General features: G+C 65.0%; 217 protein-coding genes, 2 tRNA genes, 1 other RNA gene, 4 pseudogenes and 1 riboswitch (2 of these 225 running past the window's edge). Of the genes and pseudogenes, 84 read left to right on the top strand and 140 right to left on the bottom strand.

Translation table 11 applies throughout. The annotated features are described in order from the left end of the window. From ilvC to ACVWY6_RS05070, 3 genes are all read right to left on the bottom strand, one after another. Window positions 1–613 carry the 5' portion of a ketol-acid reductoisomerase gene (gene ilvC, locus ACVWY6_RS05080; protein ID WP_200866421.1) on the bottom strand. It extends 389 nt beyond the left edge of the window, so only the first 613 of its 1,002 coding nucleotides appear in the window; the start codon lies at window positions 611–613; its stop codon lies beyond the left edge, outside the window. 139 nt (window positions 614–752) lie between these two features. Next, the gene (ilvN, locus tag ACVWY6_RS05075; RefSeq protein WP_023963810.1) at window positions 753–1,256 is read right to left on the bottom strand and encodes an acetolactate synthase small subunit; all 504 of its coding nucleotides are present in this window, start codon (window positions 1,254–1,256) and stop codon (window positions 753–755) included. Further along, window positions 1,253–3,274 carry an acetolactate synthase large subunit gene (locus tag ACVWY6_RS05070; protein WP_457536491.1) on the bottom strand — a complete coding sequence of 674 codons (2,022 nt, stop codon included), beginning with the start codon at window positions 3,272–3,274 and terminating at the stop codon, window positions 1,253–1,255. Before ACVWY6_RS05070 ends, ilvN begins: the two co-directional genes overlap by 4 nt. Window positions 3,275–3,599: 325 nt before the next feature. On the opposite strand from ACVWY6_RS05070, the gene ACVWY6_RS05065 reads away from it, so the two are divergent. Next, a complete protein-coding gene (locus ACVWY6_RS05065; RefSeq protein WP_245968959.1) occupies window positions 3,600–4,124 on the top strand; it encodes a PH domain-containing protein in 525 nt (174 codons plus the stop codon). Between the two features lie 229 nt (window positions 4,125–4,353). Further along, entirely contained in the window at window positions 4,354–6,201 is a 1,848-nt protein-coding gene (gene ilvD / locus ACVWY6_RS05060; protein WP_317714255.1) for a dihydroxy-acid dehydratase, read from the top strand. A 107-nt stretch (window positions 6,202–6,308) separates the two neighbouring features. On the opposite strand, the gene ACVWY6_RS05055 is transcribed toward ilvD, so the two are convergent. Beyond that, window positions 6,309–7,373 carry a DoxX family protein gene (locus ACVWY6_RS05055; protein WP_457536489.1) on the bottom strand — a complete coding sequence of 355 codons (1,065 nt, stop codon included), beginning with the start codon at window positions 7,371–7,373 and terminating at the stop codon, window positions 6,309–6,311. An 82-nt stretch (window positions 7,374–7,455) separates the two neighbouring features. On the opposite strand from ACVWY6_RS05055, the gene ACVWY6_RS05050 reads away from it, so the two are divergent. Continuing rightward, a complete protein-coding gene (locus ACVWY6_RS05050; protein WP_457536900.1) occupies window positions 7,456–8,592 on the top strand; it encodes a PQQ-dependent sugar dehydrogenase in 1,137 nt (378 codons plus the stop codon). Window positions 8,593–8,596: 4 nt separating this feature from the next. On the opposite strand, the gene gatB is transcribed toward ACVWY6_RS05050, so the two are convergent. From gatB to ACVWY6_RS05030, 4 genes are all read right to left on the bottom strand, one after another. After that, a complete protein-coding gene (gene gatB, locus ACVWY6_RS05045; protein ID WP_457536487.1) occupies window positions 8,597–10,087 on the bottom strand; it encodes an Asp-tRNA(Asn)/Glu-tRNA(Gln) amidotransferase subunit GatB in 1,491 nt (496 codons plus the stop codon). Between the two features lie 102 nt (window positions 10,088–10,189). Next, window positions 10,190–11,224: an ATP-dependent 6-phosphofructokinase gene (locus tag ACVWY6_RS05040; RefSeq protein ID WP_023963826.1), complete on the bottom strand. Its 1,035-nt coding sequence runs from the start codon at window positions 11,222–11,224 to the stop codon at window positions 10,190–10,192. Between the two features lie 111 nt (window positions 11,225–11,335). Beyond that, complete coding sequence (locus tag ACVWY6_RS05035; protein ID WP_062801105.1) at window positions 11,336–11,989, bottom strand: response regulator; 654 nt, start codon at window positions 11,987–11,989, stop codon at window positions 11,336–11,338. Window positions 11,990–11,998: 9 nt separating this feature from the next. Beyond that, window positions 11,999–13,276, bottom strand: a complete 1,278-nt coding sequence (locus tag ACVWY6_RS05030; RefSeq protein ID WP_457536484.1) for a sensor histidine kinase — start codon at window positions 13,274–13,276, stop codon at window positions 11,999–12,001. A 166-nt stretch (window positions 13,277–13,442) separates the two neighbouring features. On the opposite strand from ACVWY6_RS05030, the gene ACVWY6_RS05025 reads away from it, so the two are divergent. Continuing rightward, window positions 13,443–14,057 carry a hypothetical protein gene (locus ACVWY6_RS05025; RefSeq protein ID WP_457536482.1) on the top strand — a complete coding sequence of 205 codons (615 nt, stop codon included), beginning with the start codon at window positions 13,443–13,445 and terminating at the stop codon, window positions 14,055–14,057. Further along, window positions 14,054–15,265 (top strand): alpha/beta-hydrolase family protein, encoded by a 1,212-nt coding sequence (locus ACVWY6_RS05020; RefSeq protein WP_457536480.1) that lies wholly within the window; start codon window positions 14,054–14,056, stop codon window positions 15,263–15,265. The genes ACVWY6_RS05025 and ACVWY6_RS05020 overlap by 4 nt, the downstream gene beginning before the upstream one ends. A 49-nt stretch (window positions 15,266–15,314) precedes the next feature. Here ACVWY6_RS05020 and gatA read toward each other — a convergent pair whose 3' ends face one another. From gatA to ACVWY6_RS05005, 3 genes are all read right to left on the bottom strand, one after another. Continuing rightward, window positions 15,315–16,808: an Asp-tRNA(Asn)/Glu-tRNA(Gln) amidotransferase subunit GatA gene (gatA, locus tag ACVWY6_RS05015; RefSeq protein WP_457536478.1), complete on the bottom strand. Its 1,494-nt coding sequence runs from the start codon at window positions 16,806–16,808 to the stop codon at window positions 15,315–15,317. Continuing rightward, window positions 16,805–17,104 (bottom strand): Asp-tRNA(Asn)/Glu-tRNA(Gln) amidotransferase subunit GatC, encoded by a 300-nt coding sequence (gene gatC, locus ACVWY6_RS05010; RefSeq protein WP_023963838.1) that lies wholly within the window; start codon window positions 17,102–17,104, stop codon window positions 16,805–16,807. Before gatC ends, gatA begins: the two co-directional genes overlap by 4 nt. A 107-nt stretch (window positions 17,105–17,211) precedes the next feature. Then, entirely contained in the window at window positions 17,212–17,778 is a 567-nt protein-coding gene (locus ACVWY6_RS05005) for an antibiotic biosynthesis monooxygenase (RefSeq protein WP_457536476.1), read from the bottom strand. 109 nt (window positions 17,779–17,887) lie between these two features. Between ACVWY6_RS05005 and ACVWY6_RS05000 the strand changes: the two genes are divergently transcribed. Continuing rightward, window positions 17,888–18,229: a YbjQ family protein gene (locus tag ACVWY6_RS05000; protein WP_030172081.1), complete on the top strand. Its 342-nt coding sequence runs from the start codon at window positions 17,888–17,890 to the stop codon at window positions 18,227–18,229. A 68-nt stretch (window positions 18,230–18,297) separates the two neighbouring features. Next, window positions 18,298–18,963, top strand: coding sequence for an ACT domain-containing protein (locus tag ACVWY6_RS04995; RefSeq protein ID WP_023963844.1), 666 nt, complete (start codon window positions 18,298–18,300; stop codon window positions 18,961–18,963). Between the two features lie 23 nt (window positions 18,964–18,986). Here ACVWY6_RS04995 and ligA read toward each other — a convergent pair whose 3' ends face one another. The 4 genes and pseudogenes from ligA to ACVWY6_RS04975 form a co-directional block, all read right to left on the bottom strand. Beyond that, the gene (gene ligA / locus ACVWY6_RS04990) at window positions 18,987–21,122 is read right to left on the bottom strand and encodes an NAD-dependent DNA ligase LigA (RefSeq protein WP_457536473.1); all 2,136 of its coding nucleotides are present in this window, start codon (window positions 21,120–21,122) and stop codon (window positions 18,987–18,989) included. Between the two features lie 94 nt (window positions 21,123–21,216). Next, window positions 21,217–22,221, bottom strand: a complete 1,005-nt coding sequence (locus tag ACVWY6_RS04985; RefSeq protein WP_457536472.1) for an ABC transporter substrate-binding protein — start codon at window positions 22,219–22,221, stop codon at window positions 21,217–21,219. Between the two features lie 105 nt (window positions 22,222–22,326). Further along, window positions 22,327–23,082 (bottom strand): annotated as a pseudogene (locus ACVWY6_RS04980) (ABC transporter ATP-binding protein); the annotation flags it as partial. Then, window positions 23,082–24,119 (bottom strand): FecCD family ABC transporter permease, encoded by a 1,038-nt coding sequence (locus tag ACVWY6_RS04975; RefSeq protein ID WP_457536470.1) that lies wholly within the window; start codon window positions 24,117–24,119, stop codon window positions 23,082–23,084. The gene ACVWY6_RS04975 and the pseudogene ACVWY6_RS04980, both read right to left, overlap by 1 nt. A 124-nt stretch (window positions 24,120–24,243) precedes the next feature. Then, window positions 24,244–24,458: riboswitch (cobalamin riboswitch) on the bottom strand. A gap of 44 nt (window positions 24,459–24,502) precedes the next feature. On the opposite strand from ACVWY6_RS04975, the gene ACVWY6_RS04970 reads away from it, so the two are divergent. Further along, the gene (locus tag ACVWY6_RS04970; protein WP_116914895.1) at window positions 24,503–24,907 is read left to right on the top strand and encodes an MmcQ/YjbR family DNA-binding protein; all 405 of its coding nucleotides are present in this window, start codon (window positions 24,503–24,505) and stop codon (window positions 24,905–24,907) included. Between the two features lie 231 nt (window positions 24,908–25,138). Here the strand turns inward: ACVWY6_RS04970 and ACVWY6_RS04965 are convergent, their stop codons facing one another. From ACVWY6_RS04965 to ACVWY6_RS04935, 7 genes are all read right to left on the bottom strand, one after another. Further along, window positions 25,139–26,152: a uroporphyrinogen decarboxylase/cobalamine-independent methonine synthase family protein gene (locus ACVWY6_RS04965; RefSeq protein WP_317714248.1), complete on the bottom strand. Its 1,014-nt coding sequence runs from the start codon at window positions 26,150–26,152 to the stop codon at window positions 25,139–25,141. Then, window positions 26,149–27,297, bottom strand: a complete 1,149-nt coding sequence (gene mnmA / locus ACVWY6_RS04960) for a tRNA 2-thiouridine(34) synthase MnmA (RefSeq protein WP_457536467.1) — start codon at window positions 27,295–27,297, stop codon at window positions 26,149–26,151. The genes ACVWY6_RS04965 and mnmA overlap by 4 nt, the downstream gene beginning before the upstream one ends. Further along, entirely contained in the window at window positions 27,297–28,514 is a 1,218-nt protein-coding gene (locus tag ACVWY6_RS04955) for a cysteine desulfurase family protein (RefSeq protein WP_457536465.1), read from the bottom strand. Before ACVWY6_RS04955 ends, mnmA begins: the two co-directional genes overlap by 1 nt. A gap of 84 nt (window positions 28,515–28,598) precedes the next feature. Continuing rightward, the gene (locus ACVWY6_RS04950) at window positions 28,599–29,483 is read right to left on the bottom strand and encodes a lysophospholipid acyltransferase family protein (RefSeq protein ID WP_457536463.1); all 885 of its coding nucleotides are present in this window, start codon (window positions 29,481–29,483) and stop codon (window positions 28,599–28,601) included. Next, window positions 29,480–30,289: a GNAT family N-acetyltransferase gene (locus tag ACVWY6_RS04945; RefSeq protein WP_457536461.1), complete on the bottom strand. Its 810-nt coding sequence runs from the start codon at window positions 30,287–30,289 to the stop codon at window positions 29,480–29,482. The genes ACVWY6_RS04950 and ACVWY6_RS04945 overlap by 4 nt, the downstream gene beginning before the upstream one ends. A 132-nt stretch (window positions 30,290–30,421) precedes the next feature. Continuing rightward, window positions 30,422–31,378, bottom strand: a complete 957-nt coding sequence (locus tag ACVWY6_RS04940) for an electron transfer flavoprotein subunit alpha/FixB family protein (protein ID WP_062801131.1) — start codon at window positions 31,376–31,378, stop codon at window positions 30,422–30,424. Between the two features lie 51 nt (window positions 31,379–31,429). Further along, on the bottom strand, window positions 31,430–32,215 hold the full coding sequence (locus ACVWY6_RS04935) for an electron transfer flavoprotein subunit beta/FixA family protein (RefSeq protein ID WP_023963866.1): 786 nt from the start codon (window positions 32,213–32,215) through the stop codon (window positions 31,430–31,432). Between the two features lie 213 nt (window positions 32,216–32,428). Between ACVWY6_RS04935 and ACVWY6_RS04930 the strand changes: the two genes are divergently transcribed. From ACVWY6_RS04930 to ACVWY6_RS04920, 3 genes are read left to right on the top strand one after another with little or no spacing between them, the layout of a single operon-like run. Next, window positions 32,429–33,250, top strand: a complete 822-nt coding sequence (locus ACVWY6_RS04930; RefSeq protein ID WP_457536459.1) for a class I SAM-dependent methyltransferase — start codon at window positions 32,429–32,431, stop codon at window positions 33,248–33,250. Between the two features lie 47 nt (window positions 33,251–33,297). Continuing rightward, on the top strand, window positions 33,298–34,818 hold the full coding sequence (locus tag ACVWY6_RS04925) for a 1,4-alpha-glucan branching protein domain-containing protein (protein WP_457536898.1): 1,521 nt from the start codon (window positions 33,298–33,300) through the stop codon (window positions 34,816–34,818). Further along, the gene (locus tag ACVWY6_RS04920; RefSeq protein WP_457536458.1) at window positions 34,815–36,086 is read left to right on the top strand and encodes a glycosyltransferase family 4 protein; all 1,272 of its coding nucleotides are present in this window, start codon (window positions 34,815–34,817) and stop codon (window positions 36,084–36,086) included. Before ACVWY6_RS04925 ends, ACVWY6_RS04920 begins: the two co-directional genes overlap by 4 nt. 48 nt (window positions 36,087–36,134) lie before the next feature. Here the strand turns inward: ACVWY6_RS04920 and ACVWY6_RS04915 are convergent, their stop codons facing one another. Continuing rightward, complete coding sequence (locus tag ACVWY6_RS04915; RefSeq protein ID WP_457536456.1) at window positions 36,135–36,881, bottom strand: acyltransferase; 747 nt, start codon at window positions 36,879–36,881, stop codon at window positions 36,135–36,137. 94 nt (window positions 36,882–36,975) lie between these two features. On the opposite strand from ACVWY6_RS04915, the gene ACVWY6_RS04910 reads away from it, so the two are divergent. Continuing rightward, the gene (locus ACVWY6_RS04910; RefSeq protein ID WP_457536454.1) at window positions 36,976–38,277 is read left to right on the top strand and encodes a PQQ-binding-like beta-propeller repeat protein; all 1,302 of its coding nucleotides are present in this window, start codon (window positions 36,976–36,978) and stop codon (window positions 38,275–38,277) included. Between the two features lie 21 nt (window positions 38,278–38,298). Here ACVWY6_RS04910 and ACVWY6_RS04905 read toward each other — a convergent pair whose 3' ends face one another. After that, entirely contained in the window at window positions 38,299–39,489 is a 1,191-nt protein-coding gene (locus ACVWY6_RS04905) for a THUMP-like domain-containing protein (RefSeq protein ID WP_457536452.1), read from the bottom strand. Between the two features lie 36 nt (window positions 39,490–39,525). Here ACVWY6_RS04905 and ACVWY6_RS04900 point away from each other — a divergent pair, with 36 nt between their 5' ends. Further along, window positions 39,526–40,239: an HNH endonuclease family protein gene (locus ACVWY6_RS04900; protein ID WP_457536451.1), complete on the top strand. Its 714-nt coding sequence runs from the start codon at window positions 39,526–39,528 to the stop codon at window positions 40,237–40,239. A 67-nt stretch (window positions 40,240–40,306) separates the two neighbouring features. Here ACVWY6_RS04900 and ACVWY6_RS04895 read toward each other — a convergent pair whose 3' ends face one another. Together ACVWY6_RS04895 and ACVWY6_RS04890 are read right to left on the bottom strand one after the other, a co-directional pair. Continuing rightward, window positions 40,307–41,272, bottom strand: coding sequence for a class I SAM-dependent methyltransferase (locus tag ACVWY6_RS04895; RefSeq protein WP_031333712.1), 966 nt, complete (start codon window positions 41,270–41,272; stop codon window positions 40,307–40,309). A 29-nt stretch (window positions 41,273–41,301) separates the two neighbouring features. Beyond that, window positions 41,302–42,090 (bottom strand): enoyl-CoA hydratase/isomerase family protein, encoded by a 789-nt coding sequence (locus ACVWY6_RS04890; RefSeq protein WP_099384156.1) that lies wholly within the window; start codon window positions 42,088–42,090, stop codon window positions 41,302–41,304. 46 nt (window positions 42,091–42,136) lie between these two features. Between ACVWY6_RS04890 and ligD the strand changes: the two genes are divergently transcribed. Next, the gene (ligD, locus tag ACVWY6_RS04885; RefSeq protein ID WP_030172143.1) at window positions 42,137–43,102 is read left to right on the top strand and encodes a non-homologous end-joining DNA ligase; all 966 of its coding nucleotides are present in this window, start codon (window positions 42,137–42,139) and stop codon (window positions 43,100–43,102) included. A 4-nt stretch (window positions 43,103–43,106) separates the two neighbouring features. Here the strand turns inward: ligD and ACVWY6_RS04880 are convergent, their stop codons facing one another. From ACVWY6_RS04880 to ctaD (ACVWY6_RS04850), 7 genes are all read right to left on the bottom strand, one after another. Beyond that, window positions 43,107–43,916 carry an NUDIX hydrolase gene (locus ACVWY6_RS04880; protein WP_457536448.1) on the bottom strand — a complete coding sequence of 270 codons (810 nt, stop codon included), beginning with the start codon at window positions 43,914–43,916 and terminating at the stop codon, window positions 43,107–43,109. Further along, window positions 43,913–44,743 carry an ABC transporter ATP-binding protein gene (locus tag ACVWY6_RS04875; protein WP_062801142.1) on the bottom strand — a complete coding sequence of 277 codons (831 nt, stop codon included), beginning with the start codon at window positions 44,741–44,743 and terminating at the stop codon, window positions 43,913–43,915. The genes ACVWY6_RS04880 and ACVWY6_RS04875 overlap by 4 nt, the downstream gene beginning before the upstream one ends. 90 nt (window positions 44,744–44,833) lie before the next feature. Further along, window positions 44,834–45,277, bottom strand: coding sequence for a cupin domain-containing protein (locus ACVWY6_RS04870; protein ID WP_400727928.1), 444 nt, complete (start codon window positions 45,275–45,277; stop codon window positions 44,834–44,836). Between the two features lie 49 nt (window positions 45,278–45,326). Then, entirely contained in the window at window positions 45,327–46,082 is a 756-nt protein-coding gene (locus tag ACVWY6_RS04865) for an aminoacyl-tRNA hydrolase (protein ID WP_457536446.1), read from the bottom strand. Further along, entirely contained in the window at window positions 46,082–47,326 is a 1,245-nt protein-coding gene (gene serB / locus ACVWY6_RS04860) for a phosphoserine phosphatase SerB (protein WP_457536897.1), read from the bottom strand. The genes ACVWY6_RS04865 and serB overlap by 1 nt, the downstream gene beginning before the upstream one ends. Window positions 47,327–47,340: 14 nt before the next feature. Further along, a complete protein-coding gene (gene ctaD, locus ACVWY6_RS04855) occupies window positions 47,341–49,110 on the bottom strand; it encodes an aa3-type cytochrome oxidase subunit I (protein WP_457536444.1) in 1,770 nt (589 codons plus the stop codon). A 213-nt stretch (window positions 49,111–49,323) separates the two neighbouring features. Further along, complete coding sequence (gene ctaD / locus ACVWY6_RS04850; protein ID WP_457536442.1) at window positions 49,324–51,093, bottom strand: aa3-type cytochrome oxidase subunit I; 1,770 nt, start codon at window positions 51,091–51,093, stop codon at window positions 49,324–49,326. Window positions 51,094–51,360: 267 nt separating this feature from the next. Here ctaD (ACVWY6_RS04850) and ACVWY6_RS04845 point away from each other — a divergent pair, with 267 nt between their 5' ends. Together ACVWY6_RS04845 and ACVWY6_RS04840 are read left to right on the top strand one after the other, a co-directional pair. Beyond that, a complete protein-coding gene (locus tag ACVWY6_RS04845) occupies window positions 51,361–52,341 on the top strand; it encodes an ABC transporter substrate-binding protein (protein ID WP_457536440.1) in 981 nt (326 codons plus the stop codon). 118 nt (window positions 52,342–52,459) lie between these two features. Then, the gene (locus tag ACVWY6_RS04840; RefSeq protein WP_457536439.1) at window positions 52,460–52,948 is read left to right on the top strand and encodes a beta-class carbonic anhydrase; all 489 of its coding nucleotides are present in this window, start codon (window positions 52,460–52,462) and stop codon (window positions 52,946–52,948) included. 78 nt (window positions 52,949–53,026) lie between these two features. On the opposite strand, the gene nrdF is transcribed toward ACVWY6_RS04840, so the two are convergent. From nrdF to ACVWY6_RS04815, 5 genes are all read right to left on the bottom strand, one after another. Further along, window positions 53,027–54,031, bottom strand: a complete 1,005-nt coding sequence (gene nrdF / locus ACVWY6_RS04835) for a class 1b ribonucleoside-diphosphate reductase subunit beta (protein WP_030163972.1) — start codon at window positions 54,029–54,031, stop codon at window positions 53,027–53,029. A gap of 64 nt (window positions 54,032–54,095) precedes the next feature. After that, window positions 54,096–56,285, bottom strand: a complete 2,190-nt coding sequence (gene nrdE / locus ACVWY6_RS04830) for a class 1b ribonucleoside-diphosphate reductase subunit alpha (RefSeq protein ID WP_457536438.1) — start codon at window positions 56,283–56,285, stop codon at window positions 54,096–54,098. Continuing rightward, the gene (nrdI, locus tag ACVWY6_RS04825; protein ID WP_457536436.1) at window positions 56,261–56,761 is read right to left on the bottom strand and encodes a class Ib ribonucleoside-diphosphate reductase assembly flavoprotein NrdI; all 501 of its coding nucleotides are present in this window, start codon (window positions 56,759–56,761) and stop codon (window positions 56,261–56,263) included. The genes nrdE and nrdI overlap by 25 nt, the downstream gene beginning before the upstream one ends. Window positions 56,762–56,820: 59 nt before the next feature. Beyond that, window positions 56,821–57,072, bottom strand: coding sequence for a redoxin NrdH (locus ACVWY6_RS04820; RefSeq protein ID WP_030163979.1), 252 nt, complete (start codon window positions 57,070–57,072; stop codon window positions 56,821–56,823). Between the two features lie 364 nt (window positions 57,073–57,436). Next, window positions 57,437–58,012, bottom strand: a complete 576-nt coding sequence (locus ACVWY6_RS04815; RefSeq protein WP_457536434.1) for an NADPH-dependent FMN reductase — start codon at window positions 58,010–58,012, stop codon at window positions 57,437–57,439. A 94-nt stretch (window positions 58,013–58,106) separates the two neighbouring features. Between ACVWY6_RS04815 and ACVWY6_RS04810 the strand changes: the two genes are divergently transcribed. Further along, on the top strand, window positions 58,107–58,856 hold the full coding sequence (locus ACVWY6_RS04810; RefSeq protein ID WP_457536433.1) for a TetR/AcrR family transcriptional regulator: 750 nt from the start codon (window positions 58,107–58,109) through the stop codon (window positions 58,854–58,856). 39 nt (window positions 58,857–58,895) lie between these two features. Here ACVWY6_RS04810 and eccB read toward each other — a convergent pair whose 3' ends face one another. Beyond that, window positions 58,896–60,359 (bottom strand): type VII secretion protein EccB, encoded by a 1,464-nt coding sequence (gene eccB / locus ACVWY6_RS04805; RefSeq protein WP_457536431.1) that lies wholly within the window; start codon window positions 60,357–60,359, stop codon window positions 58,896–58,898. Window positions 60,360–60,660: 301 nt separating this feature from the next. Between eccB and eccE the strand changes: the two genes are divergently transcribed. Beyond that, window positions 60,661–62,253, top strand: coding sequence for a type VII secretion protein EccE (eccE, locus tag ACVWY6_RS04800; protein ID WP_457536430.1), 1,593 nt, complete (start codon window positions 60,661–60,663; stop codon window positions 62,251–62,253). Window positions 62,254–62,271: 18 nt separating this feature from the next. Here the strand turns inward: eccE and manA are convergent, their stop codons facing one another. From manA to ACVWY6_RS04785, 3 genes are all read right to left on the bottom strand, one after another. Beyond that, the gene (manA, locus tag ACVWY6_RS04795; protein ID WP_457536428.1) at window positions 62,272–63,504 is read right to left on the bottom strand and encodes a mannose-6-phosphate isomerase, class I; all 1,233 of its coding nucleotides are present in this window, start codon (window positions 63,502–63,504) and stop codon (window positions 62,272–62,274) included. Then, window positions 63,504–64,628, bottom strand: a complete 1,125-nt coding sequence (locus tag ACVWY6_RS04790; RefSeq protein ID WP_457536426.1) for a hypothetical protein — start codon at window positions 64,626–64,628, stop codon at window positions 63,504–63,506. Before ACVWY6_RS04790 ends, manA begins: the two co-directional genes overlap by 1 nt. 75 nt (window positions 64,629–64,703) lie before the next feature. Further along, window positions 64,704–66,116 carry a phosphomannomutase/phosphoglucomutase gene (locus ACVWY6_RS04785; RefSeq protein ID WP_062800865.1) on the bottom strand — a complete coding sequence of 471 codons (1,413 nt, stop codon included), beginning with the start codon at window positions 66,114–66,116 and terminating at the stop codon, window positions 64,704–64,706. A 197-nt stretch (window positions 66,117–66,313) separates the two neighbouring features. Between ACVWY6_RS04785 and ACVWY6_RS04780 the strand changes: the two genes are divergently transcribed. Then, window positions 66,314–67,384: a phosphatase PAP2 family protein gene (locus tag ACVWY6_RS04780; RefSeq protein ID WP_457536424.1), complete on the top strand. Its 1,071-nt coding sequence runs from the start codon at window positions 66,314–66,316 to the stop codon at window positions 67,382–67,384. On the opposite strand, the gene ACVWY6_RS04775 is transcribed toward ACVWY6_RS04780, so the two are convergent. Next, the gene (locus tag ACVWY6_RS04775; protein WP_189339324.1) at window positions 67,305–67,745 is read right to left on the bottom strand and encodes a DUF3499 domain-containing protein; all 441 of its coding nucleotides are present in this window, start codon (window positions 67,743–67,745) and stop codon (window positions 67,305–67,307) included. The genes ACVWY6_RS04780 and ACVWY6_RS04775 overlap by 80 nt on opposite strands. Window positions 67,746–67,819: 74 nt before the next feature. Between ACVWY6_RS04775 and ACVWY6_RS04770 the strand changes: the two genes are divergently transcribed. Further along, entirely contained in the window at window positions 67,820–68,326 is a 507-nt protein-coding gene (locus tag ACVWY6_RS04770; RefSeq protein WP_457536422.1) for a metallopeptidase family protein, read from the top strand. Between the two features lie 98 nt (window positions 68,327–68,424). Here the strand turns inward: ACVWY6_RS04770 and ACVWY6_RS04765 are convergent, their stop codons facing one another. Further along, window positions 68,425–68,658, bottom strand: a complete 234-nt coding sequence (locus tag ACVWY6_RS04765; protein WP_031333673.1) for a WhiB family transcriptional regulator — start codon at window positions 68,656–68,658, stop codon at window positions 68,425–68,427. Window positions 68,659–69,124: 466 nt separating this feature from the next. On the opposite strand from ACVWY6_RS04765, the gene cofD reads away from it, so the two are divergent. From cofD to ACVWY6_RS04750, 3 genes are read left to right on the top strand one after another with little or no spacing between them, the layout of a single operon-like run. Next, window positions 69,125–70,126 (top strand): 2-phospho-L-lactate transferase, encoded by a 1,002-nt coding sequence (cofD, locus tag ACVWY6_RS04760; RefSeq protein ID WP_031333671.1) that lies wholly within the window; start codon window positions 69,125–69,127, stop codon window positions 70,124–70,126. After that, complete coding sequence (locus tag ACVWY6_RS04755; protein ID WP_457536420.1) at window positions 70,119–71,462, top strand: coenzyme F420-0:L-glutamate ligase; 1,344 nt, start codon at window positions 70,119–70,121, stop codon at window positions 71,460–71,462. The genes cofD and ACVWY6_RS04755 overlap by 8 nt, the downstream gene beginning before the upstream one ends. Continuing rightward, entirely contained in the window at window positions 71,459–72,034 is a 576-nt protein-coding gene (locus tag ACVWY6_RS04750; protein WP_400727982.1) for an NUDIX hydrolase, read from the top strand. The genes ACVWY6_RS04755 and ACVWY6_RS04750 overlap by 4 nt, the downstream gene beginning before the upstream one ends. Here ACVWY6_RS04750 and glgC read toward each other — a convergent pair. Then, complete coding sequence (glgC, locus tag ACVWY6_RS04745) at window positions 72,031–73,248, bottom strand: glucose-1-phosphate adenylyltransferase (RefSeq protein ID WP_023963305.1); 1,218 nt, start codon at window positions 73,246–73,248, stop codon at window positions 72,031–72,033. The two genes, ACVWY6_RS04750 and glgC, sit on opposite strands and share 4 nt — an antisense overlap. Before the next feature lie 153 nt (window positions 73,249–73,401). Between glgC and glgA the strand changes: the two genes are divergently transcribed. Continuing rightward, a complete protein-coding gene (gene glgA / locus ACVWY6_RS04740) occupies window positions 73,402–74,571 on the top strand; it encodes a glycogen synthase (protein WP_247209725.1) in 1,170 nt (389 codons plus the stop codon). Here glgA and ACVWY6_RS04735 read toward each other — a convergent pair. The 11 genes from ACVWY6_RS04735 to dapE form a co-directional block, all read right to left on the bottom strand. Further along, entirely contained in the window at window positions 74,544–75,380 is an 837-nt protein-coding gene (locus ACVWY6_RS04735) for a putative RNA methyltransferase (protein ID WP_023963303.1), read from the bottom strand. The genes glgA and ACVWY6_RS04735 overlap by 28 nt on opposite strands. A gap of 38 nt (window positions 75,381–75,418) precedes the next feature. Further along, complete coding sequence (locus tag ACVWY6_RS04730) at window positions 75,419–75,586, bottom strand: DUF3117 domain-containing protein (protein ID WP_023963302.1); 168 nt, start codon at window positions 75,584–75,586, stop codon at window positions 75,419–75,421. 127 nt (window positions 75,587–75,713) lie between these two features. Beyond that, window positions 75,714–76,034 carry a DivIVA domain-containing protein gene (locus tag ACVWY6_RS04725; RefSeq protein ID WP_023963301.1) on the bottom strand — a complete coding sequence of 107 codons (321 nt, stop codon included), beginning with the start codon at window positions 76,032–76,034 and terminating at the stop codon, window positions 75,714–75,716. Window positions 76,035–76,041: 7 nt separating this feature from the next. Beyond that, window positions 76,042–76,779, bottom strand: coding sequence for an acetoacetate decarboxylase family protein (locus tag ACVWY6_RS04720; protein ID WP_457536416.1), 738 nt, complete (start codon window positions 76,777–76,779; stop codon window positions 76,042–76,044). Beyond that, a complete protein-coding gene (locus tag ACVWY6_RS04715; protein ID WP_457536415.1) occupies window positions 76,776–77,654 on the bottom strand; it encodes an SDR family oxidoreductase in 879 nt (292 codons plus the stop codon). Before ACVWY6_RS04715 ends, ACVWY6_RS04720 begins: the two co-directional genes overlap by 4 nt. 146 nt (window positions 77,655–77,800) lie before the next feature. Beyond that, window positions 77,801–78,817 (bottom strand): glucosyl-3-phosphoglycerate synthase, encoded by a 1,017-nt coding sequence (locus ACVWY6_RS04710; protein WP_457536413.1) that lies wholly within the window; start codon window positions 78,815–78,817, stop codon window positions 77,801–77,803. Beyond that, the gene (folP, locus tag ACVWY6_RS04705; RefSeq protein WP_400729330.1) at window positions 78,814–79,626 is read right to left on the bottom strand and encodes a dihydropteroate synthase; all 813 of its coding nucleotides are present in this window, start codon (window positions 79,624–79,626) and stop codon (window positions 78,814–78,816) included. Before folP ends, ACVWY6_RS04710 begins: the two co-directional genes overlap by 4 nt. Window positions 79,627–79,732: 106 nt before the next feature. After that, complete coding sequence (locus tag ACVWY6_RS04700) at window positions 79,733–81,454, bottom strand: long-chain-acyl-CoA synthetase (RefSeq protein ID WP_457536894.1); 1,722 nt, start codon at window positions 81,452–81,454, stop codon at window positions 79,733–79,735. Window positions 81,455–81,598: 144 nt separating this feature from the next. Next, window positions 81,599–82,138: an LOG family protein gene (locus ACVWY6_RS04695; RefSeq protein ID WP_400727994.1), complete on the bottom strand. Its 540-nt coding sequence runs from the start codon at window positions 82,136–82,138 to the stop codon at window positions 81,599–81,601. Then, window positions 82,135–82,881: an LOG family protein gene (locus tag ACVWY6_RS04690; RefSeq protein ID WP_030164083.1), complete on the bottom strand. Its 747-nt coding sequence runs from the start codon at window positions 82,879–82,881 to the stop codon at window positions 82,135–82,137. Before ACVWY6_RS04690 ends, ACVWY6_RS04695 begins: the two co-directional genes overlap by 4 nt. Before the next feature lie 48 nt (window positions 82,882–82,929). Further along, window positions 82,930–84,033, bottom strand: a complete 1,104-nt coding sequence (gene dapE, locus ACVWY6_RS04685; RefSeq protein ID WP_457536412.1) for a succinyl-diaminopimelate desuccinylase — start codon at window positions 84,031–84,033, stop codon at window positions 82,930–82,932. Between the two features lie 179 nt (window positions 84,034–84,212). On the opposite strand from dapE, the gene ACVWY6_RS04680 reads away from it, so the two are divergent. After that, window positions 84,213–84,533: a VOC family protein gene (locus ACVWY6_RS04680; RefSeq protein ID WP_457536410.1), complete on the top strand. Its 321-nt coding sequence runs from the start codon at window positions 84,213–84,215 to the stop codon at window positions 84,531–84,533. Here the strand turns inward: ACVWY6_RS04680 and ACVWY6_RS04675 are convergent. Both ACVWY6_RS04675 and ACVWY6_RS04670 read right to left on the bottom strand, forming a co-directional pair. Continuing rightward, window positions 84,515–84,727 (bottom strand): helix-turn-helix domain-containing protein, encoded by a 213-nt coding sequence (locus tag ACVWY6_RS04675; protein ID WP_457536409.1) that lies wholly within the window; start codon window positions 84,725–84,727, stop codon window positions 84,515–84,517. The genes ACVWY6_RS04680 and ACVWY6_RS04675 overlap by 19 nt on opposite strands. Window positions 84,728–84,960: 233 nt before the next feature. Then, window positions 84,961–85,266 (bottom strand): annotated as a pseudogene (locus ACVWY6_RS04670) (DUF6597 domain-containing transcriptional factor); the annotation flags it as partial. Window positions 85,267–85,271: 5 nt separating this feature from the next. On the opposite strand from ACVWY6_RS04670, the gene dapD reads away from it, so the two are divergent. Further along, the gene (gene dapD, locus ACVWY6_RS04665; protein WP_400728007.1) at window positions 85,272–86,222 is read left to right on the top strand and encodes a 2,3,4,5-tetrahydropyridine-2,6-dicarboxylate N-succinyltransferase; all 951 of its coding nucleotides are present in this window, start codon (window positions 85,272–85,274) and stop codon (window positions 86,220–86,222) included. A gap of 363 nt (window positions 86,223–86,585) precedes the next feature. Here the strand turns inward: dapD and ACVWY6_RS04660 are convergent, their stop codons facing one another. From ACVWY6_RS04660 to fdxA, 4 genes are all read right to left on the bottom strand, one after another. Continuing rightward, window positions 86,586–87,059, bottom strand: a complete 474-nt coding sequence (locus ACVWY6_RS04660; protein WP_457536408.1) for a hypothetical protein — start codon at window positions 87,057–87,059, stop codon at window positions 86,586–86,588. Next, complete coding sequence (locus ACVWY6_RS04655) at window positions 87,037–87,921, bottom strand: DUF692 domain-containing protein (protein WP_457536406.1); 885 nt, start codon at window positions 87,919–87,921, stop codon at window positions 87,037–87,039. Before ACVWY6_RS04655 ends, ACVWY6_RS04660 begins: the two co-directional genes overlap by 23 nt. Window positions 87,922–88,089: 168 nt before the next feature. Next, on the bottom strand, window positions 88,090–89,205 hold the full coding sequence (gene dapC / locus ACVWY6_RS04650; protein WP_457536405.1) for a succinyldiaminopimelate transaminase: 1,116 nt from the start codon (window positions 89,203–89,205) through the stop codon (window positions 88,090–88,092). A gap of 7 nt (window positions 89,206–89,212) precedes the next feature. Further along, window positions 89,213–89,539: a ferredoxin gene (gene fdxA / locus ACVWY6_RS04645; protein ID WP_247209739.1), complete on the bottom strand. Its 327-nt coding sequence runs from the start codon at window positions 89,537–89,539 to the stop codon at window positions 89,213–89,215. Window positions 89,540–89,874: 335 nt separating this feature from the next. Between fdxA and ACVWY6_RS04640 the strand changes: the two genes are divergently transcribed. Together ACVWY6_RS04640 and ACVWY6_RS04635 are read left to right on the top strand one after the other, a co-directional pair. Continuing rightward, a complete protein-coding gene (locus ACVWY6_RS04640) occupies window positions 89,875–90,420 on the top strand; it encodes a cysteine dioxygenase (protein WP_033335722.1) in 546 nt (181 codons plus the stop codon). Window positions 90,421–90,472: 52 nt separating this feature from the next. Then, entirely contained in the window at window positions 90,473–90,871 is a 399-nt protein-coding gene (locus ACVWY6_RS04635) for a rhodanese-like domain-containing protein (protein ID WP_457536404.1), read from the top strand. Between the two features lie 7 nt (window positions 90,872–90,878). Here ACVWY6_RS04635 and ACVWY6_RS04630 read toward each other — a convergent pair whose 3' ends face one another. From ACVWY6_RS04630 to typA, 6 genes are read right to left on the bottom strand one after another with little or no spacing between them, the layout of a single operon-like run. Beyond that, window positions 90,879–91,631 (bottom strand): hypothetical protein, encoded by a 753-nt coding sequence (locus ACVWY6_RS04630; protein WP_457536403.1) that lies wholly within the window; start codon window positions 91,629–91,631, stop codon window positions 90,879–90,881. Further along, complete coding sequence (gene cofG / locus ACVWY6_RS04625) at window positions 91,628–93,961, bottom strand: 7,8-didemethyl-8-hydroxy-5-deazariboflavin synthase CofG (RefSeq protein WP_457536402.1); 2,334 nt, start codon at window positions 93,959–93,961, stop codon at window positions 91,628–91,630. Before cofG ends, ACVWY6_RS04630 begins: the two co-directional genes overlap by 4 nt. A 25-nt stretch (window positions 93,962–93,986) precedes the next feature. After that, window positions 93,987–94,370, bottom strand: coding sequence for a facilitated glucose transporter (locus tag ACVWY6_RS04620; protein WP_457536400.1), 384 nt, complete (start codon window positions 94,368–94,370; stop codon window positions 93,987–93,989). Continuing rightward, entirely contained in the window at window positions 94,370–95,242 is an 873-nt protein-coding gene (gene mshB / locus ACVWY6_RS04615) for an N-acetyl-1-D-myo-inositol-2-amino-2-deoxy-alpha-D-glucopyranoside deacetylase (RefSeq protein WP_457536398.1), read from the bottom strand. The genes ACVWY6_RS04620 and mshB overlap by 1 nt, the downstream gene beginning before the upstream one ends. A gap of 16 nt (window positions 95,243–95,258) precedes the next feature. Then, window positions 95,259–97,235: an ABC transporter family substrate-binding protein gene (locus ACVWY6_RS04610; RefSeq protein WP_457536396.1), complete on the bottom strand. Its 1,977-nt coding sequence runs from the start codon at window positions 97,233–97,235 to the stop codon at window positions 95,259–95,261. A 48-nt stretch (window positions 97,236–97,283) separates the two neighbouring features. Beyond that, complete coding sequence (typA, locus tag ACVWY6_RS04605) at window positions 97,284–99,194, bottom strand: translational GTPase TypA (RefSeq protein WP_023963277.1); 1,911 nt, start codon at window positions 99,192–99,194, stop codon at window positions 97,284–97,286. A 173-nt stretch (window positions 99,195–99,367) separates the two neighbouring features. On the opposite strand from typA, the gene ACVWY6_RS04600 reads away from it, so the two are divergent. Continuing rightward, complete coding sequence (locus ACVWY6_RS04600) at window positions 99,368–99,550, top strand: hypothetical protein (RefSeq protein WP_033335720.1); 183 nt, start codon at window positions 99,368–99,370, stop codon at window positions 99,548–99,550. On the opposite strand, the gene ACVWY6_RS04595 is transcribed toward ACVWY6_RS04600, so the two are convergent. From ACVWY6_RS04595 to ACVWY6_RS04580, 4 genes are all read right to left on the bottom strand, one after another. Beyond that, complete coding sequence (locus ACVWY6_RS04595; RefSeq protein WP_457536394.1) at window positions 99,522–99,941, bottom strand: (deoxy)nucleoside triphosphate pyrophosphohydrolase; 420 nt, start codon at window positions 99,939–99,941, stop codon at window positions 99,522–99,524. The two genes, ACVWY6_RS04600 and ACVWY6_RS04595, sit on opposite strands and share 29 nt — an antisense overlap. After that, on the bottom strand, window positions 99,934–100,980 hold the full coding sequence (locus ACVWY6_RS04590; protein ID WP_457536392.1) for an ABC transporter ATP-binding protein: 1,047 nt from the start codon (window positions 100,978–100,980) through the stop codon (window positions 99,934–99,936). The genes ACVWY6_RS04595 and ACVWY6_RS04590 overlap by 8 nt, the downstream gene beginning before the upstream one ends. A gap of 1 nt (window position 100,981) precedes the next feature. Further along, the gene (locus tag ACVWY6_RS04585) at window positions 100,982–102,526 is read right to left on the bottom strand and encodes an ABC transporter permease (protein ID WP_457536892.1); all 1,545 of its coding nucleotides are present in this window, start codon (window positions 102,524–102,526) and stop codon (window positions 100,982–100,984) included. A 95-nt stretch (window positions 102,527–102,621) separates the two neighbouring features. Beyond that, window positions 102,622–103,653, bottom strand: coding sequence for a thiamine ABC transporter substrate-binding protein (locus ACVWY6_RS04580; RefSeq protein WP_457536391.1), 1,032 nt, complete (start codon window positions 103,651–103,653; stop codon window positions 102,622–102,624). A 288-nt stretch (window positions 103,654–103,941) separates the two neighbouring features. Between ACVWY6_RS04580 and ACVWY6_RS04575 the strand changes: the two genes are divergently transcribed. From ACVWY6_RS04575 to ACVWY6_RS04560, 4 genes are all read left to right on the top strand, one after another. Continuing rightward, on the top strand, window positions 103,942–104,751 hold the full coding sequence (locus ACVWY6_RS04575) for an Rv1157c family protein (RefSeq protein ID WP_030164144.1): 810 nt from the start codon (window positions 103,942–103,944) through the stop codon (window positions 104,749–104,751). Window positions 104,752–104,996: 245 nt separating this feature from the next. Continuing rightward, on the top strand, window positions 104,997–105,863 hold the full coding sequence (locus ACVWY6_RS04570) for a hypothetical protein (RefSeq protein WP_457536389.1): 867 nt from the start codon (window positions 104,997–104,999) through the stop codon (window positions 105,861–105,863). Window positions 105,864–105,895: 32 nt separating this feature from the next. Further along, complete coding sequence (locus ACVWY6_RS04565; RefSeq protein ID WP_457536387.1) at window positions 105,896–107,068, top strand: lipase family protein; 1,173 nt, start codon at window positions 105,896–105,898, stop codon at window positions 107,066–107,068. Between the two features lie 7 nt (window positions 107,069–107,075). After that, the gene (locus tag ACVWY6_RS04560; protein WP_457536386.1) at window positions 107,076–107,807 is read left to right on the top strand and encodes a lysoplasmalogenase; all 732 of its coding nucleotides are present in this window, start codon (window positions 107,076–107,078) and stop codon (window positions 107,805–107,807) included. Here ACVWY6_RS04560 and ACVWY6_RS04555 read toward each other — a convergent pair. Beyond that, window positions 107,794–108,009, bottom strand: a complete 216-nt coding sequence (locus ACVWY6_RS04555) for a PspC domain-containing protein (RefSeq protein ID WP_400728054.1) — start codon at window positions 108,007–108,009, stop codon at window positions 107,794–107,796. The two genes, ACVWY6_RS04560 and ACVWY6_RS04555, sit on opposite strands and share 14 nt — an antisense overlap. Before the next feature lie 161 nt (window positions 108,010–108,170). On the opposite strand from ACVWY6_RS04555, the gene ACVWY6_RS04550 reads away from it, so the two are divergent. Continuing rightward, a complete protein-coding gene (locus ACVWY6_RS04550; RefSeq protein ID WP_457536385.1) occupies window positions 108,171–108,980 on the top strand; it encodes an enoyl-CoA hydratase in 810 nt (269 codons plus the stop codon). Between the two features lie 2 nt (window positions 108,981–108,982). Here ACVWY6_RS04550 and ACVWY6_RS04545 read toward each other — a convergent pair whose 3' ends face one another. Next, window positions 108,983–110,464 carry a sugar porter family MFS transporter gene (locus tag ACVWY6_RS04545; protein ID WP_030164163.1) on the bottom strand — a complete coding sequence of 494 codons (1,482 nt, stop codon included), beginning with the start codon at window positions 110,462–110,464 and terminating at the stop codon, window positions 108,983–108,985. A 202-nt stretch (window positions 110,465–110,666) separates the two neighbouring features. Beyond that, the gene (locus ACVWY6_RS04540; RefSeq protein WP_457536382.1) at window positions 110,667–111,152 is read right to left on the bottom strand and encodes a hypothetical protein; all 486 of its coding nucleotides are present in this window, start codon (window positions 111,150–111,152) and stop codon (window positions 110,667–110,669) included. A 139-nt stretch (window positions 111,153–111,291) separates the two neighbouring features. On the opposite strand from ACVWY6_RS04540, the gene ACVWY6_RS04535 reads away from it, so the two are divergent. Next, window positions 111,292–111,858 carry an HhH-GPD-type base excision DNA repair protein gene (locus tag ACVWY6_RS04535; protein WP_457536381.1) on the top strand — a complete coding sequence of 189 codons (567 nt, stop codon included), beginning with the start codon at window positions 111,292–111,294 and terminating at the stop codon, window positions 111,856–111,858. 40 nt (window positions 111,859–111,898) lie between these two features. Further along, the gene (locus ACVWY6_RS04530) at window positions 111,899–112,642 is read left to right on the top strand and encodes a hypothetical protein (RefSeq protein WP_030164170.1); all 744 of its coding nucleotides are present in this window, start codon (window positions 111,899–111,901) and stop codon (window positions 112,640–112,642) included. 36 nt (window positions 112,643–112,678) lie between these two features. On the opposite strand, the gene ACVWY6_RS04525 is transcribed toward ACVWY6_RS04530, so the two are convergent. Further along, on the bottom strand, window positions 112,679–114,019 hold the full coding sequence (locus ACVWY6_RS04525; protein ID WP_457536379.1) for a wax ester/triacylglycerol synthase domain-containing protein: 1,341 nt from the start codon (window positions 114,017–114,019) through the stop codon (window positions 112,679–112,681). Between the two features lie 255 nt (window positions 114,020–114,274). Between ACVWY6_RS04525 and ACVWY6_RS04520 the strand changes: the two genes are divergently transcribed. From ACVWY6_RS04520 to ACVWY6_RS04505, 4 genes are all read left to right on the top strand, one after another. After that, window positions 114,275–115,891 (top strand): aldehyde dehydrogenase (NADP(+)), encoded by a 1,617-nt coding sequence (locus ACVWY6_RS04520; RefSeq protein WP_457536377.1) that lies wholly within the window; start codon window positions 114,275–114,277, stop codon window positions 115,889–115,891. 29 nt (window positions 115,892–115,920) lie between these two features. Further along, entirely contained in the window at window positions 115,921–116,856 is a 936-nt protein-coding gene (locus ACVWY6_RS04515; protein ID WP_457536375.1) for a 5-dehydro-4-deoxyglucarate dehydratase, read from the top strand. After that, window positions 116,856–118,127, top strand: coding sequence for a glucarate dehydratase family protein (locus tag ACVWY6_RS04510; RefSeq protein ID WP_457536374.1), 1,272 nt, complete (start codon window positions 116,856–116,858; stop codon window positions 118,125–118,127). Before ACVWY6_RS04515 ends, ACVWY6_RS04510 begins: the two co-directional genes overlap by 1 nt. An 84-nt stretch (window positions 118,128–118,211) precedes the next feature. Next, window positions 118,212–119,105 carry a LysR substrate-binding domain-containing protein gene (locus ACVWY6_RS04505; RefSeq protein WP_023963249.1) on the top strand — a complete coding sequence of 298 codons (894 nt, stop codon included), beginning with the start codon at window positions 118,212–118,214 and terminating at the stop codon, window positions 119,103–119,105. 21 nt (window positions 119,106–119,126) lie between these two features. Here the strand turns inward: ACVWY6_RS04505 and ACVWY6_RS04500 are convergent, their stop codons facing one another. Together ACVWY6_RS04500 and ACVWY6_RS04495 are read right to left on the bottom strand one after the other, a co-directional pair. Further along, the gene (locus ACVWY6_RS04500) at window positions 119,127–119,522 is read right to left on the bottom strand and encodes a universal stress protein (protein ID WP_457536371.1); all 396 of its coding nucleotides are present in this window, start codon (window positions 119,520–119,522) and stop codon (window positions 119,127–119,129) included. After that, on the bottom strand, window positions 119,519–120,565 hold the full coding sequence (locus tag ACVWY6_RS04495; protein ID WP_457536369.1) for a 2-hydroxyacid dehydrogenase: 1,047 nt from the start codon (window positions 120,563–120,565) through the stop codon (window positions 119,519–119,521). The genes ACVWY6_RS04500 and ACVWY6_RS04495 overlap by 4 nt, the downstream gene beginning before the upstream one ends. Before the next feature lie 422 nt (window positions 120,566–120,987). Between ACVWY6_RS04495 and ACVWY6_RS04490 the strand changes: the two genes are divergently transcribed. From ACVWY6_RS04490 to ACVWY6_RS04455, 8 genes are all read left to right on the top strand, one after another. After that, entirely contained in the window at window positions 120,988–122,505 is a 1,518-nt protein-coding gene (locus tag ACVWY6_RS04490; protein WP_457536889.1) for an ABC transporter substrate-binding protein, read from the top strand. A 70-nt stretch (window positions 122,506–122,575) separates the two neighbouring features. Then, entirely contained in the window at window positions 122,576–123,502 is a 927-nt protein-coding gene (locus ACVWY6_RS04485; protein ID WP_457536367.1) for an ABC transporter permease, read from the top strand. Window positions 123,503–123,511: 9 nt separating this feature from the next. After that, window positions 123,512–124,528, top strand: a complete 1,017-nt coding sequence (locus ACVWY6_RS04480) for an ABC transporter permease (protein WP_457536365.1) — start codon at window positions 123,512–123,514, stop codon at window positions 124,526–124,528. Next, window positions 124,525–125,547, top strand: a complete 1,023-nt coding sequence (locus ACVWY6_RS04475) for an ABC transporter ATP-binding protein (protein WP_023963239.1) — start codon at window positions 124,525–124,527, stop codon at window positions 125,545–125,547. Before ACVWY6_RS04480 ends, ACVWY6_RS04475 begins: the two co-directional genes overlap by 4 nt. Next, window positions 125,540–126,607, top strand: a complete 1,068-nt coding sequence (locus tag ACVWY6_RS04470; protein ID WP_457536363.1) for an ABC transporter ATP-binding protein — start codon at window positions 125,540–125,542, stop codon at window positions 126,605–126,607. The genes ACVWY6_RS04475 and ACVWY6_RS04470 overlap by 8 nt, the downstream gene beginning before the upstream one ends. After that, entirely contained in the window at window positions 126,604–127,320 is a 717-nt protein-coding gene (locus ACVWY6_RS04465) for a sulfite exporter TauE/SafE family protein (RefSeq protein WP_457536362.1), read from the top strand. The genes ACVWY6_RS04470 and ACVWY6_RS04465 overlap by 4 nt, the downstream gene beginning before the upstream one ends. A gap of 25 nt (window positions 127,321–127,345) precedes the next feature. Continuing rightward, window positions 127,346–128,704 (top strand): glucarate dehydratase, encoded by a 1,359-nt coding sequence (gene gudD, locus ACVWY6_RS04460; protein WP_457536361.1) that lies wholly within the window; start codon window positions 127,346–127,348, stop codon window positions 128,702–128,704. A 17-nt stretch (window positions 128,705–128,721) separates the two neighbouring features. Next, complete coding sequence (locus tag ACVWY6_RS04455; RefSeq protein WP_457536887.1) at window positions 128,722–129,696, top strand: 2-hydroxyacid dehydrogenase; 975 nt, start codon at window positions 128,722–128,724, stop codon at window positions 129,694–129,696. A gap of 194 nt (window positions 129,697–129,890) precedes the next feature. Here the strand turns inward: ACVWY6_RS04455 and ACVWY6_RS04450 are convergent, their stop codons facing one another. From ACVWY6_RS04450 to ACVWY6_RS04440, 3 genes are all read right to left on the bottom strand, one after another. Then, a complete protein-coding gene (locus ACVWY6_RS04450) occupies window positions 129,891–131,105 on the bottom strand; it encodes a DUF222 domain-containing protein (RefSeq protein WP_457536359.1) in 1,215 nt (404 codons plus the stop codon). Between the two features lie 208 nt (window positions 131,106–131,313). Further along, window positions 131,314–131,967, bottom strand: coding sequence for a response regulator (locus tag ACVWY6_RS04445; RefSeq protein ID WP_023963229.1), 654 nt, complete (start codon window positions 131,965–131,967; stop codon window positions 131,314–131,316). After that, on the bottom strand, window positions 131,964–133,991 hold the full coding sequence (locus tag ACVWY6_RS04440; RefSeq protein WP_457536357.1) for a sensor histidine kinase: 2,028 nt from the start codon (window positions 133,989–133,991) through the stop codon (window positions 131,964–131,966). The genes ACVWY6_RS04445 and ACVWY6_RS04440 overlap by 4 nt, the downstream gene beginning before the upstream one ends. Before the next feature lie 182 nt (window positions 133,992–134,173). Here ACVWY6_RS04440 and ACVWY6_RS04435 point away from each other — a divergent pair, with 182 nt between their 5' ends. From ACVWY6_RS04435 to ACVWY6_RS04425, 3 genes are all read left to right on the top strand, one after another. Further along, the gene (locus ACVWY6_RS04435; RefSeq protein ID WP_400728106.1) at window positions 134,174–134,857 is read left to right on the top strand and encodes a hypothetical protein; all 684 of its coding nucleotides are present in this window, start codon (window positions 134,174–134,176) and stop codon (window positions 134,855–134,857) included. A gap of 173 nt (window positions 134,858–135,030) precedes the next feature. Then, window positions 135,031–137,349, top strand: a complete 2,319-nt coding sequence (locus ACVWY6_RS04430) for a carbon starvation CstA family protein (protein ID WP_457536356.1) — start codon at window positions 135,031–135,033, stop codon at window positions 137,347–137,349. Continuing rightward, window positions 137,349–137,540 carry a YbdD/YjiX family protein gene (locus ACVWY6_RS04425; RefSeq protein WP_062800843.1) on the top strand — a complete coding sequence of 64 codons (192 nt, stop codon included), beginning with the start codon at window positions 137,349–137,351 and terminating at the stop codon, window positions 137,538–137,540. The genes ACVWY6_RS04430 and ACVWY6_RS04425 overlap by 1 nt, the downstream gene beginning before the upstream one ends. 4 nt (window positions 137,541–137,544) lie before the next feature. On the opposite strand, the gene ACVWY6_RS04420 is transcribed toward ACVWY6_RS04425, so the two are convergent. Together ACVWY6_RS04420 and ACVWY6_RS04415 are read right to left on the bottom strand one after the other, a co-directional pair. Further along, window positions 137,545–138,075 (bottom strand): hypothetical protein, encoded by a 531-nt coding sequence (locus ACVWY6_RS04420; protein WP_152538204.1) that lies wholly within the window; start codon window positions 138,073–138,075, stop codon window positions 137,545–137,547. A gap of 46 nt (window positions 138,076–138,121) precedes the next feature. Beyond that, a complete protein-coding gene (locus tag ACVWY6_RS04415; protein ID WP_457536354.1) occupies window positions 138,122–139,207 on the bottom strand; it encodes an NADH:flavin oxidoreductase/NADH oxidase in 1,086 nt (361 codons plus the stop codon). A 136-nt stretch (window positions 139,208–139,343) separates the two neighbouring features. Between ACVWY6_RS04415 and ACVWY6_RS04410 the strand changes: the two genes are divergently transcribed. Beyond that, on the top strand, window positions 139,344–140,225 hold the full coding sequence (locus ACVWY6_RS04410; protein ID WP_062800758.1) for an alpha/beta hydrolase fold domain-containing protein: 882 nt from the start codon (window positions 139,344–139,346) through the stop codon (window positions 140,223–140,225). Between the two features lie 138 nt (window positions 140,226–140,363). Continuing rightward, window positions 140,364–141,824, top strand: coding sequence for a family 43 glycosylhydrolase (locus ACVWY6_RS04405; RefSeq protein ID WP_457536352.1), 1,461 nt, complete (start codon window positions 140,364–140,366; stop codon window positions 141,822–141,824). 16 nt (window positions 141,825–141,840) lie between these two features. Here the strand turns inward: ACVWY6_RS04405 and ACVWY6_RS04400 are convergent, their stop codons facing one another. The 11 genes from ACVWY6_RS04400 to ACVWY6_RS04350 form a co-directional block, all read right to left on the bottom strand. Continuing rightward, window positions 141,841–142,899: a glycerophosphodiester phosphodiesterase family protein gene (locus tag ACVWY6_RS04400; RefSeq protein ID WP_457536885.1), complete on the bottom strand. Its 1,059-nt coding sequence runs from the start codon at window positions 142,897–142,899 to the stop codon at window positions 141,841–141,843. 128 nt (window positions 142,900–143,027) lie between these two features. Next, window positions 143,028–145,220, bottom strand: coding sequence for a putative bifunctional diguanylate cyclase/phosphodiesterase (locus tag ACVWY6_RS04395; RefSeq protein WP_457536350.1), 2,193 nt, complete (start codon window positions 145,218–145,220; stop codon window positions 143,028–143,030). Between the two features lie 154 nt (window positions 145,221–145,374). Further along, window positions 145,375–147,759: an ATP-binding cassette domain-containing protein gene (locus ACVWY6_RS04390; RefSeq protein ID WP_457536349.1), complete on the bottom strand. Its 2,385-nt coding sequence runs from the start codon at window positions 147,757–147,759 to the stop codon at window positions 145,375–145,377. Window positions 147,760–147,905: 146 nt separating this feature from the next. Then, on the bottom strand, window positions 147,906–148,316 hold the full coding sequence (locus ACVWY6_RS04385) for a VOC family protein (protein WP_030164251.1): 411 nt from the start codon (window positions 148,314–148,316) through the stop codon (window positions 147,906–147,908). A 5-nt stretch (window positions 148,317–148,321) separates the two neighbouring features. Next, the gene (locus ACVWY6_RS04380; protein WP_457536347.1) at window positions 148,322–148,771 is read right to left on the bottom strand and encodes a helix-turn-helix transcriptional regulator; all 450 of its coding nucleotides are present in this window, start codon (window positions 148,769–148,771) and stop codon (window positions 148,322–148,324) included. Then, the gene (locus tag ACVWY6_RS04375) at window positions 148,768–150,894 is read right to left on the bottom strand and encodes a heavy metal translocating P-type ATPase (protein ID WP_457536345.1); all 2,127 of its coding nucleotides are present in this window, start codon (window positions 150,892–150,894) and stop codon (window positions 148,768–148,770) included. Before ACVWY6_RS04375 ends, ACVWY6_RS04380 begins: the two co-directional genes overlap by 4 nt. Before the next feature lie 111 nt (window positions 150,895–151,005). After that, a complete protein-coding gene (locus ACVWY6_RS04370; RefSeq protein ID WP_457536343.1) occupies window positions 151,006–151,659 on the bottom strand; it encodes a DUF305 domain-containing protein in 654 nt (217 codons plus the stop codon). 86 nt (window positions 151,660–151,745) lie between these two features. Then, complete coding sequence (locus ACVWY6_RS04365; RefSeq protein ID WP_457536342.1) at window positions 151,746–152,171, bottom strand: DUF6153 family protein; 426 nt, start codon at window positions 152,169–152,171, stop codon at window positions 151,746–151,748. 175 nt (window positions 152,172–152,346) lie between these two features. After that, the gene (locus ACVWY6_RS04360) at window positions 152,347–153,519 is read right to left on the bottom strand and encodes an RNase H family protein (RefSeq protein ID WP_457536340.1); all 1,173 of its coding nucleotides are present in this window, start codon (window positions 153,517–153,519) and stop codon (window positions 152,347–152,349) included. 176 nt (window positions 153,520–153,695) lie between these two features. Continuing rightward, a complete protein-coding gene (gene ychF, locus ACVWY6_RS04355; RefSeq protein ID WP_023963187.1) occupies window positions 153,696–154,775 on the bottom strand; it encodes a redox-regulated ATPase YchF in 1,080 nt (359 codons plus the stop codon). A gap of 69 nt (window positions 154,776–154,844) precedes the next feature. Continuing rightward, on the bottom strand, window positions 154,845–156,071 hold the full coding sequence (locus tag ACVWY6_RS04350; RefSeq protein ID WP_457536339.1) for an AI-2E family transporter: 1,227 nt from the start codon (window positions 156,069–156,071) through the stop codon (window positions 154,845–154,847). Between the two features lie 101 nt (window positions 156,072–156,172). Here ACVWY6_RS04350 and ACVWY6_RS04345 point away from each other — a divergent pair, with 101 nt between their 5' ends. Continuing rightward, window positions 156,173–157,285: a DNA glycosylase AlkZ-like family protein gene (locus tag ACVWY6_RS04345; RefSeq protein WP_457536337.1), complete on the top strand. Its 1,113-nt coding sequence runs from the start codon at window positions 156,173–156,175 to the stop codon at window positions 157,283–157,285. Window positions 157,286–157,288: 3 nt separating this feature from the next. On the opposite strand, the gene ACVWY6_RS04340 is transcribed toward ACVWY6_RS04345, so the two are convergent. Continuing rightward, on the bottom strand, window positions 157,289–157,543 hold the full coding sequence (locus tag ACVWY6_RS04340) for a hypothetical protein (RefSeq protein ID WP_062798692.1): 255 nt from the start codon (window positions 157,541–157,543) through the stop codon (window positions 157,289–157,291). 217 nt (window positions 157,544–157,760) lie between these two features. Between ACVWY6_RS04340 and ACVWY6_RS04335 the strand changes: the two genes are divergently transcribed. The 5 genes from ACVWY6_RS04335 (at window position 157,761) to ACVWY6_RS04315 (ending at window position 162,506) form a co-directional block, all read left to right on the top strand. Beyond that, complete coding sequence (locus ACVWY6_RS04335) at window positions 157,761–159,278, top strand: AlkA N-terminal domain-containing protein (RefSeq protein ID WP_457536334.1); 1,518 nt, start codon at window positions 157,761–157,763, stop codon at window positions 159,276–159,278. Beyond that, window positions 159,278–159,781 carry a methylated-DNA--[protein]-cysteine S-methyltransferase gene (locus ACVWY6_RS04330; protein WP_457536333.1) on the top strand — a complete coding sequence of 168 codons (504 nt, stop codon included), beginning with the start codon at window positions 159,278–159,280 and terminating at the stop codon, window positions 159,779–159,781. The genes ACVWY6_RS04335 and ACVWY6_RS04330 overlap by 1 nt, the downstream gene beginning before the upstream one ends. A gap of 51 nt (window positions 159,782–159,832) precedes the next feature. After that, entirely contained in the window at window positions 159,833–160,984 is a 1,152-nt protein-coding gene (locus ACVWY6_RS04325; protein ID WP_062798698.1) for a DNA recombination protein RmuC, read from the top strand. Between the two features lie 140 nt (window positions 160,985–161,124). Beyond that, window positions 161,125–161,619, top strand: a complete 495-nt coding sequence (locus ACVWY6_RS04320; RefSeq protein WP_457536331.1) for a hypothetical protein — start codon at window positions 161,125–161,127, stop codon at window positions 161,617–161,619. A gap of 71 nt (window positions 161,620–161,690) precedes the next feature. After that, the gene (locus ACVWY6_RS04315) at window positions 161,691–162,506 is read left to right on the top strand and encodes a DUF6542 domain-containing protein (RefSeq protein ID WP_457536329.1); all 816 of its coding nucleotides are present in this window, start codon (window positions 161,691–161,693) and stop codon (window positions 162,504–162,506) included. Window positions 162,507–162,515: 9 nt separating this feature from the next. Here ACVWY6_RS04315 and ACVWY6_RS04310 read toward each other — a convergent pair. Then, window positions 162,516–163,077 (bottom strand): annotated as a pseudogene (locus ACVWY6_RS04310) (nucleosidase). After that, window positions 163,074–163,880 carry a fructosamine kinase family protein gene (locus tag ACVWY6_RS04305; protein ID WP_457536328.1) on the bottom strand — a complete coding sequence of 269 codons (807 nt, stop codon included), beginning with the start codon at window positions 163,878–163,880 and terminating at the stop codon, window positions 163,074–163,076. Before ACVWY6_RS04305 ends, ACVWY6_RS04310 begins: the two are co-directional and overlap by 4 nt. A 6-nt stretch (window positions 163,881–163,886) precedes the next feature. On the opposite strand from ACVWY6_RS04305, the gene nadE reads away from it, so the two are divergent. Further along, window positions 163,887–164,711 carry an ammonia-dependent NAD(+) synthetase gene (nadE, locus tag ACVWY6_RS04300; protein WP_062798707.1) on the top strand — a complete coding sequence of 275 codons (825 nt, stop codon included), beginning with the start codon at window positions 163,887–163,889 and terminating at the stop codon, window positions 164,709–164,711. Here nadE and ACVWY6_RS04295 read toward each other — a convergent pair. From ACVWY6_RS04295 to trhO, 4 genes and pseudogenes are all read right to left on the bottom strand, one after another. Continuing rightward, entirely contained in the window at window positions 164,680–165,630 is a 951-nt protein-coding gene (locus ACVWY6_RS04295; RefSeq protein WP_457536327.1) for an SDR family oxidoreductase, read from the bottom strand. The two genes, nadE and ACVWY6_RS04295, sit on opposite strands and share 32 nt — an antisense overlap. Before the next feature lie 556 nt (window positions 165,631–166,186). Beyond that, window positions 166,187–166,918, bottom strand: a pseudogene (locus tag ACVWY6_RS04290) (N-acetylmuramoyl-L-alanine amidase); the annotation flags it as partial. Window positions 166,919–167,201: 283 nt separating this feature from the next. Further along, window positions 167,202–168,239, bottom strand: coding sequence for a CobW family GTP-binding protein (locus ACVWY6_RS04285; protein WP_400728174.1), 1,038 nt, complete (start codon window positions 168,237–168,239; stop codon window positions 167,202–167,204). After that, window positions 168,236–169,093, bottom strand: a complete 858-nt coding sequence (gene trhO / locus ACVWY6_RS04280; RefSeq protein ID WP_400728177.1) for an oxygen-dependent tRNA uridine(34) hydroxylase TrhO — start codon at window positions 169,091–169,093, stop codon at window positions 168,236–168,238. Before trhO ends, ACVWY6_RS04285 begins: the two co-directional genes overlap by 4 nt. A gap of 18 nt (window positions 169,094–169,111) precedes the next feature. Here trhO and ACVWY6_RS04275 point away from each other — a divergent pair, with 18 nt between their 5' ends. Together ACVWY6_RS04275 and ACVWY6_RS04270 are read left to right on the top strand one after the other, a co-directional pair. Beyond that, a complete protein-coding gene (locus ACVWY6_RS04275; protein ID WP_457536324.1) occupies window positions 169,112–169,807 on the top strand; it encodes a hypothetical protein in 696 nt (231 codons plus the stop codon). 88 nt (window positions 169,808–169,895) lie between these two features. Further along, on the top strand, window positions 169,896–170,411 hold the full coding sequence (locus ACVWY6_RS04270; RefSeq protein ID WP_400728183.1) for a DUF4190 domain-containing protein: 516 nt from the start codon (window positions 169,896–169,898) through the stop codon (window positions 170,409–170,411). Window positions 170,412–170,429: 18 nt separating this feature from the next. On the opposite strand, the gene ACVWY6_RS04265 is transcribed toward ACVWY6_RS04270, so the two are convergent. The 3 genes from ACVWY6_RS04265 to ACVWY6_RS04255 are packed head-to-tail and all read right to left on the bottom strand — an operon-like array spanning window position 170,430 to window position 172,520. After that, complete coding sequence (locus tag ACVWY6_RS04265; protein WP_400728186.1) at window positions 170,430–171,065, bottom strand: LON peptidase substrate-binding domain-containing protein; 636 nt, start codon at window positions 171,063–171,065, stop codon at window positions 170,430–170,432. 29 nt (window positions 171,066–171,094) lie between these two features. Next, entirely contained in the window at window positions 171,095–171,922 is an 828-nt protein-coding gene (locus tag ACVWY6_RS04260) for an oxygenase MpaB family protein (protein ID WP_243404244.1), read from the bottom strand. 34 nt (window positions 171,923–171,956) lie between these two features. After that, complete coding sequence (locus ACVWY6_RS04255; RefSeq protein WP_400728189.1) at window positions 171,957–172,520, bottom strand: type 1 glutamine amidotransferase domain-containing protein; 564 nt, start codon at window positions 172,518–172,520, stop codon at window positions 171,957–171,959. Between the two features lie 515 nt (window positions 172,521–173,035). Here ACVWY6_RS04255 and ACVWY6_RS04250 point away from each other — a divergent pair. Together ACVWY6_RS04250 and ACVWY6_RS04245 are read left to right on the top strand one after the other, a co-directional pair. Further along, window positions 173,036–173,608: a sigma-70 family RNA polymerase sigma factor gene (locus ACVWY6_RS04250; protein WP_023963150.1), complete on the top strand. Its 573-nt coding sequence runs from the start codon at window positions 173,036–173,038 to the stop codon at window positions 173,606–173,608. A 105-nt stretch (window positions 173,609–173,713) separates the two neighbouring features. Then, window positions 173,714–174,982 carry a cation:proton antiporter gene (locus tag ACVWY6_RS04245; RefSeq protein WP_255326464.1) on the top strand — a complete coding sequence of 423 codons (1,269 nt, stop codon included), beginning with the start codon at window positions 173,714–173,716 and terminating at the stop codon, window positions 174,980–174,982. Between the two features lie 15 nt (window positions 174,983–174,997). Here ACVWY6_RS04245 and ACVWY6_RS04240 read toward each other — a convergent pair whose 3' ends face one another. From ACVWY6_RS04240 to ACVWY6_RS04190, 11 genes are all read right to left on the bottom strand, one after another. After that, window positions 174,998–176,206, bottom strand: a complete 1,209-nt coding sequence (locus ACVWY6_RS04240) for an RtcB family protein (protein ID WP_457536322.1) — start codon at window positions 176,204–176,206, stop codon at window positions 174,998–175,000. 60 nt (window positions 176,207–176,266) lie between these two features. Then, entirely contained in the window at window positions 176,267–176,668 is a 402-nt protein-coding gene (locus ACVWY6_RS04235; RefSeq protein WP_457536320.1) for a hypothetical protein, read from the bottom strand. Window positions 176,669–176,758: 90 nt separating this feature from the next. Beyond that, window positions 176,759–178,024 carry a Fic family protein gene (locus ACVWY6_RS04230; RefSeq protein WP_457536318.1) on the bottom strand — a complete coding sequence of 422 codons (1,266 nt, stop codon included), beginning with the start codon at window positions 178,022–178,024 and terminating at the stop codon, window positions 176,759–176,761. Between the two features lie 494 nt (window positions 178,025–178,518). Then, on the bottom strand, window positions 178,519–178,857 hold the full coding sequence (locus ACVWY6_RS04225) for a hypothetical protein (RefSeq protein WP_457536317.1): 339 nt from the start codon (window positions 178,855–178,857) through the stop codon (window positions 178,519–178,521). Beyond that, window positions 178,857–179,093, bottom strand: coding sequence for a DUF3263 domain-containing protein (locus ACVWY6_RS04220; protein ID WP_457536315.1), 237 nt, complete (start codon window positions 179,091–179,093; stop codon window positions 178,857–178,859). The genes ACVWY6_RS04225 and ACVWY6_RS04220 overlap by 1 nt, the downstream gene beginning before the upstream one ends. A gap of 136 nt (window positions 179,094–179,229) precedes the next feature. Continuing rightward, window positions 179,230–179,436: a hypothetical protein gene (locus tag ACVWY6_RS04215; protein WP_457536314.1), complete on the bottom strand. Its 207-nt coding sequence runs from the start codon at window positions 179,434–179,436 to the stop codon at window positions 179,230–179,232. Further along, a complete protein-coding gene (locus ACVWY6_RS04210; RefSeq protein ID WP_457536313.1) occupies window positions 179,429–179,599 on the bottom strand; it encodes a hypothetical protein in 171 nt (56 codons plus the stop codon). The genes ACVWY6_RS04215 and ACVWY6_RS04210 overlap by 8 nt, the downstream gene beginning before the upstream one ends. Beyond that, window positions 179,596–179,778 (bottom strand): hypothetical protein, encoded by a 183-nt coding sequence (locus ACVWY6_RS04205; protein WP_457536311.1) that lies wholly within the window; start codon window positions 179,776–179,778, stop codon window positions 179,596–179,598. The genes ACVWY6_RS04210 and ACVWY6_RS04205 overlap by 4 nt, the downstream gene beginning before the upstream one ends. A gap of 136 nt (window positions 179,779–179,914) precedes the next feature. Further along, a tRNA-Ala gene (locus tag ACVWY6_RS04200) sits at window positions 179,915–179,987 on the bottom strand. Between the two features lie 147 nt (window positions 179,988–180,134). After that, entirely contained in the window at window positions 180,135–180,881 is a 747-nt protein-coding gene (locus tag ACVWY6_RS04195; RefSeq protein ID WP_457536310.1) for a DsbA family protein, read from the bottom strand. After that, a complete protein-coding gene (locus ACVWY6_RS04190; protein WP_457536308.1) occupies window positions 180,878–181,420 on the bottom strand; it encodes a MauE/DoxX family redox-associated membrane protein in 543 nt (180 codons plus the stop codon). Before ACVWY6_RS04190 ends, ACVWY6_RS04195 begins: the two co-directional genes overlap by 4 nt. Window positions 181,421–181,526: 106 nt before the next feature. Between ACVWY6_RS04190 and ACVWY6_RS04185 the strand changes: the two genes are divergently transcribed. Beyond that, window positions 181,527–182,276 (top strand): VIT1/CCC1 transporter family protein, encoded by a 750-nt coding sequence (locus ACVWY6_RS04185; RefSeq protein WP_369792680.1) that lies wholly within the window; start codon window positions 181,527–181,529, stop codon window positions 182,274–182,276. 81 nt (window positions 182,277–182,357) lie between these two features. Here ACVWY6_RS04185 and pgm read toward each other — a convergent pair whose 3' ends face one another. After that, a complete protein-coding gene (gene pgm / locus ACVWY6_RS04180) occupies window positions 182,358–184,004 on the bottom strand; it encodes a phosphoglucomutase (alpha-D-glucose-1,6-bisphosphate-dependent) (protein WP_116914983.1) in 1,647 nt (548 codons plus the stop codon). 189 nt (window positions 184,005–184,193) lie between these two features. On the opposite strand from pgm, the gene ACVWY6_RS04175 reads away from it, so the two are divergent. Beyond that, a complete protein-coding gene (locus tag ACVWY6_RS04175; protein WP_051406722.1) occupies window positions 184,194–185,399 on the top strand; it encodes a lipase family protein in 1,206 nt (401 codons plus the stop codon). Then, a complete protein-coding gene (locus ACVWY6_RS04170; protein ID WP_023963134.1) occupies window positions 185,393–185,977 on the top strand; it encodes an alpha/beta hydrolase in 585 nt (194 codons plus the stop codon). Before ACVWY6_RS04175 ends, ACVWY6_RS04170 begins: the two co-directional genes overlap by 7 nt. A 98-nt stretch (window positions 185,978–186,075) precedes the next feature. Here ACVWY6_RS04170 and ACVWY6_RS04165 read toward each other — a convergent pair whose 3' ends face one another. The 10 genes from ACVWY6_RS04165 to ACVWY6_RS04120 form a co-directional block, all read right to left on the bottom strand. Then, window positions 186,076–186,921, bottom strand: a complete 846-nt coding sequence (locus ACVWY6_RS04165; RefSeq protein WP_457536304.1) for an aldo/keto reductase — start codon at window positions 186,919–186,921, stop codon at window positions 186,076–186,078. Between the two features lie 87 nt (window positions 186,922–187,008). Further along, window positions 187,009–187,376, bottom strand: a transfer-messenger RNA (tmRNA) gene (gene ssrA / locus ACVWY6_RS04160). 116 nt (window positions 187,377–187,492) lie between these two features. Further along, a complete protein-coding gene (locus ACVWY6_RS04155) occupies window positions 187,493–188,962 on the bottom strand; it encodes a cutinase family protein (RefSeq protein ID WP_457536302.1) in 1,470 nt (489 codons plus the stop codon). Window positions 188,963–189,496: 534 nt separating this feature from the next. Further along, window positions 189,497–189,970, bottom strand: a complete 474-nt coding sequence (smpB, locus tag ACVWY6_RS04150) for an SsrA-binding protein SmpB (protein WP_023963127.1) — start codon at window positions 189,968–189,970, stop codon at window positions 189,497–189,499. 132 nt (window positions 189,971–190,102) lie between these two features. Further along, window positions 190,103–191,008 carry a permease-like cell division protein FtsX gene (ftsX, locus tag ACVWY6_RS04145; protein ID WP_023963125.1) on the bottom strand — a complete coding sequence of 302 codons (906 nt, stop codon included), beginning with the start codon at window positions 191,006–191,008 and terminating at the stop codon, window positions 190,103–190,105. 66 nt (window positions 191,009–191,074) lie between these two features. Further along, on the bottom strand, window positions 191,075–191,764 hold the full coding sequence (gene ftsE, locus ACVWY6_RS04140) for a cell division ATP-binding protein FtsE (protein ID WP_023963123.1): 690 nt from the start codon (window positions 191,762–191,764) through the stop codon (window positions 191,075–191,077). A gap of 66 nt (window positions 191,765–191,830) precedes the next feature. Beyond that, window positions 191,831–192,319 carry a hypothetical protein gene (locus ACVWY6_RS04135; RefSeq protein ID WP_457536299.1) on the bottom strand — a complete coding sequence of 163 codons (489 nt, stop codon included), beginning with the start codon at window positions 192,317–192,319 and terminating at the stop codon, window positions 191,831–191,833. Beyond that, the gene (locus ACVWY6_RS04130) at window positions 192,316–193,254 is read right to left on the bottom strand and encodes a mechanosensitive ion channel family protein (protein ID WP_023963119.1); all 939 of its coding nucleotides are present in this window, start codon (window positions 193,252–193,254) and stop codon (window positions 192,316–192,318) included. Before ACVWY6_RS04130 ends, ACVWY6_RS04135 begins: the two co-directional genes overlap by 4 nt. A 106-nt stretch (window positions 193,255–193,360) precedes the next feature. Beyond that, the gene (gene prfB / locus ACVWY6_RS04125) at window positions 193,361–194,473 is read right to left on the bottom strand and encodes a peptide chain release factor 2 (protein WP_062799180.1); all 1,113 of its coding nucleotides are present in this window, start codon (window positions 194,471–194,473) and stop codon (window positions 193,361–193,363) included. Between the two features lie 64 nt (window positions 194,474–194,537). Then, complete coding sequence (locus ACVWY6_RS04120; protein ID WP_030164381.1) at window positions 194,538–194,948, bottom strand: hypothetical protein; 411 nt, start codon at window positions 194,946–194,948, stop codon at window positions 194,538–194,540. A gap of 132 nt (window positions 194,949–195,080) precedes the next feature. Here ACVWY6_RS04120 and hisN point away from each other — a divergent pair, with 132 nt between their 5' ends. Together hisN and ACVWY6_RS04110 are read left to right on the top strand one after the other, a co-directional pair. After that, complete coding sequence (gene hisN / locus ACVWY6_RS04115; RefSeq protein ID WP_457536298.1) at window positions 195,081–195,884, top strand: histidinol-phosphatase; 804 nt, start codon at window positions 195,081–195,083, stop codon at window positions 195,882–195,884. A gap of 4 nt (window positions 195,885–195,888) precedes the next feature. Next, window positions 195,889–196,551, top strand: a complete 663-nt coding sequence (locus ACVWY6_RS04110; protein ID WP_457536296.1) for an MBL fold metallo-hydrolase — start codon at window positions 195,889–195,891, stop codon at window positions 196,549–196,551. Window positions 196,552–196,564: 13 nt separating this feature from the next. On the opposite strand, the gene ACVWY6_RS04105 is transcribed toward ACVWY6_RS04110, so the two are convergent. After that, the gene (locus ACVWY6_RS04105; RefSeq protein WP_457536294.1) at window positions 196,565–197,008 is read right to left on the bottom strand and encodes a DUF2752 domain-containing protein; all 444 of its coding nucleotides are present in this window, start codon (window positions 197,006–197,008) and stop codon (window positions 196,565–196,567) included. A gap of 9 nt (window positions 197,009–197,017) precedes the next feature. Further along, a complete protein-coding gene (locus ACVWY6_RS04100; protein WP_030164392.1) occupies window positions 197,018–197,437 on the bottom strand; it encodes an NINE protein in 420 nt (139 codons plus the stop codon). A gap of 294 nt (window positions 197,438–197,731) precedes the next feature. Between ACVWY6_RS04100 and ACVWY6_RS04095 the strand changes: the two genes are divergently transcribed. The 5 genes from ACVWY6_RS04095 (at window position 197,732) to ACVWY6_RS04075 (ending at window position 202,908) form a co-directional block, all read left to right on the top strand. Then, window positions 197,732–199,099: an acyl-CoA dehydrogenase family protein gene (locus ACVWY6_RS04095; protein ID WP_457536292.1), complete on the top strand. Its 1,368-nt coding sequence runs from the start codon at window positions 197,732–197,734 to the stop codon at window positions 199,097–199,099. A gap of 51 nt (window positions 199,100–199,150) precedes the next feature. Continuing rightward, window positions 199,151–200,374, top strand: a complete 1,224-nt coding sequence (locus tag ACVWY6_RS04090) for an acyl-CoA dehydrogenase family protein (protein ID WP_023963103.1) — start codon at window positions 199,151–199,153, stop codon at window positions 200,372–200,374. 366 nt (window positions 200,375–200,740) lie between these two features. Continuing rightward, on the top strand, window positions 200,741–201,073 hold the full coding sequence (locus ACVWY6_RS04085; RefSeq protein ID WP_062798752.1) for a transglycosylase family protein: 333 nt from the start codon (window positions 200,741–200,743) through the stop codon (window positions 201,071–201,073). Between the two features lie 122 nt (window positions 201,074–201,195). After that, window positions 201,196–201,783: a TetR/AcrR family transcriptional regulator gene (locus ACVWY6_RS04080; RefSeq protein ID WP_158599257.1), complete on the top strand. Its 588-nt coding sequence runs from the start codon at window positions 201,196–201,198 to the stop codon at window positions 201,781–201,783. A gap of 9 nt (window positions 201,784–201,792) precedes the next feature. Continuing rightward, window positions 201,793–202,908, top strand: a complete 1,116-nt coding sequence (locus tag ACVWY6_RS04075) for a glycosyltransferase (protein ID WP_457536290.1) — start codon at window positions 201,793–201,795, stop codon at window positions 202,906–202,908. Window positions 202,909–202,956: 48 nt separating this feature from the next. On the opposite strand, the gene ACVWY6_RS04070 is transcribed toward ACVWY6_RS04075, so the two are convergent. The 4 genes from ACVWY6_RS04070 to ACVWY6_RS04055 all read right to left on the bottom strand — a co-directional run bounded on the left by ACVWY6_RS04070 (window position 202,957) and on the right by ACVWY6_RS04055 (window position 207,800). Further along, the gene (locus ACVWY6_RS04070; RefSeq protein ID WP_457536288.1) at window positions 202,957–204,753 is read right to left on the bottom strand and encodes a hypothetical protein; all 1,797 of its coding nucleotides are present in this window, start codon (window positions 204,751–204,753) and stop codon (window positions 202,957–202,959) included. 3 nt (window positions 204,754–204,756) lie between these two features. Further along, complete coding sequence (locus ACVWY6_RS04065; RefSeq protein ID WP_023955730.1) at window positions 204,757–205,383, bottom strand: signal peptidase I; 627 nt, start codon at window positions 205,381–205,383, stop codon at window positions 204,757–204,759. A 110-nt stretch (window positions 205,384–205,493) separates the two neighbouring features. Then, the gene (locus tag ACVWY6_RS04060; RefSeq protein ID WP_457536286.1) at window positions 205,494–206,099 is read right to left on the bottom strand and encodes a SipW-dependent-type signal peptide-containing protein; all 606 of its coding nucleotides are present in this window, start codon (window positions 206,097–206,099) and stop codon (window positions 205,494–205,496) included. Window positions 206,100–206,567: 468 nt separating this feature from the next. Beyond that, the gene (locus tag ACVWY6_RS04055) at window positions 206,568–207,800 is read right to left on the bottom strand and encodes an ammonium transporter (RefSeq protein WP_457536284.1); all 1,233 of its coding nucleotides are present in this window, start codon (window positions 207,798–207,800) and stop codon (window positions 206,568–206,570) included. Window positions 207,801–208,010: 210 nt separating this feature from the next. Between ACVWY6_RS04055 and ACVWY6_RS04050 the strand changes: the two genes are divergently transcribed. The 4 genes from ACVWY6_RS04050 to ACVWY6_RS04035 all read left to right on the top strand — a co-directional run bounded on the left by ACVWY6_RS04050 (window position 208,011) and on the right by ACVWY6_RS04035 (window position 210,262). Next, complete coding sequence (locus tag ACVWY6_RS04050) at window positions 208,011–209,171, top strand: TerD family protein (protein WP_457536282.1); 1,161 nt, start codon at window positions 208,011–208,013, stop codon at window positions 209,169–209,171. A gap of 133 nt (window positions 209,172–209,304) precedes the next feature. Continuing rightward, complete coding sequence (locus tag ACVWY6_RS04045; protein ID WP_023955724.1) at window positions 209,305–209,700, top strand: phage holin family protein; 396 nt, start codon at window positions 209,305–209,307, stop codon at window positions 209,698–209,700. Further along, window positions 209,700–209,996, top strand: coding sequence for a DUF3618 domain-containing protein (locus tag ACVWY6_RS04040; protein ID WP_457536281.1), 297 nt, complete (start codon window positions 209,700–209,702; stop codon window positions 209,994–209,996). Before ACVWY6_RS04045 ends, ACVWY6_RS04040 begins: the two co-directional genes overlap by 1 nt. After that, on the top strand, window positions 209,993–210,262 hold the full coding sequence (locus ACVWY6_RS04035; protein WP_023955720.1) for a DUF4235 domain-containing protein: 270 nt from the start codon (window positions 209,993–209,995) through the stop codon (window positions 210,260–210,262). The genes ACVWY6_RS04040 and ACVWY6_RS04035 overlap by 4 nt, the downstream gene beginning before the upstream one ends. A gap of 91 nt (window positions 210,263–210,353) precedes the next feature. Here ACVWY6_RS04035 and ACVWY6_RS04030 read toward each other — a convergent pair. Continuing rightward, a tRNA-Met gene (locus tag ACVWY6_RS04030) sits at window positions 210,354–210,427 on the bottom strand. 87 nt (window positions 210,428–210,514) lie between these two features. Continuing rightward, window positions 210,515–213,496, bottom strand: coding sequence for a UPF0182 family protein (locus ACVWY6_RS04025; protein ID WP_457536883.1), 2,982 nt, complete (start codon window positions 213,494–213,496; stop codon window positions 210,515–210,517). A 310-nt stretch (window positions 213,497–213,806) separates the two neighbouring features. Between ACVWY6_RS04025 and ACVWY6_RS04020 the strand changes: the two genes are divergently transcribed. Beyond that, window positions 213,807–214,412, top strand: coding sequence for a PPA1309 family protein (locus ACVWY6_RS04020; protein WP_023955718.1), 606 nt, complete (start codon window positions 213,807–213,809; stop codon window positions 214,410–214,412). Between the two features lie 37 nt (window positions 214,413–214,449). Here ACVWY6_RS04020 and ACVWY6_RS04015 read toward each other — a convergent pair whose 3' ends face one another. After that, entirely contained in the window at window positions 214,450–215,517 is a 1,068-nt protein-coding gene (locus tag ACVWY6_RS04015) for a YlbL family protein (protein ID WP_023955716.1), read from the bottom strand. Window positions 215,518–215,608: 91 nt separating this feature from the next. Between ACVWY6_RS04015 and ACVWY6_RS04010 the strand changes: the two genes are divergently transcribed. The 3 genes from ACVWY6_RS04010 (at window position 215,609) to ACVWY6_RS04000 (ending at window position 219,338) form a co-directional block, all read left to right on the top strand. After that, window positions 215,609–216,979, top strand: a complete 1,371-nt coding sequence (locus ACVWY6_RS04010; RefSeq protein ID WP_457536279.1) for a zinc-dependent metalloprotease — start codon at window positions 215,609–215,611, stop codon at window positions 216,977–216,979. A 102-nt stretch (window positions 216,980–217,081) separates the two neighbouring features. Beyond that, the gene (locus ACVWY6_RS04005) at window positions 217,082–217,987 is read left to right on the top strand and encodes a hypothetical protein (protein ID WP_457536277.1); all 906 of its coding nucleotides are present in this window, start codon (window positions 217,082–217,084) and stop codon (window positions 217,985–217,987) included. A gap of 34 nt (window positions 217,988–218,021) precedes the next feature. Continuing rightward, a complete protein-coding gene (locus ACVWY6_RS04000) occupies window positions 218,022–219,338 on the top strand; it encodes an ABC1 kinase family protein (protein WP_457536274.1) in 1,317 nt (438 codons plus the stop codon). 83 nt (window positions 219,339–219,421) lie between these two features. Here the strand turns inward: ACVWY6_RS04000 and ACVWY6_RS03995 are convergent, their stop codons facing one another. After that, window positions 219,422–219,715: a WhiB family transcriptional regulator gene (locus ACVWY6_RS03995; RefSeq protein ID WP_051406386.1), complete on the bottom strand. Its 294-nt coding sequence runs from the start codon at window positions 219,713–219,715 to the stop codon at window positions 219,422–219,424. A 525-nt stretch (window positions 219,716–220,240) separates the two neighbouring features. Then, window positions 220,241–222,313 (bottom strand): ATP-dependent DNA helicase UvrD2, encoded by a 2,073-nt coding sequence (locus ACVWY6_RS03990; RefSeq protein WP_030164449.1) that lies wholly within the window; start codon window positions 222,311–222,313, stop codon window positions 220,241–220,243. 118 nt (window positions 222,314–222,431) lie between these two features. On the opposite strand from ACVWY6_RS03990, the gene ACVWY6_RS03985 reads away from it, so the two are divergent. Further along, window positions 222,432–222,656 carry a mycoredoxin gene (locus tag ACVWY6_RS03985; RefSeq protein WP_038252428.1) on the top strand — a complete coding sequence of 75 codons (225 nt, stop codon included), beginning with the start codon at window positions 222,432–222,434 and terminating at the stop codon, window positions 222,654–222,656. On the opposite strand, the gene nudC is transcribed toward ACVWY6_RS03985, so the two are convergent. Together nudC and ACVWY6_RS03975 are read right to left on the bottom strand one after the other, a co-directional pair. Beyond that, window positions 222,653–223,675: an NAD(+) diphosphatase gene (nudC, locus tag ACVWY6_RS03980; RefSeq protein WP_120802673.1), complete on the bottom strand. Its 1,023-nt coding sequence runs from the start codon at window positions 223,673–223,675 to the stop codon at window positions 222,653–222,655. The genes ACVWY6_RS03985 and nudC overlap by 4 nt on opposite strands. A gap of 51 nt (window positions 223,676–223,726) precedes the next feature. Then, complete coding sequence (locus ACVWY6_RS03975; RefSeq protein WP_457536272.1) at window positions 223,727–224,794, bottom strand: potassium channel family protein; 1,068 nt, start codon at window positions 224,792–224,794, stop codon at window positions 223,727–223,729. A 128-nt stretch (window positions 224,795–224,922) separates the two neighbouring features. Here ACVWY6_RS03975 and ACVWY6_RS03970 point away from each other — a divergent pair, with 128 nt between their 5' ends. Then, window positions 224,923–225,336, top strand: a complete 414-nt coding sequence (locus tag ACVWY6_RS03970) for a DoxX family protein (protein WP_457536270.1) — start codon at window positions 224,923–224,925, stop codon at window positions 225,334–225,336. Between the two features lie 5 nt (window positions 225,337–225,341). On the opposite strand, the gene ACVWY6_RS03965 is transcribed toward ACVWY6_RS03970, so the two are convergent. Further along, on the bottom strand, window positions 225,342–227,926 hold the 3' portion of the coding sequence (locus ACVWY6_RS03965) for an ATP-dependent helicase (RefSeq protein ID WP_457536269.1). Its footprint extends 787 nt past the window's final position; the window shows 2,585 of its 3,372 coding nt (coding positions 788–3,372); its start codon lies beyond the right edge, outside the window; it ends in the stop codon at window positions 225,342–225,344.

Genomic DNA, 227,926 nt, shown 5'->3' with positions numbered 1-227,926 from the left:
TGACCAGTTCCTCGGTGCCGCCGCAGAGCACGGCCTGCTCGCCGAAGAGGTCGGTTTCGGTCTCTTCTTTGAACGTGGTCTTGATGACACCCGCGCGCGCTCCACCGATCGCAGCGGCGTAACTCAGGGCCAGGGCCTCGCCGTTGCCCTTCGGGTCCTGATCGACCGCGATGAGGCAGGGCACACCCTTGCCGTCGACGTACTGACGACGCACGAGGTGTCCGGGGCCCTTGGGGGCGACCATGCCGACGGTGATGTTGTCGGCCGGCTCGATCAGGTCGAAGTGGATGTTGAGGCCGTGGCCGAAGAACAGCGCGTCGCCGTCGTTGAGGTTGGGCTCGATCTCGTCTTTGAAGATCTTCGCCTGTGAGGTGTCCGGGGCGAGCACCATGATGACGTCGGCCCAGGCGGCGGCCTCGGACGCGGTCAGGACCTTGAGGCCCTGCTCCTCGGCCTTGGCGCGCGAAGCGCTGCCCTCGCGCAGGCCGATCACGACCTCGACGCCGGAATCACGCAGGCTCAGCGAGTGAGCGTGTCCCTGGCTGCCGTATCCGATGACCGCAACTTTGCGGCCCTGGATGATCGACAGGTCGGCATCGTCGTCGTAGAACATCTCGACTGCCACTTGGTTTTCCCTTCTTCGGTGATCCCCCGGCCCTCATTGGCCAGGGACTAGTTCTTTATTCGACTCGAACTTCTGGTGTGGTGACGAACTCGGCCCTAGACGAGCCGAGCGCATTCCGGCGAACGCCTCAGCGTGCCGCCGACATGCTCTTCGGACCTCGACCGAGCGCGACGATGCCCGATTGGGCGATCTCGCGGATGCCATACGGATCAAGCATTTTCAGCAGTGCCTCGAGCTTGTCGGGAGTACCGGTCGCCTCGACGGTGATCGATTCCGGCGAGACGTCGATGACCTTCGCCCGGAACAGGTTGACCACTTCGATCACCTCTCCGCGCGCCGACGCATCCGAGCGCACCTTGATCATCATGAGCTCGCGGGCCACGGAGGTGTCCGGGTCCTGCTCGACGATCTTGATCACGTTGATCAGCTTGTTCAGCTGCTTGGTGACCTGCTCGAGAGGGAAATCCTCGACCGCGACCATGATGGTCATCCGCGAGACACCTTTGAGTTCGGTGGCTCCCACGGCGAGGGACTCGATGTTGAACCCGCGGCGCGAGAACAGTGCCGAGACACGGGCCAGGACACCTGGACGGTCCTCGACGAGCACGCTGAGGGTGTGATGCGTCGTCATTTCGTCTCGTCTTTCTCGTCACTGATCCGGGTGGTCTGCACCGATTCGACGCCGGCGATGTCTCCGCCTGCCATCGTCCGATGGATCTCGGCGGGTTCGGTGGATGCGGCCTCGTCGTCGTCGAACAACGGCCGGATTCCGCGGGCCGCCATGATCTCGTCGTTGCCTGTGCCCGCGGCGACCATGGGCCACACCTGGGCGTCGGCACCGACGACGAAGTCGATGACCACCGGACGATCGTTGATCGCACGCGCCTCGGCGAGCACGGCATCGACGTCTTCTTCGCGCTCACAACGCAATCCGACACAGCCGAGTGCTTCGGCGAGCTTCAGGAAGTCCGGGATCCGCACTGACGACTCGGAGTGGTGAGTCGAGAGGTTGGTGTTGGAGTACCGCTCGTCGTAGAAGAGGGTCTGCCACTGCCGGACCATGCCCAGATTGCCGTTGTTGATGACGGCGACCTTGATGGGGATGCCCTCGATGGCGCAGGTGGCCAGTTCCTGATTGGTCATCTGGAAACAGCCGTCGCCGTCGATGGCCCACACCTCCGTGTCGGGCATCCCGAGCTTGGCGCCCATGGCAGCCGGGACGGCATAACCCATGGTGCCCAGTCCGCCCGAGTTCAGCCACGTACGCGGCTTCTCGTACGAGATGAACTGTGCGGCCCACATCTGGTGCTGTCCGACACCCGCGCAGTAGATCGCGTCCGGGCCGGCGGTCTTGCCGATCGCCGAGATCACGAACTCCGGCGACATCGAGCCGTCGGCCGGGCGGTCGTAGCTGAGCGGGTAGGTGCGGCGGATCCCGTCGAGGTAGCTCCACCAGGTGCTCAGGTCCGGCGCGGCCGCGGTGGTCGCCCGCTCGTCACGGATGGCCTCGGTCAGCTCGGTGATCACCGCACGGCAATCGCCGACGATCGGCACGTCCGCGTGCCGGTTTTTGCCGATCTCGGCAGGGTCGATGTCGGCGTGGATGACCTTGGCATCGGGAGCGAACGAATCGAGCGCGCCGGTGACACGGTCGTCGAAGCGAGCGCCGAGGGTGATCAGCAGGTCGCTGCGCTGAAGGGCCGCGACCGCGGCAACCGTTCCGTGCATTCCGGGCATTCCGAGGTGCAGCTTGTGGCTGTCGGGGAACGCGCCGCGGGCCATGAGGGTGGTGACCACGGGAATACCGGTCAGTTCGGCCAGCTCGAGCAGCTCAGCGGAGGAGTCGGATTTGATGACCCCACCACCGACGTAGAGCACCGGTGAACGCGACGACGCGATCAGCCTGGCGGCTTCCCGGACCTGTTTGCCGTGAGGCTTGGTGACAGGACGGTAGCCGGGCAGATCGAGCTGCGGCGGCCACGAAAATGTGGTCTGGGCCTGCAACACATCTTTGGGGATGTCGACGAGAACCGCTCCGGGACGGCCACTTTCGGCGATGTGGAACGCTTCGGCCATCACCTTCGCGATCTCTGCACCACTGTTGACCAAGAAATTGTGCTTCGTGATCGGCATGGTGATACCGGAGATGTCGGCTTCCTGGAAGGCGTCGGTACCGATCAGTGCGCGGCCGACCTGCCCGGTGATCGCGACGATGGGCACCGAGTCCATCTGCGCGTCGGCCAGGGGCGTGACCAGGTTGGTGGCACCGGGACCGGAGGTCGCCATGCACACTCCGACGCGTCCGGTGGCCTGCGCGTAACCGGTGGCGGCGTGGCCGGCCCCCTGCTCGTGGCGGACCAGGACGTGGCGGACCTGCTTGGAGTCGAACAGTGGGTCGTAGACCGGGAGGACCGCTCCGCCGGGAATGCCGAAGACCGCATCGACGCCGAGTTCCTCGAGGGCGCGCACTACTGCCTTGGCACCACTGACCCGCTCCGGTGCCACCGTTCGACGGGGACCGGTTGCGGACGGGGCTACCGGCGAACCATTCCCTGGCGTACGCCGCGGGGCGACGGGCCCCTTGGCCTGCTGCGTTGTCTGACCACCGGGGTGGGACCCCGGCTGGGTGCGTGCTGCTGGTGCGCTCACTGCACCTTCCCTCTGTTCGGACACCACGGCCCTGGGCCGTATGCGTCGGTGGACAACAAAAAACCCCCGACAGCCGTTGCTGTGCGAGGGTGGCGCGTCGATGCTTTGTGAGTACTCGTGGGAGATACCCGGTCAGGCGATGACGCGCCGGCCGAGTACGAGAATCTGTTTTTGCATCACAGTTAGCCAGGCTAGAACTGCGGATGCAGTGAGTCAAACTCCTTGAGATCCGATCCCACATCGTGGGATCGGATCAACGCCCAGGCTGCAGGGCTGTGTTCATCGCCGATTCCGTCTGCGTCTTCGGGGATGCCACAATGTCTCGGTGTCCGAGACCGAATCAATCGAGCTGCCCGCGGTGTTCCGCATCACTCCGGTCGCCTACTTTGCTGCGTTCATGATGGCGGTGACGTCGCTGGCCCTGGCGGGCGCATCGTTGCGCTATCTCGGCTGGACCCTGGTGGTCCCGATCCTGCTGGCCTTGTGGATCCATCGGCTGCGCACCATCGTCACCGAGGACGGGGTCACCGCCGTGAGTCTGCGGGGTCGCCGGTCGGCAACGTGGGACCAGATCGCCGGGCTGCAATTCCCCAAGTGGGGCGCCGTGCGTGCGATCCGGACCGACAAGTCCAAACTCGTGCTGCCCGCCATCACCTTCCGTGACCTACCCCGCCTGTCGGCGGCCAGCCGCGGACGCATACCCGACCCCTACGCGATCGACAGCCCCGAGCAGGAACGGATAGCCGAGGTCGAGGAGCCCACACCCGAGTCGACCTCGTCGACCGATGGCACCATCTCCGACAACGATGGACAGTCCGGCACCAAACCCGGCGAGGGTACGACCACCTGAGTCCCGGAGGGCTCCCGCCGAACCCGTCCGCGTCGACTGAGCAGCGTCGAGATGATCTACGTCGACTCCGCGTGCGCCGAAACCGCGTGGGCCGAAACCCGCACGGAGCATTGCTGAATCCGTACGGCCGCGCAAATGCGGCCGCGCGCACCGGAGTACGGTTGACCGCGCAACTATTCCGTGCCGCAGCCCGGCCGGATCTGGTCGAGCAATCGAGGAATCAGCAGCCATGCCGAATTTGAGGTCACGCACCACCACCGTCGGACGCAATGCGTCGGGCGCCCGCTCGCTCTGGCGCGCCACCGGGATGACCGACGACGATTTCGGCAAACCGATTGTGGCCATTGCCAATTCGTACACCCAGTTCGTACCCGGCCATGTGCACCTCAAGGACGTGGGCGAGATCGTGGCAGACGCTGTTCGTGCTGCGGGAGGCGTGCCGAGGGAATTTCACACCATTGCTGTCGACGACGGCATCGCGATGGGCCACGACGGCATGCTCTACTCGCTGCCCAGCCGGGAGATCATCGCCGATTCGGTGGAGTACATGGTCAACGCCCACACTGCCGACGCGCTGGTGTGTATCTCCAACTGCGACAAGATCACCCCGGGAATGCTGAATGCGGCCATGCGGCTCGACATCCCCACCGTCTTCGTCTCGGGCGGCCCGATGGAGGCCGGCAAGGCGGTTGTCGTCGGAGACACAGTGCATCCCTCGTCAGACCTGATCACGTCGATCTCGGCCTCTGCCAACGACGCCGTCGACGATGCCGCGCTCCGGGAGGTCGAACTCGCCGCGTGCCCGACCTGCGGTTCGTGCTCGGGCATGTTCACGGCCAACTCCATGAACTGCCTCACCGAGGCGCTGGGACTCGCCCTGCCGGGCAACGGTTCCACCCTCGCGACCCACGAAGCGCGCCGCAGTTTGTTCAGCAGGGCCGGACAGGTGATCGTCGAGGCAGCGCTGCGGTACTACCGAGACGATGACGAGTCGGTGCTCCCCCGGAACATCGCGACCCCCAGTGCATTCCGCAACGCCATGGCGCTCGACGTGGCCATGGGCGGCTCGACGAACACCGTTCTGCACGTATTGGCTGCCGCCCAGGAAGGCGAGGTCCGCGACTTCGATCTCACGGTCATCGATGAGATCAGCCGTCGGGTGCCCTGCTTGTCGAAGGTGTCGCCCAACTCTGACTACCACATGGAAGACGTGCACAGGGCCGGTGGAATCGCCGCCATCCTGGGCGAACTCCGTCGGGCAGGACTGCTCGACGACACCACCAGCACGGTTCATTCGCCGACGATGGCAGCCTTCCTGGACGACTGGGACATCCGCGGCGGCAAGGCAACCGACGAGGCCTTCGAGCTGTTCCACGCCGCCCCCGGCGGCGTTCGCACCACCACACCGTTCTCGACTGCGAATCGATGGAGCTCGCTCGACACCGATGCTGCCGGCGGATGCATCCGCGACATCGAGCACGCCTACACGATCGAAGGCGGGTTGTGCGTGCTGCGCGGCAATCTCGCCGAGGACGGCGCGGTACTCAAGACGGCCGGCATCGACGAGGAACTGTGGCACTTTCAGGGCCCGGCTCGAGTGGTCGAGTCCCAGGACGAAGCCGTCCAGGTCATCCTGAGCAAGACCATTCAGGCCGGCGAAGTACTGGTGGTGCGGTACGAAGGTCCTGCTGGTGGGCCCGGCATGCAGGAGATGCTGCATCCCACCGCCTTCATGAAGGGCACGGGCATGGGCAAGAAGTGCGCGCTCATCACCGACGGGCGTTTCTCGGGTGGTTCCTCGGGCCTGTCGGTCGGTCACATCTCGCCGGAAGCGGCCGCGGGTGGTGTCATCGGACTCATCGAGGACGGCGACCAGGTCCTGATCGACGTGAAGACCCGCAAGCTGGAGGTGCTCGTCGACGACGAGGTCCTCGCCGATCGCCGAGCGAAGATGGACGCATCCGAACGCCCGTGGCAGCCGATGCAAGCCCGCGATCGGAAGGTGACCACTGCGCTGCGCGCGTACGCCAAGCTCGCCACGTCAGCCGACAAGGGTGCGGTCCGCCAGGTCGATTGACCGGTCTCGATCAGCCCTGAGATCGGCCCGTTGCGAGGCCGCCGAGGGACATACGCCCCCGGCGGCACGCCACGGCGACGAAGTTGGCGACGTTGGGAACGGCCTGACTACTGGGCGGGGTTACCCGGCGACTCGAACGGATTGGTTCCGTTAAACAGGAACCAGATCGCCACCGGTGCGGCGATACCGACAACAAGCCAGGCGACCGATCCGATGAACGGCCTGGTGGCCCAGCCCCTGTTGAAGTCGAGAGAGATACGGCCTGGCCCGGTCAAGATGATCACCGCGGCCGCCAGACCGAGGAACAGTTCGTACTCGATGCCCTTGTTGGTGAAGTCGGGGTCGACCGCGAAGAACCACACGCCGCCCGCGAGGGTCGACTTGAACAGCGCGGCGACAACCATGACGCCCAGGACCGCCGCGCCCGCGATGGGGGTCAGCAGTCCGAGCACCAGCATCAGCCCGCCGATGGTCTCCGAGAGCGCGCCCAGTACGGCAAGCCACTTGGCGGCATCCGGGTTGAACCCGATGTTGGTGTTCGCCGAGTTGACAAGGTAGTCCTCGAAGCCGCTGAGCCGGGGACCGTTCCACCACCCGAACAGTTTCTGGCTGCCATGGGCCATCGCGATCAGGCCGACACCCACCCGCAGGATCAGCAATCCCAGATCGGTGGTCCCACGCCGCACGGGCGCCTCGGTGACCACCGGACCGACGGGCTCGGGCTCAGCCGGGCCGCGGGTCGCGAAGTCGTCATCGTCGTCGTATCGCGGCTGCGGGCCGTGTTGACGATGGAAGTCGTCCCGGTCCACACCCGCCGTCGGAATCCGGGTTGTCGCGGTGGAGGGCGCCGCTGCAGCGGGCCTGGCCACCACATCGGTGTCCTGACGGGACAGATCGTCGTCGGCGGCCTGCGCACCGGCCGGCGTCGCGCCGGCAGGCTGCTTGCGCATGGTCGGGATCTGCTCGGTCTCTTCCAGTTCCGCCTCCTCCTGGGCGAACTGACCACTTTCCCCGGATCGAGGCGAGCGGTACGGCGCGTAGCCATAGGCGCCGGTATCGCCCTCCGGCCTGCTCGCCTGCGGGTCGCGCGCCGCACTCTGCGGCACTCCGATCTGTTCGGTGGGCTCGTCGTAGGGGCTCGACCCCTGGCCGTCAGGATCTCGTTCGGTCACAGTTCGACCTTAGAGGCTCACCGGGCAACCCAAGTGTTCGCCGGGCCGGGCGCGCCCGATCAGTAGGGTGGACGCCATGAGAATGCACCACGGGTCTGCGATCGCACGGATCGTGATCATGCTGGTGGCGGCAGCCACCGTGGTGACCGGATGCGCCGACGGCTTCGCCGAGCAGGACCGCAACCGCGACGCCGGCCAGTTCTCGACCAACTCCAACCCGCCGTTGCAGCAGCAGGAACAGACACCGAGCAGTCCGCCACCGACCGATCCGGGCGCTCCGACGGGTCCGTGCCCAGACCCCGACCCGACCGTCATCGCCACATGTCTCGACACCACCAGCGGCGTGCTCCCAGGAAATGCCGACGCGACGGCGACCGTGGTCGCGCAACGCACCACGGGAAAGATCGTGCGCACCAAGCGCGGCGGGCCGACTCAGGACGTGGCCTCGTTCGAGGTCGATGCCTCAGGCGACGGCGGCCTGCTGGACTTCGCGTTCTCCCCCGATTTCGCGCAGGATCAGTTGCTCTACGCCTACATCACCACCCCCACCGACAACCGGGTTGTCCGGCTGGCCCCGAATGACGTGCCCAAGCCGATCCTCGTCGGGATCCCGAAGGGCCCGGTCGGGAACATGGGAACCATCTATTTCAAGAGTCCGACCGAACTGCTGGTGGCCACCGGCGACGCAGGCGATCCACAGTCGGCGTCTGACCCGGCATCCCTGGCGGGCAAGATTCTGTCGGTCACGGACCTGGCATCGGGTAGCACCACCCCACCCCGGGTGCTGACCTCGGGACTGGGATCGAATCCGGCTCTGTGCCCCGACGTCGCCACCGGTGCGCTGTACCTGACCGACCGCGCGCCCGCCGAGGACCGCCTCCAGCTGATCAGCGCCACCGGTGTGGCGCGCACGCTGTGGACCTGGCCCGACAAACCGGAAACGGCGGGATGTGCTGCGGTCAACGGCATGATCATGGTGTCGCAGACCAGGACTCAACGACTTCAGGCCCTGGCGGCACCGACCGAGGAGAAGCCCACCACGGCTGAACCGGTCACCGTGCTGGAGAAGCGGTATGGGTCGCTCGGACGCCTCACGGCTGTACCCGGTGGCCTCTTCCAGGTCGCGACGGTGAACAAACAGACCGGTACGGCCGGCCCCACAGACGATCGGGTGATCATCATCCCGATGCCGCAGGGCCCCGCCGACACCAACATCTGAGCCGCTACTGGCAGGCGGCCAGTACCAGTTCCTTGACCCGGGCCGGATCTGCCTGTCCCCGTGTGGCCTTCATGACATCGCCGACGATTTTGCCTGCGGCGGCCACCTTGCCGCTGCGGATCTTCTCCGCGATGTCGGGGTTGTTGATCAACGCCTCGTCGACTGCCTTCTGCAGCGCGGAGTCGTCGCGCACGACCTCCAGGCCCCGGTCGGCAATGATCTGTTCGGGTTCACCCTCACCGTCGAGCACTGCCGTCACGACCTGCTGCGCGAGCTTGTTGGTGAGTTTGCCCTCGTCGACGAGAGCGACAACTGCCGCAACCTGCTTCGGGGTGATCGGCAGATCCGCCAGCTCGGTACTCCGGGAGTTCGCCTGCTGGGCCAGGAACGAGACCCACCAACCGCGCGCGGCGTCCACCGACGCGCCGGACTCCACCGTTGCGATGATCAGGTCCACGGCACCGAGGTTCACCAGGTCACGCATCACCTCGTCGGACAGACCCCACTCCTGCTGGATCCGTGCGCGCCGCAGCCATGGCAGTTCGGGGATGGTCTCGCGGAGTTTCTCGATCCATGCCGAATCGGGTTGCACCGGAGGCAGATCCGGTTCGGGGAAATAGCGGTAGTCCTCTGCGGTTTCCTTGCGGCGCCCGGCCGAGGTGGATCCGTCGGACTCCTGGAAGTGCCGGGTCTCCTGGATGATGTCGACCCCCGACTTGAGCAGCGCACCCTGGCGCCGCATCTCGTACCGGACCGCGACCTCGACACTCTTGAGTGAGTTGACGTTCTTGGTCTCGGTGCGGGTACCGAACTCGGTGGCGCCCTTCGGCATCAACGACAGGTTGGCATCGCAGCGCATGGAGCCCTGGTCCATACGGACGTCGGAGACACCGAGCGACTTCAGCAGATCACGCAGTGCGGTGACATAGGCGCGGGCGACCTCCGGTGCCCGCTCCCCCGCTCCTTCGATCGGCTTGGACACGATCTCGATCAGGGGCACGCCCGCGCGGTTGTAGTCGAGCAGCGAGTGGCTCGCGCCGTGGATGCGACCGGTGGATCCGACATGCAGAGACTTGCCGGTGTCCTCCTCCATGTGGGCCCGCTCGATCTCGACGCGCCAGGTGGTGCCGTCGTCGAGCGCGACGTCGAGGTAGCCGTCGTACGCGATGGGGTCGTCGTACTGCGAGATCTGGTAGTTCTTCGGCTGATCCGGGTAGAAGTAGTTCTTCCGGGCGAAGGTGCTCGACGGACGGATCGAGCAATTGAGGGCCAGGCCGATGCGGATCGCCGACTCGATGGCCTTCTCGTTCGCCACCGGCAGGGAGCCGGGCAGGCCGATGCAGACAGGGCACACTTGGGTGTTCGGTTCGGCACCGAAGGTGGTGGGGCAGCCACAGAACATCTTGGTGTTGGTGCCCAGCTCGACATGCACCTCCATGCCCATCACGGGATCGAATTCGGAAATGACATCGTCGTAGTCGAGCAGTTCGGTCATGCACCGAGTTTAACTGGCCCCCACACCCCCGATGATGTGCCCTTTTGGCGGCGCTCACCTGGGCTTTCACTCGCCATAAGGGCACATCATCGGGGTGGGGAGTCAGCCGAAGAAGGCCGCAGCGTCTTCGTAGCGGTTCTGGGGAACGAGTTTGAGCTCTTTGGTGGCCTCACCGATGGGAACCAATCCGATGTTCGGCCCTTGGAGGCTGACCATCATCCCGTAGTCGCCGTTGTGCGCGGCGTCGGCGGCGTTCACCCCGAATCGGGTGGCCAGCACCCGGTCATAAGGTGTCGGTTTGCCACCGCGCTGCACGTGACCGAGCACGGTCGTCCGTACTTCCTTGTTGATCCGGCGCTCGATCTCGACGGCGAGCTGTTGAGCGACTCCGGTGAACCGCTCGTGTCCGAACTCGTCGAGTCCCCCCTTGAGCACCGAGAAGTTACTGCCCTCGGCAGGTTTGGCCCCCTCGGCGACCACGCAGATGAAGTGCGAGTCACCGCGCTGGAAGCGGCGTTTGACCAGACGGCACACCTCTTCGACATCAAACGGCTGTTCGGGGATGAGGATCATGTGCGCACCGGATGCGATGCCCGAATGCAGCGCGATCCAGCCGGCGTGGCGGCCCATCACCTCCACCAGCATCACGCGCTGATGCGACTCGGCGGTGCTGTGCAAACGATCGATGGCGTCGGTTGCGACGGTCAGCGCGGTGTCGAACCCGAACGTCACGTCGGTGCAATTGATGTCGTTGTCGATGGTCTTGGGCACCCCGACCACCGGGACACCTTCATCGGACAGCCAGGACGCGGCGGTCAACGTGCCCTCGCCGCCGATCGGGATCAGTACGTCGATGCCGTTGTCGTCCAATGTCTGCCGGATCTGGTCGAGGCCTGCACGCAGTTTGTCCGGATGTGTGCGGGCAGTACCCAGCATGGTGCCGCCCTTCGCGAGCAACCGATCGTTCCGGTCGTCGGCGGCGAGATGGATCCGCCGGTCCTCGAGCAATCCCCGCCAGCCGTCGAGGAATCCGACCACCGCCGACCCGTACCGGACCTCGCTGGTCCGGACCACGGCCCGGATCACCGCGTTCAATCCTGGGCAGTCACCGCCACCGGTTAGCACTCCAATGCGCATCTGGTGTTCCCGCTCCCTTTCATCTGTGCTCAGACTGTCATCTCTGCTCGGACAGCACGCGCTCTGCGGGCGCCACTGGCTTCAATTGTGCAACCGAACGCAAGCTACGGCTCAGCGCACGCCGTTTTCGTAGGCATAGACAACCGCTTGCGCGCGGTCGCGCAGCTGCAACTTCGAGAGCAAGTTGCTGACATGGGTCTTGACCGTCTGCTCGGCCACAAAGAGATGGGTGGCGATCTCGGCGTTCGACTTGCCCTCGGCCACCTGCTCGAGCACCTCGCGTTCGCGAGGGGTCAACCCGGAGAGTTCGCTCGACGGGGCGCGGCGAGGGCGTTGTCTACTGGTCACCTCGGCGATCAGCCGACGGGTTACCGACGGTGCGAGCAGTGCGTCACCGGCTGCCACCACGCGGACCGCACGCACCAGCTCTTCGGCCGGAGCATCTTTGAGCATGAAGCCCGAGGCACCGATCCGCAGGGCCTGATAGACGTAGTCGTCGATGTCGAAGGTGGTGAGCATCAGGATTTTGCTGGACACCTTTGCCGGTCCGGAAAGCAGTTGTTCAGCTGCTGCGAGTCCGTCGAGGACGGGCATGCGCACATCCATCAGCACCACGTCCGGGTGGAGCTGACGGACCGCCGTCACCGCTGCCTTGCCGTCCGGCGCGTCCCCGACCACCGAGATGTCGGACTGTGCGGCCAGCAGGGCACCGAAGCCCTGTCGAACCATTGCTTGATCGTCCGCAATGAAGACCGTGATCGACACGTCGACAGCCTACTTTTCCACCATCCCGGCCTGCAGACCCGACTGTCCCGAATCATCGACCACACCCGGCGCCCGAATCGGCAGGCGTGCCTGCACGACAAACCCACCGTCGGGTTGCGGCGCTGCGGACAGCACACCACCGACGGCTTTGGCCCTCTCGATCATTCCCGGAATGCCCAGTCCCCCTTCGGAATCGAGCCCGATGGGTTGTTCCGTCGGAGCGGTGTTGGCAATGGTCACCGCGAGTTCGGTTCCCTTGACCGTCACATCGACGCGCACCTGCGACCCCGCCGCGTAACGGGTGGCGTTCGCCAACGATTCCTGCACGATCCGGTACGCCACCAACGCGCACGCGTCACCCACCTCGTCCGCGCCGACGGCCGGGTAATACGTGACGTCGATCCCCGCGCCCCTCGTCGCGGAGATCAGTCCGTCGATCTGCGCCAGCCCCGGGTTCGGGTTGCGTGCAAGAGCATCGGCGGCCGAATCATCTTCGAGACGAAGCACACCGAGCATGGTGCGTACCTCGTCGAGGGCTTCGCGTGCGACGTTGGCGATGGCATCGAACTCGGCCGCAGCCGCGTCGCCGACACCTTCGATCCGGTATTTCGCGGTCTGTGATTGCACCACCACCACCGACATCCGGTGAGCCACAACGTCGTGGAGGTCGCGGGCGATGCGGGTCCGTTCCGAGAGCACCGCATTCTTTGACTTCTCGGTGTCCTTCAGTTTGGTCTGCTGGGCGAGTTGGGCACGGGATCGCACGATGATGCGGATCAGCACGCACATGATGCCGGCGACCGCCAGTCCGATCACCCAGCCGACCTCGGCCTCGCTCGGTGCAACCGAGAACATCACCAGTGCCGACACCAGCCAGATCACCGGCAGAAGGCGTAGCGGCGCCTTGAGATAGGCGAGAACCGTGAGCACCACCAGTTCGATGAAGTGCACCACCTGAATGGAGTAGTTCCAGGTGTCGAGCCGATCGATGGTCAGCCCGATGACCTGTGAGGACACCACCGAGATCGCCCAGCCCAGTGTGGGATTCGCCCAACCCAGCATGATCGGGAGGGCGGCGAACGCCGCGACGACAGGCATCAGCGCTGGCTGCACATCGTGTGTGACCGCCAGCGTCGGCCACGCAATGGCGTACATGATGAGCGCAACGAGCGTGAAGAAGATGTTGACCTTGCGACTCAAGAATCCGATGACCACCGGGTCTGCGGTGATCGGCAGCTTCTTGGCCTCGTCGACCACATAGTCGGCGGCAGCAGTCAACAGTTTCATTTGTTTGACAGTAGCCACCCATTCCTCGTCCGACCCCATACCTGAGACTGAGATCTGCACCGACCCGCAGGTAGCACGCGCACCCTGCGTGCACCTCGTAGTAGCCACCGGACAACGCGTCCGACGACCGATGTGCACGGGTGCTCTCCATTTCTACGTTCAATTCATGCGAGCCGTACACAACCGAATCTTTCTGTCCAGCTTGGTGATCTGCTTCGTGGTGGCCTTGGGGCTGTGGCCCGCAACCGCCGCCGCAACTACATCCGCAACGGGGATGTCGCCCGCCGAGGCCGCTGACATCCGTACCCCGGCCGGCGCGGCGATTGCGGCATTGACAGGGCCGAGGCCCGCCGATGCGATCGCAGTACTGCCCGTGGAATTCGAGGCAGCGATGGGTTATCGGCCCGAGGTGGTCGATGGCATGCCGATCGATCCCGCAGGCGCCTGCTCATCGCCCATCCCGTTGCCCGACCGGTTCGAACCGCTTTGCAAGACACACGATTTCGGATACGACCTGTTGCGCCTCGCCGACAAGAACGGCGTTCCGCTGGCCGGTTGGGCTCGGGTGGCACTCGACACCATGCTCGCCGAGCGTATGCATGAGGTCTGCGACGATCCCGCATGCGACTGGGCCGCCGATCTCGCCCGGGTGGGGTTGAGCTTCAACACCTGGCGTCAGCACTCGGGCGCCCCGGTCGCGCGGGAGTCTTTTCCGGCGATCGTTGCATCCACCTTCGTCCGCGGTGGCGAGTCGCTCGCATCCCTGGTGGGTCTGGCATGAAGGCACGCACGTGGCCACACCCGTTGGTGACGGCCGGCACCACAGCAGGCGCGGCAATCGCTTTGGCCCCCGGCTCGCTGCCCCGCGAAGCACTGATCCAGGGCGTACTGCTCGCGGCCTTCGCCGGCATCGGCGCCCTCATCGGCATGCTGGCGTCCCGCTTCGTCCCGTGGCCGGCCGCGCGCGCGAGGAAGGCCACTGCCGTCGCCGGGGGCCTGGTCATCGTTGCGATGTTCGTACAGATGATCTGGTGGCAACTCGAGTTGCGCTGGGCTCTGGGCACAGAGACCCTCGACCTCGGATGGGTGGCCGTGGCCGCCGCGCCCTCCGGGTTGGTGGCCGTGGGTGTTGCCCTGCCCTCCCGTATCCGCATGATCGGCGCGGTGCTCGCTGCCGCCATCGCGCTGTCGGTCGCCCCGTCGCCTGCCGGTGCTGCGGGGTCAGGCGAGTCTGTGGCGCACAAGTTCATCGCTGTCGGCGAACAATCCACATCGCTACGGGTCTACGGGGAACTCGACACCCGCGACGTCACCGACCGCGCGCAGAATCTGGTGAAACGATGGCAGGCAGCGGGTGGGATGCACCGCAGTGCGGTGGTGGTCGCAGTACCCACCGGATCGGGGTGGGTGGACCCGGACGCTCTGGTCGGGATCGAGTCGCGAATGGCCGGAGATGTGGGAGTTATTGCCCTGCAGTACAGCGACATTCCGTCTTGGCAGGCTTTTCTGTCGAGTTCCGCACCGGCCCGCGACAGCGCTATCGCGGTCACGGCCGCGCTCATCGATGCCGTCAACCGGTCGGCCTTGCCCAGCCGCCCGCACATCTACCTCTACGGCCAGAGTCTGGGCGCGGTCGGCGCCGACGCGGCACGGCAATGGGCACAGGACAACCGGTCCGGCGTGTTGTGTCACACAGTGCTCGCGGGCGCCCCGGCGGGCACAGCGACACTGTCGGCGCCGTCGACCACCGTGTTGGCGAACGGATCGGATCCCGTGGTGCGCTGGTCCCCGCGGTTGATCTGGCAACCGCCGGCGCTGGCGTCCGGCATCACCCACGATTTGCCGACACCACCGTGGCTACCGGTGGCCGGGTTCGTCCAGGCCAGCGCGGACCTGATCGGGGCACTGTCGTTCCCTGCCGGTCACGGTCATCAGTACGGGACCGAGCAGGGTCACGTCTTCCCGCTCTGCCCCGAAAATGGTGGGTAAGGGCGAGGCCCACCTGGGGAAATCCTCGCCCGAACCCACCAAAATCGGGTCAGACGATCGGGCCCCGGGCCGCCTCGTAGGCGGCGCCGACGCGATACAGCCTCTCGTCGGCCATCGACGGAGCCATGATCTGCAGTCCCACGGGCAGTCCATCGTCCTCGGACAACCCCGACGGCACCGACATCGCGCAGTTCCCGGCCAAGTTCACCGGGAGGGTGCAGAGGTCGAAGAGATACATGGCCAGCGGGTCGTCGACCTTCTCGCCGATCGCAAACGCCGTTGTCGGAGTGGTCGGCGACACCAGGACGTCCACGGTCTCGTACGCCTTGGCGAAGTCGCGGGCGATGAGCGTGCGAACCTTCTGTGCCTGACCGTAGTACGCGTCGTAGTAGCCAGACGACAATGCGTAGGTTCCGATCATGATGCGGCGCTTGACCTCTGGACCGAAGCCGGCCGCACGGGTCATTGCCATCACCTGTTCGGCGCTGTGGCTGCCGTCGTCGCCGACCCGCAGTCCATATCGCATCGCATCAAACCGTGCGAGGTTGCTGGACACCTCGGACGGCAGGATCAGATAGTAGGCACCAAGTGCATAGGTGAAGTGCGGGCACGACACCTCGACCACTTCGGCGCCACGCTCACGCAATGCCTCCACGGCCGCGTTGAACGAGGACAGCACGCCCGCCTGGTAACCGTCACCCTGCAATTCGGCGACGATACCGACCTTGACACCTGAAAGGTCCTGCGAAGCGCCGGCTTTCGCGGCGGCAACCATGTCACCGACCGGTTGGTCGATCGAGGTCGAATCCCGTGGGTCGTGCCCGGCGATCACCTGGTGCAGGAGCGCGGTGTCCAGCACGGTGCGCGCGCACGGTCCGCCCTGATCGAGCGACGAGGCACATGCCACCAGCCCGTACCGCGAGACGGTGCCGTATGTCGGTTTCACGCCCACGGTCCCGGTGACCGAGGCTGGCTGACGCACAGAACCGCCGGTGTCGGTGCCGATGGCTAGCGGCGCCTGGAACGAGGCCAGGGCCGCCGCGCTGCCGCCACCCGACCCGCCGGGGATCTTTGTTGTGTCCCAAGGGTTTCGGGTGACGCCGTATGCCGAGTTCTCGGTGGACGATCCCATCGCGAACTCGTCCATGTTGGTCTTGCCGAGGATCGGGATGCCCGCAGCACGCAGCCGTGAGGTGACGGTGGCATCGTACGGAGGTACCCAGCCCTCGAGGATCTTCGAACCACAGGTGGTGGGCGCGTCGGTGGTTGTGAACACGTCCTTGAGGGCCAGAGGAACACCGGCAAGCGGCGATGCCGGGGACTCGCCCGCAGCAATGGACTTGTCGACGGCCGCGGCCGCCTGCAGTGCTTCGTCGGAATTGACGTGCAGGAAGGCGTTCAGCTCACCGTCCACCTCGGCGATCCGGTCGAGGTGCGCGCTGGTGACCTCCACGGCAGACAGGTCACCGGCATGGATCTTCTCCGCCAATTGGGCGGCGGACAAGCCGGTGATCTCGCCGGACTGGCGGGTGGGTGCGGTCACTGTTCTTCTCCGAGGATCTGCGGCACTGCGAACCGTCCCTGCTCGACCGAAGGTGCACCCGAGAGGGCTTCCTCGGTGGTGAGACTGGGCACGATGGTGTCGGGCCGTAAGACGTTGGCGATGTCTGCCGGATGTGCGGTGCCGGGGATGTCGGCCGCGGCGACTTCCGAGATGTTGGCGACGTGGGACAGAATCGAATCGAGCTGACCGGCGTAGTGGTCGAGTTCGTCGTCGGTCAGCGCCAGCCGCGACAGCCGGGCGAGATGCGCAACCTCATCACGCGAGATGGCAGACACGAGAGATGCACCCTTTCTGTTCGAGGGCGGCCCACGATGATGTCGGCCCGAACCCCGGTCCAGACTAGTCGGCGCCGGTCCCCCGATCGCCTCAGGTGCCGCGAGCCCTACAACCAGCGTTTGAGTCGCGCGGTGATCCACGGCAGCAGCAGGTACACCATCAGCGGTGTGCTCACCAATGTGGCGATCAACGTCTTCACCACCAGCGGCGTGTCCCCCAGGTGGGCGATGATGCCGATGTTGATCGCCAGACTGAGAGGAAAGAAGCCGACCCAGATGGTGATCGCCTGCTTCCAGCGTGGTGGCGGAGCGCCCATCACGCGTACTGCCTGCGTCAACGTGGACTGTGGCTCGAACCACCCTTCGATGCCGGACAGGCGATGGGTGGCGTACTCCACCGCGATCCCCTCCCCACGCGAGAGCCAGGCCTTGCGCACCGGCGACGACACCCAATCGTCGACCTGTGCATGGTTCTCGAACCGGTACATGACGTAGTACTCGCCGGGCACCTTCGATGAGCGCAACCACCCTCCGCCGAGGAAGCCTGGGAATGTCCGGGCCAGTGCGATTCCGGCGTCGGTCCAGGCGATGAAGTCGTGTTCTCGATCAGGCTCGATCCGGCGTGCCACGGACGTGGTCACGTCGGAATGATCACGCGAATCATCGATTGCCATCCGGTCATTATCGAGCCCGACCGGCAACCGCCCCGAACTCTGGGCCCGCCTCGTGATCAGGCGAATATCCGGCGGGCGGATGATGGGTCGCCGACGTATCGTCTCGTTCATGATCATCGTCACAACAAATGACATCCCCGGCTACCGGATCACCTACACCTTCGGCGAGTGCTTCGGGCTGACCGTCCGGTCACGCAACATCGGATCGAACCTCGGTGCCGGCTTCAAGGCGATGGCGGGTGGTGAACTCAAGGGAGTCACACAACTACTCCACGATTGCCGTCAGGAAGCACTGCAGCGCTTGGCGACCGAGGCGCAGCAACGCGGCGCGAACGCCGTGGTGGCGTTCCGGTTCGAGACCACCGAGTTCGGTGGAACCGGTATCGAGGTGTGCGCGTACGGCACGGCAGTGGGCGTCGAAGCGCTCCCCGGAACCACTCCTCCGGCCTGATCGCCAGGCCACTGAGCACCGGCCACTGAGGGCGCGCCACACGGCAGGGCCGACGTAGCGGTGGGACAATGTCGACCGTGTCCTATCTGCTGCGCGTCTACCTCCAGGACCGGCCCGGATCCTTGGGCCTCCTGGCCGTTTCCCTGGGTTCGATCGGTGCCGACATCCTGTCGCTCGACGTTGTCGAACGCGGCGAAGGGTACGCAGTCGATGACATCGTCGTCGAGGTTCCGCGCAGCTCGCTGCCCGACACCCTGATCACTGCCGCAGAGAAGGTTGATGGCGTGCGAGTGGATTCGATCCGCCCGTACACCGGCATCCTCGAGACCCACCGGGAACTCGAGTTGGTCAACGAGATCGCGGCCGCCGGCCGCGATCGGCTACAGGTCCTGGTCGAGGCGGCACCCCGGGTTCTGCGGGTTGCGTGGGCCACCATCATCACCTCAGGCGCCAACGGGGCGATCCAGCTCTTCGGGAGCTCTGGCGCCCCGGAAACCCAACTCACCGATGCGAGTTGGCTGCCGATCGACCACGAGGCCGAACTGGATCCGGAATCGCCATGGGTGCCGCAGTCCTGGCGCGACATGGACACTCGGCTGGCCGCAGCGCCCATCGGGTCACCGGGCAAGGCGTTACTCCTCGGTCGACCGGGTGGCCCGGACTTCCGTCCGTCCGAAATTGCCCGGATCGGCTACCTCGCGAAGATCGTGACGACGGTGCTCAGACAACCCTGACCTGGTCGGCCGCGTCATCAGTCCTACGGCGCGTCACCTTCGTTCACGTCGGCAGGTGATTCGTCGGCCTGTGCCGGCGGAGGCCCTTCTGCCAGAAGCTTTTTGAACCCGTCTTCGTCGAGAATGGGTACGCCGAGCTGTTCTGCCTTGTCCGCCTTGGTACCGGGCGAATCCCCGACGACAACATAAGCTGTCTTCTTCGACACCGACCCTGACGCCTTGCCCCCGCGCACCAGGATGGCCTCTTTGGCGCCGTCGCGGGAGAAGTCCTGCAGCGAGCCGGTGACCACGATGCTCAGGCCTTCGAGCGTGCGCGGGATGGAAGCGTCGCGCTCGTCCTCCAGCTGCACACCGGCCTCACGCCATTTGCGGACGATCTCACGATGCCAATCGACCGTGAACCAATCAGCGACACTCTGCGCCAACGTGTTACCCATACCCTCCACGCTGGCGAGCTGTTCGGCTGTTGCCGATTCGATGGCCTCCAAGCTGCCGAACTCGGTGGCCAATGCGCGCGCGGCACTCGGGCCGACGTGCCGGATCGACAACCCGACCAATACCCGCCAGAGCGGTACCTTCTTGGCCGCAGAAAGGTTCGCGAGCAACCGCTTCCCGTTCGCGGAGAGATCTCCCGATTTGGTGGTGAATAAAGTGGTCTTGCGGAGATCGTCCTCGGTCAGGCTGAACAGATCACCCTCGTTGTCGAGCACCCCGGAGCTCAGAAGCGCGGTGGCAGCCTCGTATCCGAGAGCCTCGATGTCGAATGATCCGCGACCGGCGATATGGAACAGCCGCTCTCTCAGCTGGGCCGGACACGATCTGCTGTTGGGACAGCGGATGTCGGCGTCGCCCTCCTTCTGCGGCGCCAATTCGGTGCCGCATTCGGGACAGTGCGTGGGCATCACGAATTCACGTTCGGTGCCGTCTCGCAGGTCGACTACAGGGCCGAGTACTTCGGGGATGACGTCGCCGGCCTTCCGGATGGTGACGGTATCGCCGATCAGAACGCCCTTGCGCTTGACCTCGGACGCGTTGTGGAGCGTTGCCATGCCGACCGTCGAGCCCGCCACCAGAACAGGCTTCATCGATGCGAAAGGAGTGACCCGTCCGGTGCGTCCGACATTGACCAAGATGTCGAGCAGTTTCGTGGTCGCCTCTTCGGGGGCGTATTTGTACGCGATGGCCCAGCGCGGCGCGCGCGAGGTGGAGCCCAGCCGACGTTGGAGCGAGATGTCGTCCACCTTGACGACGATCCCGTCGATCTCGTGTTCGACGTCGTGGCGGTGTTCACCCCAGTAGGCGATCTTCTCCAGGATGGCGTCGGCGCCCGTGAGTTTGGTGGTGTGCTCGGAGACCGGCAGTCCCCAGGCACCCAGCGCCAGATAGGCGTCATGAAGAGTCTTGGGCGGCGTTCCGTCGATCCGGCCGAGCCCGTGACAGATCATGCCCAGTCGTCGTCTGGCGGTGATCTGGGGGTTCTTCTGACGGAGGGACCCGGCCGCAGAGTTGCGTGGGTTGGCGAACGGCGCCTTGCCCGCCTCCACGAGAGACGCGTTGAGCGCCTCGAAATCCTCGACTCGGAAGAACACCTCGCCGCGTACCTCGAGCAGGTCGGGTATCGGGTAGTCGTCGGACGGGGTGAGCCGGTGCGGTACGTCGTTGATGGTCTTGGCGTTGAGCGTGACGTCCTCACCGGTACGTCCGTCGCCGCGGGTGGTACCGCGCACGAGGACACCTTTTTCGTAGACCAGCGCCAGGGCGACGCCGTCGATCTTCAGCTCACACAGATATTCCAAGCCCGAACCGGCGTCAGCCTCCACCCGCGACACCCAGCTGCGCATCTCCTCGGCGTCGAACACATTGTCCAGCGACATCATTCGCTCGAGATGGTCGACGGCCTTGAACTCGGTTGCGAAACCGCCGCCGACCAACTTGGTGGGCGAATCGGCGACAGCCAACTCCGGGTACTGGTCTTCGAGGGCCTGCAGGCGGCGCAACAACGTGTCGAACTCACCGTCGGTGATGACGGGAGCGTCTTTCACGTAGTAGCGGAACTGGTGGTCACGCACCTCCTCGGCCAGCTGCGACCACTGCTCTCTGGCCGCAGAAGGAGTCGGCTCCGCGGGCGTCTGCTCACTGATGTCTGCACTGTTGGCCACCCCTCGAAGATAGTCCAGAGGGCTGACACCGAAACCGGACTCGCGGGGTTCGATCCATCGGTAGGGACTTGGGCGGTGGAGCCCCCGCGGGTCTCTAGCGGCCGATGGATCGCAGGTAGTCCCCGACCGTGACCACAGCTTGCGGGTTCCTGGGGCCCTCCACCAGGGCCGCGTAGGGCAGCGCCATGATGTGTCCCCCTCGAACTGCGGTCGAGCCCGACATCAACGGGTGCGATTCGAGCTGACGGATCTTCGCGGCGACGGAGTCGGCCGGCCCCGCCCCGTAGTCGACGATGATGATGACCTCGGGATCACGCTGGGCGGCGGCCTCCCACGAGGTGGTGGTCCACGAGTCGTTCAGGTCATCGAAGATGTTGCGGCCACCGGCCTCGGTGATGATCTGTTGGGGCGCAGCGGTTCTGCCCGAGGTGAAGGGTTCGGGGGCGGCACTGTCGAAGAGGAAGACCCTGGCCGGGTCACGGTCTCGCGGTACAGCCTCGTTCACCCCGCGCACCAGGTTCCGGTACTCCTCCACCAGGTTGTCCGCACGCTCGCGGACCCCGAAGATGTCGCCGAGGTTCTCCAGATCGGCATAGAGCGCATCGAACGGCGACATGATCCCCCGGCGCGTTGTTCCGGGCTGACGACATGCCTCGGTGAGTTGGTACGGGACGGCGCCGATCTGTTTGATCCAGTCCGGTGTCAGGCCGGTCGACTCCCGGAAGCCGTAGTTCCACCCGGCGAAGACGAAATCGGGGTCGGCGGCCTGCACGATCTCCCGGGTGAATGCCTTGCCCAGTTCGGGGGTCGATTCGAAATCCGCCTTCCAGGGCGAGGTCTGCACGTCCCGTTCTTTGCCGGGATACGTGGTGTACCCGACGAGCCGGTCGGCCAGTCCGAGCGAGAACATCATCTCGGTGATGCCGGTGTCATTGGTCACCACACGAGTCGGCGTCCCCGATACCGTCAGTGGCGCACCGCAATTCGTCACCGTCACCGTGGGCCCGCCGGAAGGGGCCTTCTGCTCCACGTCGGCGCCGCACGCGCTGACTGCCACCGCCATCACGATCATCGCAAGGGCACAGCGATTTCGGTACATTCAGCTCTCCTCGTGGTGAAGGGCGTGGGGTGTGCAATTCGGCACTGGTTTGTGCCCGTCGGAGACGGCCCTGAAGTGCCCGTCGGAGACGGCCCTGTTGAGACCGTCGAAGATGATCTGGGGAACGCCGAGGCGGGGATGGGCGACGATGTGGCAGCCGATCGAGAACCACCGGTTGATCACGGTTTCGGTGAAGACCTCGTGAGGGGTCCCGGCACACACCACCGCGCCGTCGACGAGCACGAGGACACGGTCGCAGTACTGCGCGGCCAGATTGAGATCGTGCAATGCCGCTATCACCGTGATGCCCAACGCTTTTGCCGCACCGAGCACGCCGTGTTGATGTTGCACGTCGAGATGATTGGTCGGTTCGTCGAGCACGAGCACCTGTGGTTCCTGGGCCAGAGCACGGGCGATCAGTACGCGCTGCTTCTCGCCGCCGGACAGAGACGAGAACAATCGCGAGCGCAGATCCCCGGCATCGGCCTTGTCCATCGCCTCCCCGATGGCCTCGTCTTCGGCGGCACGGTCGCGGGCGACGATCCCGCTGTGTGGCAATCGCCCGGTGGCGACCACCTCGCGCGCTGTGAAGTCGAAATGCAAGGTGTTGTCCTGGGTCAACGCGGCCACTTGACGGGCATTCTCGCGCATGCTGATGGCACGAATGTCGCGCTCACCCACCATGATACGACCGTCGGACGGCTTCAACGCCCGATACAGACAGCGCAGCGTCGTGGATTTGCCGCTGCCGTTGGGCCCGACGATCCCGACGAACTGACCCGCCTCGACGGTCAGGTTCATGTCGCCCACCACCAGACGGCCGCCGATCTCGACGTCTACGTGATCGAACTGCACGCGCATCAGATCTGCACCATCCATGCATCACGGCGTTTCATCAAGAACACGAACACCGGTACCCCGACTGCCGCGGTGATCGCCCCCAGTGGCAGTTCCTGTGGAGGTACCACCGTGCGCGACAACAGGTCGGCAGAAACGAGGAAGACGGCGCCGAGCAAGGGCGTCACGATGATGAGTCGCCGGTGATCGGCGCCGACGAGCAGTCGCGCCACGTGTGGGACGACCAGACCGACGAATCCGACCGCGCCACACACGGACACGAAACAACCCGTCATCGCGGCCGCGATGACGAACAGGAGGATCCTGAACCGCGATGCGTTCAGTCCCAGTGCGGCACTGACCTCGTCGCCCATCGACAACGCGTTCAGGCGTCGCGCGCACAGGGCGATGGACACCATTCCCACCGCGGCGACGACCACCACCAGTGGAACCATGCCCCAACTGACGCCCGACAGGCTCCCCAGGAGCCAGAACATCACGCTGCGCGCACCGTCACCTTGCGGTGCCATGAAGATCAGCACGGTGGTGACCGCCGAGAAACCGTATCCGAGCGCGGTTCCCGTCAACACGAGCCGCAAAGGCACCAATCCGGCTGCCGATCTCGCCATCAGATAGACGAGGGCGGTGGCACCGAGGGCGCCCAGGAACGCTGCGGTACTCAGCGCGTAGATACCCAGCGCACCGAAAGTGCCGAACAGGACAACTGCGGTCGCGCCCACGGATGCCCCCGACGAGATCCCGAGGACATACGGGTCTGCCAATGCGTTGCGCACCATCGCCTGTACGAGCAGACCCACAGCACTGAGTCCGGCGCCGACGAACATTGCCACGATCAGTCGCGGCATTCTGGAATCGATCACTATCCGGTAATTGGGCACGTCGTCCGCGGATATTGCGCCTCCGACCAACTCGGCCCAGAGGAACGAGGTGGTGTCGCGCCAGGGAACGTGAACGGTACCGAACATGAGTGCCACCACCGACACAGCGACCAGCGCGAGACACAACCCGACCACCAACGCAGTCACCGAATGAGGGCGCATCGCCGCACTTTCCGCTGTACCGGATGCCGGCCGACCCGTACGCATGCGTCAGCGAATGAAGGCGCGCGCGAGCACACCATCACCGCGTCAACCGTGTCCCTCGGAGTCGACGGGCGACCACGCCGGCGGCGCGGTCGCGTTGGCAGGTCTTCGGACTCGTGGACATGGCACCGAATAGTCGGTGCCTCCTACCGGCGGTCGCTTCCCAGGCATACACCCAGTGCTGGTGACCGCGTTCGTTTCCACTCACCGCTGCGGGGCAGTTCCGGATCTTCACCGGATTCCCTCTTACGATCCGCCGGTCACTGACCGACGGAAACCAACGCCCGGTCAACCTAACATTTCACCGGCACCCGAACAGACACCGGTTCTAGACTGTCGCCATGCCCCACCCGATCATGTACTCCGAGGACGACCCGGTCCTGATTCGACTGCGCACCATCGCCCTCGCGTTCCCGGATGCGACGGAGAAGATCGCACACGGTCGCCCAACGTTCCGCGGCGCGAAGATGTTCGGCATGTACGGCGGCGGGGTCAAAGGTGGACCCCAGTTCGAGCAATCGCTGCTGTTCAAGGTCGAACAGACTGAACGCGTTGCACTGGAACAAGACTCGCGATTCTTCTATCCGGCGTACGTGGGACCGTACGGATGGATGGGGATCGACCTGTCGGCACGGCCGGACTGGACGGAGGTGGCCGAACTACTCGATGCCAGCTACCGCTCTGTCGCGACCAAGAAGCTGATCGCCCGGCTCGACGCCGGCGAGCGCCCCGACGAACTGACCTGACGTCATCGCTCGGTTGCTGCGCCGGGGCCGAACTCATCACCGTCCTCTGCGGGCTGGGGCCTCGCATCGTCACGGCCATGGCACGGGAGCGGCCAGATGAAAGTGCCGCCCTGCATCGCGGTTCGAACCCGCGTCGGTTTCGCGCATATCCGTGCGCGGCAGGCGAAGTTGTCCATACCTCATCAGAGGCTGCGCAGACGATGAATGTTCCCGATCGACCGGGCCGGGTCGCTATACCGCGGTCGGGTCGGCGAGCAAGCCGGCCGCCGCTGTGGTGCACAGCGAGAGCGCCGTCTTCGCCCAGGCGGCATCGGCACCGGCCAGACCGCACGCGGGACTGATCACCACCTGCTCCGCCAGGACCTTCCGGGACAGCCCGATTCGGTCGGTCAGAGCGGCGCACGACGCGGCCACCTGTTCTGCGGCGAGTTCGGTTGCGGGGGCAGCCGTCGGCACGGCGCCAAGGATGACGTCCCGACCCTCGTCGAGCAGCTGCCCGATACCGTCGAGGTCCGCCGTGCGGATCTGGGCGAGATCCACACTGACCGCAGCGAATCTGGTGCGCTCCAACAGCTCCCACGAAAGGTTCGCCGAGCAGTCGTGCATCACCACCGGCCTGCCGACGACGTCGATGAAGCCGTCGTACTTCTCGGCGAGCACAGCGACGGGTACGGGCCTGATGATGTCGAAACGGGTGAGCGGCTCCACCGAGCCCTCGATCACCCGCCCGATCATCGGTTCGTCGATCTGGACGATCACCTGAGCTCCGGTGCGGCGACGGACCTCGTCGGCATGTACTCGCAGGCCCTCGGCCATCGAATCCACGAGATCCGACCACGCCCCGACATCGTGCAGGATCTTGTGACCGTTGCGCAGTTCCACCGACGCGGCCAATGTGAACGGGCCGCACGCCTGCAGCTTGACGAAGCGGTCGGTCGCAGCCATCCCGGCACGCTCCCAGGCCTCTTCGAAGGCGTCGAGGTCGGCGTTCAGAAAGTCACGCGCGCGGCGGGTCAACCCGGATTTGCGTGCCGACAGTCGGTAGCCGGAGGCCACGGTGTCCATCGGCATGTCCACCAGCAGGGCAGCCGACCGCCCGATCATGTCGGCCCCGAGCCCGCGCTGCGGCAGTTCGGGAAGAAACGCCAGCTCGCACTCGCCCAGGCTGATGCCCGCGGATTCGATCGGATCGGTACCCGGCATCGATCCGACACCGGTTCCGGTGCCGGCCGGCAGGACGGTCACGTGGTGGCGCTGCTGACGAGATCCGACGGGACCGAACCGGTGACCGCGATTCGTCCGCTGCCGATGACCAGGTCACCCGACACCGAATCCGGCTGGTACAGCACCGCCGCCTGCCCGCGGGCCACCCCGGTGAGAGGGCTGCGCAGGGTGATGCGGATACCCGGGCCCTGTCCGTCGACACCGTCTGAAGGCTCAAGCTCGATGGCCTCGGCCACGGCCGGCGCCAATCCGCCGTGTGCCCGGACCTGGACCATGCACTCGAACGGTTCGGTGGGAGCGTGTCCGGACGTCCAGATGGCCTTGCGGGCGGTGATCGTCCACACCTGGAGATGCTCGGAGGAACCCACCGTCACGGTTCCGGAGTCGGGATCGATCTCGGTCACGTACCGCGGTTTGCCGTCGACAGCCGGTGCATCGATACCGAGCCCCTTGCGCTGTCCGATGGTGAACCCGTGGACGCCTTCGTGCTGGGCCAGTTCGGCACCGGAGTCGGCGTCGACGACCTTGCCGGGCCGGACACCGATCGTGGCACCCAGGAACGCCCGGGTGTCACCGGTGGGGATGAAGCAGATGTCATGGGAATCGGGCTTGTTGGCAACGGACAAGCCGCGAGCGGCGGCCTCTTCCCGGATCTGGTCCTTGGGTGTGTCGCCCACGGGGAACATCGCCCGCGACAGCTGCTCCGGCGTCAGCACGGCGAGCACGTACGACTGGTCTTTGTCGTGGTCGACCGCCCGACGCAACCGGCCGCCTTCGAGCCGTGCGTAGTGGCCGGTGGCAACCGCGTCGAAGCCCAGGGCGATGGCGCGTTCGGCCAGAGCCGAGAACTTGATCTTCTCGTTGCATGTCAGGCAGGGATTGGGGGTCTGCCCGGCCGCGTACGCCGCAACGAACTCGTCGATGACGTCATCTTTGAAGCGATCGGCGAAATCCCAGACGTAGAAAGGGATTCCGAGAACATCCGCGGCCCGCCGGGCATCAGACGCGTCCTCGCGCGAGCAGCAACCTCGGGATCCGGTCCGCAGTGCGCCGGGCGCAGTGGACAGGGCCAGGTGTACCCCGACCACGTCGTGTCCGGCGGCCACCGCCCGTGCGGCAGCCACCGCCGAGTCGACACCACCACTCATTGCTGCGAGTACTCGCATCAGCGCTCTCCTGCCATTGCCGTGGCCATCCCGGCGGCGCGGGCGCGGGAGACCACTTCACCGATGACGGCGCCTACGGCGTCGATGTCATCGCTAGTTGTCGAGGGCGCCAGTGAGAACCGCAGCGAACTGCGGGCCCGCGCAGTGGATACGCCCATCGCGGTCAGCACATGAGACGCCTGGGCCACGCCTGCGGTACACGCCGAGCCGGTGGAGCATTCGATGCCGTTGGCGTCGAGCAACATCAACAGCGAGTCACCTTCGCAGCCCGGAAACGACACGTGCACGTTGCCCGGCAGCCGTGCGGGGCCGGTGGGTCCGTTGACCACACAGTCGTCGGTGTTCTCGGTCAGCACCGCGAACAATTGGTCACGCAGGTTCGTCACTGCCGGGACGGTGACCGACAGCTCTCGCACCGAATGTTCAAGTGCTACAGCCATTCCCACCGCAGCCGCGACGTCGGGGGTACCCGAGCGAACGTCCCGTTCGTGCCCACCACCGTGGAGCAGCGGCACGCAGTCCACATCGCGGCCCAGCAACAGCGCGCCGATCCCGTGGGGCCCACCGAACTTGTGTCCGGCGATGCTCATCGCCGAGAGGCCGCTGGCGGCGAAGTCGAGCGGAAGGTGTCCGGCCGCCTGCACAGCATCGGAATGCATGGGAACGCCGTACTCTCGGCAGATCGCGGCAAGCTCCGCGATCGGCTCGATGGTGCCGACCTCGTTGTTCGCCCACATCACGCTGACCAGTGCGGTGTCCTCTGCATGCGCGGTGAGCGCGGCCCGCAGATCTGCGGGGTCGACAAGCCCCTGATGATCGACGGGCAGCCAGGTGACCTCGGCTCCCTCGGTGTCGGCAAGCCAGAGCACCGGGTCGAGAACGGCGTGGTGCTCGATGGATGACGCAATGATGCGGCGACGGCCGGCGGCCGGCGAACCCGACTTGTTCCGCGCCCAGAAGATGCCTTTGACCGCGAGATTGTCGCTTTCGGTTCCGCCCCCGGTGAAGACCACCTCAGACGGTCGCGCACCCAGCGAGGCCGCGATGGATTCCCTCGATTCCTCCAGGTGCCGACGGGCGCGCCGCCCTGACGCGTGCAGCGACGAAGCGTTGCCCGCAGTGCCCAGGATCTGACTCATCGCCACGACTGCTGCAGGCACCATCGAGGTTGCCGCTGCGTGATCGAGGTAGATCGGGGCCCGGTCGGAGGAATACATAACCAATCCAGGATAACCGCTCGCAGAGCAGGTTCTATTCCACCGGCGTCTGGACGGCGCCCCGGCACCGGGACCGTCCGGTGGTCAGCTCACCATCGCGGCGGGGATGTCCGACGAGAGACCGATCAACGAAGGTTCTCCGAACACGATCCGCTCGCAGCGGTCGGCGAGCTCACGTCGGTCCGATCCCGGCCATTGGGGTTCGCAGAGGCGGACGTGCACGGTCAGACCTTTGGCCCGCAGGACCCGACCCATCGTGTCGGCGATGTTGTCGGTTCCGATGAAGGCCGCGACCGGGCTGATCGCGCCGTCCGGTGTGTGAAAACTCACCACCAGAGGCTGGACCGGAACCCCCGTTTCGACCGCGGCCTGGAAGATCGCGGGGCGGAAACGACCACCGCCGCGACCGCATCGCGTCGTCCCCTCGGGGAACAACCCGACGTTGTCCCCCGCTCGGAGTCCGTCGACGGCGTCCGAGATGACGGATGGGAGGTCGCGCAACGACTCGCGGCGGATCGGGATCACACCCAGGCGACGGGTGAGCGTTCCGATCACCGGCCATCGGGTCAGTTCTGCCTTGGCCACGAAGCGGGCAGGGCAGACGGTGGCGATCGCGAGGATGTCCAGGAACGAGATGTGGTTGGCGACGATGAGGCCTGCGCCTGCGGCCCGTGGATCTCCCGCAGCCAATCCGCTGTGCCGGACGCGTACCCGGATGCCGATCGAAGCCAGCAACAGGACAGCCATCCACCGCACGTACCCAGCACGCGCCGACCGTGGCAGCAGAGGCACCAGGACCCCGAGGGTGACCGCGACCGCCACGGTGGTCAGCAGTGCGATGACGCGCCAGCTCCTGCGTACCCGCCCCGCTGCGCAGCTCGAGGTGGACAGGCAACTGCTGTCACAGGCACTCGCCGGAAACCAGCTGTGCCGAGCGGGCGCGTTCGTCACCATCGGGTCGTCTGTCATCCGGGTACCCGCTCGGCAGCCTGGCGGAGTCGGTCAAGGTACCTGGTGTTCGCGCGTTCGCGATCGATCACCGTGAAGAAGTCGGCCACCCCGAAATCGGGGTCGTAGGCCGGTTCTCCGCACACCCAGGCCCCCATCCTCAGATATCCACTGAGCAGGGGTGGGAATACCAGACGCTCGGGCGGTGCGATGTCGTCGAGCCGCAGGCCGTTGAGCACCACCGGCCTGTGCGGGTACACCTCCCACGGACCTCGGTGCCGGTCGCGCACGAAGTCCCTGATACCGCGGACCTGTGCGCCGGGCCGGTCGCGGTCGCTGTCCTTGCAGATCGGCACCGAGGTCGCACCCATCAGGTACCGGTAGCCACTGAGATCCAGATACCTCAAGATGCCCGCCCACATGAGAGCCAGGACCGATCCGGACCGGTGTTCGAGGGCAACACACGCCCGGCCCATCTCGACCGTTTGCGGCGCAATCGAATCCAATTCGTGGACGTCGAATTCCGTAGCCGTGTAAGGGCCTCTGGCGGCGATGGCACCCGGCGACGGCAGGAGGCGATAACAGCCGACCACGGCGCCGGTCATGTTGTGGCGCACCATGAGGTGGTCACAGAACTCGTCGAACGGGTCGCAATCACGTCCGTCGGTGACTCCGGCCATCGCGCCGCCGAAACCCGGCTCGTTCGCGAAGACCTGATAACGCAGACGTGCAATGACGTCGATGTCGGAAGGGTCGGTACTCAGATACAGGCTGTAGTCACGCCCGGAGACGAGTGCGGTCGTGCTGATGACTGCGGGTGGCCTCATGGGCACAGGTGTACCGAGCGCGTCGGACCGGTCGGAATCGGCGGCGTGTCGTGTCGGTGCAACGTGCATGAACAGCAGATGACCCCCCGGCAGGGTGCCAGGGGGTCATCTGTGGTTCAGCTGCGAGCGGTGTTACTTGCGCTTCTTGACCGCTTCGGTGAGCTGCGGTGCCACGTTGAAGAGGTCACCGACGATGCCGTAGTCGGCGATCTCGAAGATGGGAGCCTCTTCGTCCTTGTTGACCGCCACGATGGTCTTGGAGGTCTGCATACCCGCACGGTGCTGGATGGCGCCTGAGATACCCAGAGCGACATACAGTTGCGGCGACACGGTCTTACCGGTCTGGCCGACCTGGAACTGGCCGGGGTAGTAACCGGAGTCGACAGCCGCACGCGAGGCACCGACAGCGGCACCGAGCGAATCGGCGAGTTCCTCGACGACAGAGAACTTCTCGGCACTGCCGACGCCGCGTCCACCGGACACCACGATGGTGGCCTCGGTCAGTTCCGGACGGTCACCGCCGACGTTCGGCTCGACCTTGGTGATCTTGACCGCGTTCTCGGGAACCTCGGGCACCTCGACGTCGACGCGCTCGCCTGCGCCGGCCTGGGGGGCTGCCTCGACGGCGCCGGGACGCACCGAGTACACCGGGACGTCGCCGCCGGCCTGTGCCTCGGCGGAGAAGGCGCCGCCGAAGATGGAGTAGACGCCCACTCCGCCTTCTTTGACCTCGACCACGTCGGCGTGAACGCCTGAACCGAGCCGTGCGGCAAGGCGGCCGGCGATCTCTTTGCCGTCGAAGTTGGCGGTGACGAGGACACCGGCCGGGGAGACCTGCTCCACCAAGGTGCCGAGGATGTCGACCTTCGGCGTGATCAGGTAGCCGTCGACGTCGTCGGACTCGGCGACGTAGATCTTCTCGGCGCCGAACTCCTTGAGCTCGTCGGCGATGGCGTCGGTTGTTCCGGGCTTGGCCGCGACGACAACAGACGGGGTGCCCAGTGCGCGGGCAGCGGTGATGAGTTCGGAGGTGACCTTCTTCAGGGCACCTTCCGCGTCCAACTCGGCGAGGACGAGTACTTCAGCCATTTGTTAACTCCTTGCGGTGTGGTCGATGTCGGGGGATGTGTTCGGCGGGGATCAGATGATCTTCTGACCGACCAGGAACTCGGCGACCTTCGTGCCGCCGTCACCCTCATCGACGACCTTTTCGCCCGCGCTCTTCGGCGGCTTGGGGGTCGCGCTGGTGACCGTCGATCCGGCATTCGCCAGTCCGACCTCTTCGGCTTCGACGCCGATGTCGGCAAGCGAAAGAACCTGAACCTCTTTCTTTTTCGCCGCCATGATGCCCTTGAAGGACGGGAAGCGAGGCTCGTTGATCTTCTCTCCGACGCTGACGATGGCAGGCAGGGTGGACTCGAGATGGAAGATGCCCTCGTCCGTCTCACGCTCGCCGGTGATCTTGTCGCCCTCGATGGTGAGCTTGCGCATGTGGGTGAGGTGCGGGAGCTCGAGGTACTCGGCGATGATGGCCGGCACCGCGCCGACGCGACCGTCGGTGGCCTCGTTGCCTGCGATGACGAGTTCGACGCCCTCGACGGTGCCCAGCGCACGGGCGATGACCCATGCGGTCTGGATGGCGTCGCTGCCGTGCATCTGGTCGTCCTTGACGTGGATGGCCTTGTCGGCCCCCATCGACAGTGCCTTACGGATGGCGTCGGTCGCGCGATCCGGTCCGACCGTCAGCACGGTGACTTCACCGCCGTCCGCTTCTTTGATCTTCAGAGCCTCTTCGACGGCCTTCTCGTTGATCTCGTCGAGTACGGCGTCCGCGGCTTCGCGATCGAGGGTGTAATCACCGTCGCTGAGCTTGCGCTCGGAGTAGGTGTCAGGGACCTGCTTGATCAGAACGACAATGTTTGTCATGGGTCTTCGTCGACCTCCTGCGTAGGGTTCTGGACAACTTACCCGTCGGTAAGTACTCCTGTTTCTTTACCACCTTAGCGCGCACTTCCGGCAGGTCGAACACCCGATTGCAGGGGAATGAAGTCGGTCACACTGCCTTGCCGAACCCCGCATCGCGAGGGTCACCGCGAGGTCCGCCTCCGGCTCCACACACGGCCCACTAGGCTCTGCTGGATGGTCAGCCCCACGCATGGATCCAACAACGCCGTCGGATCGCCTGCCCCGATCGGCGCCGAGGACGGCGCAACAGCCCCCGAACAGGGTTTATCGCTCACCGGGGAGCGGACAGTTCCCGGAATTCCCGAGGAGAACTACTGGTTCCGCCGCCACGAGGTCGCCTATGAGTACATCGCCGACCGTTGTCACGGACGCGATGTCCTGGAAGCCGGATCAGGCGAGGGTTATGGCGCCGACCTGCTCTCCGCTGTCGCCCGATCGGTGACGTGCGTCGACTACGACCAGTCCGCCGTCGAGCACACACGGGCGCGCTACCCGCACCTCACCATCCACCAGGCGAACCTGATCGACCTACCCCTTGCCGACGCCTCGATCGACTGCGTCGTCAACTTCCAGGTGATCGAACACCTGTGGGATCAGCCCGCGTTCGTGGCCGAGTGCCTGAGGGTGCTCCGCCCTGGTGGTGAGTTGCTCATGTCCACGCCGAACCGGATCACCTTCTCCCCCGGCCGCGACACCCCACTCAACCCGTTCCACACCCGGGAACTCGATCCCGCCGAACTCCACGAACTGCTCTCCGCAGCGGGCTTCTCGGTCGTCGAGCAATTGGGCGTCCGTCATGGCCGGGGACTCCGCGAACTCGACACCCGATGGGGTGGCTCGTTCATCGACGCCCAGATCGACCGGGCGCTGTCCGGTCAGGCCTGGCCCAGCGACTTGACCGCAGACGTGGCGGGGGTGAGCACCGCCGACTTCGACATCTCCGGAACCGATCTCGACAACAGCCTCGACCTGCTGTTCGTCGCGGTGAAGCCGTGACCGAAGCGGGTCTTCGCGACGACGGGGTCGCAGACGCCGTCCCCGGCATGTTCGCCCTGGTCCTGCACTCGCATCTCCCCTGGCTCGCCAATCACGGCCGATGGCCAGTCGGCGAGGAGTGGCTGTACCAATCGTGGGCCGGCTCCTATCAACGTGTGTTCGCAGTCCTGCGGGGACTGGCAGCAGATGGATACACAGACCAACTGAGTCTCGGGATGACGCCGGTGCTGGCGGCGCAGCTCGATGATCCGCATTGCCTGGATTCGATGTATCAATGGCTCGCGGATTGGCAGCTGCGGGCGGGTGAGGCCGCGGTCGCAGACAGCCGAGACGGCCGGCCCTCCGACATCAACAACCTCGGTGCCCGCGAATACCGCAGTGCGGCAAAAGCTCTCGATGACTTCGGAAGCCATTGGCGCCACGGCGGTTCCCCGCTCATCCGGTCGCTGGTGGACGCGGGAACCGTCGAGTTGCTCGGCGGTCCGCTGGCACATCACTTCGGCCCTCTGCTCGATCCGCGCCTCCGGGCGTTCTCTCTCCGGGAGGGGCTCGCAGATGCGGGCCAACGCTTCGGCGCACGTCCGCGCGGGATCTGGGCACCCGAGTGCGCTTACGCGCCCGGCATGGAAGAGGATTACGACGAAGCCGGCGTCGAGCACTTCATGGTCGACGGCCCTGCGCTGCAAGGGGATACGGCACTCGGACGCCCGGTCAGTGGGAGCGATGTGATCGCGTTCGGCCGGGATCTGCCGGTGTCGTACCGGGTGTGGTCACCGCGCTCGGGATATCCCGGGCACAGCGCCTACCGCGACTTCCACAGTTACGACCACCGATTCGGCCTCAAGGCCTCGCGGGTGACCGGCCGCTCCGTCGCCGCCGGCGACAAGAAGCCGTACGAACCGGAGCGCACCCACGCAGTTGTGCAGCGTCACGTCGACGACTTCGTCACCAACGTCCGAGCCCGGTTGATCGCCGAGACCGAACGGATCGGAAGGCCGGCACTGGTTGTCGCCGCCTTCGACACCGAACTGTTCGGCCATTGGTGGCATGAAGGCCCCCAATGGCTCGATGCAGTGTTGCGTGCACTCCCGCGCGCCGGCGTCCGTGTGGGCAGCCTGCAGAGCGCCAAAGCCGGGGGCTTCGTCGGCGATCCGGTCGACCTTCCCGAGACCTCTTGGGGCTCAGGCAAAGACTGGCGGGTGTGGAACGGGCCGCAGGTCCATGATCTGGTCCGAATCAACGCCGAGGTCGTCGCCGCAGCCCTGGCGACCGTCGACAAACGCATGGACGATCACGGTCGCCGACGTGACCGGGTCAGTGATCAGATCCTGCGCGAGACGCTGATGATGCTGTCATCCGACTGGCCCTTTATGGTGTCGAAGAACACCGCGGCCGACTATGCGCGCCGGCGCCTGTACACCCACGCACACGCTGCCAGAGAGATCTGCGACGCCGCCGACCGGGGTCGCGAACAGTGGGCCGAAACCCTCGCGGCGCGTTGGAATCTCGCCGACAACGTATTCCCCGGACTCGACGCCCGCCGATTGCCGGCCGACGCGATCACATGAGGATCCTGCTCGTCTCCTGGGAGTATCCCCCGGTGGTGGTCGGCGGCCTCGGAAGGCACGTCCACCACCTGGCAACCGAGCTCGCCCGAGCGGGGCACGACGTGGTGGTGTTGTCGCGACAACCCACGGGCAGCGACGGACTCACACATCCGGGCACCGACACGATGTGCGACGGGGTTCGCGTGATCGCCGCGGCCGAAGATCCCCCGCATTTTGTGTTCGGTGAGGACATGATGGCGTGGGTCCTGGCTCTCGGCCATACGCTCATCCGCGCCGGTCTCGGGCTCGGGTATCCGAAAGACGTTGACGGCGAGGGCACGTGGGTGCCCGACGTCGTACACGCCCACGACTGGCTCGTCGCTCATCCGGCGATAGCTCTGGCCGAACACTTCGACGTGCCGTTGGTGAGTACCTTCCACGCCACCGAAGCGGGCAGGCACAGCGGATGGGTCAGCGGACGGGTGAACAAGCAGGTCCACTCGGTGGAGTGGTGGCTGGCAGCCGAGTCCGACGCCGTGATCACCTGTTCGGCGTCGATGCGGGACGAGGTGTATCGGTTGTTCGGCCCCGAACTGGCCGAGATCCACACCATCCACAACGGCATCGACATCGATGCGTGGCCATTCGCGCGCCGCGTCGCGCACGACGGCCCCCCGCGCCTGTTGTTCGCGGGGCGCCTGGAATACGAGAAAGGTGTCCAGGACGCCATCGCGGCCCTTGCACGCATTCGTCGCACCCACCGCGGAGCGGTGCTGACGGTCGCCGGTGACGGCACGCAGTTGTCGTGGCTGCGGGAGGTCGCCCGCGACCACAAGGTGTCGCGGGCGGTCCGTTTCGTCGGTGCCGTCGACAAGGCGGGACTGGCCGAACTGATGAAGGACTGCGACGTGATGGTGCTTCCCAGCAGATACGAACCGTTCGGGATCGTCGCCCTGGAGGCGGCGGCCACCGGCGCCCCGCTGGTCACCTCGACCGCCGGCGGTCTCGGCGAGGCCGTCACCGACCGGGTCACCGGGCTCAGTTTCACCCCGGCCGACGTCGGTGGCCTCACGGCTGCGATCCGAGCCGCTCTCGCCGACCCCGTGGCCGCTCAACAGCGCGCCATCGCCGCGCGCGTCCGGGTGTCACAGGGATTCGCCTGGGACCAGGTGGCGGCGCGCACGGCGGCTGTCTACGAGAAGGCCACGCGGCGCCCACGGCGCCCACTGGGGCGGCCGACCATCGTCGACAGGCCACTGCCCGAGCGGGACCCCGCTCAACCGATCTGATCCGTCGACCTGAAGGCCATCGGGCGCGCCGGTTCGATCCCCCCGGCCTCAATCCCCTTGAGCGGCAGCCTTCTTGCGTTCGATGTCGGCGAGAGCACGCTCCAGTTCTGCTCGCTCGGCAGCGTTGCTCGCCCAGTCGTCCATGCGGTTCTTGACCACTCGCGCCGGCGCACCGACCGCGATGGAGTAGTCCGGGATCGTCCCCTTCACCACCGCGTGAGATCCGAGCACACAACCCCTGCCGACCACGGTGTTGCGGAGCACCGACACCTTGGCGGCGATCCAGGTGTCCGGGCCGATCCGCACGGGCCCCTTGACGATCCCCTGGTCTTTGATGGCAACGGTGATGTCGTCCATCCGGTGGTCGAAGTCGCAGATGTAACACCAGTCCGCGACCAAAGTCGACGCGCCGATCTCGATGTCCAGGTAAGTGTTGACGACGTTGTTCTCACCGAAGACGACCTTGTCGCCGATGCGCAGCGAACCCTCGTGGCACCTGATCGAGTTCCCGTCTCCGATGTGTACCCACCGGCCGATCTCGAGCCGGGACAGTTCAGGGGTCGCGTGGATCTCCACGTTCTTGCCGAGGAACACCATCCCGCGCAGGATCACGTGTGGGTTGGCGAGTTTGAACCGGAGGAGCCGCACATACCGCACCAGATACCAGGGTGTGTACGCCCGATGTTCCAGCACCCACCGCAGCGATTCCCGGGTGAGGAAACGGGCCTGCTCCGGTTCCCGCCGCATTCCAGCACGCCACCGGCGATGCAGCGGTGCGTTCCACATGCTCGTCATGGATACGAACACTAATGGACGCCGATACCCGATCCTGCGGGTCACTCGCGATAGGCTCAGGCCCGATCTGCCGAAGCAAACGAAGAGGAGCACGATGGGGCGCCGGACCACCGCACGAGCCGCCGCGGCCCTGGTGATGTTGCTGGCCGTTCTGCTAAGTTCATGCTCTGACGGTGTCGACGACGTGCGTTCGGTGGCCAGCGCAGGCTGGTCCAGCTATGGGGGTAACGCCCACAACTCGAACTTCGTGTATCCCAAGACCGGCGAACTCGAGCTCTCGTGGTCGCGGCCGGTCGGTGGGCCGATCTCCTCGCCCCTGACGATCTCTGGTCGATCCAACGTAGGCGTCACGGCCGCCACACCCGGGGGCTGCAACACATTCCTCTTCGATCAGCGGGCCGGGCGAAAGAACTTCTGCAAGTACTACGGACCGGGCATCGAACTCAATTCGATGCTGTTCGATCAGTACGAGAACATCTACATCGGTGACGCCGGCATGTTTTACGGGCTCAACGGAGCAGGTGATTTCCGGTGGCGTTTCGGCGTCGTCGGCGTGCCGCTCTCGGCAAAGTTCGCGGCGCCCGGGCTGGTGCTGATGGTGAGCCACCTCGGCCAGATCCTGCTGTTCGACTCGCAGACCGGCAAACTTGCCGCGCCGGGTATCGCGTTGCGTCCTGATGCCGACCCGGCACAGCCGCTGTACGGCCTCGGCGACTGCGTCTCGGGTGGTCCTCGTTGCCCCGTCCAGGCGCCTCCCGCAGTCGATTCCGATCGCGAGCGCTTCTATCTGAACTACTGGCCCGAGGGTGTCATCGCATCTGGGGTCCGCGGCTACGACTACTCCGAGGTGAACGGCACCCGCTCGATTCGCGAGTCGTGGAAAGCGGAGATCCCGGGCGGCGTCATCGGGACGCCCACCTTGTCGGCCGACGGTCGCACGCTGTACGTGTTCAACCGCCTCGGCAGCATTTACGCTCTCGACGCCCTCACCGGCACGCCCAAATGGGACTACTTCGTGGACAACTACGGTTTCGGGACGATGACCGTCTCACCCGACGGCCTGATCATCCCGACCGGACTGCTCAACGCACCGGTGCGCGCCTACCGAGATCTGGGCGACAAGGCCGAACGAGTGTGGCAACGCACCGATGTGCAATCGGTGGGGCTGTCGGCACTCACCACCTCCGGGACCGCCTGGACGGTCGTGCGCGAGAACAACGCGGACGAACTGACATTGATGGAGGTAGATTCCGCCGACGGTGCCACTGTGCGGAAGTTTGCGATCCCCGGGTCGGTCGGTTTCACCACGGGTGTGGCCGTGTCGAACACCGGGCAGGTCGCGACTGCGACCAACCTCGGTGAGGTCTACTTCTACGACGCACCGAAGGACAAATAGACCGCACACATCCGGTGGTCATCAGCGTTGCCGCACCCCCTCTTCGCAGATGAACATCACCCCGCGCCGCCCGATCCTGGTGATCACCACAGCGTGGGCCGCAGAACCCTTGAGTTTCAGTCTCTTCCGCAACCTGTCGGGGTCGATGTCGACACCACGAACCAGTATTTCGAGGGTGCCACAACCCAACTCGGCCAGGCGCCGCTTGAGGTGTTTCTCCGAGAAGTTGAACTGTTCCATGACCCGCCATCCGCGTTCACCCCTCGGCAAGTGATCGCCGCTGAGATAGGCGATCTGGGGGTCGAGTTGCCACAGCCGGTGGGCTTTGGCGAAGTGGCGGACCAGACCGGCCCGGACGACGGCGCCGTCCGGGTCCAAGATCCACTCCCCTGCGTCATCGACGCCTGCATCGTCGTCGGCAGCGTCGGTGATCTCGAAACCTGAGCCGTCCGTGCGGATCACGGTTGCCCGGCGCTTGACGCCAGGGCGGGGGTCATTCCACAGGCACGCTTCGCGTACCGCGCCGTTCAGCGAGATGATCTGTACTTCGCCGGCGAATCCGTAACGATCGCGCAAGAGTCGGTAGTCGAGCCCGGGCGCGCACTTGACCACCAGTGAACGGCCGGCGTAGACGGTCAGCAGTTCCAGGAGGGGCGGCGCGGTGTCCTCGATCCGGAAGCTCCGGCGACCCCCGCTGCGGCGTGCGGGGTCGGCCACATGGACGTCGGCAGCACTCGTCGGCGTGAGTGCATCGGCGCGGGCCAGCGCGGCCTGGGGCACGTTGTGCGCCGCCATCGCCAACCTGATCTGGTCGATGTCGCTGCCGATCACGCCGCCCAACCCGTCGGCGTGCGTCAGCGACGCGAGATCGGCGCCTACCGAGCAGGTGACGTCATGGACGGTGGCACCGGGATATCGGGCGGCGAGTTCAGCTGCCCGGTGATCGGCGACCGGGTAGGCGGTGGCCTGTTGCAGGGCGTCAGAGGTCAGCAGCCAGCGATGCGGGTCGCGCAGTTTCCCGACTGCCCGACGGCGGCACGAGACCGTCTCCACCAGCGCCGCCTGCCGTCCGGGATAGGCCGCGGTCAGGCGTCCGATGTCACTCATCAATGAATCCGGCTGCAGAGCAAGCGAATCCGCCAACCGCAGTGCCTCGCGTCCGGTTTCGGAACGGAGGAACGCCACATCGTCGGTCGAGAAGTCGTAGCCCACGGGTATAACAGTATCCGTGCCGAAATCGAGGAGAACGTGAACCGACCCGAACAGGGCCGCCACCTGGCGCTCACGTTGTTGAGTGTGCTGGCAGTCGCCTCCTGTCAGATCGAGGACGCGCCCGTCCCGCCCGGGAGTCAGACCGCGGCCCGCCCTGCCCAACCTGACGCGCCGACGGCCCAGAGCGCCGCGATTGCTCAGCTCGACTCGCTGACGGTCAAGGGCCGTGCGCCCAAAACCGGCTACAGCCGCGAACAATTCGGGCAGGCCTGGACCGACGACGTGAATGTCGCACAGGGCCACAACGGATGTGACACCCGCAACGACATCCTGCGTCGCGACCTGACTGTTGTCACGACCAAGCCCGGTACACGCGAATGTGTCATTCTCACCGGCGTCCTGGACGACCCCTACACCGGCCGTCGCATCGACTTCGTCCGAGGCGAGAAGACCTCTCCTGCAGTGCAAATCGACCACGTGGTGGCGCTGTCCGACGCCTGGCAGAAGGGAGCAGCGCAATGGGACCGCACCAAGCGGACAGACTTCGCGAACGACCCGGCCAATCTGCAGGCCACCGACGGGCCGACCAACCAGAGCAAGGGCGCAGGTGATGCGGCCACCTGGCTTCCACCCGACAAGTCCTACCGTTGCACCTACGTGTCCCGCCAGATCGACGTCAAGGCGCGTTACAGCCTGTGGGTCACGGAGGCCGAGAAACAAGCCATGGCCCAGATCGTGGCCACCTGCTGATCGACTACACGGACCGGGGTGTCGCCGTGAGCGCCTGCATCCTTTCCTGACACAGGAGGGCCCGGGACTACTCCGGCTTGGTGCCCGTGATGATCACGTTGTAGAAGAACTTGGGCGGCACCACTTTTCGCAAGATGTTCTCGTCCACCCAGGTGAGCCGCTTCCAGCCGCCGAACGCGAACCGCGCCCAGCCCCAGCCCAGCTTTTCCGGCGGAACGGCTGCCTCGAAGGTCCGAACCGGCCAGCCGAGCATGGCGGCGGCAAACTCTTCGGTTGCGGTCTTCACGTTCACAGCTCCGGCAGATGTGGACATCCGCTCCAGGTCGCTGGGATCAAAGGTGTGGATGTCGACGACCGCTTCGAGCGCCGCAGCGCGCGACGACTCGTCGAGTTCGGCCTGCGGTCGGCGCCAGCCTTGCAGCGGCCCCAGTTTGGTGACCTTCGTCGTCGCTGCCCACGTGGCACGCGAGAGCCACCGTGCGTAGAAGTCACCGATGGTCGACGGTTCGCCGGCAAAGATGAACCGTCCCCCGGGTTTGAGTACTCGCAGCACCTCGCGCAGCGACTTCTCGACGTCGGGGATGTGATGGAGCACCGCGTGACCCACCACGAGGTCGAAGGTGTTGTCGTCGTAGGGAATCGTCTCCGCGTCGGCCACCCGGCCATCGACGTCGAGGCCCAGGTTCGCCGCGTTGCGCAACGCCACCTTCACCATGCCCGGCGACAAGTCGGTCACCGAACCTTTTGTCGCGATCCCACCCTGCATGAGATTGAGCAGGAAAAAACCCGTGCCACAACCCAATTCGAGCGCGTGCCCGTACGGCAACGGCTCGTCGGCCGCAACGGCGTCGAAGCGACCCCTGGCGTAGTCGATGCAGCGCTCGTCGTAGCTGATCGACCACTTGTCGTCATAGGTCTCGGCTTCCCAGTCGTGGTAGAGAACCTGCGCGAGCTTGGTGTCTGCGAGCGCGGCCTCGACCTCGTCCGCGGTGGCATGCGGGTTGGGAGCGGGATCACTGGTAGGCGAAGTCATTGGTTCCACAACTACTTTCGGATCGATACTCATTTACCTGTGAACTCTGCTTTGCCCGGGCCGTTCTCGACAAACGACGCCATACCGATCGCACGGTCGTCGGTGGAGAACAACGCGGCGAACAGATGCTCCTCGATCTTGAGGCCGGTGCGCAGGTCGACGTCGAGACCTTGGTCGATGGCCGCCTTGGCTGCGGCAAGCGCCACGCTGGCCGCGCCGGAGAACTTCGACGCCCACCGAAGCGCCGCGTTGTAGACCTCGTCCGGAGCGACGACCTCGTCGACGAGCCCGATCTGCAGGGCTTCGGCGGCGCCGACGAACCGGCCCGTGAACACCATGTCCTTGGCCTTGGCGGGCCCGATCAGCCGTGCCAGGCGCTGGGTGCCCCCACCACCCGGGATGACGCCGAGAAGGATCTCAGGGACGCCGAGCTTCGCATTGTCGCCGGCGATCCGGCGATCGGCACCGAGCGCAACTTCCAGCCCGCCGCCGAGGGCGTACCCCGTGATGGCCGCAACGGTCGGCTTGGGGATGGCGGCGATGGAACTCAGACCGTCTTGCAACTGGCCGGCGACCTTACGCATCTCGGCGTAGGTCATATCGTTCATCTCTTTGATGTCGGCCCCTGCGGCAAGCACTTTCGGTCCGCCATAGACAACAACCGATTTGATGTCGTCACGGCGGGTGGCTTCGCGGGCGGCGTCGGCCAATTCACTCTGCACCTGCCGGCTCAGAGCATTCATCGGAGGGCGGTTGAGAAGAATCGTGCCGACCCCGGGGAACTCGTCGGACGTCTGCAATGTGACGAACTCAGGCATGTATCGGAGGCTACCGGGTGTCCGGTTCATCCCCTACTGTCGGGGGATGGCAGCTAGCTCGCACGGCGAGCCGATCGAGATCTCCGTGGGCGACCGCGTCGTGCGCGTATCGAGTCCTGAACGGGTGTACTTCCCCGCCCGGGGCGAGACCAAGCTGGATCTGGTCAACTACTACCTCGCCGTCGGTGACGGAATCGTTCGCGCACTGCTCGACAGGCCATGCATGTTGCACCGGTATCCCAAGGGCGTTGCCGGACAAAAGGTGCATCAGAAGCGCATCCCGTCCGGAGCACCTCCCTGGCTGGAGACGGTGAACATCTACTTCCCCCGATTCGGCCGGACGGCCGACGAGGTCTGCGTCACCGAATTGGGCAGTGTCATCTGGGCGGTGCAGATGTCGACCGTCGAGTTCCACCCATGGAACTCGCGTCGTTTCGACACCGAGAAGCCCGACGAATGGCGCATCGACCTCGACCCGATGCCCGACTGCCCGTTCGACAGGGTGCGCCGCAGTGCACACGTCGCCCATGAGGTACTCGATGAGTTGGGCATGACGGGCTATCCGAAGACATCCGGCGGCTCGGGCCTGCACATCTACGTTCGGATCGAGCCCGAGTGGGGTTTCGCCGACGTCCGCCGCGCGGCGCATGCCTTTGCCCGGGAGGTGGAACGCCGCGCCCCTGACGACGTGACCACCACGTGGTGGCGCAAGGACCGCGACCCCGCCGCGGTGTTCGTCGACTACAACCAGAACACCCGCGACCACACGATCGCGAGCGCCTACTCGGTTCGGGGCAATCCAGAGGGAACGGTGTCGACCCCGATCCGCTGGGACGAGATCGACGATGTGGAACCGAAGGAATTCACGATCGCGACGGTTCCGGCCCGGTTCGCCGAACTCGGTGACCTGCATTCGGCGATCGACGACCACGCCTACCGGCTGGACACACTCCTCGAATGGGCCGACCGCGACGAGCGTGAGGGTGCCGCACCGCCGCCCGAGCCCGAGTGACCCCTCAGGCCAGATCCGTCCGGTAGCGGCGGTAGTCGGATTCCCCGTCGAACCGGACACGCATCCGCTCGCCGGTCGACACGACCTCAGGGAGGATCGTCTCGATCTCGCGTTCGGCCGCGAGCAGGTCGGCAAGACTGCCGTAGGAGCTGATCTCCTTGAGTTGAGTCCAGGTGGGCGGCAACAGGAAGTGTTTCCCGTCGTCCCAGGCCTCGAGCGCCGCCCGAGGCGTCGCCCACGCTGTCTCCGCGGCCTCGGTGGTCTCACCGTCTGCCTGTTGGCCTTCGGGCAGAGCAGCGAGGAAGAACCGGGTGTCGTAGCGACGGCTCTCCCCGATCGGCGTGATCCAGTGCGCGAGCGGACGCAACAGGTCCGCGCGCAACGACAGGTCGTGCTCACGGAGGAACTGGGCGAACGACAACGATTTGTCGACAAGAGCTGCCCGCTCGGCGGTGAGGGCAGAGCTGTCGGGGAACGTGCCATCCGGGCGTGCGGCGAGCAGCACACCGCATTCCTCGAACAGCTCACGTACGGCCGCGCACACCAGGGCCTGTGCGGTGGCCGCATCGGTGTTGAAGCGCTCCGCCCACCAGTGCTCGTCGGGCCCGATCCAGGCGAGATCAGCCTCGGCGTCGCGGCGGTCGACGCCGCCACCCGGGAACACGGTCATCCCGCCGGCAAACGCCATCTGCTTGACCCGCCGCATCAGGAAGACCTCGATGGGCTGCTCATCGACCCCGCCCCGGACGAGCACCACGGTTGCCGCATCGCGCACCGGGACCGATTCGGGATCCGGCGTCTGTGTCGAGCTCATTCGGCACGCCGCCGATGGCCACCCGCGCGACGTGCCCGCCGAGCGAAGAAACGACCGCCGGTGTTGGTCAGCACGATCGACTGGCTGAAGGCACTCGAAAGGTTCTCCGACGTGACCACATCCTCGATCAGGCCTTGGGAGACCACCGCACCCTCCTTCAGGAGCATCGCGTGTGTGAACCCGTTCGGGATCTCTTCCACGTGATGTGTCACCAGAACGATCGCAGGGGCGTCGGGATCGGCCGCGAGGACCTCGAGTCGCGCAACCAATTCTTCGCGCCCGCCCAGGTCGAGCCCCGCGGCCGGTTCATCGAGAAGGAGCAGCTCGGGATTGATCATCAGGGCACGCGCGACCAGAACCCGTTTGCGCTCGCCCTCGGACAACGTGCCGAAGGTGCGGTCGGCGAGGTGTTCGGCACCCATCGATTCGAGGGTTTCCAGGGCCTGTTCGCGGTCGACCTGGTCGTACTCCTCTTTCCATCGGCCGAGCACCGAGTAGCCGGCGGAGATGACGAGGTCACTCACCCTTTCGTCATCGGGGATGCGTTCGCCGAGCAACGCTGACGTGACGCCGATACGAGTGGTGAGCTCTCTCATCTCGGTGCGACCGACCTGCTCACCCAGCAGGAACGCGCTTCCACTGCTCGGATGGGTCTGTGCGGCGGCCATGCGCATCAGCGAGGTCTTCCCGGCCCCGTTGGGACCGAGGATCACCCACCGTTCGTCCAGTTCCACCTTCCAGGTGATCGGCCCCACCAAGGTGTTGCCGGAGCGTCGCAGGGCGACATCCTCGAAGTCGATCAGCAGGTCCGGATCCGTTTCACGCACCCCCCTATCGTGCCGCACCGGGACACGAAGGCGGCGCAGGCGGGCCGAACACGTTCGGCACTTTGCCGACCGGGTCTGTGGTCCCCGAGGTCAGTGCATGGTGAAGTCGGCAAAGTCGAAGCCGGGCACGACAATACAACTGACCAGCGACGGTTCGTCTCCATGCGGCTGGGCGCGCTGCCATTCGCCAGGCGCGACGATGTATTGCGGGCGATGACCGGCGGTGATGTCGGCGCCGACCAGCACGGTTCGTTCACCGGCAGGCTCAGGTCCATCACCACCGAGACCGAGGGCCACCGGAGCCCCGCGGTGATACAGCCAAATCTCAGCACTGCGCACGGTGTGCCACGCGGATTGCTGCCCCGGCAACAGCAGGAACAAAATTGCCGTCCCGGCCGCTCGCTCAGCCGGATACCCCGGTGGCAGAACATCTTTCGGGATGGTCAGATCGCTCACCCAGGTCTGCCGGTAGAACCCGCCTTCAGGATGCGGTTCCAGTTGCAGTTGGGCGGCCCAGTCGGGGAGCTCGGTCATGGCGCCAGACTAATCGGCGGAGACGGAGCGCAGCGGAGCTCGACCGGAATCACCGAGAGCCCAGGCCGTCCTGCCCGATCTCGGCGATCACGGTCACCGAGCCCGGCGCGATCTCGGTGAAGCCGGCATCACGCACCGCAACCGCATGACCGGTGAGGTCGGCGTCGATCAGCCGGGTCCAGTCGGTCCGCGACGCGGTGCGCACCCGTACTGGGCATCCATCGGACCACCATCGCTCGGCGTCCTCCGACGACATCAACCGGACGACCAGCATCGCAGCGTGCCCGACCTGTGCGGCGAGCTTCCCGACCGTCATCTCGAGAGTCGGATTGACCCACAGCACCGGCCCGGCGCCTACGTCGGCATCGTCGCCGGGCACGTCGGTGCCCCCGATCTGGAGGCGTCCGATCCGCCGATCGATGTCGCCGACCGGTCCGGGGACGATGGCCCGGGCCTCGGCCGAACCGCATCGCGCGGTGACCCCCGGGACTTCTTGTGCCGCACTCCAATGCGATCCACGTGCGCGGCGCGCGATCTTACGGATCCGCGCGTCGCACCACGCGTCCATCGGTTCCGACCACGGGCCGTCGCCGCCCGAGCGCGGATCGAGGCACAATGCCGCGACCGCGGAAGCCGCAGCGTTGAGTAGCTCGGTCCTGGGCGGAGGATCGGTCTTGGGGATGTGCAGCACCATCGGCATCGCCAGCACCTGGCCCGGATCGAGCGGATCCGAACCGCCACCGACGTACTCGGTCAGGCGCCGGTACCGCTGCACAAAAGTGTTGTCGGCGTCGGGCGCGACCATCAGTTCAACGGCACCCGGCGCAACACACCATCGACGGCGTCCGCGGCCTCGATCTCGTCGCGTGTGACACCGAGGATGAAGAGGACGGCGTCCAGGAACGGGTGCGACAGCGCGGCGTCGGCAACTTCCTGCAATGCCGGTTTGGCATTGAAGGCAATTCCGAGGCCGGCGACTGTCAGCATGTCGATGTCGTTGGCCCCGTCACCGACCGCGATGGTCTGCTCCATCGGCACACCGACGCTGTCGGCAAACGCACGCAAGGCCTTCGCCTTCCCGGCCCGGTCGACGATTTCGCCTTTCACCCGGCCGGTGAGCTTGCCCTCGGAGATCTCCAGCGTGTTCGCCTTCACGAAGTCGAGCTCGAGTTCGTGGGCCAGCGGCTCGATGACCTGCCGGAAGCCACCCGACACCACGCCGCAGTGGTAACCCATGCGGTGGAGGGTGCGGATGGTCGTCCGGGCACCGGGCGTGAGCTGCAGTTCCATCGCCACTTCGTCGAGCACCGATACGTCGAGACCGGCAAGTGCGGCCACACGCTGGTGGAGAGACTCCGCGAAGTCGAGCTCACCTCGCATGGCAGCCTCTGTGACTGCGGCGACCTCTTGTTCGCGGCCTGCCCGGGCCGCGAGCATTTCGATGACCTCACCCTGGATCAGGGTGGAGTCGACGTCGAACACGATGAGGCGCTTGGCCCGCCGGGCCAGACCGCCTCGCTCGACGGCCACATCGATGCCGTACTTGCTGGCCACGGCGGCGAGTCCCTGACGCAACGCGGCATCGGCGGCGACGCTGTCCTTGTCGACGCTGATGAGTAGTTCGAGTCCGGTGACCGGATAGTCCGCGATTCCGCGAATGGAGTCGATGTTGCCGCCCTGGCGGGCGAGCTCGCCGGCAAGTGCGCTGAATCCCTTGGCGCTGACCGGGCTACCGAGGATCACCACAGCGTGGGTGGACAGCCTGCGGTCGCCGTTGACCGCTCCCACCTCGACCGTGACATCGATTCCGAGGGAATCCATCGCCTGCTCGATGACCTCTTGCAACTCTTCGCTGTCGCCGATGCAGCTCACCAGCACACCGAGGGTGAGGCGACCGCGGATCACCACCTGCTCGACGTCCAGCACGCTGACGTTGCGGGTGGACAGGGCTCCGAACAGTACCGACGTGACGCCTGGCTTGTCGTGACCGGTGACCGTGATCAGCACCGAGGTGCCGAGAGGTCTTGCTTCTTCCGAGCTTTGGCTGATGTTGTGTCCCACCGTCAGAACGAGTTGGGTTCGGTGGATGACTCGGTGCCACCGACCGTCAAAGGATCACGCTTGGTCTGTTCCGCTTTTTCGCTGGCGTGGCCGACGTGTGCTTCTTCACGCATCCGGTCGACCATGTGCGGGTAATGCAACTCGAACGCCGGACGCTCCGAACGGATCCGCGGCAGCTCGGTGAAGTTGTGCCGCGGCGGCGGGCAACTGGTCGCCCACTCCAACGAGTTACCAAAGCCCCACGGATCATCCACCGTCACCACCTCGCCATACCGGTAGCTACGGAACACATTCCACAAGAACGGCAACGTCGACGCACCCAGAATGAACGCACCCACCGTCGACACGATGTTCAACGAGGTGAACCCATCGGTGGACAGATAATCGGCATACCGACGCGGCATACCCTCGTTACCCAACCAGTGCTGCACCAAGAACGTGGTGTGGAAACCGATCATCGTCAACCAGAAGTGGATCTTGCCCAAACGCTCATCAAGCATCCGGCCAGTCATCTTCGGGAACCAGAAATAGATACCGGCATACGTCGCGAACACAATCGTGCCGAACAACACGTAATGGAAGTGCGCCACCACGAAGTAACTGTCAGACAAGTGGAAATCCAACGGCGGGCTCGCCAACAACACACCGGTCAGACCACCGAACAAGAACGTCACCAAAAAGCCCACCGAAAACAGCATCGGCGTCTCGAACGTGATGTGACCCTTCCACATCGTCCCGATCCAGTTGAAGAACTTCACACCCGTCGGCACCGCGATGATGAACGTCATGAACGAGAAGAACGGCAACAGCACAGCCCCGGTGGCATACATGTGATGTGCCCACACCGCCACCGACAGAGCTGCAATCGCCAACGTGGCATAGACGAGTGTCGAGTAGCCGAAGATCGGTTTACGAGAGAAGACCGGGAAGATCTCCGACACGATCCCGAAGAACGGCAACGCAATGATGTACACCTCGGGATGACCGAAGAACCAGAACAAGTGCTGCCACAAAATCGCACCACCATTGGACGGGTCATACAGATGCGCCCCGAACTGCCGATCAACCTCCAACCCCATCAACGCCGCCGTCAACAACGGGAACGCCAGCAGGATCAGCACACTCGTCTCCAAAATGTTCCCCGTGCAAATCGGCATCCGGAACATCGTCATACCCGGCGCACGCAAACACACCACCGTCGTGATCATGTTCACCGCACCCAAAATCGTGCCCAGACCCGACACACCCAGACCCAAAATCCACATATCCGCACCCGGACCCGGCGAATGCACCGCATCAGTCAACGGCGTATACGCAGTCCAACCGAAGTCAGCCGCACCACCCGGAGTGATGAACCCGGCAATCGCCACCGTCGAACCGAACACGAACAACCAAAAACTGAACGCATTCAACCGCGGGAACGCCACATCGGGCGCACCGATCTGCAACGGCAACACCACGTTGGCAAACCCGATCACAATCGGCGTCGCATACATCAGCAACATCACCGTGCCATGCATGGTGAACAACTGGTTGTACTGCTCAGTCGACAAGAACTGCAGACCAGGAGCCGTCAACTCCGTACGCATCAGCAACGCCATCAAGCCACCGATGAGGAAAAACGCAAAACACGCAACCAAATACATGATGCCCAGCATCTTGTGATCGGTCGTCGTCAACATCTTGTAGATGAACGAACCCTTGGCACCCGTGCGCTCGGGATAAGGCCGAACCGGAGCCACCTGAGTGGTGGGCTGGTCTACCGCGGTCACTGATCCTCCTGTGGCCGATCTGCTCATCTGTGTGTTGGGCAGCATGACGTGAAACTCAGCTGATCGTAAACCCTCACACCCTCATCAGCCGAGCCGGTCCTACGAACTGTCGTAGCGCGTCGTCACCAGCCGGCTCGGAAGACCGCACACAACACCGCGGCGGCACTGGTAACCCAGTGCCGCCGCGGCGTGAGAGAACTCAGTTGTGCCTGGTCAGCTCGGATCAGGATCCGTCGACGACTCGTGCGTGCCGACTGTCAAGGGATCACGCTTGGCATGTTCCGCTTTTTCGCTGGCGTGGCCGACGTGTGCTTCTTCACGCATCCGGTCGACCATGTGCGGGTAATGCAACTCGAACGCCGGACGCTCCGAACGGATCCGCGGCAGCTCGGTGAAGTTGTGCCGCGGCGGCGGGCAACTGGTCGCCCACTCCAACGAGTTACCAAAGCCCCACGGATCATCCACCGTCACCACCTCGCCATACCGGTAGCTACGGAACACATTCCACAAGAACGGCAACGTCGACGCACCCAGAATGAACGCACCCACCGTCGACACGATGTTCAACGAGGTGAACCCATCGGTGGACAGATAATCGGCATACCGACGCGGCATACCCTCGTTACCCAACCAGTGCTGCACCAAGAACGTGGTGTGGAAACCGATCATCGTCAACCAGAAGTGGATCTTGCCCAAACGCTCATCAAGCATCCGGCCAGTCATCTTCGGGAACCAGAAATAGATACCGGCATACGTCGCGAACACAATCGTGCCGAACAACACGTAATGGAAGTGCGCCACCACGAAGTAACTGTCAGACAAGTGGAAATCCAACGGCGGGCTCGCCAACAACACACCGGTCAGACCACCGAACAAGAACGTCACCAAAAAGCCCACCGAAAACAGCATCGGCGTCTCGAACGTGATGTGACCCTTCCACATCGTCCCGATCCAGTTGAAGAACTTCACACCCGTCGGCACCGCGATGATGAACGTCATGAACGAGAAGAACGGCAACAGCACAGCCCCGGTGGCATACATGTGATGTGCCCACACCGCCACCGACAGAGCTGCAATCGCCAACGTGGCATAGACGAGTGTCGAGTAGCCGAAGATCGGTTTACGAGAGAAGACCGGGAAGATCTCCGACACGATCCCGAAGAACGGCAACGCAATGATGTACACCTCGGGATGACCGAAGAACCAGAACAAGTGCTGCCACAAAATCGCACCACCATTGGACGGGTCATACAGATGCGCCCCGAACTGCCGATCAACCTCCAACCCCATCAACGCCGCCGTCAACAACGGGAACGCCAGCAGGATCAGCACACTCGTCACCAAAATGTTCCAAGTGAAAATCGGCATCCGGAACATCGTCATACCCGGCGCACGCAAACACACCACCGTCGTGATCATGTTCACCGCACCCAAAATCGTGCCCAGACCCGACACACCCAGACCCAAAATCCACATATCCGCACCCGGACCCGGCGAATGCACCGCATCAGTCAACGGCGTATACGCAGTCCAACCGAAGTCAGCCGCACCACCCGGAGTGATGAACCCGGCAATCGCCACCGTCGAACCGAACACGAACAACCAAAAACTGAACGCATTCAACCGCGGGAACGCCACATCGGGCGCACCGATCTGCAACGGCAACACCACGTTGGCAAACCCGATCACAATCGGCGTCGCATACATCAGCAACATCACCGTGCCATGCATGGTGAACAACTGGTTGTACTGCTCAGTCGACAAGAACTGCAGACCAGGAGCCGTCAACTCCGTACGCATCAGCAACGCCATCAAGCCACCGATGAGGAAAAACGCAAAACACGCAACCAAATACATGATGCCCAGCATCTTGTGATCGGTCGTCGTCAACATCTTGTAGATGAACGAACCCTTGGCACCCGTGCGCTCGGGATAAGGCCGAACCGGAGCCACCTGAGTGGTGGGCTGGTCTACCGCGGTCACTGATCCTCCTGCCTGCGTGGCCTCTCGCCTGCGTCAGGTGCGGAAGGGTGTTCCGCGGAGGACGTTGGGGCGACGGCCATGAATGTGCGCTGATGTTGATCCTAGACCCTCATACGGCCCGCAGCCGATCGGGTCCTACGAACTGTCGTAGTCGATCCGGGGGTCGGCAAACGCGGCTTTCGACATCGGTCTCCACCCGGCGGACCAGTGCTAGTTTGTTCGGGATCCAGCCGTCATCGGGCCGCAACCGAAGAGTGGAAGAGAACTGTGAGCGAAGTGATCCGTCGCCGTCGCGCCCTGGCGACTCTTGCGCTTGCCGCCCTGGTCAGCGCAGGTGTGAGTGGATGCCTCGACTCGTCCGTCCCCGAGGGCGAAGGGTCGATCGTGAAGACGACGACACGCATCGCCTCGGTCGATCTCGCGGACCCCGATCGCGACAAGAACCAGACATGTCAGACACCTGCACCGCTCGACTCCGGCGCCCTCGACCCCACTCGCATCCTGGTCGCGGATCCGAGCCTCCTCGACGCTCTGTGCGCGCTCGGCGTACAGGGCAAGGTGGTCGCATCCACCACCGTCGGCGGCAAACTCCCCTCGTTCATGGGCACAGCGGTGCAGGATCTTCCCACCGTCGGCGAAAAGAGCCGGCCAGACGTCGCACGGGCGGCCGCGAGCAAACCTGACCTCCTCCTGACAGTCGGCGAATCCCCACTCGACGGTGCTGTGGGCTCGGTCCGGACCGTCCAGATCGATCCGGCGCAGGACTGGCAGGAGCGGTTCTCGGCGGTCGCCGAGGCGGTGGGCCGCGGTGACGCGGGCGAGCAACGACTGCAGGCCTACAAAGACGCCGCCAAGACCACCGGCGACCGACTCGGCGCGCGATACAACCAGGCCTCTCTCGTGCGGTTCGGCAAGGACTCCGAGTCGGTGGAGGGCACCGGCGGGTTCGCCGCGAGCGTCCTGACCGACATGGGTGTGCAACGTCCGCCCGGTCAGCGTGAGCCGGAGCCGACGCCGATAGACGACAAGAACTTCGAGATTGCCGACGGCGATGTCATCTACGTCGGATTCGACGGGCCTGCCGGGCTGGAGCACGGCACCTCGGTCCTCGAGAGCGATCGGTGGCGCGACATGGGTGCACCGAGCTGGGGACGCGTTCGCATCGTGGAGGACGAGGTCTGGTTCGGCTCCGGAGGACTGTCGGCGGCGAACTTGGTGCTCTTCAACGTCGGCAACTCACTGGTGTAAGCCCCCCCGTTCACCGGGTTCACCGATGGCATTCGGCCTGATCATGGCGGCGGACTGCGTTGGAATCACCGTGGCTGCAACTCTGTCCGCGCGTTCATGCACCCATGAGCATGAGTGCATGACCGTCACCGACGAATTCCTGGACAACAACCGCGTGTACGCGGCCGACTTCTCCGGTCCCCTGCCCCTTCCACCCAGCAAGCACGTCGCCGTCGTCGCTTGCATGGATGCCCGACTCAACATCTACGGCATCCTCGGACTTGAAGACGGTGAGGCACACGTCATCCGCAACGCCGGCGGCGTGATCACCGACGACGAGATCCGGTCACTCGCCATCAGCCAACGACTGCTCGGTACCACCGAGATCATCCTGATTCACCACACCGACTGCGGCATGCTGACCTTCACCGACGACGACTTCAAACGAGCCATCCAAGATGAGGTCGGCGTGAAGCCGGCATGGTCCGCCGAGGCGTTCAGCGACCTGGACGAAGATGTGCGGCAGTCACTGGCGCGGATCGAGAAGTCCCCGTTCATCACCAAGACGACGTCGTTGCGCGGGTTTGTATTCGATGTCGCCACCGGCAAGCTCAACGAGGTCGGCTGAGTATTCGCTCCACCTACGACAAAACGCTCCGGTTGCGACCGGAGCGTTTTGTCGTAGGTGGAGCGAATGGCCAGTGGGTCAGAACTCCCAGTCTTCGTCTTCGGTGTTGACGGCCTTGCCGATCACGTACGAGCTGCCCGAGCCGGAGAAGAAGTCGTGGTTCTCGTCGGCGTTCGGTGACAGGGCCGACAGGATCGCCGGGTTCACGTCTGTCTCGTCCCGGGGGAACATCGCCTCATAGCCCAGATTCATGAGCGCCTTGTTGGCGTTGTACCGCAGGAACTTCTTGACGTCTTCGCTCAAGCCGACATCGTCGTAAAGCTCTTCGGTGTAATCGGTTTCGTTGTCGTACAGCTCGAAGAGCAGCTCGAAGGTGTAGTCCTTCATCTCCTGACGGCGCTCAGGCGTCTGGGTTTCCAGCGCCCGCTGGTACTTGTAGCCGATGTAGTAGCCGTGCACCGCCTCGTCGCGGATGATCAGCCGGATCAGGTCAGCGGTGTTGGTCAGCTTGGCTCGCGACGACCAGTACATCGGCAGATAGAAGCCGCTGTAGAACAGGAACGACTCGAGCAGCGTGGAGGCCACCTTGCGCTTGAGGGGGTCGTCGCCGCGGTAGTAGTCCATGACGATGCGCGCCTTGGTCTGCACGTACTGGTTCTCTTCGGACCAGCGGAACGCCTCGTCGATGTCCTTGGTGGAGCACAGGGTGGAGAAGATCGAGCTGTAGCTCTTGGCGTGCACCGACTCCATGAACGCGATGTTGGTGAGCACCGCCTCTTCGTGAGGGGTGGTGGCGTCCGGGATCAGGCTGACGGCGCCGACGGTGCCCTGGATGGTGTCGAGGAGCGTCAGACCGGTGAAGACCCGCATGGTGAGCTGCTTCTCGACCTCGGTGAGGGTGCCCCACGACGGGATGTCGTTGGATACCGGCACCTTTTCCGGTAGCCAGAAGTTGCCGGTGAGGCGGTCCCACACCTCGGCATCTTTCTCGTCGGGAACCCGGTTCCAGTTGATCGCCGAGACCCGGCTGACCAGTTTGATCGGTGCTCCGTCGGCCGGCGAATGGCTCTGAGTGGACGTCATCGTTCCTCGCTTACGAGTTCTTCATCATGAAAGTTGTTGTCTGCCAAACACATCGAGACAGCTACTACAGCATGCAGGAGACGCAACCCTCCACCTCGGTGCCCTCGAGAGCCATCTGACGCAGCCGGATGTAGTACAGCGTCTTGATTCCCTTGCGCCATGCGTAGATCTGCGCCTTGTTCACGTCGCGAGTGGTCGCGGTGTCCTTGAAGAACAACGTGAGACTCAGCCCCTGGTCCACGTGCTGGGTGGCTGCGGCGTACGTGTCGATGATCTTCTCGTAGCCGATCTCGTACGCGTCCTGGTAGTAGTCCAGGTTGTCGTTGTCCATGTAAGGCGCCGGGTAGTACACGCGGCCGATCTTGCCCTCTTTGCGGATCTCCACCTTGGCGGCGACCGGGTGGATCGAGCTGGTCGAATGGTTGATGTAGCTGATCGAACCCGTCGGCGGAACGGCCTGCAGGTTCTGGTTGTAGATCCCGTGCTCCTGCACGGACGCCTTCAGCTCACGCCAGTCGTCCTGCGTGGGGATCGCAATCCCGGCCTGCCCGAACATCTCTCGGACCTTGTCGGTCTCCGGCGCCCAGGTGCGGTCGGTGTACTTGTCGAAGAACTCGCCGGTCGCGTACTTCGACCGCTCGAATCCACCGAACGCCTTACCGCGCTCCTTGGCAATGCGGTTCGATGCGCGCAGCGCGTAGAAGAGCACGGTGTAGAAGTAGATGTTCGTGAAGTCGATACCTTCGGGCGATCCGTAGTAGACCCGCTCCCGCGCCAGGTAGCCGTGCAGGTTCATCTGCCCGAGGCCGATGGCGTGTGATTCGTTGTTGCCCTTCTGGATCGAGGGCACCGACGTGATCGCGGTCTGGTCCGACACGGCCGTGAGCCCGCGGATAGCCGTCTCGATGGTGTGCGCGATGTCGGGCGAATCCATCGTCTTGGCGATGTTCAGCGAGCCCAGGTTGCACGAGATGTCCTTGCCGATGTTGGCGTAGGACAGGTCGTCGTTGAACTCCGAGGCCGTGGAGACCTGCAGGATCTCCGAGCACAGGTTGGAGTGGGTGATCTTGCCGTCGATCGGGTTGGCGCGGTTCACCGTGTCCTCGAACATGATGTACGGGTAGCCCGATTCGAACTGTAGCTCGGCCAGCGTCTGGAAGAACTCACGTGCTTTGATCTTGGACTTGCGAATCCGCTTGTCCTCCACCATTTCGTGGTACTTCTCGCTGACGTTGATGTCCGCGAACGGCACACCGTAGATCCGTTCGACGTCGTACGGGCTGAACAGGTACATGTCATCGTTGCGCTTGGCCAGCTCGAAGGTGATGTCAGGGATCACCACACCCAGCGACAGCGTCTTGATGCGGATCTTCTCGTCCGCGTTCTCGCGCTTGGTGTCGAGGAAGCGGTAGATGTCGGGATGGTGCGCATGCAGGTACACCGCACCCGCACCCTGCCGGGCACCGAGCTGGTTGGCGTAACTGAACGAGTCCTCGAGCAGCTTCATGATGGGGATGACACCCGAGCTCTGGTTCTCGATCTTCTTGATCGGGGCACCGTGCTCACGAATGTTGCTCAGCAGCAAGGCCACTCCCCCGCCGCGCTTGGACAGCTGCAGTGCGGAGTTGATCGAGCGCCCGATCGATTCCATGTTGTCTTCGATGCGGAGCAGGAAGCACGACACCGGTTCGCCGCGCTGCTTCTTGCCAGAGTTGAGGAAGGTGGGGGTTGCCGGCTGGAAACGACCTTCGATGATCTCGTCCACAAGGTGACGGGCCAGCGCGGTGTCACCGTCGGCGAGGGTCAACGCCACCATCGACACTCGATCCTCGAACCGCTCGAGGTAACGCTTACCGTCGAACGTCTTCAGCGTGTACGAGGTGTAGTACTTGAACGCGCCCAGGAAAGTCGGGAACCGGAACTTCTTGCTGTAGGCGTGATCGAAGAGCCCCTTGACGAACTCGCGGTCGTACTTCGCCAAAACCTCTGGCTCGTAATAGTTTTCCTCGACGAGGTACTTGAGCTTCTCATCCAGGTTGTGGAAGAAGACGGTGTTCTGGTTGACGTGCTGCAGGAAGTACTGGTTGGCCGCTTCGCGGTCCTTCTCGAACTGGATCTTGCCGTCTGCGTCGTACAGGTTCAGCATCGCGTTGAGCGAGTGGTAGTCCATCTCACCCGGGTTGTGCCCCGACGGGTCGGCATGTGCGCCTGACTTGCTTGCCGAGGTCTCTACTGCGGTTGCGGTTGGCGACACTGTGCTGGCTCCTGTGCGAGTTGATCGAGTGTGAATTGATGGAGGCCGGTGCGGACTCGCTCTACGTCGTCGGCGTCGCCCATCAGCTCGAACCGGTACAGGTACGGCACCTGGCATTTGTTCGAGATGATGTTGCCTGCGAGGCAGAACTCTTCACCGAAATTGGTATTCCCTGCCGCGATGACCGCGGTGATCAGCGAACGGTTGTGTTTGTTGTTCAGAAACTTGATGACCTGCTTGGGAACGAATCCGCCGGGCTCTCCTGACGCCTTCCCACCCCCATAGGTGGGGCAGATCAAGACGTAGTGCTCATCGACGACGAACGTGCCCTCGGGGTCGAACAGGGGGATCCGGACCGCCCGGAGACCGAGCTTCTCGACGAATCGGTGTGTGTTCTCCGAGACGCTCGAGAAGTACACGATCAGCGGGGGGCCATCGGATTCTGCCTCCGCGGAATGTACGGGAATCTTCCCCAATGTCCCGACCTCCGCGATGGTGCTGACGGTAGAGCTAGAAAATGATGAGACGACGTGGATCAGGCTGCGGCTGCGACGAGCGCCTTGATGCGATCCGGACGGAATCCTGACCAGTGGCTGTCGCCGGCGACCACCACGGGCGCCTGCAGGTAACCGAGGGCCATCACGTAGTCGCGGGCCTCGGAATCCTCGGTGATGTCGACGACCTCGTAGTCGAGACCGTTCTTGTCGAGCGCCTTGTAGGTGGCGTTGCACTGCACGCAAGCAGGCTTGGTGTAGACGGTGATCGTTGCGGTGGCCGAAGTAGTCATATCCCAGAACTCCCTGTGTGCGGACCGGCTATCGCTGCCGAAAATGTGTCTCGAGCAGCAAATCGTGTCTTTCGTATCTCGATCTGGCCGGCCTGTCAGTGCTGTTCATAAGAGTCAACCCCGTCGTGCCGTTCAGTGTTCCAAACACTACACCTAGTGTCTGACATTCGGGAGCGACACAACACGTTGCGAATCACATTCATGAAAGTCCCAGGTCGGGAGCTCCGAAAAAATTTGCATCTGGCGTGTCTCGGCGTGTCGTTCGTCACATGTCGCGCCGAATACGAACGGACCGCCGCCGCGAGTCGATCGATCTCGCCACGGCGGTCCGTCAGAGGTGTTGTCGGCTGTGCGAACCCCGCCCTCAGGCGGCGACGGTGGCGTCGACGGCATCGACCAGCACCGTGACAGCGTGCCGCAGCTGATCGACCACCTCGGGCACTTCGGCCACCGGCTTGCCGTCCAGCTTGCCGATGGTGAGGTGCAGTTCGACGTCCTCGACCACCCGGCCTCCGGCGATACCCACCGACCGGCTGGTGTCGTCGTGTGACCACTTCCCGCCGAACTGCGCGAGCGCTGCGCCCAGCACTCCGACCGGCTTACCGGTGAGGGCGCCGGCGCCGTACGGACGTGACAGCCAGTCGATGGCGTTCTTGAGCACCGCCGGAATGGTGCCGTTGTACTCAGGGGTGACGATCAGTACGGCGTCCGCCTCTCCCACGGTCCGGCGCACTCTGGCAACCTCGGCATCAACCGGTTCGATGTCGAGGTCCTCGTTGTAGAACGGCAACAGTTCCAGACCCGAGTACACGTCCACCGCGACGTCGGCCGGCGAGTTGTCCGCGGCCACGCGCGCCAGCTCGCGATTCACCGACTCGCGTCGCAGGCTTCCGACCAGCACCACGATCTTCGTCGATTCCGTTTTGTTCTCGTTTGTCACTGCTCTTCCTCCACGATTGATTCGACCTACGATCGACTCAACCGGACCATGGTCCGAATAATTCCGTCACCGCAGCAGGCGTTACAGTCAAGGTGTGTCAAAGCCCGCACGGCACCCGGCACCCGGGGCGAACTCCGAGCAGTCCAGCGCGACGCGCGCCGAGCTGCCGTTGATCGATGCCCCCACCACACCTCGACCGCCTCTTCCCCTCTCGCTGACCGAACGCCATCCTGCCGCAATCCCCCTCGTCGAAGACCAGGAGCCGGAACGGGCCGATGCCGCTCGCAACCGTCAGCTGCTGATGGAGGCCGCGACCCGCCTCATCGAATCGTGCGGCGCGTCGGCGGTCACCATGGACGCGGTCGCACGCGAGGCGGGCGTAGGCAAAGGCACCGTCTTTCGCCGATTCGGGAACCGGTCGGGCCTGATGCTCGCGCTGCTCAACCACTCCGAGAAGCAGTTGCAACAAGCCTTCCTCACCGGCCCGGCACCACTCGGCCCCGGGGACCCGGGCCAGAAGGTCGACCCATTGGACCGATTGATCGCATTCGGCCGCGCCCGCCTGACGACGGCAGCGGCACACCTCGATGTATTGCTCGAAGCCGAGGACACCGGACCGCAGCGGTTCAGCCATCCCACCCGGACCGTTGTGGTCACCCACACGCGAATGCTGCTCACACAGATGGGCTTTCGCGGCAATCTCGAACTCATGTGCATTGCGGTGCTGGCACCACTGGAGGCGCCGGCCATCCATCACATGCTCCACAACGACCACATGTCCCTCGGTCAGATCGCTGACCGCTGGGAAGAACTCGTGCGGGCGTTGACACCGCCGCGACGCTGAGGTCGCTGGACACATCGAGGACGCCCCGAATCGATCCGTCTAGTTGCCGGGTGGTTCGAACTGCGCGCCGGCCAGATTCGGTGCGATGCCATCGTGGGACACCAGTGCGTCGTATTGGTTCAGTGTCGGCCCGACGGCGAGCAGTGAGATGACCGACCATGGGGCCGGGAGCGGATCTCGTCCGAGTCCGATGACATCGGCGGTCGCAGCGTCGGGGACGCCGAAACGAACCCCCGAATCGTTGACGTAGAAAAGGGATTCGGCTCGCGTGCTGTCGGGTTCCGATCCCGTCGCCTTGATGTAGTGTCCGCGTCCGGGGGTGACGAACGCCGCGTCGAGACCCGGGCCGGAACCGTCGGCGCCGCTGAGCGGAACCGGCTTGTCGCGTGGCCTCAGCGGCAGGACGGAACCGAGCAGCGTCCGTAGCGACGCCTCGTGGTCGTCCACCGACCGTGACCAGGCCGCACATACGACGGGGTCGGCCGTGGCGTCCGCGAATCGTGGCGGTGCCGTCGGAAAGTCGTCTGTGGGGAGAATGCTGACCGTCTCCACCCCTGTCAGAGCGCCGGGATTGAGTGTCGGCACAGTGTCGGCACCCGATCGATCGGCCTGCCGGATGATCTCAGCGGCGACCTCACCGATCCGCTGCACTCCTTGCGTCAACGCCACATAAAACGTCGCCTCTCCCGACAGTGCTGTCACCTTGAACACCGATCCGACGGGGGTGTCCCGGCCGAGAGCCGAAGGGGCACCCCGATTCGAAATGTCGGGCACCGCAATGGGATCGGTCTCCGGGAAGGCATTGAGGATCCCCGAGCTGACCGCGCGCACCTCGGCGTGGTCGAGATCGAGAGCTCGGCGTACCGGCACGCTCTCGGTGTCGACGCGGGATCGGCGCCCGGCACCGATCAGGTGGACCTGCCCCGCGGAGGAGACGAGAACGGCCTCGTCCCCGGGTCCGTCGGCTCCGTCGGCCAAACGGATCTGATCGCCGAGTACGGGGGCCACGCCTTGCACGGTGGTGGTGACCTGACCGGCCGACGTCGTGTCGCAGACAACCCAGTCCGAACGTTTCGTGTCGGCGGGGCCGGGCAGCGCCGCGGGCGCTCCAGGGATTCCGAGAAGCGGGCCGCGGGCGTATCCCGTCAACTTCTTCTCGCCGACCGACTTCGGGGACTCGTCGCTGCCGGTGATCAAACGTGCCGACGCGAGATTGAGGACAGGGTGCAGGCGGCCGTCCAGGACCACATACATCGCGCCGGCCTTCTTGCTGATGATGATCTGCGACTTACCAACGGAGCCTTGCGGTTTGATCAACCCGTATACCCCGAAGCCGGCGAGCACCAGTATCGCGAGTACCAATCCGACCATGAGCGACCGCAGCTGCGACCGCATCGGGTCGTGCAACATCCGCACGTCCCGACGGATCAGCGCATGCTCGAGTCTGCGCAGTAAAAAGCGGTATCCGTTGACCTGAGCCTTCGTCGTCAATTGAGCCGGCATGCCGTCCCCCCATCTCCCCGGCGTGTAGCGTATAGCACCATTGGGCTGGCGGAGACGTAGCGCAGCGGAGCTCGACCAGAGTGGCGGAGACGCAGCGCAGCGGAGCTCGACCAGAGTGACGGAGACGTAGCGCAGCGGAGCTCGACCAGAGTGACGGAGACGTAGCGCAGCGGAGCTCGACCAGACTTGCAGGAGACGTAGCGCAGCGGAGCTCGACCATATGCAATAGACGTATCGCAACCGGGGGGATGCGAGCGGGGCTCGGCCATGACGTGCGGTGTTGATGATTCTTGGGGGGATCATGAAGGTAGTGGTCGCGATCGAAGTTCTGATCGCTGGGGCGTTGGTGTTGTCTCACGACGTGGGCGGTCTCTGGTGGGCAGGGATCGCGGCGGCATTCGCGTTGTCCGCGACGCTTGTCGCGCTACCGGGCCGTATGTCGCTGGCGGAGCGCACCGGTTTGCGACTGGGCCTGTGGCGCAGAAGGCTTATCGGTGCAGCGGAGTCGGACGGTTCGAAACCGGATCAGGCACCGTTCGACATACCCGTATCCGGATCGAACGCGATCGGTGCACGTTGGGACGGAACGGCTCTGGTCACGGTGGTGCGCATCGACACTCCCCCACCCACCTTGAGTTTCCTCGACCCCAGCGGTTGTCGCGGCCTTCCGCCGATCCCCCTGGCTGCCCTCGCCGAGTGCGTTCGCCAGTTCGACATCCGCCTGGAGTCGGTGGATGTGATCAGTCACGGGATACGCACTCACGGCACCGGGCCGGTGGCCCAGGTCTACCGGCGCACGCTGGGCCCGTTGCCTGCCACCGCATATCGGTCGGTGCTTGTTGTGCTGCGGCTGGACCCGTCGCACTGTCCGGACGCCGTCGCACGTCGGGGTGGTGGTTCCGAAGGCGCTCTGCGTACCGCGATGATCGCGACCCGGCGGGTAGCCAACCGGCTTGCGGGACAGGGTTTGTCGGCCAGCATTCTCACGGCGGCGCAGATCACCGCCGCGACCGGCCACCTCGCTCACGGCGCCGACACCGGTGAGGTGCGCGAAGACTGGGATGCGGTGACCTCCGATCGGCTGCGCATGTGTACGTATGCGGTCGATCCCGACCACCTCGACGAGGTCCTCGACGCGGTATGGGCCGTTCCGTCGATCTCCACGACGGTGACAATGCGATTGTCGCCGACAGGTCCGGGCGAGGTCGCGATGCGGACGCTCGTCCGGTTCAACTCTGCGTCCCTTGATCATTCGGCGATCACCGGGTTGATCGAGTTGCCCGGCCGTCAGCGCTCAGCGCTCGCGGCAAGTCTGCCGGTGGGGGCTGCCGCCGAACTACCCCCGATCGGTAGGCAGACGGTGCCGTTCGAATCCCTGTCCGATGTGACCCTGTCGGCAACGGGCTGCGGTCAGCTCATCGGGGCGGACCACGCAGGCCGGGCCGTTGCGGTCGACCTGCTGGGTGGTCCTGCGCACCGGGTGTCGATCGCCGGCGGCCTACACCTGGCTCAGCAGGTGTTGTTGCGCGCCATCGCAGTCGGCGCTCGAGTCCTCGTCTACACCGATCATGGCGCCGTCTGGCAACAATTTGTCACCGCCGTCGGGGATCCAGGTCTCCTCGCACTCGCAGGAGGGCGAAACCCCCAGGGTCAGTACACCGTGGCGGTCTTTCATGGCGTCGCACCGGCGCCCGTCGATGCTCCGACAGTGATCACCGTGGTTCCTCCCGGCTCACCGGGTGAACCGGCCGACGTCCGGCTGGAACAGAATGAAGCCGCTCCTCAAGACATCTGGGTTGCCACACCCACCGGCAGCGCAATGGTGACGATGGTCGCGACGCCGGATGAGATGGCATTCATCGGCAGTACGCTGCCGGTTCCTTCAAGAGTCTGACCACGTCGAACCGGACGGCTAGTGTCCGGGTACCAACCCTCGGAAGAATGTGGTGTGCGCCGATGCCGCATGCACAATGACGTCGGGATCATTGTCACCCAGCCACGCCGCCCGACCTTGCGGCACCACCAGATGACCTGATGGACCCCTCAGTTCGATCGAACCCGTTGTACACAGCAGAATCTGCGGACCGGGAACGTCGAAGAGGATCGACGACGGCCTGCGTAGACCGGTCCCGTCGAGTTCCACCTTCGACAGTCTGAACTCCGCCGCCGGTGTCTGGTAGATCAGTTCGGAGTTCAAGGTGTGGATCGAGGGAGCGATGTCGCCCGGAGCGACCGGGGTGAAGTCGAGGACGCGCAACAACTCGGGGACATCGACGTGTTTGGGGGTGAGACCACCGCGAAGGACGTTGTCGGAGTTGGCCATCACTTCCACAGCGGTGCCCCAGAGGTAGGCATGGAGATTGCCGGCCGGGAGATACAGGCCTTCCCCCGGCGCGAGCGTGACCCGATTGAGCAGGAGCACAGCGAGAACGCCAGGGTCGAGCGGGTAGTTCTCGCCGATCTCCAGCACGGTGCGGGCCTCGGCCGCGAAGCGGTCCTGCCCTGATTCGAGATACCGGATGGCCCCGGCCAGAACGGCCGGGATGAGAGTGGACAACGCCGACTCGGGCAGGGTGATCCAGGTGGTGAACAGTGCCCGCAGACCTTGCGAGTCCGGTTGACCGGCAATCATTCCGAGGTGACTGTCCAGCTCGGGAACCTGCAGCACGCGCAGCAGGTCGACGGTCTCGCGCACGTCACGGAAGCCGGCCAGGGCGTGGAATTCGCTCAGTGCCACGACGAGTTCGGGCTTGTGGTTCTCGTCGCGGTAATTGCGGTCCGGTGCACCCACATCGATGCCACGCTCGTTCTCTCGCGCGAACCCTTCTTTGGCCTGCTGCAGACTGGGGTGGGCCTGCAGTGACAACGGTTCCTCGGCGGCAAGGATCTTCATCAGGAACGGCAGACGCCCGTCGTACCGTTCGGCACAGAGAGTGCCGAGTTCTGCGCGCGGATCGGCGTCGATGACCTCCAAGAGCGTGTTCTCGCGCGCGTCATCACGAACGATCGCGGGCGCTGCCGGGTGGGCCCCGAACCACAACTCGGCCTCCGGATGCGCGCTGGGTGTGGGCATTCCGCGCAGGGCCGCTATCGCAGTACGCGATCCCCAGGCATAGGGACGGACGACACCATCGAGCAGGCGCATCAACGATCCCCGACCAGCCGCAGGTAGGCACCCGCCATGTCGACCCTCAATCCCAAGATCATCAGTGGCACAATATCTTCCAGCCCACTTGGCGCCGGCCCGTCGGCATGTGTGCCGGGCGCCGGCTGACCGCCGACCGGTGGAGACGCGGGGCCACTGGTCACCACGTCGGCATCCGGCAGCACTCCGAGGCGACGACGGATCTGCCACTCGCGATCGGGGGTGGTCAACACTTGTACCCGGACCTGTTGTCCGGCGACCGGCCCGTCGATCTGCGCGTCGTGAAAGATGGGATCGTAGTCCGGCGACAGCGCTCCACCCCCTTTGGCCAACACCGGTGCCGCCGCCAGCACGTCGCCGAGATCCGTTGCCGTACTGACGATCCCGGCACTGGCGAAGACGCTCCTCGACGCGTGCACGGCGAGCGCAAGCGCGGCCGGGGTGTCTGCCGCCCATACTGTGGGATGCCCGACCAACCGCGCCGCCAATTCCTTTGCGGCATTGTGGAACAGCTCGTTGGCGGGGTGGTTCCCGGCAGCTTCGGTGTCGAGCTGATCGGCGAGCGCTTCGAGGTCGGGGTGGCGGCCGGTCACCCGGACCGATTGCAGACCGGCGAGAACGGCCAGGTAGGCGCACACATAGTGGGTGAAGCGGAAACGCGCTGGCACCGGAACCCGCGGCGACATGTCCAGCACCCGCCCGGCCAGCGCGTCGCGCAACGGTCCCTCCACAGGTCCGGCGACAACAACCTCTGACTGCCGGCGTCCGGCACGGGCCGCCGCGTCGGCGAGCCTGGGATCGCCGGCATCGTCACCGGCGATCACGACCACGTCGAGAGGACCCACCCACGACGGAACCGTTTCGGTCTTGATCAGTGGAACGTCGATGTGGGGCGCGGCCAGTGCCAGAACCAAGGCCGCCGCTCGTCCGGCCGGCCCGGCGCCACAGACGATCACCACGGCGCGTGGCCGTAGGTGGCCCAGAGGCTCCAGAACGCCTTCGCTGTGGGCTGCCGACACTGCGCGGCACTGCGCACCGGCCAGGGCCGAAGCGGGCAGCAGACCGTCGACGTCTGCGTCGAGCAGTGCGGCGACGTCGTCGAGATCTGGAGCTCCGGTCAACATGAGACCAGACTAATGGTCGGCACCCGTTCGGGAGCGGAAGAATTGCCGTCCGAGCCGCCCCGCACCGCGGTCTGCTCAGCCCCGCACCACCCCGAGGATGCGGTCGACCAGCTCGTTCACCCGCTCCGCGGTCGGCGCCTCGACGTTGAGCCGCAGCAGGGGCTCGGTGTTGGAGGCACGCAGATTGAACCAGGACCCATCTGCGAGATCCACGGTGACGCCGTCCATCCGGGTGGTCTCGGTGATCTCGTCACCGAAATCCGCGAGAACGGCAGCCGTGCGTGCGACCTGGTCGTCGACCGTTGAGTTGATTTCTCCTGAGCTCTTGTAACGCTCGTAACGCGCCATCATCGCCGACAGCGGCTGATCTGAGGCACCAAGCGCGGCAAGCACGTGCAACGCCGCGAGCAGCCCTGAGTCGGCGTTCCAGAAGTCCTTGAAGTAGTAGTGCGCGGAGTGTTCACCGCCGAACACCGCACCGGTGTCGGCCATCTCCTGCTTGATGAACGAATGCCCAACACGGGTCACCACCGGCGTCCCGCCCAGCTCTGTGACCAGCTCGGGAACCGCGCGTGAAGTGATCAGATTGTGAATCACGATGGCGCCCGGATTCTTTGCGAGCTCACGTTCGGCCACCAGCGCGGTCACCGCCGACGGCGACACGGGTTCACCCAGCTCATCGACCACGAAACAGCGGTCGGCGTCCCCGTCGAAGGCCAGCCCGATGTCGGCCCCGGTCTCGCGGACATACGCCTGCAGGTCCACCAGGTTCTTCGGATCCAGGGGGTTGGCCTCGTGGTTGGGAAATGTTCCGTCCAGCTCGAAGTAGAGTGAACGCACGGTGAACGCCTCAGATCCGCCGAGGACCACCGGAACTGTGTGACCACCCATGCCATTGCCCGCATCCACGGCGACCGTCAGATGCCGCAGACCGGAAAGATCGACGAGCTTGTGCAGATACGCCGCATAGTCCGCCAACACATCGCGCTCGGTCAGGGTTCCCCTGGTGCTCTCGGGGGCCGCCGTGCCGTCCACCCCGTGCACCAGCTCGCGCGAGATGGTGGCCAGTCCGGTGTCCTGACCGACAGGTTTTGCACCGGCGCGGCACAGTTTGATGCCGTTGTACCGAGCCGGGTTGTGACTCGCGGTGAACATGGCGCCGGGCCGATCCAGGAATCCCGACGCGAAGTACAGCTGGTCGGTGGACGCGAGGCCGATCATCGTGACGTCCAGCCCCTCGGCCAGTGCACCGTCCGCGAAGGCAGCGGCCAGTTCCGGCGACGACTCCCGCATGTCGTGGCCCACCACCAATCCCAACTGGCCCTCGGTGCGCATGAGGCGGCCGAACGAAGCTCCCACGCTCCTGACGAACTCCGAGTCGATCTGTTCGCCGACGAGACCACGTACGTCGTAGGCCTTGATGACGGCGCTGACCAACTCGGGGCTGAACAGCTGTGCGGGACGATCCACGGAATGGCTCCTTCTCATCGGGTGCATGTGCATCCATTGGAACTGGCGAAAAACTGCTCGGTCGACACCGGGGTCGCCGCGCAATCATGACCGAACTGCAGAGCCCCCAAAAAACTGACGACCCTGTTACATCTTGGTACGCCCGAACCCGATTCGCCGAGTTCGCGGCGGCGCGTCTGGTTTCCGAGAGAGTGAACCTGGTCCTCGTCCGTCGCGTGACGGTCACCATCTGGGCCGCCACGATCATCGTGCTGCTGGCCACCAGGACCATGTCGTTCGGCCGATCGTACGTTCTCGTGGCCCTCGGGCTCGGGCTTGCCGCGGCATCCATCGGACGACGGAACATCCTGTCGGTGGTGCGCGACTGGCTGCCGTTCGGTGTGCTGCTGGCGGTCTACGACTCCACTCGCGGTATCGCCGCCTTCCTCGGGATGCCGACCCAGTGGCACCTCGCGGTGGACGCGGACCGGTGGATGTTCCACGTCGTGCCGACCGTGTGGCTGCAAGAACACCTCAAGATGGCCGAGGCGCAGTGGTGGGAGGTGTTCACGAGCTTCGTGTACATGTCCTACTTCATCGTTCCGTACGCGGTCGCCGGCTTCCTGTGGCTCAAAGATCGTCTGCAGTGGCGTAGGTTCGTCTTGCGGCTCATCAGTATCTTCTTCATCGGGTTGATCGGCTACATCCTGGTGCCTGCCGCACCGCCATGGGCGGCGGCCAAATGCACCCCGGCCGAGGTCGCCGACGGATCGGCATTCCCGCTCTGCATCACCCAGCCCGTCGAAGACGCCCCCGACGGCGGCCTGCTGGGCCCGGTGCAGCCGAGGCACGATGGCGCCCAGCCGTATGTCGAGCGCATATCCAGTCGCGGTTGGGACGTCCTGCACATCGGACCCGTCCGTGAGGTGCTCGAGGTCGGGCAGAAGAAGTCGAACCAGGTGGCCGCGATCCCGTCGCTACACGCCGGGGTCACAGCACTGCTGGCCATGTTCATGTGGGGCCGCACCCGTGCGTTCGGACGCACGATGTACACCGGATACGCACTGGTGATGGCATTCACGCTGGTGTATTCGGCCGAGCACTACGTGATCGACCTCTTCCTCGGCTGGGGCCTGGCAGCGCTCGTCATGGTTGGTTGCCACTACGGCGAGCGGGCGTGGACGAACCGCAAAGACCGACGGCTACAGGCGGATTCGCAGGCAGCGTTCAGTCGACAGGATCAGGCAGTACTCGAAGGTGCCCGCGGCGACCTGGTCGAGGACGAGGGAGCGGATCGGGTCCGCTGAGCGAACCGTTGCCGCGAGGCGCGGGGCGCTCATGGGATCCGATCGACTCGCCGGCACGTACGGGCGACGAGCGGGGCACCAGTCCCCCACCGCCGGCTGCCTCACGAACAGCCTCGGCAAGAGCGGTCAGATCGTCCTCGTCCCGCAGAGGCTGGGCGAACCCGCCCTCACTGCGCAACATCTCCCACCCCCGCGGCACGGTGATCCGGGTGGCGTGCGTGTCACACAGATCCCACGAATGCGGTTCGGCCGAGGTCGCCAGCGGACCGACCACCGCGGTCGAGTCCGAATACACAAAAGTCAGAGTTGCCACCGCCGGATTGGCGCAACCGGGCCTGGAACACTGACGTGGGAGCCTCACGGAGGAAGATTATCCCGACCGACTGGCGGGTCGTAGCAGGACACACCGTCCGCGACTGCCTAGACTTGCGCTCTATGGCTCCCATTCGTCCTCCGCTGGCACGACCGCGGCGCCGGCGAACCTCACGTGGTGTGCCCCGGGTCCGTGATCGGCGGGGCCGCGGACTGCGTTCGACGTTGCTGCCCACCCACGTCCCCGCCTGGACCAGTCGGGCACAGTCGTTCGATGCGGTGGTGCTCGAGGCGTTCGCCGAGATCGACGCGCGTTGGCACGCCCGGTTGACCGATCTGGACATCGCGGTGGACGACGTGCCGAGGATGCTTCCGCGCGACCCCGAGACCGTTCAATGGCCGGTGGAGGTGACGGCCGATGGCCCGATCCCTCTTGCGCGGCTCATCCCGTCCGGTATGGACTCGCAGGGGCGAGCCACGAAGGCGCGCATATTGTTGTTCCGCCGCCCGCTGGAGAGCAGGGCGAAAAAGGGTGCAGATCTGCTCGACCTCGTGCACGAGGTCCTGGTGCAGCAGGTCGCAGCACACCTCGGTGTCGACGAGGACACGATCGATCCGCCACCGACCTGAGAGGCGTTGAGCAGACCCACTCTTGCCGGGTCTGTCGACGGCTTCGGAGCAGACGCCCCGAGCTCACAGAGCGGGGGGTGCAGAGAAAAACGAGAGACCTAGACGATCCCGCGCTTGATACGGCGACGTTCGCGCTCTGATAGGCCGCCCCAGATTCCGAAGCGTTCATCTTTGTGCAGCGCGTATTCCAGGCATTCCGGACGTACTTCACAACCCTGGCAAATGCGCTTGGCTTCCCGGGTCGAACCGCCCTTTTCAGGGAAAAAAGCTTCTGGATCGGTCTGTGCGCACAGCGCACGGTCCTGCCACTGGTCTTCGACTGCTTCGAACATATCATCGAATGCCGACGTGACCAGGCTCAGGCGAGGACGTTCAGTTTGGTTGGTTTCGGATGCATTCGATTGCGAATCGACTTGCGGTTCAAGGCTGTTGGTAGCCATGTGTTCCAGAGCCATCGTCCCGCCTCCTCATCTCACTTCGAATTGTGCAGTTGGTCAATCGGATTCGAACAAGTGATCGATCCCCGTGCCCCGCAACAATTCTCGCTGTCAAAACAGGGAATGACACTGATGTGATTAGACACGGGTTTGGGTGTCCAGGTCAAGCGCAGCGGGGAAATTGCTTTATCACCCTCTGCCCGATTTCGTTGTCTCGACACGGCGCAGAGCGAGGAAAAGTCAGGCGAGGATATCGAATCGCCGCAAAAACCCCCAAATTGCGCGACGTCGCCGTGAGCAACGTTACGTGCACTCGGCTCACTTCGCTGGCACTCTCGGCAAGCGCCTACCCTGGTTCCCTGTGAAGGTGACGGTTCTCGTCGGAGGCGTCGGTGGCGCCCGGTTTCTGCAAGGTGTACGTGAGCTCCTGGGACATACCCCGTTCCCGGAGGTTCTCGCGTCCGGTCGCGCCCCGGCCGACCATGAGGTGACGGCAATCGTCAACGTGGGAGACGACGCGTGGATGCACGGGGTCCGGATCTGTCCGGACCTCGACACCTGCATGTACACACTCGGTGACGGCATCGACACCGAGCGCGGCTGGGGCCGACGCGGGGAGACGTGGCACGCGAAGGAGGAACTGGCTGCCTATGGTGCCGACCCCGATTGGTTCGGGCTGGGCGACCGCGACCTGGCGACCCATCTGATCCGCACGCAGATGCTCGACGCGGGTTACCGGCTCAGCGATGTGACCGCAGCGTTGTGCCGACGGTGGGATCCGGGCGTTCGCCTGTTGCCCGCCACCGACGACCGCCACGAGACCCACGTCGTCGTCACCAAGGAAGAGGACGAGAAGGTCGCCATCCACTTCCAGGAATGGTGGGTGCGCCACCGGGCGCAGATCCCGACCCACGGGTTCGCGCAGGTCGGTTCGGACGATGCCAAAGCCGCGCCCGGGGTTCTCGACGCCATCGCCGAGGCCGACATCGTCTTGCTGGCACCGTCGAACCCCGTGGTCAGCGTCGGCGCAATCCTCTCGGTCCCCGGCATCCGGGGAGCGTTGCGGACAACCGCCGCACCGGTCGTCGGCATCTCCCCCATCATCGGGACCAGTCCCCTGCGCGGAATGGCCGACGAGTGTCTCTCGGTCATCGGCGTCGAGACGAGCCCCGAAGGTGTCGGTCGACACTATGGAGCGCGTAGCGGGAACGGCATCCTCGACGGGTGGCTCATCGCACAGGGAGACACCGCCGACATCCCCGGAGTGACGGTCGCGTCTGTTCCCCTGCTGATGAGCAATCCGGAGACGACGGCCCAGATGGTCCGCGACGCATGTGATCTCGTGGGTGTGGCGCATGGATGAGGACCACGCCGCCGGTGGGACGATCCAGATCCTGCCGATCACCGGCCTGCCGCGGTTCCGGGCGGGTGACGACCTCGCCGGTGCGTTGGCAACGGCGGCTGATTGGTTGCGTACCGGCGACATCTTGGTGGTGACCAGCAAGATCATCTCGAAGGTCGAGGGCCGGATGGTGCCGGCCCCCACCGAGCCGGAAGCCCGCGACATCGCCCGTCGCGCCCTCGTGGACTCCGAAGCCGTGCGAGTGGTGGCCCGCAAGGGCCGCACACTGATCACCGAGAACAAGCTCGGCATCGTCCAGGCGGCATCGGGCGTCGACGGCTCCAACGTCGACGGTGACGAATTGGCCCTGCTTCCCACCGATCCTGACGCCAGCGCTGCGGCCCTGCGCGCGTCCCTGCGCGACCGACTGGGTATCGACGTGGCCGTATTGATCACAGACACGATGGGACGGGCCTGGCGGGTCGGACAGACCGACGTGGCAATCGGAGCCGCAGGTATCGCTGTCACCCACCCGTACGAGGGTTCGGTCGACGAGTACGGCAATCCGCTGATCGTCACCGACATCGCCGTCGCGGACGAACTGGCCGCTGCCGCCGATCTCGTCAAGGGCAAATTGGGCGAGATCCCGGTGGCGGTGGTGCGCGGTCTGACTCCGCGCGAAAACGGCACCACCGCAAGGGATCTCCTTCGCCCCGGCGACGAAGACCTGTTCTGGTTGGGTACTGCCGAAGCCATCGATGTGGGTCGACGGCAAGCGCTCCTCATGCGCAGGTCAGTCCGTGATTTCACCGACGAACCGGTACCGGCCGACGTGATGAGGGCAGCGTTCGCCGACGCCCTGACCGCGCCTGCACCGCACCACAGCCGTCCGGTGCGCTTCGTGTGGCTGCGTGACCGCACCCGTCGCGTTGCGTTGCTGGACGCCATGGCGCTCCAGTGGCATCACGACCTGACCGAAGACGGCAAGACCGAATCGTCGATCAGCAAGAGAGTGGCGCGCGGTCAATTGCTCTATCGGGCGCCAGAAGTCGTCATTCCCGTGCTGACAGGCGATGGGCGGCACGACTATCCGGACGCCCGGAGGACGGCGGCGGAGCACACGATGTTCACCGTGGCCGCCGGCGCCGCCGTGCAAGGACTGCTCGTTGCCCTGGCCGTGCGTGATGTCGGGAGTTGCTGGGTGGGTTCGACGATCTTCGCGCCGGACGTGGTGAGAGCCGAGCTCGGGCTCCCTGCCGACTGGGAACCGCTGGGCACAGTTGCGATCGGATACCCCGCCGGCCGACTGGAACCGAGGTCACCCGCGAACGTCGACGACCTGGTGGTGGAACTGTGAGCGCCCAGAGCCTGCACCGCTCGACCACCGAACTGCTCACCGGATGGCAGGCACCTGACCCGCACCAGGATTCGTTACGTCACACCGTGCTCGCGTTCCTGGCGGCCGCACCGCGCGGGTGCCTTCGCGAGAGTGCGGCGGGGCACATCACCGCGTCGACCATCGTGATCAACGCGGCCCGTACCCACGTGCTGCTCACCTTGCATCCCCGGGTCGGCAAGTGGATCCAGCTCGGTGGGCACTGCGAGGACACGGACGAGACCATCGCCGACGTCGCCACTCGTGAGGCGCGAGAGGAATCCGGGATCGCCGGCCTCGACGTCGTACCGGAGCTGGTCCAGATCCACACGCACCCGATCACCTGCTCGCTGGGTGTACCCACCCGGCACCTCGACCTGCGGTTCGCGGCGTTTGCCGACGACAATGCCGACGGCTCCCTGCCTGCCATCGTCCGCAGCGACGAGTCGGTGGATCTGGATTGGTGGCCCATCGACGCGCTGCCCGAGAACACCGAACACCCCGCCATCCCGGCGCTGATCGACGCAGCCCTCAGCGCTGCATCCGGTCGCTAGACCCGTACGCCCTTGCCGATGGCCACGACGCCGCCGTTGCTGAAAGCGAACCGCTCGCGGTCACGTTGTTCGTCGACGCCGACGATTTCGCCGTCTGACACCACGACGTTCTTGTCCAGGATGGCCTTTCGCACGACCGCCCCTTTACCGATCCGCACACCCGGCATCAGCACGCTGCCTTCGACGGTGGCACCGTCTTCGACGATCACGTTGGAACTCAGGACAGAGTTGCGAACGGTGGCTGCTGAGATGATGCTGCCCGCCCCCACCATCGACTCCTGCGCGAGGCCTCCCTGGACGAACTTCGCAGGCGCCACGAGATAGTCCGCGGAGCCGTGAATGGGCCAGCGCCGGTTGTAGAGGTTGAAGATCGGGTGTACCGACACCAGGTCCATGTGGGCGTCGTAGAAGGCGTCGAGGGTGCCGACGTCGCGCCAGTATCCGCGGTCGCGGTCGGTGGCCCCGGGCACCTGGTTGTCCTTGAAGTCGTAGACGAACGCCTCACCGCGGTCGACGAAGGCCGGGATGATGTCGCCGCCCATGTCGTGGTCGGAGTCGGGGTTGTCGGCGTCGGCCTTGATCGCCCTCACCAAGGCGTCGGCCGTGAAGACGTAGTTGCCCATCGATGCGAACGTCGCGTCCGGATCGTCCGGGGTGCCGGGCGGATCGGCGGGCTTCTCGAGGAACTGGGTGATCTTGCCGCTGTCGTCGGAATCGATACAGCCGAACGCCACGGCCTCCGCACGCGGAACCCGGATGCCCGCCACCGTGCACTCGGCACCAGAAGCGATGTGGGCCTCGACCATCTGCTCGGGATCCATCCGGTAGACGTGGTCGGCGCCGAACACGACGATGTACTCGGGCTCCTCGTCGTAGACCAGGTTCAACGACTGGAAGATCGCATCGGCGCTGCCGGTGTACCAGCGGGGTCCGAGCCGTTGCTGCGCCGGCACAGGCGTGATGTATTCGCCGTTGAACCCCGATGGCCGCCAGGTCTGCGAGATGTGGCGGTCGAGCGAGTGCGACTTGTACTGCGTGAGCACGCACAGCCGCGAATACCCGGCGTTGACGAGGTTGCTGAGGACGAAGTCGATGAGCCGGTATCCGCCACCGAACGGCACGGCGGGCTTGGCGCGGTCCATCGTCAACGGAAAGAGTCGTTTCCCCTCGCCGCCGGCGAGGACGATCCCGAGGACGTGGCGCTGTGAAATCACCCCTTAAACCTATCCGTCAACTGACGTCGCGGCCAGAGACAACAGGCGAGAGTTTCGAAATCGCTTGCGCTATCGCGACACAACTTCTGATCACACGGCGGGATTGAAGTGCACCGATGGCGTTACGGCCTCCGTCCGACTAGCGTCAGACCCATGCGCGTGGCGATGATGACCAGGGAATATCCACCAGAAGTGTACGGCGGCGCCGGAGTCCACGTCACCGAATTGGTGCGCCATCTGCGCCACCTCGCCACGGTCGACGTGCACTGCATGGGCGCTCCGCGTGAGACCGCTCAGGTCCACGGAGTCGACCCTGGCCTCGAAGGCGCCAACGCGGCGATCACCACACTGTCGTCGGATCTACGGATGGCGGTGGCCGCCGAAGGCGCGTCGGTCGCGCATTCACACACCTGGTACACCGGGCTCGCCGGCCACCTTGCCGCGCAGCTGCACGGGATACCCCATGTGCTGACCGCACATTCACTCGAACCCCGCAGACCCTGGAAAGCCGAGCAACTCGGCGGTGGGTACCGCGTGTCGAGCTGGGTGGAGAAGAACGCCGTCGAATACGCAGATGCCGTGATCGCGGTCAGTTCGGGTATGCGGATCGATGTGTGTGATGCGTATCCGCGCCTCGACCCGGACAAGGTGCATGTTGTCCGCAACGGCATCGACACCCACACGTGGCATCCGGTGGACGCCGCCGACTCGACGTCGGTCCTGACCGACATCGGCGTCGATCCGTCACGCCCCATCGCGGTGTTCGTCGGTCGCATCACCCGGCAGAAGGGTGTTCGCCACCTGATCGCCGCAGCACACCACATGGACCCCGATCTGCAACTGGTGCTGTGTGCCGGCGCACCCGACACCCCTGAGATCGGTGCGGAGATCGCCGAAGCCGTCGAGCACCTGTCCGCCGCCCGCTCGGGGGTGTTCTGGGTGCGCGAGATGTTGCCCACCGAGAAGGTGCGGGAAATCCTCTCGGCTGCAACCGTATTCATCTGTCCGTCGATCTACGAGCCACTGGGAATCGTCAACTTGGAAGCCATGGCATGCGGAACCGCGGTGGTGGCCTCGGACGTCGGTGGCATCCCCGAGGTGGTCCGAGACGAGGTCACCGGCCTACTGGTGCATTACAGCGAGGACAACACCCGCGACTTCGAACACGATCTTGCCGCGGCGGTGAATCGCGTGGTCGCAGACCCGGTTCAGGCCGCCGCCATGGGTGCAGCAGGCCGCGAACGCGCCATTGCCGAATTCTCGTGGGACTCGATCGCCGAGCAGACGCTGTCGATCTACGAAACCGTCTGCGCCACAGGCTGATACACCTGGACGGTCGTCGACACCGTCACCGACAGCGGGTCGGGCAGACCGGAGAGCTTCGCGGCGACATCGCCTGTTGTCAGATGGAATGCGGACGGACCCATGAGGACCACATCGGCTATCTCCGAGTGCGACAGGGCAACCGAGTACTCGACCAGGGTGCGTTCGATGCGGACGAAGGTGCCCGCCATGCTGTTGCCGATCCGCTCGGACTTGTCCTTGTCCACCCCGATCATGCCCACGGCATCTACCAGTTCGCGCAGGTGGCGAGGTGTCGGGGTCACCACCACCAGCTTGCCGTCGGCCCTGAGCACTCGCGCGAACTCGGGTATGTTGCGTGGCGAGAACACCGACAACGCAAGGTCGATCACCTGATCGGCGATGGGAAAGGGTTGCCAGCCATCAGCGACGACGGCACCGATCTCCCCGGGCAGCCGACCGAGTTGCCGCGCCGCGATCTTCGAGAGGTCGATGCCGACGCCGCGCCCGCCCGACGCATCGACCGCGGCCGACAGGTAGTGCCCGGTACCCGCACCCACATCGAGAATCGTTGCGCCAGGCGCGCACTGATCGCGTACCGCGGAGAGAATCGGGTCGTAGAAACCCGCGTTCAAGAATCTTGTTCTGGCACCGAGCATCTCGGCGGTGTCCGAACGAAAACTGCTCCCCCCGCCCCCGAGCAGGCTGACGTATCCCTGCTTCGAGATGTCAAAACTATGGCCGCCGGTGCACCAGAGAGTGCGGTCGGCGCACTCGAATGGTGCCCGGCACACCGGACAACACAAGAGATCGACCACTGCAGAAAGCATGGTCGATCGTCTCCTTGTTGTTGCTGCGTGTCACCGGATCAGGCGGTCACCCCACGCAGTTCTTCACCCAATGCCGCTGCCTCGTCCGAGGTCAGCTCGACAACCAGTCGGCCGCCACCCTCGATGGGGATGCGTACAACGATTCCTCGCCCTTCCTTGGTTGCTTCAAGGGGACCGTCCCCGGTCCGTGGCTTCATCGCCGCCATCTCTGCTCCCTTCAGATTCGCTGCCGCAGTCGGCGTCGAAGTCTGATCTTATTCGGTCGGTGCCAATATCCGTTGACACCGCGCGGTTATACGCTGGTCGGCTTCTATAGTACGGACTACTGACGGGTTATTCTGCCTCTTGCGCTGGGCTTTCGACCTCGTCACGAGCCTGGAGCCGGTAAAGCGCCGACCTGAGTTCATCGATTTCCCTGGCGAGCTTCTCCAGGGCCCAGTCCACTTCGCCCGCTTTGTAGCCGCGGGTCACCTGCGCGAACCGCAGGGACCGGATGTCGTCACCGGTGATCCCGGCGCGCGGCAGCCGCGTCAGTGTGGTGCCCGGTTCAAGGGGCGGAAGGTCTTCCGACCGCCCGAACACCACCCAGACAACGGCGAACACGACACCGATCACGGCGATCATGATCAGCAGGTAGAGCAGTAACGTCAGCACCCATCCACTATGACACCCGCTCGGCGTCCTCGAACGTCATCTCCAGGTGGCCGACAGACGATGTCATCAATGCCCGACGTCCCAGCTTCAGGCTTCGCAGCTCATCGGCGATCGGATGCGAACCCAGCTGCAGATCGGCGCCGCCGATGCGGGTGCGGGTGTTCTTGGTGTTGTTCAGCACCCACGGGGTCTCCCTGGTGACCCCGTCGAGATGTGAGTAGGCACGCAAGACCGTGGTGGCGCCGGAATCGGGAACCTTGATGCCCGGCCGCACCGTCAACGCAGCGATCATCTGTCCGCCCTCGCTGACCACTCCCCGCTTTGTGGCGCCGCGATGGTCGACATCGAAGTCGGCCAGTGTCTTGGGGAAGCCCCAGATACCCCGGCCCGCAGCAAGAGTGAACTCGCCGTCGACGGGAAGCCGATGCACGAGCGCACGTGCCCGCCCGGCAGCCAGATCCCTCAGATTCGAAACGATCGACGCGCCACGGCGTTCCCGATCACCGACGAGCAGGCACACCCCGAATTCGTTGTAGGGACCGAGATCTCCGTCTACGTAATCGACGAATACGAGCATGCACATCGCCCGGCCCGGGCGCACCTGCATCACCTGCAGCCCTGTCTGGTCGATCGCGGCCTGCGCCGCTGACGCCGAGGCGGTGAACCCGGCAACAAAGCAACTCGCATCACGGACCTGTACCGGCATCTGCACCTCGGCGCCCAACACCTGATGTGCGGTGGTCATGACCTTGCCTCCTCTGTGTTCTCGACTGCTCCGTCACTCTCCGTGTGGACGACTCCGCGCAAGCCCTCGGCTCCGAACAACGGCTCGAGCATGGAACTGAAGTCGGGACCACGCCGCAGCATCTGGCCCCCGTCCACGTTGATGACCTGCCCGGTGATCCAAGACGATTCGTCACCGAGCAGGAACCGCGCCAGCGCGGCGATGTCCTCCACCTCGCCGACACGAGGCAGCGGGGTGCTCACCCGGTAGTCCGCGCTCAGCGTCGGGTCGTCCACGATCATGCCCACCAATTCGGTGCGGGTCAGGCCCGGCCGGATCCCGTTGACGCGAACGTTGCTGGCGCCCAACTCGTCTGCGGCCAGCGCAACGAGGTGATCGACGCCAGACTTGGTGACGCCGTACGCCCCGAACCATCGGTGCGTGTTGCTCGCCGCGATCGACGAGATGGCCACGATCGACCCGCCGCCGGCCCGCACGAGCTCGCGCCCACCGTGCTTGATGGTGAACATCGTGCCGTTCAGGTTGAGGTCGATGGTGCGTTTCCACGCAGCGGTGTCCATCTGAGTGATCGGGCCGATGGTCTCGCTACCGCCGGCGCACGCGACGATTCCGTCCAGGCGCCCGGTGAGAGCCGTGGCCGCGGCCACCGCTTCCGCGACCTGATCCTCGTCGGTGATGTCGCCGGCGTGGGCGTGCATCGAACCGTCCACCAGTGCTGCGTTGAATTTGTCGGCCGTCTCGCCGAGGCGCTCGGCGTTGCGACCGACAATCGTCACCTTGGCCCCCTGCGCGGCGAGTGCACCGGCGATTCCCGCGCCGATCCCGCTTCCGCCACCCGTGACCAGAACGGACTTACCCGTCATCGAACCTGACATCGACCAACTCCCCGAAGTGTGAACGGACACCTTGCTAGAACATGTTCTAGTTACGGTAGCCGACCGGGGCGCTGCATATACAAAGACGATCCACCTGCTCGGCAGGTGGATCGTCTTTGGTGCTGTGGTGACGGTTGAGTCGGCGGTTACGAGGCGCGGCGCGCTCGCGTGGTGGCCATCGGCCGCAAGGTGTTCATCGCGGGCCGATCAGCGAGGTAGACATCGGTGGTCTTGGGTGTGAAGGTGCCGTCGGGCTGGATCTTGAACTGGGTGAGCCCCACACCCGAGTCCTCGATGCCGCACCGGCCCATCAGTGTGCCGACGATCTGGCGGCTCATCACCCCGAGCTCCACGAGAGGGCGGTTGCGGTGGGTGCGGACACCCAGGTTGACCTGGCCGATGCCGGCCATCCCGTAGCGGTCGTAGGTGTCGACGAGCAACCCGATCTCCACTCCGTAACCGGGGGCGAAGGGAACGGCGCACAGCAATTCGCGGGTACCGGCGTATTCGCCTCCGAGAGGTTGCAGCACCGCGGTGAGATCAGGCTTGAAGGACGCGAGCAGCGGCCTGGCAACCAGTTCGGTGACTCGGCCGCCTCCGTTTGCGTCCTCACCCTGACCCGTGCGGAGAGGGCGTCGATAGAAGCCCTTCACCAGTTGGATGTCCTCGTTGATCAACAGAGGTCCGAGCAGTTTCGGCACGAACATCGGATCGGGATCGATGAGATCGGAGTCGACAAAAGCGATGAGATCGCCGGTGGTGGCGGCCAGCGAGCGCCACAGGACTTCACCTTTACCGCGAACCGGCTCCACCTCGGGAACCGCCTCTTCACGGGTGATCACCTGGGCGCCGGCCGCACGAGCCCGCTCGACGGTGGCGTCGGTCGAGCCCGAGTCGAGCACGACGAGTTCATCGACCAGGGTGCCGACGAGTGGACGGATCGAGGCGATCACATCCGCGACGGTGTCTTCCTCGTTCAGCGCCGGCAGAACCACCGACACCGTGCGGCCGCGTTTTGCGGCCACCAACTCCTCGACAGACCAGTCTGGTCGGTCCCAGCTGTGATCGGCGGCCCACTCGGCCTGCGGCGAATCTTCGGGCGCGGACGCGATGGGCGTCCAGACGCGGTCGGACTTTCCAGTGACGTGTTTTCCAGCGGTCATGCCAAACCCCTTACTGTTCGGGCAGGTGGTCTGGTCCCGGCTATTGCGGCAACCATCTCGACCACCCTTCGTGTGGCGGCAACCTCGTGAACGCGAAACACTCGTGCTCCCGCCGAAGCGGCAAGTGCTGTCGCGGCCAGTGTCCCCTCCAGCCGATCTTCCAGGCCTACCCCTAGAGTCTCCCCTACAAAATCCTTGTTGCTCAGTGCCATCAGCACTGGCCAGCCGGTATTAACCAGAACGTTCACCTGGCGTAACAAAGCCAACCCGTGATGGGTGTTCTTCCCGAAGTCATGCGTCGGATCGATGACAATCGAATCACGGCGCACACCTGCGGCAGCCGCCCGGTCGGCAGCTTTGGTCACCTCCGCAAGCACGTCGGCCACCACGTCCGGGTACCGAACCCTGTGGGGGCGGGTACGCGGTACGGCTCCCCCGGTGTGCGAACAAACGATGCCCGCCGACATCTCGGCGGCCACCGAGACCAGGTCTGGATCGGCCCCTGCCCACGTGTCGTTGATCAGATCCGCCCCGGCGTCCACTGCTCTGCGGGCCACGTCGGCGCGCCATGTGTCGACGCTGATGATGAGATCCGGGTGCCGATCACGGATCCACTCGACCATCGGCAACACCCGGTCGATTTCCTCTGCGGCGTCCACCTCGGCACCGGGACCCGCCTTCACCCCGCCGATGTCGACGATGTCGGCACCCTCTGCGACCACCTGCTCGACTCGGGACTTCGCGCCATCGTCGGAGAAGCTGGACCCACGGTCGTAGAACGAATCAGGTGTCCGGTTGACGATCGCCATGACCAACGCACGATCCGTGGCGACCGCACGGCCACAGAGGGTCGGCGACACCGGCGCATGCGCCGGCCACGCGTCAGGCCTCACGGTCTGCGCGCTCGGGATCGGCTTATCCGCGGGGGACTTTGGCTCCGGCAACGTCATCGGGGTAATCATCGTAGAACTCGATGTACCCGTCCTCGCTACCGGTCAAAACATAGAGTGCATCGTCGCCGACGTCCGCGTAACCCTGATCGCGCAGCTCGACCTTCCGGTTCTTGAACGTCGATGTCTGCTCGAGCTGATCAACGACCCGGAGGAACAGCGGGACCGCGTACTGGGGCAGCTCGTCGTACAGGTGTTTCGCGAGCGCCTTCGGATCCAGGTCGGCGCCCTCGCGGACGGTCACCGAGGCCATTCCGGCCTTGCCGTCACTGCCCGGCACCTCCACGCCGTAGACCACGGCCTGATCGAGAGTGTCGACGCCTGCGAGAGCACCCTCGACCTCGGTGGTCGCGACGTTCTCGCCTTTCCAGCGGAAGGTGTCACCGAGCCGGTCGACAAAGGCGATGTGCGACATACCGAGATCGCGCACGAGGTCACCGGAGTTGAACCACCGGTCACCGTCCTTGAACGCGTCGGAGATGATCTTTTTGTTGGACGCCTCTTCATCGGTGTAGCCGTCGAATGGCACTCGGTCGGAGATCTCCGAGATGAGCAGTCCCGCTTCACCTTTCGAGACCTTTGTCAGGCGGCCGTCGCCGTTGCGTTTCGGGTCGCCCGTCTCGTGGTCGTACTCGACGACCTTGTACGGCAGCGGGCAGAACCCGGCGGTGCGGGTCAGGTTGAACACGTTGATGAACGCCAGGTTGAGCTCGGAGGCGCCGTAGAACTCGACAACCCGCTCGATGCCGAAGCGTTGGGTAAATTTCTCCCAGATCTCGGCCCGCATGCCGTTACCGACGATCACCTTCACACCATGGCTGCGGTCGGTCGGCTTCTCGGGCTGGGCCATCAGGTACCGGCAGAGTTCGCCGATGTAGCAGAACGCAGTGGCCCGGTTCTGGATCACGTCGTCCCAGAAGCGGGACGCCGAGAACGATTTGCCGATCGCGAGGCATGCGCCCGACGCCAGCACCGACGACAGCGCAACTGTCAGTGCATTGTTGTGGTAGAGCGGCAGCGCCGAATACATGGTGTCGCTGTGGCGAAGCCGCACCCCCATGCCGCCGATGCCGTCCATGCTGGTCATCCAGCGGTAGTGCGACATGATGCTGGCCTTCGGCATCCCGGTGGTGCCGGAGGTGAAAATATAGAACGCCTTGGTCTTTGCGGGAAGCCCGGCGGTGACCGCAGGATTCTCTTCGCTCAGACCTTCGGTGGCCTCGTTGAGCTCATCGAAATCAACTGTGACCGAGGGCAGCACGTGATCGTCGTCGATCGATTCGAGGGCCTCGCGAACCTCCGGGTCGACCACGAGAACGGTGGCCTCGAGGATCCCGAGGCTGTGGGTGAGCACCTTCCCACGCTGGTTGTAGTTCAGCATCCCCGCCACCGCGCCGAGCTTCACCGCGGCGATCATCACCAGGAGCGTCTGTGGATGGTTCTTCGCGAGTACGCCTACGACGTCGCCCTGTCCCACACCGTTCTTGCTGAAGAAGTCGGCGTAGCGGTTGATCCGGCGATTGGCCTCACCGTAGGTGATGGAATTGCCCTCGAACCGGATGAAAGGCCGCTCGGGGTGTTTGGCCACCAGCGAGTTGAACACCGACCCGATCGTCGACTCCGCCGACGGCCTGCGAAGGATCAGCCCCGGTGCGTGCCTGACGATGCCGGGTACATCCGGCACCATCGCAAGCGCGCCCTTTGCAACGTCGAGAAGTCCAACACTTGTCCGGGATTCACTTGCCACCTGAGCTCCGATGCTTGTCCGTTGTGCCCCCAAACGAGCTCCGTAGAGCTCCGCACGGCACGTTCGCGATGAGGTTACCGATATTCACAGATAAATATTGCACGCTGCCAAAGCGTCGCGGACCGACTTGGTGACGACAAGCCGATCGAGTGCATACGTGGAGACGAACCCGGTTGCAGTCAGGTCGCGCAACCACCGCACGAGCGGGTCGTAATGTCCTCCGGGATCGAGCAGGACCACAGGCTTGTCGTGCATCCCGAGGTAGCCGGCCGTCCACGTCTCGAACAGTTCTTCGAGCGTCCCGATACCTCCGGGCAGCGTGATGAACGCATCGGCCCGATCGTCCATCTGCTGCTTGCGCTCACGCATGGTGTCCGTGACGACGAGTTCATCGGCGTCGGTGTCCGCGACTTCGCGGTGCACCAGCGCTTTGGGGATGATCCCTACGGTGTGGCCACCGGCGTCGCGGGTCGCCTGCGCCACCGCACCCATCATGGACACGTTGCCACCCCCGGACACCAGCGTGTTCCCGCTGCTGCCGATGGCGGTGCCGAGCTCGGCCGCCAGCTGCAGGTACTCGGCAGGCACCGGTCCGGACGCGCAATACACGCAGATCGCACTCATGATTTGGCCTGCCGCTGGCGCGATTCGTTTACGATCGCGACTGCTTCGGTCACCGAATCGGTCACCTGCAGGAGCTCGATGTCCGCCTCGGACACCAGGCCCTCACCGGCCATCGTCGTACGGACCCACGCCAGGAGTGGTTCCCAGAAGTCCTTGCCCAACAAGACGATCGGAAACTGGACCACTTTGCGGGTCTGCACCAGCGTGAGAGCCTCGAAGAGCTCGTCGAGCGTTCCGAAGCCACCGGGCAAGCAGATGAAAGCCTGCGCATACTTCACGAACATGGTCTTACGGACGAAGAAGTACCGAAAATTGATGCCGAGGTCGACCCATTCGTTCAGGTTCTGCTCGAACGGCAGCTCGATACCGAGCCCGATGGAGTAACCACCGTTCTCGCAGGCGCCGCGGTTGACCGCTTCCATCAGGCCGGGTCCGCCGCCGGTGATCACCGGATATCCCGCGTCGGCCAGCGCCGCACCCAGCTCGCGGCCCAATTCGTAGAACGGGGAACCCGGTTGCACGCGGGCCGAACCGAACACGGTCACTGCGGACGAGACCGTCGAGAGGGTGTCGAAACCCTCGACGAATTCGGACTGGATGCGCAGCACCCTCCACGGGTCACGTGCGGAATCGGGTGATCGCAGCAGGCGCTGGTCCGTGGTCTGAACAGGCTTGTCGTGATCCTCGCGGATCCGGGCCGCCCCGCGGTAGCTGAGCCGGGTGTCTCGGTCGGGTGTTGACATGCCACGACGCTAGCAACGGTCGGCAGATGTCGGCCCCCGAGCAGGCGGTCAGGCGGTGAGATATCGCCGAAGAACGCCGGTCACCTCGGTGATCTGCGAGGTAGGCACCCGTTCATCACGTTTGTGCGCGAGATTCGGGTCTCCCGGCCCGAAATTGACCGCCGGGATCCCGAGCGCCGAGAACCGGGACACATCGGTCCACCCGTACTTGGCCCGGAACTTTCCGCCTGCTGCCGCGACCAGGGCCGCGGCCGCCGGATGCCTGAGTCCGGGCAGCGCTCCCGACGCCGAGTCCGTCACTTCGAAGGTCACTGCGCCCGAAGCGATCTCGTCCGCGAACAGCTGGCGGACGTGGTCGGTCGCCTGCTCCACCGACCGGTCCGGTGCGAACCGAAAATTCACGTCGACGCTCGCCACGTCGGGCACGACGTTTCCCGCCACACCGCCCTCGATGCGCACGGCCGAGAGACCTTCCCGGTATTCGCACCCGTCGATGTCCACTCGGCGCGCCTGGTAGGCGGCCAGGGTCTGGAGCACCGAACCGAGCTTGTGGATCGCGTTGTCGCCCAGCCAGGAGCGAGCCGAATGAGCGCGCACACCCGGGGTGCTCAACCTCACCCGCAGAGTGCCCTGGCAACCCGCCTCGATCTGACCGGCGGTGGGCTCACCCAGGATGGCGACGTCTCCGGCGAGCCACTGCGGCAACTCGCGCTCGATGACACCGAGGCCGTTGTATTTCGCGGCGATCTCTTCGCAGTCGTAGAAGATCAGGGTCAAATCGCAGTTCGGGTCGTCGAGTGTGGCGGCCAGGTGCAGGAAAACCGCGTCGCCGGACTTCATGTCGACGGTGCCGCATCCGTGGAGCACATCACCGTCACTGCCTGCCTTCTCACGGCGACTCGGGACGTTGTCGGCGATGGGGACGGTGTCGAGGTGACCGGCGAGCACCACTCGACGGGGCTTACCGCGATCGGTGCGGGCGAGCACCCGGTTGCCGTGGCGCAGCACCTCGAAACCGGAGGTCTGCTCGCGTATCGCGATCTCCACGGCATCCGCGATCGCGGCTTCGTCATGACTGACACTGGGGATGTCGACGAGCGCCGCCGTCAGGTCGATCGGGTCGGCGCGCAGGTCAAGGGCCGGAATACTCACGTGGTTCACCGTAGTCGCCCACCGCTCCCCCGCACGAGTTGTCCACGTTGTCCGAAACATTCATGACCGATGCCCGGCCACGCAAATACGTTGACGCTCATGAAAACGCCGAAGCCGATCCTCAATGCGCTGTCCATCGTGGTCGAAGACATGGCCGCCTCGGTCGCGTTCTACGGAGCGTGTGGTCTCGAGTTCGCAGACGACGGGGTCGATGCCCCTCACACCGAGTCGACTGCATTCGGGGATTCCGGATCCTGCTCGACACCGCCCACAGCATCGCCGAGTTCGACCCCGCATGGTCGGCGCTCGCAAAGGGTGGACGGATCTCGTTGGCATTCGAATGCGCTGACCCGGCCGAGGTGGATTCCAGATACGCGGAACTGACCGCAGCCGGCCACACGGGCCGGCTCGAACCGTTCGACGCGTTCTGGGGCCAGCGCTACGCGACCGTCGTCGATCCCGATGGGAACAGCGTCGACTTCTACGCCCCCTCGACCTGACCAAGCGCGAAATGGGTCGGGGCCTTCCCGGTGACCGCCCGGACCTCGCGGAACATGTGTGCGTAGTCGGCGTACCCGGTCGAGTGGGCCACCTGTGTGAGCGGGGCCCCGGCCCGTAGACCATCCAGCGCAGAATCCACCCGGAGGTCCGCGCGAGCGCCTTGGCGCCGTATCCGTAGTGGTGCCGCGACCATCGCTGGAGTTGACGAGGGCTCACGCTCACCTCGTCGGCGACCCGGCTCACCGGCTGACCATCCGCCAACAGTGCCGTTGCCGGACGGAGCCATCGCGGCGGCGGCCTCCGGGCGAGGCTGTCGGCGGCACATCTCTGTAGTACTGCTGCAGGATCCGCGGCGGATGCCACCTGTTCGGTGAGCAGGCGTGCCGCCCGGCCCGGCCACACATCGTCGAGCGCGATCCTGCTGTTGATCAGTTCGTCTGCGGCACAACCGAAGACGACCGGGGCAATACCCGGCTCGAATCGCAAAGCGGTCATGTCTGCCGTGCGCGATCCCTCCACGACGACGGGTCCGGTGTCCGGTCCGGCGATCATCAGGTCTGTGCCCGTCCATATCAGGTCCATGCACCCATCCGGCAATATCTCGGTGGGACCTGCCGGGCCGCTGCGCCACCAGATTGTCGCGGGCACCAGCGACGACCTGCGTTCGCGGTAAGTGACGTATTCGGACACACTCTGGATTGTCCTGCGTGAAGTTGCTCCGCGTAAACTCATGACCCGTGACCAACGCATCTGGAGCCTCAGCCATCGGCATCGCCACCATCACCGATGACGGGGCGGTCCTCGACACCTGGTATCCCTCGCCCGAACTCACCGAGGTGACCGAATCCGGTACGACTCTCCTCGAAGGCGACGAGGTACCCGCCGACCTCGCCTCTCTCGTGGGCAGCGACACCGCCCGCGGTGTGCGCACCGTGGCGGTCCGCACCTCGATCGTGCTGGCCGATGCACCAGCGGACGCCCACGACGCATACCTGCGACTGCACCTGCTCTCACATCGACTCGTCGTTCCCCACGGTGCAAACATGGACGGGGTCTTCGGGAAGCTGTCGAATGTGGTGTGGACCAATTTCGGCCCGTGTGCCGTCGAGGGCTTCGAGCTCACCCGCGCCAAGCTCAGGGTCCGTGGCCAGGTCACTGTCTACGGCATTGACAAGTTCCCCAGGATGGTCGATTACGTTGTGCCGAGCGGAGTCCGGATCGCAGACGCCGGCCGCGTACGCCTCGGCGCGCATCTTGCCGAGGGAACCACGGTGATGCACGAGGGCTTCGTGAACTTCAACGCCGGAACACTCGGACAGTCGATGATCGAGGGCCGGATCTCGGCCGGGGTCATCGTCGGTGACGGGTCGGACGTCGGTGGTGGTGCGTCGACGATGGGCACCCTGTCCGGCGGCGGCAAAGAGATCATCTCTCTCGGCAAGCGTTGCCTGCTGGGGGCCAACTCCGGGTGCGGTATCGCGCTCGGAGACGACTGCGTGATCGAAGCGGGCCTCTACGTGACCGCGGGCACCAAGGTCACCGGACCTGACGGCACCGTGGTCAAGGCGCGGGAGCTGTCGGGCAAGAGCAACATCTTGTTCCGTCGCAACAGCACAACCGGCGCCGTGGAGGTGACCCCGTGGAAGGGCGACGGGATCGAACTGAACGCGGCACTCCACGCGAACTGACGCGCGAGGTGGTGGTGGGACGGAGCCGACGGTCAGTCGCCTCCGCCGCCGCCGCCGCAGCCCGAGCCACAGGAGCTCCCGGAACTGCAGGAACTCCCCGAACTGCACGATCCTGAACTGCTGCACGAGCTGCTCGAGCTGCAGTTGTGTTGGTGCCCCGATCCGCAGCTGTAGTTGTACCCACGCCCCCGGCCAGGAGCCCGATACCGATCGGCTGATCTGGACGAGCGGGAACCGACCACGGCGATGAGGGCGATCAACGCCCCGCCGGCCAAACACGCACCGATCACGATCAGAATTGTCATCGCGTCGCCTCTCTAGCCGCTGCTCCCGCAGCCACCGCCAGAGCTATGAACAGTGCGTTCATGACAACCCCTCCTCGTCGACAACTCTTGGACGCGACCCTGACAGATGCCATGTCGCCGAACCCATTCCGATCAACAGTTCACGACGTCCGCGGTAGCGCACCCAAGCAAGCCGACGGACCCCTGCGTACACCTTTTCGACCGCAAGCCAATCCGCTGCCTCGGGGTCCAGATCTTCGCGACGCTCGAGCCACAACGTGAAAGCGGCCACGTCATCATGCGCGCACCCACGAAGGGAGTTCTCTCTACCGAACTGACCGAACCGCGAACGCCAGCGCGGGAGCGCTTCGAGTTGCGGGCCTGCACGCAGCGCCGCCGACGCTCGCTTCCCGACCAGGATGTCGCTCGTCAGCAGCGATCCGACGCGGTCGAAGCCGGCGGGGACCCGGCCTGCGAGTAGGTCACCCACCACCTCGCGTTGACGGGCGGCGAGCGCCGCGCGTTCTCGGTCAAGCGCAGTGGTCGACTTCACGGACCCGGCCTTCCTCGATCGCGGCGTCGATCGCACGCAAGCCCGGCAACACCGTCTCGGGTCTGATGTCCGTGTCACGTTCGAGCATGATCCCGGGAACCCGAACCCGCGCCCGGTGGCATCCCGCCACGAACTGCGTGAGCAACGTCGTCACATCGTCCACCATCGGATCGCCATGGGTGTCCACATATCGCCCTTGGCGATAACGCCCGCCTGCGGTGTGCACGTAGGCGATGTGCGACAACGGGAATCGCAGCAACTGTTGTAGCGGATCAGTCCCCTGCGCGACTGCGCTCGAGAAGAGGTTGGCCACGTCCAGGACCAACTGTGCCCCTGTGCGCCGGACGATCTCGGCGAGATAGTCGGGTTCGTCGAACTCATCCTCCGGCCAGGCGATCAGCGCCGCGATGTTCTCCAGTGCCAGCGGTACACCCACTGCGTCTTGGGCGCGGGAGACGTTGTCGCACAGGACTGCCAACGCCGCGCGTGTTCGGGGAGGCGGCAACAGATGACCGGCCTCCAGAACGTCGCCATGAAGAGGATCGGGCGAGTCGGCGGCCCTGACGAACGCGATGTGTTCGCTGACCACCGGCGACTCGAGTTCACGTGCGAGTTCGGCCAGTCTGCGCAAACGCCCCGGGTCGGGTACATCGGCTCCGGCGAGGCCCAGGCTGACACCGTGCGCCACGATCGTCACTCCTCGGGCGCGCAGATCGATCACTCCGTCCGGCAACGCGCCGGGCGTCATGTTCTCGGCGACCACCTCGGTGAAGCGCAGAGACCCCGCATCCGCGAGATCGCCCAGCAGGTCGGAGATCGGGGCACGCCACGCGATCGATGATCCGGTCAGCTGTGTGCTCATCACGCCTCCTCACCCGGTTCACGAGTGGACGGCGCCGGCCATTCGAATCCCTTGTAGCGGTAGCTGATTCGACAATCGATCCAGCTGGTTGATCACAGCTTCGCCCAAAGTCGCCGAAATGGGGTAACGGAACGGTCTCAGATTGGCTACAGGTGATATATCTGCAGGTCAGGATGCCAGGCGGGTGGCCGCAGCCGTAATCCGTTCGTCGGTGGCGGTCAGCGCGAACCGTACATGGCGCACGCCACGCGGGCCGTAGAAATCGCCTGGGGCGACGAGGATGCCGCGCTCGGCAAGCCAGTCGACGGTGTCTCGGCACGGCTCGTCCCGGGTCGCCCACAGATACAGACCTGCGGCCGATTCATCGATCCGAAGCCCGGCGCTGCGAACGGCCGCCGCGAGAGTCTCGCGGCGGGCGCGGTAACGCTCCCGCTGGGCGTCCACGTGATGGTCGTCGCCGAGCGCTGCGGCCATCGCCGCCTGCATCGCGTACGGGACCATCAGGCCCGCGTGTTTTCGCACGGCCAGCAGCTCCCCGATCAGCGCCGGGTCGCCGGCGAGGAAACCAGCGCGGTAGCTCGCCAGGTTCGACGTCTTGGACAACGAATGGACCGCCAGCAGACCGGTCAGATCACCGTCGGTGACCCGGGGGTCGAGGATCGACAGCGGGTCGTCGTCCCACGCCAGGCCCAGGTAGCACTCGTCCGACACCACGATCGTCCCGCGCTCGCGCGCCCACTGGACCACCTTGCGGAGGTGCTCGAGCCCGAGGACCTTCCCGGTGGGGTTCGACGGCGAGTTCAGGTACAAGAGGGCAGGCGAACTCGGTCCGAGCTGCGTGAGCGAATCAGCGCGAACCGGCTCCGCACCGGCAAGCAGGGCACCGACTTCATATGTGGGATAAGCGATTTCGGGAATCACCACTTGATCGCCCGGTCCGATACCCAGGCTCGACGGCAGACCGGCGATGACCTCTTTGGTGCCGATCACCGGCAAGATCATGGTCTCGTCGAGACCGGGAACCGCGTGCCGACGCGCAAGAGCGGCCACCGCGGCGCTGCGGACCTCGAGTGTCCCGATGGTCACCGGGTAGCCGGGAAAACCCGACGCCTCGGCCAGTGCCGACCGGATCAGCGGATCAACCGGGTCCACCGGCGTTCCCACGGAGAGATCGACGATGCCGTCGCGATGCTCCGTCGCCCGGGCCTTCGCGGCCGCGAGTGTGTCCCAGGGGAAATCCGGAAGCCGCCTGGAAACCGGTTCGCGGCCACGCACCACTGTCATCGGGCAGTCAGTCCTCGGTGTTCATCGGAGGCAGCGCCTTGACGAACGGCGAGTCGTGCGCAACCTTGCCCACCTTGCTGGCACCGCCAGGCGAACCGAGATCATCGAAGAAGTCGACGTTGGCGTTGACATACGGTTCCCACTCGTCCGGCACATCGTCCTCGTAGAAGATGGCCTCCACCGGGCACACCGGCTCGCAGGCACCACAGTCGACACATTCGTCGGGCTGGATGTAGAGCATCCGTTCGCCCTCATAGATGCAGTCGACAGGGCATTCCTCGACGCATGCCTTGTCCAACACATCAACGCAAGGCTCAGCGATGATATAGGTCACCGACCACCCTCCTCGTCTTCGCTATTCGCGCGTGGGCTGCACGCGCTCAAAAGCGGGCACGCCCTCCACCACAAAAAAGGACGGCAGACTGCCCGCTTGTCGCCTCCTAGTATCCGCGTTGCACATATCAAGTCAAAACCGGGTGAGGCAAGGTGGCCTTTCTCCCCATCAGTCGGGCCTCGATTGAAATCACGACGGTCCTAACCCTGTGCACTCCGGCGGGCGCAATCCATCCTGGGTGACGTGACCGTGCGCCAGATGCCCCTGTGGAACCGAATGTGTTGTCGCTGACCCAGCGACCACGCACCATTCGACCTTCCCCAGGAGCACCTGTCATGACCTCCACACTGAACCGTCCGCTCTCCACCGCCGCACTACCCACCCACCACCTCCCGACACGGCTGCGACCGGCCGATCTGCTGCGGCTGACCGACCAGAGCGCGAGTGACGTACTCGACGGCCGCCACGACGACCTGCTCCCCAAGTACTGGGACCGGGAAAACCGGTGGGCAACACGTCTGCACTATGACGACGATGTCGACATCTGGCTGATCAGCTGGACACCCGACGAATCAACCGACCTGCACGACCATGCCGGTTCGTTGGGCGCGCTCACTGTGCTGTCGGGCGCACTGACCGAATACCGGTGGACCGGATCCACTCTCCGGGCACGCACTCTCGACGAAGGCGACCAGGCCTCGTTCCCGCTGGGCTGGGTCCACGACGTGGTCCGCAGCCCCACCCGCGAGGTGACCAGCGAGCCGACGCTCAGCGTGCACGCGTACTCACCACCGTTGACCGCGATGTCCTACTACGAAGTCACCGACTCGCAGTCACTTCGCCGGACCAAGACCGTACTCACCGACGGTGGGGCAGCATGAGTTCGCAGTCGCTTCGCCGGACCAAGACCGTCCTCACCGACGGTGGGGCAGCATGGGTTCTGTGACAACACGTCTGACGATCGATGAAATGCTGGCCCGTGCGCGGGAGGGCCTGGTGCGCCTGGAAGCGGCGGACGTGCCGATCGCCGTCGAACAGGGTGGAGTGCTCGTCGACATCCGGCCCGCAGCCCAACGCGCCGCCGAGGGCGAAGTGGACGGTGCCCTCATCATCGAACGCAACGTTCTCGAATGGCGACTCGATCCCACTTCCGACGCCCGCATCACCCAAGCGGTCGACCACGAAGTCCAATGGATCGTGCTGTGCTCGCAGGGGTACACGTCGAGTCTGGCCGCCGCGTCGCTGCAGGAACTCGGCCTCCACCGGGCCACCGACGTGGTCGGAGGATTCGAGGCCCTCGTCGAAGCCGGGCTGGCCGAGCCTGCCCGTTGACCCGCAGTCAGCTGTTGTGCTGGATCTTCTCCACCGCAGAGTCCGTGGCCCGACGAAGGGCGGAGTGCTCGCCGATGAAATCGGCCACGGCGCCGATGACCGGTAGGGCACCCAGCATCCGCCAGGGTTGACGCGGCGACGGACGACGACCCAACTCACCGACGATGGCACGTGATGTGGCCAGCCTGTCCCACACCGAGGCGTGACCTTCGTCTGCGGACCGACTGCGCAGCAACGCACGCGAATCCAGTTCCCGGCGGCAGAGCACGTGGGCGAGCAGGTCGGTCTGCGCATGACGGTCGTCGATGCCGTATGCCCGCGCGACCGCGCACAGCACGACCGCCTGCTGCACGAATCCGGCGATCATCTGGATCGGCAACCGATTGGCGATCACGCCGAACACCCCGGGATACGCCACCAGGGCCGTGGTCACTGTTCCCATACGGCCGACCCACCAGTCGCGGCGCTGATCAGCGGTCCAGCTCGCCCATTTCGCCGTACCCGGGAAGCCGGAAGCATCCGTGACCTTGACGAGTGAGTCGTCCAACGCCGCAATCAATTTCGCGATTCCCTCGGCGGGCACCTCTGACGCCGAGATGGCCTGCTGTTCGGGTCCCCGGAACGTTCTGTGCTTGATCCCCAGGGGATCGAGGTGCTCCACCGCCCCGAGGGCGGGATCGATCAACCCGGTGGCCGTGTATAACAACCGGGCGACCTCGTGATCACTCAGGTGCTTCGCCGGTGGCAGCGGTAATTTCATGCGGCACTCTCTTTTCGGACGCCGGCGACGATTCGCTCATGCGCTGGTCGGCCGATTGCTCCAGCCATGGACCGCATCTCTGCGGGTGTCCACGCGAGGCCATGATGCGACCCGGTTGATCGCGCGATGGTTTCCTCGATAGCCGTCCGCCCCAGATCGCTTGCGCCACTCTGCAGCATCAACTGCGCATCCGCCACCCCGAGACCGCGCAGACTGGTTCCGATCGTCGCAATCCGACCGTGCAACATCACACGCGACAGAGCGTGCACTGCCCGACTGTCGCGGATCGTCGGTTTGGTGGCATCCACAGACGGGGCGGGGGCTCCGGCGTGTGAGAACGGAAGCGGCACGAAGTCGATGAATCCCTCGGTGCGGTCGAACATCTCGCGCACCAGGCCCAACTCACGTACCCAGTCGGACGGACCATCCCCGTGGCCGTAGACCAGTGTCGCGGTGGAACGCAGCCCCAACTCGTGGGCCGCCGAGAGCGCACTTGTCCCGATGCTGAGTCCTGCTGCGCCACCGATGTGGTCGAGGCCCGCGTCACGCAGTTCGGCCAGGAGCGTGTGGGCCACCGGCCCGCCCGTACGGACCGCGACGCCGATCGCCCGGGGGACCAGGAGGCTCACGTGCATGAACCGCACCCGCGACTTGATGGCGCGGATGTACTCACAGCACTCTGCGGCGGTGGCGTTGGAGTCGGTTCGAATGCAGACCTCATCCACCCCGGCGATCGATGCTTCCCAGGCCCTGTCGGCGACCTCCTCGGCCGACAGAGCCGAGTGGGTGGAGGTCGCACAGTATCGGCAGCCGGGTTCGCACACGGACACGGTGTTGATGATGCGGCTGGAAACGTAGGTGACGTCATCGCCGACAGTCTGTCGACGTAGCGAATCAGCCAGCGCGACAAGAGCATCGAGCTCCTCGCCGTCGGCGTGCGCCAAGGTCAGGTAGTCGTCGGGACTGCAGCCGGCCGGGTCGGCGTGAGCACGGTCCAATGCCGCGGCAAAGTCCGGCACACCCCGAGCCGGGGCTCGGCCCGCCTCACGGACCACACCCCAAGGCCGACCGCTCGGACGGATGTCGGCGGCCAGGCCGGTCGTCGGATCCGCCACCGCCTGCACGTGGCCCGCGACAGCCGGATCGATCCACGGCGCGCCTTGCAGGACGTAACGCGGCTGCGCGGTGACGCGCTCGGTGAGGGTGTAGCCCGTGGCGGCGGTGATCTCGGCCAGGGATTCCAGATTGGGCCAGGGCCGTTCGGGGTTGACGTGGTCGGGCGTCAACGGCGACACACCACCCCAGTCGTCGACGCCCGCCGCGACCAGAGCCGCACACTCGGCAGGAGAGACCAGATTCGGTGGGGCCTGGATTCGCATCCGCGGCCCGAGCACGATGCGCGCCACCGCGACTGCCGCCAGGAACTCCTCGAACTCGGCGTCGGCGACCCCGCGCATCGCGGTGTCGGGCTTGGCCCGGAAGTTCTGGACGATGACCTCTTGGATGTTGCCAAAGATGTTGTGTATCTTGTCGATCTCGATCAAGGAGTCGGCACGCTCGGCGAAACTCTCCCCGATTCCGACGAGGATCCCCGTGGTGAACGGTATTGACATCCGGCCGGCGTCGACAAGTACCCGCTTGCGGATCTCCGGGTCCTTGTCCGGACTGCCGTAGTGACAGTTCCCCCGGTCCGTGAAGAGACGGCGTGCCGTGGTCTCGAGCATCATGCCCATCGATGGGGCGACCGGTTTGAGCCGCGACATCTCTGCGGCACTCATCACCCCGGGATTGAGGTGGGGCAGCAGGCCGGTCTCTTCCAGAACCCGGATCGCAGCGGCACGGACATAGTCGAGGGTGGAGCTGTAGCCGCGTTCGTCGAGCCACTGCTGCGCTTCGGGCCACCGGTCTTCAGGCCGGTCCCCCAAGGTGAACAATGCTTCTTTGCAACCCAACTCAGCGCCCTCCCGGGCGATCTCGACAACCTGGTCGAGTTCGAGGAACATGCCGTGGCCCGCGCGGCTGAGTTTGCCCGGCACCGTGACGAAGGTGCAGTAGTGGCAGCGATCGCGGCACAAGCGTGTGAGCGGGATGAAAACCTTGCGCGAGTAGGTGATCTGGCGGTCGCGTCCTTCTTCTGCGAGCCCGACGTCACGCAGGTCGGCGGCTATGCGACACAACTGCTGCAGCTCATGGCCGCGCGCTGCAAGCAACGTGGTGGCCTGTTCCGGGCTGAGGGCGCCTTCGCGGGCCTGCTGCAACGCGTTTTGTACCGCTGCAGACACCTGCCCGTCCGTCTGCGCCTCTGAGGTCAGCTGGTCTGGGGTCACCATCAGATAATGCTCCCCGGCTGCCCGATCATTCCCTGGCCCCCGCGACCGGGGTGGCCTTGCCGGGGTCGGCGGCGGGCAACAGTCCGGCGTACGACACGAATGCGGGAACTCCCACACCCAGCCCCAGCAGCGCGAATGCTCGCCAGTCCTGAGGCATCAGAGCATCACCCCCGGGGCCACTTGCGGTGGCCACGAAGAAGGCGAGACCGAACGCGATGAGAGCACCGAATCGGGCCGTGGTCTCGGTGAGCGTCGCGCAACACCACAGCAGGACACAGTTCGCAGCTGCCGCCACCACGGCGCTGATCGGAACCTGTACGGTGCCGATGGTCAGCTGGAGGAACGCCACCGAGGCGATCCCCACCAGGAATCCGTCCAGCCAGAGGAAAACCAGCAGAGCCCTGCGCATCACAGCCCCCCGAACAGATCCGGCTCACGGCCTCCCGGCCCCGTAGGCCCCTGGACCCCGGACACCAAGATGTAGTGTTCCTCGGCGAAGATGGGCTGAATGATGTTGTTGGACAACGCGTACTCGGTACCCGATGCTGACACCGTGACCTGTGTCGCATGAGCGGCAAGTGCCCGGACCTTGTGGTCGTACACCTCTCGCACGTCGATGGCCGTCGTGACCTCGGCATCAGGATGACTGGGCAGCTCTCCCGCCAGCGGCATCCGCCAGCCCGAAGGCACCCGCGTCTGCGCAGAGGCCAGCCCGTCGGCAAGCGCCGATTCCTCGGTCACCGTCCAGTAGTGCTTGCTCACCGTCCACGGCCGGGTCTCCGACGCTGCCGCGAGCTCGATGGCCCGGGCGCAGATCGCATGCACCTGGATGTGGTCGGGATGCCCGTAACTTCCCACCGGGTCGTAACCGACGAGGACCTGCGGACGCGTCTGACAGATCAGCTCGGCCAAGACCTCGGCCGGTATGGTACCGGCGCCGATGAAAGCCCGCGGGTGGTCGTTCGACGGCGCCCCGGCCATACCCGAGTCACGCCACCGGCCGGCGCCGCCCAGAAACACCGGTGCGAGGGATTCGGCCGCCGGAGCGCTCAGCTCCGCCAGGGCCCGTGTCAATTCGCTGATCCGGTAGCCCCCGAGCTGATCGGCACCGCCGTCTGCGGCCAGACCACTCCACTGCTCCCCGATCACCTCTCCCTCCTCACCCAGCGTGCAGGTGACGACGGTGACCTCGGCTCCGTCGGCCAGGTACTTCGCGATTGTGCCGCCGGTGGTAATGGTCTCGTCGTCGGGATGGGCGTGCACGAACAGCAAACGGTTCAAGGTGAGAGTTCTCTTTTCAATTTCCGGTCTGCTGCTGCCAGCCCGCGGACCCACCGAAGATACCCGTCTGAACCGGCCCGGTGACAGGTGCGCCGGTCACCAGCGGCGATACCGCCGTCGTGAGGACGTCCTGATAGACGGGCAGATACACAGATTGGTCGTCGAGGAGTCGCTGGGCGCCGCGGAGATCCTCGGTCGGGTCGTCGGCCGAGATGGCCCGCGCCGACAGGGCCTGCAGTGCCGGGTTGCACAGGCCGGACACGTTGCTGGTGTACCGCGGTTCGGTGCGCTCCTCGGGTGCCTGCGACGAGCTCGACGCCGACTCGGTGGGGCCGGGAGATGGTGTCGCCGACGGGCTGGGACCGGGTTCACCCGAGGCCGATGTCTCCGTGGTCGCCTCGGTACTGAGGCATTCGGTGTTCGATGCCAGTGCGGTGGCAGGCGACTCGCCCGCGCGGCTCCAGCCCACGACTATGTCGACCTGACGGCCGGTCAGAGCCGAGCTGTAGAGGTCGGCGGTGGACAGGCTGACGGTCTCGGCGCGGATTCCCGAGCGGCCCAGCTGGTCCACGATGTTCGCGGCCGCGGCGCCGGTCCGTGGATCGCCGCTGACCGAGGCAACCCGCACGATGAGGGGTTCACCGTCCCGCTCCACCTGCTGGACGCCCACGGGCAGGCGGGGCAGATCGCCGGCTGGGGTCTGCGGGGTGGATGTGCCCGACACGTCAGACGAACCGGGTGCAGTGGTGGTGGTCTCCGTTGTCGTCGAGACCGGCGCATCCGACGGGATCGATTCGTCCGACGGGGTCGGCGGCGGTTCGGCCAACCCCCGGCGATATCCGGCGGCCGATATCCACCCATCGATCTGCTGAGGTGTGGCAACCGTGCGCGGAACCGGGTAATAACCCGGGTCCGACGGTGCGTACACCGAGTTCATGGCCGGCAGCACCTCGGTGTCGTCCGCTCCGGCGTAGGTGACGAGCTGGGTGTCGATGGAACCGAGCACCGCCCGCCGCAGATCCAGATCGGCCATCGAGTCGGTCCGGGTGTTCACCGTGATCCCGAGCGTGCGGGACTGGGCCACCTTCCCGGTCTGGACACCGCCGATGCTGCCGAGGTTGGCGCCCAGGGCCGGCCCGCCGCTGATCGCAGCGACGCGCGTGTCGCCTGAGCGCATCGAATCCGCCACCTGGCTGATGGTGCCGGCGCGCCGGAGGGTCAGCCGATCGACGATTGCCGGCTTGAGCCAGAACCGATCGTTGCGGATCATCCGCACCTCGTCGCGGCTGTGGTCGATGCCGCTGATCGTGAAGGGGCCACCGGACGCCGGGAAGCCGCTGTCCATGCCCGACTGGAAGCCGCCGGGAGCGCCCTTGAGCACATGCGACGGAAGGAGGTCGTTGAACAGCTCCCGCCATGCCGGGTACGGCGCCGCGAAGGTCGCGGTGACCTCTTTGCCACCACCGCCACTGCGGACATCGGTGATCAGCCGGTATCCGGCGGGCGCGGTGACGTTGGGTTGACGTGACATCTGCTGCCAGAGGTAGATGAAGTCCTCTGCGGTGATCGGCAGCCCGTCGGACCACTGGGCGTCCTCGTGGATGCGATAGGTGATCGTGAACGGCGCGGTGCCGGTCACCTCCGCGCTGGTGAGCAGAGCCGGGTCCATCACCCATCCCACCCGCGGGCCGTCGGCGACCGGCCGGAATGAACTGGGCAACGTCATCGCCGCGACCGCCGTGGTCACCGCCGACTGGTCCGCGGCCAGGTGCGGGTTGAAGCCGATACCGATCGAGTCGGTGGCGACGTACAGCACCTGACCCGACGGCTCGGTGGGCTCGGGCGGAACCGAATTGGTCTGCTGCACAGGGGGCGGCGGGTCGGCGACGCACGCCGTGACGAGCATGAGACACGCCGCGACGAGCCCCAAGCACCTCAGCGCGCTGAGCGCCTTGGTATCCAACCGCGATTGTCCGGCAGCGTCGCCCGTCATCAACTCCCCGTCGTCGATCCTTCGCCCGATGTCAGCTCACACAGCGAGTCAGCTGACGCTCTGGTTGCGGGCCTTGGTCTTCGACCGCTCACGTGCGCGGGTGTTCGAGTCGAGGTTGACCTTGCGCACCCGGACGACCTCCGGGGTGACCTCGACGCACTCGTCGTCGGTACAGAACTCCATCGCGGCCTCGAGCTCGAGCTTTATGGGCTTGGCCAGGGTCTCCATCACGTCGGCGGAGGACTGACGCATGTTGGTCAGCTTCTTCTCCTTGGTGACGTTGATGTCGAGGTCCTCCATGCGCGGGTTGATACCCACGACCATGCCCTCGTACGTGTCGGCACCCGGCTCGACGAAGAACGTTCCGCGATCGGCGAGCTGGATCATCGCGAACGGGGTCACCGTTCCCGCGCGGTCGGAGACCAGCGAGCCGGTGTGGCGGGCGCGGATCTCGCCGGCCCACGGCGCGTAGCCGTCGAACACCGCGTTGGCGATACCGGTGCCGCGGGTCTCGGTCAGGAAGTCGGTCCGGAAACCGATCAGTCCGCGGGAGGGCACGATGAACTCCATCCGAACCCAGCCACTGCCGTGGTTGGTCATGTCGCCCATGCGACCCTTGCGGGCCGCCAGCAGCTGAGTGACCGCACCGAGGTACTCCTCGGGGACGTCGATGGTCAGGTGCTCGAACGGCTCGTGGAGCTTGCCGTCGACCTGCTTGGTGACCACCTGCGGCTTGCCGACGGTCAGCTCGAAGCCCTCGCGGCGCATCTGCTCGACGAGGATGGCCAGCGCGAGCTCGCCACGACCCTGGACCTCCCAGGCATCGGGACGGCCGATGTCGAGGACGCGCAGCGAGACGTTACCGATCAGTTCGCTGTCGAGGCGGTCTTTGACCATGCGAGAGGTGAGTTTGTGGCCCTTGACCCGACCGACGAGCGGCGAGGTGTTGGTGCCGATGGTCACCGAGATCGCCGGCTCGTCGACCGTGATCCGTGGCAGCGCGATCGGGTGATCGATGTCGGCGAGGGTGTCGCCGATCATGATGTCCGGCATGCCGGCGACGGCCACGATGTCGCCGGCGACGGCGACCTCGCCAGGCGTCCGCTCGACACCGACGGTGATCAGGAGCTCGGTGATCTTGGCGCGCTCGGTGACGGGTTCGCCGTTGACCTCACGCAGCCAAGCGACGGTCTGGCCCTTCTTCAAGGTGCCGGCGTAGAGACGGACCAGCGCGAGGCGACCGAGGAAGGCCGACGCGTCGAGGTTGGTGACGTGGGCCTGCAGAGGCGCGTCGAGATCGCCCTTGGGGGCCGGCACGTACGACAGCAGAACGTCGAAGAGGGCGTCGAGGTTTTCGCCTTCGGGGACGTTGCCGTTCTCGGGCGCCTTCGTGCTGGCGATACCAGCGCGGCCCGAGGCGTAGAGGACGGGCAGATCGAGGGCCAGTTCGGCGGCCTCGGCAGCTTCGTCATCGACGTCCGAAGCGAGGTCGAGCAACAGATCGTGGCTTTCCTCGACGACCTCGGCGATGCGGGCATCGGGTCGGTCGGTCTTGTTGACCAGCAGGATCACGGGCAGCGAGGCGGCAAGGGCCTTGCGCAGCACGAAGCGGGTCTGCGGCAGCGGACCCTCGGACGCGTCGACCAGGAGCACAACACCGTCGACCATGGACAGGCCGCGTTCGACCTCACCACCGAAGTCAGCGTGGCCGGGGGTGTCGATGACGTTGATGACCACTTCGGTGCCGTCGGGCTGACGACGGTGCACCGCGGTGTTCTTGGCGAGGATCGTGATGCCCTTTTCCCGCTCGAGGTCGCCGGAATCCATCACACGATCGACGAGTTCGGCGCGTTCCTCGAAAACGCCCGATTGCCGCAGCATCGCATCAACCAGGGTGGTTTTCCCGTGGTCGACGTGCGCAACGATCGCGACGTTGCGGAAATTGGGGGCAGCAGTCACTGAAGTTCTCCGGACGTGAAGTGGGCATGTCAAAAAGGTCGAGCGAGGTGCTCAGACCAATACAGGGTATCCGGTACCCCGGTGAGAGCGCCGTCACAGGACACATCGACCCTAGAATTAAGGTGCTGCTAACCTAACTTTTCCGGGTACGCACCGACGCGAAGAGGTCAGCAGTGGGCAAGAAGAAGGCGGCAGATGTCTGCAGCATGAAGGCGAAAAAGAAGTGCTGCCGATCGTCCACCCGGTGCCTTCGCTGCCCCGTGGTGATTCACAAGATGCAGAAGTTCGCTGATCAGGGCATGTCCAACAAGGAACTCACCAAAGCCCTCAAGAAGGTTCGTTCCCGCGCTGCCTGACGGCCAGCAGTTCGATCAGGTCATCTAGCCAGGCAACGTCCGCAGGCACGAGTTCACCCCGCGCCGCCATCGACTCGAGTTCCGGAGTCTCGACCCACCGCACGGCCGAGTGTTCCGCCGGCCGGGGCGACCCCTTGATCAGATCAGCGGCCAGCGCGACCAGGACGAGGTCGGCGCGCAACGGTACGGGGTCCCCTAGTTGCCGACCGACTCGTACCTCGATGCCGAGTTCCTCGCCGAGTTCGCGGCGCAGGGCTTGTTCACGGGTCTCCCCCGCCTCGACCTTTCCGCCCGGCAGTTCCCACAACCCGGCGACCTCCGTGGGATAGGTCCGTTGCGCGAGCAGCAGCCGACCATCCCCGATCACTGCCCCGGCGACGACTTCACGCATCGGCGTCCTCCGTGCTGTGTTCGGTGACGACCGCAAGCCGGTGTGCGTCGAGCGCAATCGCCATCCGATCACCCAACGACACCGCAGCGCTGCTCACGGCATCGACATCGATTCCCGCCACCGACAGCCGCACTCGTGTTCCCTCCGGCAGCGACGCCACATGCCGCACCGTTCCGACGGGCGCCGACTGCCCGGCATCGGCAAGCGGTACGGCCGTGACGGCATCCGGCCGTAGCCCTATTCGCACTCGCCCATCGGGAACATCCAGTGCGACCGCACCGAGGTCGCTGTCCAACACACCCGCACGAACGGTCCCTTGGCAGATGGTTGTGCACCCGATGAACCGAGCGACCCGCTCGTTTCGCGGTGCGCGCCACAACGACGCCGGGTCGTCGTGCTGGATGATCCGGCCCCGGTCCATGACGGCGATGTGGTCGGCCATCAACGCCGCCTCGGTGTGGTCGTGGGTCACCACGATGGTGGGAGTGCCTGTGGCGTCGATGATCTCGGCGATCTCGACGGCGAGTCGTTCACGAAGTTGCCGATCGAGGGCCGAAAGTGGTTCGTCGAGCAACAACAGGCGAGGACGAGGGGCAAGAGCGCGGGCCAGGGCCACCCGCTGCTGCTGCCCACCCGACAACTCGGCGACCTGCCGGTTCCCGTAGCCGGAGAGATCAACCAGGTCGAGCATCTCGGCCACCCGGGCGGCGGTGGCATCTCCACGCCAGCGTCGGGCACGCAATCCGTATCCGATGTTGTCAGCGACGCTGCGTCCGGGCAGCAACTGTCCGTCCTGGAACACCACCCCGAAGTCGCGCCGATGGGTCGCGATCGGCGCCAGATCCGCTCCGTCGAACGTGATCGTGCCGCCGGTCAGTGGTTCCAGGCCGGCGATGGCACGGATGAGGGTGGATTTGCCACATCCCGACGGACCCAGCAGTGCCGTGATGGCCGATCCCTCGGTGCCGATCGACAAGCTGAGGTCGTCGAGGACGGTTTCGGACCGATAACCGACTGTCACAGAGGACAATTGGAGCATCTCAGAACTCGCCTCCCCGTTCTTCGCGACGGACGACCTCGATCAGGGTGACCACCACGGCAGTCACCACCAGCATCATCACCGAGCACGCCATCGCGGTCGCGAAGTTGCCCGACCCGGGCCTGGCAAGGGACGAACCGATCAGTACCGGCACCGTCGTGGTGTCGGGACGAGCAACAAAACTGGTCGCCCCGAACTCCCCGAGCGCAATGACAAAAGCGAAACCCGCTGCAGCGCACAGTGCTCGCCTGATGACCGGGAAGTCGACGGTCCACCACACCCGCCACGGACCGGCTCCCAGGGTGGCCGTCGCCTGACGCAGCCGCCCGTCGATCAGACCCATTGCCGGCACCAGGATCCGGATGACCAGAGGGCACGCGATCAGGGCCTGCACCGCGGGCACGATGGCCGGCGAGGTGCTCACCTCCCGCGGCATCGCGGTCAGGACAACGAGGTACCCGAGGCCGACGGTCACCGCGCTGACCCCCAGCGGGAGCATGGTGATCGCCGTGGCAGCACTGCTCGACCACCCCCTCGCCCGGGAGATGGCAACGGCGCCGGCAAGACCGAGGAGCATCACGATGACCGTCGCCCACGTCGCACTGACCAGCGAATACCGCATGGTGTCCAGTGGTGTCTGACCGTTCACCGACTCCGACAGCGCCCGGTAACCGTCCAGATTCCAGCTCCCACCCACGGTGGGTCGCACCGAGCGCAGCACCAGGATTGCCGGTGGGGCCAGCAGGATCACCCCGGACACCCCGAGGATCGAGCCGATCACCGGCCATTCACGGCCGCGTGGTCGCCTGCGATATCGCGGAGCAGCTGTCGCGCGGGCCCGGCGACCGAGGATCGCGCTGATCGCGACCACCACCGCGACCACGACGATCTGGACCATCGAGAGCGCAACCGCAGCAGGTAGCTGGAAGAAGCCGATTGCCTGCCGGTAGATCTCGGTCTCCAGCGTGTTGAATCTGCCGCCACCGAGTATCAGGATGACCCCGAAGCTGGTCGCGCAGAACAGGAACACCACTGATGCCGCAGAGGCGATGGCCGGGGCCAACGCGGGCAAGGTGATTGTGCGGAACACGCGAACGGGTCCGGCTCCGAGAGTCCGGGCGGCCTGCTCGGAGCGAGGATCTATTCCGGACCACACCGACCCGACCGTGCGCACCACCACTGCGACATTGAAGAACATGTGCGCCAAAAGGATTGCCCAGACCGATGCGGCGAGATCAAGTCCGGCGAGCGGACCGCGATCACCCAGCAGAGCTGAGAACGCAACGCCGACAACAACAGTGGGCAGGACAAAAGGGATGGTGACGAGCACCCTCAGCAGCAGCGCACCCCGGAGTTCATAGGTGGACAGCACCCACGCGAGCGGAAGGCCGATCAGCAGGGTGAGGGCAGTGGACGCGGCCGCCTGCGCGACGGTGAACCACAGCAGGTGTGCGGCGTTGGCGCCATCGAGGAGCTGCCACAGGTTCGACGCGGAGCCGTCGGCGAACGCCCGCTCCGCCAAGGCCACGAGTGGCCAGCCGAACATCACCGCCACGAACACCAGCGGGGCGGCGCCCAGAGCTGTCACCGCCACTCGGCCGGCAATGGCCGAATGTGCCGGCCGAGCCGTCGGCACCTCGATCAGCGGCCCATCACGGTGCGCCACTCCTGTTGCCACGCTTCGCGGTTCGTCGCGATCTCGTCGGCGGGCATGGTTGCGGCGGACTCGGGCTCGGGAGCGTGCTGAGCCCAGTCGGCGGGCAGAGGTATTCCTTCACGGACCGGGTAGACGTACATCGACTCGGGAAGCGCCGCCTGAACGGGCTCACTGATCAAGTAGTCGATGACCTTCTTGGCGCCGTCTTCGTTCGACGCGCCGCGCAGCACGCCGGCGTACTCGATCTGCTCGAAGCAGGTGTCGAGCAAAGCGGTGGTGGTGGGGAGAAACGCGGGCGACGATGCGTAGGAGACGACGATCGGCTTGGAGCCCTTGCCCTCACCCGCGGTGAACTCCTGGTTGTAGGCCTCGGTCCATCCGGGCGCGATGGCCACCTCGTTGTCGCGCAGTCGCTGCCAGTAGCCCTGCCATCCGCCGTTCACCCCATCCGGGTAGGCGGCGATGGTCGCGAGCAGGAACGCCATTCCGGGTGATGACGTGGCGGGATCCATGGCGACGGTCAGCCCGCGGTACCGCGGATCGGTGAGATCGGCCAGGTTCCGGGGTGCGGGCAGGTTGCGGTCGGCGAACCAGGTGTTGTCCACGTTCACGCAGACGTCTCCCCGGTCGACGGCGGTGAGCAGGTTGGGGGGCGGCAACGCGTCGTCGGCGGGTCCGAGCGCGTTGTCGGGGCTGGTGTACTCCACCAGGGCACCGGCGTCGATGACCCGGGACGCGAAGGTGTTGTCGATGCCGTACACGGCGTCGCCGCGAGGCGATCCGGCCGTGAGGGCGACCGAAGAGGACAACTGACCCGCATCGGCTTCTTTGACCACCTTCAGGGTCAGTCCGGTCTGGTCCTCGAAGGTGGCCAGGAGTTCGTCCGGCAGCACAAACGAGTCGTGGGTGAGCAACACCACCTCATCGCTGGTGTCCGAGTCGCCACAGGCGCTCAAGGCGGTCGTGGCGACCGCGGCAGCGATCAGCGCTGCTACGAGTTGATGTCGTCGACGCATCGAGCCTCCAGAGGTGCGGTGGTGCTGGTCATCAATGATCTAACCAGGCACTCGACGAAGCCATCTCGCCCAGTGCTCGAGGTCGTGGCCCGAATGACACATAACAATTGTGTCTCCAGCCCCATGAGTCACTCCAGTAACACGCTATGGTCCCCTGGCGACAGAAATCGATTCTCGCGGCGCGTCCCCCTGTTGGCGGGATGGTCACGGAACGGTTACCGTCAGCACGGCGATTTACACACCAGCCGTCAGATCGCGGGCAATCAACGCAAGATGGGACACCACACAGTGCTATTCAGTGAGCCGACAGGTCGCAGCAGCAAGCGTTCACGCAAGCCGTTGCCCAACCTTTCCGCCCGCCGGGTCGTCACGGCCGTCGCGGTTGCCGCCAGCGCTGCGCTCGCACTGCCGGCCACGGCCTCTGCCGCACCGGCCCCGGCGCCGACACCCAAGGTCAGCGAGGCCACGCTGCAGTCGCTGGGCGCGTTCGTCCCGGCGATCATCGGTTCGGCCGCGACCCCGGGCCCCGACGGCAAGGTCAATGCCGATCTGATGGCGAACGCCAAGACCCTGGCAGCCGACTCCGGACTGCCGCCGGACCTCGCGAAGATCTGGGATCGTGTCATCAGCTTTCTCGAGGGCACCGGCGGTGGCGGTCCCGCCATTCCCACCGGCCCCGGCGCACCCGTGATCCAGCAATTCCTCTACCCGACCCTGGGCAACGGGTGCATTCCCGGAGGCAACTCCGTGGGCACCGCGCTCGCGACCGCAGGACCGCAGCAGGCACCCGCTCCCGGCCCCGCCCGCGGCGAAGCCGGCTTCGTCTACACCAGCCTCGGCACCGGGCCCGCAGTGAACAACAAAGAAGCCCCGCTGACCGTGGCCTGGGTCAACATCGACACCGGCAAGACCGGCCAGCAGAGCCTGCAGCGCAACGAGAAGATCAACGTCGCCGAGGGCCCCGGAACTTTCACCACAATCGCGAAAACCGGTAAAGGCCGGGTCATCTCGGCCATCTACGGCAACGTCACCACAAAGACCGAGGGCAAGGTGGTCAGCTGCACCATCATCCCGACCGTCGGCTTGATGAACATCTAGCCCTCCCCCGCACAGCAACAGGCGCCGACCATCTGGTCGGCGCCTGTTTCTTTTATCATTGCGAACAGTCCCGCCGAGATCCGTTGACCCGCAGGGAAACCGGAACGGTAGCAGTTGCATCACAGGTCGGCGTCGCAGCTTGCCTTCTCCTTGAATCACATGGTTGTGTGTAACAAGCGCACCATTGGCCACATCTGTCACACGGGTAACAGGTGGCCCATCATCATTCTCTTCAAGGGGGAACCATGCCCAGCTCACCAATGCTTCGCCGAGGCGTCGCCGCACTAGCGATCGCAGCGTCCGGGGCGCTGCTGATGCCTGCCCTGGCTTCGGCTGAGCCTGCGGCACCGATCGACACGACCCTCACCGCTCCGAAGCACACCCCCAGCGACGCCGAACTCACCTCGGCGATCGGAACGCTGACGAAGACCTCGGGAGATCCGACCGCCCTGGCCGCGGCGAAAGCACTCCTGGGCGGAACAGGTCAGGTGCCGACCGAGGTCGCCGGCACCGCGGCCACGCCGGCAGCTGACTCCTCGGACATGTTCGGCCTTCTCGCCGAAGCCAACGAGAGCCTGCGCAAGCTCGGCATCCAGAGTTTCATCAACCCGTCGGCGGCCTTCAACTGCACAGCCCCGACCGAATCCAATCCGCTCGGATTGGTCCCCGCAGTAGGTGGAGCGATTCCGGGCCCCTACTTCCTGCCCGGGCTGAAGCTTCCCGAAGGACTCGACGCCAACCTCATCAAAGACGGTGAGACGCTCTTCGGCTTCTTCCCGGCCGGCATCACTGCCGACGGCGCAGCCACCGGAATGCAGGTCGCCTGGTTCAACGTGAACACCCTCAAGGGCGGTTTCGCGGACATGGCGCCGGTGGGCACGACGATCGTCGACCTGCTGATGAAGAACGTCCCAGCCTCCTTCCCGGCCGCAATCCGCACCGCGATCGCCGAGCGCATCTCGGCTGTGGTGAACAACGTCAGCGTCAAGGGTGCCCGCCTGGCACCGGTGGAGACGGGCAACGGCACAGTGTTGTCCGCAGTATTCGGCACCGTCCAGAACGGAAACCGCAGCTGCTTCTTCTTCCCGATGATCGGGATCACCCAGGCGTAGCTCGGTATCAGCGTTTTCTTGTAGGAGAAGTCATGAAAAGTGTTCACACACAAGCACTGCGACGGATGGGTGTCAGCGGTCTGACCGTTGCTGCCCTGGCCGCGACCGTGGCCGCCGCGATCGGGACCGGCGTGGCAGCCGCCGCGCCGACCGCCACCTCGGGCACCGTCCACGCCAACATCGGCCTGCCAGACGACCGCTGGGTCACCGGCGCCGGCAGCGCCGACCGCTTCACGTACTGGACCACCGCGGCCGAGAATCGCAGCGAGATCAGCAGTGCCGCGGTGTACCTGCCGAGAGGCACTGCGCCCGAGGGCGGCTGGCCGGTGATCGCATGGGCGCACGACACCGTCGGCCTGGCCGACAAGTGCGCGCCGTCCTGGTCGGGTAAGACCGAATCCGCCGCCCACTGGAACGACATCACCCCCTGGCTCCGCAAGGGCTACGCCGTGGTCGCCTCGGACTACGCCGGTCTCGGTGTCGAAGGGGCCACGCCGGACCTGCAGGGCGACATCAAGGCACGCAACATCGTCGACGCGGTCAAGGCCGCCCACGACATCACCCCGGACCTGTCCGACGAGTGGATCGTCAACGGGAACGGGAGCGGGGCGACCTCGGCGCTGGCGACTGCGCGCAACGCCATCGCGTGGCAGGGCCCAGAGCTCGACTTCCGGGGCGCGGTGACCACCAGCGTGCCCGCCAACCTGGGCGAACTGGTGCTCAGTGCCGGACCGGGTTTCATCCCCGTGCCGCTGCCCACCGATCTCACCGCCGAGGTGCTCTATGCGATCGCGGGTATCCGCGGCTCGTACCCGGAGCTCAATCTGAACTCCTACCTCAGCACCGAGGGCAAGGCACTCGTGGACAAGGCCCTCAAAGTGTGTTCCGCCGAACTGCAGCGCTCGGTCGCCTCGACCGGTCTCAACGAGTTGTTCACCAAGCCGGTCGCGTCGATCCCGAACATCAGGCCTGTTGTCGCCGCCTATCTCGGTGTTCCCGATCGCGGCTACGACAAGCCGGTGTTCATCGGACAGGGTCTGCTCGACACCACGGTTGTGCTGCCGTACACACTCGACTTCATCAACAGGGTGCAGGCGTCGGGGCAGAACGTGACGGTGCGTACGTATCCGTCCGACGGTCAGGGTACGGCTGCGGCCGCGCTACCTGATGCCTCAGGGTTCGTCGAGAAAGTCTTCGCGGGCTGATCCAGACATGCGGGTGTCCGGCTGGAAGTATCCGGAGCGCAAGACGTTTGCGGTGACCACCGTGTTGGTGGCGGCAGCGGGAGCTGTTCGCCACCGGCCGGTGGTCGCTGTCGTCAAGCCGGCGGCGCTGGGAATGTTGGCCATCACCGTTGCCCGCGGCACGAGGCGACGGGCACCGACGGACAACGCATTGCTGGCCGCCACGATCACCGCCTCGGCGGCCGGCGACTACTTCATGTATCGCGAAGAGTTCGCCGACGGTCCCGGTAAAGACCGGTACATACAGACCGGCGCAACGATGTTCGGCGCGGCACACCTGGCCTACCTGGGTCTGTTCACCCGGCACGGTGCCCGGCCGACACGTCGACGACTGCTCCCCCGGTTCGCGGTGATGAACGAGGTTGCCGCACTGCTGATCCTGAACCAGCCCAGACTGCTGCCCGTGCTCGGTACCTACGGCGCCGCCTTGTCGGTGATGGCGGCCACGGCCGCCGACCCGTACCTGTCGTCGGGCACACGTGGCGATCCCACCCGCCGACTGGCAACGGGTGGGATCCTGTTCATGCTGTCTGATGCGATCCTGATGAATCGCCGGTACCTGTTGCGCGGCAACCTCCCACGGGCAATGAGCGAGGCAACCGTGCTGTCGACCTACTTCGTCGCGCAGATGTTCCTGCTCGACGGCGTCGACTCACTGGCCCAGCGGCGCCATGCCGCAGGCATCGTCAGACCGGCGTGACCCCGCCGGCGGGAACGGTCTTGCCCTGCATCGGCATCACCACCCAGAGAGCCAGGTAAACGACCAGCTGCGGCCCCGGCAGCAGGCACGAGACCACGAATGCCACGCGCACCGCATTCACGTCCCAGCCGTACCGTCGTGCGATGCCGGTGCAGACGCCTCCCAGCATCCTGCCCTCGGAAACCCGAACCAATTCGTCCATGTCATTCCTTTCTGTTCAGTCCCCCAGCGACACCGAGCCGCTCTCACCTGTCCCAATGTATGGACGTCAAGCGCCCCTGCCATCGGGGATCGACCCTGATCTTTGTGGCCGACTTCCCTGATTTGCACCTCAGGGAACGCCGCCCGTGTCACGATGGCGAAATGTCGTATGTCCGGGTGGACCATCCCCGCGAACACATTGCCATGGTGACCTTGGATCGCCCAGAACGCATGAATGCCATGGCTTTTGACGTCATGCTGCCCTTCAAGGAAAAGCTCGAGGAGATCAGTGCGGACAACGCCGTCCGAGCTGTGATCATCACCGGCGCCGGACGCGGGTTCAGTTCTGGCGCCGACCAGAAGTCGGCGGGCAAGATACCCGGGATCGACGGGCTGACCGCCCCCACGATCGCGCTTCGTTCCCTGGAGCTGCTCGACGAGACGATCAAGGCGATCCGCCGCATGCATCAGCCGGTGATCGCCGCTGTCAACGGCGCCGCGATCGGTGGCGGACTGTGTCTGGCGCTGGCATGCGACATCCGTATCGCAGGCGCAGCGGCCTATTTCCGTGCGGCGGGTATCAACAACGGGCTCACCGCAAGCGAGTTGGGTTTGAGTTACCTGTTGCCGCGAGCCGTCGGCAGCTCACACGCCGCGGAGATGATGCTGACCGGATGGGATGTCCACGCCGACGAAGCCGCCCGTATCGGGTTGGTATCGCGAACTGTTCCCGACGCCGACCTGCTCGACGAGTGCTGCCGCGTCGCTGACCGAATCGCCGAATTGTCCCGCCCGGGAATCGAACTGACCAAGAGAACGCTCTGGTCGGGCATGGAGGCCTCGAGCCTCGACGCGCACATGCAGGCCGAAGGCCTCGGCCAGCTCTACGTCCGGTTGCTGACCGCCAACTTCCAAGAAGCGACGGCCGCCCGCAAAGAGGGACGGCCGCCGCTGTTCACCGATTCGCTGTAGCGCTATTTCTCTTTGGCCGCGGCCTTTTCGGCCTTGAGTGCGGCCTCGACGTCGCCGAGGGTGTCCATGTCCTCGAGTTCCATACCCTTGGTCTCGGGAACCTTGAAGTGCACGTAGAAGTACGACACGATCGCGCAGAACGCGAAGAACCCGTAGATCCATGCCAGGCCCAGGCGCGAGTTCAGTTCCGGGAAGAGCAGCGAGATGGTGAAGTTCGCGAGCCAGTTCACACCGGTGCACACACCGAGCGCCACACCACGGATCCGGTTGGGGAACATCTCCCCCAGCATCACCCACATGACCGGACCCCATGTGGCAGCGAACGCGACCACGAACAGGTTGGCACCGATCAGGGCGACCACTCCCCAGTTGTCGGGGAGGGTGATGTCGTCGCCCGAACCTTGCTGCTGGGTGAAGGCCGCGCACGCCAGTATGAGACCGATGGCCATGCCGACCGAACCGATCAGCAGGAGCCTGCGGCGGCCGATGCGGTCGACGAACAGGATCGCCCCGAAGGTCATCACCACGTTGACAACGGCGGTGATCACCGACGTCTTGAACGACTCGCTCTCACTGAATCCGACGGACTGCCACAGCGTTGTGGAGTAGTAGAAGATCGCGTTGATGCCGACGAACTGCTGCAGCACCGCGATCCAGATACCCACCCACACAAGGGGATGCAGACCAAACGAAGGCCCGCGGATGTCCTTGATCGACACGTTGGATTCACGTTTGAGCGTCAGCCGGATCTCTTTGACACGTTCGAGCGGGTTGGGCTCACCGGTCACTTCGGTGAGGATGCGGGCGGCTTCCTCGTCGAGGTTGCTCCCCACCAGGTACCGGGGTGATTCCGGAATCAGTAGGGCCAGAACGCCGTAGACGATGGCAGGGATGACGCCCACCATGAACATCCAGCGCCACGCCTCGATACCGAACCACAGATCGCTCGATGCGCTACCGGCGCTATCGGCGAGCAGCGCATCCGACAGTAGTGCGACGAAGATGCCCATCGTGATGGCCAACTGCTGAAGGGATCCGAGTGCACCGCGGTATCGGGCGGGGGCGATCTCGGCGATGTACGCCGGAGCGATCACCGACGCGATGCCGATACCGAGGCCGCCGATCACACGCCAGATCAACAGGTCTGGAACCGACCACGCCAATCCTGTGCCGATGGACGAGGCAATGAACAGCGCGGAGCCGAGCAGCATCACCTTCTTGCGGCCCCAGATGTCCGCGAGCCGACCGGCGAACCAGGCGCCGAGCGCGCACCCGAGGAGTGCGATGGCGACCGCGAAGCCCTTCATGAACGAGTTGAGCTCAAAATGTGTGCCGATGGATTCGACAGCACCGTTGACCACCGAGCTGTCGAAACCGAAGAGGAATCCGCCGACGGCTGCGGCGACGGTCACACCGATGACCTTGGCGACGTGGGCCTCACCCCCGACCGGCCGGCTGGATCTACTGGCTGCACCTGTGGACATCGGGGGGTACCCACCTTCCGGACGGCGGTCGGCAATCACCGCCGACGACATACGCCAAGAGCTGACGTTACTCCTGTCATGTCAGGCGAGTTCGCAAGTCCCCGAAAGACAGTCGGTCACAAGTCGGTCACCGGCGAGCGGGGCCGGCGCGCGTTTACGCCGCCACGAGATGGGGAACTCCAGCGCGCCACCCGACAGGTGGTCACACCGTTGCAGCGCCACGACAGGTCGACGATTGCGGGTTCACCATGGGCATGAAGGCGAGTGCGCCGATCTTCTGGGTGACGACGTAGGCAACGTGGCCACGACCGGTCGGCAGGGAACCTTCCCAACTGGCCGAACGGCCCCGCGCCGGGATGATCCTCGTCCCACGCGCTCCGGTGGTGGTGTTGACCCAGCGCACGGTCGCCTCGACGTTGTAGTCGAGCAGGAAGCCAGGACGCGAGTTGTTCGCACTGAGGTAGAGGACAGGCCCACGCGCCCCGTCGGGCGGGAAGACGACATCGTTGTACACGTCGATGTCGATCCTGAGCCGGCCCGGCGACCACGGGTCGGCGCTGTCGCAGCGCACGGTGTCCACCAGGTTGGGTTCGGTGTACGGCTCGGCCGAGGATTGGCCGGCGGCCAGCACAGACATCGTGGCCGCGGCAGCCAGGGCCGCCGCCGCAACTCGCGTATGTCTCCACATGACCGACTCCGCTCTCCCCGACCCGGACCGTCCTGTCGAGCATTCAATCACCACCGAGTCACCGGCGATCGGGGTTCGGTGCGACGGGTCCTCGCGCGCGTCGATGTGGGTTGGGTGCCCGGCACTAGACTTCGTGTCCATGACCAGTCTGCACATCACGGGCGACCCGTCCGCCGACGAGTTGCTCAGTACCGATTCCTTCGCGCTGCTGGCCGGGATGTTGCTGGACCAGCAGTTCCCGATGGAGCGAGCATTTGCCGGGCCTGCCAAGGTCAGGGAACGGTTCGGCAATCTCGATCCCGCCGCGATCGCCGCCGCCGAGCCCGACTCGTTTGCCGACCTGTGTGCCACTCCTCCGGCCGTCCACCGCTACGGCAGGTCGATGGCCGGACGTCTGCAGGCCCTGGCCACCATCGTGGTGGAACAGTACGGCGGTGACACCGCCCGGATCTGGAACGAGGCGGCAGACGGTTCGGATCTGGTCAAACGCATCAATGAACTGCCGGGTTTCGGTGCCCAGAAAGCCAAGATCTTCACCGCCCTGCTCGCCAAGCAATGCGGCGTCGCCCCGGCCGGCTGGCAGAAGGCGGTCGGCGACTACAGCAAGGCCGGCTACCGCTCGGTGGCGGACGTGGTGGACGAGGAATCCCTGCAGAAGGTGCGAGCCTTCAAGAAGGAACAGAAGGCAAAGGCCAAAGCAGGGTGATCGGCCACCGGCGTGGAGGGGACGTCTTAGGGTGAACGGCATGGATGCCAGATTGGTGATCGAACTCCCGACCCGGTTGGGATTCGCGATCGCAGGGGCGGCTCTGTCGGCCGTCGAGGCCAGCGTGGCGGTCAGTCGTATCGCCATCGAAAACGTGCAGCACGAGATCACGGTGGCGTTGGGGGTGTCTCAGGGACCTCCCGGCCGCAGTCCCCTTCAATTGATCGGCCAGGTGGCCGAGCTCCTCGAAGACGACCGCTCATTGGGTCGCGTCCTAGCCAGGGGCGGGCCGTTGGAACGCTTGGTGTCCGAGGACGGACTGGTGAACCGGATGCTGTCCGACGACGGCGTGCTCTATCAGATGACCGAAGACGGTGGACCTCTCGATCGCCTCCTCTCTCGTGGTGGCCCGGTAGACCGCCTTCTCGCCGAGGACGGGATCCTCGCGAAGCTGACGACGACGGGCGGTTTGCTCGACCGTCTTGCCGAGGACGAAGGCTTCATGGACCGACTTGTCGCCGAAGAGGGTTTGCTCGAGCAACTCCTGGGCGAGAACGGCGCGATCGAGCGCACCATCGCGCCGGGCGGACCACTGGATCGGTTGACCGAACTCGTCGAGGTGATCGGCGAACTCGCGCCGAACATCCGCAAACTGCAGGAGACGGTGGATCAGCTCAACGATGCCGCCGAAGTCCTCGGCCAGGCCGTGCTCCCGCTGGGCGAACTCGTCGGCCGATTGCCGAAACGGTTGGTACGCACCAAGAACGGAAGCGACGACCACTGACGCCAAGCAACGGGCGGCCGCAGAGGAGCCGGTCGGTCACCGTCCGGCGACGATACGGTTCCATGCGATGGACGCACTCAGCGATTCGAGATAGTCGTCGATGTTCCCGATCGCAGACTCTGCGGCGTGCACACTGATCGCCACCGTGTCGCCGATTCCGTGCACCCCGTGGGTGACGCCCATCGCCGGAGACAGCGCCGGGTAGCCGGCCGTGAACGCAACCGGCGCCCCGCCGAATGTCAGGTCGGCCGGGCCGCGGTTGATGCTCGACACCACCGTGTTCCCGATGACCATGAGTGCGACCGCAGTCGGGTCGAATTGTGTTGTTCCCCAGTACAACAAAGGAGCGGGAACCGCCGCGAAGGCTTCGTCGGCTGCTCGCAACGCGGGATGAGCACCACGTGATCGACGATGCATCAGCGCCTCGGCGATCTGCTCGGTTCTTCGTTCCCATGATGGCGTGGTGCTGAACAGCTCGACACCGACGTTCCGGAAGTGGTTGCGGGCGAGGGGTTTTCCCGGTTTTGCAACAGTCAGCTCCGCACCGAGCGTGGCAGTGTCGACACCCTGACCGGCGAGGTGCTCCGACAACCCCAGCGAGATGGCTGCGAGCGCTCCGACGGTGACGGTGGGCCCTGGAAAGTCGTCGCGGTCACGGACCAGCGTGCGGATCGCGCGGCGACCCTCCGGCCTGTTGTTGGTGGGCAGTGCCGGCCGCACATCGGCCTGCGCGGGCACGGATCCGTCGGCCACGTCCGCGACCAGCCTTCGGTGCGTCACAGCAGCATTCAGCCCTCGCAAACCCAATGAGCCGAGCTGCTTGGGTGTCCGGATCGCCGCGACCGTTGCCGCCCGCACCGTCGAGTAGCCGCTCTCGGGTTTCGCGGCAACGCCGCGGCGCGGTTCTCCGACATCGACGAACAGACTCCTGGCCACGCCCGTCGTACGGCGACCGTCGGCGAGGGCGTGTCCGATCTGCAGGACCACCACTGTCGCCGGTCCCTGGCAGCGGGGAACGTCCCCGACACCCTCGAACACGTGCAGACGCCACACACTGTCGCGGAGATCGAGCTGATCTGCGAACAGATCCTGAACGGCCGCAAGGCAACCCGACCAGGTGGGCTGCGGCAACTGATGCACTGCGACGTGATCTGGTCCGACCCCGTGACGAACCCAGTACGGGTAGTCGAAAGCACAGCCTGGGTCGGCGACCCGCAATGTCAGATCGATGTTCGACGCCGCGCGCCCGAGCACGTCGTCGATGGCCGACTCGAGGTTGCCGACCTCACCGTCGAAGGCGAACAGCAGGAATTGGTCGTTCGGAACTCGACTCGACATCCAGTACATCTGGGCATCGACGGGTGTCATTCGCTCCATCCGACGAACGTACTTCACCGCCGCGAGCAAATCGGGCGTCTGTCTGTCGGCCGCAACTGCCCGCCCACGTCGGTCGATACAACTTGGCTATTGAACACGTCCACATTTGACTTGGACATGAATGAATAAGCGGCCTACGGTCGATGTATGACCCAGGTCACGCCTGCCGTTGGGCGGCGTGGTCTGGGTCGACGACGCAGGTCGGCCGCGATCGCCATGGCCGAACAAGTACGCACAACAGGTAGGAGTCGGCACATGACGACGACAGAAGATCGCGCGACAGAGCAGGCGCAGATGAACACTCTGACCGGGCAGATGATCATCGCGGGCACCTTTGTCACCGGACAGGGCGACACCGTGCACGGGCTCGACCCGGCGACCGGCGACGTCCTCGAACCCGGTTACTCCTACGGGTCCGACAGTGATGTCGACGCCGCATGTGCCGCTGCCGCCGCTGCCTTCGACCGGTATCGGTCGACCACGTCCACCGTCCGCGCCGAATTCCTCGAGGCGATCGCAGAGAACATCGAATCTCTCGGCGACACCCTCGTCGACCGAGCCTGCTCCGAATCAGGTCTACCCCGCCCCAGGATCGCCGGCGAGGTGGGCAGGACCGCAGGACAATTGCGTTTGTTCGCAGGCGTACTGCGAGACGGTGGCTGGAACGGTGCACGCATCGATCCCGCGCAACCCGATCGCACACCGTTGCCGCGCGCCGACATCCGGCAACGCAAGATCCCCCTCGGACCGGTGGCAGTGTTCGGCGCCAGCAACTTCCCCCTCGCATTCTCCGTGGCAGGCGGCGACACGGCCTCGGCTCTCGCCGCCGGCTGCCCGGTGGTCGTGAAGGCACACGACGCTCATCCCGGCACCTCGGAACTGGTCGGTCGCGCCATCACCGAGGCGATCACCCGTACGGGGATGCCTGCCGGAACGTTCTCGCTCCTCTACGGCTCGGGACCGATCCTCGGTACCCGCCTGGTGACAGACCCGAGGATCAAGGCCGTCGGATTCACCGGATCGCGTTCTGGCGGAACCGCTCTGGTCGCTGCCGCCGCAGCCCGCCCCGAGCCCATCCCCGTCTACGCCGAGATGAGTTCGGTCAACCCGGTGTTCCTGATGGAGTCCGCCCTGCGGAACCGGGGCACCGACCTCGGGCAGGCATTCGTGGGGTCGTTGACCGTGGGTGCCGGGCAGTTCTGCACCAACCCCGGCCTGGTCATCGCCGTGGACGGCCCCGCGCTGGATGACTTCGTGCGGTCTGCGAGCGACGCGATCGCCGCGTCGGCCCCAGCACCGATGCTCACCCCCGGCATCGCGAGGTCCTATGCCGACGGCGTCGAGGCGTTGTCGACCGCAGCGACCGCCGAGGCGACGGCCAAGACGACCGACCGGCCGAATACGTGCGGCGCCGCAGTCTTCAGCACCGACGCCGATACGTTCCTGGCATCAGAAGTGTTGCAGGAGGAAGTATTCGGATCGGCCAGTTTGGTGGTCAAATGCGTTGACGCGAACCAGGTGCGCGCCGTCGCGGCACGTCTGGAAGGCCAGCTCACCGCAACGGTGCACTGCGACGACGACGACCTCGTGGCGGCGGGCGAGCTGATGAGTGTCCTCGAACTCAAGGCGGGCCGAATCCTGTTCAACGGCTGGCCCACCGGGGTCGAGGTCGGTCACGCCATGGTCCACGGCGGCCCGTATCCGGCGACGTCCGATTCGCGTTCCACGTCCGTGGGATCGCTTGCCATCGAGCGGTTCCTGCGGCCGGTCGCCTACCAGGACGTCCCACCCGCACTGCTGCCGTCGGCAATCGCCGACGGCAACCCCGATCAGCTGTGGCGCCGCATCGACGGCCGCCTCGTCCAAGACTGACCAACCCCACCCATTCAAGGAGAAATCTGATGCTCGACGGAGTTCTGTTCTTTCCCGTCACCCCGTTCACCCCGTCCGGGGATGTGGACTACACCCTGCTTGCCGAGCACCTCGACAAGGGTGTCGCCGCGGGACCCGGTGGGGTATTCGTTGCCTGCGGCACAGGCGAATTCCATGCTCTGGGGCTCGACGAGTTCAGCAAGATCGTCGCAACGGCGGTCGAGGTCGTGGCCGGACGGGTGCCTGTCTTCGCCGGAGCCGGCGGATCGCTGGTCCAGGCAAAAGAATTCGCGCGTAGCGCCGAGGCCGCGGGCGCCGATGGCATGCTGCTGCTACCGCCGTACCTCGTGACGATGCCGCCCGCCGGGCTCGTGGAGTACACCCGCACCGTCGCTGCCGCCACCGATCTACCGCTCATCGTCTACAACCGCGGTTCGGCCGTCTACAACGAGGCTGCCGCGGTCGAGGTGGCGCAACTGCCCACCGTCATCGGGTTCAAAGACGGAACCGGCGACCTGGACAACGTTGCCCGCATCGTGATGGCCGTCAAGGACGCCCTGGCACCTTCGGGCAAGAACTTCCTGTTCTTCAACGGTCTGCCCACTGCCGAGATCACCCAGCAGGCCTACCGCGCCATCGGCGTCACCCTGTACTCCTCGGCAACCTTCGCGTTTGCCCCTGAGATCGCGCTGGCGTTCTACAACGCCCTGGAGTCCGGGGACCATCAACTCGCAGAAGCTCTGTTGCGCAAGTTCTTCCACCCGCTGGTCCGCCTACGCAACCAGGTCCCCGGTTACGCGGTGTCGATGGTGAAGTTCGGCGTCACGATGGAAGGTCTCGATGCCGGACCGGTTCGCGCACCGCTCGTGCCGCTGACACAGGCGCACCAGCAGGAGCTCATCGAGATCACCGCTGCCGGCCGGGCCGTCCTCGAAGGCGCCCTGTCACCGGCCGTCGCGGTCTGATGCCCACTGGACCGATCCGGATCACCGGCACCCGCATCACACCGGTCGCTTTCGCCGATCCGCCGCTGCTCAACACCGTAGGCGTCCACCAGCCCTTCGCACTCCGGGCGATCATCCAGCTCGACACCGACGCCGGAATCGTCGGGCTGGGCGAAACCTACGCCGACACCGCGCATCTGGCTCGGCTCGAGGCGTCCGCGAAGGCGATCACCGGACACGATGTGTTCGCGCTCAACGCACTGCGAACGACCATCGATGCCACCCTGGGCACGCTGTCGGTCAGCGGCGGGGACGGTGTGGCCGGCATGATCACCACCGCCAGCACCACCGACCGGGTGCTGTCACCCTTCGAGGTCGCGTGCCTCGACATCCAAGGCAAGGCCCTGGGCCGCCCGGTATCTGATCTTCTCGGCGGCGCCGTGCGCACCGCGGTGCCGTTCAGTGCGTACCTGTTCTACAAGTGGGCCGGCCATCCCGGAGCGGACCCCGACGAGTGGGGTGCGGCGCTCGACCCGGAGGGTCTCGTCCGGCAGGCGCAGCGGATGATCGGCACGTACGGATTCAACGCGATCAAGCTCAAGGGCGGCGTGTTTCCTCCCGAGCAGGAGATCGCGGCGATGAAGGCTCTACGGTCGGCATTCCCCGACCTGCCGCTGCGGCTGGACCCCAACGCGGCGTGGACGGTCGAGACCTCGATCGAGGTGGCGTCCGAACTCGCCGGCGTCGTCGAGTACCTCGAAGACCCGACACCAGGCCTGCAGGGCATGGCCGACGTGGCGGCGGAAGCAAAGATGCCTCTGGCCACCAACATGTGCGTGGTTGCCTTCGACCAGCTCGAACCGTCGGTCCGGCAGAACTCGGTGTCCGTGGTTCTCTCCGACCACCACTATTGGGGTGGCCTGCAACGGTCGCGGTTGCTCGCCGGGATCTGTGAGACCTTCGGTCTGGGCCTTTCGATGCATTCCAACTCGCATCTGGGAATCAGTCTCGCCGCCATGGTCCACCTGGCCGCCGCGACGCCCAATCTGTCCTACGCCTGTGACACTCATTGGCCGTGGAAGACCGAAGACGTCGTACGAGCAGGAGCGTTGTCCATCGTCGATGGCGCAGTACCGGTTCCGACGGGACCCGGACTGGGTGTCGAGATCGACGAAGATGCCCTCGCGGCTCTGCACCAGCAGTATCTCGACTGCGGTATCCGGGACCGCGACGACACCGGCTACATGAAAACCATCGACCCGTCGTTCGAGAACACCTGCCCGCGCTGGTGAACCAGCTCGTCCGGCGCTGAACCGGCGGGTACATTGATCCACTGGGCCGCTTACGCGCCCAATTCCGATACCGGGAGTGGATCAATGTTCTCGCTGGCTCGCCTCACCTGCTTCATCGCCGTCGCCGAAGAACTCCATTTCGGCCGAGCTGCCGAACGTCTTCACATGACGCAGCCGCCACTGAGCAGGCAGATCCAGCAACTAGAGAACGAACTCGGGGTGCAACTCGTCGACCGGACCAGTCGTTCGGTCACGCTGACCGCCGCCGGCTCGGCCTTCTTGCCCGACGCCCGCCGCATCGTGCGGCTGTCCGAGAGCGCAGTACTGACCGTGCGCCGGGTACCTGCCGGCGATCTCGGCACGGTCATCATCGGATTCACGGGCGCATCTGCTCATGCAGTACTGCCTCGATTGCTGGCCACCGCCCGTGAGGTACTACCCGACGTCAAACTCGTTCTGCGCGAGATGGTCTCTTCGGCCCAGATCGAGTCACTGTCGGGCGGAGAGCTCGACCTGGGGCTCGTGCGCCCCATCATGACCCGCCCAGGTATCAGCAGCCGGCCGATCCATCATGAGCGGCTGATCGCCGCCTTGCCCGCGGATCACGATCTCATCGATGCCGAGCATCTCACCATCGAGGACTTCGACAACCGTCCCGTGGTGATGTACTCCCCCGTCGACGCCCGCTATTTCCACGAATTGCTGATCAGCACGTTCACCATCGTCGGCGCGACACCGCGTTACGTCCAGTACGTCACCCAGGTGCACACCATGCTGGTGTTGGTCAGGTCCGGTCTCGGGATGGCGCTGGTGCCCGAATCAGCCGCCACCATGCACCCTGAGGGCGTCGTCTTCAAAGAGGTGACAGCGGTTCGAGACCGCCCGGTTCAGATGAATGCCGCATGGCGCCCGGACAATCCGAATCCGGCACTGGCACGGATCATGGAAGACGTTCTACCGCAACGCGAATGGATATGACTTCGAACCGTGAAGCAGTTGTCACACAGCGGAGCGAACCGGGGGTTTGACTGCAGCGACCGGGCACTGCGCGTCGAGCAGAACCCGTTGCATGGCGCTGCCCGTCAGCAACTTGCCAACCGGTGAACGGCGACGGATACCGATCACGATGAGCTCGACGTCGTCGCGATACGACGCGTCGATGAGGTTGTCGGCGTGCGAGAGAGCCGGGTCGTTTGGCTCGATCGCAAAAACCACATCGGCCGCCCCCGCGGCCTGGCGAGCCGCGTCGAGATCCGATTCGAACTCCGGAGACGATCCGCTGTCGTCCTCGGCGATGACCATCAGATCCGTTCCGCGCATGCGTGCCTCGGCGAAGCCGAACAACAACGCACCGCGCCCCTCTGTAGAGGGCACGTAGCTCAGCACAACGCTCATGGGCGCGGCCTTCCTTTCGGTTGAGGTTGCAGAACGGCCGTCCTCAGCGTGCCCTGGGCGAGATACTCATCGAGGTTGGCCAGCGTCAGGGCTTCCATCGCGGCGCGGGTCTCTGTGGTGCCACTGGCGACATGGGGCAGCAGCACCACGTTGTCGAGGCCGACGAGCGCTGCCGGGACATGCGGCTCGTCGGCGAACACGTCGAGACCCGCGCCGGCCAGACCGCCAGACGTGAGCAGGTCGACCAGCGCTTCTTCGTCGACCACGCTGCCCCGCGCCACGTTCACCAGAAAGCCGTTGGGCCCCAACGCCTCGAGGACATCACGATCGACGAGCTGCCGGGTGTGTTCGCCACCTGAGGCCGCCACGACGAGTACGTCCACCGACGACGCCAGTTCGGCCGGCGACGATGAGTACCGATACGCCGAGCCGACTATTTCGCGGCGGTTGTGGTACGCGATGCTGCACCCAAAGCCTCTGAGGCGCTCGGCAATTGCCGAGCCGATTCGGCCGAGTCCGATGATTCCCACGCGGGCGCCGGTCACCTTGCGCGTCAGGCGGAAGTTTCCCTCGTCCGCCCACCGGCCGGCCCGCACGTACCGGTCTGCGGCAGAGAAACCGCGCAGCGTGTCGATGAGCAGTCCCACCGCGGTGTCCGCGACGCAATCGGTGAGGACGTCCGGGGTGTTGCTCACCCCCACGCCCCGCTGCCGGGCAACCTCGACGTCGGTGGTGTCGTAACCGACGCCGAAGTGGATGATCGCGCCGAGGTTCGGCAACTGCGACATCAGTGCCGCGTCGACGCCCGTGCGGCCAGAGGTGACAACAGCGGCGACGGCATCGCCCCGAGTGGCGAGGAAGCCCTCTCTGGAACTGTCGTCCGGGAGCAACAACGCTCCGTAGCCGGCTGCCAGGGACTCAGCGAGCGACGGCTTGAGAGGGCCGACCTGCAGCACCCGTCCCGCCTGGTCCTCCGAGTCGTGATACTGCTGTGGTGCAGCGCTTTTCACAGGTCGTGCCGCGACTGGTGCGACATCGGCCATCGTGCCTCCTGACGACAGGGAAAGACCATCATGGTCTTCTCGAGTTACCCGTACGGTAAGCCGCCTCAGGAATACCTGTCCAACTCGTAAATAACATGGACTGATACCCAAACGGCATCACTGGCTTGGTCGCCGAACGGGCTCGGCGACAAGCAATCCGTAATGCGGCAGGTCAGAGGCTATATTGCAGGTGAGTCGTGTCACCAGATGAGACATCCAGTGACGCCCATCACCGGCAGAAATGGCGGTTTGCAGGCGTTTTGGCCTGTTGACGCCTCCTCGGGGCACTTCTAGGTTGTGGCTACCGTCACAAACGGCCAGCGTCTCGATCGACGCGATTCACCATCATCAACGGAGGACCCATGCACGCCGCAGCCCCGCAGCCGGCATCCCGACGCCATTCCGTACGGGCGGTCGTCGCCATGGCCGCCGTGGCCGCTCTGGCCACCGGTTGTTCGGTCGCCAACTCGACACAGACCGACGCTGCCGACCCGAACACCCTGCGCATCGTGCTCCCGCAGGAGCCTCCGACGCTCGAGCCGTGCGACGCCTCGCTGACGGCCACGGGTCCCGTGGTCCGGTCCAACATCACCGAGCCGCTCATCGAACGCAATCCCGATACCGGTGACCTCGAGCCGAAGCTGGCCGACTCATGGGAGCAGACCTCTCCCAACACCTGGACGTTCCGCATCCACCAGGGCGTCAGATTCAGCGACGGCACGCCCTTCGATGCCGAAGCCGCCGCCTTCTCCATCAATCGCACGATCAACTCCACGATCGGCTGCGAGGTGGACGGCTACGTGTTCGGTGACGACGAACTGGTCGTCGAAGCGACCGATCCGGCGACGGTGACAGTGACCACCCCCACTCCGGATCCGATTCTGCCGCTGCGTGTCTCGTTCATCGAGATGGTCCCGACCAGTACCGACACCGCAGACAAGGTGCGTATCCCGATCGGCACCGGTCCCTACCGCGTCGATTACTGGGATCCGGGCCAAAAGCTGGCTCTCGCGCTCAATCCCGAGTACGCCGGCCCCACCCCGGAGTACAGCCGCGCGGTGTACCAGTGGCGTACCGAGGGCAGCGTGCGCGCAGCCATGGTGACCAACGACGAGGCGGAGATAGCCACCTACCTGGGCCCGGAAGACGGCGCCGGGGACCTGGGTGTCTCGTACCCGAACAACGAGACCACCGCGCTGCGGATGCAGGCGGATGAACCGCCGCTCGACGACTACCGGGTTCGCGAGGCCATCGACCTGTCGATCAATCGCGACGGGATCATCAAGGCCCTCTTCCGCGGCCTCGGAGATCCGGCGGCACAGCTCGTCGGCCCGAGCATCATCGGGTTCAACGACACGATCTCTGCCACCCCCTACGACCTCGACCGCGCGAAAGAGCTTGTGGCCGAGGCCAAAGCAGACGGGGTGCCGGTCGACAAACAGATCAAGCTCATCGGGCGCACAGGGATGTACCCGAAGATCAACGAGACCATCGAGGTCATCCAGAACTCACTCGACCAGATCGGTCTCAACGTCAAGATCGAGATGATGGACACCTCCGGCCAGATGCTCTATCAGATCCGACCCTTCCCCGACGAGGGACCGATCCTGCTGATGATCCAGCACGGCAACCAGGCCGGTGATGCCCAGTTCACCGCCGAGCAGTACCTGCTGAGCGATGGCTATCAGAGCACCTATGGCACGCCCGAGTTCGACGCCGAGATAGAGACAGCCCAGAACCAGACCGGCGATGCCCGCCAGGGGGCGTTCGCCGCGGTCCTCGCCGACGAACCGAGCAAGATCCGTCAGTACGCCTACCTCGCTCACATGAACGCGGTACTGGCCAAGGCTCCGTCGGTTGCCTACCAACCGAACTCGGCAACCGGCGACGAAATGCGACTGGCCGAGATGACCCATGCCACCGCCTCCGGCAACGACTGACCCCCGCTTTCCACACCACCTGAAGGAACCTGTCATGACCAGCCCCATGTCCTCGAGAAAGCGGTGAGAGATGTTCGCCTTCCTGCGACGCCGCATGTACACCAGCCTCATCCCTCTGTTGGTCGTGCTCTTCGGTGTCTTCCTGCTCGCCCGACTCACCGGTGATCCCACCAACCTCTACCTCCCGGTGTCTGCGACCCCGGCTCAGCGTGCCGAGTTCGCGGCCGAGAACGGTCTCGACAAGCCCGTCTGGAACCAGATGCTCGACTACCTGGGCGGCGTGGTTCACCTGGACTTCGGCGAGTCCCTACGCACCGGAGAGTCGGCCGCCGAGATGGCCTTGCGGGCATTTCCCGCGACGTTGCAGCTGGCGTTCTTCACCATGTTGCTGGCCATCGTCGGCGCCGTGATCCTGGGTTGCTGGGCGGCGTTTCGGCCCAACTCACTTGCCGACCGCTTCTCGTCGCTGCTGTCGATGACCGCGGCGAGCGTCCCCGACTTCTGGTTCGCCATCACCGGCATCTGGATCTTCGCGGTGGTCCTGGGCTGGCTGCCCACGTCCGGTACGGGCAGCACCCTCTCCTGGATCCTGCCGATCGCCACACTGCTGATCAGGCCGCTGGGAGTCCTGACCCAGGTGGTCCGGGGCGCGATGGTGCAGGCGCTCTCCGCGCCGTATGTGCGACTTGCCCGCAGCAAAGGGGCCGGCGACATGCGCGTCGTCACGCACCATGCGCTGCGAAACGCCGCCGCGCCGGCGTTGACCGTGGCGGGCGACCTCGCAGTCGCGCTGGTCAACGGTGCGGTGGTGGTGGAGGCCATCTTCGGTTGGCCCGGCATCGGCAAGCTGATGATCGATTCGATCCTGCAACGCGACTTCGCAGTGCTGCAGGCCGCCGTATTGCTCACCGCTGTCAGCATTTTCATCCTCAACGTCGTCATCGACGCCGGTTACGCGCTGCTGGACGCGCGGGTCCGCGAAAAGGTCAAGGTCTAGGAGAACGTCATGTCGATTGCCACCGGACCGTCCGAGTCCACAGTCACCGATCCCACCGGTTCGCTGGTCGCGCCCACAGACATCACCGGCGATTCCGTTGCCGCAGGCAAGGTTCCGCCCAGCAAGATGCCCCTCTGGCGACTGCTGCTGCGGGATCCGATGGCCACAGTCGCCGCAGGCATCCTCGCCTTTGTCCTTCTCGTCGCCTGCTTCGGGCCGTGGCTGGTGGGTAGCGCCGCCACCGATCAGAACCTCGACCAGTCGAATCTGGCCCCGTTCAACCTCGACACCGGCTGGATGAACGTGCTCGGCACCGACCCGCTCGGTCGCAGCATGCTGGCCCGTCTGATCGTCGCCTGTCAGACCACGATGATGGTGGCCCTGCCCGCCGTGGTGATCTCTTGCGTCATCGGTTCGGTGATCGGCATGTGGGCCGGTTACCACCGCGGCTGGCGCGAGACCACCGCGATGAGGGTCGCCGACGTGATCATGAGTTTTCCTTCCCTGCTGCTGGCGGTCGTGGTGCTCTACGTGTTCTCGCCGAGTGCAGCCAATATCGTTCTGGTGCTGGCCTTCACACGCATCCCCATCTATCTGCGTACCGCACGGGCGGAGTCGGCCGAACTGCAAAGCAGGGTCTTCGTCGATGCCGCCCGCACGTTCGGCGCCAGCAGTGGGTCGATCATCCGCTCGCATGTCCTGCCGATCCTGCTGCCCACCCTGCTCACCGTTGCCACCCTCGACTTCTGTTTTGTCATGTTGGCCGAGTCGTCGCTGAGCTTCCTGGGCATCGGAATCCAGCCCCCGGACATCAGCTGGGGCCTGATGGTGTCGCAGGGACGCACCTACCTGCAGACCGCATGGTGGCTGTCGTTCTTCCCAGGTCTCGCCATCGTGGTGACCACGGTGTCCGCCACGATCCTCGCGGCGTGGGCCCGGATCGCCACCGATCCCGGCCAGCGCTGGCGCCTCACCGTGCCGCGTGCCCGCCGCCGTCTGTTCTCCTCACGAAAGGCAGTCGCATGAGCGCACCAGCCATCGCCGATCCCGGCGCGACCACCGCCGACGAGCGGATCGCCCTGGACGTCACCGACCTGACCGTCGACCTGCGCACGCCCACCGGGGTGGTGCGGGCCGTCGACCACGTCTCGTTTGTCGCCCGCCGCGGCGAGACGCTGGCCCTGCTGGGTGAGTCCGGATGTGGCAAGTCCATGACCGCCCAAGCCCTGGTCGGGCTCTTGGACCCGATCGCGGATGTCACCGATGGCACGGTGATGCTCGGGGACACCAACCTGACGACGGCGAGCAAACGCAAGCGCCGCCAGGTCGCCGGAACCGAATTGGCAATCGTCTTCCAGGACGCACTGACCGCGCTCAACCCCGTGTACACGGTCGGTACCCAGCTCGCCGAGCCGTTCCGTATCCATCGCGGGATGTCTGCGCGGGCCGCCAAACACGAGGCCATCCGGCTGATGGAGCACGTCGGCATCCCCGAGCCCGAGTCGCGTATCGACTCCTACCCCCATCAGTTCTCGGGCGGCATGCGCCAACGACTGCTGATCGCGATGGCGGTGGCCCTGAGCCCCAAGGTGCTCCTCGCCGACGAGCCGACGACCGCGCTCGATGTCACCGTGCAGGCACAGATCATGTCTCTGTTGCAGAACCTGCGGGCCGAGTTCGACATGGCGGTCATCTTGATCACCCACGACCTGGCACTGGTGGCCGAGCAGGCCGACCGTGTGGCGATCATGTACGCCGGCAACGTTGTCGAGACCGGGCCGGTCGCCGAGGTGTTCTCCCGTCCGAGACACCCCTACACCAAGGGGCTGCTCGACTCGGTGCCCGTGAACGCCAAACGGGGCGACGATCTCAAGTCCATCGGTGGCACTCCCCCGGACCTGCACTCGATCCCGACCGGGTGCGTGTACCAGGCCCGATGCCCCCTGGCACAAGACATCTGCGCCACCTCCCGACCTGCACTGAAGTCAATCGCCACCGGCCGTTCCGCGGCATGCCATTTCACCGAGGAGGTCGGCAATGTCTGAGCCCACACAACCGAGATCGACGGGATCGTCGGTCCTCGAGGTCCGCGACCTCACCAAGACGTTCCGGGTGCCGGCGGGCAAAGACGGCAAGACCGAGCTCAAGGCGCTCGACGGGATCGACCTCGATCTCGCCCCCGGTGAGACGCTGGGTCTGGTTGGTGAATCCGGTTGTGGCAAATCAACTCTCGCCCGCACTCTGATGATGCTGGAGCGTCCCGACGCCGGGACGGTCAGCTGGGATGGCGTCGATCCGTACACCCTCAAGGGCAAGGACATGCTCGCCCTGCGTCGCCGCGTCCAGATGGTGTTCCAGGATCCGTATGCCTCACTCAACGCCCGGATGACGGCCGCCGAGATCATCTCCGAGCCGTGGCGGACCCACAAGACCCTCTACAAGTCCAAGCGAGACAGGGCCGCCCGGGTGCGCGAACTCCTGCATCTGGTGGGTCTCCGCCCCAGCGACGAGCACCGCTCACCACAGGAATTCTCCGGTGGGCAGCGCCAGCGGTTGGGAATCGCCCGGGCGCTGGCCCTCAACCCGTCGGTGGTCATCTGTGACGAGCCGGTGTCGGCACTGGACCTCTCGGTGCAGGCCCAGGTGCTCAACCTGCTCAACGACCTGCAGCAGCAACTCGGCATCTCCTACGTCTTCATCTCGCACGACCTGTCGGTCGTGCGGCACGTGGCTGATCGCGTCGCCGTCATGTATCTCGGTCGCATCGTCGAAACAGGGCCTACCGAAGCAGTTTTCGACACCCCGATGCACCCCTATACCGAAGCTCTGATGTCCGCGGCGCCCACCCTCGACCCCGGAACCCGGCGCACCCGGATCATCCTGGAGGGCGAGGTGCCCTCGCCGCTGAATCCGCCGTCGGGCTGCCGCTTTCGTACTCGTTGCATGCACGCCACTTCCGAATGCGCGGAGTCGGCGCCGCCCGTCGCCACCGACGTTCCACAGCGCAAGTCGATCCGGGCGGCGCTGAGCGGTCCGGCACACGTGGCCGAGTGCTTCCACCCGCGCAACGCGGTGTCGCTCGGTATGCCCGCTGCGGTCGGGTGAGCATCACAGCTCTCGTCGTGATCAGCGTGGCAGTGTTTGCTGCCGCCTGCATGCAGGCATCGATCGGGTTCGGCATGGGAATGCTTGCCGCACCGATCGTCGCCCTGGTCGATCCATCGCTCATCCCGGGCACGCTGATCATGTCCGCGGTGGTGGTGACGCTGCTCGTGGTGGTCCGCGAACGGCAGAGCCTCGACCTCCGGGGCACCGGGTGGGCGCTGGCGGGCCGTGTCCCCGGCACCATCGCGGGGGCATTGCTGCTGCTGTTCCTGCCCGAACGCGGGCTCGCGTTGCTGCTCGCGGCCGTGGTGCTGGCCGGTGTTGTCATGGCGACGATGGGTTGGGCGCCACCGCCGCGGCGACGAAATCTCGCGACTGCGGGCGCTGCGTCGGGCCTGCTCGGCACCGCGACCTCGATCGGTGGTCCGCCGATGGCTTTGGTGTTGCAGGGATCAAGCGGCCCCCGGCTGCGCGGGAACATGAGCGCGTTCTTCTTGGTCGGGTCGTTGATGTCCATCGCGGTGCTGGCCGCCGCCGGTGCCATCGAACGGGAGAACGCCGAGATGTTCCTGATTCTCATCCCGGCGATTGTGCTGGGCTACGCGGCCTCTCGATTCGTCAACACATTGCTCGACCCGGTGCGGCTGCGCCGGCTCTCCATCGCCATCTCCTCGGTGGGGGCTGTCCTGCTCATCGGGCAGCAGATCATCTGAAATCACAACAGCGAAAGGCTCCACCATGACGTCATCAGCCACATCGCGATTATCGCGTGGTGCTCCCGCGGTCACCGAGATGCGGGTGATCCCGATCGCCGGCCGCGACAGCATGCTGCTCAACCTGTCCGGGGCACATGCTCCGTTCTTCACCCGGAACCTGGTGATGATCACCGATGCCGACGGGAACACCGGGGTCGGCGAGGTGCCGGGCGGCGAGCCGATTCGTCAGACCCTGTGCGACGCAATCGACATGGTGGTCGGACGCCACGTGGGCGACCACAACGCAATTCTCGGCGACATGCGGCGCGCCTTCGCCGACCGTGACTCGGGTGGGCGAGGCAATCAGACGTTTGATCTTCGCACCACTGTCCACGCCGTCACCGCTGTCGAATCCGCTTTGCTCGACCTGTTGGGCCAACATCTCGGAGTGCCGGTTGCCGCCCTCCTCGGCGACGGCCAGCAGCGTGAGCGCGTGCAGGCACTGGGATATCTGTTCTTCGTCGGCGACCGCACCAAGACGGGACTCGACTACCTCGACGGTTCCGGTGAGTCCGACGACTGGCTTCGACTACGGCACCAGGAGGCGCTGACCCCCGAGGCTGTCGTCGCCCTCGCCGAGGCCGCGCACGATCGTTATGGCTTCTCCGACTTCAAACTCAAGGGCGGGGTTCTCGCCCCCCAGGAGGAAGCGGCCGCGGTGACCGCGCTCGCCGAACGCTTCCCGGCCGCGCGCATCACGCTTGATCCGAATGGCGGCTGGCTGCTCTCGGAGGCGATCGAGACCTGCCGCGGACTGCGCGACGTGCTCGCCTACGCCGAGGATCCGGTCGGACCCGAGGGCGGCTTCTCCGGGCGTGAAGTGATGAGTGAGTTCAAGAGGGCCACCGGGCTGCCCACCGCCACCAACATGATCGCCACCGACTGGCGGGAGTTGGGGCACACCATCCGATCCGGAGCGGTCGACATCCCATTGGCCGATCCCCACTTCTGGACGATGGCCGGATCGGTGCGGGTGGCGCAGCTCTGCGATGTGTGGGGCCTGACGTGGGGATCGCACTCCAACAACCACTTCGACGTCTCACTGGCCATGTTCACCCACGTTGCCGCTGCCGCACCCGGCGACATCACGGCCATCGATACCCACTGGATCTGGCAGGACGGTCAGCGGATCACCAAGGAGCCGTTCGAGATCATCGACGGTCACCTCACGGTTCCCGACCGGCCCGGACTCGGTGTCGAGCTCGACATGGACCAGGTCGAGCTCGCACACGAGCTGTACCTCCGCGAGGGTCTGGGGTCCCGGGATGATTCGGTCGGAATGCAGTTCCTGGTACCGGGCTGGAGTTTCGACAGCAAGCGTCCAGCACTGGTTCGGGCATGAGCGATCCATTGGGGAGAATGGTGATCGTCGTCGGCGACCGGAACCTGCTGCCGCATCGCGAGTTGTTCGAGAGCTTGCTGCCTGCCGAGAGTGAGGTCCGGTGGCACCAACGCTTCGACGAGCAGGCGATCGTCAGCGATCTCCCGGCAGCCGATGTGTATGTGGGCGGCAGGTTCACCACAGCAATGGCAACCGCCGCCCCGCGACTGCAACTGGTGCACGTGGCAGGGGCGGGCACCGACAATGTCGCATTCGACGCGCTCGGGCCTCGCACCAAAGTCGCCAACACGTTCCATCACGAGGACTCGATCGCCGAATACGTGTTGTCCACGTCCGTCATGCTGCGCCGTGGTTTCCTCGCTCACGATCGGGCACTCCGTCAAGGAGTGTGGGCGACATCGGTGTACGACTATTCTCTTCCCCAGCCCCTCACCATGCGCGACGCACACATCGGCTTCGTGGGGTTCGGCCACATCGGGTCGAAGAGCTGGAACCTGCTGCGTACGTTAGGGTGCACCGCGTCGGCGGTTACCGGCCGCGGCACCGTCGACGCCCACGCACACGGCTTGTCATGGGCAGGAGATGCCACCGATCTGGGCCGCTTGATGACCGAGTCCGACGTTGTTGTCGTCTCGGCACCGCTGAACGCGTATACCCGAGGAATGATTGGTCCCGCGGAGTTCGAGGCCCTCGGTTCGGATGGAGTCTTGATCAACGTCGGACGGGGGCCACTTGTTCAGCAGCAGGCTCTCTACGATGCACTCAGCACGAACACCATTCGTGCGGCCGCCATCGACGTCTGGTACTCGTACCCCGGCCCGGATGGTCGCGGTGTGCCGGGCGATCTGCCGTTCGCCGAACTCCCCAATCTGCTGATGACGCCCCATGCTTCCGGCGTCACGCACGACACTTTCGTGGGACGGGTTCGGGACATCGCCGACAACATCCGCAGACTCGCCCGGGGCCTGACACTGGCTCGCACCGTCGGCTGATCGCGCGGGTGACAGGTGGTACGTCCGCCGCCCGAAGGAGTTCGGTCAACGGGCGCCGTCACCCGGCGGTTCACACTGTGGAGTTGTCAATGTTCTATCGCGGTTCCGGCCGTGGGCCGGCTGCGAGTGGGTCTATCGATCTATTGGCCCAGCAGTTCGGTGTGGTCTTGCAGCTTTGTGCGGTTCGGCCGCATTCACGCAGCGAGGGTGAGCGTCCTACGGTTGTAGGCCGGCAGGGGTTTTCGCAGCGGATCCACGTCGGCGGGCGGTAGCAGCCATGGGTGTTTGTCTGGCCCCATGACAACGTCCCAGTCCGTATTGTGAACTGCGCGGTGGCAGGTGCGGCACAACAGGCACCCGTTCTCCAGGGTGGTCGGGCCACCTTCTTGCCAGTGAACGATGTGATGGCAGTCGGACCATTCCGCCGGCGCCCCGCATTTCACACAGCACGCGTCCCGGATGATGATCGCCTTGCGCAGCAGCCCGGTGAAGAGGCGGCGTGGTGGGCTCATATCGATCGGCACCTCTTGGCCGTCCAAGGTCACCGATGTGATGGACGAGTCGCAGGCGAGCGCGGCGGCAGTGGCTTCGGTGATGGGACCCATCCACCGCAACGATGCGCGATCGGGTTCATCGGCCGGAACAGTCACGATCACTTCCGTTCTCGGGGCCCGCGCCGATGTTCGTCCACCACCGCAGTCCAATAGCTGGTGCAGGGCATCGGCTCTGCGCTGCGCTGGGGACCGGCGATCTTCACTTCCGTCGGGCTCCGGGCGCGGCTTGCTCCAGACGTTCAGGGCAGATCGCATCTTCTCTCCCATCACCGCATCGAGATCGAACTTTCCCACGAACCGACCGTCGACAACTGCAAAGTCCACGGTGTTCATCGCCGAATCCTCGGACGCCGGGAGCCCACCCGTGTTCCCAGAGATCTGATTTCCGAGCTTGCGCGCGGCCTTGCCCACCTCGTCGGGCGAGGCGCCGGAGATGGCGTGGCTCAACAATTTCCGTTCGATGTCCGCTCGATCCTCAGCAACCATCTCGGAGCCGGCCCGGGCCGCGACGTGCGCGCGCCCCCTGACCACCGCATCAACATGTTCGGTCGACAGGAATCCATCGCGAAAGTAACCGGCGGTGCGATCCAAACCGGTCAGTCCGGTCCCGATCCGCAACCACCGTGATGCAACCGCTGGAGCCACCCCATTGGCTTGCAACAACTTCGAGGTGGTGGACCCTGACTTCTTCGCTATCCCCAGCCGTTCGATATGCGCTGCTGCAGCAGACAACTTGCACTCGGTCGCATTGCGAAGGGTGATCAAGTCCTTGATCAGACCCACAACACCCGGTGGGTCATCTGGAACGACCAACCCCATCACATCGTCGACCACATCGAGAATTCGCATCCTCATACCCCTCCCCAGGGACCCCCACAGCAGTTACGCCGATCGAACTCTGCGCGCTGCCCGATTGATGCCTTCATATTACCGCATTCGAACACATGTTCGCAAGCCCCGATTTGCAGATTTCTGCTGTCCAGCAACAGCTTTCGCCAACTGGGAGAGCGCACACGCCCGTCGGGCGGAGGCTACCATCCACCTCCGACATCACCCCGTCGCGTCAGTCTGGCTGTCCGCCAACACCTGCGTCCCTCGCCCTGGCCACCGCCTCCGCCCTCGTCCGAGCACGCATCTTGGCCAGGATCTCACTGACCCGGTTGCGAACTGTTTTCTCGGACAGGAACAACCGGCGGGCGATGGCAGCGTTGTCCAAACCTCGGGCCATCAGTTCCAGGACTTCGCGCTCGCGGCTCGTCAGCTCCGGAAATGCCTGGGGTCCAGCACTGTTCGGGGCCATCGCCGAGAAGAACCCGACCACCTGTTCGGCGACGCGGGGTCCGAAGACGGCCTCCCCCCTGGCGACCGCCGCAATCGTGCGGTGCACATCACCGGCCTCGGCTTCCTTGAGCAGATAGCCTCGGGCGCCGGCCCGCAGGGCTGCGAAGACCGAGTCAGGGTCCTCGCTCATCGTCAGGACCACCACTGCGACGTCCGGATACCTGTCCACCACCCGCGCCGTGGCCGCGAGCCCACCGATACCGGGCATCCGCAAGTCCATGAGCACCACCTGCGGCCGTAGTTCTTCGACGGCCCGGAGCGCCGACTCGCCGTCGGCGGCTTCCCCGACGACCTCGACGTCGTCCATCGCCGACAGCACCGCGAGCATACCTGCGCGAAATAGCGCATGGTCGTCAACCACGAGCACCGATGTCATTGACGCACAGCCTCTCTCGGCACAGCGACAGACGCGATGGGCACCACCAACCGCACCACCGTTCCTCCCCCTTGGGCGGCAAGGTGTTCCACGCGGCCACCCACTTCGGCGGCACGCTGCCGCATGCTCATCAATCCCACGCCAGGTGTCGGCCGGCCTGGCATTCCTCGACCGTTGTCGCTGACCCGGAGTTCGAGATTCTCCTCGTCGCATTCCACGTCGATCCTCACCCGTGACGCCGCGCTGTGGTGCACCACGTTGGTGACCGCTTCGGCGGCGATGGTGTACGTGGCGACCTCCGCGGCCGCAGGCAGTTCACCCATGTCATCAAGCTGCACAACACCTTCGATGGCACCGAGACCGTCCACGAGTTGACGCAGCGCCTGTGCCAGCCCCAGCTGGTCCAGAACCGGTGGCCGCAGACCACGAGACACCGCACGTACCTGGACCACCGCTTCGCGGACCCGGTCCCGGATCCCATCGGCCTTGTGCGCGTGGGCATCATCACCCTTTCGGCGGAGCTCGGCGGCCAGTGCATCCATCTGCAGGGCGATCCCCGCAAGACCCGGGCCCACCCCGTCGTGCAGATCATTGCGCAGCCGTCGTCGTTCCTCTTCCCGGGCCGCGACGATACTGGCACGAGAGTGCTCGGTCTCGGCCACCAGCGACGTGGCATAAGCCATCATCGCTGCGTGTGCCGCGACCTGTTCGAGGAGTCGGCGTTCTTCAGCGCTGAACCCCTCGCCGACGCGCCGCGGTGCGACCTCGAGCTGACCGACTCTGCGTCCCAGCGCAATTGCGTCGATGGTGACCACATGGGCAGGCCGAATCCCTTGTTCGGCCCGCACCACACCGTCGAAGGCCACGTACGGCATACGCAACTCCGTGCGCAATGCGGAGATCAAGTCGGTGAGCGCTGCACGCGGCTCCGACGACAGCGTCACCGCCTCGGAGATCCGCGGCGCAAGAGTGCGGCTGCCGCGCAGTTGCGGGAACCACCAGTTGTCGATGACCCGTTGCAACACGGCGCGGACGGCAAAGGCTCCCAGCACAAGCACCACCACCAGGGCGATTCCGGCTCGGGATCCTGCCAGCTCTGGATCCAGCCGCCACAGCATCAGGCCGCCGCCCGCGGCCACCAGAGCGACCACGAGGACCAGCACGATCGAACGACTCAGGGCGAACTCGGCGTCCACCAGACGAAAACGAAGGGTCGCCGACACGACCGCCACCGGGGGCGCCAGAAGCGCGATGACAAACGCCGCGTTGCCTGGCCCGGTCTCACCGAGCAGGAGCGCCAAGATGAGCGCGCAGGCCATGACGATGCCGCCGACCATGAACCACTGCAACTGCGCCCGCTGCACCCCGACCGCGCGTCGCGTCCGCAGCACCAGCGCGACCACCGCGAGCGGCGTCGCCACCGCCAGGCAATAGAACGAACTCACCAAAGTCACGTAGTTCAGCGGCTCCAGCACATCGATACCGATGGGGTTCTGCACTGCCGCGTCGACGTCAGCGCGACCTGGAACCACCATTCGCGCGCCGACGGCCGCCATCGCGGCCGAAAGCGCGGAGATCGCCAGGATCTTCTCAGGCCGCGACCCGAATCCGCCCTCCGGGAACATCAGTGTGAGCAGCGGCAACACAATGAAATAGACGCCGAAGCCGAACATCGAAATCCAGTCGGCCACCGCAGAACCCGGCAGCGGCGAGACTTTCGCACTCCAGACGCTGTACTGCCCGAGGAGCAGGTAGACACTGATCAACCCCGTCGCCACCAACAGCCATCCGCAGCGATTGCGCGGCTGGTGCCACAACAGCACCACACCCGCCACGGGCCACGCCGCACCGAGCACCAGATCGCTCGCGAACATCGGCTCGGCACTCACACGTTCGGTGAGTTCATGGTGGAGCACAAGCGCGCCCACGATGGACGTCACCGCGCCGACCCCGAGCACCAGCGCGATCCGGCGAAGCGCGGAATCACCGATCTTGTCGGCGAGACCGTGGACGGTAGCTCTCACCAGGTCATCGTGGCACGTCGATTCGCAGAAAACCGCTGCAGACGCGAACTTCCCGGCAACCAGGGACCGGCGTCCCTGTCGACCGGGACACGTCCCCCCAGACAGTTCTGTCATGTCCATTCCCGACAGTTCCGACAACGCGGACGGAAACGGCCCGCACCCCGACACAAAGGAGAACAACGATGACCACACCCACGACCCAGGCACTGACCGACACCACGGAGACGGCGACGAGGGGACGCTGGCCGTGGTTGGGCGTGGCTGCCGGAATCGGCGCATTGGCAGCCACTCTGGCCTTCGATCTCCATCCCGAGTGGGACGAGAACACGCCCTACAACGCGGACATTGTCGACGATGTCAGTAGCGGCAAAGCCCACGCATCGATCATCACCGGCTATCTCACTGTCGCCCTGCTCCTGGTGCTGGCCGCCGCGTGGAAGCGCCACGTCGAACCCCGCACCCCGTCGAGCACCGCGGCGCGCGTCGTCCCGCTCGGCTTCACCGCATCCGCGGGCGCCCTCTCCCTGGGTTACGGCTGGAAGGGCGCGATGGGCCTGTACAACGGCGGTTCCGAGGACGACGCCTTCGACAAGACGGGTCTGTACGTGCTCTACGTTCTCAACGACTTCGGCTCGTTCATCGGATACCTCGGGGTCACGGTCGCTGCAGGTGCCGTCGCCTGGATGGCCTTCGGCGAGCGTCTGGTCTCTCGCTGGATCGGTGTGGTCAGCGTGCTCGCGGTTCTTCCCGTCATCGCCACCGTCGGCGCATTCGGGCTGCCCGGATTCCCAGGTGTGGTGAGCGGGGTCTGGCTGGTCATCGCGTTCGGTGGGCTCGCGCTGGGAAAGAGCACAATCAACCGGTGAGTGAGGTCGTTCGGCACGGAAAGGGGTCTGAAAATCACTGTTCCTGTCCGGGCGTAGAGTGACCGGCGCCACACTGGTCCGTGAACCCACGGGTCAGGGTGGCGCCGGATACAGCGCTTGTGGCAGACAACAGGCGTGAATCCTCCTACCGCCCACAACGCACAGGAGCCACGGTGACCGTCACTCAGGAACGCGACCGAGATCCCCACATCGATCTCATCCGCACCGATCCCGATCTTCCCCCCGTCGCCATCGTCGACCGAAGTCCGATGACCGTCGGCAAACGCATCATGTTCGCGATCATCGCGATCATCGGGGCGTGCGCCTGGGCGATCATCGCCTTCGTCCGCGGAGAGACGGTCAACGCGATCTGGTTTGTCATCGCGGCACTGTGCACCTACGTGATCGGCTACCGCTTCTACGCGCGCCTCATCGAGATGAAAGTCGTTCGGCCCCGCGACGATCACGCCACCCCGGCCGAAGTCCTCGACAACGCCCAGGACTACATGCCCACCGACCGGCGGGTGTTGTTCGGGCACCACTTCGCAGCCATCGCGGGCGCCGGCCCGCTCGTGGGCCCGGTACTCGCCGCGCAGATGGGCTACCTGCCCGGAACCATCTGGATCATCATCGGCGCAGTATTCGCCGGCTGCGTCCAGGACTACCTGGTGCTGTCGATCTCCACGCGGCGCCGCGGCCGCAGCCTCGGCCAGATGGCCCGCGACGAACTCGGTGACATCGGTGGCTTCGCGGCGATGATCGCCGTATTCGTCATCATGATCATCCTGATCGCGGTCCTGGCACTCGTTGTGGTCAACGCGCTCGCCGAGAGCCCATGGGGTGTGTTCTCGATCGCGATGACCATCCCCATCGCCTTGTTCATGGGGATGTACCTGCGGTTCCTGCGTCCCGGCCGGGTGTCGGAGGTTTCCCTGATCGGTTTCGTGCTGCTGATGCTGGCGATCATCTCCGGTCGATGGGTCGGTGAGTCGAGTTGGGGCGCAGACATGTTCAGCCTCTCGCCGGTGTTCCTGAGCTGGGCCATCGTCATCTACGGGTTCGCCGCAGCGGTGCTACCGGTGTGGCTGTTGCTCGCTCCGCGCGACTACTTGTCCACCTTCATGAAGATCGGGACCATCGTGCTGCTCGCGGCGGGCATCGTCATCGCACGACCGGTGATGCAGGCTCCGGCGGTCAGCGAGTTCGCACACAACGGTCAGGGCCCGGCGTTCGCAGGTTCGCTGTTCCCGTTCCTGTTCATCACCATCGCCTGCGGCGCGCTGTCGGGCTTCCACTCGTTGATCGCCTCGGGTACCACGCCGAAGTTGCTGGAGAAGGAGAGCCAGGCACGCATCATCGGTTACGGCGGCATGCTGACCGAATCCTTCGTCGCCATCATGGCCCTGATCACGGCCTGCATCCTGAACCAGCATCTGTACTTCGCGATGAACGCGCCGAAGGCACTGACCGACGGGACTCCGCAGGGTGCAGCCGACTACGTGAACGGCCTCAACCTCCCCGGGGATCCTGCCACGGCCGCACAATTCGAGCAGGACGCGAAGGCCGTGGGCGAGAGTTCGGTGATCTCCCGAACCGGCGGCGCGCCCACATTGGCGATGGGTATGGCCGACACCATGCAGCGCGCATTCGGCGGGGAGTCGTTGCGTTCCTTCTGGTATCACTTCGCGATCATGTTCGAGGCCCTGTTCATCCTCACCACCGTCGACGCCGGAACCCGTGTCGCCCGGTTCATGCTCTCGGACGCACTGAGCAATGTGAAGGGCGGCAAGCGATTCAAGGATCCGTCGTGGCGACCGGGCGCATGGCTGTGCACCTTCATCGTTGTCGCGGCGTGGGGTTCCATCTTGTTGATGGGTGTGACCGATCCGCTCGGCGGCATCAACACCCTGTTCCCGCTGTTCGGTATCGCCAATCAGTTGCTCGCGGCCATCGCACTCACGATCGTGCTGGTGATCGTCCTCAAGCGTGGGCTGTTCAAGTGGGCGTGGATTCCCGGCATCCCATTGGCGTGGGACCTGATCGTCACGATGAGCGCATCGTGGCAGAAGATCTTCTCGAGTAATCCCGCGATCGGGTACTGGCAGCAGCACAGCGATTTCCAGAACGCGAAGGACAGTGGAAAGACTGCTTTCAAGACCGCCAAGAATGCCGGCGAGATCGACGCCGTCATCCGGAACACCTTCATCCAGGGCACGTTGTCCATCGTGTTCGCGGTACTCGTCCTGATCGTCGTCATCGCGGCAGCTTTTGTGTGCGTCAAGGCGATTCGGGCAGGAGGACTGCCCACCACGGAGGACACCCCTGTGGAGTCGAAGAGGTTTGCCCCCCGCGGCCTGATCGCCACACCCACCGAAAAGCAGATCGAGCGGGAATGGGCCGAGTTCGAGAACACCGACAGGGTCTCAACGGCCTCTGCGACAGGTGATCCGAACGGGCACGGTTCGAGCAAGGGAGCGAGGCCGGCCCCGTGATGGACGTACTCCGCCGCGGCTCAGACGCGGTGCGCTGGTACGTGGGAGCGATGATGGGTGACAGCGATTACCAGCGCTACCTCGCCCATCACCGGGCGCACCACCCGGCCGATGTCCCGATGACCGAGCGCGATTACTGGCGTACCCGGTACCGCGATCAGGACCGGAATCCGCAGGGCCGCTGCTGCTGATCCGTCAGTCCGGCCGGGTGGCGAAAAAGCGGGCGAGTTGTTCGGTCCAATATCGGTCGTGTCGCTGCTCGACCGCTCTGCGGGTCACCTGCCGGATCACAACGATTCCGCCTACGCCCACCAGCAGGGCCAGTAGCACCGCGGGTCCCACTCGTGGGATCGGTCCCCCGAAAGCAGCACCGGCCGGTGCCCAGTCGCCGTTCTCGTCGACGGGGATGTCGCGGTTGCTGCCTGCGGGGGTACCTGCCGGTACTGCGATCACACCGTCACGTCGTTGCGACTCCCACTCCCAGTGCGCCCGGACCGCCACGGCCGGGGTACCGATCGTCTGGGCGGTGGCGGGCACGGCCGCCTCATCGGTCACCGCTCGTACCGCCCCCACCGGCTCGGCGATGGGTGACCGTTCGGCCATGTCCCACACCAGGACTCCCGTGAGCACCGACATCATGCAGGCGACCACCACGCACAGCGCCGACACTCGTCGTAGCCTTCGTTCGAACCGATCGACGGGGCGGCTCAGCAGATCCGGGGGCACCTACTCGATTGTCGGGATATCGCGTGTAGGCGCAACCCGGGATCGATCAACGCCAGGCGCCACGCGTGTACTGCGGCGGGTATGGGGCCTCTCGCCAGGTCAGACCCAGTTCGTGCGCCGCGCGCAGTGGCCACGCCGGCTCACGGAGACCAGCTCGGGCCAGCAGTACAGCGTGTGCGGACTCTGCCTCGAGGATCTTCTCCGCCTGCCCCGGCTCGGTGATCAGGCCGACCGCCGCAGTGGGAACACCCGACTGCTCGAGAATGGCCTTGGCGAAGTCCACCTGGTAGCCGGGACCCACCGGGATGTCTGCCAGGACATTCCCGCCACTGGAGACGTCGATCAGGTCGACTCCCAGCGGTTCGACGAGCGCGGCCAGCCGAGCGCTGTCGTCCACCGTCCACCCACCCTCTGTCCAGTCGGTCGCCGAGAGACGCACGAACAGGGGCTTCCCGTCAGGCCACACACGCCGAACGGCTTCGACGACCTCGAGCAAGATCCGGGTGCGGCCTTCGAAATCGCCGCCGTACTCGTCCTCGCGGATGTTCGACAACGGCGAGAAGAACTCGTGGAGCAGGTACCCGTGAGCAGCATGGATCTCGACGACGTCGAAGCCGGCCTCATGTGCCCGGGACGCCGCGGCGGCGAACGCATCGACAACGCCTGCGATGCCATCGCGGGTCAGGGCCGACGGCGTGTCGTAGCCCTCGAATGCAACAGCAGACGGGGCGCTGGTCACCCAGCCGCCGTCTGCATCGGCGATGCTGCCCTCGGCGTCGGCCATCGGGGCGTACGTCGAAGCCTTGCGGCCCGCGTGCGCCAGTTGGACGCCGATCGCCGAACCCTGCTCGTGCACGAAGTCCACGATTCGACGCCATCCTGCTGCCTGGTCGTCGTTCCAGATGCCGGCGTCCTGAGGGCTGATCCGCCCGTCGGGCGTGACTGCGGCGGCCTCGGTGAGAATCAGGCCGAACCCACCGGTCGCCCGGGCGCCGAGATGGACCAGGTGCCAGTCCGTGGGCACGCCGTCTTCGGCAAAGCAGCTGTACTGGCACATCGGTGCAAGCCAAGCGCGGTTCGCGATGGTCAGATCGCGCAGGGTCAAGGGCGTGAAGAGTGCTGGTGTGGTCACGCCACACCTCAACCGCCGAGGCCAGGTGCCGATTCCACGACCCACCCGACCGTGAGATAGGTCTCGCCGGATCATCAGCAAAATCTCACACGTTGCTGCAGGTTGAACACAGGTCCACGGTCTAATCTCGACACAGATGAGTATTCAGATGAAAGCACTGTCGACGATGCTGAGGCTGAACGGGTTGTCCCTCACCAGCACCGCGGAGCGCGCACGCCGACAGATCTACCGGCCCAAGAAGGTCGTGTCGCCCCCGGAACCGATGTACACCTCGCACATCGTCAAACGCCGCTCGATCGGCGGTTTCCGTAGTTACAGCGTCACCCCGCGTCGAGTCCGCCCCCAGACCACGGTGCTGTACTTCTACGGCGGCGCGTATGTCAGCGAGATCAGTGCCCAGCATTGGGCTTTCATCGCACAGCTGGCCGACGCCGGCATGCGGGTCGAGGTGCCGATGTACGGGCTTGCTCCCCGCTACGACCATCGGGACGCCCTTCCGTTCATCACTGCGGTGTATCAGCGACTGGTGACCGAACACCCCGGGTCGCCCATCGCACTGGTCGGCGATTCCGCCGGCGGAGGTCTGGCGCTGCTGATGGCACAGACCGCGCGTGACCAGAACCTGCGCCCGCCTCAGCGCCTGATCCTCATCTCACCCTGGCTCGACCTGTCACTCAGCAATCCCGACATCGCTCGCGTCGAGCGTCACGACCCATGGCTCAACCGGTCCACGTTGGACATGGCAGCGCGGGTGTGGGCTCCCGACAAACCACTGACGCACCCGGAGGTCAGCCCGATGTACGGCGACCTCGGTGGGCTCGCCCCGACGACGGTGCACATCGGCACCCACGACATGTTGTACCCGGATGCCCTGCGATTCCACGAGCAAGCGAGCGCGGCGGGTTCGGATGTGGAGCTCAACACCTGCCCCTCCGGATTGCACATCTATCCGCTGACACCGACCCCTGAGGGCCGCGCTGCCACCCGGTTGATCATCGAGACCTTGCAATTTGTCTGACTTCGCCACGCTGGGCGCATAACCGGCCGAACACGGTTTCGTCACAGCACGATGTCGCAGCGTGGCTGAAGTCTCAACCTCAACTTGAGCTGGATATGTTTGCCGCGACCTGAATGGTGAGTTGTGGCAAGGAGCGACATGCACGCGTGGGGGGCTCCGGCCGCTGAACCGATGGATTCGAGCACGAGACCGACCGTCGGGCGCCGTTGGGCAAGCGCCTGCCGTCTCGCTGTTCCCGCGCTCCTGGCTCTGCTCGTTGTGGTGCTCGCGCCGGCGCCGTCCGCGATTGCACAGTCGATCGTGCAGCCGGTGGCGGCCGACCCGACCGTCATCCGCGCGCAAGATGGCCGGTATTACATGTACGCCACCGCCGACGACTGGGGCGATGGCCAGGGCGAGCACAACATGACCGTGTTCACCTCGTTCGACCTGGTGGACTGGAAGTACGTCGGCGACGTGTTCGACGAGGCGCCAGGCTGGCACCCGCCCGGCAGACTCGCCTGGGCCCCAGACATCTCGGAGTCGAACGGCACTTATTCGCTGTACTACGCGCTCTACGACGAGAAGAATCCCTGCATCGGCCTGGCAACCGCACCGGGTCCGACAGGACCGTGGACCGATCTGGGACATCCGGTGTTCTGTGCGCAGGACGTCGGCGTCGAGGGCACCATCGATCCGTTCCTCTGGGACGACGGAAAGACGAAGACCATGTTCGTCGGCAACTTCCACGGCGTGTACGCGATACCGCTCAACCCGGAGGGAAATGCGGCGGCCGGAGCCCCGGTCCGGGTGGCCGACGACCGGTTCGAAGGTCCCGAGATCATCTTCCGCGACGGCTACTACTACCTGTTCGTCTCGGCAGGTAACTGCTGCAACGGCGCCGACACCGCATACCGAGTTCTTGCCGGCCGTTCGGCGTCACTCACCGGACCGTACCTCGACCGCAAGGGCGATGACCTGAACGCCGGCGGCGGAGCGCTCATCCTCGCCGGCAGCCAGGCATGGGCCGGCCCCGGCCACAACACCGTTGTCACCGACGACGCCGGAGCGGATTGGATTGTGTATCACGCCGTTCCACGCGATGACCTTCAGTTGCCCAGTGGCGCCCAGCGACGTGAAGGGATGATCGACCGCATCGTGTGGGCCAACGGCTGGCCGGAGGTCGGCGACGGCTCGCCCGCATCGACGGGGCCGGCGTCTCCGCAGACCAAGCTGCCGGTGCAGGTCCGACTCTCCCCCGAGACACCGACCGAACTACCCGAGGGCGGTGGTCCCCTGAACGCCAAGCTGATGGTCTCCGCACCCGCCGACGCACCCTACGTCGGGCAGGTGTGGGTGGATGTGGCGCAACCGGGCAGCGCAACAGGCACAAGCGTTCTCGCACCGATTCCGGTGGACCTCAAACCCGGGCAGACGATGGAACAGACGGTCACGTACACGGTTCCACCGGAGGCCCCCGCCGGGATCTATGGCATCTTCGCCTATGCGGGCGCGACCGTCGATGCGCCCGTCGAGTTCGGGACAGTCACGGCCACAAAGGCGGGGAACTCGGTCGGCAGTGGGCTCGCCGGGCTGTCGACGTCACTCGACAACGCTTAGGCCAACCGCCAGGGGCTCACGCAGGCGCGGGCAAGGTCATCCCCCGAGTGGCCATCACCTCTCGCAGGCGAGTCGGGTAGTCGGTGATGATGCCGTCTGCGCCCGCTTCGATCTGTGCGTCCATCACGGCGGGATCGTTGATGGTCCAAGGGATCACGGCCAGCCCGGACTCATGCGCTCGGGCCACGAAGTCCTCATCGGCCACCAGCGTGTAGCCCGCCGGCGGTACCTGTCCGTCGGGGTACGGGTTCACATAACCGGGCGACAACACCGTCACACCGTCGATCGATGAAGCCCCTTTGATCACATCGCCGCCCACCGCGTCGAAGTCGACCGGGCCGAGCCACTGGGAATCCTTCTTCCAGGTGGTCTCATCCCAGAGCGCCACCAACGGAATACTCGGCTCCGCGTCGTGCACCAGCGGCAGTGTGCGCCAGTCGAAGCTCTGAATGCTGACCCGGCCAACCATGCCGGCCTCTTTCACCGCCGCCAAGGTGACGTCGACGAACTCCTCCGGTGTCGCCGAGTCTGCCCGTTTCTCCGCCTCGATCTTGGTCTCGATGTTGAACCGCACCGCGTCGGCGCCCCGTGTCTCGACAAGTGCGAACAGTTCTGGCAGAACCGCTATCTTGTTCCCGGCCACCGGCTGCGCTTCGGGGTAGCCGGCGAGCACCTTGTCGCAGTTGAGGGTTCGGATCTGCGCGAGGGTCAGATCGTGGACGAGGTCGCCGACATACGGGAACTGCGGGTCGCCCGGTGTCGCCGCTGCGGTGTCCGCACATTTGGTCTCGTCAATTTTCGGATCGTGCCAGATGAGCGGCTGGTTGTCCTTGGTCAGCACGATGTCCAACTCGAGGGTGCTGACCCCGAGGGACAGGGCCTGGTCGAACGCATGCAGCGATTCCTCGGTGTATTCGCCGCGTCCGCCGCGATGTGCCTGCAAGTCAAAGGATTTCGACGGCTCCGCATCGGATGCCGATGGCACGGTCGTCGCGCTCTCGGTCGAATCGGTCGAGTCGCTGCCACACGCGACCAGTCCCACCGTCGCGACCATCGCGGCCATCGTTGTCGCCAAGAGATTCTTTCGCACACCCATCCCATCGCCCTGTCGTCTGGTACCGCGAAACCTAACGCACGGGCGGTTCCAGGGCAGGACGAGCAGATCCGAGTTCATCTCCTGTTGGCGTCGAGTCCTACGCCTGGTCACACGATCGCTGACCGCAACGTTGCGGTCACGTCGTCCGCAGCGGCGGGCCGGCCGAGATGGTAACCCTGCGCATAATCCGCACCGCACGCCCGCAGAGCCTCGAGCTGCTCGGCGGTCTCCACACCTTCGCCCACGACGGTGACGTCGAAAGCTCGCGCCAGGCCCACGATCGCGGACACGATCGCCTCCGGCCGGGCACCCGGAAGGTCTGCGATGAACGACTTGTCGATCTTGAAGCACTCGAACACCGGATAGCGATCCAGGTAGTAGATCGAGCTGTGACCCCTGCCGAGGTCGTCGAGCAACAGGGACACACCCATGTTATGTAGCTCGGTGAGCGTGCCTGCCACCCTCGCGGTGTCGGACACCCACACCGTCTCGGTGATCTCGAGCCCGAGTGCGGATGCTTCGAGGCCGGTCGCGGCCAGTACCCGTGAGACCACCCGTGGAAAGGCCGGGTCGCGCAACTGCAGCGCACTCACGTTGACCCGGATCGACACCGTGGTGAACTCTCGCCACCTGGCTGCCTGTGCACACGCCTCGGCCAAAGCCCATGTACCGAGATCTGTTGCCAATCCTGTCCTTTCGGCAACGGCCACGAACTCCACAGGACTGACCGGGCCATGGACCGGATGGTTCCATCTCGCGAGTGCCTCGACCGCGACGATTCGTCCCGACGCGATCTCCACCAACGGCTGGTAATGCAAGGTGAGCTCGCCGCGTTCGAGCGCCGACCGCAGGTCGATGGACAACGACCGGATCCGCTCGGCGTCGTACACGTCGTCATCGTCGTAGACCGCATGGCCACCGGCGCCCATGTCCTTGGCCCGGTACATCGCGAGATCGGCCCGATGAATCAGTTCCCGCCGGGACGAGCCCGGTTCGCTGACGGCGACACCGATGCTGGCACTCAACGGCGTCGGCGCACTGCCGTGCGCGTAGGGAGCGCCCAGCAGCTCGGTGATGGAATGCGCGATCTGCTGTGCCTCGGCGATGTCGCGCACCTCTTCGCAGAGGATCAGGAACTCGTCGCCTCCGAGACGGGCCACCACATCCTGTTCTCGCACAGCGGTTCTGAGTCGCTGGGCGAACCGAACGAGGGCGAGATCGCCCGCTTCGTGCCCCAGGCTGTCGTTGATGAGTTTGAAATCGTCGACATCCAGGAGCAGCACCGCGACGTGGGTATCGGCGGCCTCTGCCCTTTCGAGGGCTTCGTCGATGCACGCATAGGCCAGAGCGCGATTGGGGAGGTCGGTGAGAGGGTCATGCATGCTGCGCTGGCGCACTTGGCGGTCGAGCTCAATGCGCCGGATGGCCGCGGACAGCACATCTGCCACGGTCTGGAGGAACGTGATGTCGCGATCGGCATAATCGCGCGCGTCGGCACTGTGGACAGAGAGCGCTCCCCACGGCGCAGTCGCACCGGCAATGGGTATGCCGACACCACTGCGTAGGCCGTAGCTCTTCATCACCTCGGTGGGAAATCGGGTTTCTGCCAGGCGGTCCGGGCACACCACCACATCGGCAGTGTTCATGGTGTAGCCCATGAGCGAGTGATTGCCCGCGGGCACGTCGAACCCGTCTCCCCGCGGGCCGGTGACCGCCTCGAGGCTCAGGCGTGTGCTGTCGAACTCGTCTACCCGGGTGACCATGGCGGTTTCCACCCCGACCAGCGTCACCGCAGCCGCGGTCGCAGCGGTCAGCAGTTGAGGGAGTTCGGCCTCCAGCGCGAGCCGGCTCAGCTCGGCGACGGCTTTCTGTTCGGCGCCGAACTGAGCTGCAGCGTCGGCGACCTCGCGCAGCCGGCGATCACGTTCGTCTCCCCGGCGGCGATCACGGACGATGGTCGCGATCGCCGATGGCTGGCCGTCGGACCGCTCCACAACAAAGGTCGTGAGTGTCACCGCGATGCGGGCACGGGTATGAAAATGCTGCAACTCACTGCGCCCACGCCAGTACCCCCGTGACCTGAGGTTCTCCTCGACCTCATCGGAGATCGACAAGCCCGCCGGTGTGAAGAAGTCTTCCGTGAACAGCTCACGATCCGGCGACTCGTCCAACCCGACCAGTCTCCGACCGTCCGGGTTGACGTACAGGACCCGCCCGGAGAATTCGGACAACACGATCAGGTCGGGAGACAACTCGAGGATCGCGCGCAGTATCTGCGGGTCGTCCACGAATCCGGCCATGCGCCGCCCATCCCTCTCCGACGCGCATGTGACCCTGCGAACGACGATTCCACGGGGCGGGATCGAGCGCGAGCACACCGTGTGCGACTGATCAGATCATCGCACACGCCTAACTCGTTGTTACGGCGCGCGAACCCGCCCCCAGCGGCGCGTTTCAGGCGCCGACGTACGCCGCGAGGTGTTCGCCGGTGAGGGTGGACCGAGCCGCGACGAGATCGGCGGGTGTGCCCTCGAAGACAACCCGGCCACCATCGTGGCCGGCCCCCGGTCCCAGATCGATTATCCAGTCCGCGTGTGCCATCACGGCCTGGTGATGCTCGATGACGATGACCGACTTCCCCGATTCGACCAGCCGGTCGAGCAGGCCGAGGAGATTCTCCACGTCGGCGAGGTGGAGGCCGGTGGTCGGTTCGTCGAGCACGTAGATCCCGCCCTTGCCGGCCATCTGGGTGGCCAGCTTGATCCGCTGCCGTTCACCACCGGACAACGTGGTCAGCGGTTGTCCGAGCTTGATGTAGCCCAACCCCACGTCGGCCAATCTGTCGAGAATCTTGTGCGCTGCAGGCAGTTTCGCATCACCGTCGCCGAAGAACGCTTCCGCCTCGGCCACCGACATGCCCAGCACTTCGCTGATGTCGCGCCCGCCGAAGGTGTATTCGAGCACCGCGGCCTGGAACCGTTTGCCGTCGCACTCCTCGCAGGTGCTGGCCACCCCTGCCATCATCGCCAGGTCGGAGTAGATGACACCGGCGCCGTTACAGGTGGGGCAGGCGCCCTCCGAGTTGGCGCTGAAGAGCGCCGGCTTGACACCGTTCTCCTTGGCGAAGGCTTTGCGGATGGGGTCGAGCAATCCGGTGTACGTGGCCGGGTTACTTCGCCGCGACCCCTTGATCGGGGCCTGGTCCACCGAGATCACCTCGTCGAGGCCGGTCACCGAGCCCTGGATGAGCGAACTCTTGCCCGAGCCGGCGACCCCGGTGAGGACAACGAGCACGCCGAGGGGGATGTCGACGTCGACCTTCTGCAGGTTGTGAGTATCGGCCCCGCGTACCTCCAGAGCGCCCGACGGTTCACGCACCGACGGCTTCAGCTGCGCCCGGTCGTCGAGGTGATGCCCGGTCAGGGTGTCGCTGGCACGCAATCCCTCCACGGTGCCCTCGAACATCACCTGACCACCTTCGGTGCCGGCGCGCGGACCGAGATCCACCACGTGGTCACCGATCGCGATGGTCTCCGGCTTGTGCTCCACCACCAAGACGGTATTGCCCTTGTCGCGCAGCCGCAGCAGCAGACCGTTCATGCGCTCGATGTCGTGTGGGTGCAGCCCGATCGTCGGTTCGTCGAAGACGTAGGTCACATCGGTCAGGGACGATCCGAGATGCCGGATCATCTTGGTGCGCTGCGCTTCTCCACCGGACAGGGTGCCTGAGGGGCGGTCCAGTGAGAGGTAGCCCAGCCCGATCTCGACGAACGAGTCGAGGGTCTGCTGGAGGTTGGACAACAAACCGGCCACCGACGGCTCATCCAGTCCACGGACCCACTCGGCGAGATCGCTGATCTGCATCGCACAGGCATCGGCGATGCTGATCTTGTTGATCTTCGACGAGCGGGCCGCTTCGCTCAGCCGCGTGCCATCGCATTCCGGACACGTGGCGAAGGCGACCGCCCGTTCGACAAATGTCCGGATGTGCGGCTGGAGCGCATCGATGTCCTTGGACAGGAACGACTTCTGCATCTGCGGGACCAGCCCCTGGTAGGTGAGGTTGATGCCGTCGATCTTGATCTTGGTCGGTTCCCGGTAGAGCAGGTCATTCAACTGCTTCTTGGTGAACTTGCTGATCGGCTTGTCGGGGTCGAAATAGCCGCAGCCCCGGAAGATTCGGCCGTACCACCCCTCCATACTGTACCCGGGAATGGTGATGGCGCCGTCGTTGAGTGACTTGTCGGCGTCGTACAGCGCCGTGAGGTCGATGTCGGACACCGACCCTCGTCCCTCACACCGCGGGCACATGCCACCGGTGATGCTGAAGGTCCGCCGCTCCTTGGTCTCCCGTCCCCCACGCTCGATCGTCACCGCACCGGCGCCGGAGATCGACGCGACGTTGAACGAGAATGCTTGTGGGGAACCGATGTGCGGTTTGCCGAGGCGGCTGAACAGGATTCGGAGCATCGCGTTGGCGTCGGTTGCCGTACCGACGGTGGACCGCGGGTCCGATCCCATTCGCTGCTGGTCGACGATGATGGCGGTGGTGAGACCGTCCATGACGTCGACTTCCGGACGCGCCAAGGTGGGCATGAACCCCTGTAGGAAAGCGCTGTACGTCTCGTTGATCATGCGCTGCGATTCGGCAGCGATGGTGCTGAACACCAGCGAACTCTTGCCCGAACCGGAGACACCGGTGAACACCGTGAGCCTGCGCTTCGGGATCTCCACGCTGATGTCTTTGAGATTGTTCACCCGAGCACCCTGCACGCGGATCAGGTCGTGGGTGTCGGCGATGTGCGGTTCCTGCAGTTGCGGTTTCTTGGTGGTGGCCATGCTGCTCCGGTCTCCATTTGTTGGCGCGACGTCGCGGCAGAGCGCCGACTCGGTCTAGTTTCGTACAGCGTACTGGGTTTCTCTGACCCTGGGTGCTGGTTGAGGATCAGCGCGGCGTGAGCCGGACAATCGGGCACTTCCCGTCATCACGCGACTTCCTGGATACGAATCATGTTGCCTGCCGGGTCACGGATCGCGCAGTCCCGGATGCCGTACGGCTGTTGCGTCGGCTCCTGCACAACCTCGGTGCCGTTTGCCTGCACACGCTCGAACGTGTCGTCCAGGTCTTTGGTGGCGAGCAGCAGGCTCGCGTACGTGCCCTTGGCCATCATCTCGGTGATCGTGCGCCGCTCATCGTCGGTGATGCCCGGGTCGGCACCCGGCGGGGTCAGCACGATGTTGACGTCGGGCTGACCCTTCGGTCCGACCGTGATCCAGTACATGTCGTTGTAGCCGACCTCATTGCGGACCTCGAAGCCGAGGGTGTCCCGATAGAAAGCCTTGGAAGCCTCTGGGTCGGTGTGCGGAAGGAAACTCGAATGAATGTTGATGTCCATGTCGCTCACGCTAGTTGCGACGCGACGCCTTTGGCTTCTCGATTTCTGATCGGTCTGGCCACCTTTTTCGTGACGCAGGACGGCATCCCTGCGGTCTCACCCGCGGCCTCACCCCGGTAGATGCTCGGCGACATCCCGACCAACTCGGTGAAGCGGGTGCTGAACGTTCCCAGCGATGAACAACCCACGGCGAAACACACTTCGGTGACGTTCAGATCGCCCCGCTGGAGCAACGCCTTCGCACGCTCGATTCGCCGGGTCATCAGATAGGAGTACGGCGACTCGCCGTAGGCGAGCTTGAACTGGCGACTGAGATGACCTGCCGACACGTTCACTCCTCGGGCAAGGGCTTCGACGTTCAGTGGTTCTGCGTACTCGCGGTCGATCCGATCGCGGACACGTCGCAGCAGAGCAAGGTCTCGAAGGTTCTGCGCGGCGGCGGAGTCGCTGGTCACAAGCGTGATGTTGCCATGTCTGCTCCACCTTGCCCAGCGTTCTTGGCCTTGTTCCCTGCATCGCGGGCGTCCGGCCGCAGATCCAGCCGACGCAGGAGCTGCGCGTTGAGGGCAACCACAACAGTCGAGATCGACATGAGGATGGCGCCCACAGACATCGGCAGCACGAACCCGATCGGGGCCAGCAGTCCAGCAGCCAGCGGCACGGAGATCAGGTTGTAACCGGCTGCCCACCAGAGGTTTTGCTTCATCTTTTGGTAGCCCGCCTTGGACAACTCGATCACCGACACGACCGAACGCGGATCGTCCCCGGCCAGGATGACCCCTGCCGATGCGATCGCGACGTCGGTCCCGGCGCCGATGGCGATGCCCACATCGGCCTGGGCCAGCGCGGGCGCGTCGTTCACCCCGTCACCCACCATGGCGGTGGTGCGTCCGGCGCCCTGCAGTTCTTTGACCTTCGACGCCTTGTCCTCCGGCCGAACTCCGGCGAACACGCGGTCGATACCCAGCTCGGTCGCGACCGATCGGGCCACGGCTTCGGCGTCACCGGTGATCATGACAACCTCGATGCCCTGTCGATGCAGTGCCGCAACGGCTTCCCGCGATTCCGGCCTGATGTCGTCGGCCAACTTCAGTGCTCCGACCACCTCGTCGTCGACGAGTACGTGCAGGATGATGGCTCCGTCGGCCCGCCATTTTTCGGCGACCTCGACCTCGGCGCGCTGATACCGCTCCAACATGCGCGGGCCCCCGACCCGGACATGCTGACCTTCCACTGACGCCGAAACCCCTTCAGCCGGCGACGCCCGGAACTGTTCGGCCGAGGGAACCTGCAGCTGACGCGCCTTGGCGGCCTCGACGATCGCCTTGCCCAACGGATGCTCGCTGTCGGACTCCACCGCCGCGGCCACGGCAAGCACACGGTCTTCAGTCGCTGTGCCGAGTGCATGGACCGCGACAACCGTCGGCTCCCCTTGCGTCAACGTGCCGGTCTTGTCGAACAGCACCGCGTCGACCGACCGCATGCGTTCAAGAGCGAGGCGGTCTTTGACCAGCACACCTGCACGAGCAGCGCGTTCGGTGGCGATCGCAACCACGAGAGGGATCGCCAGCCCTAGAGCATGGGGGCACGCGATCACCAGCACGGTGATGGTGCGCACCACCGCGTCGTCGGTGGATCCGAGAACCGACCAGACGATTGCGGTGAGGGCTGCGGCGCCGAGCGCGTACCAGAAGAGCCACGCGGCCGCGCGGTCCGCGAGGCGTTGTGCCCGCGACGACGAGTTCTGCGCCTCGGACACCAGGCGCTGGATCCCTGCAAGCGCGGTGTCGTCACCGATGGCCGTGACACGAACGCGCAGAGCTGAATCGGTGGCGACGGTTCCGGCCACCACTGCGTCCCCGACCGTCCGGCCGACGGTGCGCGATTCGCCCGTCACCATCGACTCGTCGACCTCCGCGGTCCCGTCGATGATCGTTCCATCGGCCGGCACACTCGCTCCCGGACGTACGAGAACCACGTCGCCCAGACGGAGTGCCGCGGGAGCTACGAGCACCGTGGTGCCACCGTCGATCTTCTCTGCCTCGTCGGGCAACAGTGCGGCCAGCGAGTCGAGTGCCGACGTGGTCTGTGCCAGCGACCGCATCTCGATCCAGTGCCCGAGCAGCATGATGACGATCAGTAGCGCCAGCTCCCACCAGAAATCCAGATCATGGTGCAGCACATCGAGGCTCGCGCCCCATGAGGCGACGAACGCGACCGTGATGGCAAGAGCGATGAGCAGCATCATTCCGGGGGCCCGCGAGCGGATCTCGCCGACCGCGCCGCTGAGGAACGGGCGGCCACCCCACATGAACATGACCGTGCCGAGCACCGGCGAGATCCACGAGACGAACTCGTGGTCGGGTAATTCGTAGCCGATGAGCATTGCGAACATGCCCGAGAATCCGACGACCGGGACTGCGAGCGCGAGCATGATCCAGAACAGTCGGCGGAACTGTCCGACGTGATCGCCGTGGCCGGAATGCCCCGCGTGCCCCGCATGACCACCCTGATGGTCCATTCCCTCATGAGCTGCGTGATGTTCGACGTGAGCCGAGTGGTTGTGCATCGTGTCCATGTCCCGAATATATACCCCCCAGGGGTATGTGTCGAGGAGTTGTTTGAACAACAAAGGCGCTCCCGCCGAAGCCGGAGCGCCTTTGCTTGATCTTTTGATTCCTGTGAACGGTCAGGACTGCAGGAGCGACCTCATGGTGTCGATCTCCTGCTGCTGAGTCGCCGCAATCGTCGTTGCGAGTTGCTTGGCAGCCTGGTTTTCACCGTCGGCGATCTCGGCGTTTGCCATCTCGATGGCGCCGACGTGATGTTCGATCATCATGGCCAGCCAGGCCTGGTCGAACTCCGTGCCACTCTTGGCCGCCAGGTCATTCATCTCTTGCTCCGACATCATTCCGCTCATGGTGTCGTCGCCGTGATGCATGTCGCCCTGCCCTCCACCTTGTGCGCTGGGATCAGGTTTGTCCCACTGCTTCAACCACTGGGCGAGCTGTTGCATCTCCGGACCCTGAGCCGACTCGATGGCATCAGCGAGTTGGACAACCTCGGGAGTGGTGGTCCGCCCCTCGACCAGTTGGGCCATCTCCACGGCTTGCGCATGGTGGGGGTACATCATCTGCGCAAACATCACATCGGCATCGTTGAACGAGGCGGCCTGTTCCGAATTCGAGGCCGTCGGAGCGGCAGATGTGGCAGCCGACTGGTGGGACATCGAGCCCATGTCGTGGTCACCGTTGTCAGAACTGCACCCCGCGAAAAGCAAGGTTGCCGAAGCAGCGATGCCAACGAGCGCGAAACCGGTTCGGCGAGAACGTGTTTTGTACATGGTTATTCCTTCGAATGTTGACAGGGATCGGCGTGCGAAACACACGCCATGACGAGGACTCGCCCGCGGGAACGGGCGGGAGTCCATCAGATCCTCAAGATCGACAACTTTTCGAGGGAGGGCGCGGCCCAGGGTGGGGCGCGCGAGGCGTACCTCCCGTTGCCACGAAGGTGGATTCGCGGTCCGGCGTCGGCGCTTTGGTGCCCTAGTAGCCGCCGCACGATCAGCAACACCGACGCGACGGTTATCAACGCCATGCAGAGGGCCATGGCAGCATGCGTTGTCCAATGGGTGCCGTCGGCTGCCATCGCCGGCGGGGCCATGGTTGTGTGGCCCGCATGCTCCTGGTGGGTGGTGACTGCGGCATGTGCGCCTGCGACGCCATGCGCCGGTGCGTGCACCATGGGCACCGAGTGCATGAGGAGAACTGCCAGTAGCGCTGCAAACGCCGATGCCGCGACAGTGGCGGTTGACCCGACGAAGGCGGAGTCAGTGCGCTGCGTACGCGTCATCTCACCCTCCTCGTGTCGGCCGAACCCGACTATACCCCCGTAGGGTACCGAAGCAAGTAGGTCGACGTGGAATCCCGGATTCGCCGACAACCCGAGGATGCCGGAAGGTCCACACTCAGCTCCGTCCATACCCGAGTCGCCAACCGCGCAGGCTTCCGTTCCGAGTCGGCCCGCCTCAATCTCCGAAATGAACACCAACACGGTCACCGATCGACCACGCCAACGCCCCCTGGCACTGAACTACATACGTTTGCGCGGGGATTCGCGTCTCACTCTCGTCCACTGCGGCCACTGCAGACGAGATCGCCGCAAGTCGCTGCCGCAGCTCGCGCTCTACGACCAATTGCGGGTATTGACTAGCCAGTCGACCGATGAAAGCCACATCGTCGGCGGCCTCGTTCAGATAATGTCCCGCATGCCCCTTCACGTGGAAGACAGCGATTCCACACGACGCCTGCTGCCAAGCTTCCTCAAAGCGAACCATGGCGGCGTCGCTTATCCCTCGGTACCCCTCAACCGGCACTCTCCCGCCGACCAAGGCCTTCGCGACCGTGACGGCATCCGTCGAATCGGACAATACGCACATCTCGCCCCGGACATGTTCGGCGAAGACTTCGATGGCCAGGCTGATCGCATGTAGTTCGGACTCGCTGGTGTTGCCCTCCGTACTGGTCACGTTCAAGGCGGCCTCGCCGCGATCACTGATAGCGGCCACTGCGGTCGCGCCATTGCGGTCCACCGACGCATCGGTTGCGACGATCAAACTATCCACCGGGTCAGCGTTTACATCCGATATCGACGGAAACCATTGCGGCACAACAGATGGCAAAAATCCGTGAGTTGCACTGTCGTCGGCGGCTTGCGACGTGGACCTCGCCTGCCCCGGCAGTGTGATCGAGCGTCCTAGGCGCAGGTAGTCTTGCATTCGTTCGATTGCCCGCGCGATTGCGCGGTTGTCCTCGCACGCGCCGCGAGTCACCGGAAAGCCTTGCTCGTGAAGTTTTTCCGCCGTCACATAACGCTTCTTGGGTACCACGACCCATGCCGGTCCGCTCCCGGCTGCGATTTCACGCCACACAGAGTCGAGAATTGCGTCCCACCCGCCGTCTCCGCGGGTGGAATGGTACAGACGCTCTTTGGTCGCCTCATCGCTGCGACCGCTATCCGACGTCACCACCAGCCACCAGAGCCGTACCGGCATCTGAGCATCACCTGTCGACTGCCGCCATGACACCAGAGCGATATGCACCGGAGCCGCCACTAAATCGTCAGAAGGTAGTAGCGGCGCACTGAACCGATGTTTGCGCCGGACAAGCAGGTCGCCGTCGATATGGGCGTCGTCGTACATGACGCAGACAATCGCACCGGCCACCGACATTTTCGCTATCACGCAGAACCACGCACAACCAAAACGGGACCGAAGTACGCGCGTGCATCTGCCAAGAAGCTCGGGAACATCCCGCCCAGACAAGCCGATGCCGCTCGTAGAGGCGAGACCTTGCGGACTCGCGAAAGAGCACTCCGCTACACGTTGAAACGGAACTCCACGACATCCCCGTCGGCCATCACGTAGTCCTTGCCTTCCATCCGGACCTTGCCTGCAGCTTTCGCCGCAGCCATCGAGCCGGCGGCGTCGAGGTCGTCGAAGGACACGATCTCGGCTTTGATGAAGCCTTTTTCGAAGTCGGTGTGGATGACACCTGCAGCCTTTGGTGCGGTGTCGCCCTTGTGGATTGTCCACGCGCGCGACTCTTTTGGTCCCGCAGTGAGGTAGGTCTGCAGCCCGAGGGTGTGGAATCCCGCGCGAGCCAGCGAATGCAGGCCGGGCTCGTCCTGGCCGATGGAGTCAAGAAGTTCCTGGGCATCCTCGGCGTCGAGTTCGAGCAACTCGCTCTCCACCTTGGCGTCCAGGAACACCGCGTCTGCCGGGGCCACAACAGCTTTGAGTTCAGCGATGCGGTCGGCATCGGTGAGCACGGACTCATCGGCGTTGAACACGTAAAGGAACGGCTTGGTGGTCATCAGATGCAGCTCACGGAGTTTCGCGAAGTCCAGGGAGTCCTTCTGCGAGAACAGGGTCTTGCCTTCGTCGAGTACCTTCTGCGCGGCCTGGGCGGCCGCCACGACCTCGACGAGGTCCTTGTTCTTCCGCGAATCCTTCTCCAGCCGCGGCAGCGCCTTCTCGAGCGTCTGCATGTCGGCGAGGATGAGCTCGGTCTCGATCACCTCGATGTCGGACACCGGATCGACCCGGCCGTCAACGTGCACCACATCGTCATCGGCGAACACACGCACCACCTGGCAGATGGCTTCGGCTTCGCGGATGTTGGCGAGGAATTGGTTACCCATCCCCTCGCCCTCCGAGGCGCCCTTGACGATGCCCGCGATGTCGACGAACGACACCGTGGCGGGCAGGATCCGCTCGCTGGAGAAGATCTCCGCGAGCCGGGCCAGCCGCGAGTCGGGCAACTCCACCACACCGATGTTGGGCTCGATCGTGGCGAACGGGTAGTTCGCGGCGAGCACATCGTTGCGGGTCAGCGCGTTGAAAAGGGTGGATTTGCCGACGTTGGGCAGTCCGACGATACCGAGGGTAAGACTCACAACCGACCAGTCTAGTTGCCGCCCGGAGCACGTCAGCGCGCCGTACGATCCCCGGCGCCGTGCGAGTGCTTACGTGGGTTCGGGATCGGTGGGCAATTCGCCCTTGGGAACCACCAGATCATCGTCCTCTTCGTCCGCTTCCACCGTCTCGCCGGCGCGGATGGCGATCTGCTCATCGAGGTACCGCAGGATCACCGTGCCGACCGCCGCGACCGGGACCGCCAAGAAGGCACCGACGATGCCGAACAGCGATCCACCGAGTGACACCGACAGCAAGACGATGACCGCATGCATGTTCATCGACCTCGACTGCAGCCACGGCTGCAGCACGTTTCCTTCCAACTGCTGGACGGCCACGATGATGCCCAGCACGATGAGGGCGGTCCACACCCCGTTGCCCACCAACGCCACCAACACCGCCAGAGCGCCGGCAACAAACGCACCGACGATCGGGATGAACCCGCCCATGAACGTGATGATGGCCAGCGCATACGCAAGTGGCACACCGAGAATCACCAAGCCGAGCCCGATCAGTACGGCGTCGATCAAGCTGACCAGCGCCTGGGTTCGAATGAAGGCACCCAGCGTCGACCACACCCTCGTCATTACCTCTGCGAGGTGCTCGGCGACCGGCTGGCCGCTCGCCCGGCGGAGCCACGGCACGAACCGGGGTCCGTCCTTGAGGAAGAAGAACACGAGGAAGATCACGGTGAAGAGCGTGATCAGAACGGACGTCGCCGCGGTCACGCCGGAGAAGACACCCGAGGCGATGGTCGCGCTCGAGTCCTGGATGCGGCTGGTGATGGCGTCCACGCCATTGTTGAGCTGGTCTTCGCTGAACCGGAACGGTGGACCGTGCAGCCACTCCTGCACCTTCTCGACACCCTCCGTGGCCTGGTTCGCCAGATCGGTGGACTGGTCGACGACGGACGGTGCGATCGCGCTGATCACCCCGGCCACCACCAAAAGCGCGAGAACCAGGACCAGGCCGGATGCCGCGGCAGGCGCAACCCCCTTGGACCGCAACCAACGCACGGGTGGCCACAGCACCGTGCAGACGATGAGCGCAATGGCGATGGGCAGCAGAATCGTCCACAACTTGCCGATGACCCACGCCGCGATCCAGGCGGCGATCGTGATCAAGATGATCCGGAGGCTGTGCTTGGCCGTCCACGCCATACCGTTCCCGATCACCCTGCCGCGGGTGGGGTGCGACCGGCGGCGTGGACCGGTCACGGACTTGGTGACCTTGGGCCGAACTTGCTCCGACGCGTCGTCCGACGGTGTTGTTGCCATGGTGTGATCGTCACATACGACGCCGACCGGGACCGAACTCGACATCGAACGGCTCACAGGATGTCGCCGGTGCTCCGTACGGTTGTCACGAGGAGGTCATCATGCAGTCGATCCGTCGCGAACAGGTTCTTGCTGCCCGGTGGTTCGCTCAGCAACTCGAACGTCCTGCCGGAACCGGTGACGACTGCGATCTGCTCGACTTCGGTGTCCAGGACACCGGACCCGACGGCGCGCCTTGGGCTTTGACGATCCGGGGGATGTCAGCGGCCGCGATGGAGGGTCTCACCGTGGCCTGGACGGTGCGTGGAGCGCCACACTACTACCGGCGGACCGACCTCGGTGATGTCGCGGTGGCCGTCAGCCCCTACTCGTCACTCGATGCCGCCAAACGGATCTTCGACGCCAACAAGAAGTTCAAGGACGCGGGTGTCGACACCCTCGTGGCGCTGCGCGAGCTGGCCACCACGATGCGCGCCCTCGTCACCGACACGATGGTGAAGGGCGAGATGTCGAGCCGGTTGACCACCGAGCTGCCCGAGCACCACCTACGGGACTGCACACCGTGCGGTGCGGTGCACCCACATGAGCAGACGTTTCGCCTCGCGGCTCTGCAGGCCGGTCTCGAACTGGTCCCGAACACCAGCCCACCGGTGTTGCACAGGGTGAAAGGTCTGCGCCCCAACGAATTCCGTAGGCCGGACGCCGACGCGTCCCCACAATTCGACCTCATCCGCAATTACCTGCGGTTCTACGGTCCTGCCGCGGCCCAAGAGGTGGCGGCGTTTTTGGACGCACCGGTGAAAGAGGTCAAGGCGCACTGGCCCGATGACGTTCTCGATGTCGACGTCGAAGGTCAGGGCAAATCGGCGTTGCTCGAGGCCATCGACGTCCTGACCGATCCCCCACAGCCGACGGCTGTCCGGCTCGCCGGACCGTATGACGCTCTACTGCAAGGACGCGACCGAGAGATGCTGGTCCCCGAGGTCGAGCGCCGTAAAGCCGTGTGGCCGGTCCTGGGTAGACCGGGAGTGATTTTTGCGGCAGCCGAACCGGTGGGCACCTGGCGTCCCGCCAAGGCGGGCAAGAAATTACGGATCAAGGTCGAGCCGTGGGTCCGTCACACCACCAAAATGCAGAAAGCCATCGCTGCCGAGGCCGAAAGATTGGCCCGGTTCCGTGGCGTCACACTCGCCGGCATCGACACCATGGACTGACGTTCAGGCGCGTCGACGCTGCAGCCAGCGGAACATCCCGCCGACCGCGTCGAGGTCTTGCTGCACCGGATCCACGTCTTTCGGCTGCGGCAGATCCGTACCCGCGGCGGGCCGGACCGACCCGGCGGAAGCGTTCTTCTCGGCCTCGATCGCCGACCGCACCGACTGTTCGCCGTAGAGACCCATCATGATCTCGACACCCCAGCCGGGAAACTGCGACAACGGCGCCTCTTTGCGTCCCCATCGTGTTACGTACATATTTCCACTCTGGCACGGGTTGGACGTTTTGTCCGCCTTTTCCTGCGCAAAGAGCCTGAAAGTCGGCAGTTTCAGGCTAACCGCCACAGCTTCCACGTGATCTGGGACACAGCGTCTCACGCGGGCCGCCAGGCGCGCGTGAGCGGCCCAGAACCCCCGTGACGGCCGCGTCCGATTCCCGCTAGTAAGAGTGCCGGAATACTGCCAGAGTGGTGCCATGCCCACCACCGCGATCAGTGCGAGCCAACTCGACTTCGACCGTTGCTTCCGCGCGCTACAGGCACGCGACGCCCGGTTCGACGGTCAGTTCTTCGTGGCGGTACGCACCACCGGCATCTATTGCCGGCCATCGTGCCCGGCCATCACGCCCAAGCCCGGCAACGTCTCGTTTGTCCTGACCGCCGCGGCCGCCCAGCAGAACGGCTATCGCGCCTGCCGTCGTTGCCTCCCCGATGCCGTCCCGGGTTCGCCGCGCTGGAACATCAACTCCGACCTCGCCTCACGTGCCATGCGACTGATCGAGGACGGCATCGTGGACCGGGGCGGCGTGAACGGCCTGGCCCAGCACCTCGGGTACTCGCCACGCCAACTCGGGCGGGTTCTCGGTGAACAGATCGGCGCCGGACCACTCGCCCTGGCCAGGGCCTACCGGGCCACCACCGCGCGGATGCTCATTCAATGCACCACGATGCCGATGTCGGACATCGCATTTGCCGCCGGCTTCGCCAGCATCCGGCAGTTCAACGACACGGTGCGCGAGGTGTTCGCCCAGACGCCCACCGCTCTGCGTGCCAAAGGTGCCACCAACGCGCCAGGTGCCACCGGCAGTGCCGTCACACTCAAACTCGCTGTCCGCCAGCCGTTCACACCACCCTGGTTGCGGTGGTTCCTGTCCGGACACGCTGTGGCGGGTGTGGAGAGCTGGGATGGCCGTATCTACCGACGTTCGATGTCGTTGCCGCATGGGCCGGTGATCGTCGGTCTGGAGATCTTGTCCGACCATGTCCGCGCCGACCTCCGGTTGCACGACATGCGCGACCTCGGAGTGGCGGTGCACCGCGTCCGGCAGTTGCTGGATCTGGACGCCGACGTGGCCGCGGCCAACGAGGTCCTCGCGGCAGATCCTGCTCTGGCGCCTCTGATCTCCGAACGCCCGGGCATACGAGCCCCCGGATGTACCGACGCCTTCGAAGTTCTCCTTCGTACGATGATCGGCCAGCAGATCTCCTTACCTGCCGCACGGACCCACGCCGCCAAACTGGTTGCGGCCCTGGGGGAACCTCTGGCCGAGCCGGACGGCGACATCACCCACCTCTTCCCCACGGCCGACGCGGTGGCCGAGCGAGGGACGCAGGTGCTCACCGGGCCGGCCGCCCGCACCTCGGCCATCGTCGACGTGAGCCGAGCCGTAGCCGACGGCCACCTCACCATCCATCCAGGGATGCCGGCAGCAGAGGTGCGTACCCAGTTGCTCGCCCAACGCGGAATCGGTTCGTGGACCGCGGACTACGTGACGATGCGCCTGCTCAACAATCCCGATGTGTTGCTCAGTACCGACCTGGTGCTCAAACGCTCGGCTCAGGACCTGGGGATCGACCTCGGCGCCACCGGGCACTGGTCGCCGTGGCGCTCGTACGCATCGATGCACCTGTGGGCCCATGCTCTCGCACGAACGGTTCCGATGCTGGCGCCCACACCCACCTCCATCCCTGCACCCACAAGAGAGAAGATCTGATGAGTACAGCTGCCTGGTCCACCATCTCGACACCCACCGGACCATTCACCATGATCGTCGACAGCGACGGTCGGGTGCTCGCCTCCGGATGGTCCGACGATCCCGAATACCTCAAAGCCCTTGTCCACAGGTCGATCCGCCCGCTGACATTGGTGGACAAGCCCGATCTGGGTGAGGTCACCACTGCCGCGAAGACCTACCACCAAGGCAACCTGACGGCCATCGACAACATCCCTGTCCGGCAACGATCAGGTGAGTTCCTCGAACATGCCTGGGACGTGCTGCGAGAAGTGCCCGCCGGGGCTCCGGTCAGCTACACGGAGTACGCGGCCCGTAGCGGCAGGCCCGCCGCGATCCGCGCTGCTGCGAGCGCATGTGCCCGCAACGCCGCGGCCCTGTTCGTCCCTTGTCATCGAGTGCTGCGTACCGACAAGACCCTCGGGGGGTTCCGGTACGGCCTCGACGTCAAACGATGGCTGATCGCCCACGAAGAACGGGCCTGAGACCACCGCGCCTCCCCGAGGATGTCCGACCCCTGATGCACCATCAACACCATGGGTACCACCGCAGTTCTACTGCTCGTCCTCGGGCTGGTGATCGGATTCGCTCTCGGATGGTTTGTGCACGCCGGCCGATCCAACACCGAAGTGGCTGTCGCGCGGGCGGAGGCCGAAGCCGCGCATGCCAATCACGATCTACTGGTCCGATCGTTGTCGGCGGCCAGCGAGGATGCCGCCCGCCGCCAGTCCGGGGCGATCGGGCAGCAGGTCTCGCACATCGTCGGCCCGCTGCGTGACACGCTCGACTCGCTCGCGGGCGAACTGCGCCGTACCGAACGCAACCGCATCGCGGCCTATGCGGGCCTTTCCGAGCAGGTCACCGGAATGCGCCAGACCACAGCACATCTGGGGTCGCAGGCCGAACAATTGGCCGGAGCGCTGCGTTCCCCACAAGCCCGCGGAAGGTGGGGCGAACTGCACCTCGAGCGCGTGATCGAGGCGGCGGGTCTGCAGCGACACTGCGACTTCACGACGCAGGCCGCCGGGACCACCAACGACTCGAGCCGCGTCCGGCCCGACCTCGTGGTGCACCTTCCCGGAGGGAAAGACATCGTCATCGATGCGAAAGTGCCGTTGTCGGCATATCTGGAAGCCGCTGAGAGCACCGACCCGACCGCACGGGCGCAGGGCTACCGCGCGCACGCCCGCGCCCTGCGCGCTCACGTGCAGCAGCTGTCGTCGAAGTCCTATTGGGAATCTGTCGGCAACTCACCCGAGTTCGTGGTGCTGTTCGTCCCGGGTGAGGCCATCTTGGAGATGGCGTGCCGCGCCGACCCAGACCTCCTCGACTTCGGATTCGACCAGAACGTCGTGATCGCCACTCCCACCAATCTGGTTGCCCTGCTCCGAACGATCGCGCTGGGCTGGCGTCAGGAAGCTCTGACCCGAGATGCCCAGCAGATCCACCATCTCGGCAAAGAGTTGTATCAACGCATCGGGATGGTCACCCGCCACCTGGACAAGCTCGGGGGTTCGCTGTCCAAGGCCGTGGACTCCTACAACGGCGCGATCGGCACCATCGATTCACGGATCACCGTCACCGCCCGCAAATTGTCCGAACTCGACGCATTTGCCGACCTCGATGACCTCGCCCCGCCGGTTCCGATCGACTCCCAGCCCCGACGCACCGGTGCCGGGCTGGTCTGACGTGCACCGACCGGCCTTCTTGGAATGGACAAGATGACTTGGAAGGCCCGGTCGCGTGGCTTCCTAGTCATCTTCAAGCCCAGTCCAAGCGGCAGACGCCACAGTGATTCCAGTTCCCTTCAAAACCTGGAGTCAGTCACATGCATGTCAGCCGCGTTCCTCAGACACCGTCATCCGGAACTCTTCGAAGCGCCGGCGTGGTCAGTGGCTGGCTCCTCACCACCGCAGCCGTGGGAGCATTCGCATTCGCGGCCGGAGGCAACGCCGACCGTGAGCTGACCGGCCAGGTGATCACACCGGCGGCGACCGTGGCCGCCAATGTCGAAACTGCGAACACCGGCTCGCTCGGCAGTGTCCTCACACACGCGAAGGTCACCGCGGCCGTCGTGAACGCGACTCGGACCACCGGGCAACAGCCAGGCTGCAGCGGAATCGGATCGGCCGACCACGTGCGCACCCTGCTGATACGGGAGCGAGCCGTGCAGTCGTCGAACCGGCGCGGACCGCGGACGCTGGCGCGGGCGGCGGACTTCACATGCGCGCACGCGATCACCACGACGTCCACGGGAGCCCGTGTGGGGAGCGTTCCCGGGTCGGGTCTGCCGGGCCGGGCCTCGCTCGACGGCCCCCGTTAGCGATACTCGCCACAGTTCGATCCCACGGGTTCGTTACCGGGTTTCTCAGGGTTTACCGGTACGGTCGACATGTGATTTCTGGCCCGCGCTCTCGCTCGGGGGTTCCCCTCGATGAGCAATCCGCACTTCCCACCGCACCCGGGGTTCCGTGGTGGGGCGCGGTGTTGCTCGCCGGTGGCCTGACGGTGTTGGGTGCGGTCCTCGCGCTCGCCGGTGACGAAACCAGTCTCGGGTTCGGATTCCGGGCCCTCTACGTGATCGGCTGCATCGCCGCGGTACTCGCGGTACGCCGACGCGCGCTGTTCACCGCCGTCACACAGCCCCCGCTCATCCTGTTCGTCGTCGCGGTGGTGACCCTCTACTTCCTGGTGTCCGACAGTGACTCCGGCGTCAAGCGGCTGATCTTCAACGTGGCTCTTCCGGTTGCCAAGCTCTTTCCTCTGATGGGCTGGACCTTTGTCGCGGTGCTCGCGATTGCCGCGGCGCGAGTGTGGTTCACCCATCCCAAGAAGACAGTCGTCCTCACCAAGAACGATCGTCGCCCGGCCACGGGTCGACGCCCTGCCGCATCCACGGACACTCCAGCGAGAACCCGTGCGAGCCGATCCGACCAGCCGACGCCGCCCGCGGCAACCACCTCGCGGTCGCGAAGTGGCCAAGCGCCTCGCGCGGGCACCGCCCGATCCACCGAGCCGCGCGACCGCGCTGCGAACCGGGCATCGGATCCGGCCGCGGCCCCTCGCCGACGCCGGGCTGTTCCGGAAGCCCCCGAGCCTGGTCGTCGGCGTGCATCGACGTACGACCCACCGCCTCCGGGCGCACGGGCTTACCGGGCGCCCGATGGTCTGACCGACGCCCCCCGGCTCCGGTACCGCGAACCCAGCTGAATCCCCCGGTCAGGACGCGACCGCGACCTGGGTTCGGAGCCAGTCGCCGAGGAGTCCTGCCACCGCATCCACCCTGGCCGGCCAATCCATGGCGTGCTCATCTGCGTCGTCGCTGACAACCTTCACCAGGCGGCACCGCGCCCCGAACTCTTCGGCCGCCCGAGCGATCGCGAAACCCTCCATGTCGACCAGCGCAGCCCGATGCGCCAGCGCATCGCGGTGAGCAGGGTCGGCCACAAAGGTGTCTCCGGTGGCCAGTTCGCTGCCGTCCCCATCGGGCAGTTCGATCCGGTCCACCACCGGGTATCCCATCGCGGTGAGAGCGGCGCTGCTGATGTCGTGCTGGTGCACCACCGAGGGCACATACAGGCCGGCCATCGAATGCCGGAGCGCTCCGGCAGTGCCCACGTTGATCACGGTCACCGACGCGGGGTCGGGATGGGCCGCCAACGACCGGGTCACCGCGATCGAAGCGGCGACCTTGCCGATCCCGCAGATGAGCAGCGGCAGATCGGCAGGTACGTAGGCTGCTTCCGAATCGGGTGGCCGACACCACCAAGATGCTGCTCAACGCGCAAGTTCCAGCGTGCGACGGGCGGCCCGGCCCAGCTCGACCCCGTAATGCGGACCATGGCCGGCGGCGTGCACCGCCAGAGGATGTAGCTGGTGCAGCGCAATCCGCTCGCGCCAACCGGGTTCCAGCGCGTGAGCCTCCTGATACCCGTCGATGACCGCCCCCAATTCCGGACAACCGAACAGCGCCAGCATCGCCAGATCTGTCTCACGGTGTCCGCCGTGCGCGGCAGGATCGATCATCACCACCCCTTTCGATGTCCACATCACGTTTCCGTTCCACAGATCACCATGGATCCGGGCTGGGCGCTCATCGTCGTCGAACGCCCCCGTGGCGATCAACTCACACGCCGCCCTGGTGTCCGATTCGTCGGCCGCACCAAGGTTTCCCGCTGACACCGCATCGTCGAGAAATGGGAGCACTCGCTGGCGGGCGTAGAAGTCGCCCCACGTGGCGGTCGGGTCTGACGGCATCGGACGCCGGCCGATGAACATCTGCCCGTCGAAATCAGGTGGCCCGCTCCCGAACTGGTCGGCCCCCGCATCATGCATCATCGCCAGAGCGGACCCGAAGTCGCGTGCGGCGGCCTTGCCGGGCGCCGACGTCACCACCCTGGCCAAGGTGATGTGGTCAGCTCCCACATCCAACACCCGCACAACGGGAGCTCCGGCGGCGGCGAGCCACCGGAGACCGGCCGCCTCGGCCATGAAGAAATCGGGGTGCACTCCGGGCTGATGCTTGCGGTACTCGTCTGCGCTCACCCGTCCAGCGTGCCGGATCACCGTAGGGCGCACTACCATCGCCTCATGACCAGCCTGCAGAAGCGCATCATCACCGAGCTCGAGGTGTCGGACACCATCGACCCCGGAGCAGAAGTGGAACGGCGAGTGGCCTTTCTCAAGCAGTACCTGAAGGCTGCGGGCTCGGCAGGATTCATCCTCGGAATCAGCGGCGGTCAGGACTCCTGCCTCACCGGCAAGCTGTGCCAGCTGGCAGTCGAGGGCCTGCGATCAGAAGGAACCGAAGCCACCTTCGTCGCGGTACGGCTTCCCTACGGCGAACAAGCCGACGAAGACGACGCCCAGATCGCACTGACGTTCATCGCGCCCGACCGGTCGGTGGTGTGCAACGTCAAGCCGGGATCAGACGCCACTGCCGAGGAAGTCGTCCAGACTATCGGCGAACCACTCGAAGACCTGGTGCGCGGCAACATCAAGGCCCGCGAACGCATGGTGTTGCAGTACGCCATCGCCGCCCACGACAACCTCCTGGTGGTCGGTACCGATCACGCGGCGGAGGCCGTCACCGGATTCTTCACCAAGTACGGCGACGGGGGCGTGGACATCACTCCCCTCACCGGGTTGACCAAACGACAAGGGGCACAGATCCTCCGGCATCTCGGCGCACCCGACTCGGTGACCTCGAAGGTTCCCACCGCCGACCTCGAAGATGATCGGCCTGCGTTGCCGGACGAAGAAGTGCTGGGTGTCACCTACAGCCAGATCGACGACTACCTCGAGGGCCACGAGGTGGACGGTCAGGTGGCCGAACGGATCGAATCCCTGTTTCTGCGCACCCGGCACAAGCGAACGGTACCGGTCAGCCCTTTTGACGACTGGTGGACGAGCTAGTATTCGAATCCGACTGCACGGCAAGAGCTTCGAGGTTACGACCACTCACTCTTGCCAGCTGGTCGAATCGGTTGTTGGCAATACGCATGACCACCTCGTACGGCAAGGCGAACTTGCGGGCCACCCAGTAACCGAATCGGATGTCCAGCGAGGTGTACACCATGAACTGGTTTTTGCGCACCCCACGCACAATGGCCTGGGCGGCACGCTCGGGAGAGACGGCCACTTTGTGGAAGTGCTCGATCTGCCGCTGAACCTTCGGGTTGTCCCGGTCGATGCCGGCGATGTCCACGGTGTTGACCAGTGGTGTGTCGACACCGCCGGGGCACACCAGCGAGACCCCGATCTTGTGGCGGCGCAGGTCCATTCGTAGCACCTCGGACACGCCGCGCACCCCGAACTTGCTGGCGCTGTATGCCGCGTGCCAGGGCAGTGCGAGCAGGCCCGCCGCCGACGACACGTTGACGAGATGGCCCCCACGGCCACGGCGGACGATCTGCGGAACGAAACACTCGATGATGTGGATCGGGCCCATCAAGTTGACGTCGATCATCTTCTTCCAGTGACGGTGCTCCAGGTTTTCCACTGTGCCCCAAGCAGATACACCGGCGATGTTCATCACCACGTCCATCACGCCGACCTCGGCGTCCACCTGCTGGGCGAACCGGCGCACCCACTCGTAGTCCGAGACGTCACCGGGACGATGGAACAGGATCTTGCCGTCGGCGCGCTTGATCTCGGCGACTGTCTCGTCGAGATTGTCGGCGGCGATGTCGGTGAGCACGAGCGCTGCACCCTCACGCGCGGCCGCCACGGCAGTGGCTTTGCCGATCCCGCTCCCCGCACCGGTAATCAGGACCCGCTTGCCCTGCAAGGTGGGCACTGGAGCCTTCATCACCAACAGATCTCGAACACTCATGACCCAACCCTACGGGTCACGTCCGTACTCAGATAGGGAGTTTGCCGCCAAACATCTCGTAGACGACCGACAACATCGCCTGCAGTACCTGCGATGCGGCGTCACTTCCCTCGCTCGACAGCAGACCCTCGATGGCCTCGGGATCGTCGGTCTGCGTCAGCTGTCCGAGCAGCGGCAGGATCGCCTGCAGACCACTCAGATCGATTCCCTCACTCTGCTCGGTGGTGGGTGTAGTGGACTGCTGACCGGCCAGAGGCAACTGTGGGAGCCCGATACCCGGCGAGGGAGTCGTGGTGGTCGTCTTCGGTGTGGTCGAAGGCGTGGTTGCCTTCGGGGTGCTCGTCGAGGGTGTCGTCGTCGATCGCGCAGGTGTTGACGGGGTGGTCGCCGACGGCGTGGTGGTGGAAGGTGCGGTCGGGGCGACCGTCGATGCCGCCGGCGTGGTCGGCTGTGTACCGGCGGCGGAGGGCGCGGCCGTCGTCGGCGAGGTTCCGGTCGTCGGCGCCGTAGCGGTGGTAGGCGTGGTGCCCGTGGTGGGGGCGGTCGTGGGGGTCGGTGCGGTGGCACCGGTCAGCAAGTACCTGATGGCGCCGTCGACGATGGCGATGGCGTACTTGAGCTGACCCTCGGCACCCGACAACGCAGCGGCATCAGCCGGGTTCGACAGGTTGCCCAGCTCGGCGAAGACGTCCGGCACCTTCGTCAGGTTGACGGCCGCGATGTCCGCGCGAGTCTGCAGTCCGTCCTGCGCGCCGGCGTAGTTCGCGGGTGCAAACCCCGCACTCTTGAACGCGTCACGCATCTGCTCGGCGGCCTTGCGCCCCTTGCCCGACTGCACCTCGTTCACGGCCGCGTCGGGGATGGGCAGTTCGGGGACGATGATGTGGAAGCCACTCTTACCCGCATCGGTGCCGGGTGAGGTCGAGTCCGCATGGATGTTCACGGCCAGGTCGGCGTTCGAGGCGTTGGCCGCGTTGGCCCGCTCATCGATGCACCCTCCCCACCCGGTGTCGTCCTGGCGACTCAGGACAACCTTGGCGCCCTGGCTCTCGAGTCCGGCCTTGACCAGCTGGGTGATGTCCCAGTTGACCTTGTGCTCAGGCACCCCGTCGGGGCTGGTGGCTCCGGTGGTCTGACACGGTTTCGTGCCTCCACGCCCGTCAGGAACCGGTTTGTTCAGGTCGTTGCCCGCAGCCGACCCCTGATGTCCGGGATCGAGGAATACAGTTCTGCCTGCCAGCGTGTTCCCTTGTGCCGGTGCAGGTTCGGCATTGGCCGCAGTGGGCATCGCGATCAGGGAGGCCGCAACCGCCAGGGCGGTGAGCCCGGCGACGCGGAGGTTCTTCTTGGTCACGGTGTTCCTTTCGAGTACGCCTGAAATCGAGTCCGAGTTCCACCCGATGGGCGCAACATCAGTCACAATATTCACTTCAGTAACAGTCAAGCAGTAGTTGAGACTTTTGGGAAATTGTCGACCTGCAGCTCAGAAACCGTTGTTGGCTTGTGATCTGGTCGATGCGTAACTGTGCGGCGGCACAGGTTGTGACAGGCAGATCCGCAGGTACCCTGCGCTACCGCAGGTAGCGGGTGAGGCTGAGCATGGCCTGCTTGTCGACGTCGCCGTCGGCGCGGGCCTCCAGCAGGACCCGGCGCACCTGCTCCTCGTCGATGCCCACCCCGATGACCACGAGTTCGGTACGCCGTGGCTCGTCTTTCCCCCAGCGCTGGGCGTGGACCGTCACGTAGTTCCCCACGGTGTGCAGGACGTACTTCTGCCGATGCCCCACCACGTCGAACCAGACGAATCCCTTGATACGGAACACACCCGCAGGGGGTTGTTCGAGAAAGGCCGCCAGCGCCCGCGGGTTCATCGGGGCGCTCTCGGTCACGGACACCGATTGGTAGTCGTGGTGCAGATGACCGCAGTGCTCATCGCCGTCGTCTTCGCCGCCCAGATCCTCGGCCAGCAGCAGCTCGTCGAGACCCAGCTGCCGCGGAGCCTTGTCATCCACGGGCTTCTCGTCAGCATCCAACAGCAGCCCGACGTCGATCGCGGAGTCGCTGGTCGCGACGATCGGCGCCGTGGCATTTCGCTCGCGTAGCCGGTTGCGCACGGCGTCGACAGACGATTCCTGGGCCAGGTCCACCTTGTTCATCACGATCATGTCGGCGAGCGCCACATGCTGATCGATCTGCGGATGACGCTCCCGTGTGGCCTCATAGTTCGCCGCATCGACAAGGTAGACAAGACCGCCGTACTCGATTCGCGGATGAGTGCTCGCCGCGACCATCCGCACCAGATTGCGCGGCTCGGCCAGGCCGCTCGCCTCCACCACGATCAGGTCCAGAGCGGCGCGCGGAGTGGTCAGCGCGGAAAAGGTGGCCTCGAGTCCGTCGTCGTCGACCGTGCAGCACATGCAGCCATTGCCGAGCGCGACCGTGCCGTCGACCTGACCCGCCACCAGCATCGCGTCGATGTTCACCGCTCCGAAGTCGTTGACCACCACCCCGATTCGCAGACCGGCCCGGTTGCGGAGAAGGTGGTTGAGCAGTGTTGTCTTGCCGGCACCCAGGAACCCAGCGACTATCAGAACAGGAACGGTCGTCATCGCTCCGGTCCGGCGAGGCAGTCGGGGCAGACGACAACGAGGTCTCTGCCGTCGGCGTCGGGATAGTTGGCGACGTTCTTGGTGGCTGCGCCACACTGCGCGCAATGTCCGATGACCTTCGCGTGGTCGGAAAAGTCGACGCTCATCCGTTTGTCGAAGACGTAGAGCGAGCCCTCCCACAAGCCGTCGTCGCCGAATTGTTCGCCGTACCGGACGATTCCGCCGTCCAGCTGATAGACCTCACCGAACCCGCGGTTGCGCATCAGCACCGACAGCACCTCGCACCGCACACCGCCGGTGCAGTAGGTCACCACGGGCTTGTCCTTGAGGTGGTCGTAGTCACCGCGCTCGATGACCTCCAGGAAGTCGCGGGTGGTCTGCGTCGGTGGCACCACCGCGTCGCGGAAACGACCGATCTGCGCCTCGATCGCGTTTCGGCCATCGAAGAACACGACGTCGTCTCCGCGGTCCGCAACCAGCTGATGGAGACCCTCGGGCGTGAGGTGCGCACCCCCGCCGACGACGCCGCTGTCATTGACCTGCACTTCGTCCGGCGCCCCGAATGTGACGATCTCCGGACGCACCTTGACACTGAGGCGAGGAAAATCATCGCCGGCGCCGTCGGACCACTTGATGTCTGCACTTTTGAACGCCGGATATGCCCGGGTGCCGCGGACGTAGCGCTTCACCGCGGTGATGTCGCCGCCGACGGTGCTGTTGATGCCGTGCTCGGAGATGATGATCCGGCCCGTCACGCCCGCCGACTCGCATAAAGTTTGCTGCCATAGGCGGATTGCCTCTGGATCGGCCAGCGGCGTGAAGACGTAGAAAAGCACGATCTTGGGTGTCGACACACGGGTAAGGGTACGGACATGTGGAACAGATCGATTGCCGTGGCCATCGCAGCCGTCGCGGCCGCAGTGGTGCTCGGCGGCTGCTTTCCGGAGGACGGCCCCACCCGCACGGAACTGCCGCCCACCGACGAATTGTCCACCGAGCAATCGGCGACCTCCACCACCACGACCACACGGAGCACCACGGCCGGGCGATCACAGGGCTTCACCGTGGCCACCGCGATCAGCACCGCGCCCCGCGTCGACAACAGCATGTATCACCAGGCCGCGCAGACACAGGACGGTCCGATAGAGGACACCTCGCAGTTTCATTTCGCGACCGCAGACGGTGCAGTCAACTGCTCCACCGTGCAGCGCGACCGGCCGACCCTTGCGTGCGAACCCACCAACCCCGCCGGCGGCTCCACGACCACCCGCGACTACTGCAACTGGGAGGCCGACTACGTTGTCCTCACCGACACCCCCACCCAGGGGACCTGTGCCGACACACCGTGGGTGTGGGTTCGGGGCTCGGTGTTGCCCACCGGCTCCACGATCTCCGTCGGCACCTTCCAATGCCTGAACGACGAGTCCGGCCTGTACTGCCTGAACACCCGATCACTCAACGGATTTGCCCTGCGCGACGGTGAGTACCGCGCCCTGTCCGGCGCCGACCCGGCTCCGGCCGCACTGACCGAAGGCGGCGAGGAATCCACCGCCACACCCGGGCGCTAGCCGGATACACTCGCACACGAATCGGGCCGCTGCCTGACCAACTCCAGCTGAGCCCGAGCGCTCCAGTCGAGCCTGAAAGGTGACGGCCATGACCTATCCCCCGCCGTACGAGCCACCCTCCAACGATCCGCTGCGCAAACAGGATCCGGGCGCCGGCGACAATCCGCCGCCCGCGGACCCCGGATTCGGCTACCAGCAGCCTGGATTCGGTCAGCCCGACTACGGCCAGCAGGGCTACGGCCAGCAGGGCTACGGCCAGCCGAACTATGGGCAACAGGGCTACGGCCAGCCGAGTTACGGTCAGGTGCCCGGGTTCAACCCCGCGGGGTATCCCTACACCCCCGTCGCCCAGACCAACACCAGTGCGGTCATCTCGCTGGTGCTGGGCATCGGTGCATTTGTGCTCGTGTGCGGCCTGGTCAGCATTCCCGCGGTGATCTTCGGCAACAAGGCGATCAAAGAGATCGACCAATCGCAGGGAACGCAGAGTGGCAAGGGCATGGCCCAGGCCGGACAGATCCTCGGCTGGATCGGAATCGCGATCTCGGTGATCGGGATCATCGGCTTTGTCATCCTGGTCGCGGCAAGCTCCGGATCGAGCTGACCACCGCTACTCAGGCGGTCAATTACTCGGCAGTCCTGAGAACTCGATGACCGCGATCAGGTCGTCGAGGGCCTGGCAGAGTGCATCGATACGCTCTGCAGTCGTCGGCGCCGACAGAATGCGTAGTCGATCGGCCGGGCCGAGACCCAGCCGCACGGCGGTGCCGTAGACCTTCGTCTCCACCGTCTCGTCGTTGTCGAGCGGTTCGATGAGGCGATCGCCGACCGCGATTCCCCGGATCCGCATCAGCGCTTCGGCCAACGAGTCGAGTCGATGGACCACCGGTTGGAGGTCGAGGTTCAGGTCATCGGTCTGCGGCGACGTCCACAGCTCGATGTCGGCCTTCGGATACGGGTCGTCGGGCAGCCACGACCTCACCCGGAATCGTTCGGTACCCACGCACGAAAGGTGATAGCGGCCGTCGGGACGTGGACTGCATTCCTCGATGAAGGCAAGTGTGCCGACGTCCACGCGTTCTTCGCCGCCGCCCACCTCGTGGCCTCGAGCGATCAGGACGACGCCAAACGTGTTGTCGCCGTCCTCGGACGTGCAGTCGGCGATCATCGTCCGGTAGCGAGGTTCGAACACCTGCAAGCTCAACGGTTCGCCGGGCAGCAGCGTCATCCCCAGCGGAAACATCGGGTGTGCGCTCATGTCACCCAGCATGCCTGGCTGCCGGCACCTCAGAACACCCGGATCCCGGCGCGTCGCCGCAGCCGCACATCCAACACTTGCGCCCGCATCATCAACTTCAGCACGGGCGCCACTCGGTCGACCACTGCCACCATCCGCCGGATGTCGTCGAAGGCACGCTGCTGCGCGGGCGACCACCGGAAGCCCATCTCGTCACGGAACGGCTGGGGCAGGCTACCTGTGGTCATGAACAAGTAGGGCTTTCCCAGCGTCAAGTGAAGCAAGGTGCCCACCGGACCCACGTGACCTCGCAGGAAACTGAGGTCCGCGATGGCCAGCAGATGCTCGCGCACCGCAGGGTCGATGTGGATCGACCCGAGCTGCTCCTCCCAGTAGCGCTCGAACTGTTCTCGGTCGGCCGGCCACATGTGCGGTCGCACATTGAGGGTTGTCGCCAATGTGGCGGCGTCTTGGTAAATGGCATCAGCCTGGCCAGGAGGTATGGGTCCATACAGGAACTCGTATTGGTCGACGAACCAGCGGTACAGGCACGCGGCAACCCAGAGTTGCAGGCGTGGGTCATTCGCGCTGTATTTCACGGGACTGGCTGCCGTGGACACCACTTGGTGATGAACGGATCGAAGTTGCTCCCGCACGAACTCCTTGTCCTCGTCGTCGCCCATCAACGCGACGGCGAGAAACGAAAAGGTTGTCCGTGCCCGCTTCACGGGGTGGATGAAGACATTCCCGGAGTCGACCCGGCTTTCTCGGACGCCGTGGCCCACAGGCGCCATCGCCAATTGCATGATGACGTTCGCCGTGTTGTTCGCGCTCCCCATGAGGGTCAGCAAATCCGCGGTCTTCGTGGGTGTTCGCACGGTTCCCCCTATTTCAGGGTGATGATGCCCGATATCACCTGTTGTCGGCGGCGAACTCTCGAATCAGCGCCTCGCAGAATGCGGGTAGATCATCCGGCTTGCGGCTGGTGATCAGGGTGTTCGAACCGGCGTTGTCGACAACCACTTGCTCATCGGTCCACTGCCCACCGGCGTTGGCGATGTCGGTGCGCAGGCTGGGCCACGATGTCAGCGTGCGGTCGGACACCACACCGGCCTCGATGAGTGTCCACGGGGCATGGCAGATCGCAGCAACCGGTTTGCCCTCGGTGAAGAAGCCGGAGATGAACTTGACGGCTTCGTCGTTCATCCGCAGATTGTCGGGATTGGCGACACCTCCCGGCAGGACCAGAGCGTCGAAGTCTGCCGAGGGAACCTCGGCGACCACCTTGTCGACGGGGAATTGGTCAGCTTTGTCGAGATGGTTGAAAGCCTGGATCTGCCCTGATTCAAGGGAGACCAGAGACGGCGTACCGCCCGCTTTCTTGACCGCCTCCCACGGCTCGGTGAGTTCCACCTGCTCGACACCCTCCGGCGCGACCAAGAATGCGATCTTCTGACCACTCAGTTCGTTTGCCATTGCAACCTCCCGGTCAAAGTGTTGTGCACGTGTGCTTTTGGCGCGTTCTGCACTCGCCGATCCGGATACCCTGTGCACCTCGCCGACAAACAGTCGATGGAGGGGAAAGTCTCCGCCGATTGGGCCTAGACGTGAGCTACATCACAGTCTTACGGTGGGGCATGGCAACCAAGACATATAGCAAACCAGTGATTCACCATTGTCCAGCCTGCGGCCAGCAGATGGAGGTCGAGGTGAAAGAGTTCCGGACTTTCGGGGGCGACATCCACAAGACCAAGACAGATCCGCATTGCACCAATCCGAATTGCGTCGCCAAACACGATTGAGAGCGACGTTCAGGTCGGTCGAACCAACTTCTACTGACGAGTAGCACCGGCCACACCGGGCTGCGCGAGTACCAGCGGTACGCGGAAGCCCTTGCTGGACTACTCCACACACAATTCAAACCCGTCTCGGGGCCGGGCGATGGACAGCTGCGACTGTAACGGACTGAGAACATGTTCCTATATGGAAATATGACCGACGCACCCGAGACGGAGTCAGAGGTCGACCTCGGTCAACTCCTCCAGCGTGTCTCCAGCGGAGACGAAGCGGCGTTTCGGCGATTGCACGACGCCACCCGAGCACGTCTGTTCGGGGTGATCTACAAGACCGTTCGGGATCTCGGGTACGCCGAGGAAACCCTCCAAGAGGTCTACATCGAGGTATGGCAGAAGGCCGGTCAGTACCAGCCGGAGATGGGTAGGCCGCTGTCCTGGCTCATGATGATCTGCCACCGCAGGGCTATCGACCGGGTGAGGGCAGAAGAACGGCTACGCAAGAAGACCGCGGTCCTCGCGATGTTCTCGGTCGACATCCCGCAGGGCGGAGCCGATGAGCCCCTCTTGCTGCGCGAGGAACACCTTCAGATCCGGCGGCACCTCAGCAAGCTGTCGAGCCGCCAGCGTCAGAGCATCGACATGGTGTACTTCGCCAACCTGACGCACAGAGAGACCGCGAAGCGTCTCGGCATCTTGGTACCGACTCTCAAGACCCGCCTCCGCGACGGGATCCTACGGCTGAGGTCGCAAATCCACGCCGAGGCGTGATCTCGCCCATCTGATCCGTCGCCTGAGGTTCGGTGCCGGCCCTTCGGGGTACGGAGTGGTCATGGTCAGACCACACACCCCGGAGCGCCCGCGCTGAACGTCGAAATCGTCTACGTGTCGGCCGGCGTCGCGCTGCTACTCGCTGCGACCGTTCCCCGACTTTTCCGAGACCGCGCCTTGTCGGCCCCGATGATCGTCCTTGCGATCGGAGCGATCACCGGACTCATCGTCGGGGACACCGGAACCGACCCGGTCTCCCCTCTCTCCCATCCGGCCGTGACCGAGTACCTCACCGAGGCCTGCGTCATCGTGGCGTTGATGGGTGTGGGACTGGCCATCGACCGGCCGCTCAACTGGCGCACCTGGAGTTCGACCTGGCGCCTGTTGCTCATCGCGATGCCGCTGTGCATTGCGGGCGTCGCGGTACTCGGTTGGTGGGCCGCTGCGCTCACCCCCGCTGCGGCAGTTCTGCTCGGCGCGGCCCTGGCGCCCACCGACCCAGTGCTGGCCTCAGACGTCCAGGTCGAGGGACCGACCTCGGGCGAGGGCTCCCACCAGGAAGACGATGAGGTCCGGTTCGCGCTGACATCCGAGGCAGGCCTGAACGACGCACTCGCATTTCCGTTCGTATACCTGGCGATATTCCTGGCGACCAAGGGGCCGATCGAGAATTGGATCGTGCCGTGGCTGGCGTGGGAGCTGGTCGGCAAGATCGTGATCGGTGGTCTGGTCGGCTGGTTCGCCGGTGACCTGCTCGGCCGTGGATTCTTTCGTTTCCCGATCAAACACGCGCGGCTGGCCGATCGCGGTGAGCCGATCGTCGCACTGGCCGCAACCTTCGCGGTGTACGGCATCACCGAACTCGTCGGCGGTTACGGCTTCCTGGCGGTGTTCGCCTGCGCACTGGCCATCCGCAACGTCGAACGGTCCAGCGGTTACCACGAGGAGATGCACAGTCTCATCGAACAACTCGAGCACGTCCTGACTTTGGTTGTGCTGCTTCTCGTGGGCGCTGCCCTCACCTCCGGACTGCTGGCCGAACTGACCTGGGGCGGCGTCTTGGTGGGTGTGGCCCTGGTGTTTGTCATCCGACCCGTGGTCGGGTGGCTGTCGCTGCAGGGTTGCGCCGACCTCGGCCCCAAAGAACGCAGGGCCACCGCGTTCTTCGGGGTCCGGGGTATCGGCTCGATCTACTACCTCGCCTACGCGGTCGCCGAAACCGACCTGCCACAGGCGAACATGCTCTGGGCCACACTGTCTTTCACGATCGTACTGTCGGTGGTGGTGCACGGTGTGAGCGCCGCGAGGGTGATGCGTCTACTCGAAGGCGAACGCGATGACGCTGCCGCCGCGGAACGGGATCCGAAGCAATGAACCACCCCCGCGGACTCAGGTTCCCTTGACGTTGAGAACCTGACGCAGTTCGAACTCGATGTCCACGAGTTCTCGAGCGTCACGCATCACAACGTCGATGTCTTTGTAGGCCGCCGGGATCTCGTCGATCCAGTCGGGTCCGTGCCGGTATTCGATGCCGACCATCGCCTTGTCCAGATCTGCCTCGGTGAACCGGCGCTTGGCTTCGGTGCGGGAGAACCGGCGACCGGCCCCGTGCGGAGCCGAGCACAAGCCCGCCGAATTTCCCTTGCCGCGCACGACATATGAGCGGGTGCCCATAGAACCGGGGATCACACCACGCACACCCTCGTGTGCATCGATGGCTCCCTTGCGGGTGAGCCACACGTCCTTACCCGCGTGGCGTTCCTGAACGGTGTAGTTGTGGTGGCAGTTCACCGAGTCCGTCTCGATGTCGGCAGGATCGCCGTCGTGGCCGATCCAGTCCGCGAACACCTGCCTGAACCGGTCCATCATCTCCGCGCGGTTCTCGAACGCGAACCGCTGGGCCCACGACAGTTCGGTCAGGTACGCGTCGAATTGCGGCGTCTGCGCCGGCAAGTAGGCGAGATCGGCGTTGGGTAACCCGATATGCCACTGCTTGCACAACTTCTGAGCGATCTTGATGTGCTTCTGCGCGATCTTGTTGCCGACGCCACGCGAACCAGAGTGGAGAAACAACCAGACGCCGCCGGCGTTGTCGATGCACAACTCGATGAAGTGATTGCCGCCTCCGAGCGAGCCGAGTTGCTCACGCCACTTGGGTGAGTGGGACAGGTCCACCCGGTTGCCCTCTGCATCCGCGGCGAGCGACGCCACCCGTTGCGCGGTGAACGGGAACCGGTCGAGCGAGTGGTTGTAGTTACCCGGCGACAGTGGGATGGCCGATTCGATCGATGCGCGCAGTGCCGACAGATCACGGCCTGCGAGGTCGTCCTCGCTGTACCGGGTCATCAGTGCGATCATTCCGCAGCCGATGTCCACGCCGACTGCTGCGGGGATCACCGCGTCGATGGTGGGGATGACCGTTCCCACGGCAGAACCTTTGCCCGAGTGGGCATCTGGCATGAGGGCGACGTGCGGGTGGACAAACGGCATCGCCGCGGTCTGTTTCGCCTGCTCGATCGTGTTGTCGTCGATGTGCGAAGCGAACGACAAGAGTTTGAACGAGTCGATACGTCGGGGCTTTCCCGCATTGCTGTCCATATGTCGGACACTATCGCCGGGGTCAAGGCGTTTGTGGCCGACCGAATGCTCGGTGGCCGGTCAGGTGGCCCGCGTCGGCTGATACCGGCGTATCAAGCCGACCACGAGTGCAGCCGCTCCGGCCAATCCGAAGATCACGACCTCGCTGGTCTGGTCTCCGCGCGCGGACTCGCATGCCTGCACTTGGCTGGTGTTGTCGCTGAGCCCGAGACTGTTGGCGGAGTTGTCGCCGAGATACCGATCGGCCAGCGCCCGGGTCAAGTCCTTGGTGGTGTCGCCCAAGTTGAACTCAGCGTCCTTCGCCACCGCCGACGAGTCGTCTTTGAGTGCCCAGCTCCCGCAGCCTGTGCCTTGCGAGTTGTCCACCGGCCAGAACGCGAACGCCGCAGCCACGACGAGCAGTATCGCCGCCGCGATGAGGAACACCCGACCCGGTTGCCCAGATCTCTTCGGCAGGTTCACAGCAGCGGGGTCCTTTCACGAACGAACGTCTTCTTTGATTCCTCGTTCATGATCGCAAAGTTGTTACCGATGGGCTTCGGTAGGCAAGAATCACTCACCACCCAGCTCGAGGAGCGATAAGCCCCGCGCGGTAAGCCCGAAGCGCAGCGGCTTCTTCGTCACCGTTTCAATGATCCCGGCATCGTCCAGGCGCTGTAGTCGCGGGCGGATGAACTGACTCGACCGTTTAGCCGCGTCGCCGAGGGCTTTCAATTTGACGGTGCGGTTCGCATCAAAGTGGTGAGCCTGGCCCAGGGTGTACAGGACTGCACCGATATCGTCGCGATCAACCGGCGGCACCGACTCGCGATCGAGTCCTACGCTCAGCGGGAATTGCTCATCTTCAAGCAGAACGCGGATGCTCGCCGCGATGGTGTCAATCTTCCGCCGACGCTCCGAGAGGTCGAGCAGCAAACGATGTTGCGCCTCGGCGATGATCTCCAGCATGTCGATCAGATAGGGCGTGAGGTCTCCGCGGTTCAACGGATTCTCCGCGTCGGCGAATGCCCGGTAGTAGCGATCCTTGTTGTCGGCTACGGTCGCCGACAGTGCCAGGCTCGCATACGGTGCCAGCACCTGCCGAAGGTCCAGTGCGAGAAGGTAGCGCCCGGTTCGGCCGTTCCCGTCGTAGAAGGGGTGCGTGTACTCGAACACGAAGTGCGAGACCACCGCTCTGATCAGCCGGGGAATCGAGTCGTCGCGTCCCTGGCTCAGCATGAGAGTCAGCGCGTCGTCGATCGCCGACTCGGGCAACACACCGGTGTGCACGACCTTGGTTCCTGATTCGATCGATACCGGTCCTTGCCGGAACCGCCGCCCATCGGGGGCGTCTTCGTCACGAATCTCACCCCGGGTCACCGCGTCGTAGACAGCCCGGATGTCGTCGAGCGTCTGCGGACTTTTGGCCTCGTCGTCGCCGATGGCGAGGTAGAGCCGCACCATCTCCGCGAACCGCCTAGTCGTGATGGGCCGTTCCGACCGCACGGCCTCGATTGCCTCGCTGATCTCCCTTCGGGTCGAGCGGACATGTTCGATCTCGTTTGTCGCCTGGATTTCGTCGATCACCATGCGATCCAGATAGTGGCGGCGTGCGGCGTCAGGTAGCCCCTCCCACTCGGCTCGGATCGTCGGCTCGAAGCTCATAATCCGTTCGATCAGGGCTGCGACTTGGGGTGTCATCATCGCGAACATCGAGTATTCGCCGATCATCAGGTCCCAGTGGAGGGCGGCAGGAGAATCTCGTCGAGCTCGTTCCTCGGCGTCGGCACCGACACGATCTCGCTGATGAAAGATCGACCTCAACGTCTTGTACGCCATCTGGTCCTTCCCGCGCCGTACACCGAATAGCTGCCTGCTTCAGGGTAGCTATTTTATCCAGTACCCACTCTGGACCAAATAGCATTGCGGGCGCGAGTGTCTTTTTACGACCAATGCGGACCGTCCGAGAAGTAGTTGATACCCGTCGGACAGGTCGCTGAGGCCGCTGTCGTCAACGCTGAACTCAGATCGAGGCCAATCACGGGTGGTGGCGTTGACGGCTAAAGATCAGTCACTGACGGACGTTGCCTGACTCGGTGGTTGATCCCCACCACTCCTGGCCCACCGCGGGGGTTCATACGACAAAGGCCAGATCAGAGTAGTTCCTGATCTGGCCTTTGCGAAGTGGAGCTAAGGGAATTCGAACCCCTTATGTTACCTGCGAAAATGCCGTTCTACCTGCGCAAATGCCCTACGGGCGCACATCTCAGCATGTTGGGCGACCTGGGAAGACCCACCGGGCGTGTCGCCTGTGGCAACAGGGACAGCCTCTTTCAGCCGTTCTCCAGCGACGCTGAGGCACGCATGGTGTCGTCGTCCTCCGTGTAGTTGGCCGTACACGTGAAGCCTTGGTATCCGACCTTGCCGCCAAAGCTGTTGTTCGCATTGACCTCGCCGACCACCGACCACTGCTCACCCTCGGTGACCACTGTGGCGCTGACGTCCCGGAAGTCCGCCGAGTTGGGGTCCTTCAGCACATCGCGCGCGGCGTCCTGGCACACATCCTTGGCGAGTTCTGCATACTGTTCGGCGGTCATCTCACTGTCAGGTGTCGAGCACGCGGCAAGCAGCAGAACGGCGGAGCCGACGAGGCCGAGCAGGAGACGCTTCATCAGATGGCCTTTCGGTGGGCGCGGGCCGCGTCCCTCTGTGAGCGGATACGGCGGAGGCGATTGGCGAGAATCGGATCGAACTCTATCGCCTCGGGTGCGTCGATGATCCGGTTGAGCACCTGCGCGTAGCGGACGGCCGACATTCCGAATTGCTCGCGCACCGCAGCCTCCTTGTTGCCACGCGCTCGCCACCATTGCGACTCGAACCCCAGGATGTTCCGCGCGACTTCAGTCATGCTTAGATCCCTTGCACGACAACGCCCCCCGGCCTGAATCCACAGCCGGGGGGCGTTTGTCGTTGGGGTCCAGCCTTCCCTGCCTTACCGAACGCGACGACTGTAGACGCAAAGTACGACAAAGGAAGTGGACGTACTACTTGCGGCTCTTCAATAGTTTCTGCACCGCCTGATAGCTGGTGCCCACATGCGGCGCGATCTGCGTCGCCGTCAGTCCCGAGTCCGCAGCTTCGTACACACCCCGCACGTAGGCTCGGTGCGCCTCATCACGTTCACGCGCCAACCGCTCAAGCCGCACCAGCAACGCCGTCTGCTCCTCGGTCGGATCCGGCAGCCTAGGCACGGCGAGCACTCCACCGCGCCGCGACGAACCCCGCGGCGTCAACAACGGTGATCACCGCTAATGCGACGACGATCCACGTCGGGCCGCCGGCCGCGGCGAAGATGATCAGCAGGGCCGCCGCGGTCAGTAGCGCGGCGAGCAATGCCTTCTCTCTGGTAGTCATGGCGTCTCCCCGACCAGCCGCATGGCCTCGGCTACGCCGAAGCGTTCGAGATGGTCTTTGAACCGGTGGGCGCCGGCGGCCTCGACGAAGGTGAGGTTCCGCTGCTTACCGTCCTGACGCCACAGCACGCGCCAAGATTCGGCACCGTTGGAGAGGACGCGCCTCTGGATAGAGGCCATCAGCGTTGCCTGGCGTTGCCACGAATGGGGATCATGATCCCGCATTTTATCTGCGGAGACAGACAATCGTGTTGCCTCGAAATGTTGCCTAAGTCAGAATCTATCTCGAAAAACTCTCTGACCTGCGGTTATACGGTGGAGCTAAGGGGACTCGAACCCCTGACCCCCACACTGCCAGTGTGGTGCGCTACCAGCTGCGCCATAGCCCCGTATTCGGTTTTTGCACCCGCGCCGGGTTGTTTGCCCTGGTGCTGCGTGCTCGATCGAAATTACACCATCGGCGCGAACCCGGCCAAATCCGCCGTAGCGGCGACTTCGGCCGGGTTCGTCCCCGGGTTCACCGGGGTGCGATGTTGTCAGTTGTTTGCGCCACCGAGGATCTGATCGACCCAGCCGGTTCCGTTGGTGATGGTGACCTTCTTGCCGTCCTGCAGCACGCTGGGAGTTCCGACCTGACCGTCGAGCGCCTTGGCAAGTTGCGTCTGCGACTCGTCGGCGATGGACTCGGCAGCCTGGACTTGAGTGCCGTCGGCGATGCACTGCTGGGTGGCATCCGATGCGCCGACTTCCTTGGCGAACCCGGCCAACGTCTGGTTGTCGTGGTCGTCGCCGCCCTCCTTCGGCTGCACCGCGAAGAGCTTGGAGTGAAACGCGAGTTTCACGTCCTGGTTCTCGGCGTCGGCCACGCACTTCATCGCGCCCGCTGCCCGAGAGCTGTAGTCACCCGACCCCGACTGCTCGTTGAGGAAGGTCAGCATGTGGAACCGCACCTGCAGCTGGCCGCTGTTGACGGCGTCGGTGATGGTCTGGCCGGATTGCTTCTCGACGCTGGCGCACGCCGGGCATTGGAAGTCCTCGAACATGTCGATGGTGTGCGGAGCCGTCGGGTTGCCCACCACGAAAGTCGCAGAGTTGGACAACACGGCGCTGTCGGCGCCGCCCTTGTTGCGCTGGCTGTTCCAGATGATGCCGCCGATGACCACCGCCGCGATCACCAACACCGCGAGGCCGGCGAGCACATACGTGGTGGTGCTCGATTGCGCCTGGGGCTGGTATTTCGACTTCGCAGTCTTGGGAGCGGGTCGCTTGTTGTTGCTGCTCAATGCTTTTCCTCGGTTGCCATTTCATCATCTACACCCGCGGCCGTCGCGGGGTCGTCGGAGTCATCGTCGTGGTCGTCGCGGGCCACCTGTGGTCGTGAGCCCGGGCCGAGTGCCAGGTGGCTTCGCGGGAAAACGATCAACCACGCTGCGAGCGCCAGGAACCCGACATCCCGAAGGATCTCGGTGAGATAGTTCCGCCACGACACATCGGCTTCCCCACCGCCTCCGAAACAACCGCAGTCGATCGTGTAGCCCCGTGCCCACACCGACACGATGGCCGCGATCAGCAGCACCAGCAACACCGCCGAGGCGATGGCCGCCGGACGTACGGCCAACCCGATGAACAGCAGCAGTCCCAACGCGATCTCAGCCATGGGTAGCACCAGCGACACCGCGTACGCGGTCGAATCCGGAAACAGGTGATACGCCTTCACCGCGATCTCGGACTGGTCGGGATCAACCGCCTTGATGCCACCGGCGATCAGCCATACCGCCGCCAAGCCGATACGAACCGGCACGCTCACGACGTATCTCCACACGCGCACCAGCCTAACGACCACCGCCTGAGAGGTCGCTTAGCGAATCAGCGAGCTTCAGACATGTGCGAAGCGGAGGTCGACAGGTGTCGGCCGATACCATCTCGTGGTGACCATTCCAGGTTCCCCGGACCAGACACCGCATCCTGCTGACGTGGGTGTGGAAGAGGTCGGACACACCCACGCCAACGTGGCAGGCGGTCGACTCCGTGCCGCCACATTCGGCGCGATGGACGGCCTGGTCACCAATATCAGCCTTGTCGCCGGTGTCGGCGCGTCAGGCGCCAGCGGCCACACCATCGTCCTCAGCGGTGTTGCCGGGCTGGTGGCCGGAGCGTTCTCGATGGCCCTCGGTGAGTTCGCGTCGGTCTCCACCCAGAACGAGCAGGTGGACGCGGAGGTAGCTGTCGAGCGTCGTGAGATGCGTAAGCACCCTCAGGAAGAACTGCACGAACTGGTCGAAGCGTTCATCGACATGGGGATGTCGGAGCAGACCGCGACGGCGGCGGCCGCCGAGATCCACCAGGACACCGACAAGGCCGTGAGCCTGCACCTGACGCAGGAACTCGGGGTCGATCCCGATGAGAAGCCGTCACCGAAGGTCGCAGCGGTCTCGTCGTTCGTGATGTTCTCGATCGGCGCGGTGCTCCCGCTCATCCCCTATCTGCTCGGGTTCGAATCGCTCACCGCAGGATTGCTCGTGGGTGCCGCCGGCCTGATCCTGGTCGGTGGGCTGGCTGCCCGGATCACCGGCCGACCGATCTGGAAAGGCGCGCTGCGACAACTCCTTTTCGGTGTCATCGCAGCCGGCGCCACCTATCTCGTCGGATTCGCGATCGGGGTGCCGGCGGGCGGCTGACCCCGTTCACGCACGGCCTTGCGTGTCGCGCTTCGGTTCGAACCGGAGCGGGGCGCACAAGGCCGTGCGGCGTCTGGTCTCTCAGCTCGATCCGAGCACACCGTCCACCAGTTCCTGGGCCTCGTTCTGAACCTGAGCCAGATGGTCTGCGCCGTTGAAGGATTCGGCGTAGATCTTGTACACGTCTTCGGTACCCGACGGCCGAGCCGCAAACCAGGCGTTCTTGGTGGTCACCTTCAGACCACCGATCTTCGCGCCGTTACCCGGCGCTTCGGTGAGCACTGCGGTGATCTCCTCGCCGGCCAGCTCCGTCGCCTTCACCTGCTCGGCCGACAGCTTCCCGAGCACCGCTTTCTGCTCGCGGGTGGCCGGGGCGTCGCGACGCGCGTACGCGGGCGACCCGCCGTATTGCTCAGCCAGCTGCGCATACCGTTCGGACGGTGAGATGCCGGTGACGGCAAGGATTTCCGAGGCCAACAGCGCCATGATGATGCCGTCCTTGTCGGTGGTCCACACCTGCCCGTTCTTGCGAAGGAATGACGCGCCCGCGCTTTCCTCGCCACCGAACCCGACCGAACCGTCGAGCAGCCCGGGCACAAACCACTTGAAACCCACCGGCACCTCTACGAGCTGCCTGCCGATCCCCGCGACCACCCGATCGATCATCGACGAGGACACGAGGGTCTTCCCCACTGCCGCATCCTTCGGCCAGTCGGGCCGGTGGGTGAACAGGTAGTCGATGGCAACCGCCAGGAAATGGTTCGGATTCATCAGGCCGCCGTCGGGAGTGACGATGCCGTGCCGGTCGGAGTCGGCATCGTTGCCGGTGGCGATCTGGAAGGAATCCCGCGCGTCGATCAGCGATGCCATCGCGTTCGCGGAACTGCAATCCATCCGGATCTTGCCGTCGGTGTCGAGGGTCATGAACGAAAACGTGGGATCCACAATGGGATTGACGACAGTCAGTCGTTCCAGCGTGTAACGGGCACCCAGCTCGGCCCAGTACCCAACTGACGCGCCGCCCATCGGATCGGCACCGATACGCACACCGGAGTTCCTGATGATGTCCATGTCGACCACAGAATTGAGGTCGTCCACATAATTGGCGCCGAAGTCATAGGTCCCGTAGAACTCGGACTCCTTGGCCCGCTCGAACGGGATTCGTCTGACGCTGCCCAGACCGCTCTGCAACAACTCGTTGGCGCGAGCGGCGACCTGCGAGGTGATATCGGTGTCGGCAGGCCCACCGTTGGGCGGGTTGTACTTGAAGCCGCCGTCGCGTGGAGGGTTGTGGGACGGCGTCACGACGATCCCATCGGCACTCGGTCCCCCGCCGCGGTTGTGCGTGAGAATCGCATGACTCAACGCCGGTGTCGGAGTGAATCGGTCTTTGTTGTCCACCAGGACACGGACATCGTTGGCCACCAAGACTTCGATGGCCGTCTGCCATGCGGGCAGCGACAACGCGTGGGTGTCGCGTGCGATGAAGAGCGGTCCGGTGATGCCGGCGACGGTGCGGTACTCGACGATCGCCTGGGTGGTCGCAATGATGTGGTCCTCGTTGAACGCACCGTCGAGACTGGAGCCGCGATGGCCCGACGTGCCGAAAACGACTTGCTGGGCCGGGTTTTCCGGGTCAGGCTTTTCCGAGTAGTAGGCGTCGATCACCGCCGACACATCAATCAGATCTTCCGGTAGTGCCAGGGTCCCCGCACGCGGGTGAGCCATTGAAAATCCTTCCGGTTGTCTGCGACCGGCCGGCGGGCGGCGGTCACAATCCTCGGCGTCTTTGACTGGACCATCCGAATTCTGCCACCGATCGCGGTCGCCATGGGGTTGGCGCGGGTTACACTCCTCCCGAACACCGCTCCAAACGTCTGGGCGGACGACCTCGGTCGGGGTGACGGAGGCACATCAATGCGCGTTCACACGTTGTTTCGGCGTGGGCTGGGAGTGAAGGTCGCGGCCGCCGTCTTCGCAACCGCCGCTGCCATCGGGTTCACTGCTGCGCCCGCAAGCGCTGCCCCGTTCATGCCGGCCACCGATTCGGATCCGTTTTATGCAGAGCCTGCGGGCATCGAAGGTGTAGCCAACGGTGACGTGCTCCGAGTGCAATCGCTGCCGAGTCCGTTCCCCGGATCCAGTGCCCAGAAGGTGTTGTTCCGCAGCACCAATTCGCAGGGCGAGCCGATCGCCGCTGTCACGACGGTCATCGTTCCCGACGGCGGGGCCCGCCACGACCTGCTGTCGTATCAGCCGTTCACCAACTCGCTCGGGCCGCAGTGCGCGCCGTCGCATCAGATCTTCCGTGGCGGTTTGCAGGAGCAGCAGCTCATCGGTCTGGCGCTGGCGCGTGGAGTCGCGGTGAACATTCCCGACCACCTCGGACCGACCAGCGCATATGGGGCGGCCCGACTCGGCGGCACCATCACGCTGGACTCCATCAGGGCCGTCCAGTCGAGCCCCGGATTCCGGGTCGGCGATTCTAGCACGGTCCTGGCCGGGTATTCGGGTGGCGCCATGGCCACGGCCTACGCAGGCGTGTTGGCACCCACGTACGCCCCGGACCTCGATCTTGTCGGTCTGTCAGCGGGTGGCACCCCGGTCAATCTCGAGGCAATCGCCCGCACACTGGGTGTGGCCCCGAACCCGTTGTTCGGCCTGGGCTTCGCAGCCTCCCTCGGCCTCGAGCGCGAGTACCCGAACGAGGTGTCGTTGTCTGAGCAACTGAATGGTCGGGGGGTCGCGCTGGCCAACCAGATCCGCAACGCGTGCACCGACCAGATCGTCGATGCCGGCGCCAACATGAAGATCGCCGACGTGGTCAACTCAGGCAGCCTGGCCAACACCCAGGCCGGTGTCGATGCCCTCAACCGCAACAGCGTCCAGATGTTCCCAGGCGCGCCGCGGATGCCGGTGCTGCTCTACCAGGGTGCCGATGATCAGCTCACTCCCACGTCCCGGGTGCTGGCCACCGCTGCACACTGGTGCCGCCAGGGAACGCGGGTACAGACGGTGATCGTCCCCGGTGACCACGGCTCCACCATCGCGTCCGGTGTCCCGATCGCATTGAGCTACCTCAACGACCGCCTGGCAGGGGCGCCGGCACCCAGCACATGCTGATACCCGGTTTGCCGGCGGCGGCGTCGGTCTTGGTGTTGCCCGGTGGCACGGACAACTCCACGACGCCGTTCAGCCGACGCCAACCCGCGCCGATGCGGATGTACCCGTTCACGCTGTCGCTGCGTGCGCTTCCACGAGTGGTGGTTCACCAGGCCGTCTACGACGTCCACGGGTGGAACGGCGAGCAGAACAGTCCCCTCGCTCCGGCCCAAGCCGCCTTGGACCACCTCATCGACGCGCACCCGGATTCCCCGGTGATCCTGGTCGGGCATTCGATGGGCGGCAGGGTCGCCGCGCACCTCGCCGCCGACAAACGGGTGGCCGGCGTTCTCGCCTTGGCGCCATGGTGGCAGCACGCGGATTGGGAGTACATCCACGGCGAGGCACGGGTCTTGGCGCTGCACGGGACTGCCGATCAGCGAACGTATTCGGCCCGGACGGAAAAGGGCATCACCCAACTCCGCGAACGTGGGGTCGACGCCGAGTTCGTGCCGATCGAGGGCGGCGGTCACGCCATGCTCGACCACGTCTGGACGTGGCAATCGACTGCTCTGACCTTCGTCCGCAGTTTCCTGTAGTCGAAGTTCGCGCCACCTACGACGAAACGCCCCGGTTGCAACCGGAGCGTTTCGAAGTGAGCGGAGCGAATTTCGGCCTAAGGGGTCGGCCTGAGTGGTCAGCCGACGTAGTCGAACGTGTCGGGATGCGGGCCGACCCGACCGTCCTCGCCCTTGTCGAGCGCGTCGATCTTGGCAACTGCCTCGCTGTCGAGTTCGAAGTCGAACAGCGCGAAGTTCTCTTGCACCCGCTTGGGGGTCACCGACTTCGGGAAGATGATGTCGCCGCGCTGAATGTGCCAGCGCAACACAACCTGTGCCGGGCTCTTGCTGACATCGGCGGCCAAGTCGGTGATCACCGGATCGTCGAGAACCTTGCCCTGCGCGATCGGTGACCAGGCCTCGGTCGCGATGCCGTGGTCGCTGCCGTACTTGCGCACGGTGTCGTTGGCCAGATACGGGTGGACCTCGATCTGATTGACCGCCGGCACCAGTTCGGTCTCCTTGGCGAGCCGCTCGAGGTGCTCCACCTGGAAGTTCGACACACCCACGGACTTCGAACGGCCCGACTTCGCGAACTCGATCATCGTGTTCCAGGTGGAGACGTAATCGCCGCCGTACTGGGTGGGCAGCGGCCAGTGGATGAGGAACAAGTCGATGTAGTCGAAACCGAGATCGGACAGGGTGGCGTCGAACGCTTCACGCGCAGCATCGGGCTCGTGGAACGAGTTGTTCAGTTTGCTCGTCACGAAGATCTCGTCGCGCGGGATGCCCGAGGCGCGAATGCCTTCGCCCACCTCTTTTTCGTTGCCGTACATCTCTGCGGTGTCGATGTGCCGGTAACCGATGTCGAGTGCCGTCTTGACCGCATCGGCGGTGTCCTCGGGTTTGATCTGGAAGACACCGAAGCCCAGCTGCGGAATGGTGTTCCCGTCGTTGAGAGTGATGTTCGGAACCTGAGTCATCGTCGTACTCTCCTCATTGGTTGTGCCCTGGACACAGAAACGGGGAGAGAACCATTGTTTGGTTCTCCCCCCGTATCCGTGATCTGACGGTGGAGCTGCCGGGAATCGAACCCGGGTCCTTCGCCGTTTCAGCAGGGCTTCTCCGTGTGCAGTTCGCTAAGCCTCTACTCGGATCTCTCGGTCACGCGAACAAGCCGAGATGACGATCCCAGTCGCTGTTTGATGTCCCATTGCGGTCCGCGACCGCCCGCAACGGTTAGCTCTCTGAATGATGCCGGTACCCGGGGCGAGAGCTCACCCGGGCCGACAGACCAGCCGTCGCTTAGGCAGCGAGGGCGTAGTCGCGCTGATTCTTATCGGCGCTTAATTGGTTGCTATGACGCTTACGGTGGTCTCTAGCCTGCACCGACACGCTTCCCCTACCTTGACGCACGCAGTCGAAACCGTTCAGCCCCTCGATAGGTTCCACCGCACCGAAGTACGGCAGACATACATCGTAACAAGCACTGCGGCCCGAATCATTCCCATTTCGATTCGGGCCGCAGTGTCGTCACCCTCTCGGGCGCTGTGATCAGGCCGGTTGCACGGCTGTACCGATCACTGCCAGTGCCTCGGCGAGCGGGTCGCGCGAGTTGATCACGTTCTCTGCCGAGTCCAGCACCACGTCGACCACCTCGGGAAGCTGCGGTGCCACCACGCCCACACTCTCGACGACGGCGGTTGCGATCTGGACTGCGTCCGGTGCCTGATCGGCCAACGAAACCGACCCTTGCTCGACCGTCGAATCGATGGACGCCACCGGAGTGTCGCCCGCCGGTGAGTCGTTCACCGCCGACTCCCGCAACCACGTGCTCACGTATTCCGAGCCCGTGCGCCCCGACGAATCGGCAGGCTGGTCGAAATAGCTGACGTGACTCGGCCCCGGGTACCAGTAGCTGGGTTCGGTTGCCATCGTCACGAGCCCGAGATTGTCGCGGAGGCCGGCCTCCCTCTCGTACTGGAGTCTCGCCTCCCAGGAGACGGGCAGATCCACCACGAAGCCGAGCACTCCGGAGACAGACAGATCGTCCGGGGTGGGCACGGCCACTGATGGCGAACTGTTCTTCTCCACCGCCTGGCCGAGCGATTCCGAACCCGACAGCCAGTCCGGCGTGGCGAGTACGTACGCACCGGTCCGCAGTGCCGTACGGACTAGTGCGTTCCCGAGATCAGACGCAATGCCTGACGGGTCGGTGGTGTCGATGTGCATCTGTTCGGCGATGTTCGCGCCAGTCCGGACCACCTGTGCATCCTCGGGAATCGAGCACGCGAAGTCGCCTGTCTCACAGAGAGATACGACCCGACCGGTGAGCGCACCGAATCCGGCCGATCCAACCGACCCGATGCCACCGCCAACCGCGACCTCCGTGGTACCGGACAACGTGCGAGCCCCGTTCAGCGGTGCCCGAAGACCCGGCGCCCCGGGTACGAGACCCGTACCGGCGGCGCGGTTGGGATCGGAGATCAGGTACACGCCACGTACCCGGTCGGGCGCCACAGGCCCCCGGTTCTCGCCGATGTCCGCGGCGACCTTGTGCGCGATATCCGCGCCCTGGCTGTAACCGACGATCGCGATGTCGGTGCCCGGTCCGCACTGTGCCCCGATCTGGCGGATCTGGGCGTTGGTGGCCTCGACTCCTCGCGCGGAGGAATCGGCGTATGTGGTCCCGTCGGCGGTGTAGCCGAAGTCGGCCGGGTACGGAACGTAGGTGGTTTGCATTTCCCCTGGGGGCACCCCACGCCCGGCTTCTTCGATCGTGGGGGCCAGAACTCCGGCCTGCTGGTGCGGGTCCCGGTTGACGCTCGAGTCGAGCGTGCCCGGTACCACCACCACGTGCAGGTCCGGGCAGTCACTGATCGGCCGGGCCGATGCGACCTGCGGTGTGGCGGTCAGCGAGATCGCCGCTGCCGCTACAGCGGCAGCGCCCAGCACAGAACCCCGTAAACGGCGTCTGGCCGGTGAAGAGGTGAGGCCACCGGTGTGGCCTCGCGTTCGATTCATGCTCGGTTGCTCCTGTTTTGACACGCACCACAAAGGGCGACATGTTCTTTACGATGTGCCCGAAAACGGCCGATTGGCCACCCGCATCAACGAGGGCTTTCCAGAAATGACACATGGCGATCATCTGTCATCCGATTGAACGGCGCGCGGCGAGAAAGGCACGCGCACACAAATTGCTGGGCGCGACAGGTGAACGAAATGGTCCACGTCGGCTCAGCACTTGAGGTTTGGGCCACCAAGGCACGTGAATGTGATCTTCATCGCTCAATGTGGTCCGGGGACACGGCGGACCGTGCGATGAGGTAGTTCGTGTCCGCTTGGGGCCGAGCGACTCTCGGCCGGCGCCCGATCACCCGCCGGGCGACGAGCCCATGGTTCTCAACTCGAAAGTCCGGCACAGTGCCCGATCGGCGATTCGAACGGACCGGTGCGCGCGGACCCACTAACAAATCCCAGAAAAAAGCACGGTTGGACAAATAGATGAATTGTCCAAGATCAATTCAGGCGGCGACGCTGAATATGCGGTGGGTGTTTTTAACGCATTCCCTTGACGCGCCGGCCCAATTCACGAGTGACCTCGCGTTCGGCGTCACGGCGGGCCAGATCGTGCCGTTTATCGTGAGCCTGTTTACCGCGCGCCAGCGCCAATTCCACTTTGACCTTGCCATCGCTGAAATACATCGACAGCGGTACCAGGGTCAGGTTGCCGTCACGGATTTTCCCGATCAGGCCGTCGATCTCGCGGCGGTGCAGAAGCAGTTTGCGATTGCGGCGGGGGGCATGGTTTGTCCACGAACCGTTGCCGTACTCCGGGATGTGTAGGCCCCGCAACCACACCTCGCCGTTGTCGACGGTGGCGAAGGCATCGACCAGTGACGCCTTGCCATCGCGCAGGCTCTTCACCTCGGTGCCCAGCAACGCGACGCCCGCCTCGTAGGTGTCGAGAATGGCGTAGTTGTGCCGCGCCTTACGGTTCGTCGCAATCGCCTTGCGACCTTTTTCCTTCATCGATTCACCTACCTTCGTCCCGTCTTCTTGCGCTCGTGGTGCGCCGAGCTCTTCATTTCACCGAGCCACGCAACACTACACACGCTGCGTCCGGACGTCGCGTGATTTGTCTACCGGCCGAGAACGGCGGTGTCACTCGCGGACGTAGTACCGCAGCGTGCCGTATGCCGTCACGCTCGAGAGCACCACGCCGATGATGATCAGCCACGGGGCCACGAACAACACGTCGGCCGTCTGGATCTTGGCCAAGATGTTCACCCCGTAGAGGTCTTGCAGTGCCCGGTCGAAGAACAACGCCTTGGCTCCGAATAGTCCCGCGATGGCCAGCAGTGAACCCACCACGGTCGCGACCACAGCTTCGAGGAGGAACGGCAGCTGGGTGTACCAGCGTGTCGCACCCACCAGGCGCATGATGCCCACTTCCGTGCGTCGGGTGTAGGCAGCCACCTGGACAGTGTTGGCGATCAACAAGATCGCGGCGATCGCCTGCACCAACGCGATGGCGAAGGCAGCATTACGAGCCCCGTCGAGGACGCTGAAGATCCGTTTGACCAGCTCGCGTTGATCGAGGACGCCGTCCACTCCGTCGGCGTCCTTGAACTGATCGAGGACCGCACCGAACTGATTCGGGTCCGCCATCCTGACCTTGAACGATGCGGGAAGAGTGTTCTCCCGCACCAGCGCGGCGATGTCCGGGTTGTTCGCGAACGTCTTGGTCTTGGCGTCTTTGAACGCCTCGGCGCGGTCGATGTACTGCACCGACTCCACGCCACGGGCAGCTTCGATCTGCTCACGCAGCGGCGCACACGGCGCGGCCTTGCAGTCGGGGTCGGCGTCGGTCACCGGATCGGAGATGAAGATCTGCATCTCCACCCGGTCGAGGAAGATGTCCTGGGTCTTGTCGGCCATCTGCACCACCAGCAACCCGGCGCCGAACATGCCCAGCGTGATCGCGGTGGTGATGGTCATCGCCATGGTCATCGTGACGTTGCGGCGCAGTCCGTTCAGGACCTCGCTCAATATGAAACTCGCGCGCATGTGAGTTCGGGTGTCCTCCCGGTCGGGACTACAGAAGTAGGTGAAGGTCGAAGGGTCGCAGTCGGCTCAGCCGCCGAGCCCGTAGACGCCATGGGCGTCGTCACGGGTGAGACGGCCGTTGCTGAACTCGAGCACACGGCGCCGCATCGCATCGACGATCTGGCGGTCGTGAGTTGCCATCACCACCGTGGTCCCGCGTCGGTTCACCCGATCGAGCACCTCGACGATCTCCCGGCTGGTGTCGGGATCCAGGTTGCCGGTGGGCTCGTCGGCGAGCAGCAGCAGCGGCCGGTTGGCGATGGCGCGGGCGATGGCCACGCGCTGCATCTCGCCGCCCGACAGCTCGTAGGGCATACGGTCCGCTTTGCCGGACAGCCCGACGTACTCGAGAACTTCCGGAACCACCTTCGACACGGTGCTCTTAGGCTTTCCGATCACCTCGAGGGCAAACGCGACGTTCTCGGCCACCGACTTCTGCTGCAGCAAACGGAAGTCCTGGAACACACATCCGATGGACTGGCGAAGCTTTGGCACGCGTCTGCCCGGCAATTTGTTCACGTGGAAATCACCCACATAAACATCACCCGAGGTGGGTTTGTCTTCCTTCAACAGGAGCCGGAAGAAGGTGGATTTACCTGATCCGGAGGGGCCGATGAGAAACGCGAAATCGCCCTTGTCCACCTCGAGAGAAAGATCTCGCAAGGCGGGCCTGGTCGATGCCTTGTATTGCATCGTCACATTCTTGACGCTGATCACGGTCTGCCAGTGTAACCACGGATCCTGGCCATCCGGCTCAGACTTGCCCGGGCCCGGGCACCGAGATCACCTCGCGATGCTGGGGGTGGGAATCTCCAATCCCGGGATCAGCCCGCCCCGGGGCTGTTCGGTCTGCGTGGGGACCGTGGTCTCGAGGGTCGACGAGCTCGAGGGTGGCTCGACCTCCACGGACGACTCGGTGGTCTCGGGTGTGGTCGTCGTAGCGGTTGTTGTCGTCTCCTCGGTGGTCTCCGGAGGCGGCGGTGTGGTGGTGGGGACCTGTTGCTGCCGGCTGGTCGTCGCCTGCGCCTTCTCGTCGTCGAGATTGCTGTAGTACTCCGACCGCTGGCCGTACAGGAGCATGGCGCCGATGAACAGCAACATCAACGCTGCTGTGGTGGTACGAACCCTGCCGCCGAAGAGTGTGCGCGGGATGCGGTGCCACCACGCTGGGCGGTCCTCGGTCTCTGTGGCGGCCGGCGTGGGCGCACCGCCGGCGGGGATGTTCGCCGAGTTCAACGGCTCGTTGTCCGGGTTCTGTTGGTTGTCGGTCATCGGCTTCCCTCCTCGGCTGCGACGGGTGACACGGAATCGGTTTCGATGACGCTGCCCGGGGCCAGCGCTATACCGGCGCGACCGAATGCCCGGACGATGCGCGAGCGGAGGTCGCGGCTCACCTCGAACTGTTTGCCTGGCAGGGTGCGGGCGACGATGCGGACCGTCATGGTGTCCACCTCGATGTCGATCACGCCCATCGCGGTCGGCTCGTCGAGCAGCAGATTGCGGGTGCGCGAGTCGGTGAATGCCTGGTGCCCGATCTGGGCGATGAGGTCGTTCACCTTGCTCATGTCGGCACCGATCGGCAACGGGATGTCGACCACCGACCGCGCCCAGTCCTTCGACAGGTTGATGGCCTTGACGATCTGGCCGTTGGGGATGGTGATCATCTCGCCATCGGCGGATCGCAGTTTGGTGATGCGCAGTGTGACGTCCTCCACCGTCCCCTCGGCGGGTTCGGTTGCGCCGACGATGGCCAGGCTGACCACGTCTCCGAATCCGTACTGCTTCTCGGTGATGATGAAGAATCCGGACAGCAGGTCCTGCACGATGCGCTGCGCACCGAAACCGAGGGCCGCACCGAGCACTGTCGCGGGCGCAACGAATCCGGTGATGGGGACGTTGAACTGCCGCACGATGTTGAAGCCGGCGATGATGTACACGATCGCGATCGCCGCCCAGGCGAGGATCTGCGCCACCGAGTGGCGATGCTTGATCGCCTCCGAGCGCACGAGGGCATCGGATTCGGTGAACTGCGAGTCGATACGCGCGGTGATCCGTCCGACCACCCACTGGATGAATCGGGTCGCGAGCAGGGCGCCGAGCACCCAGAGAACGATGGAGAGTCCCTGTAGGGACAGCCATCGGACGAAGCGGCTGGTGCCGGCCGGGGTTTCCGGCGCTGCGGTCACGAGCGCGACGAGGTCTTGCATCAAATCGGGTTGCTCCTCCGGGTCGTGTGTTGGGATCGAGCCAATACCGTCCGGCGCCTACTCGAAGCACGCGGCCGGTGGACACCGGTTCAGGCGGGTGGTGCGGTCAGGCGTTCTGTGCCATCCGCCAGCGAATACCGGATTCGATGAACCCGTCGATGTCGCCGTCGAGAACCGCGGTGGGGTTGTTCACCTCGAACTCGGTCCGTAGGTCTTTGACCATCTGATAGGGATGCAGCACATATGACCGCATCTGGTTGCCCCAGCTGGATCCGCCGTCTCCCTTGAGGGCGTCCATCTCGGCGCGTTCTTCCTTGCGTTTGCGCTCGAGCAGCTTGGCCTGCAGCACGCGCATGGCGGCTACCTTGTTCTGCAACTGACTCTTCTCGTTCTGACAGGTCACCACGATACCGGTGGGAATGTGTGTCAGACGCACAGCGGAGTCCGTGGTGTTCACCGACTGTCCACCAGGACCCGATGAACGGTAAACGTCAACGCGCAGTTCGGTTTCCGGGATCTCGATGTGGTCTGTGGTTTCCACCACAGGGAGCACCTCGACCTCCGCGAACGACGTCTGCCTGCGACCCTGGTTGTCGAACGGACTGATCCGCACCAACCGGTGGGTGCCCATCTCGATGGACAACGTGCCGTACATGTACGGCCCCTTGACCGCGAAGGTGGCCGACTTGAGTCCGGCTTCTTCGGCGTAGGAGGTGTCGTACACCTCGACCTTGTAGTTGTGCTTCTCCGCCCAGCGGATGTACATGCGCATCAGCATCTCGGCCCAGTCCGCGGCGTCCACGCCACCCGCGCCGGATCGAATGTTGACCAGCGCGTCACGGTGGTCGTATTCACCCGCCAGCATCGTCTTGACCTCCATCGCCTCGATGTCGGCCCGCAGTGCGATGCGCTCGGCGTCGGCGTCGGCCATCGCCTCGGTCTGGGACGCGCCTTCCTCGGATTCGGCCAATTCGTAGAGGAGTGGCACGTCTTCCAGTCGCTGCCTCAGCTCGGAGACGCGCCGCAGCTCACCCTGGGCGTGGGACAGCTCACTGGTCACCTGCTGGGCGTGTTCCTGGTTGTTCCACAGCTCCGGATCGGCGGCCTGGTGTTCGAGTTCGTCGATCCGTCGCCGGAGCTCCTCGAGGTCGAGCACCTTCTCCACTGTGGTGAGGGTCGAGTCGAGGGCGTCGAGGTCTGCTGAAACGTCTGGATGCACGGTCACCCAGGCTACCGGTCCTTCGAGACCATGGCGGCGACCGCCGCAGCGGGACTCTCGAGGATCAGTGCTTACGCAGGTCCGGACCCGACGTGCCCGGACCACCGCCGATCGACCCGGCGATCTGCCAGGTCGATTCGGCCTTACCCGGTTTGTAGGTGACCGGGACCTGGTCGCCGATCTGCGGCCACGCCGACGACATCGGCATCACGAACCGGCCGTAGACATCGGTCGGCGCTGTGTCCGGCCCGGTGATCGTGCCCGAGACAGTGCAGAAGGCCTGGTGGTTCTTGTCACCTTCGATGGGTTTGTCCGCCACCCCGGTCAGCGTGAGGGTGCCGGGCACCCGATCGGTGAACGCGGCGTTGCCCTCGCGAGGGGCAGCGGCGCCACCGGACCGTCCGCGTTGCCACTGGATCAACAGCACCGCGAGCAACCCGGCGAGCATCAGCGTGATGATGATCGAGAACCACATGAAAATCGCACTCCTGGGGTCGGAAGCGGTCGCCGGTCCGGTCGTTCGCGGCACGCCTGTCGGTTGTCATCAGGTTAGCCGGACGACCTGGCGACACTGGCCGGCAAGCAGGTGTCTGTAGTTTTAGCGTCCATGAACTCGCCGACGCAGTCCGACCTCGACGTGGCGCTGACGCTGGCCGACGCCGCCGACGCCATCACCATCGACCGTTTCGGCGCAGTGGATCTGCGCGTCGACTCCAAACCCGATCTGACCCCGGTGTCCGACGCCGACCTCGCCGTCGAGACGACGCTGCGTGAGAGGCTCGCGGACCTGCGTCCCGACGACGCGGTTCTCGGCGAAGAGTTCGGAGGCGAGGCGCAGATCAGCGGTCGCCAGTGGGTGATCGATCCGATCGACGGTACAAAGAATTTCGTGCGCGGGGTGCCGGTGTGGGCCACCCTGGTAGCGCTCCTCGTCGACGGGGTGCCGCAGGTGGGGGTGATCAGCGCGCCCGCTCTCGCGCGCCGGTGGTGGGCTTCGGCGGGCGAGGGTGCATTCGCGCAGCGCCCGGACGGCTCGGCGCGGCCGATCACGGTGTCGCAGGTGACCGAACTCGACGCGGCGAGCCTCGCGTTCTCGAGCCTGTCGGGGTGGCGCGACCGCGGGATCCGGGATCAGTTCATCGCCTTGACCGACTCTGTCTGGCGGGTCCGCGGTTATGGCGACTTCTACAACTACTGCCTCGTGGCCGAGGGTGCGGTCGACATCACCGCGGAGCCGGAGGTGTCTTTGTGGGACCTCGCGCCGCTGGACATCCTGGTGCGTGAGGCGGGCGGGACGTTCACCTCGCTCGACGGAACGGCCGGCCCCCACGGCGGGAGTGCGATCGCCACGAACGGCGCCTTGCATACGGCCGTTCTCTCCTCGCTACGGCAGGGCGACGGCGCATACTGACACCATGCAGATCACACACTTCGGGCACTCCTGCATCCTGGTCGAACACGACGGCACCACAATCCTTTTCGATCCCGGCAACTTCTCGCACGGGTTCACCGGGCTCACCGGGCTCGACGCCATCCTGATCACGCACCAGCACCCCGATCACGTTGATGTCGCGGCGTTGCCCGATCTGGTCGCCGGTAATCCGGACGCGGTGCTGTACGCGGATCCGCAGACAACCCGTCAACTGAACGACGACGACGTCGCAGGCTCGTGGACCGCAGCCCACCCGGGCGACGAGTTCGCCGTCGGCGGCCTCACGGCCCGCATCACCGGTGGCACCCACGCGGTGATCCACCCCGACATCCCCACCATCGACAACGTGGCCTACCTGTTGGGCGACGATGCCGGTCGGGCACAACTGATGCACCCCGGGGACTCGCTGTTCGTGCCGGACGTGGAGGTGGACGTGCTGGCCATGCCGACCATGGCGCCGTGGATGAAGATCAGCGAGGCGATCGACTATCTGCGTGCAGTCTCGCCGAGGGTGGCCTTCCCCATCCACCAAGGCCTACTCGGCGATGCAGGCCTCAAGATGCACTACAGCCGGTTGTCCGAGATGAGTGATCCCGCAACCGACTTCATTGTCCTGCCCGGAGAGGACGCGCTCGACCTGATGTGACGACTTCAGCCGATCACGAGACGTCGGGGAACAGACCACCACCGACAACCTGGTCGACGACGCGCGTGATTCCGTATGCGATCCACAGGGCGATCACCGCCCAGAGAACGGGATGCCTGACGGCTCGCGCGAGACCGGCCACCGATCGTCGCCGCGCCAGCAATACGCCGGCGAGCGCAACGAACACCATGGTCGCGGCAAGGCTGATCGGGCCGAAGAAGTTGTAGGCGAAGGCATCAGAGAACTGGCCGTGGGCGGCAGCCGTCCAGCTGCGGGTGAGCCCGCAACCGGGGCAAGGCAGCCCGGTGACCAGTCGTACCGGGCACAGCGTGGGCCCCGATGTGCTGAGAGCTGGGCTGATGAGGAACGCTGCGGCGACCGCACCCAGACCGAGACCGGCGGCAATCCGAACATTTCGTTCGGACTGCCGCCGGTCTGCGGTTGGCGGGGCCGCCACGTCAAGCCATCACTTCAGGGGGACACCGTTGGAGTCGGGGAGCTTGCGCATCGCGATCAAGACTATGTCGATGAGTGTCCAGATACCGAGGCCACCACAGGTGAGCAGCTTGGCGATACCGAGGCCGGTGTATCCGAGGTAGAAGCGGTCGATGCCGAGACCGCCGACGAATACGGAGATCAGCAGGGCTGTGAGCCATTCCTTGTCCGAGAACAGGCCGGGCACCTGAGAAACCGGGAACCAGTTGCTCGACTGGGTGCGCACCTGCGTCTCCGGCTTGACCTGTCCGGAGCGGACAAGCCCGGCGAGGTCCTGGTACCCCATCGGGCCCTGCTCCTGGCCGAAGATCGAAGCGTAGAAGGTGTCGTTGTACGGGCCGCCCTGCGGCTGGGGTGGCGGTGCCGGATACCCGGGAGGAGGTTGTGTCATGAGGAGCAGGATATGGCACGGCACCGGGCTTCGGCTGGTCCTGGACCATTTTCTGAACATTTGAATGACGGCCGGAGAAAATCCCGCGTGAGCTGCGCAAACAATAGTACGCATTGCTAATCGGTTGGTAGTCGCACCCATCTGCGACCGGCGGCCCGAACGGGCGCGTGACAACCGACCTTACTGAGTAGTAAGGTCCGTGCTGTCCGCTTTCTTACCGACCGGTAAGATCGGTGAGACGCGGTCGTCCGACCGAAACCTCACGCCCAACACGTAGAAGACAAGCTGGTGAGAATGAGCACTCATACCGAGCCCCGCGATACCTCCGCTGTGGGCAAGAACCCCCACCGCCGTAGCGCCATCGGAGCAGCGATGCGAGTCCTGACCACGGTGACCGGCTCCGACTTCGCCGACAAGTACAAGATTCGCGAGCCGCTGAACCGTATCGCGTACGAGGGAACCAAGACCGGCTTCAAGACGATCGGCGCCGCAACCCGCGCTTTCTCCCGCGCCCAGGGTGGCGACAAGGCTAAGCGTCTGTCCACCACCCCCAAGGACTACTTCAACCTGTTCCCCGACGACGAACAGAAGATGATCGCGGACACCGTCAAGGAGTTCGCGGGCGAGATCTTGCGCCCGGCCGCCCACGACGCCGACGCCGCAGCCGCAGCCCCACCCGAGATCCTCGCTCGCAGTGCCGAACTCGGCATCACGATGATCAATGTGCCCGAAGAGTTCGAGGGCGCCGCCACCGAGCGTGGCGTGGTCACCAACTCGCTCGTCGCCGAAGCGATGGCTTACGGCGACATGGGCTTGGCACTGCCGCTGCTGGCACCCAGCGGTGTCGCCACCACGCTCACCCAGTTCGGCAGCGACGCGCAGCAGAAGACCTACCTGCCGGACTTCGCGGGCGAGAACGTGCCCCAGGCCGCCGTCGTCATCGCCGAGCCACGCCCGCTGTTCGACGCAATGTCGCTGCAGACCAAGGCAACCCGGGTACCCAGCGGCTACCGCCTCAACGGCGTCAAGTCGTTTGTGCCTGCTGCGGCGTCTTCGGAACTGTTCATCATCGGCGCACAGCTCGATGGCCGCCCCGCCCTGTTTATCGTCGAGTCGAATTCCAAAGGCCTTGTCGTCGAGGCAGATCCAGGCATGGGTGTGCGCGCCGCCGGTATCGGTCGGTTGTTGCTCACCGACGTGACCGTGCCCGCCACCGCATTGCTCGGTGAAGAAGAAGGCGACAGCGCTTTCACCGACTACCGCGACGTGGTCCGGCTCGCTCGGCTCGGTTGGTCCTCGCTGGCAGTCGGTACCGCCCATGCCGTCCTCGACTACGTCATCCCGTATGTGAACGAGCGCGAGGCGTTCGGGGAGCCGATCTCCAACCGTCAGGCCGTCGCATTCCTGGTCGCGAACATGGCGACCGAGCTCGATTCGATCCGCCTTGTCACTCTGCGTGGAGCTGCCCGCGCCGAGCAGGGACTGTCTTTCGCCCGCGAAGCGGCGCTGGCCCGCAAGCTCACCGCCGACAAGGGTATGCAAATCGGTTCGGACGGAGTGCAATTGCTCGGCGGACACGGCTTCACCAAGGAACATCCGGTCGAGCGCTGGTTCCGCGATCTGCGCGGTGCGGCCATCGGCGAGGGCATCGTCGTCATCTGACGACCGCTCCCCCATCCGACCCGACACTCTTGCACAGAAAGACATCAAGCCATGGCAATCAATCTCGAACTTCCCCGGAAGCTGCATCAGACGGTCGACCAGGCCCATCAGGCTGCCGCACAGATCTTCCGGCCCATCTCTCGTAAGTACGACCTCCGCGAACACGACTACCCGGTCGAGCTCGACACCCTGGCGAGTCTGTACGACGGACTCAATGAAGCCGGAGCCGCCGGAGCCGGCGCCGACGGCGGACGTAGCCAGCAGAAGAACAAGAAAGAACTGCCCGCAGGCGCAGTCGTCAACGGCGGCAACATGCAGTCAGTGCTCAACACGATGGAAACCTCGTGGGGCGACCTCGGTCTGATGCTGTCGATCCCCTATCAGGGGTTGGGCAACGCCGCCATCGCGGCCGTCGCCTCCGAAGAGCAGCTGAAGAAGTTCGGCAAGGTCTGGGCGTCGATGGCCATCACCGAACCCAGCTTCGGCTCCGACTCTGCCGCGGTCTCGACCACCGCGACCCGGGACGGCGACGACTACATCATCAACGGCGAAAAGATCTATGTTACAGCCGGATCCCGCGCCGACCACATCGTCGTCTGGGCCACAGTGGACAAGAGCGCCGGCCGTGCGGCGATCAAGAGCTTCGTCGTCCCCCGTGAACACGAAGGTGTGACGATCGAGCGTCTCGAACACAAGCTCGGAATCAAGGCTTCCGACACTGCCGCGATCCGTTTCGAGAACTGCCGCGTCCCGGCCGAAAACCTCTTGGGTTCACCGGAAGTCGACACCAAAAAGGGTTTCGGCGGGGTCATGCAGACCTTCGACAACACCCGCCCGATGGTCGCGGGAATGGCGGTCGGTGTGACGCGGGCGGCGCTCGAGGAGCTCCGAACGCTGCTCGAAGAAGCAGGCGTGGACATCGATTACGACAAGCCGGCCAACAATCAGCACGCCGCTGCAGCAGAGTTCATCCGCATGGAATCGGATTTCGAAGCCGCATACCTGCATTCACTGCGGGCAGCGTGGATGGCCGACAACAAGGAGCCGAACTCCAAAGAGGCTTCGATGTCGAAGGCGAAGGCTGGGCGTACCGTCACCGACGTGACCACCAAGGCCGTGGAACTCGCGGGCAGCCTTGGCTATTCGGAACGCTCCCTTTTGGAGAAATGGGCCCGCGATTCGAAGATCCTCGATATCTTCGAGGGAACCCAGCAGATCCAGAATCTGATCATCGCACGTCGAGTTCTCGGGAAGACGAGCGCAGAGCTCAAGTGATCTGATGGACGAAGGACCCCGTCCGCATCGAGGGGTACGGACGGGGTTTTTTGTTGCCTCGGGCAAGGTTTGAGGCATGATCCGCCCGCCCAGAGCATGTGCCACATCACATTTGACCCGTGTCGACGATCACATTTTCTCGGTTGCATCCCCGGCCTGTAACGCCTCGAGAACACCGATCTGACCAGCATTGACGACGAAACATCAAGTGCCCGAAGCGCACGTCCGTACCCACCACCCCGATGTGACGTCAACGCTTCGAGTACGTAACGTCGCTGAACGTGTCGTAGAAGACGGCAACACGGAAGTCCTGGATACAACGATCCCGCTCGCCTGATGTTCTGGGCAAGCGGCAGAGGAGGAACCATGACCAACATGCGCAAGCTTGCCGCCCGCACGGCGATCGCCGGAGCCCTGACGCTCGCACCCATGGGTGCGTTCGCAGCAACTGCCTCGGCCGAGGGTGCCCACAACTGGGACGCCGTCGCACAATGCGAGAGCGGCGGGAACTGGGCCATCAACACCGGTAACGGCTACTACGGCGGACTGCAGTTCAGCCAGTCGACCTGGGAGGCCAATGGCGGTGTCGGCGTTGCGTCGGACGCAAGCCGAGAGGAACAGATTCGAGTGGCCGAGAACGTGCTCGCCTCGCAGGGCGTCGGCGCTTGGCCCGTCTGCGGGCAGTATCTCTACAGCTGACGCCCGCTAGAAACCTTCTCGCCCGGACCGCACTCGCGGTCCGGGCGAGATGCATGTGGAGGCCCTCATTTCGAGGTAGCGCACGTTGACACGAAATGACTCTGCGGTTAGCGTCGGAATCGATGAAAACGACGCGAAACTACGTCATGCGTTCGCGTGCCGAGTCCGCCGGTCTGACCCGGCGGCGGGCACTGGAGGCCACCGTCGCACTCGCCGGTGAGAAGCCGTTCGCAACGATTGTGCTCCCTGAGGTCGCCGCTCGCGCCGGCGTGAGTGTGCAGACCGTCCTGCGCCAATTCGGTAGCCGTGATGGTCTGCTGGATGCCGCCACCGAGTTCGTCGCCGAACAACTCCGATCACATCGATCCAGTCCCCCGGGCGACGTCCGGGCCGCTCTGGAGGTGCTGTTCGACCACTTCGACGACCACGGCGACGCGGTCATCATGCTCCTGGGTCAGGAGGGGTGGGACCGCCGCGCCGCCCAGCTCACCGAGTCCGAACGTCAGGCCCACCGCGCGTGGGTGAGTACCGTCTTCGCCCCACAGCTGGCCGACCGGTCGGTTGCGGCACGAACCGAGCTCATCGACATGCTGGTGGTGGCGACCGATGTGTACACCTGGAAGCTGCTGTGCCGCGACCGCACGTTGTCGAGGAGCACAGCGCAGCGCCGGGTATCTCGAATGGTGTCGGCGATACTCGCGGCTGCATAAGCTCAGGCCGTGCCGACGCCGACGCAGCCCGCCCGCATTCTGTTCGTGACCTTCGACGCGGGAGGGAACTTCCCGCCGGTCATCACGCTCGGGCGGGAATTCGCCCGGCGAGGACACCACGTGACCGTTCTCGGCCACGCACAGCAGCGGCGCAAGGTCGAGGCCGCCGGGTTCGAGTTCACCGCATACTCGAACGCGCCGTCGTGGTCGTCCAGCAGACACAAGAGCACCGCGTCCACGTTGTGGGGCTACCTCGCGCTCTTCACCACCCGGACTCTGGTCGATGACGCCGTCGCCGCCTCACGTGAGGCCGACCTGGTGGTTGTCGATTGCATGCTGTTGCCGGTGATGTCCACGCTGAACGCTCTGCCACAGCCGACCATCGCCCTGTTCCACGCCTACTACGCCTACCTCGACGGGCCGTGGCGCCGCGGACCCATCGGAGTGGTCGCCCGCCTGCGCGGCTTGAGTTCACGTCAAATCTGGGGTTCCACAGATCTGCAGGTGGTGGTCTCCGACCAGGCACTCGATCCTGCCGGACGCCACCACCGCGCAGCAGGCAACATCTTCTGGGCCGGGCCCGCCGAACCGGCCGCCAGACCCCTCACCCCGCGGACTCCCCCAACGGTGTTGGCCAGCTTGAGCACCACCTACTTCCCGGCCCAGCAACAGACCATGCAGAACATCCTCGACGCTGCTGCCACCCTGCCCATCCAGCTGATCGCCACCACCGGACCTGCCATCGACCCGTCCCGCTTGCGGGTGCCCGCCAACGCCGAGCTCCATGAGTACGTCCCGCATGCCGACGTCCTGCCGGATTGCGTCGCGGTCATCGGTCACGGCGGGCACTCGACAACATTCCAGGCCCTCGCCCACGGACTCCCACTCATTGTGATGCCGATGCACCCACTGTTGGACCAGCCGATGGTGGGTCGATCCGTGGCCAGAGCGGGTGCAGGCATCGTTCTGCGGAAAAAGGCGTCGGCCGCTCGCATCGCCTCGGCGTTGTCGCGCATCCTCGACGAGCCCGGCTATTCCACATCGGCGCAGGCGATCGGTGACCGCCTTGCCACCGGCGACGGCACAACACGAGCGGTAGATCGAATGCTTGCCGAACTGCCGTGACTGCCGCCGTTCGGGTTACCGTGCGTCGCAGACAATTCGGGTCCCGAGTCACTCACCCGGCTCGGTCGATCCCGGCGCCTCCTTGTCACTCCCCTCGCTCTGCTCAGGGTCCGGAGACACCGCCGGCAACGACGCCGACGGTGAGGTAGACGACGGTGAGGTGGGTGGCGGGGGCGGGGCCTCGGACGGCGACGCCGACAGGATCGGAAGCGAGATCAGCCATCCAGCCGTGCCATTCGGTTGCCACAGCACGGGCGCAACAGGATCAGGGACCTCGAAGATCACCCAGCCTGCGGAGGTGCGGCCCGGAGTCAAAGAGGAAAGCGTTTGCCCGAGAGATCCACACGGTTGACCCCAGCTCGAAATCGGCGCGCCAGAACCGTTGACCTGACTGAACTGAGATGACTCCACACCATCCAGCGCGTACTCACCGGTGTGCGTGGACGGGGTCACCGTCATCCGCACCGCCACGGTCACCGCGGGAGAAGTGTTGCAGCTCTGATCGATCAGCACCTCGTCGATCCGCGCTGCGCCCAAGTCAGCACCATCCGTGCCGACAAGGGCGAACTCTTCCCCGGGTGAGGTTGTGCTGGGTCCGTCCGGCACCGTCAGCGGTGGTGACGGTTCTGCGGTGTCGGCCGCACCTTCCGGCGGCGGTCTCACCGGCATGGCCTCGGCCGTGTCGGATGTGGTTGTGGTCGAACCTGTTTCGTCAGGTGAGGGCGTGCTGGTCGGCGTACCGGTCGGGCTCGAATCAGCAGTAGAAGTGGCGGGGTCAGTACCACCGCACTCGGCGGTTCCGTCATCCACTGGCGCGTCGTTGTCAGCGTCCACAGCGGGCGGGGCGGGCGTGGTGGTCGGGGTACTCGTCTTCGTCACCCTGGTCGTCGTTGTATCGGGAACAGCCACCTCCTCGCCCCCGTCTTGGGCAACGGCCGGACACGTGGCCTGCGCGGCCTGGCGCGCACTCAGCGCCGACGGGGCGCTCAGCGGCGGGGGCTGACCTGCGGTGCCGCATTCGGCGCGGGCGAGGACAACGTTGCGCAGATTCACCTCAGGCGTCGACAGAAAGACGTACGGCTGGGTCCACGTCATGATCAGCTCCGACCGGATGGAGGTCGCAGTCTGATCGACTTTCCACACGATCGAGAGCTGACGCGCCGGTCCCTCGCCCGAGCTGGTCTGCCCGGGCTGAGTGGGAACGGCTACGGATTCCCAGACCACCGCCGAGTGCCGAAACCTCACTGCCCCTGTGGGGCTGGGCGCAAGCAGCTGTCCTGGACGACACGACACCGACACCTTCACCGGGTTGACCACCCCTAGAAGATCACCGAGAGCAGCGCCGAAGTAGGTGAGGTACAGACTCGATGTTGTTGTGGCTGCGCTCGACGTGGCGTCAGCAGGCGCGGGCGCGCACTGTGCCCCGGCAGCGTGGCGCACACATTGCGAGGAGGTCAGACTGAAGTCCACACTGCCCGGCCAACCCCCGTAGGTCGGGGTTTGTGGGGACGTATAGCTCGACCTCGTGGGAGCCGCCATGGATTGTTCGCCACCGGCAAACGTGGTCACCGTGCCCAGCCATCCACGGTCGGGGCGCTCGATGGTGCCGGCTCCCGCTGATGCCCGTGCCCACCCTGTGGGGACGTATGCCGGGTCGACACCGAATGTGCTTGCCCCCCAAACCTTGTCTCCCCAGGCGGCCAGGGTCCGATCGGCGAACGCCCCGGTCAACGCGGATGCGCCAACGACCGCCAGGATTGCCAGTGCCGCCACCCCGATGAGACGCCGGCGGTGCCGCTGCCCAGCGTCTCTGTTGCCGAGCGCCTTGCTGTGATGGCCACCCACTGTTCAGGCCTCGATCCGAGAATGGGCGCCTGCACCACGTTCGGGCACTGCTATTCGGCCGTCGGGAACGCCGTCATCGGGATCGACGTCGTCCTCGCTCTGTCGGGGCCAGAAGGCCCAGAGCACCAGCAACGCAGCGCCAATTGTGATCGCCAGTAGGACAAACGGATTCGACAGCCAGATGACACCCTTGGCAAGACCCGGTACCGACCACAGGACCTTGCGTACCTCCTTGACCTGATAGCCACCCGGGTCGTCGAATGAATTGGCATCACCACGCATTTCGAGCATCGTTGTGCCGTCGGCGCCCGGCGAGGTCTTGATCACCCGGTGCGTGATCGGCAACTGACCAGGTCGTTTGACGGTGACCACGTCGCCCACGTCCACAGACGCCGCCGGCACCGTCTGCACGACGGCCAGCGACCCCGCCGGGATGGATGGGGCCATCGACCCGGTCTTGAACATGATGAGCGAGACGTTGAACACCACGGCCAAGACAACCATCACGATGCACGCAAGCCCGCCCACCGCGAGCAGGTTCATGATCACACTGCTGACGACCGACAGCGCGGATCGCCGTCTCGGGGCTGAGGGATGCTCGGCGTGGGCGACCGGATCAGCATGAAACATCAATGACTCCTATAGATTTCCGGACTTCACGACGCGAAAGCGCAAGAGACCAGGGCTACCGGGCCGCCGGGGCTCTGCCATGAACCACTGGCCCGGCGGCCGGCAGATGCCTACGGTTCGACGCTGGTTGCCTTGAACTCCCAGAGAACCTGCCCTGTTGTCGACGTATCGAGCAGCGCCGCGTCGGCCGGCAGCGTCACAGTGAAACAGAAGTGCCGCGGGGTCATGTCGCCGTTGAGGATGATCGGGGTGCTTCCGCCGGCCGTCGCCACGCTTCCACCTGCCGGCCAGCCTGCGGGCGTGGTACCCGCTACGCTGCAGCTGGCGGCCTCGGTGACGGTGAGTTCGAGTTCGCCGGCCAACGCGGACGTGTTGCCCGACGGAGCGAGGGTCACCGATGCATTCAATGCCGATGTCGCCGGCCCGACCCGCAGCGACACCGGGGCTTTGACCGATTCACCGGGCGTGAGGCTCGTGGCATCGGCCAGCGGAAATGTAAAGGTGCCGGCCGTCGGTCCCGTTGCGAACTCACCCCAGCTGGTGCCACCGTTGAAACTGCCCTGAACGTTCCACTTGTCGGTGGCGAACTCGCTCTGGCCCCAGACAGAATCACTCCAGGCCGCAAGTGTCACCGCCGCTCCCACGCCGAGCACCAAACCCGCCGCAAGAATCGCTCGGATCTTGCGGCGATTACGTTTTGTGACCGTCAAACTCATAATTGAACCTCGCCTACACAAAAGGGCCAGCCAGTCCGACCCGCTTGCCCCGAGTATGAAAGTAAGTAGTCAAAAAGTTTCGCGAAATGCGATTTTTATCTTCGATTTTCAAAAGCAGTGAGCGCATTTCTTCCGCGTCATTACTCGAACACATCAATCGGAAAGTGTGCGAGTCCATTAAAAGGCATGGCGTCAATTAGGCCAGTGCAGCTGTGGCTGACATGCAGTTATCGGAGCGCCGGCGAAGTCAGACGCCCATCTCAGACAAACAATGGGCGGACTTGGACCACTAACGCTCAGGCCGAGGCATAAAGGCGGCGACCGTTCGCCCGAAGGTTCAGCGCAACAAGGTTCAGCGGCAATTTCTGAACGTGACGATCATATCGACCGGTCTACGAATTAGCCGACACTGCTGATCGACATTGATCGAATAGTCATTTGTGTCGATCCCATCCCCAGCGGTGGCGATCAGCGCTCGAGATCGGCGTAGGCCGTCTCGGCGTGCTCGGAGAAGTCGACCCCTTCTCGTTCATCTTTCGCCGACACCCTGAACCCTATGGTCCAATCGATGACCTTTCCGATTCCGAACGAGACTGCGAATGTGTATACGGCCACTGCCAGAATGGCGACCACTTGTTTACCCAGCAGCGCCAATCCGCCGCCATAAAAAAGTCCTTCGACATCGGACGTCATCATCGAGGTCGCGAAGAGCCCGATGAGGAAGGTGCCGACCACACCACCGGTGAAGTGCACGCCAACGACATCCAGTGAATCGTCATAGCCGAACTTGAACTTCCACAACACCACGTAGGCACACACGATTCCGGCTGCGAGGCCGACAACGGCCGCGCCGAGGGGACCCACCGATCCGCACGAGGGCGTGATCGCCACCAGGCCGGCGACAATGCCCGACGCGGCGCCAAAACTGGTCGGGTGCCCATCACGATTGGTCTCGACCACAAGCCAGCCGACCATTCCCAGGCCGCCCGCGATCAAGGTGTTGAGCAGGACGGTTGCGGCCATGCCGTCGGCCGCGAGCGCGGAGCCGGCATTGAAGCCGAACCATCCGAACCACAACAGTCCCGCGCCGAGCAGCACGAAGGGCAGATTGTGCGGGCGCATGGTGTCGTGGCGGAATCCCAGGCACGGCCCCAAGACGAGGGCAAGTGCTAGCGCCGAGGCACCCGAGGTCACCTCCACCACCAGACCGCCCGCGAAGTCGAGCGCCCCGAGCTCGGCGATCCAGCCGCCGGGACCCCAGACCCAGTGCGCCACAGGCGCATAGACCAGTAGTGTCCAGATCGGTACGAATACGATCCAGGCGACGAAGCGGGCACGGTCGGCGATGGCCCCACTGATCAGTGCCGCGGTGATCACGGCGAACGTCAGCTGAAACGTCACGAACAACAAGGTCGGGATGGACCCGTGCAACGACTCCGGACCGATCCCGGCCAGCCCGAACGACTCCACGCCACCGATGAGGCCGAACCCCGCGTCGTCGGAGAACGCCAGGCTGTAGCCGGCGACCAGCCACGCGACTGCGACCAACGGGATCGCGATGAAGCTCATCATCATCATGTTCAGCACGCTGAAGCTGCGCACCATGCCGCCGTAGAACAGCGCCAGCGCCGGAGTCATCAGAAGAACCATCGCGGTCGAGACAAGTACTAGCGCAGTGGCTGCACCATCGAGCTCGGGCACAGGAGCCCTCCGTGTTCTGTGAAGAGGTGAGTGGTTGTGCTCGAAGGACAATAACCGGCACCCGATTCGTCCCGACGGGCCGTGGCGAATCTGCCCGGAGGTATCGAATCGACAACACGCCCACACCGATCGCCGGACTTCGGTAGCTTCGTTGCGACAGTCCTTTCCCGGGCCCACAGGCCACGAGTCGAACAAGGGCGGACCGCGACAATGAGCATCCCGATGACTGCGGGCGCGAACACTGCGTTGCAGGCCGCCGAAGTCCGCATCGAGGTCGGGGTGAGCGGACGGCAGCTCGACGTGTCGGCACTATTGGTGGCCCCGTCGGGCAAGGTGCGCAGCGACGCCGACCTGATCTTCTTCAACGCGCCCGTCGGGCCGGGGCTGCGTCACATGCCCGGCACTGCGCACGGTCCCGATGCAGTCTGCATCACCCTGGCCGCCGTTCCGTCGGCCATCGACAAGGTGGTGATCACGGCCAGCCTCGATCCCCCGGCCACCACGTTCGCGGGGACGAATCCACATGCCCGCGTCATCGATGCGGCGAACGGTGACCTGCTCGCCACCTTCGACCCGGCAAATCTCTCCGGCGAGACCGCCCTGATCGTCTTCGAGGTCTATCGGCGCGGCGGCGGATGGAAGCTGCGTGCGGTCGGGCAGGGCTACGCAGATGGTTTGGCCGGGATCGCAACAGATTTCGGTATCAGCGTGGACGACCCGGCCGAGACTGCGCCGACGGTGGAGCCGGTGGCGGTTCCCGCCGTCCCGGTGGCGACCCCCACCAACCCGGCGAACCATCGGCCGAACCTCGACAAAGGTCACGTGGTCCTCGGAAAACGCCAGTCGGTGGTGCTGACGAAGTTCGGCAAGCCACTGCAGAGCAAGGTCCGGATGGGACTCGGGTGGGATCCGGTCGCAGGCAAAGGCCGGATCGATCTCGACGCGTCGTGTATCGCCTTCGATGCGAATCGGAAGGTCGTGGCGACCTGCTGGTTCTTGAAATTGTCGATTCTCGATGGGGCGGTGGCACATTCGGGTGACAACCTGACCGGCGCAGGTGAGGGCGACGACGAGGTGATCTCCGTGGACCTGGGGCGGTTGCCCCATTCGGTCACCGGCCTGGTGTTCACCGTGAACTCCTTCTCGGGCCAGCGATTCTCCGACGTCGGGCGGGCCTTCTGCAGGCTCGTCGATCACGGGAGCGGCCAGGAGATGGTCCGATTCGAACTCTCCGACTCAGGCCCCACCACCGGGGTATTGATGTGCAAGATGGTTCGTGAACCATCTGGCTGGGTGATGACCGCGCTGGGCGAATACGCCGACGGGAAAACCGTGCGCAAGATGAAAAAGCCCGCCGCCGCGGCACTCTGAAGGATCACATCGTCATTTGTTGTCCGGTTTGCTCACATGTTGCCCGGGGTAACCACCGTCTGTCCGTGACTCGCGGCTCGGTAGGTCGGCTGAGCTGATCACTGCGTCGCAGCCCGCAGTCAAAGGAGGAACGATGAATCAGCCCCCACCGACAGATCTCTCGACCGTCCAGTTGATCGAACGCCTATCCGAGCAGACCTCCACCCTCGTCAAGACAGAAGTGCGGAACGCACTCGATGAGGTGAAGACGAAAGGTACAAAGCTCGGCATCGGCGTCGGCATCTCCGGAGCAGGTGCCCTGTTGCTGCTGTTCGGATTCGGAACACTCGTCGCAGCGGCCGTCCTGGGGTTGGCCACCGCGGTGGACCCATGGCTCGCCGCACTCATCGTCGCGGCCGTGCTGGTAGTCATCGGAGCCATCGCTGCCGCGATCGGCGCGTCTCGGGCCAAGAAGGCCGTGCCGCCGGCACCGCAGGCAACCGTGCACAGCATCCAGAGGGACATCAACACCGTGAGGGAGCATCTCTGATGAGCGAACCGACGTCATCGGGCGCAACACCCGAACCCGGAGCCACTGCGCCCACCGATGTGCCTCCGGTCGAGGAACAGCGCGCCGAGTTGGCCCAGACCGTGGACGCGCTGGCGCAGAAGTTCGACGTACCCACCCGTGTCAAGGCGGCTGCCGCAGACACCGCCCACACCGCGCAGATCAAAGCCAAAGACAACCAGCAGGTCCTGGCGACCTCCGGCGCGATCGGGGCAGTGCTGCTCGTCCTGCTCGTTGTTGTCCGTCGTCGCCGTTCGAAGAAGAGGGAGATCGTATGAGCGCCGTGTCCAAAGCCGCCTACAAGCCGCTGTCGATAGCCACCAGCGTCCTCGGTGGTGTCGTGGCGTCAGCCGCATTCGCTCAGGTCTGGAAGCGTCTGGGCAACGACGCCAAGGCGCCTGATCCCAAAGACCTCCAGAGGAGCAACACCGAAGTCCTGGTTGCCGCTGCACTGCAGGGCCTGATCTTCGGCCTCGTGAAAGCTGCGGTCGATCGGGCTGGTGCACGCGGCTACAAGGCGGTCACCCACGAAGACCCATCCTGATCGGGGCCCCTTCGCCACGGACTGGGACACCGCCCCGGATATAGCAAGAACCCGCGTTCTGCGTGATGCAGAACGCGGGTTCTTGTCTTCGTAGCGGGGACAGGATTTGAACCTGCGACCTCTGGGTTATGAGCCCAGCGAGCTACCGAGCTGCTCCACCCCGCGGCGGTAAACACAACGTTACAGGCGGGCACCTGCGAAGTGCAAATCGCCCGCCTGTAACGCCGGTCACGCTTCTGAACTGGGCAAATGCTAGCCCGTCGGCAGATTCTCGTAATCGCGCACCGCAGCCTGCAGATCCGTCTGTGCCTGACCGTAGGCGGTGAAGTTACCCGCCGAGAGGGCCTGCTGCATGGCGGTCAGGGCATCGTCCATCCGCTTGACGATCGCGTCTCGCTGGGGCGACGGCGGGACCGCGGCCTGACCGTCTGCCGGCGGCGGCGTGGGGGTCTGTCCCTGCTGCGGTTGAGTACCCGGCTGCACCACAGGAGCGCTTTCAGCCCCCGGGATCTGCGTCACGGAGGACGGATCGATCCCGACACCTGCGAGCGCTGCCGCGACGGTGGGCGCATAACCCACCCGAGGCGGCTGGCCACTGCTGTCGTCGTACCGCACGATCACACGGACCAGACGCGGGAACGTACCCGCTGTCGACTTCGCCTGCGCGTACATCGGCACCACGTTCAGGACCCCGTTGTCACCGACCGGCAACGTCAGCAGATTGCCGAAGGTGACATCCGCTGTGTTCTCGAGGTTCTTACGGCTCTCCGCCACGCGGGTGTCGGTCTCCATCGCGCTGAAGACCTGTTTGGGACCTTCACGCTGCGTGTTCGGCGGGAGATTCTTGATGGTGATCTGACCGTAGTTCTCCGGGTCGGAGGACACGGTCACGTACGCCGCCAAGAACTCCTGCTTCAGGACGTTGAACACCGACGTCAACTGGAACGAGGACCTCTTCGTCTCGGGATCGGAGGCGACAAAGTAGTACGGCGGCTGATCGAGCCCCCGGGTGACCGCAGCGCTGTCCGTCGGATCGGCAGGCACCGACCAGAAGGCGTCTCCCTGGAAGAACGTCTGCGGGTTGGTCACGTGGTACTTCGTCAGCAGCTGACGCTGGATCTTGAACAGATCCTCCGGGTAACGCACATGGTCGCGCAGGTCTGCGTTCTCCGCGTTGTCGAACTCCGCGCGCGACTTCACCGAATCGGGGAACACCTTCATCCAGGTCTTCAGGACGGGGTCCTTGTCGTCGAACTGGTAGAGCGTGACCTCGCCCGAGTAGGCGTCCACGGTGGCCTTCACCGAGTTTCGGACGTACGAGACCTGCCGGTTGACCTGGGTGCGTCCGGTCTGACCCTGATTGAGCTGCTGGGCATCGGTGGTCGCATCTTCGAGCGACGTCTTTTGCGCGTAGGGGAATGCGTCGAGAGTCGTGTACCCGTCGACGATCCACTTGACCGAGCCGTCGGCCATCACGGCCGGATAGGTCTTGGAGTCGACGGTCAGCCAAGGTGCGGCCTTCTTGACACGGTCACGAGGATCACGGTTGTAGATGATCTTCGACTCTTCGTTGATGGCCCCCGAGAGCAGCAGGTTGCGCTCGGTGTACTTGACCGCGTAGGCAAATCGGTTGAACCAGTCGGACAACGGCACGCCGGCGTCGCCCTGGTAGGTGTACTTGGGTGTGTCCGCGGTGTCGAACTCCCGCGGCGCACCGGTGTTGCCGACGATCGCGTAGTCGGGATTCACCTTGGAGATCAGTTCACCGAAGTAGATACGGGGCTGCGTCACCTTGATGGGCGCGTTCGCCTTGTAGTCGTCGGTCTGATAATTGCTCAGATCACTGACGTTGAAGACGGGCTCACCGCCGCCGTTGACGTCACTCTCACTGGAGACGGCTTCGTTCACGGTGTTGGCAGGAGCGGCGATGAAGCCGTTGCCGTGGGTGTAGACGGTGTGCTTGTTCAGCCAGTTCTGCTGGTTCGCCTCGAACCTGGTGGGGTCGAGTTCCCTTGCCGCGACCACGAAGTCACGCATCTCGCCGTCGACTGTGTAACGGTCGAGGGCAAGTTGGGACGGGAAGCCGTAGAAGTTCTGCTGACGCTTGAGCTGAGCGAAGGCCGGCGAGACGATGTTGGGATCGAGGAGCCGGATGTTCGACAGGGTCGGTGCGTCGGCGTCGACCTGATTGGCATTGGCCGGTTCACCGGTCCAGTTCGCCTGCGTCTTCACCCTGTCGTCACCGATTCCGTAGGCCGCCTTGGTGGCCTCGATGTTCCGGTTGATGAACTCGGCTTCCTTCTCGGCCGCGTTGGGCTTCACCGAGAACTGCTCCATGGCAGCGGGCCAGCCCACGCCGATGACCAACGCCGACAACAACATCATGGCGGTGGCCAGGGCAGGGATACGAAGGTCGCGAAGGACCACACCGGCGAAGAACGCCAAAGCACAGATGATGGCGATCGCCATGAGGATCAATTTCGACGGCAGCACCGCGTTGATGTCGGTGTAGCTGGCGCCGTTGAAGATCTCTTGCTTACGGGTGCTGCTCAGCAGTGTGTACCGGTCGAGCCAGTACGCGATGGCCTTGAGCAACAGGAAGGTACCGGCGATGACCGCCAACTGGATTCGCGCCGCGTTGGTCAGCGTTCCGCCGCGTCCGGCGAGACGGATCCCGCCGAAGATGTAGTGGGTCACCAAACTGACGACAAACGCGATCACCACGACGACGAACAGGTAGTTCAGCACGAAGCGGTAGAACGGTAGATCAAACGCGTAGAAGCCGACATCGAGGCCGAACTCCGGATCCTTGGTGCCGAAACTCTCACCGTTGAGGAACATCTGCACGGTGGACCACGAGCCCTGCGCGACCAGGCCCGCGAGAAGGCCGACCAGCAACGTTGGGATGATGGCAAACCACCGGATGCGGCTCATCACCACGGTGCGGTAGCGCGCGATCGGATCGCCTGGCCCACTCGTCGGAACGAACACCGGCCGACTGCGGTAGGCGAGCCACAACGCACCGAAGATGATCAGTCCGGCAATGGCGCCGCAGATGCCGAACAGCGCGATGCGCGTCCAGATGATCTTGCTGAAGACCGAGCTATAGCCGATGTCCTTGAACCACAGCCAGTCGGTGTAGATGGTGATGAGCCTCGGCCCCACCAGCAACACCACCAGAACGATGACGGCAGTGGCGATGAGCGCCTTGCTTCGCCGCGACAACGTCGGCATTGCTGCCGGACCCCGGATTCCCACGTGTTCTACTCCAACTTTTATGCCGGGGGCACCGCACCCGGTCTTGACCAACACTTTACTTTGCGGCGCCCCGCTACCTCGCTGAGCGTTGAAAGCCGAGAGAGCGGCCGGTATCGGCCCCTCTACTCCGCATTACTTAGAACAGTACCGATCGCAGCTGTGAACCGTCCTGTGCGTGTATGGCGTTGCTCACCGGCGGGTGAAAACGGGGGTCCCGGCCCCGCTGACAGGTGTGTTCGACCGGATCATTCGCCGCATACGGAGCCATAGATGTCACTATTGTCCGGTGACCGATCCGCAGCCGCCCGTCCTCTCCCCCGACGCCCTGGGAAGCGCGATCCGAGAAGTCTTGGAGTTCGTCGATGCCGCCGGCTGGGGTCAGCCGCCGCAGCTGTTCGCGCTCGTGCCCACCGCGTTGCTGGCAGACACCCAACCGGACTGGGTCGATGACCACGACACATCCGAGCTCACGCTCATCGAGCAGGCCCCGCTGCCCGTGTCGCCCGACAGTGGCATGGCCGAACTCGAGCATGTTCTGGCCACCACCAGCTGGCCACTGGAAGTCGAGGGGTGCGCCCTGGTCCAGGAGATCATCGTGTTGCCACCGGAGGCCGAGAGCGATCTGGACGAGGCACTGGGCCCGCTGCTCTCCGATCCCGACGCTGCCGACCACGCTGCGCGCAGCGCCGCCGAAGCGCATCCGGAGAGTCGCGGGGCGCGTCTGGCCGCAGCGGTACTGCGTGACGGACGGGCTCTGAGCCTCCTGCAGCTTGCCCCGGGCACAGAAGATGATCCCGACGCCCCGATCGAACTGCTGCAACACCCCGACTTGGCGCCCAACCTGCTGGCCGCTCTCGCCGGGACACTGGAGAACACCCCGCCCGAGGAATAGTCGGACGAACAGTGCTCAGGGCGGGCCGCGTTAGTGGTCAACAACCCGGTGGCGTGCGACCCGCTTCGAGTTCCTTCAATCCGTCGACTGCGTTCTGCAACGTGTCGACCTTGACCAGGGTCAGCCCGTCCGGTGTGTCGGATTTCGCCTCGGCACAATTGCCGGACGGGACCAGAAATGCTTCGGCGCCCGCATCTTTCGCGGCCCGCATCTTGTGCGTGATGCCGCCGATCTCGCCCACGTCCCCGTCCGGGGTGATCGTCCCGGTGCCGGCGATGAAGTCGCCGCCGGTGAGCTCTCCGGGACTCAACTTGTCGATCACGGCCAGAGTCAGCATCAACCCGGCCGACGGTCCGCCGATGTCACCGACGTTGAAATCCACGTCGAGTCCGGGGTCGCCGTTCTCCTCGGCGAGCGTGATGCCGAGGATCCCCTTCGACTCGTCGTCGGGATTGGCACCCAGGGTCACCCGCACCGTGACAGGGTTTCCGTCGCGAAGGACGTCGAGCGTCACCTCGGTGCCGGGGGCGAACCGGCCGAGCGCAGCCCGCAGGGCATTCGGGTCTTCGACGGCCACGCCGTCGACCGCGACGATGTCGTCGCCCGGTTCGAGCTTGCCCGCCGACGGTCCGTTGTCGTCGACACCACCGACCACCTGTTCCACCGGCCGCCCCAGATAGTTCAGTGCGGCAAGCGTCGCGGAGTTCTCCGAGCCGGTCATCTGCTGCTTGTTCTCTGCGTCCACCTCGTCGTTGGACTTGCCCGGCGGGTACACCCGGTCGCGCGGCTGCAGCTCATCGTCACCGGAGAACCAGAATCCCATCGCCTGGAACAGCGTCAGGTTGTCGGTCACCGAGACGGTGGTCAGGTTGAGGTTGCCCGTCGTGGGGTCGGTCTGCGTCCCACCGATCGCGACGACATCGATCATCTCGCCGTTCGACCCGTCTTTGAGCTGGCCCAGCGTGTTGACCGTCGGACCCGGGCCCAGTGCCACGTAGGGCACCTTCACCAGCGTGCCCAGCAAGACGAACGCAACCAGGAACGCCAACGCCACCAGCAACGTGGTGACCCGCCGGTATTCCGGGGCAACTCTGAGGGACTGCATTTTCACCAGGCCCAGCGTAGAGGGTGACCGTTCGCCGAGAGCGGATGGATTCGCAGGAGGATCCGGGCTGATGCGCCGGTACCGTAGAGGTATGAATGACTTGCCTTTCGGTTTCCATCCTTCGTCCGGCGACGACGGGGACGGTGACGAGCGCGGCAAGAAACCCGGCGATTTCGATCCCAATCAGCTCGGGCAGATGCTGTCGCAGCTCGGTCAGATGTTGTCCGGCATGGGAGCCGGTATGGGCACGGGCGGCGGTGGTGAGCCGGTCAACTACCAGGTGGCGACCTCGCTGGCGCGCCAGCAAATCGGCAAACACACACCCGTCAGTGATCGCGAGAAGTCTGCGGTCACCGATTCGGTCCGGTTGGCCGAGGTGTGGCTCGACGCCGTGACCACACTGCCCGCGGGAGTCACCACCACCGAGGCATGGACGCCGGTGGACTGGCTCGAGAAGACGCTGCCGGTGTGGAAGACATTGTGCAATCCGGTCGCCGAGCAGATGGCGACCACCTGGTCCAAGAACCTGCCCGAAGAAGCTCGAGACTTTGCCGGCCCCATGCTCGGCATGGTCACCCAGATGGGTGGGATGGCCTTCGGAACCCAGCTCGGGCAGGGACTGGGTCAGCTCGCGAAAGAAGTACTGACGTCCAGCGATGTCGGCTTGCCGCTGGCTCCCACCGGAACGGCCGTTCTGCTCCCCGAGGCGATCGCCGCGTTCAGCGAGGGCCTGGAACAGCCCAGCCAGGAAATCATCGTGTTCTTGGCGGCGCGAGAGGCCGCCCACGTGCGGTTGTTCTCGCACGTCCCGTGGCTCCGCCAGCGCCTGCTGGCGACCGTCGAGGAGTACGCCCGCGGGATCTCCATCGACTTCTCCGGCATCCAGGATGCCGCGGCGGGCATCGATCCGGCCCAGCTGCTGTCCGATCCGAGCAAGCTTCAGGACCTCCTCGGCGGCGGCGCGGCGTTCGAACCGAAGACCAGCCCTGCTCAGGAACACGCCCTTGCCCGCCTGGAGACGCTGTTGGCGCTCATCGAGGGCTGGGTCGAAACCGTTGTCTCCCAGGCTCTCCACGACCGGATTCCATCGGTGGGCGCACTCACCGAGACGATGCGCAGGCGACGGGCCACCGGTGGACCGGCCGAGGAGACCTTTGCCACCCTCATCGGACTCGAACTACGCCCGCGCAAGTTGCGCGAAGCTGCCGACCTCTGGCGCAAGCTGCTGGAGTCGTCGGACGTGACCACACGCGATGGCGTGTGGGCCCACCCCGACCTGGTTCCCGACGCCGACGACCTCGACCATCCGGCGGCGTTCATCGACCGGGTGATCGGTGGCGGAGTCGACGCCTTCGACGACCCGATCGCCCAACTCGAGAAGACCATCGCGGACGAGGCCAAACGAGCCGAGGAACGCCCGCCCACCGACGACGAGGGCGATCAGAAGTCGCCGGGCGCCTGAGTTCTTCTCCGCCGCATACGTCCTGCTCGAGCCGCATTTTGCCCTGTGGATAACTGACGTCGGCAGGGGTCGGTCACCACGTTGCGGTGGTTGAGTGGCTGCATGGCTGTTGTGATGTCTTTGCCCCGGTTACGGCCGGAGACGGTGATCGTGTTGCGTCCCGGCGGCCGGGTGCAGGTCGGATGCGACCCGGAGACCGCCGTTGTGCTCGAACCGCCGGTCCACGTTTCCCCCGCCCGTCTGGTCGGACTGCTGCGGTGGATGACCGGGCCCCGGTCGGTCACCGAGGTGACGGCCGCGGCGGCGGACATCGGGCTCGACCTCGACGAGGTCCGGGGCATTCTCGACCGTTTGGTTGCGGTCGGGATCGGACACCACTTACCGCACACGGGCGCCCAGCGCCCACTGACCATCCGTGTGCACGGCTCGGGACCACTGGCAAGCGCAGTCGCCAGAGCGGTCGCCGCAGGGGGCCACCGCGTTCGGCAATCGGTTCGGCGACCTCGACTCGCACCTGACCACCCGGACACGGAGAAGGCCTTCGCGACCTGGTCGGCCGATCTTGTGGTGCTGACCGACTTCCTCACGCACGACCCCTGGCTGATAGCGGATCTGATGAAGTCGCGGGTCCCGCACCTGACCGTCCGGCTGCGCGACGGATCCGGAGTGATCGGGCCGCTGGTGTTGCCGGGACTCACGAGCTGCCTCGTGTGCGCTGACCACCACCGGCGCGACCGCGACGCCGAGTGGCCCATCATCAGCGCCCAGCTGTTCGGTCAACGCGGGTGGGCCAGTCCGGCGACCATCGCGGGCACCGTGGCCTTGACCGTGGCGCAGATCGAACACATCACAGCTGTCACCAGCGCTGCAGCGTCGGCATCGGCATCGCCGGAGCACGATCCACCCACCACTGTGAACGCGACGATCGAGTTGCGGCCGAACGCATCATCTCTGCAGATCAGACAGTGGACGCCGCACCCGCTATGCGGTTGCGGCGTGCCGGCGTGATCTAAGCTCGAAGAATCGGAAAGGGGAAAACTCAATGGCTGAGATCACACGAGGTGGAGCACGGCGCAATGCCAAGCTCGCCTCGCTTCCGCTCGGGGTGGCAGGACGGGCGGCGACGGGGTTCGGCAGACGGTTGGCAGGTGGGGACCGTGATGAGATCGCCGCAGACATGCTCGAGAAGACCGCCGAGCAGCTGTTCGCCGTCCTGGGCGAGCTGAAGGGCGGCGCCATGAAGGTGGGTCAGGCGCTGTCGATCATGGAGGCGGCGATCCCCGAGGAATTCGGCGAACCGTTCCGTGACGCTCTCACCAAGCTCCAGGCAGAAGCGCCACCACTGCCAGCCGCCAAGGTGCACGGCGTGCTCGACAACCAGCTGGGCACCAAGTGGCGTGAACGGTTCAAAGAGTTCTCCGATGAACCGGCAGCCTCGGCGTCCATCGGCCAGGTACACAAGGCGGTGTGGCACGACGGCCGCGACGTCGCGGTGAAAGTGCAATACCCCGGGGCAGACCACGCCCTCAAAGCCGACCTGAAAACAATGTCGCGGATGACCGGACTGCTCAAACGTCTGTCCCCCGGTACCGACGTGAAGTCGATGATGGACGAGCTCATCGAGCGCACGGAAGACGAACTGAACTACACGAAGGAAGCCAACAACCAGCGGGCCTTCGCCAAGGGATTCGCCGACGACCCCAATTTCGTGGTGCCCCGGGTGGTTGCCTCTGCCCCCAAAGTTGTTGTGTCGGAATGGATCACCGGAACACCCATGTCGAAGGTGATCAAGAACGGCACACAGGAGGAACGGAACGACGCTGCGGCGAAGATGACCGAGTTCGAGGTCAGCTCACCGAAGCGGGTAGGACTGGTCCATGGCGATCCCCATCCGGGGAACTTCCAGTTCCTCGCCGATGGCCGGATGGCGATTCTCGACTTCGGCGCCGTGGGCATCTACCCGAACGGTCTGCCTGCGGCGACCGGACCGATCCTCCGGCTGTGTCGCGACAACAAATACGACGAGCTCAAAGAAGAGATGGTGCGAGCCAACTTCATCCAGCGCTCACATCAGGACAAGGTCACCCCGAGTGACCTCGAGGCGTACCTGCGTCCGTACGTTGATCCGCTCTACAGCGAGTCGTTCCACTTCACCCGCAAATGGCTGCAGCGGGCGGCGGGCGCGGCCTCGGATCCACGTGGCGACGTCTACCGCACATCACGAAACCTGAACTGTCCCAAGGAATATGTGATGGTGTTCCGGGTTCTCGGCGGCTGTGTGGGTATCGCAGCCCAACTCGACGCAGAGGCCCCCTATCGGGCGATCATGGAGAAGTGGGTCCACGGGCTGGCCGAGTAGAAGGCACCGGCTGATTCAGACACACGAGCGGGCGGTCTGTGTATTTCTCACAGACCGCCCGCTCTGTCGTCGCGCCGACGAGCTCATGCCGCCGTCTGGTTCTTACGTGGCCGTCCGCGGGGACGCTTACGGGCGATCACCACACCCTGATCGAAGATCTCTCCACCCCACACGCCCCACGGCTCACCGCGTTCGAGTGCTTCGGCCAGGCATTCCCGTCGTAGTGGGCAATCGGCGCACAAGGCCTTCGCCTGCTCGAGCTGACTCGGGTTCTCGGAAAACCACAGGTCCGCGTCGGCGTACTGGCATGGCAACTCGGTCTTGGATATGTCCAGTGCGAGCCCGCCGCCTATATATGACTCGAGTAACTCGGTCATCAGTTCCTCCACTGTCGAATGTGCTCTCGGATTTGTCTTGAAAACCCGGGCTCACAGTGGGGGAACTACAGATGTTCCACTTCACACAAGTGAGGCCACGGGTTCGCTGTTGCGACTTGCCGTGGCCTCGAATGAATTGATCTGTGTCAGATCGACGTTCGTCGGGGTCGCACGGGAAGCGCTGAGCGGTTTACCGCCGGAATCGCTGCTTTCGGAGCCAGGAGTTCCGGCTTCATGGCAGCGATTGCGGGGGTATGTCCGGGTCGCGGACGCAGGCCTTGGACAGGCAGATGCCACGACTCGCACACGCCGGCGGCGCTGATGAAATCGTTCACGGTTCCTGTCCTTTCCTGCTCGTTCGAGATGCACATTCGGTGCGATGTGGTGGCTCGGTGATCACTCGAACACATCGAGTAGCCCCTCGCCTTGGTGATGTGGATCAGCCTAAACGTCGACGCCGAGATTGCACAACCTATTTTTGACCTGCAGTTTTTCCGAGATCTCAGGCGAAGGATCGCCGACTGGTCAGCCCCCGCCGTTGTCGCGGACCAGAGCGAGCAAATCCTCGCCGTACTGGTCCAGCTTCTTGGCGCCGATCCCCGGTATGGCAACGAGCGCAGGCACATCCCCGGGTTGCTGCTCGGCGATCGCGATCAGCGTGTTGTCAGAAAAGACCACGTAGGCGGGAACCTTCTGTTCCTTGGCCCTGCCGCTACGCCACTCCTTGAGAGCGACCAGCAAACCCTCGTCGAGGTCGGACGGACAACTCTCGCATCGACCCAACAGCGAGGCGGTCTTGCCGAGAAGCGCTTTCCCGCAGACTCGGCAGCGCGGCCCCGATCGTTTCCGTTTCGGTTCGGCGATCCGGGAGGCGGGCGAGTCGTCCGGGACGAGATCGGCAAGAAATCTCGAACGCCGTCGCGAACGCCTGCCACCCTCATTGCGCGCGAGTGCCCACGACAGCTGCAGGTGTTCGCGCGCCCGGGTGATGCCGACGTACAGCAGCCGCCTTTCCTCTTCGATGGCCACATCGCCGGCGTTGATGGCCTGGCTGATCGGCACGGAGCCATCCACCATGCCCACCAGGAACACGGCGTCCCATTCGAGCCCCTTGGCGGCGTGTAGCGATGACAGCGTGACACCCTGCACGGTTGGTGGATGCCGCGCTTCAGCACGGGCTGCCAGTTCGCGGGACAACTCGGTCAGGGTGAGGTGCTCGTTCTCGTGCACCATCTCCTCGGTCAGATTCAACAAGGCCCGCAACGACTCCCAACGCTCTCGAGCCTGGGCACCGGCCGGCGGGTCGTCGCTCAGACCGAGCGGCACGAGGATGGCCCGCAGCAGGGTGACCACATCTGCCTCAGCAGGCAGGTCGTCACGGCCGGCGGTCTGCTGCACGGCCCGCATCGCCTGCCGGATCTCTGATCGAGCGAAGAACGCCTCGCCTCCCCGTACCTGGTACGGGATGCCTGCCGCGGTCAGCGCCTGCTCATGGGCTTCGGACTGGGCGTTGATGCGATACAGGATCGCAATCTCGGATCCGGGAACACCTTGGGCCATCAACCGTTTGATCGCCTTCGCGACGGCAGCGGCCTCAGCCGGCTCGTCGTCGTACTCGGCGAAATCCGGCGCGGGTCCGGGCGGTCGTTGCCCGATGAGCTGCAGGCGGGTACCCGCGATGCGACCGCGCGCGGCTCCGATCACGCGGTTGGCCAGACCGACCACCTGCGGAGTGGATCGGTAGTCGCGCTCGAGGCGGACCACCATCGCTTCCGGGAAGCGCCGGGAGAAGTCGAGAAGATAACTCGGGGTTGCGCCGGTGAACGAGTAGATCGTCTGATTGGCGTCGCCCACCACCGTCAGATCGTCGCGCTCGCCGAGCCAGGCGTTGAGCAGCGCCTGCTGCGCGGGCGTGACGTCCTGATACTCGTCGACCACAAAACAGCGATACCGGTCGCGGAACTCCTCGGCGACCACTGGATGGTCGTCGAGGATGGCCCGCGTCATGAGCAGCAGGTCGTCGAAGTCGAGGAGCTGATCCCCTGAGGGCGACACCTTGAGTTGTTCATAACGCTCGTAGACCAGCGCGACCTGTTCCGCCGGCATCGGCGCCTCTCGCCGCGACTTGGACACCTCTACCGCGTACTGATCCGGGCCGATCAACGAGCCTTTTGCCCATTCGATCTCCGAGATGAGGTCACGGAGAGAGTCGGTGGTGGTGGGCGCCCCAGCCGACCGGGCCGCGCGGGAGACCACGGGGAACTTGTTGTCGAGCAGTTCCCACTGGTTGTCGCCGATCGCCTGCGGCCAGAAGTACCTGAGTTGCCGCATGGCCGCGGCGTGGAATGTCAACGCCTGCACCGCGTTACCCGAACCGGCGATTCCCAGTGAACGGAGCCGGGTCCGCATCTCTCCGGCAGCGCGCGCCGTGAACGTGACCGCCAGCACCTGACTGCCCCGCACATGACCGTCGCCGACCAGGTGCGCGATCCGCCGGGTGATCGTGCGCGTCTTGCCGGTGCCGGCGCCTGCGAGCACACACACCGGGCCGCGAGGGGCGAGCACCGCCGCCTGCTGTTCGGGGTCCAGTGAGTCCATGCGCCCAGTATTCCAACGAAGGCCGACACCACTGCGTCCGCCCGCCGCAGCGGACGGGGAACAGCTGTGGCGGTCGTGGTGTTATGTAGGCGTGACTACCGAGAACGCGACTTTGACCATGTACACCACCACCTGGTGCGGGTACTGCAAGCGCCTGAAGATGGGCCTGCGCAGTCAGGGCATCGAGTGGGTGGAAATCGACATCGAGCAGGACCCCAGCGCCGCTGACTTCGTCGGCAGTGTGAACGGCGGCAACCACGTGGTTCCCACCGTGAAGTTTGCCGATGGCAGCACCGCGACCAACCCGACGGTCGCCGACGTCCGCAAGAAGCTCGGGGTCTAGGCCCCGCCAGATGTATCGGGCGGTGGCACCAACCGTCCCGGCTCCGACTGCCCGGCTCCCCCGACGCGGGACGCCGGGCGGTCTGTGTCTGCGGGGGTATGCGCCCAGGCTCGGATGAGCGCACTCGCGATCGAGATCGATCCCGGCAATCTGAGCCGGGCATCGTCGATGATCGGCTTGCCGTCGGCTCCCAGCCAATCCTGCTGCGCTTCGAGCGCTTCGAGCACCTCTGAGCGGCTGAACCACTCGGCGTCCGCGATCTCTCCGTCGATGAAATCGAGCGCCTGATCCGGGTCTGCCGTGACCTCGAATCCCACCATCAGGGACCGGGGAAAGGGCCACGGTTGCGACCCGACGTACTGCGGGTCCCAGCAGTCCAGACCCACCTCTTCGTGCACCTCGCGCACCACACATTGCTCCAGCGATTCACCGGGCTCGACGAATCCGGCCAGCGTCGAGAACCAGCGCTCGGGCCACTGCGACTGTCTGCCCAGCAGTATCCGGTCGGCGCCGTCGTGGACCACCGTGATGATCGCCGGGTCCGTTCGGGGGAACTCCTCGCGGCCACTGATGGTGTTGCGGCGGACCCAGCCGCCTTTCGCAGGCTCGGTCGGATTGCCGTCGACCGGTGAAAACCGGGCCGAGTCATGCCAATTGAGCACTCCCAGCGCGGTGGACAGGATTCCGGCCTCGTCGGCGCCGAGGAGCTGCGCACCACGCCGTGGGTCGTCTTTAGGCCCGTCGATGACGTCGAAACGCATGGCCCACATATCGGTGCCCTCCTCGGGATGCAGGCCGAGGAACACCGCCTCCGGCGGGGGTTCGTCACCGACGTCCACCGCCATGATCCAGCCGAGACCGTCCTCGCCCACCGGATACCGGCCCGACGGGTCGATCTGCAGGAGTAGGGCGTGCGGCCATCCTTCTGTCAGTCGTTGCTTGTCGTGCCGGATCTCGTCCGCCCGGTTGTACACCGCGCGCGACAACATCGGTGGCTTGTCGAACTCAAATCGCCGCAAGCGAATACACCTCGTGCCTCGGTTCGATCTCGTCTCGTCCGGGTGGTCCGGTCATCCCTGGCCCTGTCGCACATAAAGAAGTCGATCACCGTGTTCGATCGCGTCGACCTTGCTGTCGTCGATACGGTGCAGCGTGCCGCCCCGCACCACGCCGAGGACGATCTCGGACAGGTGCCGGGGCGACCCACCTACCTCGTCCGGTTCCACGTCCCGCTCGGCGATCGCAAATCCCTCGTCGGGTGTCAGGAGGTCCTCGATCACCTGCACGACGGTGGGAGTGCTGGTGGCCAACCCCAGCAGGCGGCCGGCGGTCTCTGAACTCACCACCACCGAGTCGGCGCCTGATTGGCGGATCAGGTGGGTGTTCTCCGCCTCTCGGATGGACGCGACGATCTTCGCGTTCGGCGCGAGTTCGCGAGCGGTCAACGTCGCCAGGACTGCCGTGTCGTCGCGGTTTGCGGCCACGATGATGGAGGACGCATGTTGCGCGCCCGCGAGTCGCAGCACGTCGGATCGGGTCGCGTCACCGCGCACGGTCACCAGCCCCTTGGCGGCGGCATTGTCGAGCACTGTCTGGTCACCGTCCACCACAACGATTTCCGAGGGCTTCTGACCGTCCGCGATCATCGCCTTGACTGCTGTCTTGCCCTTGGTCCCGTACCCGATCACCACGGTGTGATTACGCACCTTGTTCCTCCAACGCTGAATTTTGAGAGCTTGACGGGATCGCTCGGTGAGCACTTCCAACGTGGTGCCGACCAACACGATCAGGAACATGACGCGGATCGGGGTGATGACCAGGACGTTGATCAACCTGGCGGTGGGCGTGAGTGGCGTGATGTCCCCATAACCCGTAGTGGATAGCGACACCGTCGCGTAGTAGAGGCAGTCAAGGAACGACAGCGGCCCACCTCCGCTGTCCTTGTACCCATCCCGGTCGACGTAAACGATCATCACCGCCGCGAACAACACTGCGAGCGCGATCGCGACACGCCGTGTGATCGCTCGGATGGGACTGGATTGCAAGTTCGGGATGTGAACAACACCGACCAGCGCGTGGTCGGGCATGTCGGTCAGCTCTTCGCTCTTGAACCGCCGGCGGAGCCTGCCTGCGGGCATCAATGCCTCCCGACGAAGGCGCCGACACGGCGCCGGGAAAATTGCATACGCACAAGTGGGGACTGTAGTCCTTTTCCGCACCGGTGGTAATCAACACCGATCGCGTCGTGATCAGGCATGGTGTACGCATGAACAGTGGCAAGCAGAAGTTGCGGCAGTTGACGTTTCCCGATGATGCGACGCTGGCGAAGCGGATGGGCATCGGCCTGTTGGGAATCGGCGCGTTGCACTTCCTCGCACCCAAACCGTTCGATGACCTGATCCCCGAGGAACTGCCAGGTAATCCGCGTGCCTACACGTATGGCTCCGGCGTTGTGGAACTCGCGGTCGGCGGCGCCCTTCTCGCTCCCCGGACCCGTCGCTTCGCCGGACTGTTCTCGGTTCTGCTGTTCATCGGCGTGTACCCCGGGAACATCAACATGGTGCGCATCTACCGCAACAAACCTCTGCCCTACCGGCTGGTCGCGTGGGCTCGTCTGCCCTTCCAGTTCCCCATGGTGTGGGCGGGCTGGCGCGTCTGGAAGACCGCACCCAAGGTCTGACCGGTTCAGGGTCGTTCTCGCTTCTCACGTCTGATGAGGTCGGCCAGTCCGGTGCGGTCGGGCAGGTTTGCGGGTTCGAGCGTGGTGTTCGACCGTACGTAATGGAACGCCGCCCGCACCTTCTCCAGGTCGACGCCGGTCAGTTCCGCCCAGGCCACCCGATAGGCGGCGAGCTGGACGAACACCGACTTCTCCTGTGCCGCAGTGGGTCGGGCACCGGTCTTCCAATCCACCACGGTGAAGCCTCCGTCCGGTTCGGAGAACACCGCATCGATCCGGCCCCGGACGATGGTGTCGGCGATGACCGTCTCGAACGGCACCTCGACCTCGATGGGGTTCCTTGCGGCCCACCGGGACCGGAGGAACTGCTCCCGCAGCACCTCCAGGTCGGCGTCCGAGCCCCCTTCGGCATCGGCCGCTCCCGGCAACTCGTCGATGTCGAGTAGTCGGGTGGCACCGAACCGGCGTTCCACCCAGGCGTGGAAGGCGGTGCCGCGGCGGGCCAGTGGATTCGGTTTGAACGGCAGCGGCCTGCGCAGGCGCCGGGCAAAAGTCTCCTCGTCCTTGTCCAGTTCGACGAGCTGGCTGACCGATAGATGTTGCGGCATCGTCACCTCGATGTCGGTGCCGAGGCCACTTTCCCGTTCGGTGAGCAGCACCGCGAGGTCGTTGGCCCAATCGCGGACCTGCGGGTCGTTGGCCGACAGGTCGGGTTCGGGTTCGGCGCCCATGTCGAAGAGGGCCGGCTCGCCGCGGGCTCGCAACGCGGCGCGCACGAGGTCGGCGCCACGTTCGATGCCAGGACGGCGAGAACCGAGCGGATCAGCGGGCCACGGCACGCCGGCTGTCGACGCCGCCAGGGGATTGTCTGCGTTCTCTTCGGGAGTGGCCGCGCAGCCCGCGATGGTCAATCCCGGTGCGCCGTCGCTCGAGGTCTCGATCAGCCGAGAAGCGATGTCGTGCAGCTCGGTCAAGAAGATCGAGGGTCCCCGAGGTTTGTCGCCGCCGTCGGACCAGTGATGCCCCGAGATGACCAATGCCCTCTTGGTCCGCGTCAAGGCCACGTACAGCAATCGCCGATCCTCTTCGAGCTTGCGGTTGCGCAACGCGTCCTTGTGGGCCTCGATTGCGTCCTCGAGTTCTTTGCGGTTGTCGAGTTCGGCCAGCTCGAGCGGTGGGAAGCCCTCGGCGCCGAGTGTCTCGGCGAGGTCGCCCCGCAACTCCGCAGGTAGTTCCCGCGCACTACCGAGCCAGGTCCCGTCGGCCTTTCCACCCGGGAAGATGTTCGTGCACAGATGCGCGATCACCACCACATCCCATTCGAGACCCTTGGCCGCGTGCACTGTGAGGATCTGGACGCGGTCTTCGGCGATCTCGACCTTGCCCGGTTCCAGACCCTTCTCGATGTCGGCGGCAGATTCGAGAAAGGCGAGCAGGCCAGGCAGGGTGGCTGCCGACCGCTCGGTGTAGTCGGCGACGTACTCGGCAAAGGCGTCGAGGTGTTCGCGGCCGGTGATGTTGCCTCGCAAACCCCGTGCCCGGATCTGCGCCTCGACATCGACGCCGATGACCCTCTCCACCTCGGCGACCAACTCGGGTAACGGTTGCCCCATCCGGGCCCGCAGGATGGTCAGCTGGTGACCGAATGACTTGATCCTGCGGTACCCGTCGGGTGAATACCGTTGCGCCGGACCAGGGTCGGCCAGTGCATCACCGAGACCGGCTTGATCCACCACCTCGGTCGGCACCGCGGAGTCGAGCGCGCTGTCGAGTTCTTCCAGACTCGTCATCGTGCCGGTGACGATGTTGGTACCGGCGGCGAGGTCCCGCGCACGCGCCCACAGGGCAGCGATGTCACGCGCCCCGAGCCGCCACCGCGGTCCGGTGAGGAGTCGCACGGCAGCCGTCCCCGCCATGGGATCAGCCATCAGACGGAGCATCGCCACCACGTCCTGGACCTCCGGTACACCCAGCAGGCCGCCGATGCCGACCACTTCCGCCGCGATGCCACGATCGGTGAGTTCGGCCGCGAGCGGCGCCGAATCCTCGTTGCGGCGCACCAGGATCGCCACCGTCGGTGGTGGACCCTCGGCACGGTTGTACTCGTCTTCGATCTGGTCGACGATCCACTCACGCTCCTGCACCACGGTCTCGGTCAGAGCCATGGTGATGGTCCCGGTCGGGGCATCGCCACGCGGCCGCAGGATGCTCACCGGCACACCCCGCCGTCGCAGCTCCTCGGACGCGGCGTTGGCCATGTCGAGGGCGTGGCGGGCGTTGCGCCAGCTGGTCAGCAGTTCCAGGCGTTGCGCGGGAGTTCCGTCGCTGCAACGGAAATCGGTGGTGAAGCGAGGAAGATTGGCAGCCGACGCGCCGCGCCAGCCATAGATCGACTGGATCGGGTCACCGACCGCGGTCACCGCAATCCCGGCGCCCCGCGGCACCCCTGGCGGCGTGCCGAACAGCTCAGACAGCAGCACGCGCTGGGAATGTCCGGTGTCCTGGTATTCGTCGAGCAACACCGCGCCGATGGCGGCGCGTTCGGACTCGCCCACCTCCGGGTGACGTGCGACGAGTTGGGCAGCCAGCG

The sequence above is a fragment of the Williamsia sp. R60 genome, assembly GCF_054063855.1.
Note: the sequence above shows the minus strand (reverse complement) of the source record. Positions and strands in the feature narration are given on the sequence as shown.

What these genes read in the sequence shown, in the direction of transcription:
- ACVWY6_RS04490 (WP_457536889.1), top strand. Translation starts at nt 120,988, where the DNA reads ATGGCCGCCGTGGCCGCTCTGGCCACCGGTTGTTCGGTCGCCAACTCG.
- ACVWY6_RS05050 (WP_457536900.1), top strand. Translation starts at nt 7,456, where the DNA reads ATGCACCACGGGTCTGCGATCGCACGGATCGTGATCATGCTGGTGGCG.
- ACVWY6_RS04130 (WP_023963119.1), bottom strand. Translation starts at nt 193,254, where the DNA reads ATGCAAGACCTCGTCGCGCTCGTGACCGCAGCGCCGGAAACCCCGGCC.
- ACVWY6_RS04205 (WP_457536311.1), bottom strand. Translation starts at nt 179,778, where the DNA reads ATGGCCTCTATCCAGAGGCGCGTCCTCTCCAACGGTGCCGAATCTTGG.
- ACVWY6_RS04325 (WP_062798698.1), top strand. Translation starts at nt 159,833, where the DNA reads ATGGGTACCACCGCAGTTCTACTGCTCGTCCTCGGGCTGGTGATCGGA.
- ACVWY6_RS04540 (WP_457536382.1), bottom strand. Translation starts at nt 111,152, where the DNA reads ATGTGGAGACATACGCGAGTTGCGGCGGCGGCCCTGGCTGCCGCGGCC.
- pgm (WP_116914983.1), bottom strand. Translation starts at nt 184,004, where the DNA reads ATGGCTCACCCGCGTGCGGGGACCCTGGCACTACCGGAAGATCTGATT.
- ACVWY6_RS04915 (WP_457536456.1), bottom strand. Translation starts at nt 36,881, where the DNA reads ATGACGAGCATGTGGAACGCACCGCTGCATCGCCGGTGGCGTGCTGGA.
- ACVWY6_RS04565 (WP_457536387.1), top strand. Translation starts at nt 105,896, where the DNA reads ATGAAAAGTGTTCACACACAAGCACTGCGACGGATGGGTGTCAGCGGT.
- ACVWY6_RS04655 (WP_457536406.1), bottom strand. Translation starts at nt 87,921, where the DNA reads ATGAGCACACAGCTGACCGGATCATCGATCGCGTGGCGTGCCCCGATC.
- eccE (WP_457536430.1), top strand. Translation starts at nt 60,661, where the DNA reads ATGAAGGTAGTGGTCGCGATCGAAGTTCTGATCGCTGGGGCGTTGGTG.
- hisN (WP_457536298.1), top strand. Translation starts at nt 195,081, where the DNA reads ATGAACTCGCCGACGCAGTCCGACCTCGACGTGGCGCTGACGCTGGCC.
- ACVWY6_RS04720 (WP_457536416.1), bottom strand. Translation starts at nt 76,779, where the DNA reads ATGACCACCGCACATCAGGTGTTGGGCGCCGAGGTGCAGATGCCGGTA.
- ACVWY6_RS04240 (WP_457536322.1), bottom strand. Translation starts at nt 176,206, where the DNA reads ATGGACAGCAATGCGGGAAAGCCCCGACGTATCGACTCGTTCAAACTC.
- ACVWY6_RS04275 (WP_457536324.1), top strand. Translation starts at nt 169,112, where the DNA reads ATGTGGAACAGATCGATTGCCGTGGCCATCGCAGCCGTCGCGGCCGCA.
- gatB (WP_457536487.1), bottom strand. Translation starts at nt 10,087, where the DNA reads ATGACCGAACTGCTCGACTACGACGATGTCATTTCCGAATTCGATCCC.
- ACVWY6_RS04495 (WP_457536369.1), bottom strand. Translation starts at nt 120,565, where the DNA reads ATGGCCGATGTCGCACCAGTCGCGGCACGACCTGTGAAAAGCGCTGCA.
- ACVWY6_RS04210 (WP_457536313.1), bottom strand. Translation starts at nt 179,599, where the DNA reads ATGACTACCAGAGAGAAGGCATTGCTCGCCGCGCTACTGACCGCGGCG.
- ACVWY6_RS05040 (WP_023963826.1), bottom strand. Translation starts at nt 11,224, where the DNA reads ATGCGCATTGGAGTGCTAACCGGTGGCGGTGACTGCCCAGGATTGAAC.
- ACVWY6_RS03975 (WP_457536272.1), bottom strand. Translation starts at nt 224,794, where the DNA reads ATGCCCGCAGGCAGGCTCCGCCGGCGGTTCAAGAGCGAAGAGCTGACC.
- ACVWY6_RS04230 (WP_457536318.1), bottom strand. Translation starts at nt 178,024, where the DNA reads ATGGCGTACAAGACGTTGAGGTCGATCTTTCATCAGCGAGATCGTGTC.
- ACVWY6_RS04285 (WP_400728174.1), bottom strand. Translation starts at nt 168,239, where the DNA reads ATGACGACCGTTCCTGTTCTGATAGTCGCTGGGTTCCTGGGTGCCGGC.
- mnmA (WP_457536467.1), bottom strand. Translation starts at nt 27,297, where the DNA reads ATGCGAGTACTCGCAGCAATGAGTGGTGGTGTCGACTCGGCGGTGGCT.
- ACVWY6_RS04895 (WP_031333712.1), bottom strand. Translation starts at nt 41,272, where the DNA reads ATGACTTCGCCTACCAGTGATCCCGCTCCCAACCCGCATGCCACCGCG.
- ACVWY6_RS04065 (WP_023955730.1), bottom strand. Translation starts at nt 205,383, where the DNA reads ATGTTTCATGCTGATCCGGTCGCCCACGCCGAGCATCCCTCAGCCCCG.
- glgA (WP_247209725.1), top strand. Translation starts at nt 73,402, where the DNA reads ATGCGCGTGGCGATGATGACCAGGGAATATCCACCAGAAGTGTACGGC.
- ACVWY6_RS04595 (WP_457536394.1), bottom strand. Translation starts at nt 99,941, where the DNA reads ATGCGTGAAGTCGTCGCCGGGGCAGTGATCGGGGATGGTCGGCTGCTG.
- ACVWY6_RS04135 (WP_457536299.1), bottom strand. Translation starts at nt 192,319, where the DNA reads ATGACCGACAACCAACAGAACCCGGACAACGAGCCGTTGAACTCGGCG.
- ACVWY6_RS04100 (WP_030164392.1), bottom strand. Translation starts at nt 197,437, where the DNA reads ATGACACAACCTCCTCCCGGGTATCCGGCACCGCCACCCCAGCCGCAG.
- ACVWY6_RS04015 (WP_023955716.1), bottom strand. Translation starts at nt 215,517, where the DNA reads ATGCAGTCCCTCAGAGTTGCCCCGGAATACCGGCGGGTCACCACGTTG.
- ACVWY6_RS04735 (WP_023963303.1), bottom strand. Translation starts at nt 75,380, where the DNA reads ATGCTTTCTGCAGTGGTCGATCTCTTGTGTTGTCCGGTGTGCCGGGCA.
- ACVWY6_RS04765 (WP_031333673.1), bottom strand. Translation starts at nt 68,658, where the DNA reads ATGTTCGAAGCAGTCGAAGACCAGTGGCAGGACCGTGCGCTGTGCGCA.
- ACVWY6_RS04435 (WP_400728106.1), top strand. Translation starts at nt 134,174, where the DNA reads ATGACCACACCCACGACCCAGGCACTGACCGACACCACGGAGACGGCG.
- ACVWY6_RS04555 (WP_400728054.1), bottom strand. Translation starts at nt 108,009, where the DNA reads ATGGACGAATTGGTTCGGGTTTCCGAGGGCAGGATGCTGGGAGGCGTC.
- ACVWY6_RS04225 (WP_457536317.1), bottom strand. Translation starts at nt 178,857, where the DNA reads ATGAAGCGTCTCCTGCTCGGCCTCGTCGGCTCCGCCGTTCTGCTGCTT.
- ACVWY6_RS04390 (WP_457536349.1), bottom strand. Translation starts at nt 147,759, where the DNA reads ATGGCCACCACCAAGAAACCGCAACTGCAGGAACCGCACATCGCCGAC.
- ACVWY6_RS04755 (WP_457536420.1), top strand. Translation starts at nt 70,119, where the DNA reads ATGGATGAGGACCACGCCGCCGGTGGGACGATCCAGATCCTGCCGATC.
- ACVWY6_RS04155 (WP_457536302.1), bottom strand. Translation starts at nt 188,962, where the DNA reads ATGAATCGAACGCGAGGCCACACCGGTGGCCTCACCTCTTCACCGGCC.
- ACVWY6_RS04950 (WP_457536463.1), bottom strand. Translation starts at nt 29,483, where the DNA reads ATGACAGACGACCCGATGGTGACGAACGCGCCCGCTCGGCACAGCTGG.
- ACVWY6_RS04090 (WP_023963103.1), top strand. Translation starts at nt 199,151, where the DNA reads ATGGCAATCAATCTCGAACTTCCCCGGAAGCTGCATCAGACGGTCGAC.
- ACVWY6_RS04585 (WP_457536892.1), bottom strand. Translation starts at nt 102,526, where the DNA reads ATGTTCGGCTGGCCACTCGTGGCCTTGGCGGAGCGGGCGTTCGCCGAC.
- ACVWY6_RS04930 (WP_457536459.1), top strand. Translation starts at nt 32,429, where the DNA reads ATGGTCAGCCCCACGCATGGATCCAACAACGCCGTCGGATCGCCTGCC.
- ACVWY6_RS04320 (WP_457536331.1), top strand. Translation starts at nt 161,125, where the DNA reads ATGCATGTCAGCCGCGTTCCTCAGACACCGTCATCCGGAACTCTTCGA.
- ACVWY6_RS04005 (WP_457536277.1), top strand. Translation starts at nt 217,082, where the DNA reads ATGGCTGTTGTGATGTCTTTGCCCCGGTTACGGCCGGAGACGGTGATC.
- ACVWY6_RS04675 (WP_457536409.1), bottom strand. Translation starts at nt 84,727, where the DNA reads ATGGTCGCGGCACCACTACGGATACGGCGCCAAGGCGCTCGCGCGGAC.
- ACVWY6_RS04475 (WP_023963239.1), top strand. Translation starts at nt 124,525, where the DNA reads ATGAGCGCACCAGCCATCGCCGATCCCGGCGCGACCACCGCCGACGAG.
- ACVWY6_RS04025 (WP_457536883.1), bottom strand. Translation starts at nt 213,496, where the DNA reads ATGCCGACGTTGTCGCGGCGAAGCAAGGCGCTCATCGCCACTGCCGTC.
- ACVWY6_RS04710 (WP_457536413.1), bottom strand. Translation starts at nt 78,817, where the DNA reads ATGACCGCTGGAAAACACGTCACTGGAAAGTCCGACCGCGTCTGGACG.
- ACVWY6_RS04035 (WP_023955720.1), top strand. Translation starts at nt 209,993, where the DNA reads ATGAGCGCCGTGTCCAAAGCCGCCTACAAGCCGCTGTCGATAGCCACC.
- ACVWY6_RS04975 (WP_457536470.1), bottom strand. Translation starts at nt 24,119, where the DNA reads ATGCGCCCTCATTCGGTGACTGCGTTGGTGGTCGGGTTGTGTCTCGCG.
- ACVWY6_RS04270 (WP_400728183.1), top strand. Translation starts at nt 169,896, where the DNA reads ATGACCTATCCCCCGCCGTACGAGCCACCCTCCAACGATCCGCTGCGC.
- ACVWY6_RS04045 (WP_023955724.1), top strand. Translation starts at nt 209,305, where the DNA reads ATGAATCAGCCCCCACCGACAGATCTCTCGACCGTCCAGTTGATCGAA.
- ACVWY6_RS04485 (WP_457536367.1), top strand. Translation starts at nt 122,576, where the DNA reads ATGTTCGCCTTCCTGCGACGCCGCATGTACACCAGCCTCATCCCTCTG.
- ACVWY6_RS04945 (WP_457536461.1), bottom strand. Translation starts at nt 30,289, where the DNA reads ATGAGGCCACCCGCAGTCATCAGCACGACCGCACTCGTCTCCGGGCGT.
- ACVWY6_RS04715 (WP_457536415.1), bottom strand. Translation starts at nt 77,654, where the DNA reads ATGTCAGGTTCGATGACGGGTAAGTCCGTTCTGGTCACGGGTGGCGGA.
- ACVWY6_RS04500 (WP_457536371.1), bottom strand. Translation starts at nt 119,522, where the DNA reads ATGAGCGTTGTGCTGAGCTACGTGCCCTCTACAGAGGGGCGCGGTGCG.
- dapC (WP_457536405.1), bottom strand. Translation starts at nt 89,205, where the DNA reads ATGACAGTGGTGCGTGGCCGCGAACCGGTTTCCAGGCGGCTTCCGGAT.
- ACVWY6_RS04450 (WP_457536359.1), bottom strand. Translation starts at nt 131,105, where the DNA reads ATGAGGATGCGAATTCTCGATGTGGTCGACGATGTGATGGGGTTGGTC.
- smpB (WP_023963127.1), bottom strand. Translation starts at nt 189,970, where the DNA reads ATGAAGGAAAAAGGTCGCAAGGCGATTGCGACGAACCGTAAGGCGCGG.
- ACVWY6_RS04590 (WP_457536392.1), bottom strand. Translation starts at nt 100,980, where the DNA reads ATGCTCCAATTGTCCTCTGTGACAGTCGGTTATCGGTCCGAAACCGTC.
- ACVWY6_RS03995 (WP_051406386.1), bottom strand. Translation starts at nt 219,715, where the DNA reads ATGACCGAGTTACTCGAGTCATATATAGGCGGCGGGCTCGCACTGGAC.
- ACVWY6_RS04610 (WP_457536396.1), bottom strand. Translation starts at nt 97,235, where the DNA reads ATGACGGGCGACGCTGCCGGACAATCGCGGTTGGATACCAAGGCGCTC.
- ACVWY6_RS05000 (WP_030172081.1), top strand. Translation starts at nt 17,888, where the DNA reads ATGATCATCGTCACAACAAATGACATCCCCGGCTACCGGATCACCTAC.
- ACVWY6_RS04535 (WP_457536381.1), top strand. Translation starts at nt 111,292, where the DNA reads ATGACCAGTCTGCACATCACGGGCGACCCGTCCGCCGACGAGTTGCTC.
- ACVWY6_RS04335 (WP_457536334.1), top strand. Translation starts at nt 157,761, where the DNA reads ATGCCCACCACCGCGATCAGTGCGAGCCAACTCGACTTCGACCGTTGC.
- ACVWY6_RS04940 (WP_062801131.1), bottom strand. Translation starts at nt 31,378, where the DNA reads ATGGCTGAAGTACTCGTCCTCGCCGAGTTGGACGCGGAAGGTGCCCTG.
- ilvD (WP_317714255.1), top strand. Translation starts at nt 4,354, where the DNA reads ATGCCGAATTTGAGGTCACGCACCACCACCGTCGGACGCAATGCGTCG.
- ACVWY6_RS04935 (WP_023963866.1), bottom strand. Translation starts at nt 32,215, where the DNA reads ATGACAAACATTGTCGTTCTGATCAAGCAGGTCCCTGACACCTACTCC.
- ACVWY6_RS04925 (WP_457536898.1), top strand. Translation starts at nt 33,298, where the DNA reads ATGTTCGCCCTGGTCCTGCACTCGCATCTCCCCTGGCTCGCCAATCAC.
- ACVWY6_RS04695 (WP_400727994.1), bottom strand. Translation starts at nt 82,138, where the DNA reads ATGAGTGCGATCTGCGTGTATTGCGCGTCCGGACCGGTGCCTGCCGAG.
- ACVWY6_RS04110 (WP_457536296.1), top strand. Translation starts at nt 195,889, where the DNA reads ATGCAGATCACACACTTCGGGCACTCCTGCATCCTGGTCGAACACGAC.
- ACVWY6_RS04630 (WP_457536403.1), bottom strand. Translation starts at nt 91,631, where the DNA reads ATGAAATTACCGCTGCCACCGGCGAAGCACCTGAGTGATCACGAGGTC.
- ACVWY6_RS04525 (WP_457536379.1), bottom strand. Translation starts at nt 114,019, where the DNA reads ATGGAGCGAATGACACCCGTCGATGCCCAGATGTACTGGATGTCGAGT.
- ACVWY6_RS04165 (WP_457536304.1), bottom strand. Translation starts at nt 186,921, where the DNA reads ATGACTCAGGTTCCGAACATCACTCTCAACGACGGGAACACCATTCCG.
- ACVWY6_RS04370 (WP_457536343.1), bottom strand. Translation starts at nt 151,659, where the DNA reads ATGTACAAAACACGTTCTCGCCGAACCGGTTTCGCGCTCGTTGGCATC.
- ACVWY6_RS04385 (WP_030164251.1), bottom strand. Translation starts at nt 148,316, where the DNA reads ATGGACATCAACATTCATTCGAGTTTCCTTCCGCACACCGACCCAGAG.
- ACVWY6_RS05020 (WP_457536480.1), top strand. Translation starts at nt 14,054, where the DNA reads ATGAAGGCACGCACGTGGCCACACCCGTTGGTGACGGCCGGCACCACA.
- ACVWY6_RS04560 (WP_457536386.1), top strand. Translation starts at nt 107,076, where the DNA reads ATGCGGGTGTCCGGCTGGAAGTATCCGGAGCGCAAGACGTTTGCGGTG.
- ACVWY6_RS04955 (WP_457536465.1), bottom strand. Translation starts at nt 28,514, where the DNA reads ATGTATTCCTCCGACCGGGCCCCGATCTACCTCGATCACGCAGCGGCA.
- manA (WP_457536428.1), bottom strand. Translation starts at nt 63,504, where the DNA reads ATGCGCCTGCTCGATGGTGTCGTCCGTCCCTATGCCTGGGGATCGCGT.
- ACVWY6_RS04550 (WP_457536385.1), top strand. Translation starts at nt 108,171, where the DNA reads ATGTCGTATGTCCGGGTGGACCATCCCCGCGAACACATTGCCATGGTG.
- eccB (WP_457536431.1), bottom strand. Translation starts at nt 60,359, where the DNA reads ATGCCGGCTCAATTGACGACGAAGGCTCAGGTCAACGGATACCGCTTT.
- ACVWY6_RS04910 (WP_457536454.1), top strand. Translation starts at nt 36,976, where the DNA reads ATGGGGCGCCGGACCACCGCACGAGCCGCCGCGGCCCTGGTGATGTTG.
- ACVWY6_RS04530 (WP_030164170.1), top strand. Translation starts at nt 111,899, where the DNA reads ATGGATGCCAGATTGGTGATCGAACTCCCGACCCGGTTGGGATTCGCG.
- ACVWY6_RS04255 (WP_400728189.1), bottom strand. Translation starts at nt 172,520, where the DNA reads ATGGCAAACGAACTGAGTGGTCAGAAGATCGCATTCTTGGTCGCGCCG.
- ACVWY6_RS04120 (WP_030164381.1), bottom strand. Translation starts at nt 194,948, where the DNA reads ATGTGGTTCTCGATCATCATCACGCTGATGCTCGCCGGGTTGCTCGCG.
- ACVWY6_RS04920 (WP_457536458.1), top strand. Translation starts at nt 34,815, where the DNA reads ATGAGGATCCTGCTCGTCTCCTGGGAGTATCCCCCGGTGGTGGTCGGC.
- ACVWY6_RS04620 (WP_457536400.1), bottom strand. Translation starts at nt 94,370, where the DNA reads ATGCGCAGGGCTCTGCTGGTTTTCCTCTGGCTGGACGGATTCCTGGTG.
- ftsX (WP_023963125.1), bottom strand. Translation starts at nt 191,008, where the DNA reads ATGCGCGCGAGTTTCATATTGAGCGAGGTCCTGAACGGACTGCGCCGC.
- ACVWY6_RS04985 (WP_457536472.1), bottom strand. Translation starts at nt 22,221, where the DNA reads ATGTACCGAAATCGCTGTGCCCTTGCGATGATCGTGATGGCGGTGGCA.
- ACVWY6_RS04095 (WP_457536292.1), top strand. Translation starts at nt 197,732, where the DNA reads ATGAGCACTCATACCGAGCCCCGCGATACCTCCGCTGTGGGCAAGAAC.
- ACVWY6_RS04870 (WP_400727928.1), bottom strand. Translation starts at nt 45,277, where the DNA reads ATGACCGAGCTCCCCGACTGGGCCGCCCAACTGCAACTGGAACCGCAT.
- ACVWY6_RS04250 (WP_023963150.1), top strand. Translation starts at nt 173,036, where the DNA reads ATGACCGACGCACCCGAGACGGAGTCAGAGGTCGACCTCGGTCAACTC.
- ACVWY6_RS04580 (WP_457536391.1), bottom strand. Translation starts at nt 103,653, where the DNA reads ATGCGTCGACGACATCAACTCGTAGCAGCGCTGATCGCTGCCGCGGTC.
- ACVWY6_RS04700 (WP_457536894.1), bottom strand. Translation starts at nt 81,454, where the DNA reads ATGGTGCCGGATGTACCCGGCATCGTCAGGCACGCACCGGGGCTGATC.
- ACVWY6_RS04470 (WP_457536363.1), top strand. Translation starts at nt 125,540, where the DNA reads ATGTCTGAGCCCACACAACCGAGATCGACGGGATCGTCGGTCCTCGAG.
- ACVWY6_RS04410 (WP_062800758.1), top strand. Translation starts at nt 139,344, where the DNA reads ATGAGTATTCAGATGAAAGCACTGTCGACGATGCTGAGGCTGAACGGG.
- ACVWY6_RS04510 (WP_457536374.1), top strand. Translation starts at nt 116,856, where the DNA reads ATGCCCACTGGACCGATCCGGATCACCGGCACCCGCATCACACCGGTC.
- ACVWY6_RS04345 (WP_457536337.1), top strand. Translation starts at nt 156,173, where the DNA reads ATGCAGTCGATCCGTCGCGAACAGGTTCTTGCTGCCCGGTGGTTCGCT.
- ACVWY6_RS03990 (WP_030164449.1), bottom strand. Translation starts at nt 222,313, where the DNA reads ATGGACTCACTGGACCCCGAACAGCAGGCGGCGGTGCTCGCCCCTCGC.
- ACVWY6_RS04770 (WP_457536422.1), top strand. Translation starts at nt 67,820, where the DNA reads ATGGCTCCCATTCGTCCTCCGCTGGCACGACCGCGGCGCCGGCGAACC.
- ACVWY6_RS04340 (WP_062798692.1), bottom strand. Translation starts at nt 157,543, where the DNA reads ATGTACGTAACACGATGGGGACGCAAAGAGGCGCCGTTGTCGCAGTTT.
- ACVWY6_RS03985 (WP_038252428.1), top strand. Translation starts at nt 222,432, where the DNA reads ATGTACACCACCACCTGGTGCGGGTACTGCAAGCGCCTGAAGATGGGC.
- ACVWY6_RS04365 (WP_457536342.1), bottom strand. Translation starts at nt 152,171, where the DNA reads ATGACGCGTACGCAGCGCACTGACTCCGCCTTCGTCGGGTCAACCGCC.
- ACVWY6_RS04405 (WP_457536352.1), top strand. Translation starts at nt 140,364, where the DNA reads ATGCACGCGTGGGGGGCTCCGGCCGCTGAACCGATGGATTCGAGCACG.
- ACVWY6_RS03970 (WP_457536270.1), top strand. Translation starts at nt 224,923, where the DNA reads ATGAACAGTGGCAAGCAGAAGTTGCGGCAGTTGACGTTTCCCGATGAT.
- ACVWY6_RS04505 (WP_023963249.1), top strand. Translation starts at nt 118,212, where the DNA reads ATGTTCTCGCTGGCTCGCCTCACCTGCTTCATCGCCGTCGCCGAAGAA.
- ACVWY6_RS04170 (WP_023963134.1), top strand. Translation starts at nt 185,393, where the DNA reads ATGCTGATACCCGGTTTGCCGGCGGCGGCGTCGGTCTTGGTGTTGCCC.
- ACVWY6_RS04265 (WP_400728186.1), bottom strand. Translation starts at nt 171,065, where the DNA reads ATGAGCGCACACCCGATGTTTCCGCTGGGGATGACGCTGCTGCCCGGC.
- ACVWY6_RS04890 (WP_099384156.1), bottom strand. Translation starts at nt 42,090, where the DNA reads ATGCCTGAGTTCGTCACATTGCAGACGTCCGACGAGTTCCCCGGGGTC.
- ACVWY6_RS05025 (WP_457536482.1), top strand. Translation starts at nt 13,443, where the DNA reads ATGCGAGCCGTACACAACCGAATCTTTCTGTCCAGCTTGGTGATCTGC.
- ACVWY6_RS04970 (WP_116914895.1), top strand. Translation starts at nt 24,503, where the DNA reads ATGCCCCACCCGATCATGTACTCCGAGGACGACCCGGTCCTGATTCGA.
- ACVWY6_RS04085 (WP_062798752.1), top strand. Translation starts at nt 200,741, where the DNA reads ATGACCAACATGCGCAAGCTTGCCGCCCGCACGGCGATCGCCGGAGCC.
- ACVWY6_RS04305 (WP_457536328.1), bottom strand. Translation starts at nt 163,880, where the DNA reads ATGGTAGTGCGCCCTACGGTGATCCGGCACGCTGGACGGGTGAGCGCA.
- ACVWY6_RS04880 (WP_457536448.1), bottom strand. Translation starts at nt 43,916, where the DNA reads ATGAGCTCGACACAGACGCCGGATCCCGAATCGGTCCCGGTGCGCGAT.
- ACVWY6_RS04515 (WP_457536375.1), top strand. Translation starts at nt 115,921, where the DNA reads ATGCTCGACGGAGTTCTGTTCTTTCCCGTCACCCCGTTCACCCCGTCC.
- ACVWY6_RS04350 (WP_457536339.1), bottom strand. Translation starts at nt 156,071, where the DNA reads ATGGCAACAACACCGTCGGACGACGCGTCGGAGCAAGTTCGGCCCAAG.
- ACVWY6_RS04790 (WP_457536426.1), bottom strand. Translation starts at nt 64,628, where the DNA reads ATGTTGACCGGAGCTCCAGATCTCGACGACGTCGCCGCACTGCTCGAC.
- folP (WP_400729330.1), bottom strand. Translation starts at nt 79,626, where the DNA reads ATGGCGATCGTCAACCGGACACCTGATTCGTTCTACGACCGTGGGTCC.
- ACVWY6_RS04000 (WP_457536274.1), top strand. Translation starts at nt 218,022, where the DNA reads ATGGCTGAGATCACACGAGGTGGAGCACGGCGCAATGCCAAGCTCGCC.
- ACVWY6_RS04865 (WP_457536446.1), bottom strand. Translation starts at nt 46,082, where the DNA reads ATGGTCGCGCCCGACGCCGACAACACTTTTGTGCAGCGGTACCGGCGC.
- ACVWY6_RS05030 (WP_457536484.1), bottom strand. Translation starts at nt 13,276, where the DNA reads ATGAAACTGTTGACTGCTGCCGCCGACTATGTGGTCGACGAGGCCAAG.
- ACVWY6_RS04050 (WP_457536282.1), top strand. Translation starts at nt 208,011, where the DNA reads ATGAGCATCCCGATGACTGCGGGCGCGAACACTGCGTTGCAGGCCGCC.
- nadE (WP_062798707.1), top strand. Translation starts at nt 163,887, where the DNA reads ATGACCAGCCTGCAGAAGCGCATCATCACCGAGCTCGAGGTGTCGGAC.
- ACVWY6_RS04425 (WP_062800843.1), top strand. Translation starts at nt 137,349, where the DNA reads ATGGACGTACTCCGCCGCGGCTCAGACGCGGTGCGCTGGTACGTGGGA.
- ACVWY6_RS04785 (WP_062800865.1), bottom strand. Translation starts at nt 66,116, where the DNA reads ATGAGAAGGAGCCATTCCGTGGATCGTCCCGCACAGCTGTTCAGCCCC.
- ACVWY6_RS04820 (WP_030163979.1), bottom strand. Translation starts at nt 57,072, where the DNA reads ATGACTACTTCGGCCACCGCAACGATCACCGTCTACACCAAGCCTGCT.
- ACVWY6_RS04175 (WP_051406722.1), top strand. Translation starts at nt 184,194, where the DNA reads ATGCGCGTTCACACGTTGTTTCGGCGTGGGCTGGGAGTGAAGGTCGCG.
- ACVWY6_RS05005 (WP_457536476.1), bottom strand. Translation starts at nt 17,778, where the DNA reads ATGGCAATCGATGATTCGCGTGATCATTCCGACGTGACCACGTCCGTG.
- ACVWY6_RS04040 (WP_457536281.1), top strand. Translation starts at nt 209,700, where the DNA reads ATGAGCGAACCGACGTCATCGGGCGCAACACCCGAACCCGGAGCCACT.
- ACVWY6_RS04570 (WP_457536389.1), top strand. Translation starts at nt 104,997, where the DNA reads ATGCCCAGCTCACCAATGCTTCGCCGAGGCGTCGCCGCACTAGCGATC.
- ACVWY6_RS04840 (WP_457536439.1), top strand. Translation starts at nt 52,460, where the DNA reads ATGACCGTCACCGACGAATTCCTGGACAACAACCGCGTGTACGCGGCC.
- ACVWY6_RS04445 (WP_023963229.1), bottom strand. Translation starts at nt 131,967, where the DNA reads ATGACATCGGTGCTCGTGGTTGACGACCATGCGCTATTTCGCGCAGGT.
- ACVWY6_RS04520 (WP_457536377.1), top strand. Translation starts at nt 114,275, where the DNA reads ATGACGACGACAGAAGATCGCGCGACAGAGCAGGCGCAGATGAACACT.
- nrdF (WP_030163972.1), bottom strand. Translation starts at nt 54,031, where the DNA reads ATGACGTCCACTCAGAGCCATTCGCCGGCCGACGGAGCACCGATCAAA.
- ligD (WP_030172143.1), top strand. Translation starts at nt 42,137, where the DNA reads ATGGCAGCTAGCTCGCACGGCGAGCCGATCGAGATCTCCGTGGGCGAC.
- ACVWY6_RS04545 (WP_030164163.1), bottom strand. Translation starts at nt 110,464, where the DNA reads ATGTCCACAGGTGCAGCCAGTAGATCCAGCCGGCCGGTCGGGGGTGAG.
- ACVWY6_RS04060 (WP_457536286.1), bottom strand. Translation starts at nt 206,099, where the DNA reads ATGAGTTTGACGGTCACAAAACGTAATCGCCGCAAGATCCGAGCGATT.
- ACVWY6_RS04220 (WP_457536315.1), bottom strand. Translation starts at nt 179,093, where the DNA reads ATGACTGAAGTCGCGCGGAACATCCTGGGGTTCGAGTCGCAATGGTGG.
- ACVWY6_RS04080 (WP_158599257.1), top strand. Translation starts at nt 201,196, where the DNA reads ATGAAAACGACGCGAAACTACGTCATGCGTTCGCGTGCCGAGTCCGCC.
- ilvN (WP_023963810.1), bottom strand. Translation starts at nt 1,256, where the DNA reads ATGACGACGCATCACACCCTCAGCGTGCTCGTCGAGGACCGTCCAGGT.
- ACVWY6_RS04690 (WP_030164083.1), bottom strand. Translation starts at nt 82,881, where the DNA reads ATGTCAACACCCGACCGAGACACCCGGCTCAGCTACCGCGGGGCGGCC.
- cofG (WP_457536402.1), bottom strand. Translation starts at nt 93,961, where the DNA reads ATGGTGACCCCAGACCAGCTGACCTCAGAGGCGCAGACGGACGGGCAG.
- ACVWY6_RS04360 (WP_457536340.1), bottom strand. Translation starts at nt 153,519, where the DNA reads ATGTACGACGACGCCCATATCGACGGCGACCTGCTTGTCCGGCGCAAA.
- ACVWY6_RS04395 (WP_457536350.1), bottom strand. Translation starts at nt 145,220, where the DNA reads ATGGCCGGATTCGTGGACGACCCGCAGATACTGCGCGCGATCCTCGAG.
- gudD (WP_457536361.1), top strand. Translation starts at nt 127,346, where the DNA reads ATGACGTCATCAGCCACATCGCGATTATCGCGTGGTGCTCCCGCGGTC.
- ACVWY6_RS04480 (WP_457536365.1), top strand. Translation starts at nt 123,512, where the DNA reads ATGTCGATTGCCACCGGACCGTCCGAGTCCACAGTCACCGATCCCACC.
- ACVWY6_RS04455 (WP_457536887.1), top strand. Translation starts at nt 128,722, where the DNA reads ATGGTGATCGTCGTCGGCGACCGGAACCTGCTGCCGCATCGCGAGTTG.
- ACVWY6_RS04640 (WP_033335722.1), top strand. Translation starts at nt 89,875, where the DNA reads ATGACCTCCACACTGAACCGTCCGCTCTCCACCGCCGCACTACCCACC.
- ACVWY6_RS04010 (WP_457536279.1), top strand. Translation starts at nt 215,609, where the DNA reads ATGAATGACTTGCCTTTCGGTTTCCATCCTTCGTCCGGCGACGACGGG.
- ACVWY6_RS04730 (WP_023963302.1), bottom strand. Translation starts at nt 75,586, where the DNA reads ATGGCGGCGATGAAGCCACGGACCGGGGACGGTCCCCTTGAAGCAACC.
- ACVWY6_RS04375 (WP_457536345.1), bottom strand. Translation starts at nt 150,894, where the DNA reads ATGGACACGATGCACAACCACTCGGCTCACGTCGAACATCACGCAGCT.
- ACVWY6_RS04295 (WP_457536327.1), bottom strand. Translation starts at nt 165,630, where the DNA reads ATGAGTGTTCGAGATCTGTTGGTGATGAAGGCTCCAGTGCCCACCTTG.
- ACVWY6_RS04995 (WP_023963844.1), top strand. Translation starts at nt 18,298, where the DNA reads ATGTCGACCGTGTCCTATCTGCTGCGCGTCTACCTCCAGGACCGGCCC.
- ACVWY6_RS04635 (WP_457536404.1), top strand. Translation starts at nt 90,473, where the DNA reads ATGGGTTCTGTGACAACACGTCTGACGATCGATGAAATGCTGGCCCGT.
- ACVWY6_RS04330 (WP_457536333.1), top strand. Translation starts at nt 159,278, where the DNA reads ATGAGTACAGCTGCCTGGTCCACCATCTCGACACCCACCGGACCATTC.